Origin of the sequence: Microbispora sp. KK1-11 (assembly GCF_006874435.1) — a bacterium.
GTDB classification, from domain to species: domain Bacteria; phylum Actinomycetota; class Actinomycetes; order Streptosporangiales; family Streptosporangiaceae; genus Microbispora; species Microbispora catharanthi.
Map to the genome: position 1 here is coordinate 281,623 of NZ_VIRJ01000002.1, position 226,238 is coordinate 507,860.

The following is a 226,238-nucleotide window of genomic DNA, read 5'->3' on the forward strand; positions in this document are numbered from 1 at the left end:
AACGGGCAGTTCCGCACCCCCCGCCACATCATCCAGCTCATCGTGGACATGATGGCCCCCGGCCCGCAGGACGAGATCTGCGACCCGGCCTGCGGCACCGCCGGCTTCCTGGTGGCAGCGGCTCAGTATGTCAACCGGACCCACAAGGACGCGCTCCTCGACCTGGCGCAGCGGCGCCACTTCAACGAAAGCATGTTCCACGGCTTCGACTTCGACAGCACGATGCTGCGGATCGCCAGCATGAACATGCTGCTCCATGAGATCGAGAGCCCGGACATCCGCTATCGCGACTCATTGGCCGAGAACACCGCGAGCGAGGCCGAGCGCTACACGATGATCCTGGCCAATCCGCCCTTCGCGGGCAGCCTCGACTACGAGACCACCGCCAAGGATCTCCTCAAGGTCGTCAAGACCAAGAAGACCGAGCTGCTGTTCCTGGCACTTTTCCTCCGCCTGCTCAAGCCAGGTGGCCGTGCAGCCGTCATCGTCCCGGAGGGTGTGCTCTTCGGTTCAACAGGGGCTCATAAGGAACTCCGCCGCATCCTGGTCGAAGACCACAAGCTCGACGCGGTGGTAAAGCTCCCGAGCGGTGTCTTCAAGCCGTACGCCGGAGTCTCGACGGCGATCCTGTTCTTCACCAAGACCAACAACGGTGGTACGGACGACGTTTGGTTCTACGAGGTCACTGCCGACGGCTTCAGCCTCGACGACAAGCGCACTCCGCTGTTGAGCGAGAACAAGCTTGGTCCCACGCCGACGGCTCAGCTCGACGAGGCTGAGCATGCCAAGAACAACCTCCCCGATGTTCTCGCAAGGTGGGCGCTTCGTAACGGCAGTGAGAAGCAGCGGGCCAGAACGGAGCAGAGCTTCCTTGTCCCCAAGGCCGACGTCGCCGCCCAGGAATACGACCTGAGCCTCAACCGATACAAGGAAATTGTCCACGAGGAGATCGAACACCGCCCACCGATGGAAATCCTGGAAGAGCTGGAGCAGATCGAGTCCGAAATCCAGCAGGGCATGTCCGAGCTGAAGGGAATGCTGGAGTAATGGCTTGGAAAACACGCAGACTGGCCGAGCTATGTGAGATAAAAATAGGGCGAACTCCCGCCCGGAACGAGCCAGCTTACTGGGGCGAAGGATGGCCATGGCTTTCGATTGCCGACATGAATCAAGGCCGCATACTCATGCGAACCAAGGAGCAGATTAGTCAATTCGCCGCCGAGAGCTTGATGGGAGCACCCATCCCTCCAGGAACGGTCGTCCTCAGTTTCAAATTGAGCATCGGGAAAGTCGGCATTACCAAGGTTCCCATGTACAGTAACGAGGCTATTGCTGCGCTCCATATTAAAGATCCACGGCTTATAACGAGCAATTTCCTCTACTGGGCACTGCAAACGATCCCATTGACAGTAGAAACCGATGATGCAGTGATGGGGAAAACTCTCAATAAGGCAAAACTCGCCAGGCTTGAAGTGCCCGTTCCCTCCCTGTATGAGCAGGACAGAATCGTCGAAGCACTGGATCAGGCCGATAAACTACGCGCCAAGCGCCAAGAGGCGATCGCCCTCCTCGATGACCTCATCGAATCCGTCTTCCTCGACATGTTCGGCACCCCCACAGACGGCTGGGAGCTGCGCACGGTGGAAGAGGTTGCAGCGCCCGTCCGAGGATCGATTCGCACGGGGCCATTTGGCAGTCAACTCCTCCACGAGGAGTTCGTGAATAGTGGTATTGCCGTTCTCGGCATCGACAACGCTGTGACGAACGAGTTTCGCTGGGGAGAACGCAGGTACATTACAGAACAAAAATATAAGCAGCTATCACGCTATACCGTACATCCGGGCGACGTTCTAATCACCATCATGGGGACGTGCGGCCGCTGCGCGATCGTCCCGGAAGACATTCCGATCGCAATCAACACAAAGCATCTCTGCTGCATCACTCTCGACCAAAGTAAGTGTTTGCCGGAATTCCTACACAGCTATTTCCTTCGCCATCCGTCGGCTCAATCATACTTGCGAAAGACAGCCAAAGGCGCCATCATGTCCGGCCTCAATATGGCAATAATCAAGGGCCTCCCGATTCATCTTCCTCCGCTCGATCTGCAGCAGAAGTTTGCCGTAAAACTCCGAGCCATTCATGAAGCAAAGACTCGCCATATCGCCCATGCTGCCGAACTGGACACTCTCTTTGCCTCGCTCCAACAGCGGGCGTTTCGGGGAGACTTGTGGGACAATCAGGATAACTGAATCCTTCCCCCGGAGGGTGTCCGTTGGGCAACTTCACATTCCTTCGTCCGGAATGGCCTGATTTATACGAAGAAGCGAGTCGTGCGGAGCGGCTCGCGATCGCAGATCCACGGGTGTCGTGCTTCTATGCCCGGCGGACGCTGGAGCTGGCGGTCACCTGGCTCTATACGGCCGATGACACGCTGACGATGCCCTACCGCGACGACCTCGCGGCGTTGATTACCGAGCCGACCCTGGTCAATCTGGTCGGTCCGGTGATCCGAACCAAGATGGACCTCATCCGGCGCCAAGGGAACACAGCCGTGCATCGGCACGGGCCGGTTCCGCCCGGGGACGCGATCCGGACCGTGGCCGAGCTGTTCCATGTCATGTACTGGATCGCCCGGCGGTATGCCCGGAACCAGAATGCGCTGCCAGCCGCCGGCTTGGCCTTTGACCAGACGCTGATTCCCAAGCCCATGCCAGCCGAGCTCAAGCAGAAGAAGCAGGACGAACTCCGGAAAATGGCCGAGGAGTTCGCCAAGCAGCAGGCCGAGCTGGCCAAACAGCTCCGGAAGAACCAGGACCTGGACGCCGAGCTGGCGAAACTCCGGGCCGAAATCAAGCAGGCCAAGGCGGCCAACGCGACTGTTCAGGACACGCACGACTACAACGAAGCCGAAACCCGGAAACTCCTCATCGACCTGCTGCTGAAGGAGGCGGGCTGGCCGCTCGACAAGAAGGACGACCGGGAGTTCCCGATCACCGGCATGCCCAACACGCAGACCGGGACCGGCAAGGTCGATTACGTGTTGTGGGACGACAACGGCAAGCCCCTCGGCTTGGTCGAGGCCAAGCGCACCAGCCATGACGCGGCCGTCGGCCAGCACCAGGCCAAGACGTACGCCGACTGCCTGGAGCAGATGTACGGCCAGCGGCCGGTGATCTTCTACACCAACGGCTACGACACCTTCATCTGGGACGACCTGAACTATCCGCCCCGGAAGGCCCAGGGCTTCTACACCAAGGACGAACTGCGCACCCTCATCCATCGCCGCAGCAGCCGCCGGCCGCTGACGACGGAGCCGATTAACGAGGAGATCGCCGGCCGTCACTATCAGAGCCGGGCCATCCGCCGCATTGACGAGACGTTCGACAAAGACAGCCTGCGGCACGCGCTGCTCGTGATGGCGACCGGTTCCGGCAAGACCCGCACGATCATCGCTCTGGTCGACCAGTTGATCCGGGCCAACTGGGTCAAGCGGGTGCTGTTCCTGGCCGACCGCCAGGCGCTGGTGACCCAGGCCACTAACGCGTTCAAGGAGCACCTGCCGGGCGTGCCCACGGTGAACCTGCTGAACGAGAAGAACGACGAGGGCCGGGTCTACGTCTCGACGTACCCGACGATGATGAACCTCATCAACGAGACCGCCGATGGGGTGCGCAGGTTCGGCCCCGGCTACTTCGACCTGGTCATCATTGACGAGGCGCACCGGTCCGTTTACCAGAAGTACGGCGCGATCTTCGACTACTTCGACTCGCTGCTCGTCGGGCTGACCGCCACTCCGAAGGACGAGATCGACCGCAACACCTACCGGCTCTTCCACCTGGAAGACGGTGTGCCCACCGATGTCTACGGTCTCGACGAGGCCGTAGCCGAGGGCTATCTCGTTGCCCCGACCGCCGTGGACGTGCCGCTGAAGTTCCAGCGCGGCGGCATCAAGTACGACGACCTCTCCGACGAGGACAAGGAGAAGTGGGACGCGCTCGACTGGTCGGAGAACGATGACGTTCCAGACGAGATCAGCGCCGACGAGATCAACAAGTTTCTGTTCAACGCGGACACGATCGACAAGACACTCATCACGCTGATGACGTACGGCGCGAAGGTCGAGGGTGGGGAGCGATTGGGCAAGACCATCGTCTTCGCCCGGAACAACAACCACGCCGAGTTCATCGCCCAGCGCTTCAACGAACTCTTCCCCGAATACAAGGGTACGTTCGCGCAGGTCATCACCTATCAGAAGCGGCTCGCCCAAGACTTGATCGACAAGTTCTCCGACCGAGACAAGGCCCCGCATATCGCGATTTCGGTCGACATGCTCGACACCGGCATCGACGTGCCCGAGGTCGTCAACCTGGTGTTCGCCAAGCTCGTGCGATCCAAGACGAAGTTCTGGCAGATGATCGGGCGAGGCACGCGGCTCTGCCCCGATCTGTTCGGCCCCAACCAGGACAAGACCGGCTTCCTCGTTTTCGACTTGTTCCAGAACGTGGGGTTCTTTAATCAGAACTTCCCGACTGCTGAGGGCAGGGTGCAGCCCTCGCTCAGCGAGCGGCTGTTCAAGCAGCGGATGGACCTGCTGCTCAAGCTCGACCAGCAGCATCCTGACCTGCCTCCGCCTTCGGACGGCACGCCCGACGGAACGAAGAGCGAGGTCGATCTGCGCTGGTCCCTCGCCAGTCGGCTTCAGGCCGAAGTGGCCAACATGAATACGGCCAACGTCGAGGTGCGCCGTCACCTGCGCGAGGTTGAGACGTACCGCGAACCTGCGAATTGGCAGCGGATCACGCTGGACAAGCACGCCGAGATCACCTCGGCCCTGGCCGGCCTCCCCACCGAGTTCCGCGACGACGACAACAGCCAGGAGGCCAAGCGCTTCGACCTGCTCGCGCTGCGACTGCAACTCGCCCTGATTCAAGCCGACGCGGACTACTCCAAGCTACGTGACCAGGTGCAGGAGATCGCCTCAGCGCTGCTCGATCCGACCACGCTGACGATCCCCAACGTCAGGCAGCAGCAGGAGTTCCTCGAAGACCTCATCACTGATCAGTGGTGGGAGGACGTCACGCTGCCGATGCTGGAGAACATGCGCAAACGGCTGCGCGGGCTGGTCAAGCTCATCCCCAAGGTGAAGCGCGGCATCGTCTACACCGACTTCGAAGACGAGCTCGGCGACCTGAGCGTGACGCAGATCAACGGGGTGTCCCTGGGCACGGACAAATCCAAGTTCGAAGCCAAGGTCCGGACGTACCTGCGCAGCCACGAGAACGAGCTTGTGATCCAGAAGCTTCACCGCAACCGGCAGATCACATCCGCCGACCTCGACCAGCTTGAGCTGATCTTCCTCAGGAACGGATTCGGCACGGCGGACGACATCGAGCGGGCCAAATCCGAGCACGGCGGGCTCGGCCTCTTCCTCCGGTCTCTCACCGGTCTCGACCGAGAGGCCGCGGCGAAGGCGTTCGACCAGTTCCAGATGGGCAAGAACCTCACCGCGAGCCAGCTCCACTTCGTCTCACTGGTGATCGACTTCCTGGCGAAGAACGGCTTCATGGAGGTCGACGTGCTTTACGAGTCGCCCTTCACGTCGCTGGCTCCTGGTGGCCCCGAAGACCTCTTCCCCGATCCCGATGTAGACGCGCTTATCGAGGTCCTCGCATCGATCCAGGCGACGGCGGTGCCCCAGGAGAACGCCGCCTGAAATACCAGCCGAGGTCATCCGCGCGGAAAGGGTCGTGGCTCCGAGGCGCGTGCTGTCAGACCTCGGGGCCGGGCATGAGGCCTGCCTGCCGTAACGGGGGCTGTACGGCAGGCCGGCCGTTCGGCGGGGGCGGTCTTCCTCAGCGGGGAAGGCGTCTACGGAAGACCGCCCAGGCCCTGCCGGTCGCGGCCGGCAACGACCGACAGGACAGCTCATCGGTGACGCTCGTTGCGTACGAGCGTCAGGCGGGTGACGTCGGCGGGATCTCCATCAGCCCGAGGGCGGCCAGGCCGACGAGATGCATACCGATGCTCCGCGCCTCGCTGATCGTCAGCTCCACGAAGGGGCGCTCTTCGATCTGCAGGTGGACACGGGGCTCGGCGTCACCCGGCCCGAGGCTGAGATCGATCCACATCCGCTGCGGCTGCCCGGCCAGGGGAATCGCGTTCAGCTCGATGGACTGGAGCCAGGCATTGTGGATGCGCTCCCCCGGGTGCTCATCGATGTGAGCCTCCATGCACCAAGGCGGACACGAGCGACGGGGGATCCCGCCCCTAGCGCGACCCGGCATGAAAGGCATGCCCCAGATGGACCCGCCGTTCCGTCCGCCGCCAGGACCGCGTCTCGCGGACTCTGTCATGTGGTTTCCGATCACTGCGGGATCGCCACCTCGGCCAGGCTCTCCTGTTCGGCGATCGTCTGACACAGCTCGCGCAGGTCGTCGGCGTCGACGGTACGGCAGGCGCCTGCCTGCTCGGCCGATGCCGGAAACGGCCGCTCACGGCTCGCCCAGAAGCGCCCGGCATCGCTCCTCATGATCCGCCACCCGGCGAACTCCGTGCCGGGTGCAGTGGCCCTATCTTGGGTCATGGGTCAGGAACCTCGCTTCCTGTCCAAGGGCCCGTCCGGTCGTGGCAGCGTCGGGCGGGTCCGCTTCTCACTAGCAAAACTGAGCCGTTGTCCAGGCAGTCACTTCTCCCTGTTGTTGCTTCATCACAAGCTGTAACGACTCATGCGGGATCATCGTCGCGTGTACTGTGCACGTTGGCAAGAGCTGTGCACGTAGAAGTTTTACTGACTTCCCATCAGACTTGACCGCATGCCGATGAAGAGCCCGACAGTCCGGCATCGCCGACTGGGCCGCGAGCTGCGACGACTACGTGAGGCGGCCGGCCTCATGCCTGAAGCGGCAGCGAAGCAGCTCGGCTGGAGCCGCCCGAAGGTCAACCGGATCGAGAACGCGCGGACCAGCCCAAGCGTCGCCGACGTCGCCGATGCCTGCGACCTCTACGGGGCCGACTCCGCGACAAAGGCGGGGCTGATCCAGCTCTGCCGAGATGCCAGCCAGCGCGGCTGGTGGACGGCCTACAGCGACGTCTTCGCCGGGTCCTACGTGGTTCTGGAAGCCGAAGCGACGGCGATTCGCACCTGGGAGCCGGCCCTGATCCCGGGCCTGCTCCAGACCGAGGAGTACGCCCGCGCGCTCATCGGTCCGGCCCGGCCCGCCCCAGACGATGTAGAGCTGAAACGCCGAGTTGACGCCCGGATGGCGCGTAAGATCACGCTCCTTGCGTCGAGTGCGCCATCACTGCACGCGTTGATGGACGAGGGGGCCCTGCGCCGCCCGGTCGCGTCGCCAGGTGTGATGAGGCGGCAACTGGACAGCCTGATCGACGTTGCGGACAGGCCTAACGTGACGATCCAAGTCGTGCCGCTAACGGCCGGTTTGCACGTCGGGCTCGATGGGGGCTTCTCCGTGCTGTCCTTTGACGAGGGCGACCCAGACGTGGGCTACACCGGTTGCCCCGGAGGTGACGTGTATGTAGAAGCCGCCGACCAGGTAAGGGGGCTTACGCTGACATTCGAGCACCTCGCCGAGATAGCCCTGCCCCCTGACGAATCCGCGGCGCTCATCGCCGCAGCGAGGAGAGATCATGACTGACTTCCCCGACCTGTTCGGCGCTGAGTTCCGCAAGTCCAGCTATTCCGGTGCCACTAACGACAACTGCGTCGAGGTGGCGACGAACTTGCCGGGGCTGGTGGCCGTACGGGACAGCAAGGACCGTTCAGGCCCGGTCCTGGCCTTCACCCCGAGCGAGTGGAGCGCCTTCATCGCAGGTGTAAAGAACGGCGAGTTCGACAGCTGATCGCGGAGGCGTCCCCGGAACACGTCGCCTCCGGCGACCCGCCCGTGGTGACGGGGCGGGTCGCCGACGCCTACCGCCGCGCGCAGCCCGCCGCGCCGCCGCCCGAGACGGGACTCACCGCGCGCGAGGAGCAGGTGCTGCGCCTGGTCGCGCGGGGGCTGTCGAACGGCGAGATCGCGGACACGCTGTCGATCAGCGAGGCGACGGTGAGCACGCACATGAACCGCCTGCTGGCCAAGCTCGGTCTGCGCGACCGCGCCCAGGCCGTGCGTTACGCCTACGAGTCGGGCGTCGTCCGCCCCGGTGATGCCTCGTCGTAAGCCGGTAGCGTTGGTGCACATGACAGCTATCGACTCCACCACCTCGGGTGCGTACGGCATCGGCCTCGCCACGATCGCCGCGGACGGCACCGTGCTGGACACCTGGTTCCCCTTCCCGGCGCTGGGCGAGCCCCCGGCCGTGGGCACCGAGCCGATCGCGGGCGAGGACCTCGGCGAGGGCATGGCGGAACTGGTCGGCCCCGACCCCGCCCGGGGCGTCGAGGTCGTGGCCGTGCGCACCGGCATCGCCGACCTGTCGGCCCCGCCGGCCGACGCGCACGACGTGTACCTGCGTCTGCACCTGCTGTCCCACCGCCTGGTCCGGCCGCGCGCGCTCAGCCTCGACGGGATCTTCGGGCTGCTGGCCAACGTCGTGTGGACCAACCACGGCCCGTGCAAGGTGGAGGGGTTCGAGGAGGTGCGGCTGCGCCTGCGGGCCCGGGGCCCGGTGACCGTGTACGGCGTGGACAAGTTCCCCCGGATGGTCGACTACGTGCTGCCGGCCGGAGTGCGGATCGCCGACGCCGACCGCGTACGGCTCGGCGCCCACCTGGCGAGCGGCACCACCGTCATGCACGAGGGCTTCGTCAACTACAACGCCGGCACGCTCGGTGCCTCCATGGTGGAGGGCCGCATCTCGGCGGGGGTCGTCGTGGGCGACGGATCCGACGTGGGCGGCGGCGCCTCGATCATGGGGACGCTGTCCGGCGGCGGCAAGGAGGTCATCTCGATCGGCGAGCGCTGCCTGCTCGGGGCCAACTCCGGCATCGGCATCTCGCTCGGCGACGACTGCGTGGTGGAGGCCGGGCTGTACGTCACGGCGGGCACCAAGGTCACGCTGCCGGACGGAACGGTCGCGAAGGCGAGGGAGCTGTCGGGCAAGTCGGGCCTGCTGCTGCGCCGCAACTCGACGACCGGGGCGGTCGAGGCCGTGTCCCGCGACAGCAGGGGCATCGAGCTCAACGCCGCGCTGCACGCCAACGACTGACGCTCCAGCGGGCCCCCTCCCCCACCCTGAGATGACCCTGAGTCTGCCCTGAACTTGGCCTTCGGCCCTGTGAACGGCGGGAGGGCGGCCCGTACGGTGAAGGTATGGGACGCATTCTCCTCATCGCCGCAGCCGTAATCGTCGGGTTCTTCCTTCTCGGCTCCGTCATCGGGCTCATCTTCGGGGCGCTGAAGTGGGTTCTGATCATCGGCGCGATCGCGCTGATCGTGTCGGTCGTGCTCAAGCTCACCCGGAGCAGCCGGTCGAACCACTACACCTGACCGGCCCTGTGGCCGGGAAAAAGGGGCGGGCCCCGCCGCAGTGCGACGGGGCCCGCTTTCTTGTGCGCCTGGCACGCCTCGTGTTACGAGAGCGGCGGGTAGGCGTTCTGCATGAGCTGCTGGAACTGCGCGGAGAACCAGTGGCCCGAAACCGGGGCGCCCGCCAGGGCGCCGCTCGGGTTGTTGCCGTTCAGGCTGTTACCGGTGTAGGTCGGGTCGCACATCCGGTCGAAGCCCTTGCCCTCGTCGTTGTCGATCGCCGAGCTGGAGCCGTCGGACTCACCCGGAGGCTTGATCCAGACGTAGGCGTCGAGACCGGCGGCGGGGTTCGCCTTCGGCCGCTCGCCCATGCCGGCGCCGGACTGGTTGCACCAGTTGCCGGCGTGGATACGGCGGTCGACGCGCGACTCGTTGACGAAGGTGTTGACGTCGGTGGAGGTGCTGGCCTTGGTCGGCCGGGCCGTGCCGCCCCAGCCGTTGCGGGAGGTGTCGATCAGCATGCCGACGGTGTTCGGGAAGCCCTTCGAAATCAGGGCGTTGCGGAGACCGACCGCGAAGGACTGCTCGTCCACGTACCAGTTCCAGTCGACCCACCTGGACTGGCGCACGGACTGGCCGTTCACGGTGGTGTTGATGTTGAAGTACGGCTCAACCGTCGCGGAGAAGTTGGCGGTGTTCACGATGAAGCCGTCAATGCTCTTCACGCCCGCGGTGGTGCCGGTGGCGACCTGGTAGAAGAGGTTCACCATCGGCTGGAAGTTGCTGTCCCAGCCGAGCCAGGCGTGGTGCGCCGCGTCCACGTAGGTGTACACGTTCGAGATCGCGTGCAGCTTGTTCAGCGCGTACTGCACGCCCTGGACGTAGGCGCCCGAGGACTGGGCCTCCTGGCACGCCTGGAACGCGTTCACGTTGGTGATCAGGTTCGGCAGCGAGTCGGGCTCGATGACCGTCACGATGCGGAGGTTCGAGTACTTCGGATCCGCCATGATCCCGGCGATCACGTCGATGTACTCGCTCTTGTACCGCGCGAGGCCGTTCTGCGCGATCTTCAGCTCGCCGTTGGAGGCGAGCGCCGAGCAGTCGCGGTTCGGCAGGTCGTAGATGACGACCTGGATTGTGAGGGGCGCGCTGCCGTTGGCCGCGTCCTGCCTGACCGCCTCGTCGAGGTGGTCGCGCAGGCCCATGCTGTTGTTGCCGGCCGAGCCGGAGCTGATCGCCGCGATGCGGTCCAGCCAGATCGCCGTGGAGATGTTGGCCACCCGCGAACCGCCCGGCTCGGACTTCGCACTGGCCGACCAGTCCGGGTTCACGTAGCCCGTCGCGTCGACGTACGGGTTGTCCACGTGGGTCCCGGGCGGCGGCGGCGAGGACGACGGTGAAGCGGACGGCGACGGGGACGCCGACGGGGAGACCCTGGGAGAGGGCGAGGCCGACGGGGAGACCCTCGGAGAGGGCGAGGCCGACGGAGAGACCGACGGGGAGACCGTCGGCGACGGCGATGGCGACTGCGGGGTGCCGTTGCAGGACACGCCGTTGATCTTGAAGTCGGTCGGCGCCGGGTTGCTTCCGGACCAGGTTCCGTTGAAGCCGATGCTCGTCGAGCCGCCGGTGGACAGGGACTTGTTCCAGTCCAGGGCGGTCACGGTCACGTTGCTGCCCGACTGGCTCCAGTTGCCCGACCAGCCCTGGCTGACCTTCTGGCTGCTGTTCGGGAAGCTGAACGTGAGGGTCCAGCCGTTGAGGGCGTCGCCCAGGTTCTGAATGGTCAGGTTGGCGGACATGCCGCCCTGCCACTCACTGGCGGAGTAGTTGACTTTGCAGGAGACCGCGGCACTCGCCGATGTGGCGGTGGCGACGGCCGCCGTGGAACCGAGCGCGAGCACGGCCGCCGCGACCAGGCCGCGGCGCACCGTGGAGCTCACGGCTCCCGGTCGGGGGGTGGATCTCATTGGGAAGGTCCTCCTGGCGATGAATACTGCGCTTGGGAGCGCTCCCACGAACCATAGGCACCACCTCCGGCGCCGTACAGAGACCCGTCAAGGGCGGACGTACGGCGAAGTCCCGGCCCGGCGTTCACGTCGCGTCCGAGCAGGGATTCCGTCACGCCGTTACGTCTGAAGTCACCTGCGTGTTTCGTGAAAGTTTCACCCTTTCGCAGGCGAAACGCGTGGCCAGGGGCCGGATGTCCCGTCCAGAGCCGCTCCCGACGCGCGGAAGCCGGATGCCCCACCTGCTCACAAGGGGATAGGGGCCGACGGGTAGCATCCGTGAGTCACACATATCGCGAATGGGGATCGTCATGACCGTCAAAGTGACCGTCACCGGCGCGGCCGGCCAGATCGGTTACGCGCTGCTCTTCCGCGTCGCCTCGGGCCAGCTCCTGGGGGCTGACATCCCGGTGAAGCTGAGCCTTCTGGAGATCCCACAGGCCATCAAGGCGGCCGAGGGCACCGCGATGGAGCTCGACGACTGCGCGTTCCCGCTGCTGCGGGGCATCGAGATCTCCGACGACCCGGCCAAGGCCTTCGACGGCACCAACGTCGCGCTGCTCGTCGGCGCCCGCCCGCGCACCAAGGGCATGGAGCGCGGCGACCTCCTCGAGGCCAACGGCGGCATCTTCGGCCCGCAGGGCAGGGCCATCAACGAGCACGCGGCCGACGACATCCGCGTGCTCGTCGTGGGCAACCCTGCCAACACCAACGCGCTCATCGCGCAGTCCGCTGCTCCCGACGTGCCGGCCGAGCGGTTCACCGCGATGACCCGTCTCGACCACAACCGCGCGCTCTCGCAGCTCGCGGCCAAGCTCAACGTGCCGGTGGCCGAGATCAAGAAGATGACGATCTGGGGCAACCACTCCGCCACGCAGTACCCGGACCTCTTCCACGCCGAGGTCGGCGGCAAGATCGCGGCCGAGCAGGTCGAGCAGGAGTGGCTGCGCGACACCTTCATCCCGACCGTCGCCAAGCGCGGCGCCGCCATCATCGAGGCGCGCGGCGCGTCCTCGGCGGCGTCCGCGGCCAACGCGGCGATCGACCACGTGTACGACTGGGTGAACGGCACGCCCGAGGGCGACTGGACCTCGGCCGCCATCCCGTCCGACGGCTCCTACGGCGTGCCGGAGGGCCTCATCTCGTCGTTCCCGGTCGTGTCCAGGAACGGCCGCTGGGAGATCGTCCAGGGTCTGGAGATCGACGCGTTCTCCCGCGAGCGGATCGACGCCTCGGTGAACGAGCTGGTCGAGGAGCGCGACGCCGTGCGGGCTCTCGGTCTCATCTGACGATCTCGTCTGACGATTCGCGCACGGAAGGGGCGGGCCCGCACGGGCCCGCCCCTCGTGTCGTCCGGGGCTCTCCCGCGCGGTACGGCTCCATCTGCCTGGGCAGTTGACGGGCATGGACGGGATGTACGACGTGGTGGTGCTCGGCCTGGGACCCGGCGGGGAGGACGTCGCGGGACGGCTCGCGGAGGCCGGCCTCAGCGTCGCCGGCGTGGAGGCCGGCCTGATCGGGGGCGAGTGCGCCTACTGGGGCTGCGTCCCCTCCAAGATGATGGTGCGCGCCGCGGGACTGCTGGCCGAGGCGCGGCGGGTGCCCGGCATGGCCGGCTCGGTCCGGGTCTCCCCCAAGTGGGCCCCGGTCGTCGACCGGATCAGCGAAGAGGCCACCGACGGCTGGAGCGACGACGCCAAGGTGGAGCATTTCGAGAGCGCCGGCGTCCACCTCGTCCGCGGCCGCGGCCGGATCACCGGGCCGCGGGAGGTGACCGTGGACGGCCGGGTGCTGCGGGCGCGGCGCGGGATCGTCCTCGCCACCGGGACCAGCCCCGCCGTCCCCCCGGTCGACGGCCTGGAGGACACGCCGTACTGGACGAACCGGGACGCCGTCACGGCGCCGCACGTGCCCGAGTCGCTGATCGTGCTCGGCGGCGGGGCGGTCGGCTGCGAGCTCGCCCAGGTGTTCGCCCGCTTCGGCACGCGGGTGACGGTCGTGGAGGCCGCCGATCGCCTGCTGGCGCGGGAGGAGCCCGAGGCCGGCGTGCTGCTGGCCCGGGTGTTCGCCGGCGAGGGCCTCGAGACGCACACCGGCGTCGGGGCCGAGCGGGTGCAGCACGACGAGGGCGGCTTCACGCTCACCCTGGAGGACGGCCGGAACCTTCACGCCGTACGTCTGCTCGTCGCCGCCGGGCGCAGGACCGATCTGGCCGCGATCGGCGCCGGCGACGCCGGCCTCGACGAGAGCGCCCGGTTCGTCACCGTGGACGGGCGGATGCGGGCCGCCGACGGCGTGTGGGCGGTGGGCGACGTCACCGGCCGGGGGGCGTACACGCACGTCGCCGTCTACCAGGGCAGGATCGCGGCCCGCGACATCCTCGGCGAGGGCGGCCCACCGGCCGACTACCGTGCGGTGCCCCGGGTCACGTTCACCGACCCCGAGGTGGCCTCGGTCGGCCTGACGGAGCGGGAGGCCCGGGAGGCCGGGCTCGACGTGCGGGTCGGTTTCGCCTCCGTCAGCGAGTCGGCCCGGGGCTGGATCCACGGGGCCGGGCACGAGGGCCTCGTCAAGCTGGTGGAGGACGCGCGGCGCGGTGTGCTGGTCGGCGCCACGAGCGCCGGGCCGGCCGGCGGGGAGGTGCTCGGCGCGCTGGTGGTGGCGGTGCAGAACGAGATCCCCACGACGCGGCTACGGCACATGATGTACGCCTATCCGACCTTCCACCGGGCCATCGAGGACGCGCTCGAGACGCTCGACGGCCAGGCATACGCAACGGAGTTGTGACGAACCGGCGACGGCCGGGGCGGGTCCAATGCATGACCTCCCAGGAAGGAGAAAGTCATGCGGCACCCCACCCGCCCGACCACGCTGCGTCCGATCTCGATGGGGCTGATCGGCCTCGCCCTGTCCACGCTCACGATCTCCGCGGCGGCCGTGCCCGCCTCGGCGACCGCGCACCACTCGATCCGGTACGCCTCGGTGGACGCCTGCACGGCCAAGGACGGCACCGAGAGGCCGTGCCACACCTGGCGGCTGGACCTGCTCGACGGCAGGCGGGTCGCGCTCAAGGACGCCATGCTGTGGCCGATCAACGCCAAGGGCAAGGTCGACAAGAGCACCAGCGCCCCCCTCACCGTCAGCGGCGACGGCGAGTCGGTGGCCTACTTCCGCAAGTCAGACCATCGCCTGGTCGTGCGCGAGTTCCACGGCGGGGTCCACGTGATGCCGAAGACGCCCCTCCCGCGCGGCATCGGCATGGACTCGGTCTGGCTGGACATGTCCCAGGACGGCAGCCGCCTGGCCCTCGCCTACACGGACGACGACGGCACGACGCGAGGCCGCCTGTTCGACGTCGCACGGGCGAGCGTGACCGGCACGATCCCGAAATCGGGCGGGTTCTCCGGCTTCAGCGGGGACGGCTCGGCCGTCCTCCTGCAGCGGGACGCCACCGCGAACACCATAGGGCTTGCCGTCCACGACGACACCGGCGCCGAACTGGCCGCCGCCGTCCCGCCCCAGATCGTGGCCAACAACGGCCCCTGGGCGCTGTCCGCCGACGACCGCACGGTCGCCTTCGTCACCGGCAGCGGCAAGAAGGCGGCGCTGCGCTTCTACGACGTCAAGACCGACCAGACGACGGGCTCGGTCCGCTTCACCCTGCCAGGGGACACTTCGCCCGACATGATCGACTGGACCGGCGAGCACGAAGTGACCGTGCACGTCAGCGAGTCGGGAGGCCCCCGCGACGTGGTGACCGTCCTGAGGATCGACACGCAGACGGGCAAGACCCGGGTGCGCGACCGATACAAGGTCAGGGCCGGCACCTTCACCTACCAGAGCTGCGGCGGTTGACCTCGCCGCCGACACGGACATGGCCACCAGCGCCGCCACCTCGGAGACGACGGTGAGGCGCTGGGTGAGCCCGGCCGGCACCGCCCCGGGGTCGAGGTGCAGCACCCGGAAGGCGTACGGCAGGACCACGAGGAGCAGCGAGCCGAGCGCGACGGCGCACAGCACGCGCACCAGACGGGAGCGGGTGGCCCGGGCGACGAGCAGCCCGGCCAGCGGCAGGCTGGCGAAGGCGACGAAGGCCGCATAGCGGTGAATGTTGCCGGAGAGCGACAGCGGCAGCCCCTGCGGGTCGGTCGGGAACCCGGCCACCAGCAGCAGGCAGGCGCTCCACATGCCCACTAACAGCGCCGCACGCCGGTCCAGCCGGTCCAACCGGTCCAGCCGTACGGCCAGCACGGCCGAGCCCACGGCGATCGACGTCAGCGAGACCGGCAGCAGCCAGCCGTGCGGCGCGTAGAAATACTGGCTGATCGTCGCCGTGAGCGGGTCGAGCCCGCCCACCAGGTGCAGCGCGAGCATCGCGGCGGCGCCGGCCGTGACCAGCACGTATCCCAAGACCATTCCCATGACTCTTCACTGTGGCCGTGGGAAGGGCGCCGGCCCATCGGAGATCCACCCGAGCCGCCCCTGAGGGAACCCCTAGGAGGCGTCGGCGGAATCGGCCGGGGCCGTCTCGGGGGTGGAGGCGCGGAACCAGCGGCAACCGTACCTGCCCATGGGGAAGCGGGCCCGGCCGTCGTCGGAGATCTCGACCGTGCCGTCCACCAGCAGGTCGGTCAGCACCTTGGACGAGTCGAGCCCGTCCAGCGCGACCTCCACCTCGACCTCGGTCTCGCCGAGGTTGTGCACGGCCACGACCGTCTCGCCGTCGCAGTCGGCCCGGTGGGCGAACACGGCGTCCACGCCGGTGTCGAGCACGGTGTACTCGCCCCAGGCGAACTCCGGGCAGTCGCGGTAGTGCCGGATCAGCCGGGTGATCCACGACAGCAGCGAGTCGGGGTCGCGCTCCTGCGCGCTGACGTTGACCTTCTCTGGGCCGTAGTCCCCGGTGGGCATGGGGATCTGCACCTTCGAGGGGTCGGCGTCGCTGAAGCCGCCGTTGCGGTGCGGGGTCCACTGCATGGGTGTCCGGACGGCCTGGCGGCCCTCCAGCTCCAGGTTCTCCCCCATGCCGATCTCCTCGCCGTAGAAGAGCACCGGGGTGCCCGGCAGGGAGAACAGCAGGCTGTAGACCATCTTGATCCGGTCGAGGTCGCCGCCCAGCATCGTGGGCAGGCGCCGGCGCAGACCCCGGCCGAACACCTGCATGTTCTTGTCCGGGCCGAAGGCCGCGAAGACCTCCTCGCGCTCGGCGTCGCTCAGCTTGTCGAGCGTGAGCTCGTCGTGGTTGCGGACGAACGTCGCCCACTGGGAGTCCTTGGGCGCCTTGGGGCGCTCCCGCAGGGCGGCGGCCAGCGGACTGGAGTTCTGGCGGGCCAGCGACAGGTACGTCCGCTGCATGGTGATGAAGTCGAAGCACATGGTGATCTCGTCGCCGAGATCGTTGCCGAAGTATCGCACCAGGTCGTCGTACGGCAGGTTGACCTCGCCGAGGAGGATGGCGCTGCCGTCCCGGCGGCTGAGGAAGGCCCGCAGGCAGGCGAAGAACTCGTGCGGATCGGGCAGATCGCCGCTGTCGGTGACCTGCTCGATGAGGAACGGCACGGCGTCCACCCGGAAGCCCGAAAGGCCCAGCTCCATCCAGAACCCGAGGATCCGGGAGATCTCGTCCTGCACCTCGGGGTTGGCGGTGTTCAGGTCGGGCTGGAACCGGTAGAACCGGTGGAAGTAGTACTGCTCGGTCTTCTCGTCGTACTCCCAGAGGCTGTCCTCCTTGTCGGGGAACACGATGCCCTTGGGATCGTCGGGCTCCGGCTTGTCGGACCAGATGTACCAGTCCCGATAGCGGGAGTCCCGGCTGGAGCGTGCCTCCTTGAACCAGGGATGCTGGTCGGAGGTGTGGTTGACCACGAGATCGGCGATGACCCTGATGCCGCGATCCCTGGCGACCCGCATGAACTCGACGAAGTCGCCGAGCGTGCCCAGGCGCGGATCGACGCTGTAGAAGTCGGTGATGTCGTAGCCGTCGTCCTTGTCCGGCGTCGGGAAGAACGGCATCAGCCAGATGCACGTCACGCCCATCCGGTCCAGATGGTCGATGCGCTGGATCGCCCCTCTGAAGTCACCGATCCCGTCGCCGTTGCCGTCGGCGAAGGTCTCGATGTCGAGGCAGTACACGACCGCGTTCTTCCACCACAGATCGGAGGTCATGCTGAGTCTCATGACCGTTCCCGATGCCCGGCAAAGGAACGGCAAAACATCGGGCCCGCGCCGCCGGAGCGGCGCGGGCCGACGTGGTACCGCAGGCGCGGCCGGTCACGGCCGCGATGTCACCGTGCGTCACGTCCTAGAGCGGCGTGACCTGTTCGGCCTGCGGTCCCTTGTTGCCCTGAACGGTCACGTAGCTGACTCTCTGGTTCTGGTCCAGCGTCCGGTAACCGTTCGAATTGATCGCCGAATAATGAACGAACACGTCAGCGGTGCCGTCGTCCGGAGCGATGAACCCGAAGCCCTTTTCGGCGTTGAACCACTTGACAGTGCCTTCAGACAACTGCTTCTCCTTCTTGGAAGCTACGCCATGCTCCCAGGTCGGAAGCATGAGGCTGCGTAGCGGAATCATCGCGCGACCGCGTGAGACGCTGGAAATGCGCGCATATCCGCCGCCGGGGCGAACCCGGGTGCGCTTTTTACAAACCATGTTTTCAGGAATTGTCTACTGCGACACTCGCAGCCTGTACGGAGAGTACCCGCGATTACCCGAGGCTATGCCGGTGCCGCCATGTACCACCGGGCGTGCCCGTCACCGCGCGTGAGCGAGTCGAGCCGCCGGGGCAGCTCCTGGCGGGAGAACGGGTCGCCGGAGGCGTTGCGGATATGAATGCCCACGGCGTACATGTCCCGCACCTCCATCAGCGTGCTGTAGCCGGGCCACAGCCGCAGGTCCGAGCCGTAGGCGCGGGCGAACTCGTCCACGTCGGCCGTCGACAGGCCGAAGCGGCGCTGCCCGTGATAGGTGTGCACCAGGTCCCACTCGCGCGGGCCGACGGCCACGCCGTCCCAGTCGCACAGCACCACGTGCCCGTCCTGGCAGCGCAGCAGGTTGTCGATCCACGCGTCGCCGTGCAGGAGCACCGGCGAGCCGGTGTCCAGGTCGCGCCAGCGCCCGGTGAGCTCCTCGATGCGGTCGCTCAGCCAGGACCGCTGGGTCGCGGTGAGCACCTCGGCCCGGTGCTCCACCGCGTGCCGCACCTCGGCGAGGGGGTCGGTGAGCGTGCGCAGCCCCACCGGCGGCACCGGCTCGCGGTGCAGGCTGCGCAGCACCCGGCCGAGCTGCCGGGTCGTCGGGCGGCCGAGGGAGGGGACGTACCGCCAGAAGGTGACCACCCGGCCGTCGTGCACGATCGGCTGGTCGGCGATCTCGTCGGCGGGCCGCACGGTCGGGAAGCCCCGGTCGGCGAGCCAGCGGGCCACCGCCACGACCACCGGCAGCCGGGTCAGCGCGTCCGGCGCGGTCGCGATCCGCACCACCAGCTCCCCGCCCGCCGTGTCCCCGCCCACCATGCTCCCGCGCAGTTTGAAGACCGCGTTGCTGCGCAACCGCATGAGCCGCGCGCCCCGCGCGTCCACCCCGATCCTCGCGCAGACCTCGCGCAGAACCCCGAACGCCTCCTCGGCCAGCGGTGCCGGCTCCATCGTCCTCATGGCGGTTTCAGGCGTTCTCGGCGTTCTCGGCGACGGGGAAGTCCGCAGCGGGGAACAGCCCGCTGAGGGCGAGTGTGGGCGACGACTCCGACAGCACCCGCCGCAGGCGCCGTACGGCGGGCAGCGCGGGGTCGGCGTCCGCCAGCAGGGCCCTGGCCCGGGTGACGACGATCGAGGTGCGGTGTTCCGCAGGCACCTGCCGCAGCGCGTCCGCGGCGATCCTGCAGGCCTCCTCGTGGTCGCCGTGCCTGGCCAGGTGGCTCGCCTGGTCGAGCAGGATCAGCGCCGGGTCGATGGTCTGGAAACCCGGGGGGAACCCGTCGAGGCCCTGCACCTGCAGGGCGTCCCCCAGCTCGATCAGCGTGCCGGTGCGGTAGAACTTCATCCGCTTCTCGGTGAAGACGAAGGCCAGGTCGTCCTGGCTGATGCCGCGCATGCGGGCGAAGATCTGCTCCGCCTCAGCGAGCGCGATCCTGGCGGCCTTGCCGTCCCCCATTCTGGCCAGCGCGCGGGCCTCGGCCGCCGCCGCCAGCGCCGCCGGCGAGCTGGGGGCCGAGCCGGCCAGCATCCGCGCCTCGCGGGCCAGTCGCACGGTCTCGTTCAGGTCGCCGTAGTAATACAGGAGCATGGTCTGCTGGGCCCGCACGAGCGCCCGCAGCCGCAGGTCGCCCACGTCGTCGGAGGCGGCGCGGGCGGTGCCGTACCAGGCGTGGGCCTGGCGGGTGTCGCCCAGCTTCATCAGCGCGTCGGCGGCGAGCAGGGAGAGCATCGTGGTCGCGGTGAGAAGGCGGCGCTGCACCGACGACGGCTGGCGGACCGCGCTCAATCGGCGCACGTCGGAGATCTCCAGCATGACCCGGCAGAGCATCGGCGTCGGCGGGGTCGTCATGTACTCCCTGCGGTAGCGCAGCACCTGCTCGTCCAGCCGGTCGAGCTGGTCCTCGCTCACCGTGCCCGCGGCCAGCGTGCGGTCGAGGTCATGGCGCAGGCCCTCGACCTCCGCGAAGAAGCGGCCGCTCGGCGTGCCCATCAGCATCGCCTGGTGGAACAGCGCCCGGCGCTCCGAGTCGTCGGCGGCCGGGTCCTCGGCCCGGGCCTGCTCGGCGGTCTGGCCCGGCCCCACCACGACGATCTTCTGCCCGCCCGGGTCCTCGCAGTAGTCGGCGGCCAGACCGAGCCGTACGGCGTTGGCCCGGTAGAGCCGGGCCAGCAGATCGATGGTCTGGGGACGCGGGCGGGCCCGGTTGTTCTCCCAGGCGTTCAGCAGGTCGATGCTCGCCCGGGGGTGGCCGAGGTTCTGCTGCTCGCACAGGTGCTCCAGCTCCTCGATCGCCTGCCGGGCCGACCACCCGCGGCCGAGCCTGTGGGCCTTCAGCAGGCTGACGCCGCAGCACCCATGGATCGCCTGGACGGTCTGCCAGAGCGTCCACTGCCGCACCTGTGCCTGTTCGCGCCAGCGACGCGCGCAAGCGGGTGAGTGCTCTCCGCGGGCCATGTGCACGCCCTCCACTGGTGAAGCGGTCCCCGTTTACGGTTGTTTCCCCAAGGTAAACGCGCAGGCACACAACGCCCGGGACTGTTATGCCTTCGTGTTCGTGAACCCGCGTGTGTTCCACGGAATCCCGGTGAGTTCCCTGGTTATTGCACGGTTTCGGGGAATCGGGACGATTGCCGGTGGGTCGTTGCGGGTTCACCCTTTCCGGTGATAGGTCCTGACGTTCCGGAGGCTGACCATGACGACGGTAGACCGCAGCGAGGCGATGGACCACCTGGAGCGGCTCGCCGCGCAGCTCGAGGCCCACTCCTTCCAGGTACGCCTGACGGCGCCTGCCGGCCTCTATCCACGTCTGCGCGTCATCAACCCCATGGAGCCCACGATGGCCGAGGATGTGCTCGCGTCCAACGCCAGCGACGGCGAGTGGTGGTACTGGCTGTCCTGGGCCGGCCGGATCGGGCACGCCTCCGACGTGGTCACCGCCGCAGAACGCATCGCCAGCGTCCTCCACGTCATCCGCCGCTGAACGTCGGCCGGACTCTCAGCGAGGGTCAGGCGAACTTCGACTTCGGGCGGTCCTGGAGGACGCCGTCGACGTACACGTCCACCTTCTCGTCGTAGAAGGCGACCAGTCCGGCGATCTTCTGCGACTCCGGGAGCGGCGTGGGATACGACCAGACGAGGTCCTTGCCGGACTCGTCCTCGCCGACCGACCAGTACACCGCGCGGCCCTTGTACGGGCAGTGGGTCACGGTCTCTGACGGGCGCAGCAGGTCCAGCCGCACGTCGGTCTTCGGCAGGTAGTAGCGCGGCGGCAGGCCGGTCTCGAACAGGACGCGCGGGCTGCGCGAGTCGGCGACGGTCACGCCGCCCACCTCCACGCGGACGTGGCGCGAGCTGGCGAGGATGTCCACCCGCGTGTACGGGTCGCGGGCGTGGACGAAGACCTCCTCGTCCTCCTCGAACCAGTTGTCCATCGCGTTCCAGTCGAACCGGACGTGGCCCCGGATCTGCTCCAGCGGCGCGTCGTCCCCGTACACCAGGGCGGCGCCCGCCCGGCCGGCCACGTCGTGGACCACCGCGTCGCCCCTGCTGGGCGAGTGGCGCGTCTCCCCGGTGGCCTTCAGCTCCTCCAGGCGGACGTCGTCCGCCGGGAAGTAGTACGTCGGGTAGTAGGGAAGCTCCCAGACCAGCAGGGCCCGGGTGGTGTCGGCCACCGCCCGGCCCTCGACGTAGGCACGCACGCGCTTGGCCGTCGTCTCCACCCGGACGCGGCCCCGTTTCGTCGGCTCCATGCCTGCGCCAACCAGCGGGCGGATCGCCCTTATTCCCCGGCCTCACAATCGCCTTTTCCCGGTGTGCGGGGCGGGGTCGGCCCGCGCTATCGACAGCGAGCGGATAAGTCGCTTACCCTCGGCTAGGTGGGTCTTCGCCTTCACGATACGCATCGCCGCGCCGTCCGCGATTTCACCCCCCGAATTCCCGGAACGGTGTCGATTTATCTCTGCGGTCCCACCGTCGTCGTCCCGCCACATCTGGGACAGCTCAGATCGCAGGTGAATTTCGACATCCTGCACCGCTGGCTGAAAAGCAGCGGATACGAGGTCCTGCTGTGCCGGAACGTCACCGACATCGAGGACAAGATAATTCACAGGGCCATTTCCGAGGGGGTTCCCTGGTGGCGGATCACCGATCCCGTCCACCGCGCCTTCGTCCGCACGTACACCGCCCTGGGATGCCTTCCGCCCAGCGTGGAGCCGCGGGCGACGGGACACATCCCGGAGATGATCGAGATGGTGGAGCAGCTCGTCGCGTCCGGGCACGCCTACGAGTCCGACGGCGACGTCTATTTCTCGGTCGGCTCCTACCCGCATTACGGGTCCCTCTCCCGCCAGCAGGCCAGGCATCTGCGGGCAGCCGAGGAAAACGAGCACGGAAAGCGCGATCCGCGCGATTTCGCGCTGTGGAAGAGCGCCAAACCCGGCGAGCCGGTGTGGGACTCCCCCTGGGGCGAGGGGCGCCCGGGGTGGCATCTGGAATGTTCCGCGATGGCCCGCAGATATTTGGGCGCTGAATTCGACATCCACGGCGGCGGGGCGAATCTCATATTCCCGCACCACGAGAACGAGATGGCCCAGTCGCGGGCCGCCGGGGATTCGTTCGCACGATTCTGGCTGCACAACGGCCCGGTGACGCACCGGGGCGAGAAGATACGCAAACATCCCCGCAATCCGCTGGCCGTCCCGGCCCTGCTCGACCGCGTACGGCCGGCCGAACTCCGCTATTACCTGGCGGCGGCCCATTACCGGTCGCCGGTGGAATTCAGCCCCGACGCCCTGGACGAGGCGGCGGCGGCCTACCGGCGGGTCGAGAGGTTCGTGCTGCGGGTGGCCTCCGACGCCGCCGCGTCCCTTCCCCCGCAGTTCAGCGAGGCCATGGACAACGACCTGAACGTGCCCCAGGCCCTCGCGGCCGTCCACCGCGCGGTGGCAGAAGGCAACGCCGCACTGGCGTCCGGAGACCGCCGGCGGGCGGCCGGGAAATGCCGATCGGTCCGGGCCATGCTGAATGTGCTCGGCCTCGATCCGCTCAGCGACACCTGGCACCGGGAAACGCATCTGCAGGAAGTCGCGGGGGCCGTACTCCGGGTGGTCCGTAATCTCGCCGCCGCCAGCGCCCGGCAGGGAGATCACGAACGCGCACGGATCATGGAGCAGCACATCGAGAGGGCGCTCGCTAAACGGCGCCAAATCGAGCATGCCGCGCTTATCAGATAGATCTTGATCGCTCGTCCAGAGTGAACGCTCACATCCCGGCCCGGTCCGGCCTCGCGACTTGCACCGTTCCCTTTGCCGCCGCGCCGTTCCGTCATCGCGGCGGACATCAACGTCCCCCTGCCCACCGTGGTGTACGGCGGCGACGACGACCTCAACGGCGGGGCCGGAACCGACGACTGCAACGGCGGCCCCGGCGCGGACAGGACCTCGGCGTGCGAGTAGCCCCGACGGGCCGCCGGCCACGCGCGGATGACCGAAGGGCGCACGTTACAAGAACAAGAACTGACGCGCGGAGGATAATTTCGGCCAATTCATGGGAATCATGACGGCACCAGCTGACGGACACCGCCGAAAGGAGGGCCCCGATGAAGAAGGTGCAGATCGTGCCGCGACCGCGGCCACCGAGAACTCCCGCTCCGATGGACCTGCGCACCCCCTCGGGAAGGGTCCTCCCCTACTAGACCCCGGTGCCCCGGATCAACTCTTGGCCAGCTCGTAGCAGTGGGCGAAGCCCTCCAGGACGGCGGGCCAGGAGCACCGGACCGGCTCCGTCTCCCTGTTGTGCTCGGCGATCGACTGACGCAGGGCGGAGTCGCGAGCCAGCCGTGCGACCGAGGCGACGAGGTCGTCGAACGTGCGGCCCAGCAGGCCCTCCTTGCCCGGCCTGACGAAGTCGGCCACGCCGCTCTGCGCCCGCGCCACCACCGGCACGCCGGCCGCGCGGGCCTCCAGCGCGGCCAGGCCGAACGACTCACGCGGAGCCGGGGCCACGAACACGTCGGCCACGGCCAGCAGGTCCTTGATCTGCTCCCGGCTGTACCTGCCCGGCAGCGACACCCAGCCCATCCGGCGCGCTCGCAGGTAGCGCTCCATGCGCCCGCGGGCCGGGCCGTCGCCCACGATCGTCGCGCGCATCGCGATGTCCCTCGGCACCCGGTTGCGCACCGTCTCCAGCAGCTTGAGCAGCCGCAACGGCTGCTTGCGGGGCGCCAGTCTGCCGACCGCCACCACATGGACGACGTCGTCCACCGGCCCGTCCCCGGCATCCCGTACGGAACCGGGCTCGGGCCGCCACGAGGTCACGTCGAGGCCGTTCGACACCACCTGTACGGGCACGCGGGGCCCGGCCACGGCGCGGATGGGGCGCGCGGCGGCCTCGCTGACGGCGGTGAGGACCAGGCCCCAGCGCCGCCACTCGAAGGCCGCCTGCAGCGCCCGGTAGACGCCCCGGGTGACCGGATCCCACATGCTGTGGACGGTCGCGACCACCGGCAGCCCGGACCGGACCGCCGCGCGCACTCCCATCCACGCGAAGGGCGAGACCGCCCCCGTGTGGACGTGCACCACGTCGAACCGCCCGCTCGCCATGATCCGGAGAAGGTGGGCCGTGCCGCGCGGATGGACCGGCAGGTCGAACGGGAGGTTCGCGACCACCCGGTGCACCCCGGGCAGCTGCTCCCCCGGCGTCGCGGTCACCACCTCGACCGTGTGGCCCGCCTCCCGCTGGGCCCTGACGAGGTCGGCGACCTGCACCTCGATCCCTCCGAGGCGCGGCAGATAGCAGTCGCTGACGTGAAGAATCCTCACCGGGTCAGCCTGGCAGAGCGCGCCACGCCCATCAAACCGCACACCTATTCGGACTGCTCACAGGGAGGGCGACGTCAGGCGGCCTGGGCCACGTGGGATCATGGGCGGAACCGGCAGCGCAGACGAGTGGAGCACGCGATGACGACGTTCCGTGGGGCGCGATGAGGACGGCGGTGTTCTTCCACGCCCATCCCGACGACGAGGCGCTGCTGACCGCCGGGACCATGGCCATGCTGGCCAACGAGGGGCATCGTGTGGTGCTCGTCGTCGCGACGGCCGGCGAGCGCGGCCTCGCCGATCTCCCCCACGGCGAGGAGCTGGGCAGAGCGCGCATGGACGAGCTGCACCGCTCGGCCGCGGCCCTGGGCTGCGCCCGGGTCGTGCTGCTCGGCTACGGCGACTCCGGCCTGGCCATCGACGGCGGCGTGGCCGACGACCGGCCGGACAACGCGTTCATCGACGCCGACATCGAGGAGGCGGCGCAACAGCTGGCCTCGGTGCTCAAGGAGGAGACCGCCGACCTGCTCACGATCTACGACCCGGCCGGCGGCTATGGCCACCCCGACCACGTGCAGGTCTACCGGGTCGGAAGCCGGGCCGCCGAGATCGCCGGGACGCCCATCGTGCTGGAGGCGACGGTCGACCGCGACCTGCTGCTCAAAGGGGTACGGCTGGCCTCCCGGTTCTACCCGGCGATCGACGTGCGGAGCTTCGAACGGGCCTACTCGCCCCGGGACGCGATCACCCACCGGGTCAACGTGCGCAAGTACGCGAAGGCCAAGCGGGCGGCGATGGCGGCCCACGCCAGCCAGGCCACGGGCGGCGACGGCGACCGCACGCTGGGCGCGATGCTGAAGATCCCCGGGTTCGCCTACCGCTTCGTCTTCGGCACCGAGTGGTACGTGCGCCGCGGCCTGCCCCGCGGCACCCGCCTGCGGCATCCCTTCGACGGCAGCCCGCAGGCCACCCCCTAAGGGTCGTGATCCTCCGCCAGGAGGATTCCGCCACCACCGGGGCCCGGCAGACTGGAGGGGACCGACACCGGACTGGGGGCGTACGCGGGTGAACAGGAAGTGGCTGCAGATCGCGCTGTCTGTGGTGTCGCTCGGGCTGGCCGCGGCCCTGGTGCTCTATCTCCCGGAGATCGTGCACACGCTGACCGGCGCCACCGTGAGCTGGACGGAGATCGGCCACCAGTTCGGCGGTCTCGGGTGGCAGATGATCGCGCTGATGATCGTCCTGTGGCTGGCGAGCCTGTGGGCGTACACGTTCGTGATGACCTCCGCGCTGCCCGGCCTCACGCACATGCAGGCGCTCACGCTCAACGCGGCGGGAAGCGCGGTCAGCAACCTGCTGCCGTTCGGCGGGGCGGCGGGCGTGGCCCTGACGTTCGGCATGACCCGCGGCTGGGGCTTCGCCAACCGGCCGATCGTCGTCTACACGCTGGTCACCGGCATCTGGAACTCGCTGTTCCGGTTCATCCTGCCCGCCGTGGGGATCGTGTGCCTGCTGATGGCGGGCAAGGCCACCAATCCCACGGTCGCCAAGGCGGGCTGGGCCGGGGCGGTCTCGATCCTCGTCCTCGTCGCCGTCGTCGCCACGGCGCTGTACTGGGACCGCGCGGCCGCCGTCCTCGGCCGCGTCCTCGACGGGCTCGTACGGCTCGCGCCCCGGCGGTTCCGCCCGGCCGAGCACGCGGCGTCGGCGGCGATCGAACGGCTGCGCAGGGACACGGCCGACATCATCCACAGCCGGTGGGCGGGCCTGTCACTCGGGATGGTCGCCTTCCTCGTCCTGCAGTGCCTGATCATGGCCGCCTGCCTGGTCGCCACCGACTCGTACCCGGGACCGGCCGAGACCGTCGCCGTCTTCGCGCTCAGCCGCGTCCTCACCACCGCCCTCGTCACACCCAGTGGCGCGGGGATCATGGAGGGGGGCGTCGCCACGCTGCTGATCGGGGCGTTCGGCCAGCCCGCCGGCGGGGCCACCGCGGCCGCCGTGCTGTTCGGCTTCTGGACCTACACCATCGAGATCCCCTGGGGCGGGCTCGCGCTCGGCGGATGGGCCCTGCTGCGCAGGCGGGAGACCCGCGCCGCGAACGCGGAGGCGGGCTCGGCCGCCTCCCCGCACCGCACCCGGGTCCGCTGATCAACTGCGGGTCACCCTGCCGATCTCCTACACTCGCGGGGCGAGAAGGTGAGGGTGTCCGGGTTGGTGAATGCCTTGTGCCCCTTCGCGGGCGCGCATACGGTGACGCCTGAGATAGGAAGACCAGCGGCGGCCGGAAGGCACGGCGCACGACAGCGGAGGAGCGCCCGATGAGCCCCCCGACGAGCCCGGTGACGTTCCGGGTCCTGGGGCCGGTGGGGGCGCACGACGGCACCGACGAGCTCGACCTCGGCGGGCTGCGGCAGCGCGCGGTGCTGGCCCGCCTGCTCGTGGCGCGCGGCCAGGTCGTGCCCGTGGACACCCTGCTGTTCGACCTGTGGGACGACGACACCGCCAAGGGCGCCCAGTCGGGGTTGCAGGTCTACATCTCCCGGCTGCGCCGCGTGCTCGAGCCCAACCGCCCGCGCGGCGGGCCCAACCGCCTGCTCGTGACCGTCGCGTCGGGGTACGCCCTGCGCGCCGCCCCGGAACAGGTGGACGCGCTGCGCTTCGAGGCCATGGTCCGCTCGGCCGGGGAGCGGCTGGAGGAGAGCCCCCAGGCCGCCCGGGCCCGGCTGGATTCGGCGCTCGCGCTGTGGCAGGGCACGCCGTACTCGGACTTCGCCGACCAGTCCTGGGCGGAGGCGGAGGTGGCGCGGCTGAGCGAGCTGCGCCTGGTGGCCAGGGAGCGGCACGCCGACGCCGGGCTGCGGATGGGCCTGCACGCCGAGACCGTGCCCGACCTGGAGGCGCTGACCACCGAGCACGCCCTGCGCGAGGAGGGCTGGCGGCTGCTCGCGCTCGGGCTGTACCGGTGCGGGCGGCAGGGCGACGCGCTCGCCGCGCTGCGCCGGGCCCGCACGATCCTGTCCGACGAGCTGGGCATCGACCCCGGTCCGGCGCTGCGGAAGCTGGAGTCGGACATCCTGGCCCAGGACCCCGGGCTCGACCTCGTGCTCCCCGCGCCCCGGCGGCCCGCCGAGATCACCGCGACCTGGCCGCCCCGGCCGGTCGCCACCGGCGACGCCCCGCCGCTGGAGCCCGAGCCGTTCGTCGGGCGCGACGCCGAACTGGCCGCGCTCGCCGCCGCCGCGCCCCGCGCCCAGGCGGGCCGGTTCACGGTCACCGTGGTCAGCGGCGATCCCGGCGCGGGGAAGACCACACTGGTGCGGCGGCTGTTCGAGCGGCTGGAGGGCGACGGCTGGATAGGGGCGACCGGTGGCTGCCCCGACAGCACGGCGACCCCGCCCGGCTGGGCCTGGGTCGAGGTGCTGCGCGCCCTGGTCTCCCGCAGGGGCGCGGGCGAGTACGCCGCGCTGCTGGCGCCGCTGCTCGACGACGCCGCTCCCGACATCGCCGACGACGAGGCGTCGGGCGGCTTCCGGCTGCACCGGGCCGTCGGCGGCTACCTGTCGGCCGTGGCGCGCGAGGCCCCGCTGCTGATCCTCCTGGAGGACCTGCACTGGGCCGACGACCAGACGCTCGCGCTGCTGCGCGCGCTGCCCAGCCTGCTCGCGGCAAGCCGCGTGCTCGTCGTGGTGACCTGCCGCGACGGCGAGCTGAACGACCAGCAGCAGGACGTGCTGGCCGCGCTGGCCCGGCTCGACCCCGTACGCGTGGGGCTCGGCGGCCTCGACGACGCCGCCGTGGCGGAGCTCGTCCGGGCGACCTGCGTGCACGAGGTGGACGACGAGGTCGTCAGCACGATCGTCGAGCGAGCTGGGGGCAACCCGTTCTTCGTCAAGGAGACGGCCCGGCTGTTCGAGGCCGAGGCCGACATCTCCGAGGTGCCCTCGGGCGTGCGCGACGTGCTGAGGCGGCGGATCGCCCGGCTGCCGGAGCGGGCCCAGCAGGTGTTGCTGCAGGCCGCCGTGATCGGCCGCGACGTGGACGTGGACGTCCTGGTCGACGTGTCGGGCGACGAGGACGCCGTGGTGGACGCGGTCGAGGCGGCGCTGCTCGCCGGGCTGGTGACCGAGCCGGGCCCCGGCCTGCTCAGGTTCGACCACGACCTGGTCAGGGACACGATCTACTCGGACGCCTCCCGGCTGCGCCGCTCGCGCCTGCACGCCGCGGTCGCCTCGGTGATCGAGCAGCGCAGCCCGAACGACGTGGCCGCGCTGGCCCACCACTACGACGCGGCGGGCACGGTGGAGACCGCCGCGAAGGCCGTGCGGTACGCCGGGCTGGCCGCCGAGCAGGCCGAGCGCAGGTTCGCCCACCGGGAGGCCGCGACGCTCTGGCAGCAGGCCATCGCCGCCTTCGACCGTGCTCACACGGGCCGGGCTCACACGGGCCGGGCTCACACGGGCCGGGCTCAGACAGGCCGGGGATCGGTACGCGACCGGCTGGAGCTTCAGCTGCGGATGATCAGGGCGCTGGCGCTGTGCGGGGACATGACCGCCGCCCGCGCGCACCGGGGGGAGGCGATGTCGGTCGCACTGCCCCTGGGCGATCTGGAGCTGACCGCCCGGGTCGCGGCGGCGCTCGCGGTGCCGCACAAGGGCATCGCCCGCGACTTCACGCGCACGGCCTGGGAGATCGTCGACGTCACCGAGAAGGCGCTGGTCGAGCTGCCGGAGGGCGAGCAGTCGCTGCGGGCCAGCCTGCTCGCGACGCTGGCCCTGGAGCTGGAGGGGTCGGCCACCGAGCGCGGCTACCAGGCGTCGCTGGAGGCCGAGGAGCTGGCCAGGTCGAGCGGCGACCCCGCGCTGCTGGCGATGGCGCTGAGCGGGCGGCTGCGGCAGTCGTACACGCTGACGCAGGTCGACGAGCGCGAGACCATCGGCCGTGAGCTGCTGCGGGTCGGGGCGGAGTCGGGCCAGATCGCGGTGCAGACGCTGGCACACCTCGTGCTGCTGGAGTGCGCGGCGGCCCGCGGCGACTTCACCGAGGCCGACGAGCACCTCGCGCAGGCCGAACGCCTCGGACGGCAGTACGCCCTGCCCGCCCCTGCGGCCGTCGGCGCGTGGTACGCCGGACAGCGGTTGATGATCACGGGTGACTACGCGGGGGCCGAGCGGGCCTACCGGAACGCGGCGCGGCTGACCGCGCGGGCCGGGATGCTCGAAGGCCGCCAGGACCTGCCGCTGATCGCCACGTTCTGCCTGCACCTGGTGGACGGGCGGGCCGCCGAGATGGCCGAGCCGCTGGGCGAGGCCCACCAGCGCGGCGCGAAGTGGACCCTCGACGCCTACGCCGTGGCGCTCGCCTCGGCCGGGCACGTGCGGGACGCCCAGGTGGTGGCCACGAGCCGGGAACCGGTCCGCACCGACTTCCTCTACGAGCTCGCCCTCATCTGGCGGGCGCTCGCCGGGATGCTGCTGGACGACGAGGGCCGGATGCGGGAGGCGTACGAGAAGCTGGCGCCGTTCCGCGACCGCATCGCCGGGGCCGGCACCGGCGTGGTCGCCCTGTGGCCGGTGGCGAAGACGCTCGGCGACCTCGCCGTACGGCTCGGTCTGCCGGCCCGCGACCACTACGAGAAGGCGCTGGCCGTGGCCGAGCGGGTGGGCGTGCCCCGCTGGGTCGCCGAGGCCCGCGGGGCGCTCGCGAACAGGTGAGAAGGGGCGGGGGGGCAACGTTTGCCGAAGGCGAAGGAAGGCGGAGTTCGCGAAGGCCCCTGTCGCACCGCGAACCCGTCGCCTCTCGTCCCCTCAGGTGTACAAGGGACGGATTGACCAGCGGTTGACATCGGCTTGCAATCAGGGCGATGCGGGGCGCTAAGGTGAGGCTTGCCTAATGACTGCCCCGATGACCGGCGGTGAGAGCACGTGCGGATCCCTGACCCTACGGCCGCCTCCGTGTTCGGCCTTCCTCTGTGGCTGGTCGTCGCGGTCGGCGCGGTCGCCCTGTTCGGCGCGTTCCAGGTGTACTACTGGGTCGGCCGCAGGCTCGGCGAGGCGCTCTACCGCTCGCGGATGGGCCGCGGGATCGGCCGGGAGCGGATCGAGCGCGTGGAGAACGTGGTGCGCCGGTGGGGCGCGCTCGCCGTCTACGGCTGCTTCTGGGTGCCGGGCCTGCGGCACACGCTGCCGTGGGTCGCGGGGGCGCTGCGGGTGGACTACCGCTGGTATGTGGTGGCCAGCGCGCTCGGCTGCCTGACCTGGGTGCCGGTGGCCTCCTTCGGCCTCTACTCGCTCCTGTGGGCGTGGCTGTCGCTGGCGGCCCGGTCCCCCGGGCTGGCCGCCGCCGTCGTCGCCGTCGTGGCCCTGGCCGTCGCCCTCCTCGTACGGCGCCGCAGGAGGAGGGGCGGGAACGGGGCCGCACCCGCCGCACCCGAAGCCGTGCGATCATGTCGGGATGCGTAACGGGGTACTCATCGCGCTGGCCGCCGCCCTCGTCACGGCAGGGACCGCGGCCGCGCCCGCTCAGGCCGCTGAAGCGCCCTCGGTCACGGCCAGGGAGGCCTACCTGGTGGACACCACGGAGGGAACGGTCCAGTTCGCCAAGCGCGAGACGCGCCGGGTGCCGGTCGCGAGCCTGACCAAGGTCATGACCGCCTACGTGGTCCGGCGGCAGGCCCGCCTGGACGACGTGGTGACCATCGCCAAGGCCGACGTGAGGCACGCGACGGCCGGCGGGGCCACGACGGCGGGCCTGCGGGCGGGCGAGCGGCTCAAGGTCCGCGACCTGCTCTACGGGCTCATGCTCCCCTCGGGAGCGGACGCCGCCCACGCCCTGGCCGAGCGGTACGGCCCGGGGACGGCGAAGTTCGTCGCGAAGATGAACGAAGCGGCGCGGGCTCTCGGCCTGCGCGACACCCGCTACGCCAACCCGGACGGGCTGCCATCGAAGGGGTACTCCACCGCCCGCGACCAGGCGACGCTGGCCGCGGCGGCGCTGCGCGACCCCGTGATCGCGTCCATCGCCAAGACGCCCAAGCGGGTGGTCGGGAAGTCGGCCCTCCACCGGGCGCACGTGTGGCGCAACACCAACGACCTGCTGGACGACGGCGCGGTGGGGCTGAAGACCGGCTTCACCAACCAGGCCGGCTACTGCCTGTCGTTCGCCGCCGTCCGGGACGGGCGCACGTACGTGGGGGTCGTGCTGGGCGAGCGCAGCGACAAGGCGAGGTTCGCCACGGCACGCAAGCTGCTCGACTGGGCCGGCCAGGGCACCGGCGAGAGCGCCGAGACGGGGGCCGGGGTCACGCTCCCCTGAGCAGGCCGTGACAGGCGACGGCCGCGGCGGCCACCACGTTCAGGGAGTCGACGCCGAGGTCCATCGCCCGCGGGCTCATCGGGATGCAGACGGGCTGGTCGGCCTCGTGCAGCCAGTGGGACGACAGCCCGTCGCCCTCCGAGCCGAGCATCAGCGCGACCCGGCCGGACAGCGGGGCCTTGTCCAGCGGCACGGCCGACTGGTCGGGCGTGAGCGCCAGCAGGCGGAACCCGGCCGCCCTGATCTCCGCCAGGCCGCCGTGCCAGTCGGTCATCCGGGCGTACGGGATCGCGAACACCGCCCCCATCGACACCTTGACGGCCCTGCGATAGAGGGGGTCGGCGCAGCGCGGTGACAGCACGATCGCGCCGACGCCGAGCGCCGCGGCGCAGCGGAAGATCGCCCCGACGTTGCCGTGGTCGACCAGGTCCTCCAGGACGAGGATCCGCGACCCCGCGTCGGCGAGGAGTCCGCCGACCGGGGGAAGCGGGGTGCGCTCCATCGCGGCGAGCGCGCCCCGGTGCACCTGGAAGCCGGTGATCCCCTCCATCACCCGGTCGGAGACCACATAGACGGTGGCCTCCCCGACGACGTCGGCCAGCGCGTCGAGCCACTTGGCCGTGGTCAGCACCGAGCGCACCGGATGGCCCGCGCCGATCGCCCGCCGGATGACCTTCTCGCCCTCGGCGACGAACAGCCCGCGCTCGCTCTCGACGCTCTTGCGCAGATCGACGTCGCGCAGCCGCACGTAGTCCGACAGGCGCGGATCTGCGGCGTCCTCGACCGGGATGACCACGGGCCAAGGGTACGGCCTGCGTAGAACACTCCCGCACACCAGGCGCGAGTTGCGCCTTTTGCCGCTATCGTTCCCTAAACCTGTTACGGCCAGTCGACATCGGAGAGAGCACCGTGGGCGGACGGCACCGCACAGACGAACTCGATGGCGGCTTCGACCCCCAGTACGAGCCCCCGCCGCCGCCGCGGCGGCGGGCCGGACGGGGGACGGTGTTCGTCCCGCTGGCGGGAGCGGTCGCCCTGGCCGTGCTCCTCGGCGTCGCCGCGTACGTGGTGGTGAACAAGAGCCCGGGCTGCGCCGGCGAGAAGGTCAAGCTCTCGGTCGTCGCCGCGCCCGACATCCAGCCCGCCGTCCAGAAGATCGCCACCAGGTTCGGCAAGTCGGGCAAGGCCGTCGACGGCAAGTGCGTCGCCGTCACGGTCAAGGCCGCCGAGCCGGCCGACGTCGCCAACGCGATGGCGGGCACCGGTCCCACCAGCGGCAAGCTGGACCCCGACCTGTGGATCCCCGACTCCAGCCTGTGGCTGAGCGGCGTCAAGAACGCGCCCGAGCCCACCGGGAACGCCGCGAGCACCCCCGTCGTGCTCGCCGCGTCCAAGACCGGCGCGGACAAGCTCCAGTCGGCCTTCAGCCCCAGTTGGACCGGCCTGATGAGCGCGGCGAACGCCGCCAACCCCGACGGCCTGGCGCGGAAGGTGCGCGTGCTCGCGCTCGATCCCACGCAGAACGCCGCCGGCCTCGGCGCGCTGCTCGCCGGGGCCGCCGTGCTCAAGCAGGGAGGCGGCAGCGAGGAGACGCTCGTCGGCGTGCTGCGCCAGTTGTCGGAGTCCACCGTGTCGACCCCCGACAGCATGTTCGCCACGCTGACCAAGGCCGCGGCCCGCATCCCGGTCGGCGTGACGTCCGAGCAGGCCGTGTGGACGTACAACACGACGACGACCCCCTCGAACCCGGCGGTCGCGCTCTATCCGGCCGAGGGCACGATCAGCCTCGACTACCCGATCATCGTCACGGCGAAGGACGCCGCGACACGCAAGGCGGCGCAGGCCCTGGCGACCGAGGTGACCTCGCCCAGCGGCAGGAAGACCGTCCAGGACTACGGCTTCCGCGCGCCCGACGGCAAGGGCGGCAGCCTGCTGAAGCCCGACAACGGCGTGAACGCCAAGAAGCCGGCCGCGATCCCGCTGCCGGACGCCGCGACCGTCACCCGTCTCTCGCAGGCGTGGCACCAGATCAAGCTCGGCACCAGGCTGCTCTCCCTCATCGACATCTCCGGGACCATGGCGCTGCCCGCCGACAAGACCGGCGTGACCCGGATGCGCGCGATCACCGACCTCACCGTCGAGGGCCTGAAGCTCTTCCCGGACAAGGCCGAGCTGGGCATCTGGGCCTTCTCCGACAACCTGCGCGGGCAGGGCGTCGACTGGAAGCCCGTCGTGCAGATCGGGCCGCTGGCCCAGCAGATCAACGGGGTGACCCGCCGCGAGGTGATCGCCCAGGCGCTGCGCCAGGCCAAGGCCATCCCCACGGGCAACACCGGCCTGAACGACACCCTGTGGGCCGCCTACCAGAAGATGACCAAGGAGTACGAGCCCGACAAGGTCAACACGATCCTGCTGTTCACCGACGGCGTCGGCAACGACGACCCGAACGGCGGCATCTCCAACACCGAGATCCTGCGCAAGCTGAAGGACGCCTACGACCCCAAGCGGCCGGTGAGCATCCTGATCATCTCGTTCAACACCCAGAAGGACGAGGACCGGACGCAGATGACCTCCATCGCCAAGGCGACCGGCGGCGCCGCCTACTTCCCGCAGACGGTCCTGGAGATCCGCAACATCTTCCTCAAGGGCATCGCCCGCAGACTCCAGTAACAGCAGTCGCTGTTTTCGCAGATCATGCCGGTTGGGCATGACTGTCGGGCAGGACCGTCTGATCCGTAAACGACGCCAGAGGGGACGGCGTCCCACTCGTGTGGGGACCGGCAAGACCAGGTTCCGTCACACGGGGAGGAATGTTCGTTGCCCGAATGGCCCGGCGTCGGGCGAGCCGACGACCACCGACTGCTGGAGGCGCTGCGCCGCGGGGGCGGCGCCGACGCCCAGGCTCCGGCCGCGCTGTACGACGCCTATGCCGACCGGCTGAGCGACTACGCGTACGCGCTGGTGCGCGACCTCGACGCGGCGGAGCGTGCGGTGCACGACGCGCTCGTCGCCGCGTCCTGCTGCGCCGACCGGCTGAAGGAACCGGCCCGGCTGCGGGCGTGGCTGTACGCGCTGACCCGGTTCCACAGCGCCACCAGAAGAGGGGCCGCGCGAGCGGGGAAGGAGGTCGCAGGACCCGTCATCGCGGTGGAGGAGTCCGCGGACCCGCCGCTCGCCGCGCTGGTGCGGGAGGCGCTGGGGGAACTCGGCGACCACGAGCGCGAGGTGCTCGAACTTGCCGTAAGGCACGGCCTGACGACGGCCGAGATCGGATCGGTCCTCGGGCTCGCCTCCCGGCAGGTGTCGGCGCGGCTCACCCGGGCCCGCGACCACCTGGAGAACGCCGCCGCGGCCCTCGTGCTGGCCAGGGTCGGCCGGGCCCACTGCCCGGAGCTGTCGGCCCTGGTCGACCACGGCGTGGGCGCCGCCTGGCAGGACGGCCCCCTCGGTCCTCCCGTGCGCAAGCGGTTGAGCAAGCACATCGGGGCCTGTGAGATCTGCCGCGAGGGCCGGGGCAGGCACGTGTCGGCCGAGCGGCTGCTCGACATGATCCCCGTCGCCTTCCCCCCGCTCTCCCTGCGCCGCCGGGTGATCGAGTCCGCGCTCCACGCCGACCGGCGTGACGCCGCCACCGCCGTCGCCACCGCCGAGTTCGACCGGCGCGGTTTCCCCGCGACCACCGGCAGGCAGGCGGGGCACGGGCGGACAGAGCATGGCCGGACAGAGCATGGGCGGACAGGGCTCCGGCAAACTGAGCGCAAACGGGTCCGCTCCCGCCCGCTGCGGGCCGCTCCCGTCATGCTCGCCGCCGTCTGCGTGTTCGGCGCGGCCGGCGGGCTCGCCCTGGTCTCCGGTCAGGATCCGGCCGAGCGGCTCGAGGCGATACGCGTACCCCCGACGGCGGCGCCCGCAGATCCTGCCCCCGGAGATCCTGTCCCCGGAGATCCTGTCCCCGGAGATTCTGAGCCGGGCCCGGAGGAGAGCGACCTGCCCACGGCGACTCCCGCCGCGTCCGGAGACGAGACACCCCCACCAGACGGCTCCCCCCAATCGGCCGCGACCGCCCCGCCCCACACCACCGCACCCTCGGGGCGGTCGCGGCCGTCTCCCACCCGTACGCGACCCGCGCCCAGGCCGGCTCTGACGGCGCTGTGCCCCGGAGATCTGGGCGGGGCCGCGGGCGCCTCGGTCACGCTGGCCGCGCGCAACGCCGTGATCGAGTGGACGGCCGTCACCTCGGGCGGGATCACCGTCTCGCCCCGGCACGGCAGGCTCCGCGCGGGCGCGAGCGGCCGGGTCACGCTCGCCGTCGCCGATCCCGGCGTCGCGGGCAGGGGCGTGGTGACCTTCGAGTCCTCGGCCGGCCGGCCCTCGTGCCGGGTGACATGGGACGGCCAGGAGGGGAACGGCGACGCCGACCCGCTGCCCGACCCGACCCCCGACACCACGACCCGCCCCACGGCCGGCCCCTCCTCCGATCCCGCGGGCGAGTCGGGCGACGGCCCGACTTCGGCGGGCGAAGCGGCCGCCACTCCGTCCGCCTGACGCATTCGTCACACAATCACCAGTTGTTACACCCTCGTTGGAAGATTGGCACCCGCCAGTAACAATCAGGATTCGCGAGGTGTCAGCGGAAGTTTGAAAGGGGAAAAACGACGCGACCGAGGATTTGAGGGGGCATTGTGGCCCAAGCATGGCTGCCCGGCGCAAGCCGACTTCCCTCCCCCGGGGACTCCGGAGCGATGCTCGGAGGAGCCCCGAGGACCGTCTGGTTCATCTGGCCCGCCGACCCCCAATGGGTCTCGGCCAGGTCCGTCGCCCAGCGGCTGATCCAGCTCCGCCGGCCCTCCCACCTGGTGTGGAACCCGGTGACCGGGGAGATCGTCCAGTTGCTCTCGCCCACCAGGGCGGGCGGCGGGCTCGCCGCGGACCGCGGCAGGAACGGACGGGTCTGCGTGCAGATCCAAGTCATCGGCTCGGCGAGGGAACCGTTCACCGACACCAAACTCGACGGTCTGGACGACATCCTGGCCTGGCTCGACTCCTGGGAGGTGCCGCGCCGCTGGCCGGCCGGCCCTCCGCTGCCCTATCCGCATTCCCTGGCCGCCGAGCGCAGCAAACGCCTCTGGGCGCGAGGCGGCCACTTCGGCCACTCCCAGGTGCCCGGCACCAGGGAGGGCGACCCGGGATCGATCGACATCGCCCGCATCATCGGCGAGGAGGCGCTCAACCTGGAGGTCCCCCTGCCCGGAAGGGAGCTCAGGCTTCTTCAGGAGGTATGAGCTCCCGGATCACCGCGCACCCGCGCCGCACGTCGGCCCGGGAGGCCGAGCCGTAACCCAGCACGAGGCCGTGCACCCGAGGCGGCCCGTGGTGGTGGGCTTCGGTCGTGTCCAGGAGCACGCCGCGTTCCCCGGCCCGCCGTACGAGGCCGGGGGCCACGCCGGCGGGCAGGGTGACCATGACGTGGAGCCCGGCCGTGTCGCCCCGCACGTACGGCCCGAGCGCCTCGACGATGGCCGCCCTCCGGCGGGCGTACTCCAGCCGCATCCTGCGCAGGTGCCGGTCGAGGTCTCCGCGTTCCAGCAGAGTCGCCACGGCCTGCTGGACCGGCCCCGACGTGCGGTCGGCGAGGTGCATCCGGCGCTCGGCCACGGCGTCGAGCAGGTCGGCGGGGGCGACCAGCCAGCCGAGCCCGACGTCGGGACCGAGCGACTTCGACAGCGTGCCGAGCAGCACCACCCGCCCGGGGTCGAGCCCGTACAGCGCGGGCAGCGGCGCGACGTCGTAGCGGAACTCGGCGTCGTAGTCGTCCTCGACGACGATCGCGCCGGTCCTGCGCGCCCAGGCGAGCAGCTTCTCCCTGCGCGGGATCGGCAGCCTGCCGCCGACCGGGAACTGGTGCGCGGGCGTGGTGTAGAGCACCCGCAGGTCGTCGGGGAGCGCCTCGACGATCACGCCCTGCTCGTCCACCGGGCAGGGCACGACCTCCGCGCCCCGGGAGGCGAAGATCCGGCGGGCGGCCCGCCAGCCGGGGTCCTCCACCCCGGCCCGGGTCCCCGGCCCGAGCAGCGTGGCGGCGATCAGGTCGAGGCCGTTGCCGGTGCCCCTGGTGACCATGACGTTCCCGGCGCCCACCGGCACGGCCCTGGCCCTGCGCAGGTGGTCGGCCAGCAGCTCGCGCAGCTCCGGATGGCCGTAGGGGTCGGGGAACGCGTTCAGCGCCAGCTCGCCGGCAGAGCGCCAGGCCCGCCGCCAGGCCGCCGTGTCGTACCCGAACACCCACGGCCGCCCCGGCCGCAGGTCCACCCATCCCGGGGGCGCCGGCTCGCGGTGGACGGCCCCGCGGGCTTCGATCGCCTGCGCGCCGGGCTTCTCGTACGGCAGCGTGTCGTCGGCCACGTAGGTGCCCGAGCCGTGCCGCCCGTCCAGCCAGCCCTCGGCGTACAACTGCTGGTACGCGTCGGTCGCGACCGTCCTGCTGACCCCCAGCAGGGCGGCGAGGGCCCGCGTGGACGGCAGCCGCTCCCCCGCCCTGAGCCGGCCGGTGCGCATGGCCTCCCGCAGTTGACCGGCCACCTGGACGGCGAGCGGCACCGGGGCCTCACGGTCCACGGCCAGCGGCAGATCTATGGTCACACGCAAAGTGGTCCCCCCGTATGGGCCGTAAGTGGACGTATTCCGCCGGTCCACTTCGACCTAACGTATCGGACATGCTCTCCACAACCGCCCGTACAACCCTTAGGCGGTCGAAAGACCGCGCCCGCACCGACCGCGCCGACCTGTACGCGGTCCTGGACGCCGGCCTCATCTGTCATCTCGGCGTGCTGGCCGGTGGGTCCCCCATGGTGATCCCCACCGGCTATGGGCGGATCGGCGACACCCTCTACCTGCACGGCTCCACCGGCGCGACCTCGCTGCGGGCCGCGCTCGGCACCCCGGTCTGCGTCACCGTGACCCACCTCGACGGCGTCGTGCTGGCGCGCTCCGCCTTCCACCACTCCGTGAACTACCGGTCCGCCATGGTCTACGGCCTCGCCCGGATGGTGGACGACCCCGAGGAACGGCTGGCCGGCCTGCGGGCCATCACCGAGCAGCTCGCCCCCGGGCAGTGGGACGCCGTACGCCTGCCGGACCGCAAGGAGATGGCCGCCACGGCCGTGGTCGCCCTGTCCCTGGGGGAGGCGTCGGTGAAGGTCCGGCAGGGGCCGCCGAAGGACGACGAGGAGGACTACGACCTGCCCGTCTGGGCGGGCGTGCTGCCGCTCACCGTGTCGTGGGGCGCTCCCGAGCCCGACCCGCGCCTCGCGCCCGGCATCCCGGTTCCCCCGCACGTCAGGAACCGTCAGCCGCGACTGTAAGCGGATTGCAAGCGGTTTCACCGACACTGCGGCCGACCTTACATCAGCCAGGGAGGCCGCATGAGTTCCGCCGAGCACTGGAATGTGCCCGGTTACACGGTGACGCGTGAGCTGGGCGCGGGAGGCGGCGGCCGCGTCGTCCTCGCCGTCCACGAGTGGTCCGGCGCCCCTGTGGCGATCAAGTACCTGTCGGAGGACCTGCGCCGGGACGAGGAGTTCGTCGCCCGTTTCCGGCAGGAGGCCCGCCTGCTCGTCGAGCTGGACGACCCGCACGTGGTGCGGCTCTATGAATACCTGGAGACCGGGCGGGGCGCCGCGATCGTCATGGAACTGGTCGACGGCCCCACCCTGCGGGCGCTGCTGCGCGAGCAGGGCCCCACCGGTGCCGAGGCCGCGCTCGCCGTCCTCAAGGGCTCCCTGCTCGGCCTGGCCTCGGCGCACGCGACCGGCGTCGTCCACCGCGACTACAAGCCCGAGAACGTGCTGGTCACCCCCGACGGGACGAGTAAGCTCGCCGACTTCGGCATCGCCGTGCGAGCCGGAGGAGCCCTCGGCTCCCCGGCCGGCACCCCGCCGTACATGGCCCCCGAGCAGTGGACGGGCACGGCCGCCTCGCCGGCGTCCGACGTGTACGCCGCGACCGCGGTCTTCTTCGAGTGCCTGACCGGGCACCGGCCGTACCGGGCCACCGAGCACGCCGTCCTCCGGCACATGCACCAGACGGCGCCCGTGCCGGTCGAGGATGTCCCCGAGCCACTGCGGCACCTGGTCGCGCGCGGCATGGCGAAGGACCCCGCGCTACGGCCGGCGAGCGCGACCGCGTTCGTCTCCGAGCTGGAGCGGGCCGCCGTGGCGGCGTACGGCCCGGCATGGGAGGAGCGGGGCCGCCGCAGGCTGGCCGTGCTCGCCGCCACCCTGGCCGCGACGTTCCCGCTGAACCGGACACGTCCCCCCGAGGCCGGCACCTCGCTGTTCACCACGACGTTGCGATCGCTGAGGAGCAGGGGTGTCCTGCTCACCGCCGGGGCCGTGCTGATGGTGGTCGCGGGCGGCGGCATCGGCGCGTACGCCCTCGGCTCGGCCGGGACGCGCACCGTCGCGGCGTCGCAGGACACGAGCGTGGGGAACACGGGGGCGGGGAACACAGGCGCGGGGAACACGGGTGTGCCTGCCACGGCGTCCGCGTCGCCGGTCGTCCCCGAGGAGACGCAGAAAGAGACGCCGAAAGAGACGCAGAAAGAAACCCCGCACGAGACGCCGCACCCCGTGCGGAGCCCGTCCCCGGCGCCCACTCCGGCGCCCACCCCGGCGCCCACGGTCAAGCCCTCTCCCAAGTCTTCTCCCCAACCTTCTCCGAGACCGTCTCCGACGCCCTCGGTGAAGCCGTCGTCCTCTCCCTCGCCGGTCAAGGTCGCCGGCCTGGACGTCGGCGGGCTGTCGTACAAGGCCGGAGCCGGCAAGGACGGCGCGACCGGCGCCGGAACGGTCACCGTCAGGACGAGCGGGCCGGGCAAGGTGACCCTGACCGTGCGCTTCACCGCCAACGGCGCCGTGACCGCCACCCGCACGCTCACCCTCAGCGGCGCGACGTCCTACACCCGCACCGTCTCCGGCGACCTCGGCAACGTCTGCTCGGGCACCTGGGGCATGCGCGTGACCACCGGCCCGGCCGCGCCGGGCGGCGCCCGCGAGGCCACGGCGAAGGCGCCGCCGTGCCTGACCTCGGTCACCGGGCTGAAGGCCGGCACACCGGTCGTGTCCTCGGCCGGGGTCGCGACGGCCACCGTGACGGCCACCGTGACGGTGACCACCGACGGCACCGGCCCGGTGGACCTCACCGGCCGGTTCTCCGCGCCCTCCGCGGGCGGCGGAACGAAGACCGTCCGTCTGTCCGGGGCGAGGACCTACACGCGGACGCTGTCGTACACCTTCTCGCGCCGCCCCTGCGGCGAGAGCGTCACGTTCGGCGCCTCGACCGATCCGGCGGCCCCGGGCGGCACCGCGTCGCGTTCGGTCGCGGTGACCTGCCCCGCCTCCGTCGGCCAGGTACGCGTGCAGAGGCTGGCCATAAGCGGGACGACGGCCACGGCCACCATCGCCGTCACCGCGGGCGACACCTCGGCGGTGCGGTTGGACCTCGCCTGGACGACCGGTGGCTCCACGGTCGCCACCCGGACCTTCAGCCTGTCGGGCAAGACCGGCTATACCGTCACGGCCTCGTACACCTACTCCCGCCGGCCCTGCGACTCCTACGGCGTGACCGCGTCGACCTCCCCGGCCGCGGCGGGCGGCGCCTCCACCATCACCCGGCAGACGGACCCGTGCGTCAAATGACCCCGACAATCACTGACAACTCAGTCTGACTAAGTCGTGACTTTTCATCGCACTCGCAAGGTCGTCACTAAGCTACGGTCTCGTCATTTGGCGGGGGCCCCAGGCGATGAGGAGACAGACCGTTATGCACGGCCAGACGGGCGCCTGGCGCGTCCCCGGCTATACGGAGATTCGTGAACTCGGCACGGGGGGCGCCGGGCGAGTGATGCTCGCGCGGCACGACGCCGACGACATCCCGGTGGCGATCAAGTACCTGTCCGACGAGATGATGGCGGACCTGCACTTCGTCGCCCGGTTCCGGCACGAGGCGCGCCTGCTCGCCGCCATGGACCCCAACCCTCACGCGGCGCGCTTCTACGAGTACGTCGAGACCGCGCGCGGCGCCGCCATCGTCATGGAGCTCATCGACGGCGTCTCGCTGCGCGCGATGCTCCGCTCCGAGGGCCCGACCGGTCCCGAGGCCGCGCTCACCGTGCTCAAGGGCTCGCTGCTCGGTCTGGCCTCGGCGCACTCCATCGGCGTCGTCCACCGCGACTACAAGCCCGAGAACGTCATGGTCGAGGCCGACGGCACCAGCAAGCTCGTCGACTTCGGCATCGCGGCGCAGACCGGCGAGGGGGTCAGGGCGGCCGGGACCCCGCCGTACATGGCGCCGGAGCAGTGGTCGGGCGGGAAGGCCGGACCGGCGAGCGACGTCTACGCCGCCACGGTCGTCTTCTTCGAGTGCCTCACCGGCGGACGGCCGTTCCGGGCGCAGAACATGGCCGCGCTGGCCCGCCAGCACCAGGCGACCCCTCCTCCGGTCGACGAGGTGCCGCCCCCGCTGCGCGACCTCGTGGAGCGGGGCATGGCCAAGCGGCCGGAGGACCGGTTCGCGTCGGCCGAGGAGTTCGTGCGGGAGCTCGAGACCGTCGCGGCGGGCGCGTACGGCCCGGCCTGGGAGGAGCGCGGACGGCGCCGGCTCGCGGCGCTCGCCGGGCTGCTCGTGCCGTTCTTCCCGCTGAAGGAGAACGCCCCCGAGACCGGCACCGCGCTGGCCGAGACGAAGCTCGGCGGGCTGCTGAGCCAGACCCGCATGAAGATCGGCCTGACCCTGGCCGGGATGGTCGTGATCGCCGGCGGAACGGTGGCGCTGGTCCAGACCGTGAGCAGCGGCACGACCCTGCAGGCCGGGACGACGATCGAGACGTCGAGCCCGCCCGCGGTCGATCCCTCGTCCATCGAGGTGGAGGACGACTCCGGCGACGACCCCACCGAGGAGCCGGAGGACGCCACTCCCGCCCCTGCGGCCACCACCCCGGAGGCCGCCAGCCCCGAGCCGAGCGCCTCGCCGACGCCGGCCGCGCGGCCCAGCGCGACCCGCCAGGCGACCCCCCGGCCCAGCCCCTCGGCGACCGCGAAGCCGAAGCCCACCCCGACCATCAGGCGCACCCCGAAGCCGAGGCCTTCGCCCAAGCCCGTGCCCTCGGACGACTCGGTCACGGTGGACCCGCGCGGCAACCCGCAGACGACCACGCGGCCCAGCCCCATCCAGACCAGCAGGCCGCCCACGACACGGCCCACCACCCGGCCCACGACGCAGCCCTCCACCCAGCCGTCGAGCCAGCCGACCCAGCCGACGACGCAGCCCAGCACCCCCGATGACCGGCCGACGCTGACGCTCTCGTCCAGTTCGCCGCCGGAGATCCGATGAGCGCGCTTACCGCCGCCCTGGTGACGACCGGCCTCGTTCCCGCCACACTGGCCGTGGGACGCATACGCGGACGGCACCGAAGGCGGCGGTAGATGCGAGAAGGCGCGACGGTCGCGGGGCACCGGCTCACCGGCCGCACCCGGCCCAGCGAGGTCGGCACCTGGGCGGACGCCGTCTCCCCCGACGGGCGGCCGTCCGGTGTGCTGCGGTTCGATCCCCAGGCCGTCGCGACGGCCCAGGCACGCGAACGGCTCGTCGAGGCGGTCGGCGCCGACGTGCGCCTGCACGGAGGCGGGCCGATCGGGCTGCTGCCCGTGATCGACCTGGTGGCCGCGCGTGACGAGGTCTGGCTGATCACCGCACGGGCGACACCGGCCGTCGCCGACCTGATGGCCGCCGGCCGCCTGGACCCGGGCGGCGCGGCGACCGTGCTCCTGGAGACCGCGCAGGCGCTGCTCGCCGTGCACGCCGCCGGGCTGGCCCACGGCGCGCTGCATGCCGGGACCATCGTGATCGGGGAGAACGGCTCGGCGCTGCTGGCCGAGCGCGGCCTGCTGCGGGCGCTGCGGGGCGAGCACGCGTCCACGGAGCAGGATGTGGCGGCCTGGGCCGCGCTCGCCGGCGCGCTGGCCGCGAACTGCGGTCAGGGACCCGCCGCGGCGGCGCTGCGGCGCGCGTCCGCCGCCGCGGCCCATGGGCTGGCCGCCGCGCGAGACACCCTGCTCGCCGAGCGCGGCGCGTTCCCCGGCATGGGCAGGGAACGGCTGGCCCACGCGGCTCACGGCCTCGCCGCGCCCGTGTCCCCCGGACTCCCCGCCGGCGCGGCGGCCGGCGCTTCCGGCGGGGAGGCGGTGACCCTGCTCGACCTGCCGAACGCGGCGGACGGTCCCGGCGACGTGATGATGCGGTTCGGGCCCGGGGTCCCGACCGAGACCACGGCCGCCCAGATCTGGCGGGCCGGGCGGACCTCCGACGCCATCACGGCCACCCACGCCGGCGGTCCGGCTCCCCGGCGGCGCCGCAAGCGCACGACGGCGTGGGCGGGGACGTTGCTGCTGGCGATCCTGATCGCGGCGGTGATCCTGTGGCTGCGCCAGACGCCCGGCGCGCCGCTCGCGGTGAGCGACGTCGACGTCAAGGCGCCCAAGAAGACGGTGCGCTGCTACGGCCAGGCCGACTTCGTCGGCCTCGTCACGACCAACGGCGAGGCCGGGACGATCCGCTACCTCTGGATCCGCAGCGACGGCCGCGAGCCGCTGGAGGAGGAGCAGCGCATCTCCTCGGGAGACACGTCGGTGGACCTCCCCCTGCACTGGAAGGTGACCGGATCGGGATCGTTCAAGGGCACGGCCACGCTGCGCGTCCTGTCGCCCACGACGACCGGAAAGGCGATCCAGGACAAGGCAAGTTTCACCTACAAATGCTGATTTCATTAGTGTGGCGCGCATGACGACGACCCCCGCCGGCTGGTATCCGGACCCGTACGGCTCCCCTCTCCTCCGTTGGTGGGACGGCACCCAGTGGACCGACGCCACCCACGCTCCCGGGCAGGAGGCCGGGGCGCCGCCCCAGGCCTCCCATCAGGCCCCTCATCAGGCCCCGCAGCAGGCCGCTCAGCAGGCCCCACAGTGGACACAGCCCCAGTGGGGGCCTCAGAACCAGACGGCGCAGCTTCCGATGCCCGAGTTCGGCGCGCCGCGGCGTACGGCGCCGGTCTGGCCGTGGATCGTGGGCGGCATCGCGGCGGTGGTGGTGCTCGCGCTGGTCATCGGCGGCGCGGTCATCGTCCTGCGCGATCGCGCCGGCACGGCCCTCGCCCGGCCGGACACCACCGCGACGGCGCCACAGCTCGACCAGACCGTGCCGCCCGAGCAGGAGCCGCAGCAGTCCACCGCGCCGCTGCCCCAGCTCCCCCAGCCGTCCGGTGACCGGATCAAGGACCCGGTCACCGGCCTGTCGTACGCCTACCCGGGCGACAAGTGGCAGGTGCCGGAGTCGAAGGACATCAACAACCCGGCCGATCCGACGAGGCCGGTGTGGACGAGCGGCTGCCAGGCGACGTCCCAGTCGAACTACGACGGCAGGGGCAGCGACTGGGTGGGCAGCGTCTACACGGCCGAGGTGCCCCAGATCTTCCCCTACAGCGGCGCGCAGAGCTTCGGGCAGCTCGCGCAAGGGCTGCTGCTCACCTACGACCAGGGCTGGTACGGCATCCAGCACGAGCGCAAGATCCTGCGCAACGAGGCGCTGACCGTGAGCGGCAAGCAGGGCTGGGTCGTCGAGTTCGAGATGGACTTCACCAAGGTCGCCGAGGCCAACAACCTGAAGTGGAAGAAGGAGAAGGGCGCGATCATCCTCGTGGACCGAGGCCAGAACGCCCGTCCCGCGATGCTGTACGTCTCGGTGCCGGACAACCTGGACCAGTCGGTCATCAAGCGCCTGGAGGACTCGCTTCAATCTCAGTGACGTCCCCATTACCCTTCAGCATTACTCTTGAGCCATGACTGACCCGCTGGTCTGGATCGACTGTGAGATGACCGGGCTCGACCTCGGCCGTGACGCGCTCATCGAGGTGGCCTGTATCGTCACCGACGGCGAGCTGAACCAGCTGGATGAGGGCGTGGACGTCGTCATCAAGCCCCCCGCCGAGACGCTGGAGCAGATGTCCGAGGTCGTGCGGGAGATGCACACGGCCTCGGGACTGCTGCGGGCGCTCGCGACGGGGGTGACCCTGGCGGAGGCCGAGGCCGTCGTGCTCGACTACATCCGCTCCCACGTGCCCGAGGCCAAGAAGGCGCCGCTGTGCGGCAACTCCATCGCGACCGACCGCGCGTTCATCGCCAGGGACATGCCGCTGGTGGACACGTTCCTGCACTACCGGATGGTCGACGTCTCGTCGATCAAGGAGCTGGCCCGCCGCTGGTATCCCCGGGTCTACTTCGCCTCCCCTGAGAAGCAGGGCGGGCACCGCGCGCTGGCCGACATCACCGAGAGCATCCGGGAGCTGCGCTACTACCGCGCCGCGGTGTTCGTGCCGCAGCCCGGCCCCGACTCCGCCACCGCCCGCGAGGTCGCGGAGGCCGTCTCCGGGTCCTGACGGCGGAGGGCGAGCGGTATTGAGGGCGCGGAGGACTCCGAAATACCGCTACACTTTCTTCGTACGCCTCGAACGGCGGACATGGTGGGTGTAGCTCAGCTGGCAGAGCGCCAGGTTGTGGTCCTGGATGTCGTGGGTTCAAGTCCCATCACTCACCCCAATGGCGAACGGCCGGTCCCGACGGACCGGCCGTTCGCTTTTCCATGACCGATTATCACCTCCGTATATACACTCGATGTATAGTCGCGACCATGACCGTTCCCCTCGCGTTGCTCGGCCTGCTGGAACGGGAGCCGAGCCACGGATACGACCTGAAACGCGACTACGACGCCTTCTTCGGCCGGGGCAGGCCGCTGCCCTTCGGGCAGGTGTACTCCACGCTCGGCCGCCTGGCCAGGGACGGCAAGGTCACCGGGCAGAGCGAACCGGGCGACGGGCCGGACCGCAAGCGCTACGCGATCACGCCCCTGGGCAGGCAGGAGGTCGCCACGTGGCTGGCCGAGCCGGTCGCGGCCGAGCCGTACCTGCAGACTGTGCTGTTCACCAAGGTCGTGCTGGCGCTGATGCTGGGCCGTGACGCGGCCGGCTATCTGGACGCGCAACGCGCCACGCACATGCGGCGCATGCGGGAGCTGACGGAGGTCAAGCGCGGCGGCCCCCTGACCGACGCCCTGCTGGCCGACCACGCCATGTTCCACCTGGAGGCGGACCTGCGGTGGATCGACGTCACCCAGGCCCGGCTGGGGGCCCTGGCCGAGATGGTGCGCGCCTCGTGATCATCGAGGCTCGGGAGGTCAGCCGCTCCTACGGCAGCACGCCCGCGCTGCGGGAGGCGAACCTGTCGGTGGCCGCGGGCGAGGTCGTGGCGATCATGGGTCCCAGCGGGTCCGGCAAGTCGACGCTGCTGCACTGCCTGGCCGGCATCTTCACGCCGGACAGCGGCGAGGTCTGGTTCGACGGACGCCGCCTGGACACCCTGGACGACGGCCGTCGCAGCGAGCTGCGGCGCACCGCCTTCGGCTTCGTCTTCCAGTTCGGCCAGCTCGTGCCGGAGCTGACCGCGGCCGACAACGTGATGCTGCCGCTGCTGCTGGGTCGCACCAGGAGAAAGCACGCCGAGCGGCGGGCGGCCGAATGGCTGGAGCGGCTGGAGCTGGCCGACCTGGGCGGGCGGCGCACCGGGGAGCTGTCCGGCGGGCAGGCGCAGCGCGTGGCGATCGCGAGGGCGCTGGTGACGCGGCCGCGGGTGGTGTTCGCCGACGAGCCGACCGGCGCGCTGGACACGCTCACCGGCGAGCACGTGATGGACCTGCTGGTGGGCCTGGCCCGCGAGGAGGGCGCCACCGTGATCGTGGTGACCCACGACGCCAGAGTGGCCGCGTGCGCCGACAGGGAGGTCGTGGTGCGCGACGGCCGTGTCTCCGACCCGTACACGACCGGGGCGGTCCGATGATCCGGCTGGGCCTGCGGCTGTCGCTGAGCAGCGGCAGGGAGGCGGCGGCCAGACTGGCGCTGATCGTCGTCGGGGTGACGGCCGGCGTCGTGGTGCTGCTGGCCACGCTGTCGCTGTTCAACGCCTTCCAGGCCACCGACGGCCGTCCCTGCTGGGAGTGCACGACCGGCTCGGCGCCCAGCGGCTGGGCGCTCGACGCGACGGCCGACGGCGCGCTGTGGAACTACCACGAGGACTTCTACGCGGGCCGGACGATCAAGAGGCTCGACGCCGCCGCGCTCGGCACGCGGGCGCCGGTCGTCCCCGGCCTGTCCCGCATGCCCGGCCCTGGGCAGTATTACGCCTCGCCCGCGCTGGCCGGGCTGCTGGACTCGGCGCCGCCTGAGGAACTGGCCGCCCGCTTCCCCGGCACGCGCGCCGGGCTGATCGGCGACGCGGCGCTGTCCGGACCCGACGAGCTGGTCATCGTGCTAGGACGGACGCCGGATGAGGTCGCCGCCATGCCCGGCGCCAGGCAGGTCGACACGGTCTCCGCGGTCTCCGCGGTCTCCACCGTGCCCGCGTTAGACGACAGCGCGGACGTCTACCGGTTCGGCTTCGGCGTCGCCGCCGTCGGGCTGATCGTCCCGTTGCTGGTGCTCGTCGGCACCGCCACCCGGCTGGCCGCGGCTCGCCGCGAGACCCGCTTCGCCGCGATCCGCCTGGTCGGAGCCACCACGCGGCAGATCAACGTGCTCGCGACGGTGGACGCAGCCCTGGGCGCGCTGGCCGGCGCGCTGGCCGGCCTCGCGATCTTCCAGCTCGTACGGCCGGCCGTGGCCGAGGTGCGGATCACCGGTGCCCGGTTCTTCCCTGAACTGGTCGCCCCGCATGCCTGGCAGTACGTGGCCGTGCTCGGCGGCGTGCCGGTCGTGGCGGCCTGCGCCGCCCTGTGGTCGCTGCGCCGGGTGCGGATCTCGCCGCTCGGCGTGGCGAGGAAGACCGTCGGGTCCCCGCCGCGAGCGTGGCGGGTGATCCCGCTGCTGGCGGGACTGGGGATGTTCGCGGGCCCGGTGTACCGGAACGGCAAGCCCGACGATCTGCTCGCCGTCGTCGCGCTCGCGCTGGTCATGGTCGGGCTGATGCTGGCCGGACCCTGGCTGACCATGGTCGCCGCACGCCTGGCCGCCCGGCTGACCCGGGGCGGGGCGACGCTGCTGGCCGCGCGGCGCCTGGCCGCCGATCCGAAGACCGCCTTCAGGTCGGTGAGCGGGCTGGTGCTCGCGGTGTTCATCGGGACGACGATCGCGGCCCTCGTGCCGACGGTGGTCGCCGGCCAGCAGAAGGTGGCCGGGGGCATGCTCAACGACGTTCTGGGCGCCAGGTTCGACCGGCCGGGCGTCTCCGGCCTGTCACCGCGGGCGGGGACGGAGCTGCTCGACCGGCTGCACGCCCGCCCGGGCGTGGACGTGCTGCCGATCTACGCCAGGGCTGCCATGGAAAAGACTCCCCCGCGGCCCGACGGCCCGCCGCCCGCGCCGTACGTCGTCGAGTGCTCCGATCTGGCCCGCTTCCCCGTGCTCGGCCGCTGCCCTGTGAACACCGACGGCAGGGGCGCTCGGGCCGTGGCGGGCAACTTCGCCCGCATCATCGGCGCCGACAACCCCCTCACCGTCGACAGACTCCTTCCGCTGGCGGGCCCGGCCAGCCCGCCCGCCGACACCGACGGGCTCGACCTGGCGGCCGTAATGATCATCACGCGCGATCCCGCGACACTGGAGCGGCTGCGCACCCTGCTGGCCGGCCACACCGTCGAAGCGCCGATGACCTTCGCCGAGGTCGCCCAGGTCAGGGCGGACCTGTACACCCGGGCGGAGAACGTCGCGCTGGCCATGGTCGGGCTCACCCTGGTCGCCGGCGCCTGCGGCCTCGTGGTGACGGCCGGCGGCGGGCTGGTGGAGCGCAGGCAGCCGTTCACCCTGCTGCGGCTGGCGGGCACGCCCACGCGCACCCTGGCCGCGGTGGTGCTGCTGGAGTCGGCGCTGCCGCTCCTCCTGGCCGCCGCGCTCGCCGCCTGCGCCGGCTTCGGCGTGGCCGAGCCGCTCATCGACGCCCTCGCGATGAAGAGCACGTCGATCGCCATGCCGGGACCCGTCTACTTCGCCTCCCTCGGCGGCGGCCTGGCCGCCTCCCTCCTGGTGATCCTCACGACGCTGCCGCTGCTGCGGCGCATGACCACGCCCGACAACGCGCGTTTCGAATAGGAGATCGATGAAGCTCAGACCCCTCGTGATCGCGCTGGCCTTACTCGCCCCCTCCGTCGCGGCCGTATCCCCGGCGGAGGCGGCCGACGAGGGGTACTCGGCCACGATCCGGCGCACCGAGTACGGCATCCCGCACATCACCGCCAAGGACTACGGCGGCCTCGGATTCGGATACGGCTACGCCTTCGCCCAGGACAACCTGTGCACGCTCGCCTCCTGGGTGGTGACGCTGCGCGGCGAACGCTCCCGCTACTTCGGCCCGAAGGCCGAGTCCGACGACCCGGTCCGCCCGGTCACGAACCTCGCCGGCGACGTCTACTACAAGAGCGTCGCCGAATCCGGCGTCGTACGGCGGCTGCTGGCCCGGCCCGCGCCGGTCGGCCCGAGCGCCGAACTGCGCCGCCTGGTCGACGGCTACGTCGCCGGATACAACCGCTACCTGGAGGACACCGGCGTGGCGAACCTGCCCGACCCCACGTGCCGGGGCAAGGCGTGGGTCGGCCCGATCACCGCCACCGACATGTGGAACAACCTGCTCGACCTCGACCGGATGGTCTCGAGCTCCAGTCTGAAGGAGGCGATAACCGGGATCGCCGAACCCGAAGGGCCCCCAGAAGACAAGAGACCACAGCCCAAGCCGGCGGCGGGCAGCAACGCGTGGGCGCTCGGCCGTCAGGCCACGCGCGGGAACGGCGGCATGGTGCTGGCCGACCCGCACTTCCCGTGGCAGGGGATCCGCCGCTTCTACCAGGTCCAGCTCACCATCCCCGGCGTGCTCGACGTCTCCGGCGGCAGCCTGTACGGCACCCCGGTCGTCCAGATCGGTCACAACTCCAAGGTCGCCTGGACCCACACCGTCTCCCACGCCCAGCGCTTCACCGTCTACCGGCTGAAGCTCGCGGGCGGCCACAGCTACCTGGTGGACGGCCGGGCGGAGCCGATGGGCGAGCAGGAGGTGGAGGTCACCCTGCCGGACGGCACCGTCTCCGGTCACACGCTCCTCACCTCCCGCTACGGCCCGGTGCTCGCCGCCGGTCAGACCGACGAGGCGGCGTACGCGCTGGCCGACGCGAACGCCGCCAACCTGCGGGCGGCCGACGAGTGGCTGGCCATGGCCAGGGCGGGCAGCCTCGACGAGCTGCGCACAGCCCAGCGGACCTATCAGGGGATGCCGTTCGTCCACACCCTCGCCACCGACGCGAGCGGGACCGCCTACTTCGCCGACAACTCGGTCGTCCCCCACGTCACCGACGCCGAAGCGGAGCGCTGCGCCAGGCCCTCGCCGATGCCGGGCCTCGACGCGTACGTCCTGGACGGCTCGACCTCCGCGTGCCTGTGGGGCAGGGACGGCGACGCCGTCGTGCCGGGCATCTTCGGGCCGGGCAGCCAGCCGAGGCTGGTCCGCGCCGACTACGTGGCCAACTCCAACAACACCTACTGGATGACGAACCCGGCGAAACCGCTCACCGGCTATCCCAAGGCGTACGGCGAGACGGGCACCGACCTGGAGCCACGCCCCCGGGTCAGCCTCGACATGATCGCCCAGCGGCTGTCCGGCACCGACGGGCTCGGCGCGCCCGGCTTCACCCTGGAGACGCTGCAGGCCACGGTGCACGGCAAGCGCAACCTCACCTTCGAGCTCATGCGCGACGACCTGCTGAAGCTGTGCCGCACCCACCGCTCTTCCTCGGGCTCCGGGGCGGACGTGCGCGAGGCCTGCCGGACCCTGGAGAAGTGGGACGGGCGGGCCACCCTCGACGGCGAGGGCGCCGTCCTGTGGCGCGAGTTCTTCACCCGGCTCGGCCGTCCCACCAAACCGGGAGAGCCGTTCTTCAGCCCCTGGCGGGTGCCGTTCGATCCCACCCGCCCGCTGACCACCCCGAGCGGGCTGAAGATCGACGACCCGGCCGTGCGGCAGGCCCTCGCCGACGCCGCGCTCTACTTCCGGTCCAACCGGATCCCGCTGACGCTCACCCCCGGGCAGGCGCAGAGCTACTCCTCGATCCCGATTCCCGGCTGCACCGAAGGAGAGGGCTGCTTCGACCGGGTGCGCACGGGCGGACCGCTGGGCACGGACGGGCGCTACCCGGAGGTGAACACCGGATCCAGCTTCATGATGGCCGTCGAGCTCACCCCCGGCGGCCCCCGCACGCGGACCGTCCTCACCTACTCCCTGTCCGCCAACCCCGCCTCACCGCACCACACCGACCAGACGGCCCTGTTCTCGCGCGGCGGCTGGGTCACCGAGCGCTTCACCGCGGCCGAGATCGCCGCCGATCCGCACCTCGAAACCGTCACGATTCACGGGGGGCATTGACCCGGGCAAGTCAGTGCACTTTTCCCCAAACGTGGACGTTGCGGGTTATGCTGCCTCACAACCGCCGTGCGGGGGCCTCGGCGATCTCTGATCGTCTTCTACGGAGGCCGGATGAGAATCGACGACCGCACAATGGGGCTGAGCAAGCGGGAAGCCGAGGTGATGGAGCTGATCGCGACCGGTCACTCCAACGGCGAGATCGCGCGGCTGCTGTTCCTGAGCGAGAAGACCGTGAAGAACCACGTCAACCGCATCTACGCCAAGCTGGGCGTGGACTCGCGGATGACGGCCATCTGCCGCTGGCGCGGCGAACCCGCGCCACCGGCGCCGTCAGCCCCCGGCCAGATCCCCGGCGAGGACGGCGCGCAGGCCGGCCAGGCCGTACTCAAGCTCGTCCGGCTGGACGGACAGGGCAGGGCGTAGCCGTACGGACCGCTCGCCGCAGCGCAGGGCCAGGATCGCGCGTTCCTCCCTGAGCCGGGTGACCAGCCCGCCGGGGTCGGGGACGTCGAAGGCGCACATCAGCCCGCGTCCGCGCGCGTTGGCGACCAGGCCCTCGGCCTCCAGGCTCTGGAGGGCGCCCAGCAGCTTCTCGCCCAGGATGGCCGCCCTCGGGATCAGGGCGTCCCGCTCGATGATCTCCAGCATCCGGCGGGAGCGCACCATGTCGACCAGGCCGCCGCCCCAGGTGGAGTTGATCCTGCCGCTGACGCGGAACACGTTGTCGGGCACGAGGTCCACCCGGCGGCCCGCCATGATGCCGCCGACCTGGACCTTTTTCGCGAAGGCCACGATGTCCGGGGCCAGGCCGAGCTGCTGGTACGCCCAGGGGGTGCCGGTCAGGCCGACGCCGGTCTGCACCTCGTCCACGACGAACAGCGCCTCGTACTCGTGGCAGAGCGCCTGCATCGCCTGGAGGAACTCGGGGCGCATGTGGTTGTCGCCGCCCTCGCCCTGGATCGGCTCCGCGATGAAGCAGGCGATGTCGTGGCGGAACCGCTCGAACGCCTCCCTGGCCTGCGCCAGCGCCCGTTCCTCCGCCCGCTCGACGTCCCCGAAGTGGATGGCGGGGACGTCGACGCGCGGCCAGCAGAACCGGGGGAACCTGTCGGTCTTGACGGGGTCGGTGTTGGTGAGCGAGAGCGTGTAGCCGCCCCGGCCGTGGAAGGCCCGGGTGAGGTGGAGAACGCGGGTGCCGAGGCCGGGGTGGCGGCCGTGGGCCTCATTCCAGCGGCTCTTCCAGTCGAAGGCGCACTTGAGCGCGTTCTCCACCGCCGCCGACCCGCCCTCGACGAAGAACAGGTGCGGCAGTTCGGGGTCGCCGAGCACCCGCCGGAACGTCTCCACGAACTCGGCGAGGTGGACGGTGTACATGTCGGAGTTGGCCGGCTTGTTGGCGGCCACCCGGCCGAGCAGTGCGACGAACTCCGGGTCGTCGGCGAACGGGTTCACCCCGAGCGGCGACGACGCGAAGAACGTGTAGAAGTCGAGGTACCTCCGGCCGTCCCGGGCGTCGACCAGCCAGGAGCCGGCGCTCCTGTCCAGGTCGAGCACGAGACGGTAGCCGTCGACGAGCAGGTGCCGTGCGAGGGCGTCGTGCACAGTGGTGGGGTCCATTTCGCCTCCGCGTCATGCTGGGAAACGAGATGATTCCCTCACATCGGGCCATCTATGTGAAGGGTTTCCGCACAGATAGCACCTCAAGAGGACATTTTTCAGGCCGCAAGGGTAGGTTCGGCGTCCGAGAAGCTCATCACCGGCGGCCTACGGGTGAACATCCTCGTCAGCGCGAGCAGATAGACGAAGCCCACCGCCATCCAGATCAGGCCGACCGTGAACGTGACACCCGAGAGGCTGGTCCACAGCCAGATCGTCAGCGCGAAGCCCACCAGCGGGACCAGGCCATACCTGACCAGGTCGGCGGCCGAGCGGCGCCCCTCGTCGAGCAGGTAGTGCTTGACGACCGTGAGATTGACCATGGAGAACGCGATGAGCGCCCCGAAGTTGACCATGACCACGGCGTTGTCCAGGCTGATGAACAGCGCGACGAGCGAGACCGCCGACACCACGGCCGTCGCGACGATCGGGGTGCGGAAGCGCGGGTGCAGCCGGGCGAAGGCCCCGCGGGGCAGCACTCCGTCGCGGCCCATCGAGTAGAGGATGCGCGACACGCTCGCCTGGGTGGTCATGGCCGACCCGAAGGCGCCGACCACGTAGATCCCGACGAAGATCGTCTCGAATGCGGCGCCGCCGAGCGCGGACATGATGTCCACACCCGCCGTGTCCGCGTTGGCGAAGTCGTCGTACCCGGGGTGGACGAGGCTCCCCATCCACGCGACCAGGACGAACAGCAGGCCGCCGATGAGCGTGGTGAGCACGATGGCGCGCGGGATCGTCCGGCGGGGCTCCTTCGCCTCCTCCGACAGGGTCGAGACGGCGTCGAACCCGAGGAAGCTCAGCGCCAGGATCGCCGCGCCCGCGAACACGCCCGAGCCCGGGGTGAAGGGGGCGAAGGGCGACGGCGCGGGGTGACCGGCCAGGTGCTTCAGCGACAGCGCGGCGAACACCACGATCAGCACCACCGACAGCCCGACGACCAGGACGTTGACCCGGTTCATCACCGTGATGCCGACGACGTTGAGCACGAGCACCAGCAGCAGCGCCGCCAAAGTGAAGATCCACTGGGGCACCTCGGGGAACTGACTGTTCAGGTAGATCCCGATGAGCAGGAAGTTGATCATCGGAAGGAACAGGTAGTCCAGCATCAGCGTCCACCCGGTCATGAAACCGATGTGGCCGCCGAAGGTCTGCTGGGTGTAGGTGTAGGCGGACCCGGCGGTGGGGTACGCCCTGGCCATCCTGCCGTAGCTGAACGCCGTGAACAGCATGACCACGAGGGCGACCACGTAGGCCGCCGGCAGGTGGCCCTCGGTGACCTGAGTGACGGCGCCGTAGGTGGTGAAGACGGCGACCGGGGCGAGGTAGGTCAGCCCGAACAAGGTCAGTCCGGGAACGCCGAGGACGCGCTTCAGTCCGGCGGGTTCGGTCATACGCCACTCCTGTTGGCTGTGGGGAAGGTTCTCACGCCGGCCGCCCACGTGCCGAGGACGGTCGTCGTCTCCGCGATGTCATGGGGGTCCGGCCGCCGCACGTCGCCGTCCAGCCAGACCAGGTCGGCCACCTTGCCGGGGGCCAGGGTGCCGCGCTCGTCCTCGGCGAACGCCTGGTGGGCGACCCCCGCGCTGTACGCCGACAGCGCCTCCTCGATGCCGATGCGCTCCTCGGGCAGCCAGCCGCCGGACGGCTCGCGCTCGGCGTTCTCCCGCGTCACCGCGACCGGCAGCCCGGCCAGCGGGCGGTGGTCGCTCACCGGCCAGTCGCTGCCGAAGGACACACGCACCCCGGCGCGCAGCAGCGAGCCGATGAGGTACTGCCGCCGGGCCCGCTCCGGTCCGATCCTGGGGAAGGTCAGCTTCGTCATCGGGGGATCGGTGCGCGCCCACAGGGGCTGGAGGTTGGCGATCACGCCGAGCCGGGCGAACCGCGGCAAGTCCTCCTCCGCGAGCACCTGCACATGGGCGATCACCGGCCTGCGGTCGCGCGGGCCGTTCACCCGCGTCACGTGCTCGATAGCGTCCAGTGCGGTGCGGATGCCCGCGTCGCCGATCGCGTGCAGGTGTGCCTGCAGGCCCATCGCGTCCACGGCCGTCAGGGCCTCCAGCAGCTCGCCGTACGGCCAGACGGGCATGCCCCGGGTGCAGGGATCGTCGCTGTACGGCGCGAGCAGCGACGCCGTACGGTTCTCCAGGATGCCGTCCACGAAGAACTTCACCGTGTTGGCCATCAGCCTGTCGTCCCCGAGTGCCCGCACCCGCTCGCGGTCGGCGGCGAACTCGGCGAGCTGGTCACGCCACCGCACCGGATCGGCGCGGAAGGCCAGGTTGACCCGGGCGGCCAGCAGCCCGCGGCGGGCCGCCTCCAGGTAGGCATCGACCGTGCCGTGCTCCACCCACGCGTCCTGGACCCAGGTCACCCCGGCCGCGGCGTACGCCTGGGTGGCGATGGCGAGCGCGGCGACGAGGTCCTCGGTCGTGCGGGCGGGAGCGGCGGCGAGGACGGCGTCCACCGCGTCCCACTCGATCATGGTCCCGAGCAGCGCGCCGTCCGGGCGGCGGGCGAACCGGCCGCGGGGCGTGTCGGGCGTCGAGGCGTCCAGACCGGCCCGCCGCATGGCCTCGGAGTTGCACCACAACGTGTGGTAGTCCCAGGCCCGCAGCGCGACCGGCCGGTCGGGCACCGCCTCGTCCAGCCATCGGGCGTCGAACAGGCCGTCCGGGACGATCGTCGCGTCGTAGCCGCCGCCAGTGATCCATCCGTCGCCGGGATGCTCGGCGGCGTGGCGGCGAACCTCCTCGACGATCTCCTCCACCGTGCCGAGCCCTCTGACCTGCGGGCCCGTCGCCTCGAACCCGGCGTGGTCCGGATGGCAGTGACCGTCGCCGAAGGCCGGCGCCAGCATCCCGCCCCGCAGGTCTACGCGGTCGTCGTGGGTTCCCGCCAGTGCGGCGGCTCCGAGTGCCTCGATCCGGCCGTCCCGTACGGACAGGGCGTCGGTGGTCGTGCCGGTGCCCGTCCAGATGGTGCCGTTGTGAAAGAGGGTGCGGCTGAAGAGGGTGCGCGACATGGGCGTCCCCAACAAATCGAATGACGTTCGTTTAGTGGGATGAGGATAGGTTGTCGGCGGGCAAAGCGGAAGGGGGCTGCGGGCCGAATGCGGCGGCGGGTGGGACGGCCGGTGAAGCCGGTGCTGAGCAGGGAGGCCATCGCGCGGGCCGCGTTGGCCCTCATCGACGACGCCGGAGCCGAGGGTTTCTCCATGGCCGCCCTCGCCGAACGGCTGGGCGTGCGGCCGTCCTCGCTCTACAACCACGTGAGCGGCAAGGACGACATCCTGGCGGCGGTCCGCGAGGTCGTCTCCGACGCCATCGACGCCTCGATGTTCGCCGAGCTGCCCTGGGACGAGGCGCTGGTGCGGTGGGCCCACGGCTACCGCGACGCGTTCGCCGCGCACCCGCCCGCGATCTCGCTGCTGGCCACGCTGCCGATCACCGGAGCCCTGCGGACGCTGCGGATGTACGAGGAGGTGGTCGCCGGCCTGCGGCGCGGCGGCTGGCCCGACGCGACGGTCATCCCGGTGATGGTGGCCGTGGAGTCGTTCATCCTCGGCTCGGCGCTCGACCTGGTGGCGCCGCCCGACATGTTCGACGCCGGGCCGCTGGCCGCGCAGGTCCCGGTCTTCGCCGCCACGGTGCGCGCCCGCGACGACGCCGCGACCTCCAGCGGGCGTCCGCCGGCGGACCTGTCCTTCGAGGTCGGGCTGGCCGCGATCGTGGAGGGGCTGCGGCGGACGCTCGCGGCCATGGGGTGACGATTCGGAAGGCTTTGTGTACCTTTGCTTCAGATTCCGTGGTTATGCACGGAGTGCAGCGATCTTTTCTGAGGCAGGGATGATGATCGACCGTACTCGCCTGGCCCGGCTGCTCGACCGCGAGCGCGACGCGTTCCGGGGGCGCAACCCGCGCTCGGCCGCCGCGTACGAGCAGGCGAGAGGCCACCTGTTCGGCGGCGTGCCGATGACGTGGATGAACAAGACGGCCGCGGGCTTCCCGCTCTACCTGGCCGACGCCCGCGGCGCCCGCGTCACCGACCTGGACGGCCACGAGTACGTCGACCTCTGCCTCGGCGACACCGGTGCGATGGCGGGGCACTCTCCCCAGGCGACCGTGGACGCCGTCGCCGACCGGTTCGGCCGGCGAGGCGGCGCCACGGTGATGATGCCGACCGAGGACGCCGCCTGGGTCGGCGCCGAGCTGGGCCGCCGGTTCGGCGTGCCCTACTGGAGCTTCTCGCTGACGGCCACGGACGCCAATCGGTGGGCGATCCGCCTGGCCAGGGCGATCACCGGCAGGCCCAAGATCCTCGTGAACAGCTACTGCTACCACGGCAGCGTGGACGAGGTGCTTCTCGTGGTCGGCCCGGACGGCGAGCAGGTCTCCCGCGAGGGCAACGTCGGCGCTCCGGTCGATCCCACCGTCACCTCACGCGTCGTGGAGTTCAACGACCTGCCCTCGCTGGAGCGCGAGCTGGCGTACGGCGACGTCGCGGCGGTCCTCATGGAGCCCGCCCTCACCAACATCGGGATCGTCCTGCCCGAGCCAGGCTACCTGGAGGGCGTCAGGGAGCTGACCCGGCGGTACGGCAGCCTGCTGATCAACGACGAGACCCACACCTTCTCGGCGGGCCCGGGCGGCTGCACGAGGGCGTGGGACCTGCACCCCGACATCGTGACGATCGGCAAGGCGATCGGCGGCGGCATCCCGAGCGGCGGTTACGGCCTGTCCGCCGAGGTCGCCGCGCGCGTCGAGGCGATGGACGGGCTCGACCTGGTCGACATGGGCGGCGTCGGCGGCACACTGGCCGGCAACGCCCTGTCGGTCGCCGCGATGCGCGCCACGCTGGAGCACGTGCTGACCGACGACGCGTTCGCCGCCATGACCGAGCTGGCGACCCGCTTCACCAAGGGCGTCCAGGAGGTGATCGACGCGCACCGCCTGCCGTGGTCGGTCACGCAGCTCGGGGCGCGCGCCGAGTATCGCTTCACCAGCCCGGCCCCGCGCAACGGCGGCGAGTCGAACGCGGCAGGCGACCCCGACCTGGACGACTACCTGCACGTCTACCTGGCCAACCGCGGCGTGCTGCTCACGCCGTTCCACAACATGGCGCTGATGTCTCCCGCCACCACCGAGGCCGACGTGGACCTGCACCACGAGGTGTTCGCCGCGGCCGTGGCGGACCTGGTCTCATGAACTCCGCCGGATGAACGTGGACGCGATCGACCGAATCCTGCTGCGTGAGCTGCAGCGGGACGGCCGGGCCTCCTACACCGCACTCGCCGAGGCCACCGGCCTGTCCGCCCCCGCCGTACGGCAACGGGTGCAGCGGCTGCGCGACGAGGGCGTCGTCCAGATCGTCGGGGTCACCGACCCGATGGCGCTGGGCCTGCCGGTCATGGCGCTGATCGGCGTCCGCGTCGACAGCGACGTGCACGAGGTCGCCGACCGGATCAGCGAGCTGCCCGGGGTGATCTACGTGGTGCTCACGGCGGGCTCGTTCGACCTGTTCGCCGAGGTGGTGTGCCGGGAACCGGCCGAGCTGCTCAGCGTGCTCAACGACCACGTCAAGCGGGTGCCGGGCGTCACCAGGGCCGAGGCGTTCACCTACTTCGGCATCCACACGCACCGGTTCGCCTGGCCCGGCGTCTGAGGGTCCTAAAGGGCTTTCAGGAAGCGGGCGGCGATGGGCACGGCGGCGCCACGGCCGGTGCCGCCGTGCTCGACGAACACGGCGAAGGCGAGGTCACCCCGATAGCCGATGAACCAGGCGTGGTCCTGCCCGCCCTGCCCGTCCTCGGCGGTGCCGGTCTTGCCCGCGACCCCCTGCGGCAGCTCCGACCCGGCGGCGGTCCCGTCGACGGTGACGGCGCTCATCAGCGAGCGCAGCCCCTCGGCCACGTTGGACGGCAGGGGCACGCTCTGCCGCAGCTCGCCCTGCGGCGCCTCGTCCGCCAGCGGGCGGGCCTGCCGCCACTCCCCGCTCTCCACGGCGGCGGCGACCAGCGCCATGCACAGCGGAGTCGCCTCGACCGTGCCCTGTCCGAAGGAGTCCTCGGCGAGCGCGTCGGGTTTCTCCGGCCGCTGCAGGCTGCCGCACGTCCACGTGTCACCGCTGTCCCCCTGCGCGCGGAAGCCGAACGCCTTGGCCTGGTCGACCAGCGTGTCACCGTTCAACCGCTCGATCGTCAGCCGGGCGAACGTGGTGTTGCACGACAGGGCGAACGCCTGCCGCAGGGTGACCGGCCCGTGGTTCTCGTCCTTGTAGTTGTGGATCGACCGGTTGAAGGGGATCTGGTAGACCGCCGGGCAGTCCACCGTGCTGTCGGGAGACAGCCCGTTGTTGAGCAGCGCCGCCGCCGTGATCGTCTTGAACGTCGAACCGGGAGGGTACTTGAGATCGAACGCCCCCTTGCCGCCCAGCCGGTCTGCGACCGCGAGAACCTCCCCCGTGGACGGCCGCACGGCCACGATGGCGGCCCGTTGCACGCCGTCGAGCGCCCGGGCCGCCGCGGCCTGCACCGCGTAGTCGATCGTGGTCCGTACGCCGACCGGCCGCTTCTCGGGCTTGTAGGACAGGACCGTCTTCGGCGGCATGCCCGGATTGTCGATCTGCAGCGCCCATCCCACGGCCACGCCGGCCGTAGGCGCCACTCCCTGGTTCATCAGGTTCTCGAGGTACGCCTCGGCGCCCGAGTTCTGCGGGAACTCCCGCCCGTCCCTTGTCACCGGCCGCAGCGGCCCGGCATCCGGCTCGGTCCTGACGAGACTGCCGCCGGGCTGGATCTCCGGATGCAGGACCGACGGCGTCCAGACGACCTTCCAGGTGAGGTCGCGCACGGCCAGCTGCAGGCTGGAGTCGAAGCGCCAGGTGCCGGCGTCCTGCTCGTCCCGCTCCTGGGTGAAGGGGATCTCGGCCGTCTCGTCCCCCGTGCGTACGAGGTTGCCGACCGTGATCCGCAGCGACTTGGAGAGGGCGGCGTCCTCGAACTCGCGGTGCTGGTCCGCGAAGTCGTCCGGAGGATCGTCGACCAGTTCGCGCATGGCGTCGTAGTCGCTCTTGACCCAGGCCTGGAAATAGGCGGCGGCCGTCTCGTCGGGAGAGCCCTCCGGGGAGCTTGCGGTGGACGGCTCGGGAGATGTCTCCGGGCGGAGTTGGAGCGTCTGCGGGCCGGCGGGTGCGGGCGTCCCCCGCGGCGCGGCGACGAAGTCCGAGACCGGGTCCTGCCTGCCGGACACAATGAGTCCGGCAACGCCGAAGACGAAGATGGCCGCGGCGACCATGACGAGGGCGAGCAGGGCCCTGTTCCGCATACGGTTCTCATATCACGCGAAAGGAGCCATAGGTGGCAAGGAGCAGAGAACCGTTGCCAGGCCGCTATCCGGTGACCTTCGGCGAGGTGGAGCTCCTGCGCGACCTCGACCGGCCGGACGGGTGGATGCTCATCAGGGACGGTGTCCCCCAGTCGTACGTGGATCTGACCGATCCCACCTATCTGGACTTCTCGTACACGCAGCTCATGGCCAGCGTGATCGACTGCCTGCCCGAAGGCCCGCTCGACGCCGTCCACATCGGTGGCGGGGCCTGCACGATCCCGCGCTACATCTCCGCGCGGCGGCCCGGCTCACGGCACATCGTCGTCGAACCGGACGCCGGGCTGGTCCAGCTCGTACGCGACCAGCTCAACCTCAAGTCGGTGCCCCGGCTGAAGGTCCGGGTGGTGGACGGCCGCGCGGCGACGACGGACCTCAGGGACGACTCGGCCGACCTGTTCGTGCTCGACGCGTTCTCGGGCGCGACGATGCCGGTCGAGCTGGCGACCGTCCAGTACATGGCGGAGATCGCCCGCGTCCTGCGCCCCTCCGGCATGGCGCTGATCAACGTGGCGGACGGCAAGGGCCTGCCCTTCGTGAAGCGGGTCGCCTCCACGGTGAGCCGCGTCTTCCCGCACGCCGCGCTGCTGGCCGAGCCCGGCATCCTGCGCGGACGCAGGTTCGGCAACGTCGTCCTGGCGGCCTCGCCCGGCGACCTGCCGATCGAGGCACTCACCAGGAAGGCGGCGGGCGGCCTCACCCAGGCGCGATGCTTGGCGGACGAGGACCTGACCCGCCTGGTCGCGGGAGCCTCTCCCATTCACGACGGCGACGCCGTCCTCGCCCCCGTCCCTCCGCCAGGCCTGTTCGACTAGGGAGGTGTCCACAGACCTTGGCCGGACCGGTGCAGGGGTCTGGGCCGGGCCGGTGCAGGGGTCTGGGCCGGGCCGCGCACTGCGCCGGAAGGAACCCCCGGTCCTCGCTCCCTTCCGCTCCGCTCCCTCGACTCCGATGAGCCCTGCGGACAGCGCACCAGCGACCCTCGTGACGCCCTGGTCGTCATTCCCGTAGCCGCCGCGCTCTGATGGGGTTGTGGTAGGTGAAGGCCCAGCGGTCGGCGCCGGCTTTGTGACGGGTGTAGCGGTCAGGGTGGCGGTAGCGGTCGCGGTTGTGGAACTGGCAGGCCGGGCCGAGCAGTTTCAGGTCGGTCAGGCCGCCGGTGCTCCAGTTGTCGGCGTGGTCGATCTGGCACATGGTTGCCGGGAGTGGGCAGCCGTCGATCCAGCAGGTGGCGTAGCGAGCGAAGATCGCGCGTCGTTGGGCGGGGGTGGCCAGCCGGACCTTGCGGCCCATGTCCAGCACCTGCCCCTCGGCGTCCATCACCAGCCGCACCAGACTGCTGGTGCGGGCAAGGCGGTGCACGCTGGAAACCGGTAGCACCTGCCCGGTCGCCAGCAACAACCCCGGCGCTGTCCCCAACAATGCCCCCGGCACCGCTCCCGGTGACGCTCCCTGCGCCGCCCCGAGCGGCGTCTCCGACGCTGTTCCCGGTGGCCTCCCCGGCGGTGTCCCCGGCACTGTTCCCTGCACGTCCGGCTCCGGCCCCGGCACTGTTCCCTGCACGCCCGGTGCCGTTCCCGGCGTCTCGGGTGTCCCCGTCGCGCATGAGCATCGTGCCTCGCCACCGCACCCGCACACGTCACGGCCACCCGCCGCGTCCTGCTGAGCCTGGCCCTGCTCATCGCTGCCTTGCTCATCGCAGTCTTGCTCACCGCAGCCCGGCTCATGGCGGCACTGTCCACCGCGCAAGTCGTTGTGGTCCTCAGGCGCGCTCTGCGCATGCCGGCAGTCCCCCGCAGGCTGGTGCCCGGGGTGGGTGTGATGCGCGGCGGCGTGCTCGGGAGGCGGATCCGGCCGCGCTGTGTACGAAGGTGAACCGGCATCTGCCCCGGCGCCGCCGCAGTCGGCGGGGTCGGCGGGGTGGGCAGGAGGGCACAAGCCCTCATCCTGGGCAGGTGCGGTGCCGGTGCTGCCCACGTCGTCGGGGTCGTCAGCGCTTCCGGTGTCGCCGGGGGCGCTGGTGTCCTCGCTGGCCTCGCTGTCCTGACCGTCCTGGCCGTCCTGGCCGTCCTGGCCGTCCTCCGCACCATCCGCGCCCTCGGCATTCCGGGCGTCTTCGACGTCGCCGGGGTCGTCGGCGCTTTCGGTGTCGCCCGGGGCGCTGCCGTCCTCGGCGCTCTCCCTCTCAGCGCCCTCCGCGTCCTTCATGCCCTCAGTGCCCTCAGTGCCCTCGGCGTTCTCGGGTTTCTCGGCGTCTTCGGGGTGGTCGTTGCCGGGGGCAGCGGGTTGGGGGTCGGTGGGGAGGGATTCGGCGTTGACCAGGACCAGGAGCTCGGCGGCGATCTTCTCCTCCAGCAGCGCGATGAACGCATCCGCCTGGCGGACCCGCAGCGGCCGGTCATCACCCTCCGCGCGCGGTTTGGCATACGCATCCAACAGGGCCCGCAGCCGGGCGGCCGCCTCGCGCGGGAGGTAGAACTCGCCCTCCAGGCCCCCAGCTTTGGTGGGGCGGACCCGCAGGAACCGCCGCGCGTAGTCGGCCTGCTCGTCGCGGTCTTCCCCGTCGGGGTCGAGCACCGCCCGCAGGTAGCGGCCCGCTTTGGCCACCTCCGCCGCCCCCGCCTTGCCCGCCAGCTCCAGCAGGATCGGCTCGGCCAGGGCGGCGTGCTCGTCACTCAACCGGGCGGTGGCCGTGCAGATCGCCTCCACCACCCCCGCCGCCAAATCACCGGCGGCGAACTTCTCCCGCACCCGGGGCAGACGCGCCAACTCCACCGCCAAGGTCAGCAGACGCCCAGCCCCCGCGACGCTCATCCCCGCGGCGGTGCGCAACCAACTACGGGTGGAGGCATGCCCATGCTCCTTGGCCTGCCCCGCACCATGCACCCGCCCCACCCGATCCGCCAACGCACACGTGATCCGATCCCGCGCGAACAGCAACTCCTCAGCCTCGGCAAGACAGATGCCCGCATCGTCCGGCAACGGCGCCAGCGCCAACGCCTGCGCCGACTCGCGAAGAGAACCCACCAACACCCACGACGACCGGGCTGGGCGATCATCCGCGCCAGCGGCATCCGCACCCGAGCTGTCCGTGCTTGTGCTCCCGCCACCGGGCGCGCCGCCAACCGTGTCCCGGCTCGCGTCCTGCCGCAGCGAAGGATCGGTGATCGGAAAATGCTCGCGGGCGAGCGAACCCTCGGCCGACCACAACCGGGAACCGGAAGTCAACCGGTCCCACCAGTCGCCAGAGCTACCAGAGCTACCAGAGCGATTCGAACGACGAGAGTGCTCAGGATCGAGATCGAACGGATCCATCACACCCTCCTCAGTAATTCGAAAACCTGTGTGAATTCTTTCACTCTCGGTGAGCATGCGGCAAGCTCGCTCGCCGATAACCTGGAATCACAGGCGAGACGGGATTCAAAAAGGTCACTCTGCGTCACCAGCGACGGCTCGCTCGTACGACCGGAGCGTCTCGACGAACAGGCTCCGCTGCTCACTCGTCAGCGGTTCCAGCGCGCTGCGCCAGGCGCGGGCGCCGCGGGCGAGCCAGGCGTCGACCGCCTCCCGGTTGGCCTCGGCGATGCTCACGATCGTGCGGCGACGGTCCGCGTCGTCCTCGCGCCGGTCCACGACGCCCTTGCGGCTGAGGTCGCCCACCATCAGGCTCACGGTGGCCGGGGCGACCTCCAGGCGGGCGGCGAGTTCGTTCACCGTGAGCGGACCGTCGAACAGCAGGTAGGACAGCAGCGACAGGTGCCGTGGCGCCAGGTCGAGCGTCCGGAGCGACTCGGGGACCGGCATGCGCTTGGCGCGGCCCACCAGACGCGGCATCAGCAGCAGGAGGGTTCGGATCCCCTCATCCAGGCTCAGCCCCTCATCCGTTGACATATGTTGATCTCCAAAATAGCTTTGCTATTAAAGCAAATACATCTCAGGTTCAGGAGCCATCGTCGCATGTCCGAATGGAACGACAAGATCATCGAAGAGTTCCGGGCGAACGCCGGCAGGGTCGGCGGCCCGTTCGAGGGGACACCGCTGATCCTGCTGACGACCACCGGCGCCAGAACGGGCGCCGCCCGGACGAACCCGGTCGCCTGCCTGCGTGACGGGGACAGGATCCTCGTGTTCGCCTCCTACGCGGGCGCGCCACGCCACCCGGACTGGTATCACAACCTGCTGGCCGATCCCACGGTGACCGTCGAAGCGGGCGACGGCACGGCGATCGAGACGTTCACCGCCACGGCCGTACCGCTCACGGGCGAGGAACGCGACCGCATGTACGCCCGGCAGGCCGAGCTGGTGCCGGGCTTCGCCGACTATCAGGCGCGTACCTCCCGCGTCATCCCCGTCGTCGCCCTCTACCGGCGAGACCGCGAACGCGCCCGGGCGATCGGCGACGAGCTGGTGCGGATCCACGACGGACTGCGGGCGGAGATGGCCGCGCTGCTGGCCGCGGTCGAGGACGGGCTCGCCACGGGCGCGCCGGTGAACCTGCCGGGTCGTGACCTGGAGGGAGCGCTGCGCGAGCGCTGCCTGTCCTTCTGCACGGCCTTCCACGAGCACCACGCCAACGAGAACGAGCGGGGCTTCCCCCTGCTGGAGCGGGCCTTCCCCGGGCTGGCCCCGACCCTCGACCGGCTGCGCGAAGAGCATGTGCGGCTGGCCCGGCTCAGGGAGGACCTGCGTGCGGCGGTCGGCGAGGCGGGCTCCGGCGATCCCGCCGCCCTCAACGCCAGGCTCACGCACCTGTCGGCCGAGCTGGAGGCCCACTTCGCCCGCGAGGAGGAACAGCTGGTCGCCGCGCTGAACGCGCTCTAGGAGGATCCGGCCTCGTGGTCGGCCACGATGGCGTCGATGCGGGCGGCGAGCTTGTAGTCGAGGTCGGTCAGGCCGCCGGCGTCGTGGGTGGTCAGCGCCAGGTGGAGGGTGCGCCATCGGATGTCGATGTCGGGATGGTGGTTCAGGGCCTCGGCCTGCTCGGCGATGTCGTTCACGATCGCGATGGCCGTACGGAAATCTCGGGCGACCACGGTCCTGCGGATCGTGTCTCCCTCGCGGCGCCACTCGGAAGCCTCGTACATGGCATCAGGACATCACGAAACACGGCCGATTGTGTAGATTCGCCGGCGTGGACGAGCAGGTGGACGAGCAGCTGGGCGAGCAACTGGACGAGCTGCGGCGTGAGCTGTGCGAGTACGGCCGGCGGGCGGCCGCCCTGGGCCTGGTGATCGGGACCTCCGGCAACCTGAGCGCCCGGAAGGGCGACCTGGTCGTCGTCACGCCCTCGGGCGTGGCGCTCGACCGGCTGCGCCCGGAGGACTGCCCCGTGGTCGACCTCGAAGGGCGGGTCGTGAAGGGAGAGCGCAAGCCCTCCTCGGAGACGCCGATGCATCTCGCGCTGTACGAGGCGACCGGAGCCCGGGCGGTGGTGCACACCCACTCGGTCTTCGCGACCGTGGTCGCCTCGACCATGACCGAGCTGCCGCCGATCCACTACAACGCCCTGCTGCTCGGCGGCGCCGTCCGGGTCGCCCCGTACGCGACGTACGGCACGCCGGAGCTGGCCCGCAACGTCATCGCCGCGATCGAGGGCAGGCAGGCCGCCCTGATGGCCAGCCACGGCGCGGTGACGGTCGGCGTCGGCCTGGAGCAGGCGTTCGAGGCGACCCGCCTGCTGGAGTGGTTGTGCGAGGTCTACGTCCGCGCTCTCGGCGTGGGCCGGCCCACGGTGCTCACCGAGGACCAGCTCACCGCCGTCATCGAACGCGCATTCAACGGCTAACCGAGGACCACTTTCCTGGCGAGGCCGAGCGGGAGCCCGCCGGAGCCCGCGATCGTGTCGTGGAAGGTCCGCAGATCGCCCGTGTAGTCCGCCCTGATGCGCTCGATCTCCAGCGCTCCCGTGAGGTAGGAGGGCGCCTGCGTGGGCCAGGCGCAGTAGCGGCTGACCTCCCCGGCCGCGGTGCCCGGCGACAGCGACGCCTTCGTGGTCAGGAACTCCTCCGCCTGCTCGATCGTCATGTCGTCGCAGTGCAGCGCGGTGTCCACCACGATCCGGGCGGCCCGCCAGATGCGGCAGTCGAGGTGGGCGAGCTCGGTCTGGGGCGTGTCGAAGTAGCCCTGCTCGTGCATGAGCTTCTCGACGTAGAGCCCCCAGCCCTCCACGAAGTAGGGCGTACGGAAGATCTTGCGGGCGCGGTGCGGGTTGCCGGCCATCCAGGACAGGTGCCAGTGGTGGCCGGGGTACCCCTCGTGCACGCTGATCGAGGGCATCTGCGGGCGCGAGTTGGTCCGCAGCCGCTGCCGCACCTGCTCCTCGGTGAAGCCGTCCGGCGTGTACGGCACGAAGAAGACGCCATCCCGCGAGGACGACAGCGGCGGCGGGGCGAGGTAGCTGGCCACGGCGATGATGGGCCGCTGGAACTCCGGCGAGGGCTCGACCCGGCACACCTCGCCCTCGGGGAAGGTGACCAGCCCGCGCTCGCGGACGAACTCGCGCGCCCGCAGCGTCTCGGCCTCATACTCGGCGCGCATGGCCTCCAGGGTCGGCGGGTGGTCGTCCATGAGCGACTCCATCGCCTCCCGCCAGCTGCCGGAGCCGAGGCGCGCGGCGACCTCCGTCATCCGCGTGTCCAGCTCGGCCCAGGCCTGACGGCCCTTCTCGTGCAGCTCGGCGGCGCCGTACCCGAGCATCTCCTGCTCGCGCAGCAGTGCGGAATAGAGCTCCTCCCCCATCCGCCAGGTGCCCCGGGGCTCGAAGCCCTCCAGGAAGCGGACCAGCCCGTCGAAGGCGTCGGCGGCGGGCTCGGCGGCCCGCGCCAGCCGCGCCCGCAGCTCCGGGTCGCCGACCAGCGCGGGCAGCGTCTCGGTCAGGAAGCGGCGTCCCGTACGGGCCTGGTCGAGGCCGCGCTTGACGAGCAGGTCGGCGGCGAGATCGGGGTCCAGGTTGGCCTGGCAGGCGGCGAGCACGGCGGGCACCTCGGCCAGCCGCGCGACGGCGGCGTCGACCAGCTCGGCCTCAGGCTTGAGGCGCTGCTGGAACGGCGTGAACATCGACCCGAAGATCACCCCGAGGTAGGCGGCCGGTTCGCGTCGCCACTCCGGCCAGCGGGCCAGCGCGATCTGCCCGCGCAGATGGGCGGCGACCAGGTCCCTGTCGATCTCGTCTTCCGGACTCTCGGGCGTCGACTCCGACAGCTTGCGCAGCCATTCCTCGGCCGCCCGCTCCCGCGCCGTGAAGGCGCTCGCGCTGAGATCGCCCAGCGTGCGGTCGTATCCGTCGGCCCCCAGGAGGGCCGCCCTGACCGGGTTCTCGGCCAGGTACCAGTCGATGAACTCGTCCACCAGCGTCATAGCGCCCGACTCTATCCGCGACACTTGGGTGGAAGCCCCCAGATAAGGAGCGATTGGTGCCCCTGCAGATCACCGGCGCCCCCAGCGACCCCGACCTGATCCGCCTGCCGTGGGACGTCCCCCTCGAAGAGTGGCCCGTCCACCATCTGGTGACGCTGCCCCGCGGTATCTCCCGGCACGTGGTGCGCTTCGCCCGGCTCAGCGGCCGGGTGTACGCGATCAAGGAGATCAGCACCAGGTATGCCAAGCGGGAGTATCAGCTGCTGTGGGATCTGGCGCGGCACGACGCCCCCGCCGTCGAGCCGGTCGCCGTCGTCACCGGCAGGACCGCCCCGGACGGCTCCGAACTGGACTCCGCCCTGATCACGCGGCACCTGCAGTTCTCGCTGCCCTACCGTGCCGTGCTGTCGGGCTCGGTGCGGCCCGACACGCTGATCCGCCTGCTCGACGCGCTCGCGGTCCTGCTCGTGCGGCTCCACCTGACCGGCTTCTACTGGGGCGACTGCTCGCTGTCGAACACGTTGTTCCGGCGGGACGCGGGGGCGTTCGCGGCCTACCTGGTGGACGCCGAGACCGGTGAGCTCCATCCGGCGATCAGCGAGGGCCAGCGGGCCCACGACATCGACGTGGCGCACGTCAACATCTACGGCGAGATGCTCGACCTGGAGGCGGGCGGGCTGCTCCACCCGACCATCGACCCGCTGGCCTTCGCCGAGCAGCTCGTCGAGCGCTACCACCGGCTGTGGGACGAGCTGACCGAAGACGAGATCATCGAGGAGGTCGACTGGCACCGTGTGGACCAGCGGGTGCGCCGGCTCAACTCGCTCGGCTTCGACGTCGCGGAGATGATGGTGCGCCGCAAGGCCGGCACCTCCCGCCTGATCGTCCGGCCGAAGGTCGTGGACGCCGGGCACCACCAGCGCCGCCTGCTGCGCCTGACCGGCCTCGACGTGGAGGAGAACCAGGCCAGGCGGCTGCTCAACGACCTCGATTCGTTCCGGGTGTCCACCGGACTCCGGCACGAGGACGAGGCGATCGTGGCCCACCGCTGGCTGGCCGAGGTGTTCCGGCCGGTGGTGAACGCGATCCCGGCCGACCTGCGGCGCAAGCTGGAGCCGGCCCAGCTCTTCCACGAGGTGCTCGACCACCGCTGGTACATGTCGGAGGCCGCCGGCAAGGACGTCGGCCTGGAGGCGGCGGTGCTGTCCTACGTGGACAACGTCCTGGTGCACAAGCCCGACGAGAACGCCGTCATCGTCACGTCCGATCCTCTGTCTCCGTAAGAGACTCCAGGTAGCGCGCGGCTTCGGGGATCCGCTCCTCGCCGAAGACGCGTATGCCGTTCAGCTCCAGCAGCGCGGTCGTCACGCCCTGCCCGGGGGTGGTCCTCCCCCGGTGGCTGCCGTCGTAGATCCGCAGGGACCCGCACGACGGGCTGCCCTCCTTGAGGATCGCGACCCGTACGCCGAAGGACCGGGCGACGGCGAGGGCCTGCTGCGCTCCGGACAGGAACGCGGCGGTCACGTCGTCGCCCTCCGGCGTCAGGATCCGGGCCGCGCCCGCCAGGACGGCCGCGCCGCCCGCGCCGCCCTCGATCTCGGCGGGCGGCCGGGGGACGGGCAGCCCGCCCTCGACCTCGGGGCAGAACCGCACCAGCCGCCCCTCCGCGCGCCAGCGGGCGAGCAGGTCGTCGTCGCTGGTCTTGGCCCCGCCGTCGTACCTCACCCGGCTGCCGAGCAGGCAGGCGCTGACGAGAATCCGCTCCACGCCTCCCATTCTGGCCGCCGTACGGCGGTGCACGCGCCAACCCCAATACGAGGAAATTTCATGAAAACCGGGATTACCATTCCGAGAAGAAGAATTCTTATTCCTCGGGACTAATCCGTTTATCCCCGACGTTTCCGGCTCGGGTGACTCGTCCACCTGCTCCTCTAGTGTTGGCCGCGCTGTACCGGCGAGGCGAGGAGTTACGAGTTGATCGGGATAGAGGACTGCCTCTCCGAGGCCATGTCGATCCCGGGCGCGCTCGGCGCCATTCTCGTGGACCACACCAGCGGCATGGCCGTCGCGGGAAAGGGGATTCCCGATCCCGGAAGGGCGGCCGCGGGGCTCAGCGAGGCGTACCGCGCCACGCTCGACGGGATCGCGATGGCCTCCCAGGAGACGGGTTTCCGGATCGAGGACGTGATCGTCACCACGGGCTCGGCCTACCACCTGGTGCGGCCCATGGAGATGATGTTCGACGGCCCGCTGCTGCTGTGCGTACGCCTGGACGTGGAGCGGTCGAACCTCGCCCTGGCACGGCGGCGGCTGCGCACCATCACGGACGAGCTGGTCGCCTCCTGATGGGAGCCTGACCGGTGGCCGCCCCGACTCTCGACGCCGTGCTCACCGGCCTCGCCCAGGACGAGGCCACCGGCTCACTGCGGGTGGGCAAGGAGGGCACGGTCTACTACGTCCGCGGCCGGGTGTCGTACGTGGAGTGCGCGGCCACGCCCGGTGTGGAGGAGTTGCTCGGCGCGTCGGGCCGGATCAGCGCGAACGGGATGCGGCACGCGCGGCAGGAGGCCGGTCCCGGCGGCGACGGCGGCGCCCTGCTCGTGGACAGAGGGGTGCTCAGCCGGGGCGAGCTGGAGTTCTGCATGCTGTCCGCCACGCTCGACGCGGCGTTCTTCCTGCTCGCGTCGAGAACGGCACGGACCAGGTTCAGGCAGAGCGACGCCCACTGGCTCGGGATCCACTGGTTCTTCGACGTCCCCGGGCTGCTGCGCGAGTGCGCCAGGCGCCGGGCCCGGCTGGAGCGGGCCTGGCCCTCCGCGGAGCTGGACGCGCGGCCGGTGACGCCCCTGCGGCAGATTCCGGGCACGCACGCGCTGCTCACCCGGCTGCAGTGGGAGCTGCTGCTCGCCGCGGACTCCACCGCCACGCCGGTCGAACTGGCCCGCCGCCTCGGGCGTCCGGCCTACTCCACGCTGCTGGCCGTACGGGAGCTCGCGGCGGCCGGCCTGGTGGTGACCGGCGAGACGGCGGCGCTGCCCAAGCGCACGCCCAAGTCGCCGCCCACACCGCCGCCCACACCGGCGGGGGAGCCCGGGCGCTCCACCTCGGAACTGCCGCGGGTCAACGGCGACGCGACCGACGTGAACCTGCTGCTCAGGCTGCGTGACGCGCTGGAGGCGCTGTAGTGATCGGGTGGCTCAAGCGGGCCGGAAGGGGTGTCTCGGTGGATCTGCGCCACGACATACATGAGGAACTGGTCGTCCTGCGGGAACGGGCGCCCGAGATCACCGGAGCGCTCACCTGCACGATCGACGGCATGCTCGTGACGACGGACCTGGCCGCCGACACCGAGCAGACCGCGGCGCTCACGTCGGCGCTGCTGTCGCTGAGCCGGAAGATGACCGACCTCGCCAGGATCGGGCGGCTGGAGGAGACGCTGATCTCCGGCACCCAGGGACACACCGCGTGCTACGCCGCGGGCCCCACGCTCGTCCTCACCGTTCTCGCTGGTCAGGGAGCCAATCTCGGCCTGCTCCGGATCGAGGGACGCAGGGCGGCGAACAAGATCGCCGCCATCGTCGAACGCGGATGACAAACCAGAACAGGAGAAGAGACATGGCGAACATGGACGTCTCGCTGAAGGAGATGCTGACCATCGACGGCGCGGTCGGCGCGGCGGTGGCCGACTACGGGAGCGGGATGGCGCTGGGCACGCTCGGCGGTTCCAAGGACCTCGACCTCCAGGTGGCCGCCGCGGCCAACACCGAGGTGGTCAAGGCCAAGCTCCGCGCGATCGACGCGCTCAAGCTCAACGACGGGATCGAGGACATCCTCATCACGCTGGGCACGCAGTATCACATCATCCGGCCGCTGGCCGGCCGCGGCGGCAAGGGGTTGTTCCTCTACCTCGCCCTCGACCGCAACCGGGCCAACCTCGCGATGGCCCGGCACCAGCTCCGCGCGATCGAGGACAAGCTCGAGATCTGAGCCCCTGCCCTATCAGCCCTGCCCTATCAGCCCCGTCCGGTCAGCCCCGTCCGGTCAGCTCTGTGATCGCCTCCGCGATGACCGGCCAGAGCGGGCGGGGCAGGTCGTGGCCCATCCCCGGGAAGGTCAGCAGCTTCGCGCCGGGGATGGCGTCCGCGGTCGCGGTCCCGCCTTCGAGGGTGACCAGCGGGTCGTCCTCGCCGTGGATCACCAGCGCGGGCACCGAGAGCCCGCGCAGTCCCTCCGTACGGTCGCCGGACCTCCGGATGGCGGTGAACTGCCGGGCGGTGCCCGCGGGGTCGAACGCCCGGTCGTAGGCCTCCGCGGCCACCCGGGTGACACGCTCGACGTCCATCTCGTAGCCGGGAGAGCCGACGATCCGCGCGGTCTCGACGGCGCGGGCGATCACCTCGTCGCGGTCCTGGGCGGGGGACGCCATCAACACGGTCATGGCCGCCTCGGTCGCCCGCCCCACGCGGGGCCCGGGCGTGGACATGATCGAGGTCAGCGTACGGACCCGGGCGGGGTGGCGGATGGCGAAGGCCTGGGCGATCATGCCGCCCATCGACGCGCCCACCATGTGGGCGCTCTCCCAGCCCAGCACGTCCATCAGGCCGGCCGTGTCGTCGGCCATGTCGTCCAACGTGTACGACGGGGCGGGCGCGAGGCCGTCCGCCGGGGTGAAGTGCGTGGACAGGCCCACGTCCCGGTTGTCGAACCGGACGACCCGGTGGCCGGACTCCACCAGCAGCTCGATCAGCCCCTCCGGCCAGCCGATCATCTGTGCTCCGAGCCCCATGATGAGGACGACCGGACGTCCCCCGGGCTCGCCGAACACCTCGTAGCAGATCTCGATGCCGTTCGCCGTCGCACGCATGCGAGCAGAATTTCATTCGGTTTGCCCTGCCGCAAGCGGCGCATGACCGGATCTGTACGGTTGTGTGGTGTGGTGTCGCAAATGACCCGCCGACGGCGGATACTCGTTCTCCTCATCTGCTGCATGAGCCTGCTGATCGTGTCCCTTGACAACACGATCGTCAACGTCGCTCTGCCGTCGCTCGGGCACGATTTGCACGCGCCGGTCTCCGGCCTCCAGTGGACGGTGGACGCCTACACGCTGACGCTCGCGAGCCTGCTGATGCTGGCCGGCTCGACGGCCGACCGGATGGGCCGCCGCCGCACGTTCCAGATCGGTTTGGTGATCTTCACGGCCGGGTCGCTGCTGTGCAGCCTCGCCCCGAGCCTGGGCTGGCTGGTGGCCGCCCGGATCGTCCAGGCCATAGGCGGGTCGATGCTCAACCCGGTGGCCATGTCGATCATCACGAACACGTTCACCGACCGCAGGGAGCGGGCCCAGGCGATCGGCGTGTGGGGCGGCGTGGTCGGCGTCAGCATGGCGCTCGGACCGGTCGTCGGCGGCCTGCTCACCGACACGGTCAACTGGCGGGCCATCTTCTGGATCAACGTGCCCATCGGCCTGCTCGCGCTGTTCCTGACCTGGCGCTTCGTCCCGGAGTCCAAGGCGCCCTCGGCGCGGAGGACCGACCCGGTCGGGCAGGTGCTGGTCATCGTCCTGCTCGGCACGCTCACGTACGGGATCATCGAGGGCCGGGCCGCGGGCCCCGCCGTGAGCGCCGTCTGCTTCGTCGTCGCGGCGGCGGCGCTGGCCGCGCTGGTCGTCTGGGAACTGCGCAGGCCCGAACCCCTCATCGACATGCGGTTCTTCCGCAGCGCGCCGTTCTCTGGCGCGGCCGTCATGGCGGTGTCGGGCTTCGGCGGCCTGGGGGCCTTCCTGTTCCTCAACACGCTCTACCTGCAGAGCCATCGCGGGTTCTCCGCCCTCACCGCGGGGCTGTGCACACTGCCGGTCGCGGTGACCACGACGATCGTGGGACCGCTGTCGGGCCGGCTCGTCGGCACCCGGGGCCCGCGCGTGCCGTCCGTCGTCGCGGGCGTGTGCCTGGCCGCCGCCGGGGCGCTGCTGTCCCAGGTGACGCTCACCACGCCGCTCCCCCTGCTGCTCGGGATCTACGTGGTCTTCGGCGTCGGGTTCGGCATGCTCAACCCCCCGATCACCAACACCGCGGTCTCCGGGATGCCGCTCGCGCAGGCGGGCGTGGCCGCCGCGGTCGCCTCGACCAGCAGGCAGGTCGGCCAGTCCCTCGGCGTGGCCATCGCGGGGTCCGTGGTCTCGGGCGCCGGCGCCAACGCGGCGTTCGTCCCGGCCGCGCACACGGCCTTCCGCGTCAACGCCCTGTACGGGCTGATCGTGCTGGCGGTCGCCCTCCTGACGACCGGCCGCTGGGCCAGGGCCACTGCCGAGCGTACGGCGGCGCGGCTCGCGGAAAGCCCGCAGGTCACCCTGTCACGGGGGTGAAGCCGGCAGTTCCGAGGACCTTGCGGCCCTCGTTGGACAGGACGAGGTCGACGAACTCCCGGGTCAGGGCGAGGCGCTCGGTCCCGGGGACGGTCGCGATGAGGTAGTCCTCGACCGCATCGGCCGCCGCGGGGAGGTCCACGCCCTCCACCGCTCCCGCCGCCGCTCTGACGTCCGTACGGTAGACCAGCGCCGCGTCCGCCTCTCCGAGCCGCACCTTGGCCAGCGCCTTGGCGGCGTCCGGCTCCCGCCCGATGGGCGTGACGGTGACTCCGGCCGCGGCGAGCGCCGTGCGGGCGCCCGCCCCGCACGGCGCCGACTCGGCGCACAGGGCCACCCTGACGCCGGGAGCGGTCAGGTCCTTCAGGCTTGCGACGTGGGCCGGGTTGCCCTTCGGCACGGCGATCTGGAGGCTGTCGCGCGCGAAGACCCGCGGGCCGGGCGCCCCCGACCCGCGCATGGCCGCGGCGCCGGCCGCGGCAAAGAGGTCGGCCGGCGCGCCCCGGGCGATCCGCTGCGCCAGCGCGCCGCTGCCGCCGAACTCGAACCGGACGGCGACGCCGGGGTGGGCGGCCTCGAACGTCCTGCCGAGCGAGCCGAACGTCGCGGCGAGCGAGGAGTCGGCGAACACGGTGAGCGTCTGCCTTCCGCCGCCCCCGCAGCCGGTCGCCGCGAGCAGCACCGACGCGAGCGCGAGCGCCGACGACACGGCCCGAAGGATCCCCCCGACGCGATGCACGGCTCCACAGTAGCGAGCAGGAGGCAATTCATTCCATTTTTATCGCTTTATATCGGAGCTATGGTTTCGCCATCTCACGGAGTCGGATGTGCGGATTTGTCGCAATTCCTTTTCGATCACGGCGACGCGCCGTGCGCCGTCAAGATCGCACCCGGCGCGGCCCGCCGCGGATCATGGACCGACGGAGGCGCTCGGCGACAAAAGCCCCAGGAAGGTGTTTAGAGGTCATGACTGGCGAAAGACTACCTATTGGGCATAAACCGATCGAGTGAGGAGAGACATCTTGAGCGTCAACCCTTCCTCCAGAGTCCGTGAGAGCAGCCAGCCCTGGCTCCACCAGAGGGGCACCGAGATACAGGCGTTCGGGACCGTGCGGGACTTCCCGGTCGGGCTGCCGCGGGAGACGCGGGAATACTCCTGTCAGCGGCTCAACCAGATCCTGGCCGACACCCAGATCCTCTACAACCTCTACAAGAAGCACCACTGGCTCATGCGGGGGCCGACCTTCTACCAGCTTCACCTGCTGCTCGACAAGCATGCGAGCGAGCAGTTGCCGATCATCGACGCCGTCGCCGAACGCATCCAGACCCTCGGCGGCGTCGCGGTCGGCGATCCGCGCCAGGTGGCGGAGATGACCGTGATCCCGCGGCCGCCGGACGGCGTGGAGGAGGTGCCCGCCATGCTCTCCCGGCTCCTGGAGGCGCACGAGACGATCCTGGTCGCGGCGCACGACGCCGCCTCCCGGGCCGACGAGATGGGCGACGACGGCACCAACGACCTGCTCGTCTCCGAGGTCATCCGCACGGGCGAGCTGCAGGCGTGGTTCCTCGCCGAGCACCTCGTGGACACACCGCTCGTCCGCGCCTGACCCGCGTTCGCGGCCCGGGCGTCACCCCGTGACGCTCGGGCGGCCGTTCTCGATGTGTCCCATCAGCCGCCGGGCGAACCCGTCGTGCCCCGCCACCCCGATCACCAGGTCGTACCAGCCGGTGGGCGCGTGCCAGTCGACGCGAGCGGTGTCTCCCGGCGCGATCCGGACCGCACGCGCCGCGCCCCCGTACGCCAGCGGGGTGACCGACACCTCGACGGGGAAGGCGCCCGGGTTCGCCACGGCGATCACGACGGCGCGGGCGGCGGCGTCGATCGCGCCGGTCACCTCCACCGGGTCGGCCGTCCCGCCACGGAACTCCCGGCGGAACCCGTTCGGCCCGACGAGCACCAGGTCGTACGACGGGCAGGGGAAGTAGACCACCTCCTCCGCCGCGCCGAGCACGTCGAAGTGCATCGGCTTGGCGACCTCGCCGAGGTGGCCGTACAGGATGAAGTGGGCGGAGGCCGCGCCGGAGTTGCGCATCGCGATCTCCACGGACCGCCCGCGCACCACCGCCTCGGCGTCTGGCTGGTAGGGCAGCGCGCGGGCGGGCTTGACCCCCGGCTCCTGCACCGGCATCCGCTGCTCGGCCGGCACCTGCGGATACCACCGGTTCCCGGCCGGAGACGGCCGCGGGCCGGCGACGGTCTCCACGGGAGGCGGGGCCGCGGGCGTGGCGAAGTCGAAGGCGGAGGTGAGGTCGCCCGCCACCCGGCGCCGCCATTCGCCGATGGGCGCCGTGATCCCGAACCGGCGCTCCAGGAACCGCACGGTCGAGGTGTGGTCGAACGTCTCCGAGCACACGTTGCCGCCCACACTCCACGGCGACACGACGATCATGGGGACGCGGACGCCGAGGCCCATCGGACGCCCGCCGACGAACTCCTCCGGAGTGCCGTCGGGCGGGACCGGCGGCGGCACGTGGTCGAAGAATCCGTCGTTCTCGTCGTAGGTGACGAACAGGGCGGTACGCGCCCAGACCTCGGGGTGGGAGCCCAGCGCGTCGAGCAGCTCGTAGACGACCCGTCCGCCCTCCACGGCCGACGACCCCTCGGGGTGCTCGGAGTCGGCGAGCGAGGGCACGACGTACGACACCGCGGGCAGGCGCCCGGCGGCCACGTCGGCGGCGAACCACACCCCCAGGCCACCCGCGGGAGCGCGGCGCAGCGCCCGGTCGTAGAGGTCGCGGTCGGCCGGTTCCAGGGCGGCCACCCGCTCCGCCAGCTCCACGAGCAACGGCGCCGGGTCCTCCGCCGCCCGGACCTTCTCGTAGAACGAGCGCATGCTGCCCAGCCCGATCCGGTCCATCACCGCCGCGAACGGCCGGAAGAACTCCAGGTTGTTGCACTCGTAGTTGTCCCACTCCTGGTAAACCTGCCAGGTGTGCCCGGCCCGCGTCAGCAGCTCGGGCGCGGTGACCCAGTCGTAGCCCCGATGCCCCTCCGCCCCCTCGGACGCGACGTTGTCCAGCGCGCGCTGCCGGGTGCCCGGCTCGTAGCCCGTGTAACCCGACATGTGGTAGTTGCGGTTGGGGGTCGTCGAGGTCAGCAGCGAGCAGTGATAGGCGTCGCAGATCGTGAACGTGTCGGCCAGCTCGTAGTGGAAGGGCAGGTCGCGCCGGTCGTAATAGGCCATCGAGCCGGGCCCCTTGCTGGGCACCCAGGCGTCGTTCCAGCCCATGGCCCAGGCGTTCTGGGTGCCGAGCCAGGTGTGGTCGTGCGTGTCGAGCAGCATCGGGTCCGCCCCCGCCCGCTCGGCCGCCTCCCGTACGGAGAAGGGCAGCACGCCGTCCTGCTCGAAGATCGGCCGCCACGCCCGGGTGGACACCGCGTTGCGGTCGCCGAACCCCCGCACCCCGCGCATCCGGCCGAAGTAGTGGTCGAACGAGCGGTTCTCCAGCATGACGAAGACGACGTGCTCGACGTCGGCCAGGCTCCCCGGCTGGACCGGCCGGTCCAGCGCCCGAAGCAGGGAAGGCGGCAACGAGGATCCGGCCGGCATGGGCGCCCCTTCAGGAGGAATCAGGCGAAACGCCCACAACCTAACAGCGTCGCGTCGTTACGCGAGGACGCGCCTGCGCGTGACGGCGGGCGGCGGCAGGTGGACGCGGCCAAGCTCCCGCAGGGCCCGGGCGGCCCCGGCACGGAGGGCCAGGGAAAGCGCCTGCCGGGCGAGATCGGCCGCCTGGTCCCGCTCGTGCGCCTCGGCGTACGCGTGCGCCTTGCGGGCCAGCACGTACGCCGCGAGGTACGCGGGCGCGGACGGGGCCGGCTCACCCTCCAGCATCTCGATGGCGCCGCCCGGCCGGCCGAGATCGACCAGGCAGCCCGCGCGCAGCTCCGCCCGCGTCTCACCCGACTCCTCCAGGCACTCCTCAAGGCAGCGGTGGCACAGCTCCACCTCACCCGCCAGCGCGTGCGCCCGGGCCTCGTGCCGCCGTGACAGCGTCCCCACCTCCGCCGGCACGCCCGTACGCTCGCGGGCGGCCACGGCCGCCTCGACGATCTCGCCCGGCTCGGCGGCGTCGACCAGCTCGGCCCGCTGGACCAGCGCGAAGACCTCTGTGAGGGGGTCGCCGGTCTCGCGCGCCTCGCGGATCGCCTGGTCGGACCAGGCCCGCGCTCCCGGCGCGTCGCCCGCCTCGTGCTCCATCCCGCTGATCAGCTCCGCGTCCCGGGCGGCGAGTGCGAGCAGCGGCCCCCGCGCGGACGGCCTGGCGTCACGGCGGAACGCCTCGATGCCCACGAAGACGGGCCGCAGCGCCGCCGCGAGATCGGCGGGCCGCGCGTGCGGCACGGCGCAGGCGTCGAGCACCCGCTCGAAGTATCCGACCGTGCCGGCGTCGGCGCGCCAGGGACGCTCGATGGCCCGGCCGACCCGTTCCTCCTCCTCTTCGGGGAACAGGCCCGGCATCAACGGAATGCCGGTCACGTGGTGCCACAGGGTGGTGCCCGACTGCGGCCCCACGAACAGGTCCGCCTCGTCCACGCCGAACACGCGGCACAGCAGCTCCGCGTGGCCGGGCTCTGGCCGCCGCTCCCCCGCCTCCCATGCGCGCACCGCGTCTCCGGGCGGACCGGGCTCGGTCTCCCCTGCGGCTTCGGTCAGCCGTTCTTCCAGGTCCCGGCGGCTCCACAGCCGGCCGCGGCGCAGCGCCCGCAGGCGGGCGGCCCACAGCGGGACGTCAATAGTGATCATCAGCGGCACCCCCGGTTCTGTCGGTGCCGGGCGTTATGTTTGCGGCGTGCTGACCCGACGTATGCTCAACCGCGCACTGCTCGACCGCCAGATGCTGCTGCGCCGCCACGACGTCAAGGCTCTGGCGGCGATCGAGCACCTGGTGGGCATGCAGTCGCAGGCTCCTCTCCCAGCCTACGTCGGCCTGTGGACCCGCCTGCTGGACTTCCGGCATGAGGACCTGGCCGGGCTGCTCACCGACCGCACGGCCGTACGGATCGCGCTGATGCGCGGCACCATCCACCTCGTCAGCGCCGACGACTGCCTCGCCCTGCGCCCCGTCATGCAGCCGCTCCTCGACCGGTTGCTGCGCACCTCGTACGGCAGGCGGCTGGACGGGGTGGATCTCGGCGAGGTGGCGAGCGCCGCCCGTGCCCTGATGGAGGAGCGGCCGCTCAGCTTCGCGGAGCTGGAGGAGCTGCTCGGCGAGCGGTGGCCGGGCCGCGACGCGCTGGCCCAGGCCGTACGCGCGGTCGTGCCACTGGTCCAGGTCCCGCCGCGCGGAGTGTGGGGCGCCTCGGGCCAGGCGCGGCACGTCCCCGCCGAGTCGTGGCTGGGCCGCCCGCTCGGCGACGGCTCGGCCGCGGGTGACATGGTGCTGCGTTACCTGCGCGCCTTCGGACCTGCGTCGGTGAAGGACATGCAGACCTGGTCGGGCCTGACCGGGTTGCGCTCTGTCGTGAAGGGCCTCGATCTGGTCGCATACCGGGACGAGAACGGGGTGGAGCTGTTCGACCTGCCCGAGGCGCCGCTGCCCGGGCCGGACGCCGAGGCGCCGGTGCGGTTCCTGCCCGAGTTCGACAACCTGCTGCTCTCGCACGCCGACCGGACGCGGGTGATGGCCGAGGAGCACCGCCTGCGGGTCTTCACCGTCAACGGGATCATCCGCGCGACGATCCTGGTCGACGGTTTCGTCGCGGGGCTGTGGCGCGTTGAACGGGAGGGGAAGACCGCGGTCCTGGAGATCGAGCCGTTCGAGCCGCTCGGTGCCGCCACCCGCGAGGCGCTGGCGGCCGAGGGAGAGCGCCTGCTGGAGTTCACGGCCGGCGACGCCTCCGCACGCGACATCCGCTTCGTGGGATAGGACGCCCTCCGGGGAAGGACGCTTTCCTGGGTAGGACCTACGGGGTGGAGACCCTCTCGGTCGCGGTGGACGCGCAGGCGAGCCCGGAGCGGGTCTTCGCCGTGCTGACCGACTGGCCCCGGCAGCACGAGTGGATGCTGCTGACCCGGGCGTGGGTGGTCGCCGGCGACGGGCGCAGCAGGGGCAGCAGGCTCGCGGCGGCCACCGGAGTCGGCCCGCTGTCGTTCGTGGACACGATGGACGTCACCGGCTGGCGGCCGCCACACGAGGTGGAGGTCCGCCACACCGGCCGTGTCGTACGCGGCGTCGGGCGGTTCCACGTGCTACCCCGTCCCGGCGGCGGAAGCAGGATCGTCTGGGAGGAGAACCTCCACGTGCCCCTCGGCCTGGTGGGGCGGATCGGCTGGCGGGTCGCCGGGCCGGTGAGCGCGGTCTTCCTGCGCGTGTCCCTGCGCCGCCTCGCCGCCCTCGCCCTGCGTGCCTAGCCGAGCGCCATGTCGAAGAAGCGGCGTTCCAGGGTGGTCGCCCGGCGGAAGACGTCGAGCACCCGGGCCCGGCCGTTCTCGTCGAGGCCGGGGCCGAGCCGGTCGAGCTCACGACGCAGGAAGCCCACCCACGCCTCGAACTCCGGCCCGCTGTGCAGGTCGATCCACTCCCGGTGGACGAAACTTTCGGCGGACCCGATGGTGCGCGAGGCCCAGCCGAGGTAGGTCCACTCGGCCACGCACAGCACCGCCAGGATCAGCGGATAGTCCTGGCTCCGGCGCACCTCGTCCATCAGGGCCCGGAACTCGATCGTCACCGGCTCTGGCGGGGCCTGCTCGCCCCCGAGCGCGGCGAGCGCGCGGTGGAAGTAGCTGTGCTCGGTGTCGGCGACGGTCTGCCCCAGGAAGCGGCCCACGGCCACCCGCGCCTCGAAGGTGTCGGCCGCGGCGACCGCGGCGCCGAGCAGCGCCGTGAAGGCGTCCACGAACTGGAAGTCCTGCTCCAGGTAGTGCCGCATGTCGGCGGTGCCGCTGTGGATCGCCGCCGCGAAGGGGTGCGTGACCACCGCCGTCCAGTCGGGCTCGCTCTGCGACCGCAGCCACGCGCTGAACGGCCTCTCGAACCCTCGCTCCTCGCTCATCCGCCATCCTTCCCCGCGATCCGGCGTGAACGTTTCACGATGATCTCAGAGGACCGCCGTCCGTCTCCACCTGCCCAACCGGGGTGAGCGACCGGACGGGCCGAAACCCGCGCGGGCGAATCCGTTGACCGGCGCTTAACAGGTCCGTAATTTGATGCGTGTTGTTCCTCCCCATGAATGCCGTTCGCATTCATGAACGCCCCCTCTGTGGGACCAGGAGTTCGCCCCCTCGGTCAGGGGTCCTGCACGACATGCAAGGAGCTCGGCTTTGAGAACCAGAACCAGAACCGGAGTCGGGGTGATCGGCACCCTCGCCGGGGTCGCCGCCCTGGTCGGCGGCGTCTTCGCCGGCGTCTCCAACGCGGCGCCCAGTGCGGGGCCCAGTGCAGGGGCCTACCGGATCGTGAACGGCGCCAGCGGTCTGTGCCTCACCGTTCCGGGCGGCAGCGGCTCGGACGGCGTGCAGCTCACGGTCGCCGCCTGCAACGGCGCGAGCAACCAGACCTGGAACCTGTCGGCCCAGGGCAGCGGCTTCCGCCTGGCCGCGGGCAACAGCGGCAAGTGCGCCGGGGTCGCCGGCGCCTCCACCTCCGCGGGCAAGGCCGTCCAGCAGGAATCATGCACCGGCGCCTCGTCGCAGACCTGGCAGCTCACCGCCTCGGGATCCACCTACCGCGTCGTCAACGCCAACAGCGACAAGTGCCTGAACACCAAGGACAACTCCACGTCCTCGGGCGCGCTCGTGCAGCAGAACTCCTGCGACTCCGTGGACACCAAGCAGTGGACCCTCCAGCCCGCCGGTTCCCAGCCGTCGTCCACCCCCACCGCCACGCCGACCAGGAGCCCGTCGCCAACGCCGAGCGCCACGCCCACGGGCGGCCCGACCACCCCGCCCACCACCGGACTGATCGGCTGGGCGACCCAGGGCGGCGGCACGAGCGGCGGCGCGGGCGGTGCCACGACGACGGTCACCTCCCTGACCGCGCTCACCACCGCCGTGAAGGGCGACACCGCGAAGGTCGTCCAGGTGAACGGCAACTTCACCTGCTCGGAGGACGTGCGGGTGGGCGGCAACACCACCATCCTCGGCGTAGGCGCGAACTCCGGGCTGACCGGCTGCGGCCTGAACATCCGTGACGTCAGCAACGTCATCGTGCGCAACATGAAGATCTCGAAGGTCCAGGCCGGCAACGGCAACGGCGACGCGATCCACCTCGACAACGCCAAGCGCGTGTGGCTCGATCACAACGACCTGTCGAGCGACACCGGCCACGGCACGGACTACTACGACGGCCTGCTGGACATCACCCACGGCTCCGACTACGTCACCGTCTCCTGGAGCAAGCTGCACGACCACGTCAAGTGCTCGCTCGTCGGCCACAGCGACGGCAACAGCTCCGAGGACTCCGGGCACCTGCGCGTGACGTACCACCACAACGCGTTCCAGACCTGCGCCCAGCGCAACCCCCGGGTGCGCTTCGGCAATCCGGTCCACGTGTTCAACAACTACTACTACAAGGACCCGTCCTACACCGACTACAGCTACGGCATCGCCTCCACCTGCGGCGCCGGGGTGCTCGTCGAGGGCAACTACTTCGAGAACATCGCCGAGCCCACCCACACCGCCGAAGGCTCGTCGCCGGGCGGGTCGATCGTCGCCCGCAACAACTACTTCGTGAACTCGGGCACGCCGCAGACCTCCGGCAGCGTCGCCTCCATCCCGTACTCGTACACGGTGGACAACCCCAGCGGCGTCAAGACGAACGTCGTCGCCAACGCGGGCACCGGCAAGATCTAGTTCCGGACGCACAGGTACCGGCACGTCCCTGTGAAGCCCCGGAGGCCGCGGCCACCCGCCGCGGCCTCCGCCATATCAGCTGTCGAGGGCGGCGCGTTCGGCGTCGGTGAGCAGGCGGGAACGGATCAGGAAGCGCACGCCCTCGGGCGCCTCCAGGGAGAAGCCGCTGCCCCGGCCGGGGACGACGTCCACGGTCAGGTGGGTGTGCCGCCAGCGCTCGAACTGGCTTGCCGACATCCAGAACGTGACCGGCTCGTCGACGCCCTGGACGGTCAGCGAGGCGAGCAGCACGTCCGAGGAGCCGGTGCGGAACTCGCCCTCCAGGTAGCACATCGGGGCGCTGCCGTCGCAGCAGCCGCCGGACTGGTGGAACATCAGCGGGCCGTGGGCCGCCCGCAGCCGCCGGATGAGATCGGCGGCCGCGGGGGTGAGGTCCACGCGGGACACCTCGGGCATCAGAAGAAGCCGAGCTTCGAGGGCGAGTAGCTGACCAGCAGGTTCTTGGTCTGCTGGTAGTGGTCGAGCATCATCTTGTGCGTCTCCCTGCCGATGCCCGACTGCTTGTAGCCGCCGAAGGCGGCGTGGGCGGGATAGGCGTGGTAGCAGTTCGTCCAGACGCGCCCGGCCTGGATGGCGCGGCCGGCCCGGTACGCCTTGTTGACGTCCCTGGTCCACACGCCCGCCCCGAGGCCGTACAACGTGTCGTTGGCGATCTTGATGGCGTCGTCGAAGTCGGTGAACGAGGTCACCGAGACGACCGGCCCGAAGATCTCCTCCTGGAACACCCGCATGTTGTTGGCGCCCTCGAAGATCGTCGGCTCGACGTAGTAGCCGCCCGACAGCTCGCCGCCGAGGTCGGCGCGGTGCCCGCCGGTGAGCACCTTGGCGCCCTCCTGCCGGCCGATGTCGAGGTAGGACAGGATCTTCTCCAGCTGGTCGTTGGACGCCTGGGCGCCGACCATCGTGGCCTGGTCCAGCGGGTGCCCGCGGACGATCTTCTCCGTACGCTCGACCGCGGCCTCCAGGAAGCGCTGGTAGTGGCCCTGCTGGATGAGCGCCCGGGAGGGACAGGTGCACACCTCCCCCTGGTTGAGCGCGAACATCGTGAAGCCCTCCAGCGCCTTGTCGAAGAACTCGTCGTCGGCGGAGGACACGTCGTCGAAGAAGAGGTTGGGGCTCTTGCCGCCGAGCTCCAGCGTGACCGGCTTGATGTTCTCGCTGGCGTACTGCATGATCAGCCGCCCGGTGGTGGTCTCCCCGGTGAACGCCACCTTCGCGACCCGCGCGCTGGAGGCCAGCGGCTTGCCCGCCTCGACGCCGAACCCGTTGACGATGTTGAGGACGCCCGGCGGGAGGAGGTCGGCGACCAGGCTCATCCAGTAGTGGATCGACGCCGGGGTCTGCTCGGCCGGCTTGAGGACCACGGCGTTGCCCGCGGCCAGCGCCGGCGCGAGCTTCCAGGCGGCCATCAGGATCGGGAAGTTCCACGGGATGATCTGCGCGACGACGCCGAGCGGCTCGTGGAAGTGGTAGGCGACGGTGTCCGCGTCGATCTCCGACAGGCTGCCCTCCTGGGCCCTGATCGCCCCCGCGAAGTAGCGGAAGTGGTCGATGGCCAGCGGGATGTCCGCGGCCAGCGTCTCCCGGATCGGCTTGCCGTTCTCCCAGGTCTCGGCGACGGCGAGCCGCTCCAGGTTCTGCTCCATGCGGTCGGCGATCCGGTTGAGGATGTTCGCCCGCTCGGCCGTGGACGTACGCCCCCAGGCGGGGGCGGCGCCGTGCGCGGCGTCCAGCGCGCGCTCGACGTCCTCGGCCGTGCCGCGTGCGACCTCGGTGAAGGTCTGACCGGTCACCGGCGTGGGGTTCTCGAAGTACTGCCCCCGCTGCGGCGGGACGTACTCGCCGCCGATCCAGTGGTCGTAACGCTGCTCGTACGCCATGAGGGCGTCCGGCTGTCCCGGCGCGGCGTAACGGGTCATGAGATGGACCTCCCGGACAGGGTGTGGGTCTGACGCCCCGGACGTTAGTCGCGGGCACGTTGCCGACACGTTGCGTCCGTGTTCCCGCAACGTGTCGGGGCGTCCTTCCGCACACAGCCTCCGGCCGGCGCGGTCAGAGCCACGGTCATGGACGGTCAAATCTCCCCTAAGATCACGCGTCATGACTTCGGAAACGTTTTCCGTCTCCCGCAGGGCCGCCCTGCGCCTGCTGGCCGGCGGCGCCACGGCGGGGCTGGCCGCCGGGCTGCCCGCGTCGCCGGCGAGCGCGGCGGCCCGCGCGTGGAGCGTCACCGGCCGCAGCGCGACGTCGCTCAAGCCCTTCGACGACACGCTGAAGCGCTTCATGCAGGCGCGGACGATCCCGCACGCGTCCCTGGCCGTGGTCCGCAAGGGCAAGCTCGTGCTCGCCCGGGGCTACAACTGGACGGCGGACACCTCGTTCGCGGCCGGGCCCACCTCGCTGTTCCGCATCGCGAGCCTGAGCAAGCCGGTCACCGCCGCCGCGGTGCTGAAGCTGGCGCAGGACGGCAAGCTCAGCCTCTCGGCCAAGGTCGCGCCGCTGCTGGGGCTGAGCACGACCGCCGACCCTCGCCTCGCCGGCGTCACCGTCACCCACCTGCTGCAGCACCTCGGCGGGTGGGATTCCGAGGTGTCGGGCGACCCGATGTTCAAGGACCGGGTCATCGCCGCGGCACTCGGCGTCCCGCTGCCGATCACGCAGGCGCAGATCATCAAACACACGTCCGGCCTCAAGCTCGACCACGCGCCGGGCACGACGTACGCGTACTCGAACTACGGATACCTCCTCCTTCAGAAGATCATCGAGAAGGCGAGCGGGGTCTCGTACGCGAGCTACGTCCAGAGCAAGGTGCTGACGCCCCTCAAGATCAAGCGGATGGTGCTCGGGAGGACCGCGAAGAGTCTCCGCAAATCGGGCGAGGTGCCGTACTTCTCGCAGTACACCGGCAAGAGCGTGATCGACACCTCCAACGCCGTGGTGCCCTTCCCGTACGGCGGCTTCAACCTCGAGAACATGGCCGCCCACGGCGGGTGGCTCGCCACGGCCGTCGACCTGGCCAAGTTCACCACCCTCTTCGACGCGGCCGGCGTGCTGACCTCGGCGTCGATCTCCAAGGCGTTCGCCAAGCCGTCGATCGGAGTCAACTCCGACGGCTGGTACTACGGCCTCGGCTGGCAGGTCCGCCCGGTCACCGGGGGCCGCAACACCTGGCACACGGGGTCGCTGGCCGGCACCTCCACGCTCATGGTCCGGCGCTACGACGGGCTGAGCTGGGTGGTGCTGTTCGACCAGCGCGACGACGCCTCGGGGCTGAACTACGGGGACATCGACTCCCTTCTCCACACCGCCGCGAACTCGGTGAAGTCCTGGCCCACCACCAACCTCTTCTCCACGTACGGTCTGTAGATGTGGACGACGTCTGGGACCTGGTGGTGGTCGGCGCCGGGCCGGCGGGCTCGGCCGCGGCGCTGCGGGCCAGACAGCTCGATCCCGGCTGCCGGGTGCTGCTGCTCGACCGGGCGGCCTTCCCGCGTGACAAGGCCTGCGGCGACGGCATCGCGGCGCACGCACGGCAGGAGCTCGCGCTGCTCGGGCTGCCCGGCCTGCTCGACGACCACCGGCCGACGCCGCGCCTGTCGGTGACCTCGCCCGGCGGAGCCCGCGTCTCGGCCGTCGTCGCGCGGCCCAACCACGTGGTCCCCCGCCGGGTCTTCGACGCCCGGCTGGTCGAGGCGGCGCGGGCGCGCGGCGTGGAGGTGCGCCGCCACCGGGTGCGTACGCTGACCGCCCTCGGCGAGCACGTCGTGATCGACGGCCACCTGGTCGCCCGGGCGGTCGTCGCCGCCGACGGCGCCAACTCGGCCGTACGGCGGCTCATCGGCGTCCCGCCGAGCCCGGACCGGCACACGGCGATCGCGGTGCGCGGGTACGCCGACGTGCCGCCGGACGACGACGAGCAGGTCATCGTCATGCAGAGCGAGGCCTGGCCGGCCTACGCCTGGTCGTTCCCGGTGGGCGACGGCACGGCCAACGTCGGCTACGGCCTGCTGCTGCCGATGCTGAGGCAGACCGGCCGGCCCGGGCGCGAGATCCTGCACGGGCGGCTGGCCCGGCTCCTGCCCCTGCTGGGTGAGGTCAGGTCGCCCGTCCGCGATCTGCGGGCGCATCACCTGCCGCTGTCGAGCGGGCGGCCGGTGCCGGGGGCGGGCCGGGTGCTGCTGGCCGGCGACGCGGCGAGCCTCGTCAACCCGCTGACCGGCGAGGGCATCTACTACGCGCTGCTGTCGGGGCGGCTGGCCGCCGAGGCGGCGATCGGTTCGCCAGGCGACCCGTTGCGGGCCTACCGGCGCGGGCTGCGCCGGGCGCTCGGGCGGCACCTGCGCACCACCGACGCACTCGCCCTGGCCGCCCGCTCCCCCGGCTTCATCGACGCGGCGATCGCCGTCGCCGCGCGCCGCACCGAGGTGTTCGATCTGCTCGTCGACGTGGGGCTCGGGGCGGGCACCGTGCCGCCCCGCCTGGCGGCGGCGGTCGCCCTCCGCTGGCTCAAGAATTTCACCTGAACGGCAGGCCGTACTCCGCGTCGAGGTCGCGCACCCGCCGGGCGGCCCGCGCCCGCGCCGGGGCTCCTGCGGGCAGCGCGGCCAGCAGCGCCTGCCAGGCGACGATGTCGTCCCTCCCCCACGGCGCGCGCGTCCACCGTTCGAGCAGCGCGGGGTCGCGCCGGGCCACCAGCAGGTCGCGCACGCCGTCGTCCAGCAGGCGGCGCTGCCAGACGACGCCGGGCGCGTCCGAGCCGGGCAGGAGCGGCCCCCGGTAGGCCCGCAGCGCGGCGTCGGCGTCCGCGGCGGCCAGGTGCTCGGCGAGCTCCTGGAAGTCGGCCCGCACCGGCAGCCGCAGCCGGTACGGCCGGGAGTCGAGCAGCGGGCCGAGCCGGTGACGCAACCGGGACAGCTCCGCCCGGAGCGTGACGGGGTTCAGCGTGCGGTCGCCGTACAGCTCCGCGCTGAGCTGGTCGCTGCTCAGCCCCTCGGGGTGGCAGGCCAGCAGCACGACGATCTCGCTGTGGCGGGGACCGAGCCTGATGCGGCGCGGGCCCTCGGTGAGCACGGCGTCGTCCCGGCCCAGGGCCGTGAGCGTCACGGCGGGCGCCGCCGCCGGGGCCGGGAGCGTGGCCAGATGGGCCTCTGCCGCGCGGGCCGCCGCCTGCACCAGGGCCAGGCTGTACGGGCTGGCCAGGTTGTCGCCGCCGGTGACGTCGACCGCGCCGAGCAGGCGGCCGGTGTGCGGGTCGTGGATCGGCGCGGCGGCGCAGGTCCACGGCTGCACCGGCACGGCGAAGTGCTCGGCCGCGAAGATCTGCACCGGGTGACCGACCGTGATCGCGACGCCGGGGGCGTTGGTGCCCGCGTGGGACTCGTCCCACCGGGCCCCGGCGACGAAGTTCATCCGCTCGGCCCGCGCCCGCGCCCCGCGATGCCCCTCGACCCACAGCAGCCGGCCGGCCGCGTCGCACACCGCGAGCAGGTGCCGCCCGTCGTCGGCGATGCCGCCCAGCAGATCGCGGAACAGCGGCAGCACCTTGGCCAGCGGGTGCGCGCTGCGATACTCCTCGAGCCCGGCGTCGGTGAGCTCCAGCGGCGCGAGCGCGTCCGGGTCGACCGCCCGGGCCGATCGCCGCCACGAGTCGGCGACCAGGGAACGCACAGGTCCGTCGATCGCCCCGGCCGACAGGAAGCGCTCATGGGCACGGCGCAGCTCACCGGTGCGCTCCGCCGCGTCGGCCCCGGATTCAAGCGCGAGCCATGGATTGGTCACGGCGCCCTCACTCTCCGCGTCTTCAGGCGCCATCGTCACCCACGCCCGGGTCGCGCGACAAGGGCCCGTCAGGCGGAGGCCCAGATGTCCTTGTCGATGTCGCCGGCGGCCTGCGGGCCCATCAGGCCGAGCCCGCCGTCCACGAACAGCGACGCGCCGGTGACGTACGACGCGGTCGGCCCGGCCAGGAAGGCGATCACCGCGGCGACCTCCCGGGCGTCGCCGGGACGGCCCAGCGGGTAACCGGGCCGGGTGTCCGGCCGGGGCGGCTGGTCCTCCTGCCCGGTCATGGGAGTCGCGATCTCCCCGGGGGCCACGGTGTTGACCGTGATGCCGTGCCTGGCCAGCTCCATCGCGAGCGTGCGGCTGAGCATCCGCAGGCCGCCCTTGGCCGCGCAGTAGGGCCCGGCCCCGAGGCGGGGGTAGTCCTCGTGGACGCTGGTCACGTTGACGATCCGGCCGCCTGCGCCGCGTTCGATCATCCGGCGGGCCGCCCGCTGCGAGCACAGGAACGGCCCGTCGAGGTCGACCGCGAGGACCGACCGCCACCGGTCGTAGCCGATCTCCAGGAGCGGCTCGGCCGTGCCGGTGCCCGCGTTGTTCACCAGCACGCCGAGGCCGCCCAGCTCGTCGGCGAGCTCGTCGATCACGGCCGCCGCTGCCACCGGGTCGGTCAGGTCGTGCTGCCGCACGGCGGCCCGGCGCCCCCGCACCTCGACCTGCTCCGCGGTCTCCCGCGCGCCCTTCTCGTCCTGGTGATAGGTGACGCCGACGTCGAAGCCGCGCGCGGCGAGCGTCACCGCGGTCGCCCGCCCGATCCCCGAGTCGGCCCCGGTGACGATCGCCACCTTGTCGTAGTCGAAGCGCGAGATCGGCGCCACCGTGCCACCCATCGGTCCCCCTCCGTCGGTGTACGGCACCTCGGCGTACCCGGGAGACCCTCCTTCACACGCCCCGGCGGGCGCGCGCCATGGCGGCCAGGCGCGTGCGCTGCTCCGGGGTGAGACGCGCCAGCCGCTCACGCGGATCCGGCCGCGTCATGACCGCGTCGGTCCCGATGAGCGCCTCGGCGTGCTCGGCCACGACACGCACGGAGTCCTCCGACGCGGCGTCGGCCGCGAGCGGCGCGATCCGCTCCCGGTATCCGCCGTCGTCCGCGGACTCCAGGGCCCGGGCCAGCAGATCGGCCGCCCGGTCCTCGGTCCAGTGCGACACGGGCAGCCAGGTCGCCACCCCGGCTCGCTCCAGCCGCTCCGCGTTGTCCGGACGGTCGACGCCGTGCGCGAGCAGCACCTGCGGGGTCGCCGACGACAGCGCCCGGGCGAGTGTGCCGATCCCGCCGTGATGGACGACCGCGGCGACATGGGGCATGACCGTGGCGAACGGCGCCGAGGGCACCCACTCCACCCCGTCGGGCAGCGACTCGGGCTGGAACGACGGGTGCCGGTTCACCAGCAGGGCCTTCCTCCCGATCCGCCGGCACGCCCGCGCCGCCACGTCGTAGAACCGATCGTGCAGCACCTGCCCGGTGCCACCGGTGATCAGCACGGGTGGCTCGGGCCAGTCGGGGACCGGCCCCTCCGCCGTGTCGCCGAGCACGAACCCGCAGCGGACGACGCCCTCCGGCGCCGGCTGGCCCGCGGCGTCGAACCATTCCGGCCACAGCGCGAGCTGGGTCTTGGCGCTCGTCAGGTAGGCGACCCAGTCGCGGACCGGCCGCAGGCCGAACGCCTGGAAGACGTCGTCGTACCCCTGCCCGAGCACGCGCCTGAAGAGGTTCCCGAGCACCGGCAACGAGACGTACTGGTGGGGCGTGACGGACACCAGCGCGACCGGCACCCCGCGAAGCTCGGCGGCCATCAGCGCGGCGATGCCCGAGGTGTGCCGGGCGACCACCACGGTCTCCCCCGGCCGGTAGTGCGCCTCGATCATGCGGACCTCGTCGGCCAGCAGCTCGAACAGGCCGTTGCGCCGATAGAGCGCGAGCACGCCGTCGGGGTCTTTCAGCGGATCGAGCATGTAGCGCCGGGCGTCGTCCAGATGCCGGTCGTAGCCCTCCGCCGTGTCGATCGGCAGGTGCCGAAGACCCGCGGCCGCGATCCGGTCGGCGAACCAGGAGTGCGTCATCACGACGACGTCGTGGCCGCGCTCCGCCAGCTCGCGCCCGATCCGTACGAACGGGAGCACGTCGCCGTTGGTGCCGTGGGTGCTCAGCAGCATCGTGGCCATGCGGATCAGCCGTTCCCCGAGTCGAGCAGGGCGTCGATCTCCTCGTCCGACAGGCCCGCGAGCTCGTCGAGCAGCCCGGCCAGCTCCTCGTCGTCGGCGTCGGCGAGCTGCCGCTCCTCGATCGCCTTGGCGACCTCCGCGACGGTGAACGAGGTGGTGTAGAGCGTGTCGAAGGGCAGCTCGACGCCGAACTCGGCACGCACCCGCGCCATGAACTGCACCAGCCGCAGCGAGTGGCCGCCCAGTTGGAAGAAGCCGTCGCTCACCGAGGCCGGCGCCACGTCGAGCAGTTCGGCCCACATCCGCATGACGGCCGCCTCGACGGAGCTCGCCCCGGCCACCTCCGTCACGGGACGGGCCGCCCGCATGGCGTCGAGGATCGCGTCGGCACCGGTCAGCCGGGTCGCGATCCGTTCGACGGCCGCCCAGCCCGCGGGAACGGCGGTCCGGACGGTCCCGGTGGGCCCCGCTGCCCTCTCCTCAGCAGGGCCCGGCGCGTGGACGACGGCCGCCGCGTCGGCCGCGTCGAGGACGTACCAGGCCGCCTCCTCGCCGTACGGTTCCACCGTCGCCGGCAGGGCGGCCAGGAAGTCCCTGGCCGGTTGGTTGCGCTCAGTCGCCCGGAAGGCCAGGGCCACCCGGGCCAGCCCGCGCTCCCGCGCGAGCGCCCCCAGGTGCGCGAGCATGCGGTGCTCCACCCCGCGCCCGAGCGCCCGGCAGCTGAGCAGGAACGCGCCGGCGCGCAGCGTGTCCCCCTCCGTCCGCACGTCGGTGAGACCGACGACGCCGTAGTCCCCGAAGCGGTCGCGCACGTCCACGACGAACTTCTCTTCGCCGTCCAGGCGACGCGCCCCCGAGAGGTTGAACTGGTTGGTCCGCTCGGCGAGCTGAGCGGCCCGGGCCTCGTGCCCGGGACCGGCCGGGGTGATGGTCACCCGCAGGTCGAGCGTGGCGAAGAAGTCGGCCAGGGACATCTCGCCCCTTGCCTGCTCTCGCTGCCGTTCCTCCTGGTAGCGGCGGGTGCGCTCGCGGTCGGCCTCGGTGACCCCGGTCAGGTCGAGTGGCCAGCAGTGCCGGAGGAAGGCCGCCGCCTCCGCCGCGCCGGCCGGGAGCCTGAGGGTCAGCACCTCGGGGCAGCCGGCCCGGACCTCGGCGCACTCGACCGGGCTGTCGTCGAAGAAGACGAAGGAGTCGAGCCCGAGGCCGAGCTCGGCGGCGAGCGAGCGCAGCGACTGGGACTTGGCCTCCCACCCGACGCGCATCGCGGCGACGTCGTCCAGGCCGACCGGCAGCTCCGGATGCCGGGCGAACACCTCGCGGACGTCCTTCTCCTCGTTCTTGCTGCACAGGCACAGCAGCCTGCCCGCGGCGACCTGGCGGGCCAGCTCCCGCCAGATCTCCATCCGCTCCGGGCCGATGACCACGCCGTCGGGGCCGTCCTCGCCGACCACACCGTCCCAGAGCGTGCCGTCGCAGTCCACGGCGACGACCTTGGGACGCGGGGTGGTCATGGCGTGCAGGCGGCGGGCGGCCGCGGCGGCCAGCGCGGCGAAGTAACGGTCGGTGTAGGGGACGTTGCCGGTCCGGTCGGCGAAGGAGTCGTGGACGGCCTCCGGCGCAGGCTCGTACGGCTCGGCGGAGGTGAGCACGGAGACGGCCCGGTCGCCCTCGAACGCCCGGGCCAGTTTGGAGGCGAGGCGCGCGTGGGCCTCGGGGGAGCCGTGCTCGGGCGAGGGAGGGCAGACGACGAGCACGTGGGGCGTGCCGGACGCGCGTGCCGAGGTCCGCAGCGCGGCGGCGAGGTCGGTGGCCACGGCCTCCACCTCGTCGAGCCCGTCCTGCTCGGCGGTCGAATCCCCGGCGACCAGATCTTCCGCCCGGACCAGTACGACGGCGGCGCCGGCCCGTCCGAGCACGCTGCCCGAGTCGAGCAGCGCGGGGAAGACCTGGTCGTACGGAGCGAAGGCGACCTCCCCCTCGACGTCGAGCTCGGCGAGCCAGAACCGCAGGGCGTCCCCGAGCGGCTCGGCGGTGAAGGTGGCGGCGACCCCAAGTCCGATCTTGTTCATTGCGGTTTCCCTTTCGAGAGCGCGATCAGTCGGACATGGCAACGAGGATGCGGCGGGAGCCGGTGAAGGGCCTGCGGCCGTGCCCGACCAGCACGTTGTCGATCAGCAGCAGGTCGCCCTTCCGCCAGTCGACGTCCACCGCGTTGTCCAGCCCCCGGTCGCGCACCTGGATCACGTACTCGCCGGGGATCGGGGCGCCGTCAGGGAACGTCACCGACTGTGGCAGCTCCTCCGGCGGCATGAGTTCGGCGAGCATGGCGGCGGCCTCGTCGCCCAGCGAGGCGGGGTGCCACTGGTCGGCCTGGTTGAACCACACCTCGGCCCCGGTCACGGGGTGCCGGGTGGTGGCGGGCCTGACCTGGGAGATCCGCACGCCGCCGTCGGGCCGCCATTGCCAGTCCGCCTCGATCCGGTCGAGGAATCCGGCCACCTCGTCGCGGTCCTCGGTCTCGAACGTCTCCTGCCAGCTCTTGCCGAGTCCCCGGCCGGCGTGCAGGTTCTGGGTGTAGCGCACGCCCTTGGCGAAGGCCTCCCTGACCTCGTCGTCGAGCGACTCCAGCCACCGCACGCCGTCCACGACAGGGGTGGCCCCGCCGGTCTCGGCCGCCTTCTCGCAGTAGAACAGCAGCCGCGAGGGCCAGGTGGCGGAGTACGACAGCTCGTTGTGCATCGAGATCGTGTACTCGGGCGGGTACTCGGTCGAGGTGTAGACGTTGCCGCCCACCTTGGTGCGGGGCGAGTTGCCGTGGACGTACGCCAGCCGGTTGGGCAGCAGCATGTCCATGACGGGGTCGAGGGTCTCGGGCGTGACGCCGAACCCCCGGAAGACGAGCGCCTTCTCACGGACCAGCAGGTCGCCCAGGTTCAATCCGCGCAGCCGTTCCATCAGCCCGTCGGGCGTGGCGGCGGAGCCGTCCGGGGTTATTTCCAGGGGCTTCCAGAAGTCGTCCATGCGTCCTCCTTCTGCGCGGGATCCGGCCGCGGCCGAGCACGGGGAAAAATCGAATTAAGGAGGCAGGCGGGCCCTCGAATAGGCGGCGCCCCTGCGGAAAGAGATTCCGGCGGCCAACATAGAACCCGGATCGGGTCACGCGCAAGAAACATGTTTCATCCGGTTCGCTCGACGGTGTCAGTCAAATTATCCGACATTCGTCTGTGGCCGCCGACAATGCCGACGAGCACTCATGTTCTGCCACCCGCAATCGATGACGGAAGGTCGATTTCCCAATACTCTTCGCACTTGATCGCAGGTAGAAGTGAGGCTTGCGTTACCCAGCGTGCGTCCCGTATCGTAAAATAATCACATTCGTGGGAGCGCTCCCACGCGTCTCGGCTCGAAACGCGGCGAGATACGCGGCGAGATCCTGCGAAATCGACGATCAAGCGTTTTCTGGTTCAACCACTTTTCTACGTGGTCAGCTGGTCCTGCGCATAATTTGCGCAGAGAGGAGAACGCTCGGTGACGATAACGCCGACGACTGACAACGAGCATCTAATAGCGTCGCTTTCCCCACGCAGGCAGGAGGCCCTGCGCCGGCTCCTCGCCGCCAGAGCCGCCAGGGCCGCCGCCGCGGACGCGATCACCCCGCGCGGCGGGGGACCCGCCCCCTGCTCCTACGAGCAGACCCAGATGTGGCTCGGTGCCCGCTTCGCCGAGGGCGCTCCGGCGCCGAACGCCACGATCGGCCTGCGGCTCACCGGCCCGCTCGACACCCGGGCCCTGACCGTCGCCCTGGACAGCCTGGTCGAACGCCACGAGATCCTGCGCACGGTCTACGAGGGCGACGGGCACGAGCCCCGCCAGATCGTCCTCGACCCCGGGCCGGCGCCGCTCGACGTCGTCGACCTGCGGGAGCTGCCGGAGGCCGAGCGGAAGGGCCGGGCCCGGGAGATCACGTCCAGGGCCGCCGTCGAACGCTTCGACCTGGAGACCGGGCCGGTCCACCGTACGACGCTGGTCCGGCTGGCCGACGAGGACCACGTGCTGATGTTCGTCTGCCACCACATCGCGTGCGACGGGTGGTCGGTCGGCATCATCGTGGACGAGCTGACCGGCGTGTACGCGGCCGCGCACGAGGGCCGTCCCGCCGAGGTGGCCACGCCCCCGCTCCAGTACGCCGACTACGCGGCCTGGTCGCGGCGTGAGCTGACCGGCGAGCAGCGCGAGCGGCGGCTCGCCTACTGGCGCGACCGGCTCGACGGCGCGAGCGCGGTGGAGCTTCCCATCGCGCGGGACGGCCAGACCGTCACCGAGGGCAACCGGAGCGACTGCCACCTGTTCACGCTGCCGGACGAGGTCCTGCGGGCACTGCGGGAGGCCGGCGGCCCCGGAACCACCCCGTTCGTGGCCCTGCTCACGGTCTTCTCGATGCTGCTCGCGCGCTACACAGGGCAGGGCGACCTGACGATCGCCACAGTGGACGGCGGCCGGCGCCGGGTGGAGCTTGAGCCCGTGCTGGGCTGCTTCGTCAACGCCCTGCCGCTGCGCGCCGACCTGTCGGGCACCCCCTCGTTCCGGGAGGCGGCGGCCGGGGTGCGGCGCAGCCTCGGCGAGGCGCTCGCCAACCACCTGCCGTTCTCTGAACTGGCCGGGGCGCTGAGCGACCGGGACGCCCGCAACTTCTCGCTGTCGACCGTCGGCTTCTCGCTGCGCGTCTTCCGCGACCAGCGCGGGCGCTGGCCCGGGCTGGAGGCGTCGGTCTGGGAGCACGAGGTCGACGACTTCACCTACGACCTCGCGCTGCTCGTGCACCTGAACGGCACCGGCGACCCCGAGCTCTATCTGACCTACCAGAAGGACCGGTTCGACGCGGACGCCGTCGTCCGGATGGCCGGGCACTACCGGGCGCTGGCCGAGCGGATCGCCGCCGCCCCCGACACCCCGCCGGCCGACCTGGAGCTGCTCACCGACGCCGAGCGCGAGGTGGTGCTGGGCGCCTGGAACGACTCGGCCCGGCCCTACCCGGACGTGGCCCTGCCCGAGCTGCTTGAGCGTCACGCGGGCTCCGACGCGGTCGCGGTCTCCTTCGAGGGCCGCACGACCACGTACGCCGAGCTGCACGCCCGGGCCAACCAGGTCGCCCACCTGCTGCGCGAGCGGGGCATCGGTCCCGAGGACACGGTGGGCGTGCTGCTCGACCGGAGCCCGGACCTCATCGCCTGCCTGCTGGGCGTGTGGAAGGCGGGCGCGGCCTACCTGCCGATGGATCCCAAGTTCCCCGCGCAGCGCGTCCGCGACATGCTGTCGATCGCCGCGACCCCGCTGGTCCTGACTTCGGCGGGCTACGCGCATCTGTTCGACGGCGTCTCCGTGGAGGTCGTGGACGTGGACGGCGGCCTGCTCGACGAGCAGCCGCGTGACCCGGCCGGCGTGCCGTACGACATCGACCGGCTGGCCTATGTGATCTTCACGTCGGGGTCCACCGGCAAGCCGAAGGGCGTGCAGGTCACCCACCGCGGGCTGGTGAACCACGTGTGGTGGGCCGTCGAGGACCTGGCGTCCCAGGGCGACGGCGGCGCGCCGCTGTTCGGCTCGGTGGCGTTCGACCTGGTGGTGCCCAACCTGTGGGCGCCGCTCGTCGTGGGTCAGCGGGTCACCGTGCTGCCGCAGGACTTCGACATGGGCGAGCTGGGCGCGCTGCTGGCGGCGGGCGGGCCCTACGGCTTCATCAAGTGCACCCCCGGCCACCTGGAGGTGCTCGGCCACCAGATCGACGCCCGGCAGGCCGCGGCGCTCGCCGGGAAGATCGTCGTGGCGGGTGAGGCGCTGCCCGGCTCGATGGCCAACCGGTGGCTGGAGATGCTCGGCCCCGGCCGGTTGATCAACGAGTACGGCCCCACCGAGGCGTCTGTCGGGACGTGCGTCTACCCGGTGCGGGACGCCCAGCTCGTGGAGGTCGTCCCGATCGGCCGCCCGCTGCCCAACATGCGGATGTACGTCCTGGACGCCAACCGGAAGCTGCAGCCGGTCGGCGTGCCGGGCGAGCTGTACGTCGGCGGCGTGGGCGTGACCCGCGGCTACATGAACCGGCCGGACCTCACCGAGGAGCGGTTCCTGCCCGACCCCTTCCATGAGGGTGGGCGAATGTACCGCACCGGCGACCGGGTGGCCTGGACCCGCGACGGGAACGTGGCCTTCCTCGGCCGGTTCGACGACCAGGTGAAGATCCGCGGCTACCGCATCGAGCTGGACGAGGTGCGGGCTGCCGTCCTCGACCACCCCGGCATACGCGACGCGGTCGTCACCGTGCACGCGTTCACGCCGGAGGACAAACGGCTCGTCGCCTACTACGTCCCGACAGGTCCGGAGTTATCCGAGCCGGCGGAGCACTGCGCGGCGCGGCTGCCGGAATACATGGTCCCGTCGGTGTTCGTGCCGCTGGAGACCATCCCGCTCAACGCCAACGGCAAGGTGGACCGCAAGGCGCTGCCCGACCCGGTGGTCCGGATGGGCGAGGACCTGGCCGAGCCGACGACCGAGACCGAGATCGTGGTGGCCGGGGTCTGGCGTGAGGTCCTCGGCATCGAGGCCGTCTCGATCGACAGCGACTTCAACGCGCTCGGCGGCCACTCGCTGCTGCTCATCCGCATGGTCGCCAAGCTGCGCCAGGCGCTGCCCGCCGACGGCTACCAGGTGACCGTGCTCGACGCGATCGCCAACCGCACCGTGCGGGAGCTGGCCGCGCTGATCGACGCCGCCCGGCAGGCGCCGGAGGAGACCGAGGACGGCCCGCGCGGCCTGCTGGTCGAGCTCACCCGGCCGGTCAAGGCGCCGACGCTGTCCCTGGTCTGCATCCCGTACGGCGGGGCGAGCGCCATGGTCTACCAGCCGCTGGCCGACGCGCTGCCGGACGGCCACTCGCTGTTCGCGGTCGCCCTGCCCGGCCACGAGCTGGGCGTCGAGGAGAGCACCATCCCGTTCCACGAGGCCGCGCAGCGGGTCTGCGACGAGGTGCTCGACCGCGTGCGCGGCCCGGTCGCGCTGTACGGCCACTGCGTCGGCAGCGCGCTGACCGCCGAGATCGCGCGGCGGCTGGAGGCGGCCGGGCGGCACGTCGAGGCCGTCTACATGGGCGGCAGCTTCCCGTTCGCCACCCCTACCAAGGGCCTGAACGGCCTGCTCGGACGCATCTTCCGCAGCAAGGCGCTGGACAACGCCAACGCGCACGCCAACTGGCTCCGCGCGATGGGCGCCGACCTGCAGGACCTCGACCCCGATCAGGTCGACCACATCATCCGCACGATGCGGGTGGACGCGCGGGCCGGCGAGGACTACTTCAGCGAGCTCGTGGAGCAGCAGAGCCCGCAGCTGCGCGCCCCGGTGATCTCGATCGTCGGCGACCGCGACGCGCTGACCGACTTCTACCAGGAGCGCTACCGCGACTGGCACTGCGTCTCCGAGACCACGGCGCTGGTCGTGATGGCCGAGGCCGGCCACTACTTCCTCCGATACCGCACCGAGGAGCTGGCCGCGATCGTCACGACCACCCACACCGCCGTCGGCAGTCCCGGAGAGTGGCGGCCGCGCCCGCCCGACGACCCGGCGACGTGGTGGCGGCAGGCGCTGTCCGACGACCGGCGGGCCGACGTCGCCGGGCCGCAGCCCAGCCTGGGCCGGTTCTTCACGGTGGCGACCGGTCAGATCGTCTCCATGATCGGCGCCGTGATGACCGAGTTCGCCGTGCCGATCTGGGCCTACCTGAAGAGCGGCTCGCTGGTGCAGTTCGGGCTGTTCGCCATCATCGGGCTGGTGCCGGGGCTCGTCCTCGCGCCGCTGATCGGCGCGCTCGTCGACCGGTACGACCGCAAGCGGGCCATGCTGGCGGCCGACGGCATCTCGCTGGCCGTGCAGGCCGCGCTGCTCGCGCTGATGGCAGGCGACGTGTTGAGCATGCCCGTGCTGTACGGCCTGCTGGTGGTGCTGTCGATATCGGTGACCCTCCAACGGGTGGCCTGGCAGTCGGCGGGTCCGCAGCTCGCGCCCAAGCACTACCTGCATCACGTCGGCGGCGTCGTCCAGCTCGGCAACGCCGTGGCCCAGCTCATGGTCCCGCTGTTCTCCGTCGCCGTGCTGGCGTTGATCGGCATCGAGGGCATCCTGACCGCCAACGTGGTCTGCTACGCGATCGCGTTCGCCGTGACCCTGCTCGTGCGCTTCCCGGCCACGATGGCCTGGCGGCGCAGGGAGACGGTCTCCGCCGAGATCCGCAACGGCTTCCGCTACCTGCTGCGGCGGCGGGGCCTGCGGGCCATGGCCTTCACGATGTTCATCGTGAACTTCTTCCTGTTCACCGGGTTCATCATGATCTCGCCGCTGGTGCTGTCGGTCGGCGAGCTGGCCGACACCGGGCGGGTGGCGCTGCTCGCCGGGATCGGGGCGGTCTGCGGCGGCGTGATCATCACGCTGTGGGGCGGCCCGCGCGACCGGCGGATGTTCGGCATGCTGTCGGCCGCGGGTGTGCTCGGGATCTTCTGCGCGATCGCGGGTCTGCGCCCGTCGCTCATCCTCATCACGGTCGGCGCCTTCGGCATGTCGCTGATGATGACGATCAGCGACGGCATCTGGCTGACGATCATCCACTCGAAGGTGCCCCAGCGCTACCACGCCCGGGTCATCGCGATCAACCGGATGCTCGCGCTGTCGACCCAGCCGGTCGGCCTGGCCGTACAGGCCTGGCTGGTGGGGCTGGTCTTCGAGCCGCTGATGCGGCCGGACGGCCCGCTGGCCGGCACGGTGGGCGCGGTGATCGGGGTCGGCGAGGGCCGCGGCATCGGCCTGCTGTACGTCGTGTGCGGCCTGGCCATCGCGCTCACGATCACGCTGGCCCTGCGTCACCCGGCCCTGGCGAGGTTCGACCAGGAGACCCCGGACGCCGAGCCCGACGACCTGGTCGGCCTGGAGGCGCTGCGCAGCCGCCAGGAGGCGACCGTTCCGGCGCAGCGGGTCCCGGCCGAGCTCTGAGGTGCTCTGACGGATGAATGGCCTACGGGCCGCCGGGTACGGCGGCCCGTATGGACGAGAAGAAGATGAACCCGAAGCAGCTCGCCGAGGAGCTGGCGACCAACGCGCAGGACGACCCGCGGTTCAAGAACCGGACGCCCGGCATCCGGGCCACCCGGCAGGGATCGGTGGAGCAGGCGGACCAGGACGCCGCCGGCATCGTCGGCGGCAAGGGGATCTCGGGCGGCGGCGCCTCCGGAGGAGGAACGCTCGGGCAGCCGCCGACCGGACGGCTCGACGACGACCAGCTCGCCGACACGGTGGCGGGCACCGGTCTGCCGCCCGACGACGAGGAGGACGAGGGCGACCAGTGATTCTCAGGTGAGACGGAAGGTCGGGCGGCCGCCGGGACCGGTCTCCGCGTCCAGTGTCTTGCCGCCGACGGCCTGGGCGACCTGCGCGTCGAGGAAGACGCGCACGTCCGCTCTCTTGACCACCTCGTCGCCCGAGAAGGGCGCGCTCACCAGCGAGAGCTCCAGCGAGGCGGGCTCGCCCGGCTTGGCCGCGATGCGCAGGCCCGCCTCCCCGGGGAGGTACTCCCCCACCATCAGATCGCGGATCGCCTGAACGGCGTGGTCGGTGACTGTCAGCACGACGCACCTCCTCGGTGTCTGCTCACGCGTCCTCGGGCTTGCGCCGCCGGTTCATCGCGAGCCATCCGGCGTCCCATGCGGCGTACCTGCGGTGATCGAGACGGCGGCGGACGAGGGCGAAGCACGCCAGCAGGGCCGTCAGCGACAGCGTCGCCGTGGCCGTTCCTGACGCGACGCCGTCCGCGACCGTGTCGATCCGGCTCCGCGGGCCGTCGCCCGGCCTGCCGTCGCGGTCCAGCCAGATCCGCACGGGCGTGCCGGCCTTGGCCGCCGAGGGAACCGGCGCCTGCCCGGTCGCCGTACGGCCGTCGGCGGCCGTCCAGGCGACGCCCGTGCGCAGCCGCGCGGCGGTGCCCTCCACCGCGACCCAGGTGGCCGCCGGCGCGTCCCGCGTGACGGTGGCCGTCACCCACCGCCCGGAATGCTCCTCGGCCACGCCGCCGCGATAGACGGCGGAGCCCACGGCGAACGCCGCGACCAGGCTCAGCACGGCCAGGATCAGGAAGGCCAGGACGGCCGCGGACTCGACTCTGTCGGTCCCGCGCCGTAACGGGTTGCCGTCGGGCAGGTAGCGCCGCACCCGCATCGTCACCGGGCCAGATCGCATCGCGTCACCCCTCCTCCTCGTGCGCCGGTTGTCTCACTCGCCCGGCTCCCGGAACCGCGGCGCGTCCGGCGGAGGGCCGGAGGACTCCTGGATCAGCGCGTTCAACGTGGTGTCGTCGGCGATGGCATGCTCGGCCTCGGGCGTGTCCTCCAGCGCGGTGATCTGCTCCGGTCGCCGCGCCTCCCGCTCCACCTCGTCCCGGTCCCGTACGGCCCCCTCGATCGCCTCCAGCATCTCCCGCCGGCTGTAGGAGCCCTCGGGGATCTCGTTCAGGAGGGCGAGGGTCTCGGCCGGCACGTGGATGTCCGCGGCGGCGGCGGAGTAGAGGTCGCGGCGCGTCACGCGGAGGCGGTCGTGGAACACCTCGTCCACGACCTGGCGCAGCCGCTCCGTCTCCGCAGGGTCAGGCATGCCTTCTCCTTCCGCTCTGTCCTTACCCCTCGCGGTGCGGATCCCACGCCCTCACGGCCCTTCCCCTTGCAGATCGGCGGCGAGGTCGACGAACTCCTGGATGAGCCGGCCGCGGCGGTCGGCGTCCCACGCGAGGCAGACCTCGTTGGGCGGGAGGTCCCGGACGGGCACGTGCGCCACGTCGGAACGGGTGTAGAAGGTCGCGGCGGACAGCGGAAGGATCACGACGCCACGCTCCGCCGCCACGTGTTCCAGCTTCTCCTCGACCGTTCGCACGGCGGGTTCCGTCCGGGGAGCGTCACCGGGCCACTCCGGCACCGTGGCGGGGTTCTGCAGCAGGCACTCATCCGCCAGGTCGGCGACGTCGACGGCGTCCTTGGCGGCCAGCGGATGGCCGGCCGGCAGGACCACGACGCGCGGCTCGGCGAACAGCGGCCGCAGCCGCAGCCCGCGCCGGTCCAGCGGCAGCCGGACGTAGCCGACGTCGGCCCGCCCGTCCCGGATGACGTCGATCTGGTCGTCCCAGCTCGTACGGAGCACCTCGACGGTGAGTTCGGGGTGCCGGGCGGACAGGGCGCGCACGGCCGGGGTGACGATCAGGCCGGGCATGAAGGCCACGGTGAAGGTCCGGGGGCCGCGGGCGGCCCGGCCGACCCGCCGCCGCAACGCCTCGGCGGCGGCGAGCAGCGGCCGGGCGTCCTCCAGGAGTTGCTCGCCGGCGGGCGTCAGCTCGGTGCCCCTCCTGGTGCGAACGAACAGCTGGGCCCTGAGCTCGCCCTCCAACGCCCTGATCTGCCGGGACAGCACGGGCTGCGCGATGTGCAGCGCCTCGGCCGCCCGCCCGAAGTGCAGCCGCTCCGCGACCGCCACGAAGTAACGCAGCTTGCGCAGGTCCACGTCCACCGGCGCCTCCTCACAGGAGTGATGCCCTGAGGGTATTACAGGCGCCCGGACAGGTCTTGGACGGCCGCCCACGTGCGATCGCAAAGTGGAGACACCTCCGATTCTGGCGAAAGGTCACCACCATGAAGCTTCACGGGCAGCGCGTCGTCGTCCTCGGCGGCACCTCGGGCATCGGACTGGCGACGGCACGCGCCGCGGCCGAGGAGGGGGCCGAGGTCCTCGTGGCCTCCAGCACTTCGGCGAGCGTCGACCGCGCCCTGGCGGCACTGCCGGCCGGCGCCCAGGGCCGGGTCGCCGACCTCTCCCGGACCGAACGCATCCGCTCCCTGTTCCAGGACCTCGGCGAGATCCACCACCTCGTCTACACGGCGGGCGAACCGCTGGAGCTGACCCCGCTCGCGACGCTCGACCCCGAGCAGGCGAAGTCGTTCTTCACCGTGCGTTTCTTCGGCGCGCTCGCGGCCGTGCGGGCGGCGGCCCCGCACCTGCGTCCGGGCGGCTCGGTGACGTTGACCACCGGGATCGCCAAGGACCGGCCGGGCCCCGGCTGGGCGGTCGCGGCCGCGGTCTGCGGCGCGATGGAGTCCCTCACCAGGGCGCTCGCGGTCGAACTCGCCCCGATCCGGGTCAACGCGATCTCGCCCGGCGTGGTGCGCTCCCCGCTGTGGGACCGGATGGACGAGGCCGACCGCGAGCGGATGTACCGGGAGACCGCCGCCGCCCTCCCCACCGGCCGCGTCGGCGAGACCGATGAGGTCGCCCAGGCCTACCTGTTCGCCATGACCCAGCCGTTCGCCACCGGCACCGTCATCACGGTCGACGGAGGCGCGATCTTGGTCTGAGTACCTTGTCATGATCCTCAGTGTCCGCGCGGACCGTTCACGTACCGGCCGGAGCCGATCAGTATGGCGGGAGGAACCCGATTCCGATCACGGGAGGCCCGCATGACCGACGCGCTGCTTCGCGACCCCCATCCCGTCTACGCGAAGGCCCGCGAGGCTTCCGGGCTGACCTTCCTCCCCGAGATGAACGCCTGGCTGGTCGCCAGGGACGCCGACGTGCGCGAGGTGCTGCGCAGTCCGGAGGTCTTCTCCTCGGCCAACGCGCTGCGCGGCGACTTCGTCCCCGAGCCGTCCGTGCTCGCCGAACTCGGCAAGGGCGTCGGCGGCGCGCCCGTCGTGGTCGTCTCCGACGGGGCGGCGCACCAGCGCTACCGGGCCCCGCTGGTCCGGGGACTGTCTCCCGCCCGGATCGCCTCGGTCGTGCCGTTCATCCGGGAACGCGCCGAGTCACTCGTGGACGCCTTCGCCGCGGACAGCAGAGTCGATCTCGTCGGCGCGTACGCAAGGAGGCTGCCCCGGGAGGTCATCGGACGCCTGCTGGGCCTCGACCCCGAGCACGTGCCGATGGCGGTGGAGGCCGGCTACCGCGCCGAGGAGTTGTTCTTCCTCCCGGTCGGAGAGGAGGGGCGGATCGCCGCGGCCCGCGAGGTCGTCGCCCTGCAGCATCTGCTCGACGAGTACGCGCGAAACCGCCGGGAGGACCCCCGCGACGACCTGTGCACCGAGATGGTCCGGGCGCTCGCGCCGGGCACCGGGCCGCTCACCCGGGAGCAGCGGGCGGAGCTGGTGTCGAACCTGCAGAACCTGCTGATCGCCGGTCACCTGACCACGACGGCTCTGATCTGCACCGCGGTGCTGCATCTGCTGCGGCATCCCGCGCAGTGGGAGCTGCTGTGCGCCCGGCCCGAACTGATCCCCGACGCGGTCGAGGAGGCCGCCCGGCACGACGCCCCGGTCCAGGCGTTCCGCCGCCTCACGACCCGCCGGGTGACGCTCGCCGGCACCGACCTGCCCGAAGGCGCCACCGTGCTGGTCGCGTACGGCTCCGCCAACAGGGACGAGGCCAGGCACGACCGGCCCGGCGACTTCGACGTCACCCGGCGCGCCCGGCGTCATCTCGCCTTCGGGCACGGCGTGCACTCCTGCCCGGGGGCGCAGCTCGCCCGCGAACAGGTGCGGATCACGCTGGAGATCCTGACCCGGCGGCTGCCCGGGCTTCGGCTCGCGGCCGACCGGCCGGTCGTCATGGCCCCCACGCTCATCCACAGGGGCCCGGAGGAGCTGTGGCTCACCTGGTGAGACTCCTCAGGGGAGCCAGTCCAGCCACTCGCCGTGCGGCCCGGCCATCGCGAGCGGCTCGCCGTCGAGCGCGGGCAGGAACGCCAGCCGCCTTTCGGGCAGGTCGGCCGTCAGCTTCGCAAGCAGGGAGGGCAGCCGGGGCGAGCCCTCGTTGGAGATCCATCGCACCGGCAGGTCGCGTATGAGTGCCACGAAGCGGTCCCGCGCCTCGGCGTCCAGGTAGGGCATGACCGCGCTGTGGAAGACGACGACCGTCGCCCCGGCGGGCGCGGCGGCGACGAGATCGGGCAGGGCCGCCGCGGCGTCCCCGCGCACCAGACGCGGCGGGTCCTGCCTCGCCATCCGCACCGCCCCGCGCAGCCGTGCGAGCCGGTCCCGCTGTTCCGGCCACACGAGGCACTCCAGCCAGCGCACCGCCTCGTCGTCGCGTACGTCGATGGGATCGAGGTCCAGCCCCGCCCGCCACACGACCTCGGGGAGGCGCCGCGGCACCGGCACCTTCCCGTTCGTCCGGCAGGTGAGCAGGACCGGGCTGCCGGCCGGCCCGATCTCGGGCCCGTCGTCGTACCGGTAGCGGTAGCGGTCAGGGTAGAGGCACAGCCCCGCCGAGGCGCCCACCTCCACCAGGGCCAGCGGCTGTGGCAGCGTCGCCAGCACCGGCAGCAGGCTCGCGCACCGGCCCGCCTCGTTCGTCTGCGTCCGCCGGGCGAGCATCGTCTCCCGCACCTCGGCCCAGTGGCTCACGGTCCACTCCCGGAAGCGGCCGAACTCGTCGTACGGCCCGCCGAGGAAGCGCACGGCGGCCAGCAGCAGGTTCGGCTGCCGCTTCGGCTCCGGCAGGCGGCCGATCAGTTCGAGCAGCCCGGGGTCGGCGGCGATCCCGAGAGCGAGCGCCTCATAGGCCGGGCTGTGCCCCCTGACCTCTCGCTCCGCGAAGTATCGGTACCACTCCGCCGTGTCCATGCCCGCCTCCCCGCGGAACGCCGAAGACCCATCAAAACAGCCCGAATGCCTCTCAGGCAGGTCGGTCCCAGGCCCACAGGCGCTCGCCGTCCTCGATGTGATCGGTGGGCACCAGGCCGATCCGGCCGGCCACCGTCATGGACGCGTGATGCTCGGGATGGATGTGGGCCTCGATGCGGGCGACACCGCGCGCACGCAGCCATCCGGCCAGGGCCGCCGCGGCCTCCGAGGCGTACCCCCGGCCCTGCCAGGCGGTCCCCACGACCCACGCGACCTCGGCGCGCCGCCCCTCGTCCACCACGGTCGCCTGGACGTAGCCGACCGCCCGTCCGTCCGTGTCGCGGCGGATGATCCAGTTGAGCCACTCCTGCCGCCCGTCCGGAGACCGGCGGGATTCGAGCGCGGCGTACCGGGCGCGTAGTTCCGGCAGGGTGGGCGCGGCTCCGCCGATGAAGGCGTACAGCTCCTCCCCCGCCAGCACCTCCGCCATCTCGTCCGCGTCCTGCGCGGTCAGCGGCCTCAGTGTGAGCCGCGCCGCCGAGATGGTCTCCATACGCCGAAGTCTCCCCCGTCCCGGCCCGTACGCCCAACGGCTTTTCACCGGCGGCCGGATAACCGATCGATTCCCGGCGTGCACGCGGACATCATGGCGGGCATGAAGCACCGCATCGGTTCCGAGCGCGCCCGCGAGGAGGCGCTCGTCGAGCTGCACGGCTCGCTGGACCGCCGCTACCGGCCGGAGGACGTCGCCGAACTGGTCCTCCAGGCACTCGCCGGACGGCTGTCGGGCCGCGAGCGCCTCGTGCTGGGCCGTGCCGCCCGGCACTCCTCGCGCGGCTCCGCGTGGTTCACCTCGATGTCGAGCGACTACGCGCGTCCCGTCGGCGGAGCGCGTCAGGTGGCGACGGCCGCCCGGCTGTTCGACGGTCCGGCGGAGGTGGACCCCGACGACCCCGAGTCCCTGCTCGCGTACGCGAGCACGGTCGGGCGCTCCATCGAATGGACGCCCGGCCGCACCGACTTCCTGGCCGACCGGCTCAACCGCGAGGCCCGGGAGGCCGCCGGGATGGACCTGTCGAAGCGGCAGTACAACCGCCGCTTCCGCATGCTGCGCCACATCGCCGCCAAGGCGGACACGCTCGAGGTCGAGCGGGACAAGCGGCGGCTGCTGCTGATCGCTGTCACCGGCTTCGGCGCGCATATCCCGCTGGAGAGGTTCGTCGCGGACCCGGACGCCGCCTGCTTCGTCGCGTACTACACCGCGCGCCGCAAACTGCGTCGCGAGTTCAGCCTCTCCGGGCGGGACAACCCCTTCGACGAGATCGCGGAGGTGCTGCTCCGCCGGTGCGGAGACGATGCGGACTGGTGGATGGTCGCGCAGGTCCGGTCCACGCCCGACGTGCTGGACCGCCTCAGCGACGGGGAGCGGGGACGGCTGCTCGGTCAGTGGTCCGCGGTCATGCGGCACAGTGGCAGGCTCCTGGGCCGGCGCTGGCGGCCGACCACCGACCGGGCGACGATGTTCGTCCGGCCCGGCGACGACTCCAGCACGTGGAACTCTCTGGCGGGCGCCTACAACGCGGCCCGTGCCGGGTGGCTCGCGTGCCTCGCCTCGCTGGACGCCCTGGAGTTGCTGGACGTGTCCTGCCCCGGCAAGGCGATGCGGCTGATGGCCGCGGACCTGGCGGCCTGGCACCGCTCGACCGGCGGCGACGTCCATCCCGGCACCCGGGTCTGGGCCGCGCTGCCGCCGCCCTGGGAGGTGCTGGACGGCACGGCCTCCTGCACCCGTGCGGACGTCGAGGCGGCCTGCCGTACGGCGGGGCTCGACCCGGAGAAGTCGGGCTGGACCGCGCCCGCGCCCAAGCGCCGTGTCGCGGTGTTCCGGCCCACCCCCGAGCTGGTTCACGGCGTCGCCGTCGCCGATCCCGTGTGGGCGGCCCTGTTGCGCCGGGCCGGGGTGTTCAGTGGCCGGACCGTCAGGCCCGGCCTGGCTTCGGACGCCCTGCACGGGCTTCAGGGCGGCGTCGTGACCGGCGACCTGCCCTCCGGTGTGGAGACGGATTAATCCGTGGCGCGGCCGGGGACGGTCTAGCAGACTGGAACCCGGCCCGCCGTAGTTCAGAGGTAGAACGCCCGGCTCTTCATCCGGGTGGGCGCCGGTTCGAGCCCGGCCGGCGGTGCCCACACGATGGAGCGGCCTCGTCGTAGCTCAGCGGTAGAGCGCCCGGCTCGGGACCGGGTGGGCGCCGGTTCGAGCCCGGCCGGCGGGGACCTCCATAGCGTGGATCATGGTGATATGGCCGAAACCGTCGAGACGCTCGTCGCCAGGGCCGCGCCGGGCCATCAGTACGTGCTGTGGGACCTGTGGGAGGCCCTGTTCCTGGCGGCGGCCGATCGCGAGCACGCCGAACACGCTCTCGACGCCCTGGCGGCGGTCCCGCCCCGGCTGTGGCCCGAACTCGACCTCGCGCGGCGTCGTGGCTGGTACTCCGCCCTCACGGACGTGGCGGCACCCGTGCCGGACACCCCGCTCGCCGTGCTGGCGGCGGCCTGCGCCTACGACGGTCACGAGCGGGAGCGCGCCGTCCGGCATCCCGCCATGCGTCACGACCCGCGGCTGCTGCCGATCCTGGTGATCCGGGCCGCCGACTGGGTGGCCGAGGTGCGGTCGGCGGCGGCGGGCGTCCTGGGCCAGGTGCTCGCGGCGCCCACCGCGGCCGTCCTGGAGAGCGTCGCACCGGTCGCCGTACGGCTCGGGCGACGGCGACGCGGCGAAGCGGTCGTCCGCATGGTGCGTGACGCGATCACGCGGGCGGGCGACGAGGTCCTCACGGCCCTGCGGAGCAGCGCCGACATCCTCACGCGCCGGTTCGCCTACCGGGCCTGTCTCGACGGCGGTCGGCTCCGGGGGGCGGACCTGGTCCACGCGGCGCGGCACGAGGAGGACATGACCTGCCGGACGCTGTGCGCGGAGGCGGCAGCCCCCGCGTGCGGGCACAGGCCGTACGCGCCGCGGGCCGCCTGGGAGCGCGGGCCGACCTGGCCGCGATGCTCGTCGATCCCGCGCCGGTCGTCGTGCGACACGTCGCCGAGGCGCTGCGCGACGCGCCCCCGCCCGAGGACCGGCTGTGGGAGGCGTACGACGCGCTGGGCGAACGGACCGCGCGCGTTCTCGCGTGGCACCTGCGGACGATCAGCAAGATCGATAAAGTGCGCGAGTGATCGGACCCCGGTGGGCGCGTGCCGTACGGCCGGCGCTCGCGATCGTGCTCCTTATGGCCGGGCTCGCGGGCGAGCCGGATCTCCTGGAGCAGGCAGTGACGTGTGTCTCCGTATCGTTCGGCGACAGCATGTCGCTGTCCTGCGGTGATCCCGAGTTCGAGGCGAAGATCAAGGCCAACGCGCTCACCCCGGAGGAGGCGAAGGCCGTCGGCTGCCCGCCGATCTATTGGAGAGGCGACGGGAGCACGCCCGAGTCCGGCCTCCCCCTGTCGCAGCCCGGCTTCATGACCGCGGAGCCCACGTACACCCCGCGCACGCCCGATCCGGCGGTCGCCGCGCGGGTGAACCAGGCGTGGGACCGGATCGAACGCTGGCTGGGCGCGCACGCCTCGGCCACGCTGCGCGCGCTCGGCTTCGGCGCCGGCCCGCAGGACCTCGCCCGGTGGGAGGCCACGCACGGCCGCCGCCTTCCCGACGACCTGTACGCCTCCTACCTGCGGCATGACGGCGTCGACGGCAATCCCCGGGCCGGATTCCAGCTCCCTCCGTCGTACGGTCTGCTCGGCCTGCTCGGCATCGACGACATGAACGATTCCAACTGCCGCTCCCTCGTGATGCGGGGGGATCGGGGGGCGGCCGACCCCGAGGACGGGGTGTGGCACGGCGGCCTCCTGGCCATCGGCAGTGACGACCGCGGGCGGGAGCTGTTCGTCGAGCCGCGTACGGGCCGGGTGGGCGAGGCCACGTGGCAGGAGAAGCTGAAGTACGACGGCCCGATGGGGTGGCCGTCGCATCTGGCGATGCTGGAGGCGCTGGCCGGCGCACTGGAGCGGGGGCAGGCGCTGCGGAACTGGTATCCGGTCGTCACCGCCGGCTGCGAGCTGCGCTGGGCCGGGAGGCCCGCTCCCTTGCGGCCGGACTGCGCCGGGGGTCCCCGGCCGTCCCCCAGCCCCACGCCCACCACTGAGCCGACCCCGGAGAAGCCGACGGCCGAGGAGTTGCGGGCCGGCGGGTGCCTGCCGTCCCGCCGTACGCCCCGGGTGCGCGTGCCGGGGCCGCGCGTCACCGCCGAGGTGAACGCGGTGTGGCGGCGCATCGAGCGGTGGCTGGCCAGGAAGGCGCCCGCGACGTACACGCTGCTGCGGCCCCCGGCCCGTCCCCTGGACATCGCCAGGTCGGAGGCGGCGATGGGGCTGCGCTTCCCCGACGACCTGCGTGCCTCGCTGCTGCGGCACGACGGCGGCGGCTCGTGGGGGTTCGGCCCCGCCCCCTTCTATGAGCTGATGTCCGCCAAGGACATCCGCTCGGAGTGGAAGATGCTCTGCGGCGACGGGGACGAACTGCTCGACGACTGGTGGAACGGCCATCTGGTCCCCTTCGCCCACGCCAACGACGGAGGGAACCTCTTCGTCGACACCCGTACGGGCAAGACCGGCGAGTTCTTCAACGAGGAGGGACTCACGCTGAAGGGCGACGTGGTGTGGCCGTCCTACCTGGCGCTGCTGAAGGCGACCGCGAGGTCGCTGGAGACCGGCAGGCCGATTCGCGGCTGGCGGCCGAAGGTCGTCAAGGGCGAGCTGGAATGGGAGAGCACCACCCGGTGCACCCCCGGGCCCTGTCAGGCAGGCCCGGGAGCGCCCCCGATGGAGGCGCGGATCAGCTGACCGTCACCACCGCCTTGGCCGCCTTGGAGAACAGCGAGAAGTCCCGGGTCGCGATCAGCGGCGCTCACCCCAGCCGGGCGGCGATGCCGTCGAGGACGAAGTCGAGCCCGATCGCGAAGCGTTCCTCCGGCGGGGGACCGGCCGGGTGGGTGAGCCATTCCGTGAGGTGAGGCAGGCCTCCGTCGGCGGCGGCCAGGTCGCGGAGCGCCGCGATGGCGGCGTACAGCCGCGCGTCGTCGTCCAGGCCGTGGCGCCGCTCCAGGCGAGCCTCCTCGCTCTCCTGGAGGGCGCTGCCGAGAACGTGCCGGTCGATCAGCGCCGCGTAGGTCATGGCGTCGCCGACGGTCGCCCCCTGCCGTACGAGGACGGTGAGCATGAACTCCAGCCGGCGCATCATGTGCGGGCCGGCCGGAGGGCGGGCGTGGACCAGCACGGGGAACCAGGGGTGCCGTGATGTCATCCGCCGGGTTTCCAGCGCGAGCGTGCGCAGGTCGCCGCGCCAGTCGTCACCGGGCTCCGCAGGGAGCGGGATCTCGGCCGTGGCCGCGTCGAGCATGAGGTCGAACAGGCCCTCCTTGCTGTGCACGTGCCGATAGAGCGCCATCGGCGAATAGGGCCCGAGGCGGGCGGCGACCGCCTTCATCGTCAGGCCGTCCAGTCCGGCCTCGTCGGCCACCCCGATCGCCGCCGCCGTGATCTTCTCCCGGTCCAGCCCGCGCCGCCGCGTCGGCGGCTGGGTCCAGATCAGCGGGAACGCGTTCGTCTCTCCCTCGCCCACGTCGTAAGTTTACGCCATACACTCTATGTGTACGACATAAACTCCAAGGACTGGAGGCGCTGATGACGCAGGCGGCGACCGACGCGTACGAACCTCCGGGGATCCGGCTGGGCATCGTGAGGGGCGTCAGCTACGGCCTGTTCGGCCCGCCCGGCACATTCGTCCCCCAGGCCCGATCGCTGGGAGCCGGGATCGTGCGGGCGTACGTGTACTGGAGCCAGGTCGAGCCCGAGCCCGGCCGCTACCGCTGGGACGTGGTCGACGCGCTGCTCGGCCAGTTCGACGGCGACGAGGAGGTGTGGATCACGCTGTGCTCCAGCTCGCCGTGGGCGACCCGGACGCCGACCGACTTCCTGCCGCCCTCCCCCGCGCACGACCTGAACGCCTACGCCGAGTTCGTACGCCGGGTGGTGGGCCGCTGCGCCGGCCGGGTGCGCTACTGGCAGTGCGACAACGAGCCGAGCAACACCGACCTGCTGTGGGCGGGGACCGCCGACGAGTACGTCGCGCAGCTGAGGGTCATGTACGCCGCGGTCAAGGAGGCCGACCCCGCGGCCGCCGTGGTGCTCGGCGGGTGCGGCTACGACGTGCTCGGCAGCGAGGCGGGAAGCGAACCGTGGCGTTTTTTCGAGCAGGTGCTGGCCGGCGGCCGCGACGCCTTCGACCTGTTCGACGTGCACCTGTACGGCGACGCCGCCGCGGTCCCCGCCCACATCGAGGCCGTGCGGGACCTGATGCGGGCGCACGGCTGTCTCAGGCCGGTGGTGGTGGGCGAGTACGCCGCGCCCGTGCCGTTCGAGTTCCCCGACGCCCAGGCCGTCATGTACGAGGTGTTCGCCGAAGCCTTCGCCGAGGGCGCACAGGTGCAAAGCACCGGAGAACTGGCCGCCAGGGCGCGGCAGGACACCCCCGAGCGGCGGGCCATGGCCGCGTTGTACGCGCGGATGCCGCAGCTGCCGCCCCGGCTGCAGATGTTCATGGAGGGGTGCCCGCCCGAGCTCGAGGCCAGACGACACCGGATCAACTGCCGCGAGCTCGTCGCATGCACCCTGCAGGCGCTCGCCGCCGGGGTCCGCCGCACTCTCTACTGGAACCTCGCGCCCGAGGTTCCCGGGCCGGCCGACCCGCTGCAGATCATGCATCTGATGTTCGGCAAGCTCGCCATGCTCGGTTACCGGGACGGCGAACTCGCCGTCCGGCATCCGGCGGCGGACACCTTCGCCCTGCTCGCCGCGCAGCTCGCGGGGGCCCGCCGGGTGACCCGCGTCCAGTCCGCCGGCTCACCCGGCCTGTACGCGTTCGAGGTCGAGCGTGCCGGGCGGGGGCCGCTCCTGGTGCTGTGGGATCGGTGCGGCACGGCCGACGACACGGCCGACGACACTGCCGGCGACACGGCCCGCGGAGAGGACCGGCCGCCCGTCCCCGTCTCCTGGCCCTGGCCCGCCTCCACCGCGACGGCCGTGGACGCGTTCGGCGAGCCGCACGCCGTCGAGGTCCGCGACCGAACGCTGCGCACGGCCGTTTCCGGCACGCCGGTGTTCGTCAGCACCGTCGTCGGCCCGGAAAACTGATCACGTCGGGATCGGGGCGACGGACTCCCGTTCGACCAGGGTGACGTCCATGAAGAGGGTGGCGGGCGGTGCGGGCTCCGGGTCGCGCAGCCGCCGGATCAGGCGCCGGGCCGCCTCCGCGCCCATCTCGTAGACCGGCTGCGCGATGACGCTCAGGGCCGGGGAGACCAGCACGGTCCAGTCCAGGTCGTCGAACGCCACCACCGAGAGCCGGTCGGGCACCGCGATGCCGAGGTCCCGGATCGCGCGATAGGCGCCGACCGTCATCAGGTTGTCCACCGTGAAGATCGCCGTCGGCGGGTTCTTCAGCGCGAGGACGCGCTTGGTCTGCTGATAGGCGGCCTCGGCGGCGTAGGTGCCGGTGCGCCGCACCATCTCGCGACGCACCGGCACCCCGGCGTCCCAATGGGCCCGCAGGTAGCCGAGCAGCCGGGCCTCGCTCGGGCTGAGCTCGCCCAGCGACACCTCGGCCTCCGGGGTGAGGAACCTCGCCCAGTCCTGCTCCCGGGGCTGGCGCAGCTCCGTCACGATCGCGACGCGCCGGTGGCCGAGGTCGAGCAACCGCCGTACGGCCTGGTAGGCGGCCTTCATGCCGTCCACGATGACGGCGTCGGCCTCCAGGCGGTCGCTCACGCGGTCGAACAGGACGACGGGCGTGCCGCCGCTCTGCGCCTGTGCCAGATGGTCGACCTGCTTGACGTCGGCGGGCGCGCAGATGATGCCGTCCACCTGCTTGTGCAGGAGCAACTGCACCGCCTCGCGCTCGCTGGCGAGGTCCTCGTCGCTGTTGGTGACGAGCGTGCTGAAGCCGTTCTCGTGCGCGACGTCGGAGATCCCCCGCAGCGCGCGGGCGAAGAAGGGACTCTCGATGTCGGCGCACACGACGCCGATGGTGTCGGTCCGGCCGGTGCGGACGCTGGCGGCGAGGCGGTTGGCGCGGTAGTCGAGCTGCCGCGCCGCCTCCGTCACCCGACGCCGGACGTCCTCGCTGACGCTTCCGTAACCTCCCAGCGCGCGCCCCGCCGCGGCCGTGGAGACGCCGGCGAGCGCCGCCACGTCCGGGAGCGTCGCCCGCCGCGGCCTGCTGGATGCGGTCACGGATCCTCCCCTTCCCGGTATCGGTCGCCGCCGGCGGGATCCCGGCCGTCATCGCGGTCGCGGGCACGCCCGGGAAGCGCCGGCGGCTCGTCCATCAGCGATCCGCCGCAGCGAGATTGTAGTGATCCCGCGCGGCGCGGGCGGTGATCCGTCCGCCGCGCAGGTCGGCCTCCACGGCCTCCCTCGGGCGCAGCGCCGGGTCGCCGAATCCCGCCCCGCCGCCGGCCCGCAGGCTCACCACCTCGCCTGGGGCGGCGACGTGCTGCCCCTTGGCCGGGAGCGGGGTCTGCGCGCCGTCCTCGCGGATGAGGACGATCGAGGCGGGGGTGCCGGGCAGGCCGCCGTCGAGCCCCTGGGGGGCATGACCGGGGTCGCTCTGCTCGGCCTCGGAGAGGAACTGCATGGGCCCGTCGGAGATGTTCCGGTAGTCGGCGCGGATGCCCAGGCCGCCCCGCGTGCGCCCGGCGCCGCCGCTGTCCGGCCTCAGCTCGTAGCGCTCGACGCGCAGGAGGTAGCTCGACTCGATCACCTCCGCCGGGATGATCGCGCAGTTGGCCATGTGGACGTCGACCGCGTCCGCGCCGTCGTGCGACGCGGTGGCGCCCGCGCCGCCCGCGACGTTGGCGAGCAGCACGACGCCGTCCCCGGTCTTCGGCGAGGCCGACTCGCAGATCAGCACCGGCCAGCCGACGAACCACTCCGCCGAGGCCCGGTGCGGGGCCGCCGGGGCCAGCGCCCGGGTCATGACGGAGGCCAGTCGCTGGGAGGCCAGGTGCCGGTCGCCGACCGCGGCGGGGAAGATCGGATTGACCGCCGAGCCCTCCGGGGCGTCGATGGTCACCGGCTCCATCGACCCCTCGTTGAACGGCACGTCGCCGGGCAGCAGGCACTTGATCGCGTAGTGCACGACGGATCGCGTCGTGGACGTGGGGATGTTCATGCCGCCGGGCATCTGCGGGTCGCAGCCGGAGAAGTCGACGTGCGCGCTGCCGCCCTCGATGGTGACCGTGACGGCGAGGCGGACGGACGCCCCGGGATTGATGCCGTCGTCGTCCAGCCACCCCTCGGCCTGGTAGGTCCCGTCGGGCAGGGCGAGCAGTTCGGCCCGGGTGCGCTCGGCCGTGTAGCCGATCAGGTCGTCGATCGCCGTCACCAGCGTGTCGGTGCCGTAGCGCTCCGCGAGCCGGGCGAAGCGGCGGGCGCCCGAGCGGGCGGCGGCGACCTGGGCACGCAGGTCGCCGTGGTTCTGCTTGGGGTGGCGGGTGTTGGCCGTGATGATGTCGCGGACGTTCGGCTCGGGGACGCCCCGCACCTCCAGCTTCACCGCCGGCAGCATGACGCCCTCGTAGAACGCGCTGCGGCTGGTGGCCGCCGCCGTGCCGGGCACGACCCCGCCCCAGTCGGCGTGGTGCGCGATGGCGCCGGTGAAGCCGATGAGCCGCTCGTCGCCGTCGAAGACCGGGACGAACAGGTTGAGGTCGTTGGTCTGGCAGGCCCCCAGGTACGGGTGGTTGCTGAGGAAGACGTCGCCGGGGTGGATGTCGTCGCCCCACTTGTCGAGGCAGGCCCGCAGCGCGGGGGACATCGAGGCGAGCAGCGTCGGGATGTCCAGCGCGGCGGCGAGCAGCCGGCCCGACCGGTCGAAGACCGCGCAGCTGTAGTCACGCATGTCCTTCACCACGACGCTGAGCGCGGTGCGCCGCAGCGCCGTGCCCATCTCCTCCGCGATGGTCTCCAGGGCGTGCCGGATGACCTCCGTGGTGATCGGGTCGGTTCGTCTCGTGCCCAGGTTCATGCCGGAGTTCCCTTCACAGTCAGGACGAGGTTGCCGTCGCCGTCCACGCGCACCCGCGCGCCCGGCGGCACGACCGTGGTCGCCTCGCGCTCCTCGATGATCGCCGGGCCGCTGAACGCCGCCCCCGGCGTCAGGTCCGCCCGCTCGTACACGTCGGTGTCGACCCAGCCGGCCCCGCGGAAGCAGACGCGCCGCACGGAGGCGGGGGCGGGGGTGGAGGACGCCTCCTCGGAGGAGGCGGCGGCCGTGCGCGGCAGCACGCCGTACACCTCGACGCCGACGGCGACGAGCTCGACGCGGGCCTCCTTGTCGCTGTGCCCGAACTCGAACTCGTGCTGGGCGTGGAAGCGGTCGAGCGCCTCGGCCAGGCTCAGCGCGTCCACGGGACCCGGCCGCAGCAGCACCTCCACGTCGTTGTCCTGCCAGGCGTAGCGGAAGCGGGCCAGCCGGTTCTCGGTCCGTCCCGTGGTGAGCGACTCGACCCGGGAGAGCCGGTCGCGGGCGCGGTCGAGCAGGCCGGTGAACAGCGCCTCGATCTCCTCCGGGCTCAGCGTGTCCACGGGCGCGTCCACCGTGAGCGAGAAGTCGTACTTCAGGTCGGAGGTGGCCAGGCCCAGCGCCGAGAACGTGCCGGGGTGGCGCGGCACCAGGACGGTCCTGATGTCGACCATCTCGGCGACCGACAGGGCGTGCATGGGACCGGCCCCGCCGAAGGGCAGCAGCACGAAGTCGCGCGGGTCGTAGCCGCGGTTGACGCTGACCACGCGTACGCCCCTGGCCATGATGGCGTCGGCGACGTCGAGCATGCCCAGCGCGGCCTCCTCCAGGCCGATCCCGAGCGGCTCGGCGACGTGCGTCAGCACCGCCTGCCTGGCGGCCTCCACGTCGAGGGTCATCTCCCCGCCGAGGAACCGCGCGGGGTCCACCCGGCCGAGCACCACCTGGGCGTCGGTCGTCGTGGGCCGGGTGCCGCCGCGTCCGTAGCAGGCGGGCCCGGGGACCGCGCCCGCGCTCTCCGGTCCCACCCGCAGCAGCCCGGCCGCGTCCACCCGGGCCAGCGACCCGCCACCGGACCCGATGGTGTGGATGTCGAACTGCGCGACCTGCAGCGGCCGCCCCTCGAACTGCGACGACCGGTCCAGGCGCGGCCTGCCCTCGTGGATCAGGCAGATGTCGGTGGACGTGCCGCCCATGTCGAAGGTGATCTGGTTGGCGTACGCCGGGTTCTCGGCCACCCGGGCGGCGGCGAGCACCCCCGCGGCGGGGCCGGACAGCACCATCTTGTGCGCGGCGGCCGACGCCTCGGCGGCCGACATGACGCCGCCCGAGGACTGCATCACGAAGAACGGGCAGGTGACCTGCTCGCTGTCCAGGCCGTCCTCGACCGCCGACAGGTAGCGTGCCACCAGCGGCTGCAGGGCCGCGCTGATCGCGGTGGTCGACGCCCGGGGATACTCCTTGATCTCGGGCGCGACCTGGGAGGAGACGGCGACGTGCAGGCCGGGCAGCGCGGCGGCCAGCCGCTCGGCCACCCGGCGCTCGTGATCGGGGTTGCGGAAGGAGAACAGCAGCGTGACCGCGCACGCCTCGGCGCCGCTCGCCGCGACCTGGGCCACGACGCGGTCGATCTCCTCGTCGGTGAGCGGGGTGACGACCCCGCCCAGCCGGTCGAGCCGCTCGTCGATCTCGAAGACCATCTCGCGCGGGATCACCGGTTCCGGCTTGACGACCCCGAGGTCGAACAGCGCGGGGCGAAGCTGCGTGGCGATCTCCAGGACGTCCCGGAAGCCGCGGGTCACGATCAGCGCGGTGGGCGGGAGCTTGAACTCCAGGAGGGCGTTGGTGGCGACGGTGGACCCGTGCGCGAACATGCGCAGGGCGCCGGTGTCGACGCCGCGCGTGCCCCGCGCGGCGCGGACGCCGTCGAGCACGCCGCCCGCCTGGTTCTCCGGGGTGCTGGGGACCTTCTCGACGAGGACGCGCCCGTCGTCACCGATGACCACGACGTCGGTGAAGGTCCCGCCGACGTCGATTCCGAGGCGTTGGCTCACTGCTTTCCTGCCTTGTAGAAGTACGCGCTGACGGCGGGGTCGTTCATGTTCTCCTGGGTGGCGACGACCGCGTCGAGGCTGACCGACTGGGGCTTGGTGCCGTCCTTGAGGTAGGCGGCGAGGTCGGAGACCGCCCTGCTGCCCATGTCGCCGGGCTTCTGGATGATCAGCGCCGCGACCAGGCCGCGCTTGAGCAGGCTCACCTCGTCGGGCGAGGCGTCGAAGCCGACGATCTTGACCTGGTCGCTCTTGCCCGCGGCCTGTACGGCCTGGGCGGCGCCGAGGGTGGGGTTGGTCCAGTTGGTGAAGACGCCGGCGAGGTCGGGGTAGCGCTTGAGCACCGCGCTCACGGTTCCGGCGATGGTGGTGAGGTCGGTGGCGTCGTAGCGCTCGGCGACGTACTCGAGGCCGGTCTGCTTCAGTCCCTCCTGCCAGCCCTTGAGGCGGGCGTCGGTGCTGGAGGTGCCCGGGGTGTAGCCCTCGAAAGCGACCTTGCCCTTGCCGCCGAGCAGCTTGTCCATCGTCTGGGCGGCGAGGCGGCCGGCGGCCTCGCCGTCGGAGGTGACGGTGGCGAGGCGGGCCGACGAATCGGCGACGTCGGCGTCCACCGTGATGATCGGGATGCCCTGCGCCATGACCTGCTTCATCGGCGCGATCATCGCCTTGGCGTCCAGGGCGGACATGATGATCCCGTCCGGCTTGCGGGCGGCGACGGACTGCAGGAGCTGGGTCTGCGAGGCCACGTCGAGCGTGGACGGCGCCTGCCAGCTGAAGTCGAAGCCCTGCTTCTTCGCCTCGGCCTCGGCTCCGGCGACCAGGGTGAGGTAATAAGGGTCGAACTGGTCGTTCAGCAGCATGACGATCTTCTTGCCTGCGGCGCTCCCTTCTCCGGCGCCGTCGGCGGACGAGGTCCCGCCGCAGCCGGCCAGCAGGGAGACCACCAGCGCGCTCGCGGCCAGGGCGGGGATGGTTCGCTTCATCGGGTTCCTCCGGACTGAGGGGTGGGTGCGAGCGAGGAAGCTCGGGTGCGCGCGGTTCACGTCCGCGCGGTTCACGTCCGCTCCTGGGCGCGGATCTTGACCTGGTCCACGTAGACGGCCACGAGCAGGACGACGCCGACGGCGACGTTCTGCCAGAACGGCTGGACGTCCATGATCACGAAGCCGCTCTGCAGGACCGCGGGGATGAGCGCGCCCACCACGGTGCCGGAGATCCGGCCCCGTCCCCCGAACAGGCTCGTCCCGCCGATGACGACCGCGGCGATGGCCGACAGCGCGTCCCCGGAATGGCTGGTGATCGACGCCGTGCCGAACCGCGCGACGTCGAGGACGGCCACGATCCCGCACAGGGCACCGGTGCCGACGTAGAGCAGGATCATGTGCCGCTTGACGTTCACGCCCGCGCGGCGGGCCGCCTCCAGGTTGGCGCCCATCGCGTACGTGTGCAGGCCGAAGCGGGTCTTGGACAGCACGACCCAGAAGACCGCCGTGACCACGGCCGCGATCACGATGGACCACGGGACGACCCCGAACAGCTTGCCCAGGCCGAACGACGACTGGAAGGGCAGCGGCACGTTCTGCACGTTCTGGCCGTTCGTCCAGACGCTCGCCAGGCCGAGCACGATGCCGCCGGTCGCGAGCGTGGCGATGAACGGAGGGATGCGGAGCCTCACGGCGAGCACGCCGTTGACGGCGCCCCAGCCGACGCCCACCAGCAGGCCGCAGACGACGGCCACGGTGATCGCGATGCCGAGGTGCGGATAGTGGAAGTCCGCCGCCTGCGCGGCCGTCCCGGCGAGCGCCCCCATCACCTTCGCGACGACGACGGCGGAGAAGATCGTGATCGAGCCGATGGACAGGTCGAGCCCGCCGGCGATGAGCAGGAACGTGATGCCGCACGAGAGGATGAGCAGCTGCGAGGCCGTGAGCAGGATGGACTCGGCGTTGCTCAGCGACATGAACGTGCCCGCCGGAGTGACGATCGAGAAGACCGCCACGATGGCGATCAGCAGAAGCAGGATCGTCGCGTCGGACAGCCGCTGGGGGCGCGGCACGGCCCTCCTGCGCGACGTGGCCGGCGGCGTGCTCTGCGGGGTGACCGGCGGTGTGGTCTGCGAAGCGAGGTCGGTCATCGCGGTTCTGCCGCCCTTTCCTCGGTCGGGCTGAGGGTGTCGGCGCCCGTCATCGCCCTGATCAGATCGGTCGAGGTGACGTCGGACATGCGCGCGGTCAGAACCCGCCGGCCGAGCCGCAGGACCGTGCAGCGGTCCGCGACGCGGAAGACGTCGGGCAGGTTGTGGGAGATGAGCAGCACCGGCAGTCCCTTCTCGTCCCTGATCCGCCTGATGAGCTCCAGGACCGACTCGGTCTGCGCCACGCCGAGCGCCGCCGTCGGCTCGTCCATCATGATCAGGGCCGAGCCCCACATCGCCGCCCTGGCCACCGCGACGGCCTGCTTCTGCCCGCCCGACATCGAGCCGACCTCGGCGCCCAGGTCCTGGATCTTCGAGTTGAGCTGACGCAGGTGCGTCGCGGCCTCGGCCCGCATGGCCCTGCGGTCGACGAACCCCAGCCGGCCGAGCAGTCCGGGCCGGGAGGGCTCGCGGCCGAGGAAGAGGTTGGCGTCCGGCGGCAGCGTCGGCGCGAGGGCCAGGTCCTGGTAGACGGTCTCGATGCCGGCGGCCTGGGCGTCCCTCGGGCCGGTGAAGCGGTGCGGCACGCCGTTGATCTCGACGGTGCCCTCGTCGGGCGTCACCGCTCCCGCGAGCACCTTGACCAGCGTCGACTTACCGGCGCCGTTGTCGCCGAGCAGGGCGTGGATCTCCCCGGGGGCGATGTCCAGGTCGACGCCGCGCAGCGCCTCGACGTGGCCGTACCGCTTGCGCACGCCGCGCACCCGCACCGCGAGGTCGGCGCTGTCCTTCATAGGGTCTCCTCCGGTGGATAGAGGGCGTCGAGATCGGCGGGGTAGCCGTAGCCGCCGTGGTGACGGCAGACCGAGGCGGCGTACGCGGCCGCCCGCGCCATGGCGACCTCGGCCGGGACCGCGGGCAGCGCGACCAGCAGCTGCGCCGCGAAGGCGTCGCCGGCGCCCAGCGTGTCCACCACCTCGGTGGGGACCGCCGGCTGCCACACTGTACGTCCCGCGGCAGCCAGCAACGCTCCCTGATCTCCGCAGGTCACGACCGCGAACCGAGGTCCGAGCGCGAGGACGGACGCGGCGAACTCCGCGCACTCGCGCCGGTCGAGCCGGGGCCGGGAAAAGAAGGCGATGCCGACGGAGGGCAGCAGCTCCCGCGCGTACTCCATGTCCTTGTAGGAGAAGTCGAAGGAGACCTTCGTGACGCGGGCGATGTCGGGGAGCTGGTCCTCGACCAGGCTGGTGTGTCCCGTGTGGACGAGGTCGAACGACGACAGGTAGTCGAGGTCCGCCGGACTCAGCCGCAGCTCCTCCGTCGGCGGGACGTAGTCGACGAAGGTCCGGTTGCCGTCGGCGTCGAGCTTGACGTCGGCCCGGGGGGTGGGGTGGCCGCCGTACCGGGACCACCGGGCCTCGACTCCTTCGGCGGCCAGGCTGTGCCGTACGAGGCCGCCCGCCGGGTCGGCCCCGATCGAGCCGAGGTAGGCGGCCTCCGCGCCGAGGCGTCCGGCGTGGACCGCGACGTTGCAGGCGCTGCCGCCGGGGAAGACGAGGCCGAGGTCGAGATATCTGTCGACGACGTTGTCGCCGACTCCGCACAGCCGCATCTCAGTACGCCATCTTGTGCATGTAACGCCGCTCGTCGAGCGAGTGACCGGTGACGGACTCGTAGTGGTCGGCCAGCCGGGTGGCGACGTTGGCCAGCACCGGGGCGGACAGCTCCGGCCGGGCCGCCGCGGGCACGCCGGGCAGTTCGAGGGCGGCCGAGTCGAGCGTGTAGACCCGGGAGGTCACCTTGGGGGCGAAGGCGGCGACCCGGTCGGCCATCGCCTGGGTGCTGTCCTCGCTGCGCAGGAGGATCAGCGGCGCGTCGCCGACCACCATCTCGAACGCCCCGTGGAAGAAGTCTCCGGACGCCACGCAGACCGACTTCTTCCACTGCATCTCCATCAGGTAGCAGACCGAGAGCAGGAAGGCGACGCCGTACGCGTTGCCCCCGCCGACCACGAAGGTCAGGTCGGCGTCGGCGGTCTCCCTGGCGATGGTCGCCGACAGCTCCTCGTGCGCCTCGGTGGCCGCGGCGAGCGCCTCGGGCAGCGCCGCGTAGCCGCGTTCGAGGGTCTCGAAGTCGAGGTCCGCGCCCTCGGCCCGGAGCAGTTCATGCACGAGCTGCCCCAGCAGGACGTGCTTGGCCGCCGTGATCGTCTTCTCGCTGTGATAGGTGAACGCGGCGTCCCCCAGCTCGGCGAGCGGGTTGTCGTCGTCGGTCGCCACCGCCACCACGTACGCGCCCGCCTCCTTGGCGAGGCGCGCGGCGGCCACCGTCTCGGGGGTCGCGCCGGAGTGGGAGGAGGCCACCACCAGCGAGCGCTCCGACAGCCGGGGCGAGGGGGAGGCGAGGAACTCGGCCGCGTTGATGTTGTGGCTGACCAGCCCGGTCGCGGAGGCGGACAGCGAGGCGTGCGCCGGCACCGAGGAGGCCCAGGAGCCGCCGCAGCCGAGGAAGAACACGTCCGTCACTCCGCGCGAGGCCGCCTGCGCCGCCACCTTCGCGGCGACGCCGCGCTGGTCGACCGCTCCCCCGATGACCTCCCTGAGCTGGGGGTCGACGGGGCGCAGGCCGGGTTTGGAAGTCATGGGGACACTCCGCAAGTAGAACGTTCTCACTGACCGGTGCGCGAACGCGTAGAACGTTCTCACCGGGATGATGAGAAGGTTCTCAATCCCTCCGGGGAGCAGTCAAGGGTTCGTGGCGTTTTTTGCCCCACTCACGCCACCTGTGTCACACCACAGGACCAAGGTGATGTCGATCACATAAAGGGATCTTGTCGGCATACAGGCACGCATGGAGATTTGCGGAGGATTCCACACCCCCTCTGGAGGCTCTCCGTGCTGTTACGAGCAGCCATCGCCGCGGTCGCCGTGACCGCGATCGGCGCGGTCCCGGCCCACGCGGCCACCGGCCCGGCCATCACCGTCGACCAGGGACAGACCCAGCCGGTCTTCTCCTACGCCGACGCCGTCCGCGAGCACGTCTACGTCGAGTCGAGCGTCGACAGCGACTCCGACGGCCGCCTCGACCGGGTCAGGGTCGACATCATCAGGCCCAGGGAGTCGGGGCCCGGGCTCAAGGTGCCGACGATCATCGACGAGAGCCCCTACTACGACAACTCCGGGCGCGGCAACGAGTCCGAGCGCAAGGTGTACGACGCGGCGGGCGAGCCCGCCAAGTTCCCGCTGTTCTACGACAACTACTTCGTGCCGCGCGGGTACGCCGTACTCAACGTCGACATGGTCGGCACCACGAAGTCCGACGGCTGCCCCGACGTGGGCGGCAAGGCCGACGTGCTGGGCGGCAAGGCGGTCGTCGACTGGCTGAACGGCCGCGCCCCCGCCTACCACGACGACGGCTCCCCCGCGGTGGCCGACTGGAGCACCGGCAAGGCCGGCATGATCGGCAAGTCGTACGACGGCACGCTGGCCAACGCGGTCGCGGCGACCGGGGTCGAGGGCCTGGAGACGATCGTCCCGATCTCCGCCATCAGCTCCTGGTACAAGTACCAGCGCTCCAACGGCGTCATCTACAACTACAACTACATGTCGTACCTGTCCCGGGCCGTCGACACCGACCCGGCCGCCAAGTGCGCGGCGAAGCGGGCTCAGCTGGACGTCGACGCCGACGACACCACGGGCAACTACAACGGCTTCTGGGCCGAGCGCGACTACGTCGCCGGGTCGCTCGGCGACGCGTCGAAGGTGCACGCCAGCGTCTTCGTCGTGCACACGGTCAACGACCTCAACGTCAAGCCCGACAACTTCTCGGTGTGGTGGCAGGCGCTCGCCGACCGGAACGTGCCGCGCAAGATCTGGGTCGGCCAGTATCAGCACGTGGACCCCTTCGACTTCGAGGGTCGCCGCGACCTGTGGGTCGACACGCTGCACCGCTGGTTCGACCGCTGGCTGCTCGGCGTGGACAACGGGATCATGGAGGAGCCCCGCGCCGACGTGCAGGTCGGCCCGGCCGAGTGGATCACGCAGCGCGACTGGCCGACGCCTGCCGCCTCGACCCACTTCTTCCGCCCGTCCGCCGACGGTTCGCTGAACCTCAACCCCGGCAAGAACGGCGAGACCGCGAGCTTCACCGACGTCCGCCAGTCGGAGGACGCGATGGTCGCCGACGCCGGCACGGCCAAGCCAGGACGGGTCGCCTTCACCACCGGTGAGCTCCCGCGCGACCTGCGCATGTCGGGCACGCCCGAGGTGGACCTGCGGGTCTCGCTCGACAAGCCGACCTCGAACCTGACCGCGCTTCTCGTCGACTTCGGCGAGGACACCCGGGTCGACTGGCGCCGTGGACAGGGCATCACCACCCTCGCCCAGGAGGACTGCCACGGCGACAGCACCGCCGCCGACGACGCCTGCTACCGGAAGGTCGTCACCAACCTGGCCACGCGGCCGCTCGAGGTCGTGGCCCGCGGCTGGATCGACGCGCAGAACCGCGACTCGCTCTCCGAGTCTTCGCCGCTGACCCCCGGCACGTACGCGCAGGTCACGTGGAAGACGCTGCCGCAGGAGTACGTCTTCAAGAAGGGCCACAGGATCGGGCTGGTGATCGCCGGCACCGACTCGAACTACAGCGGCGAGCGGGCCACCGGCACGACCGTCACCATCGACCTGCACAAGAGCCGGGTGGAGATTCCGCTCGTGCTCGGTGTCGGCCACGCGCTGAACGGCGGCGACATTCCCAAGGACAAGGGCACCTGGCACGGCCCCCAGCAGATCGACCTGCCGGTGCCGGACAACAGGCTCTACTGATCCCCTGATCGTCTGGTGACGCGGCGCCGGGACCCTCGTCCCGGCGCCGCGTCCGAGCGGTTCAGGAGTCCCCGCCTTCGTCGTAGTGTGATCGCATGACCGAGATCGTCGTGGACGACGGCTCATGGACGGTCGACGTCGAGGCGGTGCCGAGGAGTTCAGCACGGCGAAGAAGGCGCTGCTGGACCGCATCGCCGAACTGTAGGCGCCGGTCGCCGGCGGCGGGCGTTTGGATCTCCTCTGGGCGGCAACCTGGTAGATCCAGGGTAAAACCGACGGGAGAGGTCACCGTGCGTTTCCACGCCGACCTGCACATGCACTCCAGGTACGCCTACGCGTGCAGCAAGAACAGCGACCTGGAGCAGCTGACCTGGTGGGCCCGGCGCAAGGGCGTCACGCTCATGGGCACGGGCGACTTCACCCACCCGGCCTGGCTCGACCGGTTGCGTACGACTCTCGTGCCGGCCGAGCCTGGGCTGTTCCGGCTGCGCGACGACCTCGACCGGGAGGTCGCCGCGACGCTGCCGGACAGCGTGGCCGCCGCACCCGTGCGGTACATGCTGTCGGTGGAGATCTCCACCGTCTACTCCCAGGGCGGCCGCTCCCGGAAGATCCACCACCTCGTCTACCTGCCCGGATTCGACCAGGTCGAGGAGTTCGACCGCGGCCTCGCCAAGGTCGCCGACCTCGGGGTGGACGGCCGGCCCACCGTACGCATGAGCTCCCGCGACCTGTTGGAGGCCGTCCTGGCCTGCGGCGAGGGCGCCTACCTGGTGCCGGCGCACGTCTGGACGCCGTGGTTCGGCATGCTCGGCTCGAAATCGGGGTTCGACAGCATCGAGGAGTGCTTCGGCGACCTCACCGAGCACGTCTTCGCGCTGGAGACCGGCCTGTCCGCCGACCCCGCCATGATGTGGCAGGTCTCCGGCCTCGACGGATATCGGCTGGTCAGCTACTCGGACGCCCACTCGCCGCCCATCGTCGGCCGCGAGACCACGATCTTCGAGACCGACCTGGACTACTTCGCGATCGAGCGGGCTCTGCGCACCGGCGCCGGCCTGTGCGGCACGACCGAGTTCTTCCCGGAGGCGGGCAAATACCACGTCGACGGCCACCGCAAGTGCCACGTGCGGCTCGACCCGGAGCAGACGCGCAAGCTCGGCGGCCTCTGCCCGATATGCGGCAGGAAGCTCACGGTCGGCGTGCTGAGCAGGGTCGAGGACCTCGCGGACCGCCCTGCGGGCAGAAGTCCGCGCGGCGCGGCGGGCTTCCGCAACCTCGTCCCGCTCCCGGATCTCGTGGCCGAGACGCTGGGCGTGGGCCCGAAGAGCAAGAAGGTGGGCGCGGAGACCGACAGGCTCGTGGCCGCGCTCGGGCCCGAGCTCGCGATAGCCGGCGACCTCCCCCTCGACGACATCGCCGCCCACTCACCGCGGCTCGCCGAGGCGATCGGCCGCCTGCGGAACGGCCACGTGGCCAAGGACCCCGGCTACGACGGCGAGTTCGGCCATATCCGCACCCTCGGCCCGACGGCTTTCCAGCCGGGCGGGGGTCAGAGGTAGGTGATGCCGGTCAGGGCCTCGGCGGCGGTCCACAGGCGCCGCCCGACGGCGGGGTCGGCCGCCTCCGCGCTGGGGCGGACCTCCACGACCCGGCCACGCATCTCCAGGAAGCCGGACGGTCCGAAGAACTGACCGCCGCGCACATCGGGTCCGGTCGCGGCGAAGAGCTGGGGCAAGGCCCCCCGCTCGGCCGGCTGCGTCACCAGCAGCCCGCCTCGGGCGAAGATCTGCCCGATCCGGCCGCGGTGCTCCCAGGCCCGGGGGGTGAGGTTGCTCCTGGACAGCCCGGGATGGGCGACGACGCTGACGACCGGTGAGCCGGCGGCGCGCAGGCGGCGGTCGAGTTCGAGGCCGAAGACGGTGGTGGCGAGTTTGGAGCGGCCGTACGCGCGACTGGCGTTGAAGTCGCGCCGCGACATCAGGTCGTCGAAGTCGAGGTGGGCGTTCTTGTGGGTGATCGAGCTGAGACTGACGACCCGTGCGGCGTCCGCCCGGCCGAGGTTGTCGAGCAGCAGGCCGGTGAGGGCGAAGTGGCCCAGCATGTTGGTGCCCATCTGAAGCTCGAAGCCGTCGGCCGTCGTGCGGGCGGGGCCGAGGAGGACCACGCCGGCGTTGTTGACCAGCAGATCGATCGCCGGAAAGTCGGCGGCCAGGTCCTTCGCGAACGCGTGCACCGACGCGAGCGCGGCCAGGTCGAGCTCACGCACCTCGATCTCGGCCCGTGGCACGGAGCGCCGGATCGCCTCGGCCTCCCGCTCGGCGGCGACGGTGTTGCGCACGGCCATCACGACGTGTGCCCCGTGCCGGGCGAGTTCGGTCGCGGTGACCAGGCCGAGTCCCGAGTTCGCGCCGGTGACGACGGCGACCCGGCCGTGCTGATCGGGGATGTGGCTGGCGTTCCAATTGGTCATGGCGACGACGCTAGGACGGGGTCGCCGGAATTCGGTCGCACGCGTCTGCCTGGGAATGCCAGACCTACCTTCGGCGTGGACCGCACCGGCAGACTGTCGTTATGGCCGTCAACCACGCGTATGCCCGTGAGCTCGGTGACTTCCTGCGTGCCCGGCGCGGCCGGTTGCGCCCGCAGGACGTCGGCCTGGAGCCTGGGCCCCGGCGCAAGGTGGCCGGCCTGCGGCGCGAGGAGGTCGCGCTGCTGGCCGGGCTGAGCACCGATTACTACCAGCGCATGGAGCAGGGCCGTGAGGTGCGGCCCTCCGACGAGGTGCTCGACGCCATCGCCTCCGCGCTGGACCTCGGCGACGAGGAACGCCGCCACCTGTTCACCCTCGCCCGGGCGGCACGCCGGCCGGCGGCCGTCCGCACGCGCCGCGCCCCGGAACGCGTGCCGGACAGCACCCGGCGCCTGCTGCACGTCATGAGCACTCCCGCGGTCGTGCTCGGCCGGCACCTCGACGTGCTCGCGTGGAACACGCTCGCCGAGGCGCTGCTCGGCGATCCGGACAGCCTGCCGCCGGGGCGGCGGAACATGCTCATGGCGCTGTTCGAGGATCCCGGAACCCGGGCGCGCTGCCCCGACTGGGAGACCACCGCCCTGCAGTACATCGGTATGCTTCGGGCCGCCGTCGCGACCGACCCGACCCACCCGCGCGCCACGACGATCATCGGCGAGCTCAGCATCCGCAGCGCGGACTTCCGCCGGCTCTGGGCCCGGCACGAGGTGCGTGAGACGGTCCACGGGACGAAGCTGTTCCGGCACCCCCAGGTCGGCGACATCACCCTCGACTGGGACGTCTATCCCCTGCCCGGCGATCCCGGACCTGTCCTGCTCGTCTACACGGCCGAGCCCGGCACCGCCGACGACGAACGAATCCGGCTGCTCGCGTCCCTGCACGCCACCCGGGCAGCGCGGAAGGCCCAGGCAGAACCGCCTGGGCCCTCCGACGTGATGCGCCGCCAGGGACTCGAACCCCGGACCCGCTGATCACGAGTCGTTTCCAACCCCCGTAATCCCAGCCGTCAACCCGCTCTATGTGCAGGTCTTCGTTTCCGGCGAGCAGAACCGGACCTCGGGGTAGCGCACCGAGGGCCTGTCCAGCAGGGGCTGTGGCCTACCGCCCAGGTGCAGGTCGAAGAAGGCTCGGACGTACCTGCGGGTGATGTCCACGGAGCGGCTTCCGGCGAGCTCGCTGCCGAGGTCGACGCCGATCTGCTGGGCCAGCAGGTCGTAGTCGCTGAAGGACGGGTGTACCGCTCCGGCCACCACGAGCCAGCGCTTCCATCCGGTCAGGTGTTCCCAGTCGCGGTCCCATGTGGCGTCCTCGCCGCCCGGGCTGTGCAACGGCTGGCCCAGGAACAGGAACGGGCGCGCCACCCCGCTCGCGGGGATCGGGGCGAACATGAGGCCGTCCATGTTGATTCCGGCGCGTACCCGGGAGTCCTTCAGCATCGTTTCGGCGGCGCTCGCGCCTCCGAGGGACGTGCCCGCCATCGCGATCCGGGACGCGTCGATCAGCGAAGCGCCCTTCCACCTGGCATGTGGACCGGTCAGCTGATCGATCACGAAGGAGACGTCGACCGCCCGGTTCTCCACCGCTTTCTCCCCGAAGTCGTCGACGCCTTCGAGTTCGCATGCGGCGCAGGTGACGAGCCGCCCGTCGGGGAATGTGGTGGCGAAGGTCTCGTACGTGTGGTCGATGCCGGCCACCACGTAGCCTCTGCTCGCCAGTTCCTCGGCCAGGGCGGTGAGCGAGCTTCGGGGGTCGGTGAAGCCGGGAGAGAGCACGACAAGGGGAAGGGTGTGTCCACGTCCCGCCGGCTCCGCGCCGCTGAACGCGTGGGTCCGCGTTCTGCTCAGCACGTCGGGCGGCACGCCCGTCACCCCTTTGCCCTTCAGGATGAGCTCCGACTCCTTGGGCGTCACGTAGGGCGCACGCCGTCCGCTCCGGGACCTCGCCGGATACCAGAGGGAGACCATGAGCTCCCTCGACTTGGCCTCGGGAACCCAGGGGTCGGGGCGCGAGGTGTCGTTCAGACGCAGGGACGTCGTGCCGACCGGATGGGGACCGGTCGGCTCGGGCAGGTACGGCGTGCTGCTCGGCGTGCCCGAAGAGCCGGCGGGGGCTTTTCCGGAAGAGGCGGACGCCGGCGTCCAGGAGGCGGCGACCGTGAGGGTGAGCAGTCCTGCGACCGCGGCCAGGCCGGCCCGCAGAATCGGAGTCCGGAGCGTCGGCTTTCCACTGCTCCGGCGACGGCCGGCTCTCGGCGCAGCATGCGGATCTTCGTATGGCATGGCTTGATCCTGCGAGGCCCGGGCCTGGCGCGGTATCGGCCGAAGGTGCGGTCGGCGCCTGTTCGGATAGCACTTTCGGCCGGTTCGGGGCGCCGGCCGGTCGCCGACGCCGAGACGATCGGCAGACAAAGAAAGCCCAGGCCGGATGACCGGCCTGGGCTTTCGACAGGGTGCGCCGCCAGGGACTCGAACCCCGGACCCGCTGATTAAGAGTCAGCTGCTCTAACCAACTGAGCTAGCGGCGCAGAGCTCTTAGAGGTTATCGCACACCTCAGAGCGGTCAAAATCGGGCTAGGGTAGAACAACATTCGGTTATCAGCGGTTGGGAGCGCACATGTGGTTCGCCTCGCCTGACGAGGTCCGGGGGCGGCTGACGGCCGTCGACTACCTTGCCGACGACGGCATCGCGACATCGGTGTTCCTGGCGGGAGCGCTGGGCAAGCCGCTGCTGGCCGAGGGACCGGCGGGGGTGGGCAAGACCCAGCTCGCCAAGGCCGTCGCGGAGGCCACCGGCGCGCGGCTCATCCGGCTGCAGTGCTACGAGGGCCTGGACGAGGCGCGGGCGCTGTACGAGTGGAACTACAAGAAGCAACTGCTGCGCATCCAGGCCGACGACGGCGCCTGGGACGACATCTTCTCCGAGGAGTTCCTGCTGGAACGCCCCCTCCTGAAGGCGATCAGGAGCGAGGAGCCCACGGTGCTGCTCATCGACGAGACCGACAAGGCCGACGTCGAGGTGGAGGGGCTGCTGCTGGAGATCCTGTCCGACTACCAGATCACGATCCCCGAGCTGGGCACGATCACCGCCACGCGCCGGCCGTACGTCGTGCTGACCTCGAACGCGACCCGGGAGCTGTCGGAGGCGCTCAAGCGGCGCTGCCTCTATCTCCACCTCGACTACCCCACGCCCGAACGGGAGCGCGACATCCTGCTCGCCCAGGTGCCCGGGCTGCCCGCGAGCATCGCCGACCAGCTCGCCCGTACGGTGGCCACGCTCCGGGCGCTGGAGCTGAAGAAGTCGCCGTCGATCGCGGAGACCGTCGACTGGGCGCACACCCTGCTCGCGCTGGGCCGCACCGAGCTGGACGAGGCGCTGATCGGCCAGACGCTGGGCGTGGTGCTCAAGCACAACTCCGACCAGGTGCGGGCCGCCAAGGAGCTCGGCCTGCCGTCCCGGTCATGACGACTCCGGCGTCCCTCGTGGACCGGCACGTGGGGTTCGTCCACGCCCTGCGGGAGGCCGGGCTGCCGGTCTCCCCGGCCGAGGGGCTGGACGCGGCCCACGCGCTCATGGTCGTCGACCTGGCCGAGCGGGAGACGCTGCGTGAGGCGTACGCCGCGACGCTGGTGAAGCGGCCCGCGCACCGGCCGGGGTTCGACCTGCTCTTCGACCTGTGGTTCCCACCGGTGATCACCGGTGCCGAAGGCACCGCCGTCGCCGGGGACGCCGAGCTGCCGGAGCTGCGCGAGCGGCTGGCGGAGCTGCTGACGGGCGATCCGGCCGATCCCGCGTTCCGGGAGTTCGCCCGGGCGATGGTGGGGCGGTTCGGGCAGGTCCAGGCCGCCCCCGGCAGGCAGTCGTGGTTCTCCTTCCCGGTGCTGCGCGCGCTGTCGCCGGAGACGCTGGTGGCCCGGATGCTGACGGCCATGCTCGACGAACGCGGCGGCCTGCCGGAGAAGGTCGCCCGGCGGCACATCTCGCGGACCATCGAGGCGTTCACGGAGGCGGTCGCCTCCGACGTACGCCGCAGGATCGCCGAGGAGTCGGGCATCGAGAAGATCGCCAGGTCGGCGGTCCGGCCGCCGATCGACCAGGTCGACTTCCTGCGCGCGACCAAGGAGGAGCTGGCCCGGCTGCGCCGGGAGGTCTACCCCCTCGCCCGCCGCCTGGCCACCCGGCTGTCGATCAGGCAGAAGCGGGGGCGGCGCGGGCGGCTCGACTTCCGGCGCACCGTGCGGGCCTCGCTGTCCACGGGCGGGGTGCCGCTCACCACCCATATGCGCCCGCCCCGCCCCCACCGGCCCGAGCTGGTCGTGTTGTGCGACGCCAGCGACTCGGTCTCCACGTTCTCGCACTTCACGCTGTTGCTGACGTTCGCGCTGCGGGAGCAGTTCACCAAGGTGCGGGCGTTCGCGTTCGTGGACACGGTGGACGAGATCACGGACCTGTTCGCCCCGGGTGCGGACGTGCTGGACGCCATCGCCCGGCTGACGGAGGAGGCCGACATCGTCAGGTTCGGCCGCACCGACTACGGCCACGTCTTCGAGCGCTTCGCCGAACGCTTCCCCGACGCCGTGGGCCCCCGGACGTCGCTGCTGATCCTGGGCGACGCCAGGTCCAACTACCAGGTCCCGGCGCTGGGCACGCTGAAGCGGCTGGCCGGGCAGGCCAGGCACGCCTACTGGCTCAACCCCGAACCCCGGGCCCAGTGGGACACCGGGGACTCCCTCGCCACGCCGTACGGCTCGGTCGTCCCCATGCACGAGTGCCGCAACGTCGCCCAGCTCGCCGCGTTCGTCGAGACACTGGCCTGACAGACACTGGCCTGAATCGAGACCCTTCGCCTGAATCGATTCCGGCCCGCGTCCGCGTGCTCAGCTCATGCGGCGCAGGATGCGGGCCGCCGTACGGGCCAGCAACTCGATCTGCTCCTCGGTGAACTCGGTGGAACCGTGGGTGCGGATCCAGCGGGCCACCCTGCCCGGGTAGGCGACGGTCAGCCCCTCCCCGTGCAGCACGCCTCCCCTGGCCTTGATCTTCCCGCCGTGCACGGCGAGCACCGGGGCGATCGAGACCTCGATGCCGGTCTCCTTGGTCAGCAGCGCGGCCATCGACCCGGCGGCGGAGATGAGGCCCTTGGCGACCGAGGTGCCGAACTTCTCGTCGAAGAACAGGCGCTCGCCGTACCGCGCGATCAGGGTGTCGGGCGACCACGCCTCGTTGTCCACGATCCACAGGCCGCCCGGCCCGATGACGAGGTGGTCGATCGACGCCTCGCCGGGCACGGCCCGGCCGTCCATCACCCGGTAGCCGTGCCGGCGCAGCCCGAGACGCAGCAGCCGTCCGGTGCGCACCTCGCCGCGGCGCTTGCCCCGCCACACCGCCGTACGCTCGTGCAGCCGCCAGGCGATGAACAGGTCCGTGCCGCCCGCGAGGGCGGCCAGGCCGAGGCCGGCGGCGAACATGTTCAGCCCGAGCCGCGGGCCCACCAGGTTGCCGATGACGAACCCCGCGAAGGCGACCGCGGCCCGCACCCGGATCCGGTTCTTGCGTCCGGCGAACCAGAACGTCTCGTACAGGTTCTGCGGCGAGGCGCCGGTGAACTTCTCGTCCCTCGGGACGTAAATGGACCCATTGGGCACGCGAACCCCCCACACTAGGCATGCGGCTTTCTCCGGGATACCCGAGCGGGAATCCCAACCCTCCTAAGGTGAGGGAAGTAGCGCAATTACGCCAGTGCCGACACTTGACCGACCAGTCGGTATGCTTGACTCGAGAGACGAAGGAGGTCGGCATGGCCCGCCGCGCAGCTGGAGAGCACCGCGTAGCCGGAGGGCGCCGCGCAACGGGTGATCGCGTGAACGGGGAGCGCCCCGCCAACGGATCCCTGGAGGAGCCGGTGCGCCAGCGCCTGCTCGCCGAGGCCACCCGGCTGTTCGCCGAGCGGGGTTTCGAGAGCACGTCGGTGCAGGAGATCGTCGCGGCGGCCGGCGTCACCAAGGGCGCCATGTACCACTACTTCGACTCCAAGGACGACCTGCTCCACGAGATCTACGCCCGGGTGCTGCGCCTGCAGATGGAGCGCCTCAACCGGTTCGCCGACGCGGAGGGCCCGGTGGCCGACCGGCTGCACGCGGCGGCGACCGACGTGGTGGTGACCACCGTCGACAACCTGGACGACTCCAAGATCTTCTTCAGGTCGATGCACCAGCTCGCGCCGGAGACGTACAAGAGCGTGCGGGCCGAGCGGCGGCGCTACCACGAGCGGTTCCGCGACCTCGTCGTCGAGGGGCAGCGCGACGGCGTCTTCCGCGACGACATCCCCGCCGAGATGGTGGTCGACTTCTTCTTCGGCTCGGTGCACCACCTCGGCACCTGGTATCACCCCGACGGCCCGCTGACCGGCCAGGAGGTCGGCCGCCACTTCGCCGACCTCCTGCTCAACTCGCTGCGACCCTGACCCCGGAAACACAGCTCACGCGGGCGCCGGGACGTCCGCAGGACCGGCCAGCGCCTCACGGTGGTCGCCCGGCGTCCCCAGCGCGATCTGGTCGGCCTTGGCCCGCTTGAGGTAGAGGTGCGCCGGGTGCTCCCAGGTCATCCCGATGCCGCCGTGGAGCTGCACGCACTCCTCGGCGGCGTGCACCGCCACCGCTCCGCAGTGGGCCTGCGCCACCGCGACGGCCACCGCCGCGTCGTCGCCGAGCGGCCCCGCCGCGGGCGCCTCCGCCAGCAGGGCGGCCGCGTTGCGGGCCGCCGCCCTGGCCCCCACGACCTCCAGCCACAGGTCGGCAAGCCGGTGCTTGACCGCCTGGAACGACCCCACCGGCCGGGCGAACTGCCTGCGTTCCTTCACGTACGCGACCGTCGTGGTGAGGCACCACTCGGCGACGCCGAGCTGTTCCGAGGCGAGCAGCCCGGCGCCGCGCACCAGGGCCTCCCACACCCACGGCACCTCCAGCCCGTCGGCCCTCGCGACGACCCGCGCCGGCGCCGACGCGAACGACACGGTCGCGACGGGCCGGGTCAGGTCGAGCGAGGTGACCGGCGTCACCCGGACCGCAGGGGACGCCTCCACCGCGCACAGCACCACGCACTGTTCCATGCCCTGCGCCAGCCGCACCGGGACGAGCAGGACGTCGGCGACCTCCGCGCCGATCACCCCGGTGACCGTGCCGGTCACCGTGCCGTCCTCTCCGAGGGTCGCCACCGGAGCCGGCGGCGCGTACGGCGAGGCGGCGAACGACACCGCGAGCGCCGCCGTCGCCTCCCCGGCGGCCAGCCGTCCCAGCAGCTCGCCCGCCGCCTCTCCCCCGGCCACCAGAAGGGCCTGGGTGGCGAGGACGGCGCTGCTCAGGAACGGCACGGGAGCCACGGCGCGGCCCAGCTCCTCCAGCACGACGGCGGCCTCGCGGGCCGAAGCGCCGCCATTGCGGGAGGCGGAGCCGCCGAGCTCCTCGGGGATCAGCAGCCCCGCCACGCCGATGTCGCGGGCCAGCGCCTTCCACAGCTCCGCGTCGTACGGCGTGCCGCCCGCCGCGGCCGAGTCAGCACGGTCGAGCACGGCGGACGGGGAGCACTTGCCGGCGAGCAGGTCGCGCACGGCGGCCCGCAGCTCCTCCTCCACCTCCGTGTACAGCAGCGTCATCGGGGGAGGTCCTTCCAGGCGACGTCCTTGTCGGCGCGCGGCTCGGCGGGCAGGCCGAGGACGCGTTCGGCGATGATGTTGCGCAGGATCTCGGAGGTGCCGCCCTCGATCGAGTTGCCCTTGGCGCGCAGGTAGCGGTAGCCGGCCTCCCGGCCGATGAAGTCGACCTTGTCGGGGCGGCGGAACGTCCAGTCGTCGTAGGCCAGGCCGTCCTCGCGCAGCATCTCGACCTCGATGCCGGACAGCTCCTGGTGCAGCCGGGCGAAGGCCAGCTTCATGCCCGACCCCTCCGGCCCCGGATGCCCGGCGGCGAGCTGCTCGCGCAGCCGTACGGCCGTCAGGCGCATGACCTCCGAGTCGACCCAGAGCTTGAGCAGCCGCTGGTGCAGGTCGTGGGTGCGCAGCTCGGGCCGGGAACGCCAGGTCTCGGCGACGAGGCCCATCATCGTGCGCCGGGCGGGGGCGCCGCCGATGGCCACCCGCTCGTTCATCAGCGTGGTCTGCGCGACCCGCCAGCCGTCGCCCACCTCGCCCAGCCGCAGCGCGTCGGGCAGCCGAACCCCGGTGAGGAAGACCTCGTTGAACTCGGCCTCACCGGTGATCTGGCGCAGCGGGCGCACCTCGACGCCGGGGGCGTGCATGTCGCACACGAAGTAGGTCAGCCCGCGGTGCTTGGGCACGCCCGGGTCGGTGCGGGCCACGAGGATGCCCCAGCGGGCGGTGTGCGCGCTCGACGTCCACACCTTCTGGCCGTCCACCACCCACTCGTCGCCCTCGCGTACGGCGCGGGTGGCCAGCGTGGCGAGGTCGGAACCGGCGCCGGGCTCGCTGAACAGCTGGCACCACACCTCCTCGCCCGTCCACAGCGGCCGCAGGAAGCGCTTCTTCTGCTCCTCGGTGCCGAACGCGAGGATCGTCGGGGCGGCCATGCCGAGGCCGATGCCGATCCGGCCCGGCTGGTTGTCGGGCGTGCCCTTCAGCTCCCGGTCGGCCACGGCCTGCAGATCCCGGGGCGCGCCGAGCCCGCCGAGCCCCTCGGGGAAGTGCACCCAGGCCAGCCCGGCGTCGAACCGGGCGCGCAGGAACTCCAGGCGGTCCATGGTCGCCGGGTCGTGCTGCGCGAGGAAGGCTCTGGCGTGCTCGGCGACCGACGCCTCATCCCATGCCACGACACATCACCCCATGTATTTCTTGAGCTCGCGGTAGGCCAGCGACCGCTTGTGGACCTCGTCGGGGCCGTCGGCGAACCGCAGCGAGCGCGCGCCCGCCCACAGCGCCGCCAGCGGGAAGTCCTGGCTGACCCCGCCGGCGCCGTGCGCCTGGATGGCCTTGTCCAGGATCCACTCCACCGTCGCCGGACCGGCGATCTTGATGGCCTGGATCTCGGTGTGCGCGCCCTTGTTGCCGACCGTGTCCATCAGCCAGGCCGTCTTCAGCACCAGCAGGCGCAGTTGCTCGATGCGCACCCGCGACTCGGCGATCCAGTCCTGGATCACTCCCTGCCGGGCCAGCGGCTTGCCGAACGCCTCCCGCGTCAGCACCCGGCGGCACATCAGCTCGACGGCCCGCTCGGCCATGCCGATGAGCCGCATGCAGTGGTGGATGCGCCCCGGCCCGAGCCGCGCCTGGGCGATGGCGAAACCGCCGCCCTCCTCGCCGATCAGGTTGTCCACCGGCACGCGGACGTCCTCGAACACCACCTCGGCGTGGCCGCCGTGGTCGGCGTCGTCGTAGCCGAAGACCGTCATGCCGCGCCGTACGGTGAGACCGGGGGTGTCGCGCGGGACGAGCACCATGCTCTGCTGACGGTGCTTGGGCGCCTCGGGATCGGTCTTGCCCATCACGATGAAGACCCGGCAGCCGGGGTTCATCGCGCCGGTGATGAACCACTTGCGGCCGTTGATGACGTACTCCCCGCCGTCCCTCCTGATGGAGGTCGCGATGTTCGCCGCGTCGGAGGAGGCGACGTCGGGCTCGGTCATCGCGAAGGCCGACCTGATCTCCCCGGCCAGCAGCGGCTCCAGGTACTCCTTGCGCTGCCACTCGCTGCCGAACTCCGCCAGCAGCTCCATGTTGCCGGTGTCGGGGGCGGCGCAGTTGGTGGCGGGCGGCGCGATGGCGGGCGACCTGCCCATGATCTCCGCGAGCGGAGCGTATTGAAGGTTGGTCAGCCCCGCGCCGTGCTCTCCTGGAAGGAAGAGGTTCCACAGGCCGCGCGAGCGGGCCTCGGCCTTGAGGTCCTCCAGCATCGGCGGCGGACTCCAACCGCTGCCTGCCGCCTGTTCGTGGAAGGCGTGCTCGGCCGGGTAGACGCACTCGTCCATGAACTCCAGCAGCCGTTCCCGGTAGCGGTTCGTGGTCGCGTCGAACCCGAAGTCCATCAGACCTCCATCAGCCCGCGGGCGACGATCGGGGCGACCTGGTCACCGACCTCGGCGAAGCCCTCCCCCACCGTGAGCCCCTTCGTGTATCGGAAATGGATGCCCTCGGCGATCACCGCGAGCTTGAAGCAGGCGAGGCCGACGTACCAGCCGAGCCGGGACAGGTCGCGGCCGGACGCCTCCCCGTAGTGGGCGGCCAGTTCGGAGCTGGGCGGCACCTCCCCGGCCGAGCCCCGGTCGAGCGAGGAGACCTCGCCGTACAGGAGGAACAGCGCCAGGTCGGTGAGCGGGTCGCCGAGCGTGGACATCTCCCAGTCGAGCACGGCCCGCACCTCGCCGTCGGCGACGAGCGTGTTGCCCAGCTTGAAGTCGCCGTGCACGATCGCCGGCTCGCCGGAGGCGGGCACGTCGCGGGCGAGCCGCTCGTAGAGGTCGTCGATGCCGGGCACCTCGCGGCTGCGCGAGGCGTCGAGCTGCCGCTTCCACCGGGCGACCTGCCGCCCCAGGAAGCCGTCGGGCCTGCCGAAGTCGCCCAGGCCCACGCTCTCGGGGGTGATCGAGTGCAGCGCGGCCAGCACGTCCATCAGTCCGTGGGCGAGGGCCGGGGTGAGCGGCGGCTGCCCGCCCACGACGTACTCCATCACGTAGAAGGGCGCGCCGACGATCTCGGGGTCGCGGCAGAGGTGGTAGGTGCGCGGCACCGGGACGCCGGTGTCCTGAAGCGCGCTCATGACCCGGTATTCGCGGCCCATGTCGTGCGCCGTCGCCAGGACGTGCCCGAGCGGCGGCCGCCGCACGACGTACGTGCTCGTGCCGTCCCTGACGACGTACGTCAGATTGGACTTGCCGCCCACGATCAGCTCCGCGGTGAGCGGCCCTTCGGTCAGGCCCTCGCGCTGGAGGTGCTCGGCGAGGCGGGTGAGGTCGAGGCCGGGCGGGTCAGCGTTCACGCCGTCAGCGTACCGACCAGACGGTATGTGTGTCGACACGGTCACGGCCAAGTGGTCCTCGCCGTTCCGCCCCAAGTGGCCATCCGCTCGCAGCGTACGTCGCCGATAACGTCGGGCGCATGACCGCGAAGATGCCCGCGCCGGCCGTGCTCGACGGCAGCGCCGTACGCCTTGAGCCGCTCGCCCCCGGCCACGTGCCCGACCTGTTCCTCGCCGCGCAGGACGAGGAGGTCTGGCGACACCGGACGGAACCCGTGCCGCAGACCGAGGAGGACATGCGCCGTCTGGTGGACAAGCTGCTCGCCGACCCGCGCACCACGCAGTTCGCGGTGGTACTCAAGGAGACCGGCCGGGCGATCGGCTCGACCGGCTACTGGGACGTCGGCGACTTCGACGAGAGCGTGGAGATCGGCTCCACGTGGTATGGCAGGGCCTACTGGCGCACCGCCGTCAACACCGAGTGCAAGGTCCTGCTGCTCGACCACGCCTTCACTCTGGGGTTCGTCCGCGTGGTGCTGAAGACCGACATCCGCAACCTGCGGTCGCAGGCGGCCATCGAGCGCATCGGCGGAGTGCGGGAGGGCGTGCTCCGGCGGCAGTACCGCCGCGCGGACGGCACCTGGCGCGACAGCCCCCTGTATTCGATCCTCGACGACGAGTGGCCTGCCCACCGCGCCCGCCTGCTGGCCGCCCGTTAGACGGGACCTTCTCGCGAGCGTCCTCCGGTCAGCCGGAGCGGCCCGCCTCGCGCCCCCATGCCCTGGAGAAGCTCCCGGAAGGCGGCGTCGAGTTCTTCGAGGGTCGGCACACCCCCCGCCCCCACGACCGCGTCGAACAGCATCCCTTCGACGTAGGCGACCATCTGCCGGCCATGCCGCACCGGATCGGGCGAGCCGGCGGCGGCCAGCACCGCGACGGCCTGCTCCCGGAACCGGCGCCCCACCTCGTCGTAGATCTTGCGCAGCTCGGGGCGCCGGCTCGCCTCCAGCGCCAGCTCGTACCGCGCGATCGTGGTCTCCCGGTGCACGGTGATCGCCGCGTGGATCGTCCTCGCCAGGAGATCCGCCAGCCGGGCCACCTCGCCCACGCCCTCGGGCACCCCGCCGTCCGGTGGCGTCGCGGCGGTGAACACGGCCTCCTCGCGCTGGGTGAGCCGGGCCAGCGCGAGCTCCAGCAGCGCCGCCCGCGTGCGCGCGTGGTTCGAGGTGGAGCCCGGCGGCAGCCCCGCGGCCTCGTCCACCGCCCGATGGGTGAGGCCGCGCATGCCCCGCTCGGCCAGGATCGCGATGGCCGCGTCCGCGACGACGACCGCCCGCTGACTGCTCACCCCCTCATCGTAGAGGCGGACTACAGGCGTAGTACGCTCACTACAGCTGTAGTGACGAGGAGGCGGGCATGGCGCACGCGGTGGTGATCGGGGCGGGCATCGGCGGGCTGACGGCGGCCCTCGCCCTGGCGCGCAAGGACTGGTCGGTGACGGTCCTGGAACAGGCGGCCTCGATCGAGCCGGTGGGCGCCGGGCTGGCGGTCGCGCCCAACGCGCTCCGGGCGCTCGACGTGATCGGCGTCGGGGACGAGGTCAGAAGGCTCGCCGCCATTCAGGGCCAGAGCGGGATCCGGGTGCCGGACGGCCGATGGCTGTCGCGGATCACCGCCGAGGACGCCGCCGCCCGGTATGGCGACCCCATCGTGCTGCTCACCCGGTCGGCGCTGGTCGGCATCCTCGCCGGACGCCTGCCGCAGGGCGCCCTGCGGGTGGACACTCGGGTCGAGTCCGTCGACCCCGCGACCGGCCGCGTCACCGTGCCGGGAGCGGAGACGATCGAGGCCGACCTGGTCGTGGCGGCCGACGGAATCCGGTCCCGGACCCGCTCGGCTCTGTTCCCCGGGCATCCCGCACCGGTCTACGCGGGCGTGACGAGCTGGCGGGCGATCGTGCCGCTGCCCGGCGTGACCGGCGCGTCCGAGACCTGGGGGCGCGGGCTGATCTTCGGGGTCATGCCGCTCGCGGGCGGCCGGGTGTACTGCTACGCCACCGCGGCGGTTCCGGCGGGCCTGCGCGCGGCGGACGAGAGAGACGAGCTGCTCCGGTTGTTCGGCCGCTGGCACGACCCGATCCCGGCCCTGCTGGACGCCGCCGACCCCGCGGCGGTGCTCCGCCACGACATCCACTCCCTCGACGCCCCGCTGCCCGCCTTCCACGCGGGACGGGTCGCGCTGATGGGCGACGCGGCCCACCCCATGACGCCCAACCTCGGGCAGGGGGCCTGCCAGGCCATGGAGGACGCCGTCGTGCTCGCCGAGCGCGTCTCACCTCGGGGCGACCTGGCCGCGGGGCTGGCCGTCTACAGCAGGGAACGGCTGGCACGGACGACGCCGATCGTGCGGAGGTCGCGGGCGATCGGCCGGCTCACCCGGTGGCGCAACCCGCCGGCGGTCGCTCTGCGCGACGGCGCGATGCGGGCGGCGGGCCGGTTCGGGCCCGGGGTCGCGTTGCGTCAGGGCGACCAGATCTTCGCCTGGTCGCCCTGAACAGGCCGAGGAGATCGGCGGCCGCGGATGTCAGGCCGCCTCGGACGCGACCACCGGGTCGCCGATCCTGCCCGGCTCGGCCGGTGCGGCGGCGGGCTTGGAATGGTCGGGGGCGAGGCGGCCGAGCGTGATCGTCCCGGCGATCAGCAGGCCGGCCGCGAGCAGCGCGGGGATCGCCTTGTCCACTTCGGTGGGCAGCGACTCGCCCAGCAGGACCGCTCCGGCGGTGACCGAGGTGATGGGGTCGACGACCTGGACCCCGGCGTAGGCGATGCCGAAATAGCCCACGGCGTACGACTTCTGCAGCAGCACCACCGCGCAGACCAGCAGCACCGGGATGGCCAGGGTGAACCAGTGGAGCAGGTGACCGAGGTCTCCTTGGAGCCCGCCGCCGACGACCCGGACGAACGTGGACACGGTCGCGGTGACCGCTCCGGCGCCGACCGCCATCAGCAGCGCCTTCGCCGGGCCCCTCAGCCGGCGCGCCACGGTGAACGTGACGGCGACCACGAGGGCGACGCAGCCGATCAGCTCCAGGGCGTGCGCGTCGGACAGGACCGGGGTCACGTTGTGCGCCGGGACCAGCAGCATCAGGCCGAGCAGGCCGACCGCCACCGCGATCGACCCGGCGATCTCGGCCCGGCGCGGGCGTCTGCCGTGCAGCGTCGCGGCGAGCGGCACCGCGAACACGAGGGTCGCCACGCTCACAGGCTGGACGACGACCAGCGGAGCCAGGCTGAGCGCCACCGCGTGCAGGGACGCCCCGGTGAAACCGATGACCCCGCCGATCCACCAGCGGGGCCTTCTGACGAGAGCGAGGGTGGCCCCCTCGCTCACCGCTTCGAACTGCTGCAGCGCCGCGCCCAGGGCGTATCCCAGCGCGCCGACGAGGGCGATGGCCACTCCCACCCAGGTCATGCGCGCCCGCCGGCGTGTCGAGAAATCACCACGCAAGCTTAGTGGGACTCGGCACGCGCCACGGGAGCCCGCGACACAAGTGGGGCTTTACGGGCAGATCCCGGGATCCGCGACCGGCGTGGGTCCCGGGAACGAGCGGTGTGCGGGCTCAGTCGACGCCGCTGCTTCACGACCGTGTTCTCGGTCACCCAGGTGGCCGACAGCCCGCCCTCCTTCACCCAGGCCCGGCCGTCGCCGGTGAGGACGCCGACACGGCCGCCCGCGAGCGCGCACTTCAGGAGCACTGCGCCTGCTTCAGGACCTCTCCGGACACACGCAGAAAAGGTGGCCCTCCGGGTCGGCGAGCACCACCCAGTCGCCCGGCTGGAACTCCGGCTTGCTCGCCCCGAGCGCGACGTACTCCTCCACCGCCTTGGCCACGTCGGGCACCCGGAAGTCGAGGTGGAACTGCTTGTCCGAGCCGGGCCAGGAGGGGGCCTTCCGGTCGGGCACCCGCTGGAAGTAGATGCTCGTCGCGCCGTCGCCGATCCCCGCGTACTCCTCCTCGGCGTACTGCACGGGGAACCCGGTGATCTGGGAGTAGAACTCGGCGAGCTTCTTCGGCTCGGCGCAGTCGATGGTCACGGCGATGAGCTTCGCGATCGTTGTCATGGCGGCCATCTTTCCGCGTATACCTGTCAGGGAGTGTCAGGTAGGCGCGCCACAGAAATCGGCATCGATAGTGGGACCATGAACCGGGCATGTGGAACCAGTCCGGCAAGCGAGTCGTTGGAGCGGATGTGGCACGGGTAGGCGAATGGATCAAGCGGTTCCTGGACAAACCAGGAAGCGTCGATCTGGCCCCCTTCCAGCGGATCGTGGCCGAGGCAGGTGAGCTGGAGGACGAGGTCACCCGGCGCGCCGACCTGCGCCCCGCGGCCGTCGATCCCGGCTGGGTCGGCTCCGCCGACTTCTGCGCCGTGATGCGGGAGGCCGCCCGCCGGGCGCTCGGCCAACGGCCGTACGACGTGCAGCTCGTGGGCATGCTCGCCATGCTGGAGGGCCACGTCGTGCAGATGTCCACCGGCGAGGGCAAGACGCTCGTCGGCGCGCTGACCGCGGCCGGGTTCGCGTTGCGCGGCGCCCGGGTCCACGCGGTCTCGGTCAACGACTACCTCGCTCACCGGGACGCCGAGTGGATGGGCCCGCTGTACGAGACGCTCGGCCTCACGGCCGGGTGGATCGCCGAGACCTCCACCCCCGAGGAGCGCCGGGCGGCGTACGCCTGCGACGTCACGTACGGAGCCGTCAGCGAGCTGGGGTTCGACGTGCTGCGCGACCGCCTGTGCACCGACCCGGCCGAACTGATCGTGCCGGCCCCCGAGGTCGCACTGGTGGACGAGGCCGACTCGGTCCTGGTGGACGAGGCCCGCGTGCCGCTGGTGCTGGCCGGCACGGCCGACCCCGGCACGGCGCTGCCCGAGATGGCGGCCCTGGTGCGGCGGCTGTCGCGGGGCTACCACTACACGATCGACGAGGAGGGGCGCAGCGTCTTCCTCACCCCCAAGGGCACCGACACGGTCGAGAAGGCCCTCGGGGTCGACCTCTACGAGCACCCCGGCGTGGTGACCCAGGTCAACCTCGCCCTGCACGCCCACGCACTGCTGACCAGGGACGTCGACTACATCGTGAGGGACGGCCGGGTCCACCTGATCAACTCCTCGCGCGGCCGGGTCGCCGTGCTGCAGCGCTGGCCGGACGGGCTCCAGGCGGCCGTCGAGGCCAAGGAGCACCTGCCGGCGTCGGAGACGGGCGAGATCCTCGACTCGCTCACCGTGCAGAGCCTCATCCGCCGCTACCCGCGGGTGTGTGGCATGACCGGCACCGCGATCGCCGTGGCCGAGCAGCTGCGGGAGTTCTACGACCTCAGGGTCGCGGTCGTCCCGCCCAACAAGCCGTGCGTACGGGTGGACGAGCCCGACCGGATCTTCGCCGCGCTGGAGGACAAGGAGCGGGCGCTGCTGGAGGAGATCGAGACCCGGCACGCCACCGGGCAGCCGATCCTCGTCGGCACGCTCGACGTCGCCGAGTCCGAGCGCCTGGCCGAGGCCCTGGAGGCCAGGGGGCTGAGCGCGGCCGTGCTCAACGCGAAGAACGACGCCGAGGAGGCGCAGATCATCGCGAAGGCCGGCCGGCGCGGCGCGATCACGGTCTCCACGCAGATGGCCGGGCGCGGCACCGACATCCGGCTCGGCGCGGGTGACCCGGACGAGGAGCAGGAGGTCGCCGCGCTCGGCGGGCTCTACGTCATCGGCACCGGCAGGCACGAAAGCAGCAGGCTGGACGACCAGCTGCGGGGCCGCGCCGGACGGCAGGGCGACCCCGGCGGCTCGGTGTTCTTCGTCAGCGGCGAGGACACGCTCCTCACCGCGTACGCGCCGGACCAGTCGCTGCCCGCGGCCGGCCGCGACGGCGTCGTGCGGGCCGCGGACGCCGCCGGGCTGGTGGCACACGCCCAGCGCGTGGCGGAGGGCGTCAACCTGGAGATCCACCGCAACACCTGGCGCTACACGCGGCTCCAGGAGCGCCAGCGGGCGGAGGTGCTGGAGCAGCGCGACCGCGTCCTGCACGGCGACACCGGGGCGCGGGCCCTGGAGCAGGCCTGCCCGGAGCGCTACCGCGAGCTGTGCGAGACGGCGGGCGAGGAGGCGGTCGAGCGGGCCGCCCGGCAGATTGTGCTGTATCACCTCGACCGCTGCTGGACCGAGCACCTCGGCTTCCTCGCCGACCTCCGCGAAGGCATCCACCTGCGGGCCCTCGGGCGGCTGAACCCGCTCGACGAGTTCAACCGCGAGGCCGTCCCGGCCTACCGGGCGATGCTCGACGAGGTCGAGCGGCGTTCCAAGGAGACCTTCGAGAAGGCCGACGTCACCCGGGACCTCGCGGAGCAGGGCCTCAAGCGGCCCACGGCCACCTGGACCTACCTGGTGCAGGACAACCCGTTCGGCTCGGAGTGGGACCGCGTGCTCAAGCGCGTCGCCGGAGCACTCAAGCGCCGCAAACGGTAAGGTCCGCGGGCCCCCGAGGCTCTACCGCTTGCGGTGGCGGCCCTCCTCGTGGGAGGTTCCGTGGGCGTGGGCGGGCCGGCTCAGCACGGCCTTGGCGCCCACGGCGACGAGCGCGCACACCACGATCGCGACCGAGAAGGCGGGAACGGCCGCATCTTCCAGCTGGCCGTCCACGGCCGACGCGGGAGTGAACGCCGGGGAGGCCGTCACCTCGCCGGCCCTCGGCCCCTTCACGGTCTTCGCGGCGGTCTTCTCCGCGGTCTTCTGGGTGCTCTTCTGAGTGATCTTCCCGGCGGCGTTCGCGGCAGGGTTGGCGGCCAGTGGGGACATCTGGGCCGTGGCCGCCTCGACCTGCGTGTCCTGCGCGTCCGGCGCCGCGGGCGCGGAGGCCACGGGGGCCGGGCTCTCCTTCACGCCGGGCGTGGACGTGGGAGCGGAGTCCTGCGGCGCGGCGGGAGACGCCGAGGGAGCGGGAGCGGCGGTGGGGCAGGGCGGCGGGGGCTTCGGGTGGTCCTTGACCCCGTACGCGCCCGTCGAGAACGGCTTGGGCGCGCCCGTCTTGCCGAGGCCCTTGCCCCATTGGGTGACCACGACCTTCACCGGGATGTGGCCGAGCCCGCCCGCGTCCTCGACGGTGAGCGAGTCGGTGTTCCAGGTGCCGCCGGTCAGATCGGCGAACGTCTTGCCGTCGAGGTCGAGCATGACCCCGCTGCTGGAGGGAACGCCGGGGCCGCGGTCGCCGATGAAGAAGTCGGCCTTCTTCCCCTTGTAGACCACGTAGCCCTTGGTGCCCATCGGCCAGCTCGGGCTGGCGGCCAGGCCCTCCTGCATCGGCTTGCCCGACGCGGGGGCGCCGGTGTCGCCGTTGACGCCCGACCCGTCGTCCCAGAAGTACGACGCGGTCGTCTTGCCGGCGTACAGGACGGTGTGGCCTTCGGCGGTCGGGCAGCCGACCTCGGGAACGGCGGGCGCGGTGGCCGCGTCCTCGCCGTCGGTGGGGGTGTGCTGGGAGCCCGCCGGGGCGGGGCGGGCGGAGGCGTCCTGCCGGTGCGGGGACACGGCGGTCGCGCGGTGCGTCTCGCCCTTCGCCGGGCTCAGCTGCTCCCGGAGGGCGTCGGTGTGGGGGTCCGCGTAGCTGGAAATGGGGGATCTCCTGACTGGTCACGGTTGGGTAACCGGACAATAAGCCAAGAACACCCCAAATCTCGACATCTCGGGCGAAAGTTTTACTTTCTGGACTAACTTCCCATGAAGTGGCAAAGTCGGATGTGACGCGCCCCCCTTCCCGGGGGGCTGGAGGGAAGGAGGGCACGCCACGTATCGGGATCAGGACGACAGCAGGCGAGCCCGCAGCCCGGCCCCGAAGGCGGTCGGGGTGCCGTTGTAGTCGCTGATCAGGGACGGGCCGGTGGAACAGTCCCAGGTGTTCCAGGTCCAGCCGAGGTAGGACAGGCCCTTGGCGTCGAACCAGTTCATGACCTGGTCGATGAACCCGTGCGAGCAGGTGTTCTCACCGATCTCCCCGGCCACCAGCGGGACCTGGGCCGCCACCGGCGCGAGCTGACTGTCCCAGCACGAGGTGCCGACGCAGGAGTTGAAGTTGTACACGTGCCACGCGGCGGCCAGGTTGTTCCGCGAGTCCGTGGGCTTGTACTGCAGCCACTGCGACAGGTCGTTGGAGTAGGCCAGGCCGCCCAGCATGATGATGTTGGTCGCGCCGGTGGCCCGCACCGCGTTCACCAGCGACTGGAAGCCCGCCACCTGGTAGGGGATGCCGGAGCAGGTGCCGCCGTCGCGCCAGCAGGCCCACCCCGAGGCGGCGCTGCCGGTCGCGCGCTCCGGATAGGGCTCGTTGAACAGGTCGAACACGACCTCGTCACGGCCCTTGAACGCGTTCGCCACCCCCGTCCAGAACTGCGGGGCGTACTGCGCGTCCGGCATCGGCTTCTGACAGGAGGCGTGGACGTCGGAGCAGCCCGAGGAGTTGCCGGTGTACTGGCCGTAGTTCCAGTGCATCTCGACGATCGGGGTGATGCCCTTGGCGACCAGCCGGTCGACGTACGCCTTGACCTCGTTCTGGTAGGAGGCGCCGCCGTACGAGGACTGGATGTTGCTCAGGCCGAGCCAGCACTCCTCGTTCAGCGGGACGCGGACCGCCCGGACGTTCCACGTCTTCATCGCGTCGATCGCCGCGTTGTCGACCGGGCCGTCCCAGACGCCGCGGCCCTGGACGCACATGAACTCGCCGCCCGACCGGTTGACCCCCAGCAGCCGGTACGGCGTGCCGGTCGCGGCGTTCACGATCTTGTTGCCCGACACCTTCAGCTTCGGCGCCACCCCATTGGAGGGGCTGGGCGACGTCGAGGGCGAGGGGCTCGGGGACGGGCTCGGGGACGGGCTCCGCGTGGGGCTCTGCGACGGGCTGGGCGAGGAGCTCGGCGAGCGGGAAGGCGAGGGCGAGGCCGACGGGGACTGCGACGGCGTGCCGCCGTTGCAGGCGACGCCGTTCAGCGTGAAGCCGGCCGGCACCGGGTTGCTCCCGGACCAGGATCCGTTGAAGCCGATGCTCGTCGAGCCGCCGGCGGGCAGGGACTTGTTCCAGTCCATCGCCGTCGCGGTCACGGTGGCGCCCGACTGGCTCCAGGTGGCCGACCACCCCTGGGTGACCTTCTGACCGCTGTCGGGGAACGTGAAGGTGAGCGTCCAGTTGGTCAGGGTGTCGCCCAGGTTCTGGATGCTCAGGTTGGCGGACATGCCGCCCTGCCACTGACTGGCCGTGTAGGTGACCTTGCACGCCACGGCGGCCTGGGCCGCCGGCGTGTTGGCCAAGGCGAGTCCGCCTGCGGCGATCAGCCCCAGTGCGGTGAGGATCGCGCCTCTCCGTCGCATGCTCCGTCCTTCCATAGAAGACCGGAGCGAAGCGTCGTGAACTAGACCGGTTAAGTCAAAGGTGCTTGGGGCATTACCCCCGCTGAGCTGGGCCTGCGTGCCGCGACCAGGTGAAATTTTCAGCCGGATCCGGCCCGGCGGCGCCGCCTCCGGGGCATCGGCCGCCGGCCGCCGTCAGGGCACCCCCGCAGCGCCCGATTCTCTGACGAAGTGCCCGCGGCAATGGGTGCAGCAGAAGCCGTAGGTCTGCCCGTCGCGCTCCAGGACCACCGCCTCTTCCAGCGGCACGGTCGCGCCGCAGACCGGGTCGACGACCATGCCGTCCGGCACGTGCGCGGCCGGTCCGGTCTTGGCCTCCTCGATCAGCGCGAGGAAGTCCGAGGAACGCCGCACCCGCCCGAGCAGGCCGTAGCCGCCCTCCGGAAGACCGATCACGTTCACCACGGCACGCGGCTCGGGGCGCCCCTCCGCCTCCGCGAGCTCTGCGGTGATCCGGGAGACGAGGTGCTCGCTCATTTCCTTGCCCCACAGCCCGACGATGACGTTCACCACGTACCAGGGGTCCTGCGAGCCGTCGAGCAGGTTCTGCCCGCGATCCAGACCTCCTCCTCACGGACCACCACGTGGGAGAGCGAGTCGAACAGATCCATGACACCGGGGTCCGCGGCGGGTGTCGTGCCGTCCCCGGGCGACAGCAGACGCCGCGCCGTGAGCCGCCTGGCGAGCACCCGGCGCTCCCACTCGTCGAACATGCCCTTGGGCACCAGCAGCTCGACAAACAACATCGTCGCTCCGTCCTTCCGGGAAAGGGTCGATCAGTGGAGATCGTGCCGCGACGAACCCTCACTGTCGTCGCCCCGGGGAGGACTCTCCCGGCTACCGCGCCGGACGCAGCGGGCGGGCGCGCTACGCCGTACGGAGTAGTCCGCTCCCCACCCGTGCGGCGCCTACCAGCGCGTGGCTATGCCTGCTCGCCGCGCAGGACGGCGGCGGGGATCGGGATGGCCGGGAACGGGTTGTCCGGCAGGAGGATCAGCCGGCGCGGCGTGCCGGTGCGCTCCGTGGCGTCCAGGTGCAGCAGGGCCGTCCCGATGCCCGCGGCTCCCACCATGTATCCGGTGTCGGCCGTGACCTCCCCGGGCCGCAGCCGCCGATAGGCCTGATACCAGCGGAAGCCGGCCTCGTCGCCCGCGGTCGCACGCCCGATCAGGTCGATCGCGAGCGTGCGTGCGAAGTCGAGGTACGGCTCGTGCCCCGTGGCCGCGTACAGGCCCACGAAACACTCGATCAGCCCGGCCGTGCCGCAGCACATGCAGGCCACGTCCCAGTGACCCGGGGGCCGGGCCCCGGGCACGCCGCTGTGCATGATTCCGTGCGCGAGCCGTTCCATCCAGTCGAGATCGCCCGGGTCGCCGGTGACCCGGTGCAGCTCGTGGAACATGCGGGCCACCCCGGCGGATCCGGAGCAGAAGCCGAGGTAGTTGAGCCGGCGCCCCTGCGGGAGGTGGTGCGGCACGAGCGCGCATCTGTCGGTGACCACGCTGACCGTGCGGACGAAGTCGGCTCCCCTGCGGGCCGCCGTCAAGAACCGCGCGTCGCGGGTCACGCCGTACAGGCGGGCGAGCAGGAACGCCGTGCCCGCCGTCCCGGACAGGAACCCGGGGGTGACCGCGTCCACGGGCAGGTCGGGGACGGCGTCGCCGCCGAAGCGGTGCCCGGGGACGGCGAGGCCCGCGATGCGCTCCCCCGCCTCGATCGCCACCTCCTCGTACGCCGGGACGCCGAGGATGCCGGCCGCGTGCAGCAGCGCGAGCACGATCCCCCCGTCACCGCGCTGCGCCGGGTCACCGGTCCAGCCGACGCCGTCGCCGAGGGGGCGGGCGTCGCGGACGAGGCGGTCGGCGGCGGCGCGGGCCGCCCCGAAGATCTCCTCGTCGCCCGTCGCCCATCCCGTCTCCGCCATCGCGAAGACCAGACCGGCGAGCCCGTGGTAGAAGGTCGGGTCGCGCTGCTCGGGCCAGGTGACGGCGAGCCTGCGGGCTCCGGCGAGCGCGTCCTCCAGGTACGCCTCGTGGCCGGTGGCGGCGGCGAGTTCGAGGAAGAACAGCACGACGCCGGCCGCGCCGGCGTAGAGGGACGAGAGGTCACCGGCACCGGCCGACCGCCCCCGGGGATCGGGGTTGGCCCGCCATCGCCGTCCCAGGTCGTCGTCCACCGCCGCCGACCGCACCCAGCGCGCGGCCGTGACGGCGGCGGTGACAGGTGTCTCGCGGGGCCAGGCGCTCATCACCCCAGTCTCCCACAAAGCTGGTAGGAAATTAAGGCTACTGTTCTTCCACTCGGAAGCCTACGGGGAGTCGTGCGCCGATCACACCGTCCTCACGGAAACGTCCGGGTGACGTGCCGCGAGGACCGGGGTCGGCGGCGGCGCGGGCGGGAGTCCGAGCAGCGTCCTGGCGTGGGCGATCGCGGCCGGGGTGTCCGGGAAGACGAGCCCGTCGCGGCGGAGGTGGTCGGCCACCCCGAGCCCGCCGAGTACCTCGTCGTGGCCCGGCCGGATGCCCGACAGCAGCACGGTGATCCCCTTTCCCTCCAGCCGCCTGATCGCGTCCCCGAGGACGCCCGCGCCGGTGGCGTCGATCGTCGACACGCGCGACATGCGCAGGATGACCACCCGCACGTCGGCGACCTCCGACAGTTCGAGCAGGAAGCGGTGGGCCGCGCCGAAGAACAGCGGGCCGTCGAACCGGTAGGCCACGATGTGCTCGGCCAGCAGGCGCCGTTCCTCGTCGCCGTGGTCGCCGGTCTCCAGCGGGACCTGCTCGATCTGCGCGCTGCGCGCGACGGCCCGCAGGGCGAGCACGGTCGCGACGCCGACGCCGACCGCGACCGCGGTGACGAGGTCGAAGACGACGGTGACGGCGAAGGTGAGGACCATCACGGCGGCGTCGCCCCGGGTGGAGCGGGCGATGGCGCGCAGCGACCCGACCTCGACCATGCGGACGGTCGTGGCCAGCAGGACACCGGCCAGCGCGGCGAGCGGGATCCGCCCCACCAGGCCGCCCGCGCTGAACACGATGACGGCCAGCACGACGGCGTGCGTGAGGGCGGCCAGGCGCGAGCGGGCGCCCGAGCGCACGTTGACGGCCGTACGGGCGATCGCGGCGGTGGCGGGGATGCCGCCGAAGAGCGGGGAGACGACGTTCGCCAGGCCCTGCCCGAACAACTCGCGGTCGGGGTCGTGCCGCTCCCCCACGCTCATGCCGTCGGCGACCGAGGCGCACAGCAGGCTCTCCAGGGCCCCGAGGGCGGCCACGGCGAGGGCCGCCGGTAGCAGCGAGGTGACGCCGCCCGGATCGAGGAAGCCGAGCGACGGCGCGGGCAGGCCGGCCGGCAGGGTTCCGATGCGGGCGACGTCCAGCCCGGCGGCCTCGGCCACGACCGTGGCGGCCACGACCGTGAGGAAGGAGAACGGCACCGCGGGCCGCCACCGCGCGCCCAGCAGCATGACCCCGGCGACCACGAGCGCCATCGCGACCGGCACCGGATGCGGGTCGCGCGCGAAGTTCGCGACCGCGTTCCCCGCCGCCTGCCACACCCGCTCCCCCTCGCCGGTCACGCCGAGTGCCGCGGGCGCCTGCTGGAGCGCGATGACGACGGCGATGCCCGCCGTGAAACCCTCGATGACGGGGGTGGGCATATAGCGGGCGTACCTGCCGACCCGGGCCAGCGCGAGCACCACGAGCACGATCCCCGCGAGCAGGCCGACCGCGAGCACCCCGCCCGGGCCGTGACTGTGCACGATCGGGACGAGGACGACGGTCATGGCCCCCGTGGGCCCCGACACCTGGAGGTTGCTGCCGCCGAAGACGGCGGCGATCGCGCCCGCGACGACGGCGGTCGCGAGGCCGGCCTGCGCGCCCAGCCCGGAGCCGACCCCGAAGGCCAGCGCGAGCGGCAGGGCCACCACCGCGACCGTGAGCCCGGCGATCAGGTCGCGGCCCGGGCTGCGGCGGGCCGGTCGCCAGTCGGCGGGCGAGGGCAGCAGCCCCGCGACCCGGCCGTACAGCCGCTTGGCCGCGCCGGTCACTCGGCCGCCTCCGCCTGAAGCTCGGCCAGCAGCTCACCCTGGCCGGTGATCATGTCGGTGAGGATCCGCCGGGCCGCGGCGAGCAGGTCGACGACGTCGGGGGTGGCCAGCGAGTAGACCACCGTGCCGCCCTCCCTGACCGCGCTGACCAGACCGGTACGGCGCAGCACGGCGAGCTGCTGGGACAGGTTCGACGCCTCCACCTCGATCTCGTTGAGTAATTCGCGGACCGGGCGGGGGCCGTCCCGCAGGAGTTCGAGCACGCGGATGCGCACCGGATGCCCCAGAGTGCGGAAGAAATCGGCCTTGGCCTGGTAGAGCGGGACGGGCATCGGGCTCACTCCGCCCCTCCCGCCGCCTCCGGGTTGATCCCGTGGTCGGCGGCCAGGCGGTTGAGGTTGTCCAGCCGGCCCGAGGCGATCTGGACGCCGTGCTCGTCGCCGCTCTCCCGCGCCCGCCGCAGCTCCTCGCGCGCCTCTGCGAGCCGGGCGCGCAGCTCCGCCGTGAACTCGTGCATGTCGTCCTCTCCTCCTTCGGCGGGGCTCAGCATATTGCCGATATGAAGAATTATTCAATTCAGCAGCACCGCAACCACGTGGGCGGCCGGAGAGGAGGTCAGGCGGGGCGCGACGTGAAGGAACGCTGGTCGCGCCGCAGCGGATGGCCCTCGGGGATCTCGACCAGCACGATCGGCAGGCCGTCGGGGTCCTCGATCCACATCTCCACCAGCCCCCACGGCTCCAGCCTGGGCGGGCGGGACACCGGCACCCCGGCCTCCACCAGCCGGTCGTGCTCCCTCTGGACGTCGCGCACCTGCAACCAGATCGCCGGCCCCTCCCGTACGTCGCCGGTGCGCGGCGAGACCTCGACGAACCCCTGGCCCAGGAAGAACACCACCCCGGGGTCCTCGACCGGGCCGAACTCCCGGTTGACGGCCAGGCCCAGGACGTCCCGGTAGAAACGGCGGCTCGCGGCCCGGTCGGCCGATCGCAGGAGTATGCGGCTGCTCAGCACTTCCACGTGACGGTCGTGCCCATTCGGGGCATGCGGTTGGGGATGGATTACGGCAAGCGGCGGCCAAGGCTTCCCGGGCCCTTGGTCCCTCCGCCGGGCGACGGACGTCGGTGCCGCCGGAGGGACGGGAACGGCACACTGGTCGCCGACGCCCCGTTGAGGATCATCGTGGAGGTTCGAATGACTGAAGACACGGCTCCCGCCGGCATGCCGCGCCTGGACAGGCTCGACCGCGAGGAGTGCCTGCGGCTGATCTCGCCGGGCGGTGTGGGCAGGGTCGCCTTCAACAACCCGACCGGGCCCGTGATCCTGCCGGTCAACTACACGATCGAGCAGGGCGCCGTCTTGTTCCGCACCGCTCTCGGCGGCCCGATGGACGCCGACCTGCGCACGGGGATCGAGGGGGCCGACTTCATGGTGGCCTTCGAGGTGGACCACATCGACGAGAGCACCCGGGAGGGCTGGAGCGTGCTCGTGCGCGGCGGAGCCCACCACATCACCGGCGACGTGAACAAGAACGCGGTGGAGTCGTGGGCGGGCGGCGACCGTCCGCTCTACATCCGGATCTCGCCTAACGAGGTCAGCGGCCGGCGCATCCAGCACGCCTGATGGACGCCTGGGTCGTGGCCCGGCCGGGGCCCGTCGCGACGCGGCCGCTGGAGCGGGCCGTGCTGCCGGACCCCGCGCCCGGGCCGGGGGAACTGCTGGTCCGCGTCGAGGCGTGCGCGGTCTGCCGCACCGACCTGCACCTCGCCGAGGGCGACCTCCCCCCGAGACGCCCTCGTACGGTTCCCGGGCACGAGGTCGTGGGACGCGTGGCGGGGCTCGGGCCGGACACGGCGGGGCCGCCGGTCGGCACCCGCGTGGGAGTGGCCTGGCTGCGCTCGACCTGCGGCCGGTGCCGCTACTGCCTGCGCGGCGCGGAGAACCTGTGCCCGGCGTCCACCTACACGGGCTGGGACGCCGACGGTGGATACGCGGAGCTGCTGACCGCCCCCGCGGCCTACGTCTACCCGCTGCCCGAGGACACCCCGGCCGAGACGCTCGCCCCGCTGTTGTGCGCGGGGATCATCGGATATCGCGCGCTGGTCCGCGCCGACCTGCCTCCGGGCGGGCGGCTCGGGATCTACGGGTTCGGCGCCTCGGCCCATCTGACCGCCCAGATCGCGATCGCCGAGGGCGCGACCGTACACGTGATGACGAGGTCGGCGGCGGCGAGGGAGCTCGCGCTCCGGCTGGGCGCGGCCTCCGCGGCGGGCAGCGCCGACCCGCCGCCCGAGCCCCTGGACGCCGCCATCCTGTTCGCCCCGGCCGGCGATCTCGTGCCGGTCGCGCTGGCCGCGCTCGACCGGGGCGGCACGCTCGCGGTGGCGGGGATCCACCTCACGGACATCCCGGCGCTGAACTACCAGCGTCACCTGTTCCAGGAGCGCACGCTGCGCAGCGTCACGGCCAACACCCGCGACGACGGGCGGGAGTTCCTGCGGCTGGCGGCCCTCCACCATCCGCGGGTCACGACGACGCCCTACTCCTTCGACGCCGCCGGCCGGGCGCTTGCCGACCTGGCCGCCGACCGCGTCGAGGGGGCCGCCGTCCTGCTCATGGACAGGTGACGGGCGGCACGGGCTCCAGGTGGAACAGGCCGCCCTTCACGTTCGTGGGGTCGCCGGCCGCACGCGCCGTCCTCCCGGCCAGCGCCATCAGCACGTCGGTGGTGGTGACCAGGCCCCGCAGGACGTCGTCCGGGCCGAGCACGGGGACCGCGCCGCAGTCGGCGTCGGCCATCAGGGCGGCCACCTCGGACAGCGGGGCGTCCGGGGCGACCCGGGGACAGCGCCGCCCCTGCACAAGCGTGCGCACCACCGCCTGCGACTGCTCGGCGGGGCCGCCCGACCAGTGCGCGGCGACGTCCTCCCGCCGGAGCACGCCGACGAGCCGGCAGCAGGCGTCCACGACCGGGAGGTGGTGGACGCCGGCCCGCCACATCAGCTCCCAGGCCATCAGCGGCGACTCCTCCGGCTCCACCGTGACGAGCGTCCGGGTCATCACCTCGGACGCGGTCGTGGTCTCGACGCTCATCGATCCTGCCCGCCTTCCGCCGGGCCGGTCCGCCGGGGCGCGCCCGCGGGGACGGCCCGGTCCACGTCGTCGATCTCGTACGTGACGGAGGAGTCGACGTCCACCACGCCGTCCACCTGCCACACCTCCTCGATCAGGGCGCAGAGCTGGGAACGCCGCTCCACGCCGCCGTCGAGGTGGACGATCCCCTCCTCGACCCGTACGACGCAGTGCCGGCAGTGGCGCGACGCCACCTCGAGGACGTCGCAGCGGAGGTCCTCCGGGGGCCGGCAGAACGCCCTGATCAGGTCGGACTGTTTGACCAGCCCGGTGATGCGGCCGGTCTGCCCGTCCACCACCGGCAGCTCCTTGACCCTGTTGCGGTGCATGAGACAGGCCGCCCGCCGCAGCGGGGTGTCCTCGGTGACCGTGATCGCGGGGCTGCTCATGATCTGGGCGGCGCTGCGGCCGCTCGCCTTCCTGCGCTCCCTGCGGCGGGACGGCCCCTCGATGATCAGATCTCCGGGCCGCAGGTCGAGGTCCTTGAGCAGCAGGTCGTCGTCGCTCACCATGCCGATCACGCGCCGGTCCCCGTCCACGACAGGGACGGCCCCGACGTGGAACCGGCACATCGCGGTGACCACGTCGGAGAACGAGGCCGCCGCCTCGACGGCGACCACGAACCTGTTCATGACATCGCGGACGGTCATCGGCATGGCGTCCTCCTTCGTCTCCCCCAGCCTTGGCCACCACCGGCGCCGGGGCGACCGGCGAACGTCCCCCTACCGTGGGACCTATGTCCTGGGGGTCCCATTCAGCCAAGATCCGCCAGTACCGTGTCAGTTGTGCAGAATGCCGCGATCCTCACCGTCGATGACGACCCTTCCGTCTCCCGGGCGGTGGCTCGTGACGTACGCCGCCGATACGGCGACCGCTACCGGGTGATCCGAGCCGAGTCCGGCCCCAGCGCGCTCGACGCGCTGAACGAGATCAAGCTGCGCGGCGAGCAGGTCGCCGTCATCCTGGCCGACTACCGGATGCCCCAGATGAACGGCATCGAGTTCCTCGAGGCGGCCATGGACGTCTTCCCGCTGGCGCGCAGGGTGCTGCTGACCGCCTACGCCGACACCGACGCGGCCATCAGCGCGATCAACATCGTCGATCTCGACCACTACCTGCTCAAGCCGTGGAACCCGCCGGAGGAGAAGCTCTACCCGGTGCTGGACGCGCTGCTGGAGGCCTGGCTCGCCACCCCCGCCGTGACGATGCCGGAGACCAAGGTCGTGGGTCATCGCTGGTCGGCGCACTCGTTCACGGTGCGCGACTTCCTCGCCCGCAACCTCGTGCCGTACCGCTGGCTGCGGGCCGACGAGGCCGAGGGCGTACGCCTGCTGACCGCCGCGGGGATGAGCGAGGCGGACGTGCCGGTGGTGATCACCACGGACGGCAAGGCCCTGGCGCGGCCCACGGAGGCCGATCTCGCCGCGCACGTCGGCATGGCCACCACTCCGGCCTCGGATCTCTACGACCTCGCCGTGATCGGCGCGGGCCCCGCCGGTCTCGGCGCCGCGGTGTACGGCGCGTCCGAGGGACTGCGCACCCTGCTCGTGGAGCAGCGGGCCACCGGCGGTCAGGCCGGGCAGAGCAGCCGGATCGAGAACTACCTGGGCTTCCCCGACGGGGTCTCCGGCGCCCAGCTCACCGACCGCGCCCGCAGGCAGGCGCTGAAGTTCAACACCGAGCTGCTCACCACCCGGGAGGTCGTCGGCCTCGAACGGAGCGGTTCCGCCACCCTGCTGCACTTCGGCGACGGAAGCGCCGTGACGGCGCATACGGTCGTGCTGGCGACCGGCGTGTCCTACCGGCTCCTGGACGCGCCCGGCCTGGCCGACCTGACCGGCCGGGGCGTCTTCTACGGCGCCGCCGCCACCGAGGCCCCGAGCTGCTCGGGGGAAGAGGTCTACATCGTCGGCGGCGCGAACTCGGCCGGGCAGGCGGCGGTGTACTTCTCCCGGTACGCCCGCAAGGTGCACATCCTCATCCGGGGAGAGGACCTCACCCGGTCGATGTCGCAGTATTTGATCGATCAGATCGAGGCCATTCCGTCGATCGAGGTCCATCCGCGCACGGAGGTGGTCGGCGGCGAGGGCCGCGACCACCTGGAGCGCCTGATCCTGTGCGACGGGCGGACCGGCCTGACGACCGCCGTGCCGACGTCGTGGCTGTTCGTCTTCATCGGGGCGGAACCGCGCACCGACTGGCTCGGCGACGTGGTCGCCCGCGACGGAGCCGGCTATGTGCTGACCGGCTCCGACCTGCTGGCGGACGGCCGCCGCCCGGCCGGGTGGACGCCGTCCAGAGATCCCTATCACCTGGAGTCGAGCATGCCCGGCGTCTTCGCGGCGGGCGACGTGCGGGCCGGATCGGTCAAGCGCGTCGCATCGGCCGTCGGCGAGGGCGCCATGGCGGTCTCGCTCGTCCACCGCTACCTGGAGGCTCGATGACCGACCATCCGAGTGAGCCGACACTGTCACCTGACGAGCTGCGCACGCTGTTCCTGTTCGAGGCGCTGGACGACGCGCAGCTCGCCCGGTTGTCGGAGGCGGGCCGGGTTGAGCGGCGGCTCGCCGGAAACCGCGTCTACCAGGAGGGCGAGCCCGCCACCTGCTTCTTCGTGCTGCTGAGCGGCACGGTCGCGATGAGCAGGCGGGTGCAGGGCGACGAGGTCGAGGTGAGCCGCACCGGCCAGCGCGGGGTGTACGGCGGCGCCACCCAGGCGTACATCACGGGAGAGTTCTCCCAGCTTTACATGAACACGCTGACCGCGGTCACCGACGCCGAGTTCTTCGTGCTGCCGGCCGAGGTGATCGGGGCGTGTGTGCGTGAGTGGTTCCCGATGGCGATGCACCTGCTCGAGGGGTTGTTCCTCGGCATGCGCGCCACCCAGACGATCGTCGGCGAACGGGAACGGCTGCTCGCGCTCGGCTCGCTGTCGGCCGGCCTGACCCACGAACTGAACAACCCGGCGGCCGCCGCCGTACGGGCGACGTCGGCGCTGCGCGAGCGGGTGGCGGGCATGCGGCACAAGCTCGCCATGATCGCCGACGGGCGGCTGGACGGCAGTCAGCTGCACGACCTGGTGGAGCTCCAGGAGGACGCGGTCAAGCGGTCGGCCTCCGCCCCCGACCTCACGCCGCTGGCGCGCTCCGACGCCGAGGACGCGGTCGCCGACTGGCTGGACGACCACGACATCGTCGGCGGCTGGGACCTGGCGGCGACGCTGGTGGCCGGCGGCCTCGACGCGGCCTGGCTCGACCAGATCGCCGGGGCGGTGGGCGAGGAGAACCGGGAGTCCGCGGTCCGGTGGCTCACCTACACCGTGGACACCGAACTGCTGATGTGCGAGATCGACGACGCGGTCAACCGGATCTCCGGCCTGGTCGCCGCCGCCAAGCAGTACTCCCAGCTCGACCGCGCCCCGCACCAGACGGTCGACGTGCACGACCTGCTCGACGCCACGCTGACCATGCTGCACGGCAAGATCCCCGAGGGCGTCCGCACGGTCAAGGAGTACGACAGGTCGCTGCCGCTCATCCCGGCGTACGCGGCGGAGCTGAACCAGGTGTGGACCAACCTCATCGACAACGCGCTCGGCGCGATGGACGGCACGGGCACGCTGACCCTCCGCACCCGGCGCAAGGACGGCCACCTGATCGTCGAGGTCGGCGACACCGGCCCCGGCATCCCGCCCGAGGTCCGGCCCCGCATCTTCGAGCCGTTCTTCACCACCAAGCCCGTCGGCGAGGGCACCGGCCTGGGCCTGGACATCTCCTACCGGATCGTGGTCAACAAGCACCACGGGGACATCAGGGTGGAGTCGCGTCCCGGCGACACCCGGTTCCGGGTCTACCTGCCCGTGGACCAGGCGACGCGGGAGCCCGTTCGATAAGGCCACCCGTACGACCTGGCCGTACAGTGTGGACATGGGCATGGTCAGCACCGTGGGTCTCGTCCTGCACCCGCAACGCGACTCCAAGGAGGCGATCGACACGATCGTCGAGTGGGCGCGCAAGCGGGACTGCACGGTGCTGGGGCTGCCCGACGAGGTCGGGCGCATCGACTGCAGCGCGATCGCGGTGGACGCCCCGACCCTGGTCAGGCGGTCCGACCTGCTCGTCAGCCTCGGCGGCGACGGCACGATGCTGCGCACGATGCGCCTGATCGCCGGGCGGCCGACCCCCGTCCTCGGGGTCAACCTGGGACGGCTCGGCTTCCTCGCCGAGATCGACGTGGACGAGCTGGCGCCCGCGCTGTCCGCGATCGACGAGCACAGATACACGGTCGAGCCACGCATGGCGGTCCGGGCGACCAGCCACGACGGCTGGATGGTGACCGCGTTCAACGACATCGCCCTCGTCCGCATCCCCGGCGACGGGCTCGCGGCCGTGTCCGTCTCTGTCTACGGTGAGCCGTTCGTCCGGTACGCCGCCGACGCCGTGATCGTCGCCACCTCCACCGGATCCACCGCGTACAGCTTCTCGGCGGGGGGCCCGATCGTCTCCCCCACCGTCGAGGGGTTCCTCGTCGTCCCGGCCGCCGCCCACTCGGCGTTCAACCGGGCGCTGGTCCTGTCGGCCGACGAGGAGGTGACGCTCGACGTGCTCCCGACCAGCGGGCAGCTCGCCCTTGAGGTCGACGGCACCATCGGCGGCCACCTGGGCCCCGGCGACCGGCTCACGGTGACCGCGCTGCGCGCCGCCGCACGCGTGGTGCGCCTCGGGACGACGACCTTCTACGAGCGGGCCCGCCGCAAGCTCCGCGTGAACGGCAGCGCCGAGGTCGACTGACTGCGGCGCCCCTCACGCCGCCGGATCATCGTGACGGTGTCGGCGACCAGAGCCCTGCCGCGGTCCCGTCGCGCAGGTGCCTGCGATAGGTGACCACCTTGTCGTGGATGACGGCGAGGCTCGCGTCGAGCTCGGCGATCCGTGCCCTCACGGTGCGCTCGTGCTCCTCCAGCAGGGCGAGGCGCTCGTGCTCGTTTCCCGGCCCCGACCGTACGAGCTCGGCGAACCTGCGCAGGGTGGCGATGGACATGCCGGAGTCGCGCAGGCGGTTGCACAGGACCAGCCACTCCACGTCCGCCGGGTCGTACACCCGCTGCCGGCCGGCCGATCGGGGGATCGGACGGAGGAAGAGCCCCTCGCGTTCGAAGAACCGCAGCGCGTGCACGCTCAGCCCGGTCGCCTCAGAGACCTGCCCGATGGACAGAGCTTCCGTATGCCTGGTCATGCGGCGGATCGTACAGCTTGACCTAGAGCACACTCTAGTTTCTACCGTCCTCCTCATGACGACACAGCACAGGATCGGCAGTGGTTTCGGCGCCCGCAGCACCGCGCGCGAGGTGCTCGCGGGAATCGATCTGTCCGGGCGGACGGCCCTGGTCACCGGGGGGTATTCCGGGCTCGGCCTGGAGACGACGCGGGCGCTGAGCGCGGCGGGGGCTCAGGTGATCGTCCCCGCGCGCAGGCCGGAGGCGGCGAAGGAGGCGCTGCGCGACATCCCGGGCACGGAGACCCGCGAACTCGACCTGGCGGACCTGCACAGCGTTCGCGTGTTCGTGGAAACGCTCGTGGAGACCGGCAGGACCATCGACATCCTCATCGCCAACGCCGGCATCATGGCCTGCCCGGAGACCCGCGTCGGCCCGGGGTGGGAGGCCCACTTCGCGGTCAACCACCTCGGCCACTTCGCCCTCGTCAACCGCCTCCGCCCGGCCCTGGCCCCCGGAGGGTCGCGGGTGGTGTCGGTGTCCTCCGCCGGCCACTCCGGGTCCCGGATCCGATGGAACGACATCCACTTCCGGGAGGGGTACGACAGGTGGCAGGCCTACGGCCAGTCGAAGACGGCGAACATCCTGTTCGCCGTGCACCTCGACGCGCTCGGGGCCGCCGCCGGCATACGGGCCTTCTCCCTGCATCCGGGCGAGATCCTCACTCCCCTCCAGCGGCACGTCCCCCGCGAGGAGCAGATCGCCCTGGGCTGGATCTCTCCCGACGGCACGGCGGCGGAGGGCTTCAAGACTCCGGAGCAGGGCGCGGCGACGACGGTCTGGGCGGCGACCTCTCCCATGCTCGCGGATCACGGCGGGGTTTACTGCCAGGACTGCGACGTCGCCGAGCTCGCCACGACCGACGACATGGGCACCGGAGGGGTCAAGCCGTGGGCGGTCGACCCCGAGGAGGCGTCCCGGCTCTGGGACCTGTCGTCCGAGCTCACCGGCGTCGACGCGTTCTCCTGACGCGGACGGCCGGGGCGGCGCACGCGTGCCGGCCCCGGGACCGCGTCCGCAGGTCCTACAGCAGGCTCTCGATCTCGGACAGCTCCTCGGCGGTGAGCGCCGGTGCGGCCAGGGCGGCGACGTTCTGTTCGAGCTGCCCGACCGAGCTCGCCCCGATCAGCACCGACGTGACCCTCTGGTCGCGCAGGATCCACGCCAGCGCGAGCTGCGCGAGCGACTGCCCGCGCTCCTGCGCGATCTTGTTCAGGCCGCGCAGGGTCTCCAGCAGGTCGTGGGTGAGCCGGTCGCGCTTCAGGAAATGGCCGATCGCCATCCGGGAGTCGGCCGGCACCTCGCCGTCGAGATAGCGTCCGGTGAGCAGGCCCTGCGCCAGCGGCGAGTAGGCGATGCACCCCGCCCCGGCCCGCTCCAGCGTGTCCAGCAGGCCGTCCTCCACCCAGCGGTCCAGCATCGAGTAGCGCGGCTGGTGGATCAGGAGCGGGGTGCCCAGCTCGCGCAGCACGGCGGCGGCCCGCTCGGTCTGCTCGGCGGAGTAGTTCGAGATGCCCACGTAGAGCGCCTTGCCGGAGCGCACCGCCGTGTCGAGGGCGCCCATCGTCTCCTCGATGGGAGTGTCCGGGTCGGGCCGGTGGGAGTAGAAGACGTCGACGTAGTCGAGGCCCATCCGGCTCAGCGACCGGTCGAGGCTCGCCAGCAGATACTTGCGCGACCCCCACTCGCCGTACGGCCCGGGCCACATGTCGTAGCCCGCCTTCGTCGAGATGAACAACTCGTCGCGGTAGGGCCGGAAGTCGGCGCGCAGGTGGCGGCCGAAGTTCTCCTCCGCCGAGCCGTACGGCGGGCCGTAGTTGTTGGCCAGGTCGAAGTGGGTGATGCCGAGGTCGAAGGCCCGGCGCAGGACGGCGCGCTGCACGTCGAGCGGGTGGCCGTCGCCGAAGTTGTGCCACAGCCCGAGGGAGATCTCGGGGAGCAGCACGCCACTCCTTCCGCTGCGCCGGTACCGCATGTCGTCGTATCGAGCGGGGGCGGGGACGTAGGGGTGCGGGATCATCCGTGGCCTTTCTTGCGCGACTGGCCCGGTCCTTTGCCGCGGCCTTACTCAAGGACTACCAGCAAACCGCACATGTCAACGGCCCGCCCACCGCCCTCGGCCCGGGACGCGCTCACGCCCTCAGCGCACGCCTCTCGGGCGGAACTGGACGCTGATGCGGGCGCCGACCACTTTGGCCGACTTGGGGATCGCGTGCTCCCAGGTGCGCTGGCAGCTCCCGCCCATGACGATGAGATCGCCGTGGCCCAGCTCGTGCCGCACCGTCGGGCCGCCCCCGCCGCGGGGGCGCAGCAGCAGCGGACGCGGGGTGCCGACCGACACGATCGCGACCATCGTGTCCTGCGTGCTGCCCCGCCCGATGGTGTCGCCGTGCCAGGCGACGCTGTCCCTGCCGTCGCGGTAGAGGCACATCCCGGCAGTGCGGAACGGCTCGCCGAGCTCCTCCTCGTAGTGGGCGTTGAGCGCGTCCCTCGCCTGGACCAGTATCGAGTCGGGAAGCTCCTCGTCCTCCTCGTAGAACTTCAGCAGGCGCGGCACGTCCACGACCCGGTCGTACATGTGCCTGCGCTCGGCGTGCCAGGGCACCGCCTCCAGGAGGCGTTCGAAGAGCGCGTCGGCCCCCTCGATCCAGTGCGGCCGGACGTCGATCCAGGCGCCGCGCTCCAGGGAAGTGCGCCGCACGGACGAGCCGAGCGGGCCGACGTGAACATCCTCGCCCCAGTCCAGCAGCGAGGCCTGAAAAGCGGTCATACGACCATCATATTAGAACATCTATTCGATCATGCTGTGGGCGAGAAGGAGCTCGTCACCGCACGTCGAGGTCGAGGCCCGGCGGCAGGCCGGTGACGGTGGCGTGACCCGCCGCGTCCACGGCGACGCTCACCTCCGCGCCCGCCACCCGCAGCCCCCGGGCCGACAGCGCCCCGAGTGGCGCCCCGGCCATGGGCCGCAGCAGCACCCGCCCCGCCGGCACGTCGGGATACAGGCCCAGCGCGGCGTGCGCGATCGTCACCGCCGCGGCGGCCGACCACGCCTGCGGACGGCAGGCCGCCGGGTAGGGCATGGGCCTGCCGAGGCCGGGGCGCGGATCGGCGTCGTCCCCGGCGTACAGCTCGGGCAGCCGGTAGCCGAACGCCTCCCCCGCCGCGAGCAGCCCTTCGGCGAGCCCGGCCGCCTGCGCGGCGAACCCGGCCCCGGCCAGCCCGGCGAGCACGATGGCGGTGTCGTGCGCCCAGATCGAGCCGCAGTGATAGGACAGCGGGCTGAAGCCGCCGTCGCCGGACGACATCGTGCGCAGCCCGTAGCCGCCGCTCATCATGGGAGCGGCCAGCAGCCCCGCGATCTCGGCCGACTCCTCCTCCGACAGCAGGCCGATGCCGAGCAGGTGGCCGATGTTGCTGGTCAGCGCGTCCACCGGCCGCTTGTCTGTGTCGAGCGCGAGCGCGGGGAAGCGCCCGTGCGGGCCGTCCACCCAGAACCGGGCGCGGAACCGCTCGGACAGCGCGTCGGCGTGCTCGTTCCATCGGTCCGCGCCGGGACGGCCGAACGCCTCCAGCAGGGACGCCGCCTTCCTGGCCGCCTCGTACGCGTAGCCCTGCACCTCGACGAGCGCGATCGGCGGCTTGGCCTGGCCGCCGTCACGGAAGCGGATGGAGTCGCCGGAGTCCTTCCAGCCCTGGTTGGCCAGGCCGCTGCCGGCGGTGTCGATGTACTCCACGAACCCGTCGCCGTCGGGGTCGGCGAAGTCGGCGAGCCAGCCGAGCGCGGCCTCCATGTTCGGCAGCAGCGCCGCCACCTCGCGCTCGGGCATCCCCCACCGCCAGGCGTCGTGCAGGAGGCTGATCCACAGGGGGGTGGCGTCGATCGTGCCGTAGTAGGCCGCGGGCAGCCGCAGGCCGTTGCCCTCGACGGTGAACTCGCGCCGCCGCAGCTCGTGCATGATCTTCCCCGGCGCCTCGCCCGAGGCGGGATCCATCCGCGTGCCCTGCCGGCGTGCGAGCACCCGCAGCGTGCCGGCGGCGAGGTCGGTGCCGAGCGGCAGCAGCATCCGGGCGGCCCACAGGCTGTCGCGCCCGAAGAGCGTGAGGAACCACGGCACGCCCGCGCCGAGGAAGGTGTCCTCGGGAGCGCCGGTCTCCGCCAGCCGCAGCGACCGCAGGTCCTCAAGCGACTGGTGCAGCAGCCGGGTCAGCCGCCGGTCGGCGGCGGTGAACTCGGGTTCGCTCCACTCCAGCGTCCTGGCCGGCGCGACGACGACGGCGGCGGGGTCGTCCACGACGACCTCCCAGCGCAGCGTCGCCGACCCGCCCGGCGGCAGGCTCAGCTCCCAGCGCAACCGGGGGCCGTCACCGGTCTCCACGCGGGCGCCCTCGCCGACGGCCGTGACGCTGATGCCGCCTCTCCGCCACGACAGTCTGCCGGATCCCCTGTCGTCGGGCTCGGCCGGCGCGGTGTCGCCGCCCGACTTGACCACCTCGATCGGCGCGAAGTCGCAGCCCAGCTCGACGGTGACCGAGGCGGTCACGGCCACAGAGGCGGTGGAGGTGATCTCCACGCGCTCGCTCATGCCGTGCGCGCCGACCTCGCGGACGCGTTCGAGCCGGACGGTGGGGTCGGGGTGGGGGTCGCCGAGCCAGCGGGCGAGCGAGACGAACCGGGTGCGCCCGGCTTCCTCGTGGACGTGGCCGATGGCCTCGGGCTCGCGGCCGTCGACGAGCAGCGTCGCCTGCGACAGCGCCCGGTGATCGGCGTGGAAGAGCCCCTGGACGCCGAAGGGGCGGATCTGTCCGTCAGCGCCGCTCAGCGCCCCGGTCGGCGCCATGACGGTGCTGACCAGCTCGTGCAGTGGCGGTTGCAGGCGGTACGCCGCGCCGGCGGCGAACTCGCCAACCGGACCGGGCGTGGCTCCGACGAGCACCGATGGCCCTCCTGGATCGAATCGCCCCGGCCGTGACCTTGACATGTGGTCGCCGGGGGTGCACATTGCGAAACATTCAGTTTATTTTGATCGATCTAATCATGCCTTACTCCGTCTTGAACGTTCAAACCCCCAGAAGGGCAGAGCATGACCGAAAAGGTGACGATCGCCGACGTCGCCCGGCTCGCCGGTGTGTCACGCCAGACGGTCTCGAACGCCCTGAACAGCCCCGGCGTCGTCCGTAAGGAGACCAGGCAGCGGGTGCTGCGGGCGGTGGAGGAGCTGGGCTACCGGGTCAACCAGGCCGCCCGCCAGATGCGCACCGGCCGGTCCCGTCTGATCGCCATCCGGATCGAGCCCGACCGCGACGGCATCAACGGCTCGGTGCTCGACCGCTTCCTGCACGGCCTGACCGAGTCGGCCGCGCGATCCGGTTATCGGGTGCTGCTCTACACGGCCGACGACGACCAGTCCGAGGTCGACACGTTCGAGGACCTGCTCGGCGCGTACGAGCCGGACGCGTTCGTGCTGACCAGCACCCACCACGGCGACCTGCGTACGGCCTGGCTGCTGGACCACAAGGTGCCGTTCGTCACCTTCGGACGCCCCTGGAGCGCGGACTCCGCGGGCACTCCCCATGCCTGGGTGGACGTGGACGGAGCGGCCGGCACGGCCGCGGCCACCCGCCACCTGCTCGACGCGGGCCATCGCGTGATCGGCTTCCTCGGCTGGCCGTCCGGCTCGGGGGTCGGCGACGACCGCCGCGAGGGCTGGGCGCGCACGCTCGCCGCGGCGGGCGTGGACCCCACCGGCCTGAGCCGGGCCACCAGCGACGGCGTGGCCGACGGCGAGAAGGCCGCCCACGACCTGCTGCGGTCGGACCTCGGGGTGACCGCGCTCGTCTGCGTCAGCGACTCGCTCGCGCTCGGCGCGCTGCACGCCGCCCGCTCTCCCGGCCTCGCCTGGCAACCCGGCAGGCGGCTCGGCGGCGGAACGGCGGAACGGCCGGTCGCGGTGATCGGCTTCGACGACACGCCGGTGGCCAAGGCCGTCGGCCTGACCAGCCTGAGCCAGCCGCTGGCGCAGGCCGCCGCGCACTGCGTGGCGCTCCTCACCACACTCCTCGACGGCCGGACGGACCCCGGCGAACCGCCGGCGAACGTGCTGCTCGAACCCTCGCTGGTCGTCCGCCAGTCGGCGTGAACCGGCACATCCCCCTCAACGAAGATCGGGAATGCTCATGAAGAACAGAACCGTACGGACGGCGGTGCTCGGCGCCGCCTGCGCCGCCCTCCTTTCCTCGGCCGCCTGCGGCAGTGGTTTCGACGACGACAAGGCGGCCGCTCCCGCCCAGCAGAGCGGCGGTCCTGCCGACCTGCAGATCCTCATCGGCTCCTCGGGCGACGCGGAGACCACCGCGGTGAAGGACGCCGCCGCGGCCTGGGCGAAGAAGTCGGGCTCGAAGGCGACCGTGACCCCGGCGCAGGACCTCGCCCAGCAGCTCGGCCAGGCGTTCGCGGGCGACAACCCGCCCGACGTGTTCTACGTGGACGCCTCCCGGTTCGCCGACTACGCGAGCGTGGGCGCGCTGGAGCCGTACGCCGACAAGCTGTCCGGGGCGTCGGACTTCTATCCGAGCCTGCGCACCACGTTCACCTACGACGGCAAGTTCTACTGCGCGCCGAAGGACTTCTCCACCCTCGCCCTGGTGATCAACGACGATCTGTGGGCCAAGGCCGGGCTGGGCGAGGGCGACGTGCCCACCACCTGGGACCAGCTCACAGCGGTGAGCGAGAAGCTCAAGGCCAAGGGCGTCACGCCCCTCGCGATCGGCGACACCCGTGACCGGGTCGGCGCGTTCCTCGTGCAGGCGGGCGGCTGGATCACCAGCCCCGACGGCAAGCAGGCGACGGCGGACACCCCGGAGAACCTCAAGGCCCTCCAGTACGTCCAGTCGCTGCTCAAGGACAAGCTCGCCCAGTTTCCCAGCCAGCTCGACGCGGGCTGGGGCGGTGAGGCGTTCGGCAAGGGCAAGGCCGCGATGACGATCGAGGGCAACTGGATCAAGGGCGCCCTGAAGGCCGACTTCCCCGACGTGAAGTACAGCGTGCACGAGCTTCCGGCCGGGCCGAAGGGCAAGGGCACCCTGTCGTTCACCAACTGCTGGGGCATCTCCGCCAAGAGCAAGTACAAGCAGCAGGCGATCGACTTCGTCGAGGCGATGACCACCGTCGACCAGCAGATGGCCTTCGCCAAGGCCTTCGGCGTCATGCCCTCGCGGCAGTCGGCGAAGGACGCCTACACCAAGGAGTTCCCCGCCGACGGCCCGTTCGTGAACGGGGCCGACTACGCCCAGGGACCGGTGAACGCGCCGAAGATGGACAGCGTCCTGGCCGACTTCGACACCGGCATCCAGAAGCTCACCGCCGGCGACCCGAAGGCGCTGCTCGAGCGCCTGCAGAAGAACACCCAGGCCGCCCTCGGCTGACGCGAGAGCCGACGCGAGACGGAGCGGGCCCCGGCCGGTGACGGCCGGGGCCCCGCCGACCGGAAGGAGTGACCGTGGCCGACACCGCACCCGCCTCCGCACGGGCCACGCGGCCCGGGCCCCGGCTGAGCGCCGCCGTGCGGGAGAACATCGCGGGCTGGCTGTTCGTGGCGCCGGTGGTGGTGATCCTGGGCCTGTTCATGCTGCTGCCGATCCTGATGGCCATGTGGGTCAGCCTCACCGACTGGAACGGCCAGGGCAGCCCGTTCCGCTCGGGCGTGCCGTTCGTCGGGACGGAGAACTACACCCGGCTGTTCACCGAGGACGGCCTGGCCCGCCAGGACTTCATGACCAGCGTGCGGAACAACTTCTACTACGTCGCGATCGTCGTGCCGGCCCAGACGGTGCTGGCGCTGGGCCTCGCCCTGATCGTGAACAGCAGGATGCTGAAGGGGAAGACGTTCTTCCGCGCCGCGTTCTTCTTCCCCTCGGTCACCAGCTCGGTGGCGATCAGCGTGGTGTTCCTGTTCATCTTCGCCAACTCGGGCGCCGCGACCAGCCTGCTGAAGGTGTTCGGCATCGACGGCCCGCAGTGGTTCTCCGACTCGCGGGGCGTGCTCCACCTGCTGCTCGGGGGGCTCGGCCTGGTCGATCCCGCCGATCCGCCGGCGGCGCTGACGGACGGCGGGCCGTTCGGGCTCTCGTGGTGGGAGTGGCTGTCCGGGCCCAGCGTGGCGATGTGCACGATCATCATGCTGGTCGTCTGGACGACGTCTGGAACGTTCATGTTGATGTTCCTGGCCGCGCTCCAGGACATCCCGGTGACGCTGGAGGAGGCCGGCATGCTCGACGGCGCCGGGCGCTGGCAGCGGTTCCGCCACATCACGCTCCCGCTGCTGAAGCCCACGCTGTTCCTGGTGCTGACGCTCGGCCTCATCGCGACCTGGCAGGTCTTCGACCAGGTCTACGTGATGAGCCAGGGCAACCCGGCCAAGACCACCCTCACCCCGGCATTCCTGTCGTACCAGACGGCCTTCCGGAGCTTCGAGTACGGCTCGGGGACGGCCATCTCGTTCGTGTTGTTCGCCATCATCGTCGTGCTCGCGCTGGTCCAGCGGTGGATCATGCGCGACCGCGACCCCGCCCGCCGTACGAGGAGGTCGTGACCGTGAAACGCCGGGACGCCCGCTCGCTCGCCACCACTTTCGCGGGCTACTTCGTGCTGGTCTTCTTCGCGCTGGTCTTCCTCTACCCGTTCGTGATCCAGGTCGCGAACTCGTTCAAGACCGAGCCGGACGCCGCCGCGAACGCGCTGTCGCCCATCCCCCACCCCTTCACGACCGGCGGCTACGAGAAGGTCTTCCTCAACACCGACCTGCCGCTCTGGCTGGGCAACTCGGTGCTGGTGACGATCGTGGTCACCGCAGGGCGGGTGCTGCTGTGCTCGATGGCCGGGTACGCGCTGGCGCGGATCCGCTTCCGGGGCCGCAAGGCGCTGTTCTCCGCGGTCATCGGGGTCATGGCCGTGCCGCCCGTGGTGCTGTTCGTGCCGAAGTTCCTGGTGCTCAACCAGTTCGGCCTGTACGACAGCTACACGGCGCTGATCCTGCCCCTGATCGTGGACGCCGCGGGCGTCTTCATCATGAAGCAGTTCTTCGAGTCGGTCCCGGTGAGCGTGGAGGAGGCCGCGCGCATCGACGGCGCGGGGGTGTGGCGGACGTTCTGGTCGGTGGTGCTGCCGATGGCACGGCCGGCCCTGATCACCCTGACGATCATCTCCTTCCAGGGCAGCTGGAACGAGTTCGCACACACGCTGGTGGCGGTGCAGAGCCCCGAGCTGTTCACGCTGCCGCGAGGGATCGCCGACCTGGTCAGCGGCTCGCTCGGCAAGGGCACGCAGTATCCGCTCAAGCTGGGCGCCGCCGTGCTCGCCACGATCCCGGTGGCGGTCATCTTCGTGGTGTTCCAGCGCTACTTCGTACGCGGCGCCAACGAGGGCGCGGAGAAGGGCTGACGTCCCGACCGACCCGGCTCTGGCCGTTCCGCCTCGGACGGCACGATGACGAGAACGTACGGATGCCGCGTCACCACATCGACGTGGGCCGCCGGCCCCGGCCCGCTTGTGACGGTCATGCGCGATGGCGACCTGCTTGCCGCCTGCTCCTAGCGGCTGATCTGACGCGGGACCGCCACCGCGAGAAGTTTGTCCGGGTTGCGGATGGCGTAGAAGTTGGTGATCTTCCCATCGGCGATCTCGATCAGGAAGACCCCTTCCAGGCGCTCGCCGCTGAGGACCATCGCGGGGGTGTTGTTGCAGTTGACCCTCTCGATCCGCAGCCCCGCCAGCCGCTCCTGGCGGAACAGGTTCATGAGAACCGCGGCCACCTTCTCCGCACCCACCACCGGCCGGCGCGCTGCGGTGGTCTTGCCGCCGCTGTCGGCGGTCCAGGTGACGTCCGGCGCGAGTAGCGACAGCAGCCCTTCCAGGTCGCCGGTGGACGCCGCGGTCATGAACCGCTCGGTGATCCGCGCGGTCGTGGCGGCGTCGGCGGGCTCGAAGCGCCAATCGGGGGTGAGTGTTTCGAGCAGCACGAGCATCGCCATCGACACCGACTCGGCGAGCAGCACATCGGTCGACGCGTCGTTCTCGTCGAGCAGCAGCGGCTCGGGCAGCCACGAGCCGATGTAGTCCTCGCGACGGCGCGTGCTCGTCCGCACCGCGTTGAGCGCCTGCCGGGTCACCAGCTGTGCCAGATAGGACTTGGTGTCCCGCACCGTCGCGAGGTCCACTTCGGCCCACCGCAGATAGCTGTTCTGCAGCACGTCGTCGGATTCGGTCACCGAGCCGAGGATCTCGTAGACGATCGTGAACAGCAGCGGCCGCAACAGGGTGAACCGCTCGGCATGCTCGTCGGTGCTCACGGGGAGGTGACCACCCGCGCGGCGGAGGCCGGCCGCTCAGAACGCGGGCCGCCCTTGGGCCAGGTCATGGAACCCGGCTTGCGCGCCTCGAGGCGGATCCGCTTCGCCACCACGAACTTGCAGGTCACCTCCTTGATCACCGCGCCCATGCGGCCGCCGATGAAGACGTTCACCGCGGTGTCGTCCTTGCGGGCCAGCTGCCGGATCCCCGCGCGCTGGCCGAGGCTGACGCACGCTCCCGTGAAGGCCAGGTCGATTACCGCCGGTTCGGTCCCCGCGATCCGGCTCAGCACGGTGTCGGCGGCCCGTGCCCCGAGCGGCCCTGCGGCGTAGCCGCTCATCCGCAGCGGTTGACCCGACGGCGCGGCGGCGTCGCCGGCCGCGACGATGCGATCGTCTTCGACGCTGGTCGACGTCTCGTCGGTGAGCAGCCGGCCGAGCGCGTCGGTGCGCAGCCGACCACGGTGACCGGAGCATCGAGGGGCGACTCCTCCAGCCTGGCGCGCAGCCGCCGCGCGGATTCCAACTCGGCGATGTCGAACGCGAATTCGGCCGCGCCGGGCACCGATGAGGGTGTCGCCGCCGTGCTGCCGACCGCGTAGACGACGTAGTCGTAGTCCAAGGTAGGACCCGACGCCAGCCGTACCCTGCGCGCGGCGCTGTCGACGCGCGTGACCTTGTCGACGACCAAGCGGATGCCCTCGCCGAGCAGCGTGCCGTAGTCGATCGTGGCGTCGCCGGTACCGGCCACGTACTGGTGCAGCCGGATGCGTTCCACGAACTCCGGGCGGGGGTTGACCAGGGTGACGTCGACGTCATCGCGCCCCCGCAGGCGATTGGCCGCGAGCGTTCCGGCGTAACCGCCACCGATGACCACGACCTTGTGGAGCGAGTTGTGTTCGGTCATGCCCTCAGGACACCGCTGATCGCTCAGACGTGACATCACGCGATGTGACGGACGTCACTTCGCGCACGGAGCGCGGGCACATCCACTCCGGGACCTCTTCACCGCTTGTCCAGCAGGCGGACCGGGCAGCCCAGTTCGGCGCCCACCCGGTCGAGCAGCACGGCGAAGCCGTCGCGCGTTCGCGGACCGAGCTGCCGGAAGAACCCGTTGACGAGGGGCACTCCCCAGCGCAGGCTCTCGGCCACGTTGCGGACCTGGTGGACCAGCAGCGTGCCGGCGGAGTCGGGCGCGAGGCGGTACTCGCCCCGCCACCACCAGCCGCCCTGCGCGGCCAGCAGGTCCGGGCCCACCTCGACCGTCATCGCGTGACCGGGCGCGGCCAGGACGAAGCGGTCCGGCCCGCCCGTGAGCGTTCCGCCGTGGTCGGCGAACGGGAAGCAGTTGTCGCGCCCCACCGGCCCCGGCCGTACGCGCAGGAGCAGACCGGCCACACGCTCGACCGGCGCCTCGACGACGCCGCGCACCTCGCAGAGGAGGGTTCCGGCGGACGTCACGGCGTGCCGATCCGCGTGTTGTGGAACGACGCGAAGCGCCAGCCGTCGGCCTCCCTGACGGCAGTGAACATCATGATCGAGTCGCGGCCCGGGTCGGCCGCGCCGTCCGGCAGGGCCGACCCCCCGGTGGTCACGACCAGCGCCACGTCCGGGCTCAGGAAGCGGATCTTCCGCAGCGGCGGAGCGGCGGCGGGTCCGCCCAGGCGGGATCCCCTCATCGGGCCCTCGAACAGCGCCCGATGGCTGTCCTCGATGGCCCGGCGGCCCTCCATGTGGAGGCCGAAGAACGTCACGTAGTCGGCGTCCTCGGTGAACAGCCCGGCGAAGGCGGCGGCGTCTCCGTCGTTCCAGGCCGCGGTCAGCGCGTCGAGTAGGCGGTGGATGTCGTCGGACATGGTTACGGCTCCTCTCGGGTGACCGCGAAGCCGCCTATCCTCTGGGGTGCGAGTCCTGATCGGCCGCTTCGCGGTGGTCGGGTCCGGCGCCGGCCGGATGTTGGCGCATCCGGCCGGCGCGTCACTGTCGGTCGAGCTGTCCGATGTTCGTATCGGCGCTCCAGGAGACCTGGCCGGACCGGATCTCGGCGAGGGTCGCGCGGACCCACTCCAGCTCGGCGGCCTTCATCGCCCGGTCGTACTCCACTTCGAGGACCAGCACCCGCGGCAGGCCTGAGCCGGTGAGCGCCGCGATGTGCGCGTCGGCGGAGACGATCGCGCCCTCCAGCGTGGCGGCACGGGTGCTCAGCGCCCGCTCCGCCTCGGGAACCGGAAGGCATCCGATCAGCGACACCGCGGCCAGGAAGACCTTGGTGTCGCCGTCCGGCTGTTCCAGGAGACGGCGCAGCCGGGTGCTCAGCTCCGCCCGCCCCTCCTCGGTCACCCGGTAGACCGTACGCTCCGGCCGGCGGCCCTCCCTGCTGGTCTCCACGGGGGCGATGAGCTCCTCGCGGGCCAGCCGGTCGACCGCGTGGTAGAGGCTGCGCGGCAGGCCGCCGATGTAGTCCTTGTGCGTGTCGATGACGAATCGGTGCAGCTCATAGGGGTGCGCGGGCCGTACGGACAGCAGGGCGAGCACCGTGAGCCCGACCAGGTCCCTGTCCGCTCGTCCCCGCGCCATCACTCCCCCATCGCTATATTGCAATCTGCACTATAGCGAGACGCACCCGAAGCGGGAAGCCCCTGCGTGAAGACCGGCGCACGCGGGCGGCGCCACCCGACGGGGCGCAACGCCTCGGACCGAGAGACATTTCTCGATAAAACGCCATTTGGCCATAAACGTCGGCATCGCCATTTGTTGCTGAACAGATATTTACAGTGGTAACCATTCGGGAGCGGAAACGCGTCCAACACCGTTACAACCCGTGACCACGAAATGGCCCGAACCGCAGCGAGGAGAAGGTGCACCCGATGAGCGATCAGACGTCCGAGGCCCTTGTCACACCCGACGCAGTCGCCACCAGGCACGAGGGCGACATACGCGGGGCCCGGAAGGCGTCCGCCACGCCCCGGACCATGCCCAAATGGGAATCCGAGGCGCGCAATCGGATTCGTACGGCGATCCGCCGATGCGGCAAGCCGCTCAGCGACCTCATCGCCCGCGACGCCAACGAGGGCGACACCCGGCTGCTCGTCACCGATTTCCTCTGCGAAGGACTGGGATACGACAAATACGAAGACCTCACGACCGAATATCAGGTCAAAGGGGAATTCGCCGACTACGGCATCCGCGTGGACAAGCAGCTGGCCGCGTTCATCGAGGTCAAGCGGTGCACGCAGAAACTGGGCGTCAAACACCTGCGACAGGTGCAGATGTACGCGGTGAACGAGGGCGTCGAATGGATGGTGCTGACCAACGGGCAGGTGTGGCAGGTCTACCACCTCACCGGCGGCCTCCCCGTCGTCGTCGACCTGGCCCTGGAGGTCGATCTCCTGGACGAAGGCGGGCTGACCGGGAAGGCCGACGCGCTCTTCTACCTCAGCAAGGAGGCGTTCAAGCGCCGGCTGATAGACGACCTGTGGAAGGCCCGCGCGGCGACGGCCCCGAAGTCCCTCGTACGAGTTCTCCTCACGCCGGTGATCCTCGACGCCGTACGGAAGGAGCTGCGGCGGCAGACGGGACACAATGCGGACGAGAAGGAGATCGAGCGAGTCCTCCAGACGGAGGTCCTTCGGCCCGATCTCGTCTGAGCAGCGGAGGGCATAGGCGGATGGGCTGCCCGTCCCCGGCCGAGTTCACTGTCACCGATCGCGCAGACGCCAACAACGGCGCCTGCGCGGTTCACGTCGTCGACTACATCAGGGACCGTCTCCGGCACGGCCGCTGACCGCACCGGCGGCCCCCGGTCACCCGGTGGCGGCGGGGTCGGCGGCGAACGTGGCGGTCAACTCGGCCTGGGCGGCCAAGGCGGCGGCGAGGGCCTCGGGGTCGTCGGCGTCGAGCGTCATCGCGCATCCCATGCGGATCGCGTCGAGGTCCACCGGCCCGCGCCTGGTCGCCCACCAGCGGCCGACGTCCGACCGCCAGATGATCCAGCCGGTATGGACCCGTGCGATGTCCTCCAACGTGGTCATGTCACCCATCTCCAACGGCTGCTCGCGGAAGTGGGCCAAGCTAAGCGCTTTTGAAGCGGTTGGAGTATCAGCCAGGGGACGTCCAATCACAGCCAGTAGCCGCGCGAACACGGAATCTCCCGTAGTGTCAGCGTGTCACGCTGACACAGCGTGCTTGCGGTCGTGCGAGGAGGGGTGCGACATGCCGGCCAACCACCGCCATCCGCCGAACCGCCGGCTCGCGTGGGAACGCCTGCAGCGCGGGTGGTCCTACGAGGAGCTGTGCGAGCGCATCCGTACGTCCATGCGGTCGTGCGACGAGAAGGACACCGGCCTGACGGCCAACACGGTGCGGCGCTGGGAGACCGGGGAGCGGTGGCCGGATCCGCGCTACCGCAAGCACATCGTGACGATTTTCGACAAGCCCGCGAGCGAGCTGGGACTGCTCACCCCCGACGAGATGGCCATGCGGCCGGTCACGGAGGTGGTGGACGAGATACGGAGGCTGCTGAGCATGATCGTCGCAGACGGCATCGATCGCTCCACGTTCCTGCGGGGGCTTCTCGGCGCGGGCGTGCTCGCCCCGCTCCTCGGCGAGGGCGGCGAGCGGCTTCCCGCGCCGGTGGAACGCGGGCGCGGGGTCGACGCCGAGTCGGCCGAGGCGTTCGCCCGGGTCGTCGACAAGCAGGCGGCCCTCTACTGGACCTCGCCGCCGGACGACATCTTCCAGGCGTCGGTCGCGCACACGCGGCTCGGCATGAGCCTGCTGCGGGGGGCGCCGGAGGGACCGGTCCGGCAGGCGCTGGCCGAGGCGGCCGCGCGCTCGGCCCTGTTGTCGGGCAGGGTCGCCTTCTTCGACCTGGACGACGGCCCCACCGCGGCGCGGCTGTACCGCATGGCCCTGTCGGCCACCCGGGAGTGCGGCGACCACCCGCTCGCCGCCGCCGTGCTCGCCCACGCGGCGTTCGTGCCGGGGTTCGAGGGCAACCGTACGGACGCCCTGGGCCTGCTGGACGCGGCGTTCGCGCACGCCTGGCACGGCGTCGGCCCGCTGACCAGGGCGTGGCTCCACTGCGTGGCGTCGGAGATCTCGGCCCGCTGCGGCGAGCCCAAGGAGTGCATGCGCCACATCGACCGCGCCGACCACATGGTGGACGCGGGCGGCGACGACCCGCCCTGGCTGGACTTCTTCGAGCGGGCCAGGCTCGACGGCTTCGCCGGCTACAGCGCGCTGACGGCGGGCAACCACGAGGAGGCGGCCCGCCGGCTGCGCAAGGCGCTCGACGACCTGGGCCCGAACGGCGGCAAGCAGCGCTCGGTGTTGCTCGCCGACCTCGCGGCCGCCCACGCCCCCACCGACGGCGACCAGGCCACCGAACACCTCAGGCAGGCGGTCGACGCACTGGAGGACCAGTGGTACGCGATCGGGCACGACCGCGTACGCGGCGTGCTGAAGGCCCTGCCGCCCGCGGGGCAGACGCGGGCGCTGGACGAGCGGCTGACCGACCTCGGCCGTTCACGTCACCCCGAGCTCACGATGTGACGGCCGCGCACGGCGGCGGAATCGTCGAGCACCCGTCGTCGGACCGACGGAGGCAGCGCTTATCGGCCCCCTGTGGGCCAACTGCCTGGCGCTGCTCGGTGCCCGTGCCGAGGCGGCCGTCGGTCTCTGACACCCGCCCGGATGGTCGGGGCTGGTAGGCGCGGCCTCTCGCCGCCCTGGCATGGCGAGCGTGGAGCTGCGCCAGTAGCGGTACTTCGTCGCGGTCGCCGCCGTGGCCACCGGCCATGACACCACCGCGGTTCCTGCCTGCGAGGTGTTCTCGCTGAGCGAGGCGCCCGAGGCCTACCAGCGCATGATCTCCGGTGACGCCCGCCTCCGCGTCGTCCTCGGCCCCGGCCGTCACCCCGGCGACTTCAGAGGCTCGTCGCCCGGCTGAGCTTCTCCCAGCCGTCCAGGTCGGCGCGGAGCGTCTCGTGGTGGGCGCGGATGGCGTCCACCGCGTCGTCGCCCAGGGCGAGCCGCAGCGGAGGCGCGTCGTGGTCGAGGACCTGGAGGATCGCCTGCGCGGCCTTGGCCGGGTCCCCCGGCTGAGTGCCGTCCATCTCGTCCACCGACGCCCGGGTCCCGCCGGTGGACACCCGGTAGGCGTCGATGGGTTCCGAGCGGTGCATGCGGTGGCCGCCGAACTCGGTGCGGAACGCGCCCGGCTCCACGATCAGCACCCGTACGCCGAAGGGCGCGACCTCGGCGGCGAGCGCCTCCGACACTCCCTCCAGGGCGAACTTGGCGGCGCAGTAGGCGCCGAAGCCCGGCATGCTCAGCTGCCCGCCCATCGAGCTCATCTGCACGATCGTCCCGCTCCCCTGCCGGCGCAGATGCGGCAGGACGGCCTTGGTCACGGCCACCGCCCCGAAGAACATGACCTCCATCAGCGCGCGCAGGTCGGCCATGTCGAGCTCTTCGACGGCCCCCACCGACCCGTGGCCGGCGTTGTTCACCACGACGTCGATCCGGCCGAAGGCCGACAGGGTCTCGGCCACCGCGGCGTCGATCGACGCGGTGTCGGTGACGTCCAGCCGTGCGACGCGCACGCGGTCGCCGCCCGTTTCCGCCAGGTCCGCCAACATCTCGGGGCGTCGCGCCGTCGCCATCACCCGGTCACCGGCGGCCAGGGCGGCCTCGGCCAGCTCCCGGCCGAAGCCCGCAGAGCATCCGGTGATCAACCACACCCGTCCGGTCATGGTCCCGCTCCTCGTTCTCGTGATCAGTGCGACCACTCTCCCCGGAGCGAGCCCCGCGCGGCCAACACACGTTCCCTGCAGCGGTTACAGTCAGAGCCTGTGACCCCCGAGCTGCGTCATCTGCGGTACTTCGTCGCCGTGGCCGAGCATCTGAGCTTCACCGTGGCCGCGCGGAAGCTGCACATCGCCCAGCAGTCGCTGTCGCAGCAGATCGCGGCGCTCGAACACGCCCTCGGCGCACGGCTGTTCGACCGCGACACCCGGGGCACGCGCCTGACCGAGGTCGGCCGCGTGTTCCTGCCCGAGGCGCGGGCCGCCCTGACTCGCGCGGACGCGGCCCTGGAGATCGCCAGGAAGGCGGTGCGCGGCGAGATCGGCCGGCTTCGGGTGGCCTTCCTCGTCTCCACCGCGAACTACATGATGCCGCCGGTGGTCCGCGCGTTCCGGGAGCGGTATCCGGACGTCGAGCTGCTCGCCGAGGCCGTCGGCATCGCCGACCTCGTGGCGGGCCTGCGCGAGGACCGGTACGACGCGGCGTTCACCCGGCCGCCGCTGGTCGGCGACCTGGTGACCGCGACGCTGGTCGCCGAGCCCGTCTGCGCGGTCCTGCCGGCGGGCCACCCGCTCGCCGGGCGGGCCGAGCTGCGGCTCGCCGATCTGGCCGGCGAGCCGTGGGTGCTCACCCCGCGCGGCTCGTGGGAGCCGTGGCACCGGAAGTACGACGAGGACTTCCGTTCGGCGGGCTTCGAGCCGCGGGTGGTGCAGCGGGCCGACGGCGTGCCGAGCCTGCTCGGCCTGGTCGCCGCCGGAGTCGGCGTCACCCGGCTCGCCCGGTCCGCGCACAGCCTCCGGCGCACCGGGGTCGTCTTCGTGCCGCTCGCCGGTGAACGGGCCGAGACCGTCATGGCCTGGCATCCCGCGCGCGACCGGCAGGCCGTACGGAACCTGCTCGACGTGGCGGCGGAGCTGGCCGCCTCGATCGACCTCACCGAGGCGGGTTGAGCGATCAGTCGCCGTTGTGCTTGCGGATCAGGGCGGGCAGTTCGGACAGCGAGTCGACGTGGAACAGGCACGCCCGGGCCGCCGGCTCGTCGCGGAGGATGTGACCCCACGGACCCCGCCGGACAAGGGCGGTGCGCAACCCCACCTTCTGCGCGGGCCGGATGTCGTTGTCGAGACGGTCGCCCACGTAGAGGACGGACTCCGCCGGGCAGCCGGCCTCCGCCACCACGCGGTCGAAGAAGGACACGTCCGGCTTCTCCACACCCCAGCCGTCGGAGGTGCCGATCACGTCCACGGGCAGGTCCAGGGCGCGCAGGATGGTCTCCGCGCGGGCGGTCTGGTTGCCGGCGAGCCCGACGCGCAGCCCCATGTCCCGCAGCTCGGCCAGGCAGGGCCGGGCGTCGGGGTAGAGGTTCTCCTCGCCGAACGTCTCGGGCCTGCCTTCCCTGGCCCGGCGCTCCCGCTCCTCATGGAGGTCGAAACCGGGCCGGAAGTGCTGGAAGGTGTCCCGGTAGTCGCCGCCGCGCGCGATCACGGCGCCGAACACGGCGGAGAAGGTGTGCCTCGGGACGCCCAGCCAGTCGGCCCAGGTGCCGTACTCGCGGGTCTCGTCCACCAGGGTCTCTCCGACGTCGAAGAAGACCGCCTCCAGCCGCATCGGTACCTCCCGTCTCTCACGCTGCATGCACCTTACGCGGAATCGGCAGGCCTCCACTGCCCTATTTGGACCCAACCTTCACTGCCCCAAGGGACAGGGCCGAATCCACCGGAGGAACCCGAAGAGGATTCGGTTTCGGCATGGACAGGAGACGGGTGCCGGAGACACGCTGGACGCGTACGCCTCACGAGCCTTGGGAGCCGCGATGAGCCTGTCCGACCTGCAGCCCGTGCCCGCCGACCAGCTCGCCTTCCGGCTGCCGCCGACGTTCGACACCGTGGAGGAGGAGCGACGCCACCGCAAGGAGCGGCTCGCGGCGGCGCTGCGCCTGTTCGGGAGGTTCGGCTTCGAGGAGGGGGTGGCCGGCCACATCACGGCCCGGGACCCGGAGCACACCGATCACTTCTGGGTGAACCCGTTCGGCATGTCGTTCAAGCAGATCAAGGTCAGCGACCTGATCCTGGTCAACCACGAGGGCCAGGTGGTCGAGGGTCGCTACCACGTCAACCAGGCGGCGTTCGCCATCCACTCGATGGTCCACCAGGCCAGGCCCGACGTGGTCGCGGCCGCCCACTCCCACTCCGTGTACGGCAAGGCCCTGTCGGCGCTCGGCACGCTGCTCGAGCCGCTGACGCAGGACGCGTGCGCGTTCTACGAGGACCACGCCCTGTTCGACGACTACACCGGGGTGGTCGTGGAGACCGAGGAGGGCCGCCGCATCGCGCAGGCGCTGGGCTCGCACAAGGCGGTGATCCTGCGCAACCACGGGCTGCTGACCGTGGGCGACAGCGTGGAGGCGGCGGCCTGGTGGTTCATCACGATGGAGCGCAGCTGCCAGGCGCAGCTCGTGGCCAAGGCCGCCGGGCCGACGGTGCCCATCTCGCACGAGAACGCCAAGCTCACCCACGGCCAGATCGGCAACGACGTCGTCGGCTGGGTCAACTTCCAGCCCCTGCTGGACCAGATCCTCGCCTCCGACCCCGACCTGCTGGACTGAACCCTTCTCAACCACTGAGCCCTTCTGAAATCAAGGACGGGGCCCGGGCCCCGCCGGGACCCGGGCCGGATCGGCTGAGAGCTACGGCATCGGCACGGTGTCCTTCCACGTGGTGCCCGTGCTCCGGAACGCGTTCACCCTGGAGGTGATCTCGGCCGGAGCCACGACCTCGTTCTTGCTGAAGTAGAACCAGTCGACCTGCTGGGTGTAGGCGCGGGGGGTGGCGCTGCCCAGCAGCCCGCCGCTGATGAACCAGAGGTTGAAGTTCACCGACTGCGGCGTCTCGGGGTAGTAGTCGCCGCCGTGCTCGGCGAACAGCGTGCCGTCGATGTAGTAACGGACCGTGCCTCCGGAGACCTGCAGCACGAGGTCGTGCCAGCCGGCGTAGCTCGCCGTCCGCTCGGTGTGCGTGTTGACCGCGAGCCAGGGCTCGTTGCGGTAGGTCTCCCAGGTGGTCGTGTACATGATCGGGCCCTGCGCGCCCCAGCCGCCGTTCGGCAGGTATTCGAAGTCCTGCTCGCTGTAGTCCGGGTCGAGGTCGTACGCCAGGGGCGTGATGGTGAAGAACGTCTCCACGATGTTGTCGCCGTCTGGGCCGCTGTCGGGGGCGTCGGCGAACTTCACCCGCGTGGCGTAGGTGCCCTCGAAGAACTTGCGCTGGTGCAGGAACTCGGCCTGCGAGGTGCCCCCGGCGGTGCCGTCGGTGGCCGCCCGCAACTGCAGCGCCTTGTTGCTCCCGCTGACGACGGGGAAGCTGACGTTGGACGCCGGCCAGCTCGCCCCGGGGACGCCGGGGCCTCCGCTGTTGGTCCGCACGGTCCAGTTGTGCGCGCTGATCTGCGGGTCGGACGAGGAGGTGTAGGCGAAGTCGTCGAAGACGACCCCGCTGCCGCCGCCAGGACCGCCCGGCGAAGGCGAGGTGGAGGGCGACGGGGACGGCGAGGGATCGGTCACGCCCGCGGGCGGGACGCCCCAGACCAGCGTGCCGCCCTGGTAGACGGCGACCTTGTCCCAGTCGCCGTACGTCGTCCGCGTGGGGCCGAAGGAGTAGTCGTCGCTCTGCCGGATCGTCTGCCAGTCGGACCGGTAGAAGCGCAGTTGCATGTCACCGGTCGAGGCCCCGGCCGCCAGGCTGCCGGAGGTGAAGCCGACCTCCAGGTAGCGGTCGGCCGCAGCGGAGCCCGAGATCGTCTGGAAGGTGCCGGTGACGGTCGAGCAGGAGACGACCGCCCACGAGCAGGCGAAGCGGTACTGCTGCGCCGGCGAGTCGGCTTCGAAGTAGTAGCGGATCTTCACGGTGTTCAGCGGCACCGCCGTGGTCCCGCTGTTGACCAGGTCGAACCACGGCTCCACCTGGTCGGCGGTGGCGCCGGTGGCGCTGGTCTTGTACCGCAGGCGCAGCGATTGGGCCGCCTCGGCCGGCAGGGCCACCGCGAGGGCGGCCAGCAGGACGGCCACGAGGCCGCCCCATAAGAGCTTTCGTGACACCGCGGACTTCCTTTCGTGGGGGGTGGGTTGCGGAGTCAGGGGATGACCGGCCCCGGCCGGACGCCCAGGGACTCCAGGTGGGGGGTGAGCCTGTGGAGGAACTCGCGGTAGTCCCCCGCCGTGCCCCACGCCACCTCGGCGAAGGCGCACAGCCGGGGGAAGGCCATCGCCTCGACGTGCTCGGGCGTGGGCATGTACTCGGTCCAGAGCTGGCACTGCACGCCGAGGATCCGGCCGGTGGCCCCCTCCGGGGCCGGGGGCGGCGTGAACCCGTAGACGTCGGCGAGGGAGAGCATCAGGCCGTGCGGCCCCGGGGCGTCGGCGGGATAGTCGAAGTAGGTGCTGGTGTGCGGAGCAAGCACGACGTCGAACCCCTCGAGCGCCGCACGCGGGCCGCTCTCGTGGTCGAGCCACGTCATCGCCGTCACGCCGGGAGCGCCTCCGGGCCCGTCGTACCAGTGGATCGGGCGCCGGCCGCGGGAGGTCACGTGGGCGCCGACGGTGGCGGTGAACCACGCCCGCGCCGCGTCCGGGCCCGTCAGTCCGAGCTCGGCGATCCGCCGCAGCGCCGCCTCGCTCTGCTCCCACTCCTCCGGCGGGCACTCGTCGCCGCCGAGGTGGACGTACTCGCCCGGGAACAGGTCCATGACCTCGTCGAGCACGTCCCGGCAGAAGCCGATGGCGGCCTCCTCCAGGTTGAACACGTGCGGGCTGACGCCCCACGAGTCCCGCACCGCCACGCGGCGCGACGGCTGGTTGCCGAGCCAGGGATAGGCGGCGATGGCCGCCTGGGCGTGCCCCGGCATCTCGATCTCGGGCACGATCGTGACGAACCGGTCGGCGGCGTAGGACACGATCTCCCGGATGTCCTCCTGGGTGTAGTGCTCCCCGCTGACCTCCGTGAGCCGGGGATAGCGCTTGATCTGCAGCCGCCAGCCCTGGTCGTCGGTCAGGTGCAGGTGCAGCCGGTTGAGCCGGTGCGCCGCGAGCAGGTCGATCAGCCGCAGCACGAAGTCCTTCGGCATGAAGTGCCGGGCGACGTCGAGCATCACCCCGCGCCAGGCGTGCGCGGGCCGGTCGGTGATCCGGCCCTGCGGCGCCTCGGGGCCGAGCGCCGCCAGGGTGCGCAGGCCGTAGAAGCGTCCGGCGGGTCCCCCGGCGGCGAGTTCGGCGCCGCCGGGGGTGACGTCGATCCGATACCCCTCCTCCCCCAGCCGGGGATCGTCGGGCGCGTGCCGTACGAGGCCGTCGTGGAGCGTGACGGTTCCCCCGAGCACGGCCACCTCGCGGGGCCGCGGAATCATCATGTGGGTCATCCCTTCACCGCGCCCGCGATCATCCCGGAGGACACGCGGCGCTGGAGCACGAGGAAGACGAGCAGGACGGGGAGCATGAACAACGTGGCGGCGGCCATGGTGGCGCCCCAGTCGGTGCCGAAGACGTTGCTGAACCCGGACAACCAGATCGGCAGCGTACGGTCACCCTGGTCCTTGATCATGAGGGCGTTGGCGAAGGCGAACTCGTTCCAGGCCGTGATGAAGCCGAACAGCGAGGTGGACATCAGGCCCGGCGCGAGCAGCGGCAGCACCACCCGGCGGAACGCCTCGGCGCGGCCGCACCCGTCCATCAGGGCGGCCTCCTCCAGCTCGGGCGGGACCGCCGCGATGAAGCCCCGCAGCGTCACGATCGTGAACGGCAGCGTCGTGACGAAGTACACGAGCGTCAGCGTCGGCAGCCGATCGAGCATGTCCGCGTCGCGGGCGATGATGTAGACCGGCACGAGCAGCGCCGACCAGGGGGCGGTCTGGGCGACGAAGACCATCAGGACGAACCCGCGCCGCCCGGGCCAGCGCAGCCGGGCCACGGCGAAGGCGGCCGGCAGCGCCACGACCAGTGCGAGCAGCACCGCGCTGACGGTGACGGCCAGGCTGTTGCGCCAGAACGTCCAGAACCCCGCGGCGCGTACGGCCGTGGCGAAGTGGTCGAGGGTCGGCCTGGCGGGCCAGAACGCCGGGGTCTCGGTGAGGATGTCCACCGTCGGCTTGAACGCGGTGATCACCATCCAGTAGACGGGGAACACCGACACCGCCAGCACGCATATCGCGGCCAGATTCAGCGTGGCCCTCTTCACGCGCCCTCCTCCCGGAACATATGGCGCAGGTGGACGACCAGCACCGCGAGCAGCATCAGCACGGTGAGCGTGGAGACGGCCGACCCCAGGTCGTACCGGTGCAGCGACTGCGCGATCTGGAACGCGTAGACCGGCAGCGTGGCCGTGGCGCCTCCGGGGCCGCCCTTGCTGATCGCCCAGATCTGCGCGAAGCAGGTGAAGACCCAGATCACCTCCAGCGACGTGATCAGGCCGAACAGCGGGCGCAGGATGGGGAACGTGACCCGGCCGAAGACCTGCCAGGGCCCGGCCCCGTCGATCCTGGCCGCCTCGTACAGCTCGCCGGGGATGGTCGTGAGCCCCGCGTAGAGGGTGAGCGCCGCGAACGGCACCGACTGCCACACGACGAGCGCGACCAGGATCGCGAACGTCGCACCGCCGTCGGCGAACCACGTGTAGTCACGGAAGGAGTCGAAGCCGAGGCGGTCCAGCAGCCAGTTGACCACCCCCAGGCGCGACTGGAAGAGCCACTGGAAGATCGTGGTCGCGGCGAGCACCGGTGTGGCCCAGGTGAGCACCATCCCGCTCATGACCGCCAGCCGCATCCGCCGCCCGAGGCGCGGCAGCATCAGCGCGACGGCCGTGCCGATCACCATGATCAGCACGACGTTGGCGGCGGTCCACAGGAAGGTCCGTCGCACGACCGCCCAGAACTCCGGCCCGCCGAGGGCCTCGGCGTAGTTGGCGAGCCCGGCGAAGTCCGCTCCACCCCTGATCAGCTCGCCCAGCCGGAAGTGCTGGAAGGAGATCACGATGCTGCGGACCAGCGGATAGACGAGCAGGCACGCGAAGCCGGCCACCGCCGGGCCCACCAGCAGGTAGGGCCAGAGCGCGCCTTTCCTGCGGGACCTCGCCTCGATCACGAGAGCAGGACGGGCCGCCGTACGGGCGAGGGTGCGCGCCATGTCAGGACTTGGTGTTGAGGATCGTGGTGATCACCTCGGAGGCCGCCTTCGCCTCGGTGGCCGCATCACCTCCGGTGAGCACCTTGGTCATGTACTCCTTGATGACGTTCCTGGCCTCCACGGCCGCCCAGTTGGGCGAGTTGGGCGTCGCGTGCCCGACCGCGGCCCCCGCCGCCATCGCCGCGGTGGCCTCGTCGCCGCTCAGCACCCCGGCGTACGAGGTGCGGTTGGGCACGTAGCTCATCTCCTTGGCCATGTCGAGCTGGAACTTCTCCCCGGCCAGGGCCTTGACCACCTCGTACGCCTCGTCGGGGTGGGCGGACGCCTCGGGGATGATCAGGTCGGACCCTCCGGTGAAGACGGCGCCCGGCTTGTCCGCCGTCTTGCCGGGGATCGGGAAGAAGCCGAGCTTGCCCTTGAGGTCCGGGTCGGCCTTCTCGATCGCGACCGCGCCGCCGGGGGCGGAGATGATCTGCGCGACGTCGCCCTTGCCGAACACGTCGGCCTGCGGCGGCCTGGCCTCGTCGGAGTCCTTGGGCCCCTTGCCGAGCGCCTGGAGGCGCTGGTAGAACGCCATCCCGGCGAGCGCCTGCGGCGTGTCGAGCACGCCCTTCCAGTGGTCGCCCTCCTTGACGGCGAGGTCGCCGCCCTCGTCCCAGACGAGCCCGGCGAGCGTGTACCAGTTCTGGCCCGGCAGGTAGATGCCCTGCACACCGCCCTTGTTCAGCTTCGTGGTGACGTCGATCCACTCGTCGCGGGTCTTCGGCGGGGTCGTGACGCCGGCCTTGGCGAACAGGTCCTTGTTGTAGACGACCACCCGGTTGGCGGCGTACCAGGGGATGCCGTACTGCCTGCCGTCGATCTTCCCCGGCTCGGCCAGGCCGGGCAGCCAGTCGGAGCCGCCCAGGTCGGTGACCTTGCCGGTGAGGTCCTTGACCCCGCCGCTCGCGGCGTACTCGGCGACCTGCGTGTTGCCGACCTCGATGACGTCGGGGGCGTCCTTGCTGGCGAGCGCGCCGGTGACCTTCTGCCCGATGCCGTCCCACTCCTGGATCTGGACGTTCAGGGTGATCTCGGGATGCGACCGCTGGAAGTCGTCCGTGAACCGCTTCACGATCGCGTCCGACAGGCTGTCGCGCATGAACCACACGGTCAGCGTGGTCGCGCCGGTCTTTCCGGATGTCCCGGGCTCGGACGCCGAACCGCAACCGGCGAGCGCGAGGCTGAACGCGGCCGCCGCGGCGAGGAGGCGTAATCTCATCGGTCCTCTCAGTGGTCAGTTATTGGTAAACCGTTGAGAGGAGAGTGGTCTTAACCAATCGGGCTGTCAAGGGGCGATTTTTCGGATATTTCCAGGCACAATGATGGGCGGAGTGGTCAACTACTGGTAAGGTCTGGGACGTGCAGAGACTTCCAGTGGGCCTCAAGCGCGACCGGGTCAGAGACGTCCTGCTCGACCTGATCGCCGACAAGGAGCCCGGCACCGCCATCCCGTCCGAGCGCGACCTGTCCCGGGAGCTCGGCGTCTCCCGGCCGACCCTCCGCGCGGCGATCGACGGGCTCGTACGGCAGGGCATGCTCGTTCGGGAGCACGGGCGGGGGACGTTCACCGGCCGCCGGAAGGTCACCCAGCCCCTCGCGGCCGGCGACGACTCCTTCCACGCCCCCGCCGCCGAGGGAAACTGGCTCAGCCGCATCCTCGAGTTCGACTCGGCCCCGGCCACCGCCCGGCTCGCGCACCGCCTGCAGGTCTCCCCCGCCGACCCGGTCCTGCGCGTCGTACGGCTCCGCCTCGTGGACGACGAGCCGATGGCGATCGAGCGCATCCACCTGCCGCACCGCCTGGTCGAGTCCCTGAGGCCCGACGACATGGTGTCCGGCTCGTTCTACCGGTTCCTGCGCACGAGATTCGGCATCGACGTCCGCCGCGCCACCCAGAGCATCGAGCCGACCGTCACCGACGAGACCGAGGCCGAACTGCTCGGCGTCCCCCAGCACGCCCCCGCCCTGCTCATCGAGCGCACGGCCCGCGAGGCAGGTGGCCGGATCGTGGAGTTCACCCGGTCGATCTACCGCGGCGACCGCTACCGCATCACCTCAGAGCTCCACTTCGACGACACCTCCGGCTGACGCGGCATGGTCGTCACGGAGAGTGCGCGAGATAGTCGAAAACAGTGATCGACGAGCTCTCGATCGGCCAGAATGGGCGCCGAACGACCCCCAGAAAAGGCGATGGGGAGAGGCCCTTCCGGGCGACTCCCCTGCCTAAGTCCTCTTGAGAGTACTTCCCTCGGCGGGTTGTGTGCAAGCAGTGACGCAGCGATCACGCATCTGAAGGGGTGTCTCGCCGATGGGAGCCGTCACCAGCAGGTCCGACACGGGCACGCTGGTCACCGCACGGGTGCTGGAACTGCTGGAATCCTGGCGTCCCTGGCATCGCCGGCTGTGGGACGTGGGTACTGTCCTCGCCCTGCGCGAGGCGGTGGAGGCGGCCGACTGGGTGGGACGCCATGTCCTCTCGCAGTCCTCGCTCGCTTGGTACGCACGGGAGTCGCTGCTGCCGAGACTCAGGACCGACAGCGCCTTGGGCGACGGGCAGATCCGCCGGCATCTTCACCAGGTGTGCGCCAGGCCGATCAAGCCGGGTGCCCGCAGCCAGCGCACACTGGCCCTCCTGTCTGACCTTGTCAGCGACGGCTATCTCAGGCGTTGGCGAGCGATCCTCGTCAGCGGTGCCGTACATGTGGAACGTTCCGCCCGCTGTATCGCCGCTCACCTGCTGGACGAGGGTTTCCACCAGGATTTCCTCCGGCGCGAGGTCAAGTCACGGCTCGATGGATCGACCGACTCGGTCGACCTGATCGATCTCCTCATCGAACTGGAGTCGCGTGGCGATCGCGAGTACGAAGGGCTGATCATCATTCAGGACAAAGTGCCCGCACCGCAGGTGGCGAGCAAGTCGCCCCACTGGGTATCCAGGGAGGAGGTCAGCCACCTGCTGAGGACGGCCTTTCCAAATATCGATCACGTGAGGGCGAGCGGCGGTCTGCTGTTCCGCGTACGGGCTCGCGATCGCGTCTCGGCCGTGCAGCAGGTGACCGAGTCGTTCGATCGTGTCAGGAACAGGGTGCGCTACCGGCGCGGGCAGACGGCGCTGGACGTCTATCCGAAAGTGTTCATCTCGGGGCTGGCCGAACCGCAGGACTTCCGCCGGGGCGATCCGGCGGTCACCGTGCTGTCGCTGGAACGCGTCGGCGTGCTCTACGACCTGCCCGACACCGGCGCCCACGGGCTGCGTATCGACGACGCGCTCGAACTCGCCGCGCCGCTCACCGAGAGTTCCCCGGGCACCGCCGTGGCGGGAGCCTGGGCCGCAATCGAATCGCTGCTCTTCTGCGACACCGACGAAGCGGACCGCGAGGAGGGGCGGGCGGTGGCCGCCGATCGGGCCGCCGCCCTGGTGACCGCGGGCTGGCCGCGCGCCGAATTGACCGCGCTGAGCTACGACACCCGGATCCGTGAGGAAGACCCCCGCCTGCGCCGCGACCTCGACGCGGTCGGCGGCAGCAACCGCGAACGGGCGCGACGGATGGTCCGGTGGCTGACCGCGGAGCCGGTTGTGCGCGTGGACGACCCCGTGACCACGGCGGCCCTCGGGCGGATGCGCGAGCTGGTCGCCGCGCCCTCCGTGACCCTCGGCCGCGTGGAGCGCTATCTGCGCGGCTGCTTCCGGCGCCTCTACCGGCAACGCAACATCGTGCTGCACGGCGGTTCGACGCGTTCGGTCGCGCTGCCGTCGACCGTACGGACGGCCGGGCCGCTCGTCGGCGCCGCACTGGACCGGCTCGCGCACGGCCACGCGGTCTCGGGCATCGCGCCGCTCGACATGGCCGGCCGCGCGGAGTTGGCTCTGCGAGTGGTCGATGACGCCGACGGCTGGGGGCTGCACGAGTTGCTCGACGTCTAGTCCCGCCGGGAGCGCGGGTTCGCTGACAGCGTGGGCGGGGGCTCTTGCCGGGGCTCGGCCCGCTCCGTACGGTCCGGACATGGCCACTCTTCCTTCGACCGAACCGGCACTGGCGGTGGTGCGGGCCGCCACAGGTGACGAACGGCAGGTCCTGGAGGCGTTCCTCGACTTCCTCCGCGCGATGGTCGTCCGCAAGGCCCAGGGGCTGTCCGAGCAGGACGCACGCCGGCGTCACGTGCCGTCGGCGACGACGCTGGCCGGATTGATCGGGCACCTGACCGTGGTGGAGCGGAACTGGTTCGGGCGGGTGCTGGCCCAGGATCCGGCCATGGCGCCTCCTTCGGAGGAGGACGCCGACAGGAGCTTCGCGGTCGGCGACGACGACACCATCGAGGCCCTGATCGCGGCGTACGAGCAGGCGTGCGCCCGCTCGCGGAGCATCGCCGCGCGGTTCCCGCTCGATCACGAGGTGCCGCACGAGCAGGTCGACCTCATCTCGTTGCGCTGGATCTACGTCCACATGATCGAGGAGACGGCCCGGCACGCCGGGCACGCGGACATCCTCAGGGAGCTCACCGACGGCGCCACCGGATCCGTCGTCTGAGCGCGACGCGTGACGCACGCGGCGACGCCGAGCCCCTCGCGCGGGGCCCGGCGTGCTCACCGTGGCTCAGCGGGTGATCAGCGGCAGGCGACGCGGTAGGCGTCGAGTTCGAGGCGCTTCTTCAGGGAGTTGAAGTTCTGCGCGTTGGCCTTGGTGCAGAACTTCGAGGTGGCGAGGTTGTACTCCACGTTGAAGACGGCCTTGCCCGCCTTCACGAACTGGTCGAGGCCGTAGTCGCCGTTCTGTGCGGTGGTGCACTCGCTGAACTCCCAGCACTGCTCGTTCAGCGCCCAGTCGAAGTACGGCAGGAGCTGGGGGATCTGCTCGTTGTCGTTCTTCAGGCCCCCCGACAGCCCGCGGGCGTGGGCCTCGTTCGCCAGCCAGGCGTTGTAGCGGAGCTGGTCGTCCGCCGTGAGCGGGAACCCGGTCTTGTTGGTGTAGCCGTCGACGTTGTCGAACTCCACGGCGTCGAAGCCTTTGGACCTGCACATGTCGAGCCGCGCCCGCATGATCTGGCCGAGCGTGCCGCCGTACTGCCGGATGTCGAGCCAGCGTTCGCCCGCCCAGCCGTCGAGGGCCTTGCCGAGGACGGACGCGGGGAAGGAGCCGGCGTCGGGCCGCCAGTCCTCGTAGGACCCGGCGCTGATGTAGCAGACGACCTTGCGGCCGCTCTTGGTGGCGTGCAGCCGCTGTACGGTCGCCGCCGTGGCGTTGAAGCCGTCGACGTCGTACATCGCGACGTCCAGGAACGGCTCCGCGGGCACCGAGCTGAGCTGCCACTGCCAGCTCGTGTTCAGGGCGGGATGCCAGCAGCCGGCGCACGAGACGGGAGCGGGCAGGGCCACGGCCGCGTTCGCGGCGGCAGGGGCGCCGAAAAGCGCGCCGAGAAGCACGCCGAGCAGCATCGTGCAGGCGGCGAGCATCGCCGCCGGGTATCGGAGAATGCGCATGTTCTTCCTCGCAGTGAGATCGGCGGGGCGCATGCGTGCTGTTCCGCACTCTCCACACCGCCTCGCCCCCGGGGGATGCGACGGTGTGGAGTGGCGTGCCCCAGGGAGGTCGGCAGGGCGCACGCCAGCACGGGAAGGGGAACCTCCTCTCTCTGCCCGGATGCTCCGGGTGCTCCGAAGGCGCGATCAGCCGCCCGAGAACAGGGCGTTGACCTTCTGGTTGGCCGCGGTCAGCGCGGTGCGCGCGTCCTTCTGGCCGAGCCAGACCTCCTCCATGGCCGTGGAGACGATCTGGTTGATCTCGTCGCCGTGGTCGCTCACCGGCAGCAGGAACGTGCCGCCGGGCGCCTTGGCCTCGTCGACGAACAGCTGCACGTCGCGGCCCGCCGCCTTGTGGGCCTTGAGCGCGCGTTCCACCGAGGAGGTGATGGCCGGGAAGACCACCGCGTTGTCGGCGACGATGTCCTGGCAGGCCGTGGAGCCGAGGAACTTCACCCACTTCCAGGCGGCGTCCTTGTGCTCGGTGCCGGCGTAGATGACGTCGGCGAGGCCGTTGAAGGCGGACTTGCGGCCCTGCGGCCCGGTCGGCAGCGGCGCGAAGGCGAACCTCTGCGACTTCGAGTCGAGGTAGGTGCTGATCATCCAGGAGCCGGTGATGCCGAGCGCGCCCTTGCCCGCGTTCAGCATCGTGTCCGGGCCCAGCGAGCTCGTCTTGTCGTACGGCGTGGCGTACCCCTTGTCGGCCAAGCGCTTGAACCAGTCGGCCGTCTCGGCGAGCTTGGGGTTGTCGTAGTAGTAGTGGGTGCCGAACGGGTTCTTGTCGATGAACGTGAAGCCGTTGGAGACCGCGAGGTCGCCCCAGCCGTTCTGGCCCTGCGAGCCGTCGTTCAGCTCAGGCACGATTCCGTGCACGGCGACCTTGGTCTTGTCGAAGCCGGGCTCGTCGCCGCGCTTGCCGGTGGCGTCCACGGTCAGGTGGGCGATGGCCTTCTCGAAGGTGCCGCCGTCGGTGGGATTCCACGTCAGGCCGGACATGTCGACGCCCGCCTTCTTCGCCATGTCCACGTTGTAGACGATCGCGATCGTGTCCCAGTCCTTGGGCAGGCCGTACCGCTTGCCGTCCTTCACCCAGAGGTCGGCGAGGCCGGGCCAGTACTGGCCGAGATCGACCTTGTCCGCCGCCACCATCGGCTGGATGTCCAGGAGCTGGCCGTTCGCGACGAACTGGGGATAGTACGACGCCTGCATCGTGATCACGTCGGGGGCGCCGCCGGAGACCATCTGGGTGGTGAGGTTCTGCCAGTACTGGTCCCACGCGCTCTGCGAGATCTTGATGGTGATGCCGGGGTTGGCCTTGTGGAACGCGTCGGCGCACTGCTGGTAGGCGCCCTGCTGGACGTCGTCCCACAGCGCGTATGTGAGCGTGACGCCGCCGGCGTCCGCGGAGCCGCCGCTCCCGCCGCAGGCCGCCGTCAGGAGCAGGGCGGTCACCGCCATGAATGCCTTCTTCACCGTCAACCCTTCATGCCGGAGAACTGGATGGAGTCCACGAGGCGGCGGCCGAAGAAGACCACCAGCAGCAGGACGGGGACGACCGACAGGGCGGAGCCCGCCATCAGGCCGGTCCAGTCGGGCGAGGTGTTGGGCGACTGCTTGAGGAAGATGCCGAGCGCGGCGGTGAGCACGCGCGTGTCCTCGCCCGGCGCCACGAGCAGCGGCCACAGGTAGTCGTTCCAGGTCCACACCGCGGTCGTCAGCGCCAGGGTGAACAGCGGCCCCTTGGTCATGGGCAGCACCACCCGCCAGAAGATCGTCCACGGCCCGGCTCCGTCGATGAACGCCGCCTGCTCGACGTCCCGGGGGATGCCGAGGAAGAACTGGCGCAGGAAGAACACCGCGAACGGCGTCATGAGCAGGCTGGGGGCGACCAGGCCCTGGTAGGTGTTGAGCCACCCGAGTTGCTTCACCAGGGCGAAGTTGGGCAGCAGCGTGAAGATCGGGGGCACCATCAGCGCGGCGACGAACACGTTGAACAGGGCGTCCCTGCCGCGGAAGCGCAGCCGCGCGAACGCGTACCCGGCCATGGCGCAGAAGATCGTCTGCGCGCAGGTGATCAGGCCGGTGTAGACGACGGAGTTGCGCAGGTAGAGGAAGAAGCTGAGGTTCGCCCCCGACCCGCCGGCCGCGCGGGTCTCGTCGCGGCTCACCAGGCCGAGCACGCGCGCGAAGTTGATCAGCGTGGGGTGCCGGGGCAGCAGCCCGGCGTTGTCCGACGGCAGTTCCGGGCCCGGGGTGATCGCGGTCCGCAGCATCCACCACAGCGGGAAGAGCGAGATCCCGAGGGCGAGGATCAGGCAGATCCAGGCCGGCAGGCGGCGCAGCCGCCGGCGGCCCACACGCGCGCTGTGTTCACCGATTCGCTCGCTTCGCTCGCTCATGCGAGGTCCGACCGGGAGGCGCGCAGGAGGCGCATCTGGACGAAGGTCAGCAGGCCGAGGATGAGCACCAGGCTCAGCGCCAGCGCCGAGGCGTATCCCATCTTGAAGTGGGTGAACGCCTCCTCGTAAATGTAGAAGTAGACGACGCGGGTGGCGTCCACCGGTCCTCCCTTCGTGGTCACCGCGACGGTGTCGAACAGCTGGAACGAGTCGATCAGCGAGACCACCAGGACGAACGCCAGGATGGGGCGGAGCAGCGGCAGGGTGATGCGGAAGAACTGGCGCACCTCGCCGGTGCCGTCGAGCGCCGCCGCCTCGTAGATCTGCCGCGGCACCAGCAGCATCCCGGCGTACAGCAGCAGCGTGGTGTATCCCGTGGCGCCCCAGGCGTTGATCGCGGCCACGCTCGGCATCGCCAGCTCGGGCGAGGTCAGGAAGCCCTGGTTGTCCAGGCCGAGGCTGACCAGCAGGTGGTTGAAGAAGCCGAGGTTGGCGTCGAGCAGCCACATCCACAGCAGTGCCGAGGTCACGTTGGGCACCAGCCAGGGCACGACCAGCAGCGAGCGGAGCACGAGCGACCGGGTGAGGCGGTGCATCAGGGCGGCCAGGCCGAGGCCCACGACGATCTGCATCCCGACGGTGAGCACCACGTAGTAGGCGGTGACCTTCAGCGAGTTCCAGAACAGCGGGTCCCTGACGAGCTCGGCGTAGTTGTCCAGGCCGACGAACCCGGGCTCGGACAGCAGGTTCCAGTCCGTCAGGGAGTACCAGGCTCCGCGTACGGCCGGATAGACGTAGAAGGCGGCGAACCCGATGAGCACGGGTGCCAGGAAGGCCAGCGCCACCCTGCCGTCCCCGCGTCTGCGGCGGGGCAGGGCGGCGCCGGCGGTCTCCGTTTTCGTGAGGGTCGCGGTCGTCATCGTCGCGGCATCTCCAGACCTCCTGAGACCACCGGGACGAGCCGGTGCGGGCGGGATGTTGGAGACCATAATGGTCACTTTCGAAACCTTGTCAATACCTTCGAAGACGCCGCATTCACCCCTTTCGGTGACCGTTTCCAGCCCGTATCGCAAGACTTGACAAGTTATCGAAGGTGCTGGAACCGTTCCGGTCCATGGGGAGACCAGATTTCGACCTGCTCGTCGTCGGTGACGCGAACCCCGACGTGGTCGTCACGGGAGCGCCGCGCGTTCCGGAGTTCGGCCAGCGCGAGCGACTCGTCGAGGCCGGCGCGCTGGTGCTCGGCGGATCGGGGGCGATCACGGCCTGCGGCGCGGCCCGGCTGGGCCTGCGCACCGCCTTCGCCGGCCGCGTGGGCGACGACGCCGCGGGCGCGTTCGTGCTCGACGTGCTCACCCGCAGCGGGGTGGACGTCTCCGCCTGCGTGGTGGACCCCGGCGCGCCGACGGCCCTCACCGTGGTGCTGGCCGACGGCGGCGACCGGGCCATCCTGACCGCGCCCGGCTGCCTGGACCGGCTCGAACCTGGCGACGTGCCGGCGGCGCTGCTGGAACGCGCCGCCCACGTCCACGTCTCGTCCTATTTCCTGCAGCCCCGGCTGGCCGCCGGTCTGCCCGCCCTGTTCCGTACGGCGCGGGCCGCGGGGGCCACCACGTCCCTGGACACCAACGACGACCCGTCGGGCCGCTGGCAGGGGCTCGACGAGGTCCTGCCGCTGACCGGCGTCCTGCTGCCGAACGAGCGCGAGGCCCTCGCCATCGCCGGGCGCGCCGACGGCGACCTCGAAGGCGCCGTACGCGACCTCGCCGCCCGGGGCACCACGCCCGTGGTCAAATGCGGCGGCGACGGCGCGCTGACGATCCACGAGGGCGCGCCGGTCCGCGTGCCGGCCGCCCCGGCCACGGTGGTCGACACGGTCGGGGCCGGCGACAGCTTCAACGCCGGCCTCCTCGCGGCCCGCCTGCGCGGGCTCCCGCTCCGCCGCGCCCTGGAGGTCGCGGTGGCCTGCGGCACCCTCTCCACCCGAGCCGCGGGGGGCACAGCGGCGCAGCCGACCTGGGAGGAAGTAGTCACCCCATGAGAAACCCGAAGATCGTCTTGATCGGCGCGGGGAGCGTCGTCTTCACCCAGGGCCTGCTCGCGGACCTGCTGGCCTACCCCGAACTGCGGGAGGCCAGGATCGCGCTGCACGACATCGACGCCGAGCGGCTGCGGGTCGCCGAGACCGTCGCGCACCGGATCGCGGCGGCTCGCGGCGCCCGGCCGGCGGTCACCGCCGATCTCGACCGCCGGGCCGCGCTCGACGGCGCCGACTTCGTGATCAACATCATCCAGGTGGGCGGGCACGACGCGACCGTCACCGACTTCGAGATCCCCGCCCGGTATGGCCTGCGGCAGACGATCGCCGACACGATCGGCGTCGGCGGGATCTTCCGGGCGCTGCGCACCTTCCCGGTCCTGGACGCCCTCGCGGCCGACATGGCCGCCGTCTGCCCCGACGCACTGCTGCTCAACTACACCAACCCGATGGCCATGAACGTCTGGTACCTCAGCGGCAAGGTGCGCAACGTCGTCGGCCTGTGCCACTCGGTGTACTGGACCATGCGGGGGCTGGCGGATCTCGTGGCCGTGCCGTACGAGGAGGTGGCCTACCTGGCGGCCGGGGTGAACCACCAGGCGTGGGTGCTGCGGTTCGAGCGGGACGGCGAGAACCTCTACGACCGGCTGGACGACGCCATAGCGCGCGACCCTGAGCTGCGCCGCCGGGTGCGGGTGGAGATGTACCGGCGCCTGGGCCACTACCCGACCGAGACCAGCGAGCATTCGGCCGAGTATCTGCCCTGGCTGCTGCGCCACGACGACGAGATCGACCGGCTGCGCATCCCGGTGGGCGAGTACGTGCGGATCAGCGAGGAGAACGTACGCGAGTACAAGCGCACCCGCGACGCCGTACGGCACGGCGGGGACCTGCCCGTGGAGGGCACCGGCGAGTACGCCCCGCAGATCGTCCACAGCGTCGTGACCGGCACCCCGCGCGTGGTCTACGGCAACGTCGTCAACGACGGGCTGATCGCCAACCTGCCGCCCGGGTGCGTGGTCGAGGTGCCGTGCGCGGTGGACGCGACGGGGGTGCTGCCCACCCGGGTCGGCGCCCTCCCGCCGCAGTGCGCCGCGCTCAACCGGGCGTACGTCAACGTCAACGAGCTGACCGTGCGGGCCGCCCGGGAGGGGCGGCCGGAGCACGTGCGGCACGCCATGATGGTGGACCCGAACACGTCGGCGACGCTGTCGCTGGAGGAGATCTGGCGACTGTGCGACGACCTGACCCGGGCGCACGGCGACCTGCTCCCGGAGGCGCTGCGCGCGCCCCTCGCGACCTGACGCGCCGGGAGGTGACGTCAGGCAGCGATCTCCACCTTGAGGCCGCGGTCGCGGAGCACGGCCACCGTCGCCGGATCGGCCGACTCCCCCGTGATGAGCAGGTCGATCTCCGACAGCGGGCAGATCGGCGCCATCCCGATCGCCCCGAGCTTGGAGGAGTCGGCGACCACGATGCGGCGGCCGGCCGCCCGCAGCATGCGCTGCTTCATCTCCGCGTCGGGCAGGTTCACGTTGGTGATCCCGACGTCGGGGTGGACGCCGCCGCAGCCGATGAAGACCGTGTCCACCCGGATGCCCTCGATGGCCTTGCCGCCGAGCGGATCCACCAGGGAGTGCTGCTGGCGGCGCAGGCTCCCCCCGGTCACGACGACGGCGAAGCGGGGCAGCGCGGGCTCCAGTTCCAGCGCCGTGCGCAGGCCGTTGGTGAAGACGGTGACCTCGGTGAGGTCGGCCCGGGCGACGAGCTCCCTGGCCACGTAGGCGGTGGTGGTCCCCGCGCCCATCATCACGCTCTCGCCCGAGCCGACCAGCCGGGCCGCCGCCTTGGCGATCAGCGCCTTCTCCACGGCCGCCGTGCCGAGCGACAGCTCGAACGACGGCTCGGTGCGCCGCGGCGGGCCGGCCGCGACGGCACCGCCGCGCACCCGGCGAATGCGGCCCTGCTCCTCCAGCGCGTCCAGGTCGGCGCGTACGGTGACGCTGGAGACGCCGAACGCCTCGGCGAGCTCGGCGACCCGGGCGAACTCCTGCTCCATGAGCATGCCGAGCATGCGCTCCCGCCGCACCTCCGTGGGCATGGAGTCGGTCATGGCCTGCTCCCGGCCCTGCTCTCGGTCCTGCTCTCGGTCCTGCTCCCGACTGTGCTCCCGACTGTGCTCCCGGTCCTGCTCCCGGCTGTGCTCCCGGCGGGGCGGACGCCCTCCGGCAGCAGGTCGCCGTGCGCCTCGATCAGCTCGTCGCAGAGCGCCTCGATCGCGGGCAGGGGCAGGGTCGCGGCGGTGTTGGGGTCGAGCATCGCGGCGTGGTGGACGTGCCTGCGGTCGCCGTCGAGCACCGCGCGCACGGTCAGCTCGACGACGTTGAGGAACGTGCGGTTGAGCGCCACGAGCTGGATGGGCAGCTCTCCCACCGGCCGGGGGTGGACGCCGTCGGCGTCGACCAGGGCGGGCACCTCCACGCAGCAGCCCTCGGGCAGGTTGCCGATCAGCCCGTGGTTGGGGACGTTGACGTAGACCTCCTTCTCCTGGCCGGTCAGCATGGCCAGGAGTGCGGCGGCCGCGGGCTCCTGGTGCTGCCAGCGCACCAGCAGCGACCGGCCGGCCGACAGCGCCCGCCGCGTCTCCTCGTACAGGTGCAGGCTGTGGCCCACCCGGCGCAGGTACTCCTCGGGACGCACCCCGAGGCGCGCGGTCTCCTCGCTGTGCCGCATGAACCACGGGACGTACTCGGCGGCGTGCTCGCTCGACTGGGTCGGGAAGTGGCCGAACCGGCGGTAGAGCTCTACCCGCACGTGCCGCCGCAGCTCGGGATCGGCTTCGAGCACCTCGTCGAGGTCGGGATACAGGGAGCGGCCCTCGGCCTCGAACCGCAGCACGAACGACTGGTGGTTGAGGCCGGCGCTGAGGAACGTGACCTCGTCGAGCCCCCGGCCGACCAGATCGGCCAGATAAGCGTGCGTGTCGCAGACGGCGTGGCATACCCCGGCGAACCGCGTGAAACCGGTCGCCTCCTGCACCGCCCAGCCCGTCATCGCCATCGGGTCGCTGCAGCTCAGCAGCCAGGCGTCCGGGCACAGCTCGGCCATCTCGCGGCCCAGCTCGACGAAGACCGGGATCGTCCGCAGCCCGCGGAAGATGCCGCCGATGCCGATGGTGTCGCCGATCGTCTGGCGCAGGCCGTACCTGTGCGGGATCTCGAAGTCGCGCAGGGTCGCCTCGAACCCGCCCACGTCGATGTGGCCGACGACGAAGTCGGCGCCGTCCAGCGCCCTGCGCCTGCTCGGGCAGGTGACGATCGCCGCCACCGACCCGGCTTCGGCGTCGAGCGCGCGGACCAGCGCCTCGGCCGTCGCGAGCTGCCCGGGATTCTCGTCGTGCAGCACGATCTCCAGCTCGCCCCGCAGCGAGGGGGCGAGGAGAAGATCGGAGACCACCCTGCGCGTCAGCTCCACGTCCCCGACGCCGACGAAGACGATGCGCGCCATCCCACCTCCCGCCCCGGTACGTGCGCGAAGACTACTTCACCCAATGCTCCCACGCATCCCATGAGAGGGCGATGCGCGATCTCGCGTGCAACCCGCCGATTTCACGCACATCACGTCGTCACCTGTCCCGGTCCGTTGGCGTTCGCGACGACCGTACGGCGATCTCCATTGCTCGAAACTGCTCGCTAGTGCTACAAATCTTGCATCAATGAGCACTGGAGGGCCCGTGAGTCACACCGAGACCGAGATCACGTCCCAGCCCGCCTGCTGGAGCCGAGCCGCCGGCCTGGCCTCCTCCGGCGCCCTGCCGGCGAAGGGCGAGCGGGTGGCGGTGGTCGGCTGCGGCACCTCGTGGTTCATCGCCCAGGCCTACGCCGCGCTCCGCGAGGGTGCGGGGCACGGCGAGACCGACGCCTTCCCCGCCTCCGAGGCCCCGATCGGCCGCCGTTACGACCGGGTGCTGGCGCTCACCAGATCGGGCACCACGACCGAGGTGCTCGACCTGCTCCGCCGCATCCGCGAGCAGGGCGGGGAGCGGGCGCGGACCTCCGCGGTCACCGCCGATCCGCACACGCCGGTCATGTCCCTCGCCGACGAGGTCGTCGTCCTCGACTTCGCCGACGAGCGGTCGGTCGTGCAGACGCGGTTCGCCACCGCGCAGCTCGCCATGCTGCGGGCGCACCTCGGCGAGGACCTCACCGGGGCGATCGCCGACGCGGAGCGCGCGCTCGCCGAACCGCTGTCCCCCGGCCTCGTGGGCGCCGAGCAGTTCTCCTTCCTCGGCACCGGATGGACGTACGGCCTGGCGCGGGAGGCGGCGCTGAAGATGCGGGAGGCCTCGCAGTCGTGGACGGAGGCCTACCTCGCCATGGAGTATCGCCACGGCCCGATCAGCATCGCCGCGCCCGGCCGCGTCACGTGGGCGTTCGGCCCGGTGCCGCGCGGGCTGCGGGGCGAGGTGGAGGCCACCGGCGCCACGTTCGTCGAAGGCGGCCTCGACCCCATGGCCGAGCTCATCCTGGTGCAACGGCTCGCGGTCGCCAGGGCGCACGCCCGCGGTCTCGACCCCGACACGCCGGCGCACCTCACCCGATCGGTCATCCTCCCCGCATCGCCGTGACCGGCGTGATCCTCACCGTCACGCTGAACGCGGCGCTCGACGTCACCTACGGCGTCGACGACGTCGACTGGGACGGCGTCAACCGCGTGCGCGGCGTGCACCGCAGGGCGGGCGGCAAGGGCGTCAACGTGGCCCGTGTCCTCACCGCCCTCGGCCACGAGGTCCTCGCCGCCGGCCTGGCCGGCGGCCCGACCGGCGACGCCGTGCTCGCCGACCTGGCCGCGGCAGGCGTCCCCACCGCGTTCACTCCCATCGCGGGAGAAACCCGCACCACCCTCGCCGTCCGCGCGGCCCGGCGGACCACGCTGTTCAACGAGCCGGGGCCGGTGGTCACCCCGGAGGAGCTGTCCCGGTTCCTCGACGCGTACGAGCGGGCCCTCGGCGGGGCGGCCGCCGTGGTGATCTCCGGCAGTCTCCCGCGCGGGTTGCCCGCCGACCTCTACGCCACGCTGGCCGCCGTCGCCGCCCGGCACGACGTCCCGGCCGTCGTGGACGCCGACGGCGCTCCCCTGCGCCACGCCCCCGCCGGCCGGCCCGCCGTGCTCAAGCCCAACGCCGAGGAGCTCGCCCGCGCGGTGCGTCCGGACGCCGGGGAGGCGCCGGACATCGCCACCGGAGCCCGCCTCCTGAGGGACGAGGGCGCCGGATCGGTCGTGGTCTCGCTGGGGGCGGACGGCGTGCTCGCCGCGACCCCCGAGGGGACCTGGCGGGCCCGCATGCCCTACCGCGTGGAGGGCAATCCGACCGGCGCCGGAGACGCGCTGGTGGCGGGACTCGCGCTCGGCCTGGTGGAGGGCACGCCGTGGCCGGAACGGCTCCGCCGGGCGGCCGCCCTCGGCGCCGCCGCCGTCGCCGCCCCCGTCGCGGGCGACTTCGATCCCGGCGTCTACCGGCGCGTCCACCCCGCCATCACCGTCGAACCCCACCACCCCTGAAGGACCTTCGGAGGCCCACCATGCCCCTCGCCGGCATCGGCGACATCATCCGCGACGCGCCCCTCGGCGTGGGCGCGTTCAACATGATCCAGCTCGAACACGCGGAGGCCATCGTCGCGGGCGCCGAGGCCGCCGGCGTCCCGGTGGTGCTGCAGATCAGCGAGAACTGCGTGCGCTACCACGGCGCGCTGGCCCCGGTCGCGCTGGCGTCGCTCGCCCTGGCCCGGACCGCCGCCGTTCCGGTGGCCGTGCACCTCGACCACGCCACCGACAGGTCCCTCGTCGAGGAGGCCGTCGGCCTGGGCCTCGGCTCGGTGATGTACGACGCGTCCGCCCTGGACCACGAGGCCAACGCGACGGCCACGGCCGGGGTGGCGCGCTGGTGCCACGAACGCGGGGTCTGGGTGGAGGCCGAGCTCGGCGAGATCGGCGGCAAGGACGGCGTGCACGCCCCGGGCGCCAGGACCAGACCTGACGAGGCCGCCGGCTACGTCGAGAGGACCGGGGTGGACGCCCTGGCCGTCGCGGTGGGCAGCTCCCACGCCATGACCACGAAGGACGCGGTCCTCGATCTCGGCCTCATCGCCGAGCTCCACGCCGCCGTCCCGGTCCCGCTGGTGCTGCACGGCTCCTCCGGCGTGGCGGACGAGACCATCCGGGCGGCCGTACGGCACGGCATGAAGAAGATCAATATCGCGACCCATCTCAACAAGGCGTTCACGGCGGCGGTCCGCGACCGCCTGACCGCCGACACGTCCGTGGTCGACTCGCGCAAATACCTCAAGGCGGGCCGCGACGCGGTCACCCGGGAGGTCGCCCACCTCCTCGGCGTACTGACCTCGTGACATCCCCCGGGTGCGCGGGACCCGCGCGCCCGGGGATCTGTCAGGCGCGCACGACCTTGACACCCGCGTCGGCGAAGGGCGCCGTCTGCTCCTCGGTCGCCGCGCTGTCGGTGACGAGGATGTCGATCTGGTTCACCGGGCAGATCCGCGCGAACGCCCGCCTGCCGAGCTTCGAGCTGTCCGCCACGATGACGACCTGCTGCGCGCGGGAGGCCATGATCTGGTTGACCGCCGCCTCCCCCTCGTTGTGGGCGCTCGCGCCGTGTTCCAGGTGCAGGGCGTCGACCCCCAGGATCGCCAGGTCCAGGGCGACGCGCTCCAGCATGCCGGCGGCGATCGGCCCGATCAGCTCGTACGACTGGGGCCGGGCGGATCCGCCCGTGGTGACGACGTGGATCTGCGGGCGGAGCACCAGCTCGTTGGCGATGTTCAGGGCGTTGGTCACCACGGTCACCACCGGGCCCCGCTGGTCGGTGTTCAGGTCGGGGCGCGTGGCCAGCGCCCGGCCGACCTCCGTCAGCGTCGTGCCGCCGTTCAGGCCCACGGTGGCGCCGGCGGGAACCATGGCGGCCGCCGCCGCGCCGATGCGCTGCTTCTCCGGGGCATGCCTGGCGACCTTGTATCGCAGGGGCAGGTCATAGGTGACGCTGTGCGCCGACGCCCCGCCGCGCGTGCGGGTGAGGAGCTGCTGGGAGGCCAGCTCGTCGAAGTCCCGCCGCACCGTGGCGGGCGACACGCCGAGGTGCTCGGCGGTCTCCTCCACGTCGAGGTGTCCACGCTCGGCGAGCAGCTCCAACAAGGTGTTCCACCGCTCGTATCTGCTCACGGCCACTCCTTGCTCACACCGCTGCCTGCGCGACCCATCATGCCCGGTCCGGGAGGTTCCGGGGTTCCAGGTGCGCCTTCGGCCGGCTACGCCTTCCCCGTCCGTCTCCCCGGTCCCCCCGGTCTCGCGATCTTTCCGCGTACGTCGAGGACGGCCCGGTCGGCGGCTGCCCGGCCGGAGATCCAGCCCTCCCGGTTGCTGACCGCGCCCGCGCCGACCCTGGTCAGCGTCGGGAAGATCTCCTCGACCTTCGCCTCGACGGCCTGTTCCCTGGCCGCCAGCACCGGCAGCAGGTCGCGCCCGGCATCGGCGGCCGCCTCCCGCACCGCCTCCCCCGTCGCTTCCCGCAGCCGCTCGCCGATCCGCTGGGCGTACGCCGCGAGGAACGACTGCCGGAACGACCGCGTGCGGGAACGGCCGGAGCCGTCCCTGCGGGATCCGGCCAGCCGCAACGCGGTCGTGGCCTGCACCAGCAGGGAGGTGAACAGCACCTCCACCGCGGCCAGGTCCGCGGGGAACCCGAGCACGGTGGCGAACCCGAAATGACGGCTCCAGACCGAGCGGCAGTGGTTCGCCGAGGCGATGACGTCCAGCAGCATCGCCTTCGGACCCTCGTAGGGCGCGTCGACCCCCAGCCGGCGTCCCCCCGGGCGGTCGGCTCCTCCCGGGCCGGCCGCCTTGGAGGCGAGCAGCGCGGCGTCGATGCTGTGCCGGGCCATCAGCGCCTGGGCCGCGGCGGTGAACGTCTCGGCCTCCGCCTCGAACTCGGTCGACTCGGCCTTGGCCAGCAGGGCCCGCACCCGGGCGAGCATCCGCTCGTCGACGGCGCCGCCCCGGGCGCCGGGCGTACGGCGGGCCGTTCCCGGCGCGGGGCACAGCCGCTCCAGCGACGGCAGCGTGGCCAGCAGATGGATCACCCGGAGCGCGCAGGCGACCATCGCGGTCCGGTCGCCGTCCTCACGGAGGTACTCCTCGTCGCGGCCCCACCACACCGTCGCGCCGATGGCGTCGAGCTGGTCGAGCCAGCGGTCGTCCACGGTCGCCGCGGCGTAGGCGCGCATCTCGGCCGCGACGGCGTCGGTCACGAGGCGGACGTGCCGGGCCTCCAGCCGCCGGCCCACCAGCCGGACGACGTCGGCGGGCTGCCAGCCGCCGTGCCAGGCGAGCGTCACGTGCCGGTTCAGGGCGTCGAGCAGGGCCCGGTCCACGATCTGGCGCAGCCCCTGGCCCTGCGCGAGGACCTTCACGCACCGCCGGAACTCGGTCTCGTCGCGGCGGCGCCGCGCCTCCAGCGCCGCGGGCAGCAGCTCGGCCACCAGGTCCTCGGCCGTCCGCCCCGGCTCGCCGGACGACCAGGGGAAGCTCCATGCGGCTCCGCCCGGCGGCCCGAGACTCCACCTCCGCCGCGCGCCCTCACGCTCTCCGCCGCTCATCCGCTCGCCCTCCCCCGATCGGCACCTCCCGGGATCTCTCGACGGCCGCCCGGTCGGTCGTGCGATTCTGTCAGCCCGGGCCACCGGTGCCGTGACGTTATCCACAGGCCGGCGGGGGCGGCTGTCAGACGGGACCCAGCAGGCGGAAGCGTTCGGCCACGATCAGCGTGTCGTCGACGACGATCGGGGTTCCGCCCAGGAAGGCGGACATCTCGGGGCCGGTCCAGAAACGCTCGTGCGCGGCCCGCCACTGGGCGACGGTGTCGTACCCCTCGCCCTCGTCGCGGGCGAACGCCTCGTCGATCTCCCGGATCGGCGCCACCCGCACCTGCGTCGTCTGCAACAGCGCCACGCGCCGCCCGGCCGAGTCGATCAGAGCCGTCCACCGGCCGCCGACCGGGAGGGGATCACCGCAGTGCTCGTAGTCGGCCGGCAGGCCCGCCGAACCGGCCTCCGTACGGCGGCGCCTCCGGCCAACGGCCCATCACCGCCTCGGTGAGCTCCCGCAGCGGGCCCTCCGGGTCGGGTGCGAGGTAGAGCACGCCCGGGAAGCGGCCGACGCCCCCGAACGCGACCTCGAACGGCCGTCGCTCCGCGAACAGGTCCCGCAGCGAGGCGAGCACTCCGTCGTCGAGGCGTTCTCGCGGGAGGAACGGATACAGGACGGTGACGTGCGCGGGCATGCCGTACGCCGCTGAGGAGTCGTAGCGTTCCCGAAGGCCCCGGACCAGGGGCTCGGCCGAGGGGACCTCCACCACCAGGGCGGTCTCACCGATCTCGAAGGGTGCCATGACCCGCATCCTCCCGCCGGATGGTCACGCGTACGACCGGACGCCACTGCGGTGAGTAACGTGCCGCTCTGGGCATTTACATGGAGGATTCGACCAGATTAAATCTTTATTTCCAGATACGAAGTGATCTGGGCCACATTGGTGCCGTGCCTGATCGTGCGAGGAGTGGTGCCCGATGGTGTTCTCGTTGGCGAAGCGGATGATCTTCGCTCTTGGACGGGGATTCGTACGGCTTGGACGGTACTGGGCCGCCCAGTTCGGCGTCGCCTACGCCCTGACCTGGGGTCCCGACGCGCCCAACCTGGCGCGCGAGCAGGAGGAGGAGATCGAGCACTGGGACTGGTCGATCCCCTACCACTGGTACGAGACCTCCCGCTGACGTCGACGGCGCGGCAACGGGCTCTCCGTCCGGCGGAGACGGAGGAGGACACTCCGTCCTTCTTGCGGTCCTCCCGCCGGGTGTCGCCAACTCCCGGCGATCAGGCGTCGATCTCGGTACGTACCATGACCAGATGGGCTTATCTGATCTTCGCCGGGACATGGTGCTGGCCGCCATCGAGGAGTTCGACAGGCTCGGCCGGGAGGAATTCCTCGAGAAGTACGGCTATCGCGAAGCACAGGGCTACTTCCTCATGCACCAGGGCCGGCGATACGACTCCAAAGCCATCGCCGGAGTCGCGCACCGCGGTGTGGCAGGCCGCCCGCTGCGCGCCTCGGAGTTCTCGGGAGGAGCGGTCACGGTCGCCCGGGCCCTGGCCGACCTGGGTTTCACGGTGACCACTCCGGAGGACCGTGCCGCCGAGAGTCCGATCGAGGCCCTACTCGGCAAGGTCATGAACCTCGAAACGGCCAAGTCGCCGCAGACGAAACGCCCCAAGCGGCACCAGCCACTCACACTGCTCTGGGCACTCGGCAGGGCCGCACGGGCCGAACCCAGGCTTGTCTCCTGGGAGACGACCCGCGCCGAGATCGGCTCGCTCATTTCCACCTTCGGCCTCGTCGACGACGCGCCGAACCCGGAGTACCCCGTCCTCAAACTCACCCACTTCGGCCTGTGGGAGATTCCGGGACACCCGGCTCCGCCTGCCGCCAGCGGTGGCGAGCCGCTCCGCTGGATGCGTCGTCATCAGCCGCTCTCCGGCCCACGCGACTGGGCCTATGACCTGGTCACGAAGGACGATGCCGTCCGCTCCCGCGTCGCGGCCTTCCTGCTGTCCGAATACCTTCATGACGTCGACCAGAACGCCCTCCTCGCCTGTGTGGGCCTGCAGGCGGCGCCGGTCGGGCGCCGCTCGACCACGGTCGAGCGGATCGTGCGGGACACCGCACTGGCACGGCTCGTGAAGACGCTGCACGATCACATGTGCCAGCTCTGCGGTATTCGGCTGATGCTCCCCACCGGCCCCTACGCCGAGGGCTGCCACATCCGACCGCTCGGGGAACCGCACAACGGCCCCGATGAGCTCGCCAACATGCTCTGTCTCTGCCCCAACCATCACACGCTCTTCGACGCGGGAGCCCTCGCCGTCCAGGACGATCTCGTCGTGGTGGACCAGTCGACAGGCGAGCCGGTCGGAGTGCTGTCCGTGGTCGCGGAGCACTCCATCGACCCTCGCCATCTGACGTACCACAGGGAGGCGGTCGCGGGAGGAGAAGCCGGCTGAAACGCCGCAGGGCGCTCACCTCACGTGGTGAACGCCCTGCCTGTGTGCGCCGCCAGGGACTCGAACCCCGGACCCGCTGATTAAGAGTCAGCTGCTCTAACCAACTGAGCTAGCGGCGCCCGCACCACAAGAGTAGCGGCATCCGGAGGTGCTCCACGCCACCGGCGCGCTCATCGTGCCGGAAGACGGGCGGCCAGATCATGCCCTGCCCTTACGTGTCCGGGATGTTCCCCTTCTCGCCTTCGGGTACGTGGAGTGACGACGAAGGGAGTGAGCACCATGACACCGGATCTCTGGTCGTATTCCGACACCGTGTCGGGCACGGGACAGCAGATGGACATCGCCGGGTACGACGTGCAGGCCGTGGACGGAAAGATCGGTTCCGTTGACGAGGCCACTTACGAGGCCGGCCAGAGCTACATCGTCGTGGACACGGGCCCGTGGATTTTCGGCAAGAAGGTCATGCTTCCCGCGAGTGTGGTGACGAGGATCGACTTCCAGGACCGCAAGGTCTTCGTCAGCCGCACGAAACAGGAGATCAAGAACGCGCCGGAGTTCCACGAGACGGCGATGGGCGACCCGGGCTATCGGGACCGTGTCGGGGAGTACTACGGGCGTTTCCCCCGCACTTCGTCCATGTGAGTGACATGTGGCAGGGGGCCGCGCCGTCACGGCGCGGCCCCTCTCTACGCCGACGAGCCGGCGAGCCGGACCCCGCCCGGCCCCTCCTCCGCACGGACCGGGACGGCGGGCAGGCGTTCAGGGCCAGGTGCTGTCCGGCCGAGGTGTCGTAGGGGCGATGATGTGCAGTCGCTCCAGGAGCGTGACGAACGTCGAGGCGTACGGCGACGGCGCGGCGACCGAGGCGACCCGGTCCCAGTCCACCTGCTCCCGCATGGCGCGGACCATGGGCAGCAGCGAGCCGTAGTCGCAGGCGTGCTCGGACAGCGGCAGTATCCAGGAGATCACAAGATCGGTGGCTTCGAGGACGGGCAGGCTCAACGCGGCGGTGTTGATCGGCTGCGCCCGGGCGATCATCGCCTCGGTCACGGGCCTGTCGGCCAGCGAGAAGATCAGGTCGACGAGGACGCCTTCCTCGTCGAACGCCTTGACCAGCCAGTCCTCCGGTGGTTTCGCGGTCCGGAAACCCAGGCTCTCCAGGGTTTTCAGCGCGACCGGGACGTCTTCCTCGACAAGGGCGAAGTCGACGTCGTGCAGTGATGGCGCGGCGCCCCTCGCGTAGCCGGCGCAGCCTCCGGCCAGGGCGAACCGCACCCCGGCCTCCTTGAGACCGGCCCCGGCGCGCTTCAGCGTCTCAAGAATCGCGTCGGTGACTTCGTGACTGTGACTACCCACTCACGTCGCTTGCCCAGCCATGTTCGCCGCAAACAATCCCGGGTAGGGCGCGCTCATGACCGAGACCCTCCAGGAGATCAAGCGCGAGTACGAGGGGGAGGACAACCGTCCGCTGGCCTCGTACACACGGGTGCTCGCGGTGTACGGCGGGGCCGTCACGGTGCTGCTCGCCGCGGCGAAACTGACGGGCCGCGAGGCCCCCGAGAAGATCAAGGTGATGGACCTCATGCTCATGGGGCTGTTCACCCACCGGCTCTCGCGGACGCTCGCGAAGGACCCGGTCACCAGCCCCATCCGCGCTCCCTTCACCCGTTACGAGGGCGTCTCGGGGCCGGCGGAGCTCAAGGAGAAGGTCCGCGGTCACGGGCTGCAGCACGCCGTGGGCGAGCTGCTGACCTGCCCGTTCTGCCTGTCCCAGTGGGTCGCGACGGGATACGCGGCGGGCACCGTGTTCTTTCCCAGGCTGACCCGGCTGGCCGGGGCCACCATGGCGGCCGTGGCGATCTCCGACTGGCTCCAGTTCGCCTACGCGCGTCTGATGAAGAAGGCCGAGGAATGAGTGAGGTTCTCGAGCCTCTGGAGAACACCGACGAGAGCCCGAAGGAGCGCGTCGACCGCGAGCTCGGCGAGCTGCTGCAGGGCCTGCGGGTGGCCGCGACGGGCGTGCAGGTGCTGTTCGCGTTCCTGCTGACGCTGCCGTTCTCCTCCGGTTTCGGCAAGATCGACGTGACCGGGAACTGGTTGTTCTACCTGGCCGTCGTCAGCGCGGCGGTCGCGTCGATCTGCACGATCGCCCCGGCGACGCAGCACCGGATCCTGTTCCGGTCGGGACTCAAGGAGCTGCTGCTGCACCGGGCCAACCGGCTGGGCGTGGCCGGCGGGCTGGCCCTGGCCGTGTCCATGGCCTGCTCCACCGCCCTGGTTCTGGACGCGCTGACCAGCCCCGGGCCCGCCGCGCTGGTCGGCGCGGGTGTGGCGCTGCTGTGCGCCTGGCTGTGGTTCGTCCAGCCGCTCCTGTCGCTGCGCCTGGTCAAGGACGAGGACTAAAGGTCCGGAGAGCGCGACCGCGGCACCCGCGGTCGCGCTCTCGTGTGCGTCGCGTCAGCGCCGTTCCCGCAGGCGTGTCAGCGCCGTTCCCGCAGGCGCGGCAGGATCTGCGTCGAGTAGAACTCGAAGAACCCCTCCTGCTCCTTGCCGATCTGGGAGATGTAGACCTCGTCGAAGCCGGCGTCCACGTACGCGCGGATCGCGTCCAGGTGCGCCTCCGGAGAGGGTCCGCAGGGCGTCGACCGGGTGGCGGCCTCCTCCGTGACGAGCTGCGAGAGCTGCTCGAAGTGCCGCGGCAGCGGCAGGAGCTGGGCGGCCTCGCCCGGGATCCCCTGGTTGGGCCAGAGCCTGTGGACGGTCGCGCGCGCCTCGGCCTCGTCGTGCGCCCAGCACACCTTCAGCCCGGCCGCGCACGGCTTGCCCTCGCCGCCCGCCTTGTGGAACGCCTCGACCATGTCGGCGGCGGGCGCGGTGTGGATGTAGCCGTCGCCGAGCCGTCCCGCGAGCTCGACGGACTTGGGCCCCAAGCCCGAGATGTAGATCGGCGGGGGCCGGTCGGGCAGCGAGTACAGCCGGGCCGTGTCCACCTCGTAGAACTCGCCCCGGTACGTCACCAGTTCGCCCGCCCACAGCTCCCTGATGACGTCGAGGGCCTCCTCCAGCATGCGCTGGCGCTCCTCGGCCGGGGGCCACTGGTCGCCCAGGATGTGCTCGTTCAGCGCCTCGCCGGTGCCGACCCCCAGGCGGAACCTGCCCTCCAGCAGGATCTGGGCGGTCGCGGCGGCCTGGGCGATGATCGCCGGGTGGATGCGGATGATGGGACAGGTGACCGCGGTGGTCACCGGCAGCGACGTGGCCTGCGAAATGGCTCCGATGACGGACCACACGAACGAGCTCTCGCCCTGCTCGTCCAGCCACGGGTGAAAGTGGTCGGAGATCCACAACGCCTCGAAGCCGGCTTCCTCGGCGAGTTTCGCCTGACGTACCAGCTCCTTGGGGTCATGCTCCTCACTGGACAGAAAATATCCGAAAGTGGTCATGTATCACCAGATGCCCGAATATTGTCAAGCTAACGTAACAATGGGTGCTTGAGGGGCAAATTCGATCCGGGCCAGCGCTCGATGATGTTACGAGCCCCTTTGCAGGGGCAGTGGAGGGCCATGGCTACTCTGCTTTGGATCATCGCCGTGGTACTGGTCATCGCCGGGATCTACGTCATCCTGGCCCGTCGGGACATCCTCTGGGGGATCGTCCTCATCGTCCTCGGATTCCTCGTCGGCCCCGGGGGCGTCAGCATCTTCAATCCCTAGCCGCAACCTCACCCACAAACCGCAACCTCATCCACGCTATTCGCGGACATCGAGACGGCGACCGGCCGAAGGGCCGGTCGCCGTCTCGCGATCGGAACAGCGAATCAGCAATGGTCGCCGTTCAGGCAGTAAACGGTGTAGGCGTGCTTGATGACAGGAAGGGCGACATTACGCACCCGGATGCCTCCGGGAGTGACGCCCTTTTCCGTGCCCGCGTGCGCGTGCCCGTGAATGAAAAGATCGGCGCCTTCGGCGTCGGCCGCCTCCGCCAGCATGTAGCTGCCGAGGAACGGATAGATTTCCGGCGGCTCGCCCATCAGCGTGTCCTTCACGGGCGAGTAGTGGCTGAGCACGATCTTGTGGTCGGCGTCCAGCTCCTTGAGCGCCCGCCGCCACCGCTCGGCGATCTCCTTCGTGTGCCGGACGAACGCCTTGGTCTCCGGCTCTCCGAACTCGCTGGCGCACTTCCCGGCGAAACCGCCGCCGAAGCCCTTGCCGCCGGCGACTCCGAGCCGTACGCCGTCGATGGGGACGACCGCGCCCTCGTCGTCGAGGACGGTGATGCCGGCGTCGCGGAGGAGATCGACGATCTCCTCGTTGCGGTCGGAGTGGTAGTCGTGGTTGCCCAGCACGGCGACGACGGGGATGGGCAGGCCGCTCAGCTCCTCGGCGACCACCCGGGCCTCGGGGATCGTGCCGTGCCTGGTCAGATCGCCTCCCACCAGCAGCACGTCCGCACGGCGCTCGATGCCCTCGATCTTCTTGCGATAGTGGCCGCGCAGATCCTCGCCCAGATGGATGTCCGCGACGGCGGCGATCCGCAGCTCCCTCACAGATGCTCCTCCTCTCCCGGCTCCCGCACCTCCACCAAGGTGATCTCGTTGTGCACCCGCAGGCCCGGAGCCGCCTCCCGGGCGACGTTCTCGATCTGGTGCCGCCGCTCGTCACAGGAGACCTGCCCGCGCAGGTAGACCTGTTCTCCTCGCACATCCACCCGAATGCCCAGTTCGGTGGTCCGTTCGTCCTCCGCAAGAGCCCGCTGCACGCGGGCCGCGACATAGTGCGGCGTCTCCATCTCTTCCCCTCGTGTCCCCCTCGGTTCCGTATGCCTAGCGCTGCCCGGCCCTTTCCGGGCGAAACCACTGGTTTGACGGGCGCGAAGGTGGATATGGTTGTTGGTATTCCTGGTGCCTAAGACGCAGGTACCTCCTTGGCGTGAGCATGCCGTGACGGAGGAGCGTCTTGGGAACGCGTGACCGGACTTCATCCCGCCCTGAACCGGCCCTCAGACGAGGCACCGCGGGCACCGGCAGCACCGCTTTCCCTACCTCTTCCACGAGCATTCCCTCCACCGGCCCCCATGCCGCCGCCCGTCCCGTACGGGCCGCCTCCGGCGCCGCCCCCCGGTTACGCGCCATCGTCCTCGCGGGGCGCACGCCCGCCCTCCACCGTCCCGCCGCGGCCCGCCATGCGTGCGCCGCCGTCGTCGCGGGCCATTCCGCCCCCGGGAACCGTCATGGCCGCGTCCGCGCCGGCGGCTCCCGCACGCCGCGACCGGCCGCCGCCCCCGTCCCGGTCGCCGGGCCTGCACACCTGGACTCCCTGACTCCCGAGCCGGGTATTCGCCACTGCCGCTCTTGGAGGAACCCCCAGTGAAGATCGCCATGGTCTCGGAGCACGCCAGCCCGCTCGCCACCCTCGGCGGTGTCGACGCCGGCGGCCAGAACGTGCACGTCGCCGCCCTCGCCCGGGAGCTCGCCCGCGCCGGTCACGAAGTCACCGTCTACACCCGCAAGGACCGCGAGGACCGGCCGGAAACCGTCGCCTTCGGCCCGGGTGTGGACGTCGTCCACGTCCCCGCGGGCCCCGCCTCCGAGATCCCCAAGGACGAGATCCTTCCCTGGATCCCCCAATTCGGGAAGTGGCTGCACGACCGGTGGCTGTTCGACCGTCCGGACATCGTGCACAGCCACTTCTGGATGAGCGGGCTGGCCGCGCTCGCCGCGGCGGAGAAGCTGCGCATCCCGGTCGTCCACACCTACCACGCGCTCGGCAGCGTCAAGCGGCGTCACCAGGGCCCGGCGGACACCAGCCCGCGGGATCGCATCGAGGCCGAGGCCGAGATCGGACGGCGCGCCGACGGCATCATCGCGACCTGCAACGACGAGGTCGACGAGCTGATCCGCATGGGCGTGCGGCGCCACGCGACCCGGGTCGTCCCCTGCGGAGTGGACGTCACCACCTTCCACCCCCACGTCGAGCCGCTTGAGCGGCCGGAGCGCCCCCGCCTGCTGTCGGTCGGCCGGCTCGTGCCGCGCAAGGGCCTGGAGACCACCATCAGGACGCTGCAGTACCTGCGGGACGCCGAGCTGGTCATCGCGGGCGGTCCCCCGGCCGCCGAGCTGCACCACGACCCCGAGGTCACCCGGCTGCGCTGGCTCGCGACCCAGGCGGGCGTCTCCGACCGGGTCCGCTTCCTCGGCCGGGTCGAGCGCGACACCCTGCCCGCGCTGATGCGCTCGGCCGCCGCCGTCGTGTCCGTGCCCTGGTATGAGCCGTTCGGGATGGTGGCGCTCGAGGCGATGGCCTGCGGCGTTCCGGTCGTCGCCTCGGCGGTCGGCGGCCAGAGGGAGACGGTGGTCAACAACGTGACCGGCCTTCTCGTGCCGCCCCGCAAGCCCGCCGTACTGGCCAAGGCGCTGCGCAAGCTGCTCGACGACCCGGTGCGGCGCACGGCGTACGGCATCGCGGGGGCCGACCGGGCCCGCGCGAGGTACGCCTGGAGCCGCATCGCCGCCGAGACCCTGGCCGCCTACGACCGGGCCCTGTCCACCCGGGAGCTGGAAAGGAGCGCCTCTTGATTCCGCCTACCCCCGGGGTGAGCCGGTGACGTCGACGGCCCTCGTGCTGCGTTCTGACGGCATCGGGGGCCTGCTCACCGTGGTGCCCGCGCTGCGCGCCCTGCGCCGCCACGGGCTGCGCGTCGTCCTGGCCTGCCCGCCGGAGCTGAGCGAACTCGCCGCGCTGACCGGCGCGGTCGACCGGATCCTGCCCGCGTACGGGCTCGCGCCGCTGTCGTGGCCCGGGCCCGGCGAGGAGGACGCCGATCACCCGCCGCTCCTGCCGGACCTCGCCGTCAACCTGCACGGCCGCGGGCCGCGCAGCCATCGGCTCCTGCTGAATCTGCGCTACCGGGGCGAGGGGACGAGACGCCTGTGGGCGTACGCCAACCCGGACGTCCCCTGGATCAGGGGGCCGTGGTGGGACCCGGGCGAGCACGAGGTGCTGCGGTGGTGCCGGCTGCTCCGGTGGCACGGCGTGCCGGCCGATCCTGAGGACTCGGCGCTGCCCACTCCCCTCACCGCGAGCCCCGCACCGGGGGCCGTCGTGATCCACCCCGGCGCGGGCGGCACGTCGCTGCGCTGGCCCGCCGATCGGTTCGCCGAGGTGGCCAGGATGCTCACGGACGAGGGCCTGCCCGTGGTGATCACCGGCAGCGCGCGGGAGCGGCCGATGGCCCTGCTCGTGGCGACCCGGGCGGTGCTGCCGCCGCAGATCGTGCTCGCGGGCCGCACCTCGCTCCGGGAGCTGTGCGCGCTGGTCGCCGGGGCCCGGCTGGTCATCAGCGGCGACGTCGCGATGACGCGGCTCGCCGCGTCCTATCGGACGCCCTCGGTGCTCGTGTCCACGGCGGGCGGCCGGCACCCGATCCTGCACGAGGTGGACGGCACCGATCGGCTGGACGCCGCGGTCCCGGCCGCCCAGGTGGTCAACGCCGCCGTGCGGGCGCTCGGCGCAGGAGTTCGATGACGGCCTCCTCGACCGGCCCGTGGGTGGCGAGCCGGCCCTCGCCGGTGTCCTCACCCAGCCGTTCGAGGGGGATCGTCCGTCCCTTCTCGTACAGCGCGACGATGCGCGGGTCCACGTAGGAGGCGCGGCAGACCGACGGCGTGTTGCCCAGGTACTCCGACACCTCATTCATCACCCTGGAGACCGCCCGCCTGCGCCCCGCGCCGCTGCGTACGGGGCGGGAGACGGCGAGCCCGACCGCCGCCAGGACCGTGGCGTGCCAGGTGCGGAAGTCCTTGGCCGAGACGTCGGTGCCGAACGTCTCCTTCAGGTAGGCGTTGATGTCGGCGCTCCGCACGTCCACCCAGCCGTCGTCGGCGCGGTAGCGCAGCAGCTCCCCCCTGCGCCCCTTGGACAGCGCCGTCAGCACCTCGCACACGTCGGCGTCGGTCAGCACCTGCTCCCGCTCCTTGCGGCCCTTGGCCAGGTAGCGGCACACGACCTTGCCGTCGCCGCACTTCACGTGCGACGTCTTCAGCGTGGCCAGGCCGTAGGAGTCGGTGTACTCCTCCCCGCCGACGCGGAAGAAGCCGATGTCGAGCATGCGCGCGGCGGTGGCCAGCACGCGCTCGCGGCTCAGCTCGTCGCCGCGCAGGTCGCGGGTGACCCGCTCGCGGAACTCGGGGAGCCGCTGGGCGATGTCCAGCACGTGGTCGAACTTGGCCTCGTCCTGCTGCCTGCGCCACTCGTCGTGGTAGCGGTACTGCCGCCGGCCCGCCGAGTCGGTGCCCACGGCCTGGAGGTGGCCGTTCGGGTGGGCGCAGATCCAGACGCCGGTCCAGGCCGGCGGGATCGCGAGGGACTTGATCCGGCGCAGGGTGGCGCGGTCCTTCACGGGCCGGCCGGAGGCCCAGGTGTAGCTGAACCCGCGCCCCCGGCGCCTGCGCCGGATGCCCGGCTCGCTCGGGTCGCTCGGCCGCAGTTCGACGGGCGGCGTCTCGAAGACCTTGGCCTTCTCCGCCACGGTGCTCATCGCAGCAGGTCCCACGCCTGTTCGAGCACGTCGTCCACGCTGACGTCGCCCACCCACGAGACATCCCCGTGGCCGCACTCGCGCATGCCCTCGGGCCCTGCGGGGAGCCCGCAGATCGGGCAGCCGGACGTCCAGGAGATCAGCGGCCGCTGGTGTCCCCTGCTCAGCGGACCCCAGTTGATCATGTTGCCGCACCAGTAGATCCCGACCGTGGGCGTGCCGGTCGCCGCCGCCAGGTGGCGCGGCCCGGTGTCGTTGGAGACGAGCAGGTCGCAGGCGGCGTACAGCGCGGTGAGCCCGCCGAGGGACAGCTCCCCGACGACGGCCCTCGCCGGGGTCTGCATCTGCGCGACGACCTTCTCGACGATCTCCCGCTCCTCCTCGACGCCGGTCACCACCACCGGCCGGCCGAGGCGGTCGGCGACCTCGGCGAAGCGTTCCGGCGGCCATCTCCTGCGCCGGTCCTCCGCGCCCGGGTGGATCGCCACCAGCCCGCGAGGCACCTTGCCGAGCGTGCGGTTCAACTCGGCCCAGTCCTCCCTGACGACCGCGATCCTCGGCTCGATCTCGTTGGTGGCCGCGCCGAGCAGCCCTGCCACCTCCAGGTAGCGCAGGGTCTCGTGCTGGTAGTGGACGTACGGCACCCAGCGGTCGAGCGGCGCGGCGTCGGGGGTGCGCAGGCCTGCCGTCACCCGCGCGCCGAGGCGGCGGATGAAGGGATTGGAGTTGCGCCCGCCTCCGTGCATCTGGACGGCCAGGTCGAACCTGCGCCGGCGCAGGTCCTCGTACAGCTCCTCGGGGGCGGCGATCCCGTCGGGCGGGGAGGAGACGCCGGAGATGGGCGGCAACGCCACCACCTCGTCCACCGGGCCCGGGCGATTACGCAGGAACCGCGCGTGCCATTCGCGGCCGAGCAGAGTGATCTTGGCGGCGGGATACGCCCGTCGCAGCGCCCCGATGGCGGGCAGTGCCAGCAGCAGGTCGCCCAGGGCGTTCGCCCTCAGCACGGCGATCCGCTCGACTCCTTCCACGAGCAGCGCACTCATGGGCACATGCCGCCCGGCGGACGGACGGCCACCCGCTTCGTCCTCTCGTCCATCGGACACCCCCCATTCGTCCGGGCCCGCCGGCTGACCCCCGGCGGAACACTCGTGTGGAGCGACGTCTGATCCCGGTTACCCCGGTGCGGCGGTCCCAAACCGGGCGGCCGGGTCTGCCGTGCCTGTTGTTTCCCCTGCGTCTGCGGGGGTAGCCGCGAGGTATGACGGAAGAGACGCTCAACCGTTTCGGTGAAGTCACAGCCGTCGTCGTCGGGGACGTGATGCTCGACTCGTGGCTGCGGGGCCGCACGAAGCGCATGGCCCAGGAAGCCCCGGTGCCGGTGGTGACCGTCGAGCAGATCGAGGACCAGCCGGGCGGCGCCGCCAACACGGCCGTGAACCTGGCCGCCCTGGGCGCGCGGGTCCACATGGTGGGGATCACCGGCGCCGACCCCGCCGGGGCGACGCTCAACGCGACCCTGGGACGGCTCGACATCGAGGGCCTGGTCATCGTGCGGAGCTGGCGGACCGCGGTCAAGCGCCGCGTGCTGACCGACGGCCAGATCGTGGCGCGGTACGACGAGGAGGACGAGGCGCCGCTGCCGGAGGCGGCCGAGCGCGAGCTCATCGAGCAGATCACCCGGCTCGCGGCGGACGCGGACGTCATCATCGCCTGCGACTACGGCGGCGGGGTGTGCACCCCGAACGTCCGCCGGGTGCTGTGCGACCTGAGCATCGACCGGAGCGAGGGATCGCGCGGCGCGCCGATCCTCGTGGTGGACGCCCACGACGTGGCCGCCTGGCGGGACTGCCGGCCGACGGCCGTGCTGCCCAACTACGCCGAGGTGCGGCGGCTGCTGGGCGAAGGGGACGACCACGACCGGGTGACTTTCCTGTCCTCGCGCTCGGAGGACCTCATCGAGGCCACCGGCGCCGACCTCGTGGTCACCACGCTGGACGGCGAGGGCACGCTGCTGCACCGGCGCGGCAGGGAGCCGCACCGCACGTACGCGACCCCCGCGCCCGACACGATGAGCATCGGCGCGGGCGACACCTTCACGGCGGCGTTCTCGCTCGCCCTGGCGGCGGGCGCGGAGCCCGAGCGCGCCGCCGACATCGGCCAGGCGGCGGCGAGCGTGGTGGTGCGCCGCCAGGGGACGGCCGCCTGCTCCCACGAGGACCTGCTGCAGGCGCTGCGCCCCGACATCGCGCTGCCGCCCGAGCGGCTGGCCGCGTGCTTGGAGCGCGACCGCGCCGAGGGCAGGCGGATCGTCTTCACCAACGGCTGCTTCGACGTGCTGCACCGCGGCCACGTCGCCTGCCTTGAGGAGGCCGCCCGGCTCGGCGACGTGCTGGTCGTCGCGGTCAACAGCGACGACGGCGTGGCCCGGCTGAAGGGGCCGGAACGCCCGATCAACCGGTGCGAGGACCGGGTGGCGGTGCTCGCGGCGCTGGGCTGCGTGGACTACATCACCGTCTTCGACGAGGACAGCCCGACCGAGCTGCTGCGGCTCGTCCGGCCGGAGGTGTACGTCAAGGGCGGCGACTACCACCCCGACCTGCTGCCCGAGGCGGAGCTGGTCAGGGAGCTGGGCGGAGAGGTGCGGGTGCTCGGCTACGTCCCGGACCGGTCCACCACGGCGATAGTGAACCGCATTCGAGGGTAGAGGGGCCTCCATGACCGAAGAACAACGTTCGCCGACCGGCAAGCCCATGGTGGAGGCGACGCCGATGGACGTGATCCACGTCCGGATCGCGTCGTTCGCCCTGGTCTTCTGTTTCGCCGTTCTGGTGCTTTCCTTCGTCGGGCGCATCTGGGTGCTGACCGGGATCGTCGTGGCGATCATGGCGATCATCGCGATCTACATGGCGTTCGCCGTACGCAGGCAGAAGAGGCTCGGCGGCGGGCCGCAATCGAGAGGATGACGAGGTGAGCCTGAAGGACAAGGTCGTCGTGGTGACCGGCGCGAGCGGCGGTGTGGGCCGCGCGGTGGTCCGGCAGCTCGGAGCGGAGGGCGCGAAGGTCGCGCTCATCGCACGTGGAGAGGCGGGCCTCGCCGGCGCCGCCGTGGACGTCGGGGCCGAGGGCGGCACCGGGAAGACCTTCGCCGCGGACGTCTCCGACTACGACCAGGTCCGCCAGGCCGCCCAGCGGGCCGAGGCCGAGCTGGGCCCGATCGACGTCTGGATCAACATCGCGTTCACGACGGTCTTCGCGCCGTTCCTGGAGATCACCCCCGAGGAGTACGAGCGCGAGACCAAGGTGACCTATCTCGGCTACGTCTGGGGCACCCGGGTGGCCCTGGAGATGATGAAGCCGCGCGACAAGGGCGTCATCGTGCAGGCGGGCTCGGCCCTGGCCTACCGGTCGATCCCGCTGCAGTCCGCGTACTGCGGCGCCAAGCACGCGATCGTCGGGTTCACCGAGTCGGTGCGGACGGAGCTGCTCGCCGAGGACTCGGGCGTGAAGATCACGGTGGTGCAGCTCCCTGCGCTCAACACCCCGCAGTTCGACTGGGGGCTGAACCGGATGCGCCGGCACGCGCAGCCGGTGCCGCCGATCTACCAGCCGGAGGTGGCCGCCGACGCGCTCGTCTACGCCGCCGAGCATCCGGAGCGCAAGGAGTACTGGGTCGGCGGGATGACCGCGGCCACGATCATGGGCCAGCGGGCGGTGCCCGCCCTGCTCGACCGCTACCTCGCGAGGACCGGGGTGAAGTCGCAGCTCACCGGTGAGAAGGCGCCGACCGGGGTGTCCAACCTGTGGGAACCCGCGGACGAGGACAAGGACTACGGAGCGCACGGCAGCTTCGACCGGCGGTCGCACGGCCGCAGTGTGCAGTTGTGGATGTCGCAGCACCGCCGCCTGGTCACCCTCGCAGGTCTCGGGCTCGCCGCCGTCGCCGGTCTCGGCCTGCGCCGCCGCTGACGGTCCCAAAATCCCGACATATCGGGTACGCACCATTTACGGCGATACGAAGGGGCGTACCGGGGTAGTCGGGGGCAATGGACGAGCTTGACTACCGCTTCCTGTGCGAACTCGCGGCCCAGCTCCGGGTGGACTCGGTCCGGGCCGCCGCGGCCGCCGGCTCGGGACATCCGACGTCCTCGATGTCGGCGGCCGAGCTGATGGCCGTGCTGCTCGCCCGTCACCTGCGCGTGGACGTCGCGGATCCGGCCAACCCGGCCAACGACCACCTCGTCTTCTCGAAGGGCCACGCCTCCCCCCTCCTGTACGCGATGCTCAAGGCAGCCGGGGTCGTCACCGACGAGGAGTTGCTGACCTTCCGCAGACGCGGCAGCCGCCTGGAGGGCCATCCCACCCCGCAGGTGCCGTTCGTCGACGTGGCCACCGGCTCGCTGGGCTTCGGCCTTCCCGTGGGGGTGGGGCTGGCGCTGACCGCGCGCAGGCTGGACCGCCTGCCCTACCACGTCTGGGTGTTGTGCGGCGACAGCGAGCTCGCCGAGGGATCGATGTGGGAGGCGTTCGAGCACGCCGGGCACGAGGGGCTGAACAACCTCACAGTGATCATCGACGTGAACCGGCTCGGCCAGCGCGGCCCGACCCGGCACGGCTGGGACCTCGGCGCGTACGCTGCCAGGCTCGGCGCCTTCGGCTGGCACACCATCGAGATCGACGGCCACGACCCCGGCCAGATCGACTACGCGCTCGCCGACGCCCGGGCCACCCGGCGCCGCCCGACGGCGATCATCGCCAGGACCTGCAAGGGCCGCGGCGTGTCGGCCGTGGAGAACCGCGAGGGCAAGCACGGCAAGCCGCTGGAGGACGCCGAGCAGGCGCTCGGCGAGCTCGGCGGGCCGCGTTCCCTCACCGTCGAGGTCACCGCGCCCGACGCCCCGGCCACGCCGTACCGGTACGCCGACGGCACGCTCGACCTGCCGAGATACGAGATGGGCGAGCGGGTGGCCACGCGGACCGCCTTCGGTGAGGCGCTGGCCGCGCTCGGCACGGCGCGAGGCGACGTCGTCGCGCTCGACGGCGAGGTGGCCGACTCGACCAAGCTCGAGGCGTTCGCCAAGGCGCACCCGGAGCGGTTCTTCGAGTTCTACATCGCCGAGCAGCAGATGGTCGCCGCCGCCATCGGCATGGCCGCCCGCGGCTGGACCCCCTACACCGCGACGTTCGCCGCCTTCCTCACCAGGGCGTACGACTTCGTCCGGATGGCGGCGGTGAGCCGGGCCGGGATCTGCCTGGTGGGATCGCACGGCGGGGTGTCGATCGGCGAGGACGGGCCCTCCCAGATGGGCCTGGAGGACCTCGCGGCGTTCCGCGCGGTGCACGGCAGCACCGTGCTGTACCCCTGCGACGCGAACCAGACGGCCCGGCTGGTCGCGGACATGGCCACTATGGAGGGCGTCCGCTACCTGCGGACGACCCGGGGTGAGACTCCGGTGATCTACGGTCCCGACGAGGAGTTCCCCGTGGGCGGCTGCAAGATCCTGCGCACCGGCGGCCAGGCGACCGTCGTGGCCGCGGGCGTCGCCGTGCACGAGGCCCTGGCCGCCGCCGACCTGCTCGCCGAGGACGGCGTCTCCGTCACCGTGATCGACGCGTACTCGGTCAAGCCGCTCGACTCGGCCGAGCTCGTCGAGATGGCCAGGGCGACAGGGAAGGTCGTCACGGTGGAGGACCACTGGCCGGAGGGCGGGCTGGGCGACGCCGTGCTCTCGGCGCTCGCGGACGCGCCGGTGCCGGTGCGCAAGCTGGGCGTGTCGCGGATGCCCGGCAGCGCGACCTCGCAGGAGCAGCTGGAGGACGCCGGCATCGACAGGGGCGCCATCCGCGAGGCCGTGCTGTCCCTGCTCCGCTGAGACACGCCGGGCCTACCGGTGGGCGGCGAGGGCGCGGGCCGTCGGCGTCCCCGCCTCCGGCGGGTAGTCCGCGACGTGCCCCTGGTAGAGGACGTTCCCGCCGTGCCTGCCGGGGCCTGGCCCGAGATCGATCAGCCAGTCGGCCTGGCGGATGACGTCCAGGTTGTGCTCGATGACCACGACGGTGTGCCCCCGGTCGACGAGCGCGTCCAGCACCCGGAGCAGGCCGTCGATGTCGCTCATGTGCAGGCCCGTGGTGGGCTCGTCGAGCACGTACGTCGTGGGCTGCTCGGCGTCGCGCAGCTCCTTGGCGATCTTGAGCCGCTGGCACTCCCCTCCGGACAGCGTGGTGAGCGACTGGCCCAGCCGGAGATAGCCGAGACCGGCCTGCGACAGGTGCCGCAGCGCCCGGTCGACGGCCTTGTCCGGCAGCCGGTGCCTGGCCTGGTCGACGGAGAGGGCGTCGACGTCGGCGATGGACAGGCCGTCGACGGTGTACGCCAGCACCTCGGGGGTGAAGCGCCGCCCTTCGCATGCCTCGCAGACGACCTCCTGACCGTCCATGAAGGCCAGATCGGTGTAGATGATCCCGAGCCCGCCGCACTTCGGGCAGGCGCCTTCCGAGTTCGCGCTGAACAGCGCGACGGAGACGCCGTTGCGCCGGGCGAACAGCCTGCGTACGGCCGGCGCGATGCCGGTGTAGGTGATCGGCGTGGACCGGCGGTTGACGCCGACCGGCCTCTGGTCGATCACGACGGCGTCGTGCTGCTCGACGAGTTCGGCGGCCAGGCTGGACTTCCCCGAGCCGGCCACGCCGGTGAGGACGGTCATCACCCCGGCGGGGATGTCCACGGTGACGCGCCGCAGGTTGTTGCGCGTCGCCTCGGCGACGGTGATCGCCGCCCTCGTCGTCGGCGGGGCCGTACGCGGGGCCGTCTTGAGCGGCGCGGGCCGGGAGAGCGCGCGTCCTGTGGGGGTGCCGGCCCGCCGGAGCTCGGAGAACGTGCCCTGGAAGACGAGCCGGCCTCCGTCGGCGCCGGCGCCGGGACCGATCTCGACGACCTGGTCGGCGACGGCCATGACGGCGGGGTCGTGCTCGACGACGAGGATGGTGTTGCCCCTGTCGCGCAGCCGTTCCAGCAGTCTCGTCATGGACTCGACGTCCGTGGGATGGAGCCCGGCCGTGGGCTCGTCGAACACGTAGAGCATCTCGGTGAGGCTCGACCCGAGGTGCTTCACGATCTTGATGCGCTGGGACTCGCCGCCCGACAGCGTCGTCGTCGTGCGTGCCAGGTTGAGATATCCCAGGCCGATGGCGTCCATGGCGTCGAGCCTGGCGGTCAGCGCGGCGACGACGGGGGCGACATCCGGTGCGTCGATGCCCCGCACGAGCCCGGCGAGCTCGGCGACCTCCAGCCGGGACAGCTCGCCGATGGTGTGCCCGAGGACGGTGGCGGTGCGGGACGCCTCGTTGAGCCGGTCGCCCCCGCAGTCGGGGCAGACCTGCGACCGGGTGAACCGGCGGATCGTCTCCTGCTTGCGCTCGGACATGTCGCCCGAGGTGTGCAGGTAGATCCGCTCGAACCGCTCGACGACCCCCTCGTAGTCCTTCGGCAGCCCGCGCCCCGGCCGCCGCCCCAGCCGCGCCGCCGCCTCGCCGCCGTGGAGCAGGGCGTCGCGCTCGTCCCGGCTCCAGTCGCGCAGCGGCGTCTCCGGGTCGAACACCCCGATGTCGGCGTACTGGGAGTACCAGTAGTTGCCGTCGCCGAACCCCGGAAGCCTGATCGCGCCCTGCCGCAGCGACCTGTCCAGGTCGAGGATGCGGTCCACGGCCGTGACGACGACGTCGCCGAGCCCCGAGCACGTGGGGCACATTCCGGCCGGATCGTTGAACGAGAAGTGGTTCGACTCGCCCACGTGCGGCGTGCTGAGACGGGAGAACAGCAGCCGCAGGTAGGTCCAGGTGTCGGTGATCGTGCCGACCGTGGAGCGGGCGTTGCCGCCGAGGCGCCGTTGGTCGATCACCACGACAGGCGACAGCCCGTCGATGTGCTCCACGTCGGGACGTGTCCACTTCGGCAGCCGGTTCCTCGCGAACGGGGGGAAGGTCTCGTTCAACTGGTAGCCGGCCTCCGCGGCGATCGTGTCGAAGACCAGCGACGACTTGCCGGACCCCGAGACGCCCGCGAACACCACCAGGCGGTCGCGGGGGATGTCGACGTCCACGCCGCGGAGGTTGTTGGTGCGGGCCCCTCTGATCGAGATGTGTGACGAAGCCATACTCGCGACCGTACGAGCAATTGTGGCCGGAACCTGACCGCGATTGCGGGCATCATGGACGGAGTGGCCGACGTGACCCGACGCATGCTGGCCCTGCTGTCGATCCTCCAGACGGGGCGGCCGTTCAGCGGGGACGAACTCGCCACGCGCCTGGATGTCAGCCCCCGCACCGTACGCCGCGACGTGGACCGGCTCCGGGAGTACGGCTATCCCGTCGAGACACAACCGGGGCCGGGCGGCTACTACCGGCTCGTGGCGGGCCGGACGATGCCTCCGCTCGTCCTCGACGACGACGAGGCGATCGCCGCGTTGCTCGGGCTCGCGACTCTCGCCTCCTCCGGTTCCGGCGAGGACGGGGCGCTCGACGACGCGGCCACCCGCGCGTACGGCAAGCTCGACCAGTTCCTGCCCGCGCGGCTGCGTCCGCGCGTGGCCGCGCTGCGGGCCAGCCTGGAGACCGGCCGGCAGGTCGCGCCCGCGGTGAACGCGGCGCTTCTCGCCGGTCTCGCCGAGGCGATCAACGATCGGGAGGTCGTGCGGTTCGACTACAGCGACAGGCGCGGCAAGGAGAGCCGCCGGCGGGTGGAGCCGCACCGGCAGATCCATCTGCTGCTGCGCTGGTATCTGCTGGGCTGGGACCTGGACAGGAGCGACTGGCGGGTCTTCCGCCTCGATCGCGTCCGCGACCTGGTGCGCACCGGCGTCCGGCACGCTCCCCGCGCCCTCCCGGCCGACGCGGCCGTCGCGTACCTCCGTCAGGGCCTCAACGCCGACCGGCGGCGCGTACGGCTCGTGGTGCGGGCGCGGCCCGACCAGGTGGCCGACGCGTTGAAGTTCGAGGACGCCGAGATCCACCGGGGGCCCGGCGAGCGGGAGACCCAGGTCACCGTGTGGCTCGACTCCTGGGAATGGCTCATCCTCGGCCTCGCCCAGCTCGGCGCCGACTTCTCCATCCTCGAGCCCGAGGACTTCCGGAGCGCCTATGCCGCCTTCGCCCGCCGTCTCCTCGCCGCCTCCGGCCGCCAGGAGCCGCCGTCCGCGTGAGGGCGCCGCCGACCGCCCTTCCGGGGCGGTCGGCGGCGCATGGGCGAGGTCAGCGAGCCTTGGCGGTCGCCTTGCGGTTGGCCTTCTTGATGGCGTCCACGAGCTCGTCCTTGGTCATCTTGGACCGCCCGGGGATGCCGAGCCGGCCGGCCACGTCATAGAGATGCTGCTTCGAGGCGTTCGCGTCGACGCCCTCGGCCGTCTTGCCCTGCTTCGGCGTGCCCTTCTTCGCCTGCTCGTCCGACGGTCCGCGCCCCTCCTTCTTCTCCCAGTGGTCGCCCACCTTCTCGTAGGAGTGCTTGAGCGCGGCGAACGCCGTACGGTGGGCGCGCTGGCCCTCGCCGTACGTCTCGACGGCGGAGTCGTGCGCCTTGATCCACGTCTCCTGGGCCTCCTTGGGCGAGCGCTCCAGGGTCGAGGGCAGTTCCTTACGTCCTGGCATGTCCATGCCTCCCTTCAGACCGTCGGAAGTCCGTTGGAGGGGGTCAGATGGTGGGGTCGTCGTAGCGCCGCTCCTCGTAGACGTGGCGGCGGGTGGCGGTGGCGTCCACGGGGGCGGCGGCGGTGACGGTGGTCCTGCGGCGGACGGTCGTCAGGCGCCAGATGCCGAAGAGCAGCCCGGCCAGACCGCCCACCATGAGGATCACCCCGATCACCTGGATGTCGAGGCCCGCGATGGTGAAGTCGACCGCCCAGGTGAGGATGGCCCCCAGCATGATGAGGATGATGCTTCCGGCGATGGTCATGGCTTTCCTCCTTCGCCTTGTGCTCTATCCCCTCCACGGATTCCAAACGTCGCATGCGGGTGCCCGCATAGGGCAGCATGCGAATCATGACCGATATCCCCATTGTGGTGATGGGACTCATGGGCGCGGGCAAGAGCACCGTCGCCCGGCTGCTCGCCGACGCGCTCGGCCGTCCCATGCGCGACAGCGACGCCGATCTGGAGGCCAGGTACGGCACGACCGCCGCCGCGATGGCCGCCGGTCTGGGCGCGGACGAGCTGCACGCCCGCGAGGCGCTGGTGCTGCGGGACGCGCTCGCGGCCCGTCCTTCCCCTGTCATCGCGGCCGCCGCCAGCACGGTCGAGGACCCCGAGACACGCAGCGCGCTGGCCCCCGCCTTCGTGGTCTTCCTCGACGGCCCGCCCGAGGTGCTGGCCGAGCGGATGAAGTCGAGCCCCCACCGCCCGCACTTCAAGCCCGACCTCGTACGCATGCTGACCGAGCAGCGCGACCTGCGGCTGCCGGGGTTCCGCGAGGTGGCGGACCTGATCGTGGACCCCTCCACGAACAAACCCGAGGAGATCGCGGCCACGGTGCTCGCGCATCTCGACGGTGCGAAGACCCGCTGAAACGCCCTGCCGAGACGACAGGCCCGCCCGGCCCGAGCAGGTAACACAGG

211 protein-coding genes, 5 tRNA genes and 1 pseudogene (1 of these 217 running past the window's edge) are annotated in these 226,238 nt (G+C 71.5%); 108 read left to right on the plus strand and 109 right to left on the minus strand.

What is annotated here, in order from left to right:
* The 3 genes in view from FLW16_RS04215 to FLW16_RS04225 are tightly spaced (at most 23 nt apart) and all read left to right on the plus strand, a layout consistent with a single transcriptional unit that may run on beyond the window.
* A protein-coding gene (locus tag FLW16_RS04215) for a class I SAM-dependent DNA methyltransferase (protein WP_142557773.1) crosses the window boundary here: on the plus strand, positions 1-1,047 show its 3' portion. The gene continues 471 nt to the left of window position 1, outside the view; only the last 1,047 of its 1,518 coding nucleotides appear in the window; its start codon lies off the left edge, out of view; its stop codon occupies positions 1,045-1,047.
* Complete coding sequence (locus FLW16_RS04220) at positions 1,047-2,249, plus strand: restriction endonuclease subunit S (protein WP_142557775.1); 1,203 nt, start codon at positions 1,047-1,049, stop codon at positions 2,247-2,249. Before FLW16_RS04215 ends, FLW16_RS04220 begins: the two co-directional genes overlap by 1 nt.
* A gap of 23 nt (positions 2,250-2,272) precedes the next feature.
* A complete protein-coding gene (locus FLW16_RS04225) occupies positions 2,273-5,713 on the plus strand; it encodes a DEAD/DEAH box helicase family protein (RefSeq protein WP_142557777.1) in 3,441 nt (1,146 codons plus the stop codon).
* A 241-nt stretch (positions 5,714-5,954) separates the two neighbouring features.
* Here the strand turns inward: FLW16_RS04225 and FLW16_RS04230 are convergent, their stop codons facing one another.
* Together FLW16_RS04230 and FLW16_RS04235 are read right to left on the minus strand one after the other, a co-directional pair.
* Positions 5,955-6,230, minus strand: coding sequence for a hypothetical protein (locus FLW16_RS04230; RefSeq protein WP_142557779.1), 276 nt, complete (start codon positions 6,228-6,230; stop codon positions 5,955-5,957).
* A 134-nt stretch (positions 6,231-6,364) separates the two neighbouring features.
* Positions 6,365-6,529: a hypothetical protein gene (locus FLW16_RS04235; RefSeq protein ID WP_260614865.1), complete on the minus strand. Its 165-nt coding sequence runs from the start codon at positions 6,527-6,529 to the stop codon at positions 6,365-6,367.
* 283 nt (positions 6,530-6,812) lie between these two features.
* Between FLW16_RS04235 and FLW16_RS04240 the strand changes: the two genes are divergently transcribed.
* The 5 genes from FLW16_RS04240 (at position 6,813) to FLW16_RS43405 (ending at position 9,449) form a co-directional block, all read left to right on the plus strand.
* Positions 6,813-7,655 (plus strand): helix-turn-helix transcriptional regulator, encoded by an 843-nt coding sequence (locus FLW16_RS04240; protein ID WP_260614866.1) that lies wholly within the window; start codon positions 6,813-6,815, stop codon positions 7,653-7,655.
* Positions 7,648-7,860: a DUF397 domain-containing protein gene (locus tag FLW16_RS04245; RefSeq protein ID WP_142557782.1), complete on the plus strand. Its 213-nt coding sequence runs from the start codon at positions 7,648-7,650 to the stop codon at positions 7,858-7,860. Before FLW16_RS04240 ends, FLW16_RS04245 begins: the two co-directional genes overlap by 8 nt.
* A 44-nt stretch (positions 7,861-7,904) precedes the next feature.
* The gene (locus FLW16_RS44945; protein ID WP_396685056.1) at positions 7,905-8,180 is read left to right on the plus strand and encodes a response regulator transcription factor; all 276 of its coding nucleotides are present in this window, start codon (positions 7,905-7,907) and stop codon (positions 8,178-8,180) included.
* 19 nt (positions 8,181-8,199) lie between these two features.
* Complete coding sequence (gene dapD, locus FLW16_RS04255; RefSeq protein WP_142557786.1) at positions 8,200-9,168, plus strand: 2,3,4,5-tetrahydropyridine-2,6-dicarboxylate N-succinyltransferase; 969 nt, start codon at positions 8,200-8,202, stop codon at positions 9,166-9,168.
* A gap of 104 nt (positions 9,169-9,272) precedes the next feature.
* Positions 9,273-9,449, plus strand: a complete 177-nt coding sequence (locus FLW16_RS43405) for a hypothetical protein (protein WP_179155236.1) — start codon at positions 9,273-9,275, stop codon at positions 9,447-9,449.
* A gap of 83 nt (positions 9,450-9,532) precedes the next feature.
* Here the strand turns inward: FLW16_RS43405 and FLW16_RS04260 are convergent, their stop codons facing one another.
* A complete protein-coding gene (locus tag FLW16_RS04260; RefSeq protein WP_312847116.1) occupies positions 9,533-11,371 on the minus strand; it encodes a glycoside hydrolase family 6 protein in 1,839 nt (612 codons plus the stop codon).
* Between the two features lie 377 nt (positions 11,372-11,748).
* Between FLW16_RS04260 and FLW16_RS04265 the strand changes: the two genes are divergently transcribed.
* From FLW16_RS04265 to FLW16_RS44950, 3 genes are all read left to right on the plus strand, one after another.
* On the plus strand, positions 11,749-12,726 hold the full coding sequence (locus FLW16_RS04265) for a malate dehydrogenase (protein WP_142557790.1): 978 nt from the start codon (positions 11,749-11,751) through the stop codon (positions 12,724-12,726).
* A gap of 115 nt (positions 12,727-12,841) precedes the next feature.
* A complete protein-coding gene (locus FLW16_RS04270) occupies positions 12,842-14,224 on the plus strand; it encodes an NAD(P)/FAD-dependent oxidoreductase (protein WP_142557792.1) in 1,383 nt (460 codons plus the stop codon).
* A 57-nt stretch (positions 14,225-14,281) separates the two neighbouring features.
* Positions 14,282-15,292: a hypothetical protein gene (locus FLW16_RS44950; RefSeq protein ID WP_260614869.1), complete on the plus strand. Its 1,011-nt coding sequence runs from the start codon at positions 14,282-14,284 to the stop codon at positions 15,290-15,292.
* Between the two features lie 72 nt (positions 15,293-15,364).
* Here the strand turns inward: FLW16_RS44950 and FLW16_RS46125 are convergent.
* The 5 genes and pseudogenes from FLW16_RS46125 to FLW16_RS04295 all read right to left on the minus strand — a co-directional run.
* Positions 15,365-15,859: pseudogene (locus FLW16_RS46125) on the minus strand (DUF998 domain-containing protein); the annotation flags it as partial.
* A 72-nt stretch (positions 15,860-15,931) separates the two neighbouring features.
* A complete protein-coding gene (locus tag FLW16_RS04280; RefSeq protein WP_260614872.1) occupies positions 15,932-17,602 on the minus strand; it encodes an alpha-amylase family protein in 1,671 nt (556 codons plus the stop codon).
* 136 nt (positions 17,603-17,738) lie between these two features.
* A complete protein-coding gene (locus FLW16_RS04285) occupies positions 17,739-17,942 on the minus strand; it encodes a cold-shock protein (protein ID WP_079315906.1) in 204 nt (67 codons plus the stop codon).
* 212 nt (positions 17,943-18,154) lie between these two features.
* Positions 18,155-19,084, minus strand: coding sequence for a phosphotransferase enzyme family protein (locus FLW16_RS04290; RefSeq protein WP_260614874.1), 930 nt, complete (start codon positions 19,082-19,084; stop codon positions 18,155-18,157).
* A 16-nt stretch (positions 19,085-19,100) separates the two neighbouring features.
* Complete coding sequence (locus tag FLW16_RS04295) at positions 19,101-20,588, minus strand: XRE family transcriptional regulator (protein ID WP_260614875.1); 1,488 nt, start codon at positions 20,586-20,588, stop codon at positions 19,101-19,103.
* 238 nt (positions 20,589-20,826) lie between these two features.
* On the opposite strand from FLW16_RS04295, the gene FLW16_RS04300 reads away from it, so the two are divergent.
* Positions 20,827-21,114: a hypothetical protein gene (locus tag FLW16_RS04300; RefSeq protein ID WP_079315904.1), complete on the plus strand. Its 288-nt coding sequence runs from the start codon at positions 20,827-20,829 to the stop codon at positions 21,112-21,114.
* A 25-nt stretch (positions 21,115-21,139) separates the two neighbouring features.
* Here the strand turns inward: FLW16_RS04300 and FLW16_RS04305 are convergent, their stop codons facing one another.
* Complete coding sequence (locus tag FLW16_RS04305; protein ID WP_142557800.1) at positions 21,140-21,883, minus strand: DUF427 domain-containing protein; 744 nt, start codon at positions 21,881-21,883, stop codon at positions 21,140-21,142.
* Positions 21,884-22,009: 126 nt separating this feature from the next.
* Here FLW16_RS04305 and cysS point away from each other — a divergent pair, with 126 nt between their 5' ends.
* Together cysS and FLW16_RS43410 are read left to right on the plus strand one after the other, a co-directional pair.
* The gene (gene cysS, locus FLW16_RS04310; RefSeq protein WP_142557802.1) at positions 22,010-23,365 is read left to right on the plus strand and encodes a cysteine--tRNA ligase; all 1,356 of its coding nucleotides are present in this window, start codon (positions 22,010-22,012) and stop codon (positions 23,363-23,365) included.
* Positions 23,366-23,437: 72 nt separating this feature from the next.
* Positions 23,438-23,587 carry a hypothetical protein gene (locus tag FLW16_RS43410; RefSeq protein ID WP_185949247.1) on the plus strand — a complete coding sequence of 50 codons (150 nt, stop codon included), beginning with the start codon at positions 23,438-23,440 and terminating at the stop codon, positions 23,585-23,587.
* A 255-nt stretch (positions 23,588-23,842) separates the two neighbouring features.
* Here the strand turns inward: FLW16_RS43410 and FLW16_RS04315 are convergent, their stop codons facing one another.
* A complete protein-coding gene (locus FLW16_RS04315) occupies positions 23,843-24,952 on the minus strand; it encodes a glycosyltransferase family 4 protein (protein WP_142557804.1) in 1,110 nt (369 codons plus the stop codon).
* A gap of 161 nt (positions 24,953-25,113) precedes the next feature.
* On the opposite strand from FLW16_RS04315, the gene FLW16_RS04320 reads away from it, so the two are divergent.
* The 5 genes from FLW16_RS04320 to FLW16_RS04340 all read left to right on the plus strand — a co-directional run bounded on the left by FLW16_RS04320 (position 25,114) and on the right by FLW16_RS04340 (position 32,263).
* Entirely contained in the window at positions 25,114-25,926 is an 813-nt protein-coding gene (locus FLW16_RS04320; protein ID WP_142557806.1) for a PIG-L deacetylase family protein, read from the plus strand.
* A gap of 88 nt (positions 25,927-26,014) precedes the next feature.
* Positions 26,015-27,100, plus strand: a complete 1,086-nt coding sequence (locus FLW16_RS04325; protein ID WP_142557808.1) for a lysylphosphatidylglycerol synthase domain-containing protein — start codon at positions 26,015-26,017, stop codon at positions 27,098-27,100.
* A 170-nt stretch (positions 27,101-27,270) separates the two neighbouring features.
* Positions 27,271-30,663 (plus strand): AfsR/SARP family transcriptional regulator, encoded by a 3,393-nt coding sequence (locus tag FLW16_RS04330; RefSeq protein ID WP_142557810.1) that lies wholly within the window; start codon positions 27,271-27,273, stop codon positions 30,661-30,663.
* Positions 30,664-30,903: 240 nt separating this feature from the next.
* Positions 30,904-31,410, plus strand: coding sequence for a DedA family protein (locus FLW16_RS04335; RefSeq protein WP_260614878.1), 507 nt, complete (start codon positions 30,904-30,906; stop codon positions 31,408-31,410).
* Entirely contained in the window at positions 31,403-32,263 is an 861-nt protein-coding gene (locus tag FLW16_RS04340; protein ID WP_142557814.1) for a D-alanyl-D-alanine carboxypeptidase family protein, read from the plus strand. Before FLW16_RS04335 ends, FLW16_RS04340 begins: the two co-directional genes overlap by 8 nt.
* On the opposite strand, the gene FLW16_RS04345 is transcribed toward FLW16_RS04340, so the two are convergent.
* Entirely contained in the window at positions 32,250-33,059 is an 810-nt protein-coding gene (locus tag FLW16_RS04345; protein WP_142557816.1) for an RNA methyltransferase, read from the minus strand. The two genes, FLW16_RS04340 and FLW16_RS04345, sit on opposite strands and share 14 nt — an antisense overlap.
* Before the next feature lie 113 nt (positions 33,060-33,172).
* On the opposite strand from FLW16_RS04345, the gene FLW16_RS04350 reads away from it, so the two are divergent.
* The 3 genes from FLW16_RS04350 (at position 33,173) to FLW16_RS04360 (ending at position 37,545) form a co-directional block, all read left to right on the plus strand.
* A complete protein-coding gene (locus tag FLW16_RS04350; protein ID WP_142557818.1) occupies positions 33,173-34,933 on the plus strand; it encodes a substrate-binding and VWA domain-containing protein in 1,761 nt (586 codons plus the stop codon).
* A 147-nt stretch (positions 34,934-35,080) separates the two neighbouring features.
* On the plus strand, positions 35,081-36,808 hold the full coding sequence (locus FLW16_RS04355; RefSeq protein WP_142557820.1) for a sigma factor-like helix-turn-helix DNA-binding protein: 1,728 nt from the start codon (positions 35,081-35,083) through the stop codon (positions 36,806-36,808).
* A 197-nt stretch (positions 36,809-37,005) separates the two neighbouring features.
* Complete coding sequence (locus tag FLW16_RS04360; protein ID WP_142557822.1) at positions 37,006-37,545, plus strand: hypothetical protein; 540 nt, start codon at positions 37,006-37,008, stop codon at positions 37,543-37,545.
* Here the strand turns inward: FLW16_RS04360 and FLW16_RS04365 are convergent.
* Positions 37,523-38,908 (minus strand): PLP-dependent aminotransferase family protein, encoded by a 1,386-nt coding sequence (locus FLW16_RS04365; protein ID WP_142557824.1) that lies wholly within the window; start codon positions 38,906-38,908, stop codon positions 37,523-37,525. The genes FLW16_RS04360 and FLW16_RS04365 overlap by 23 nt on opposite strands.
* 68 nt (positions 38,909-38,976) lie before the next feature.
* On the opposite strand from FLW16_RS04365, the gene FLW16_RS04370 reads away from it, so the two are divergent.
* The 12 genes from FLW16_RS04370 to FLW16_RS04425 all read left to right on the plus strand — a co-directional run bounded on the left by FLW16_RS04370 (position 38,977) and on the right by FLW16_RS04425 (position 53,184).
* Entirely contained in the window at positions 38,977-39,624 is a 648-nt protein-coding gene (locus tag FLW16_RS04370) for a pyridoxamine 5'-phosphate oxidase family protein (protein WP_142557826.1), read from the plus strand.
* Between the two features lie 60 nt (positions 39,625-39,684).
* On the plus strand, positions 39,685-41,958 hold the full coding sequence (locus FLW16_RS04375) for a serine/threonine-protein kinase (protein ID WP_185949248.1): 2,274 nt from the start codon (positions 39,685-39,687) through the stop codon (positions 41,956-41,958).
* 124 nt (positions 41,959-42,082) lie between these two features.
* Positions 42,083-43,651 (plus strand): serine/threonine protein kinase, encoded by a 1,569-nt coding sequence (locus FLW16_RS04380; RefSeq protein ID WP_260614879.1) that lies wholly within the window; start codon positions 42,083-42,085, stop codon positions 43,649-43,651.
* Between the two features lie 92 nt (positions 43,652-43,743).
* On the plus strand, positions 43,744-45,078 hold the full coding sequence (locus tag FLW16_RS04385; protein WP_142557828.1) for a hypothetical protein: 1,335 nt from the start codon (positions 43,744-43,746) through the stop codon (positions 45,076-45,078).
* A gap of 19 nt (positions 45,079-45,097) precedes the next feature.
* A complete protein-coding gene (locus tag FLW16_RS04390) occupies positions 45,098-46,117 on the plus strand; it encodes a DUF2510 domain-containing protein (RefSeq protein ID WP_142557831.1) in 1,020 nt (339 codons plus the stop codon).
* Positions 46,118-46,151: 34 nt separating this feature from the next.
* Positions 46,152-46,748 (plus strand): oligoribonuclease, encoded by a 597-nt coding sequence (gene orn / locus FLW16_RS04395; RefSeq protein WP_142557833.1) that lies wholly within the window; start codon positions 46,152-46,154, stop codon positions 46,746-46,748.
* A gap of 84 nt (positions 46,749-46,832) precedes the next feature.
* Positions 46,833-46,908, plus strand: a tRNA-His gene (locus FLW16_RS04400).
* A gap of 91 nt (positions 46,909-46,999) precedes the next feature.
* Positions 47,000-47,524 carry a PadR family transcriptional regulator gene (locus FLW16_RS04405; RefSeq protein ID WP_161628069.1) on the plus strand — a complete coding sequence of 175 codons (525 nt, stop codon included), beginning with the start codon at positions 47,000-47,002 and terminating at the stop codon, positions 47,522-47,524.
* Positions 47,521-48,201: an ABC transporter ATP-binding protein gene (locus tag FLW16_RS04410; RefSeq protein ID WP_142557836.1), complete on the plus strand. Its 681-nt coding sequence runs from the start codon at positions 47,521-47,523 to the stop codon at positions 48,199-48,201. The genes FLW16_RS04405 and FLW16_RS04410 overlap by 4 nt, the downstream gene beginning before the upstream one ends.
* Positions 48,198-50,444 carry an FtsX-like permease family protein gene (locus tag FLW16_RS04415; RefSeq protein WP_142557838.1) on the plus strand — a complete coding sequence of 749 codons (2,247 nt, stop codon included), beginning with the start codon at positions 48,198-48,200 and terminating at the stop codon, positions 50,442-50,444. Before FLW16_RS04410 ends, FLW16_RS04415 begins: the two co-directional genes overlap by 4 nt.
* A gap of 7 nt (positions 50,445-50,451) precedes the next feature.
* On the plus strand, positions 50,452-52,761 hold the full coding sequence (locus FLW16_RS04420) for a penicillin acylase family protein (RefSeq protein ID WP_142557840.1): 2,310 nt from the start codon (positions 50,452-50,454) through the stop codon (positions 52,759-52,761).
* A 111-nt stretch (positions 52,762-52,872) separates the two neighbouring features.
* A complete protein-coding gene (locus FLW16_RS04425; protein WP_142557842.1) occupies positions 52,873-53,184 on the plus strand; it encodes a LuxR C-terminal-related transcriptional regulator in 312 nt (103 codons plus the stop codon).
* Here the strand turns inward: FLW16_RS04425 and lat are convergent.
* The 3 genes from lat to FLW16_RS04440 form a co-directional block, all read right to left on the minus strand.
* On the minus strand, positions 53,092-54,378 hold the full coding sequence (lat, locus tag FLW16_RS04430; RefSeq protein ID WP_142557844.1) for an L-lysine 6-transaminase: 1,287 nt from the start codon (positions 54,376-54,378) through the stop codon (positions 53,092-53,094). The two genes, FLW16_RS04425 and lat, sit on opposite strands and share 93 nt — an antisense overlap.
* Positions 54,379-54,476: 98 nt before the next feature.
* Positions 54,477-55,811 (minus strand): APC family permease, encoded by a 1,335-nt coding sequence (locus FLW16_RS04435; protein ID WP_142557846.1) that lies wholly within the window; start codon positions 55,809-55,811, stop codon positions 54,477-54,479.
* On the minus strand, positions 55,808-57,445 hold the full coding sequence (locus tag FLW16_RS04440; RefSeq protein WP_142557848.1) for an amidohydrolase: 1,638 nt from the start codon (positions 57,443-57,445) through the stop codon (positions 55,808-55,810). The genes FLW16_RS04435 and FLW16_RS04440 overlap by 4 nt, the downstream gene beginning before the upstream one ends.
* Positions 57,446-57,556: 111 nt before the next feature.
* Between FLW16_RS04440 and FLW16_RS04445 the strand changes: the two genes are divergently transcribed.
* The 3 genes from FLW16_RS04445 (at position 57,557) to FLW16_RS04455 (ending at position 60,084) form a co-directional block, all read left to right on the plus strand.
* Positions 57,557-58,189 (plus strand): TetR/AcrR family transcriptional regulator, encoded by a 633-nt coding sequence (locus tag FLW16_RS04445; protein ID WP_221890889.1) that lies wholly within the window; start codon positions 57,557-57,559, stop codon positions 58,187-58,189.
* Positions 58,190-58,271: 82 nt separating this feature from the next.
* Positions 58,272-59,627: a transaminase gene (locus tag FLW16_RS04450; RefSeq protein WP_142557852.1), complete on the plus strand. Its 1,356-nt coding sequence runs from the start codon at positions 58,272-58,274 to the stop codon at positions 59,625-59,627.
* Positions 59,628-59,637: 10 nt separating this feature from the next.
* Complete coding sequence (locus FLW16_RS04455; RefSeq protein ID WP_221890890.1) at positions 59,638-60,084, plus strand: Lrp/AsnC family transcriptional regulator; 447 nt, start codon at positions 59,638-59,640, stop codon at positions 60,082-60,084.
* A gap of 5 nt (positions 60,085-60,089) precedes the next feature.
* Here FLW16_RS04455 and FLW16_RS04460 read toward each other — a convergent pair whose 3' ends face one another.
* A complete protein-coding gene (locus tag FLW16_RS04460; RefSeq protein WP_142557854.1) occupies positions 60,090-61,745 on the minus strand; it encodes a penicillin-binding transpeptidase domain-containing protein in 1,656 nt (551 codons plus the stop codon).
* 32 nt (positions 61,746-61,777) lie between these two features.
* On the opposite strand from FLW16_RS04460, the gene FLW16_RS04465 reads away from it, so the two are divergent.
* Entirely contained in the window at positions 61,778-62,620 is an 843-nt protein-coding gene (locus FLW16_RS04465) for a spermidine synthase (protein WP_260614882.1), read from the plus strand.
* 184 nt (positions 62,621-62,804) lie between these two features.
* Here FLW16_RS04465 and FLW16_RS04470 read toward each other — a convergent pair whose 3' ends face one another.
* The gene (locus FLW16_RS04470) at positions 62,805-65,120 is read right to left on the minus strand and encodes a DUF222 domain-containing protein (RefSeq protein ID WP_185949249.1); all 2,316 of its coding nucleotides are present in this window, start codon (positions 65,118-65,120) and stop codon (positions 62,805-62,807) included.
* 114 nt (positions 65,121-65,234) lie between these two features.
* Positions 65,235-65,696, minus strand: a complete 462-nt coding sequence (locus FLW16_RS04475) for a MarR family winged helix-turn-helix transcriptional regulator (protein ID WP_142557858.1) — start codon at positions 65,694-65,696, stop codon at positions 65,235-65,237.
* A gap of 66 nt (positions 65,697-65,762) precedes the next feature.
* Here FLW16_RS04475 and FLW16_RS04480 point away from each other — a divergent pair, with 66 nt between their 5' ends.
* Positions 65,763-66,626, plus strand: a complete 864-nt coding sequence (locus FLW16_RS04480) for a nitroreductase/quinone reductase family protein (protein WP_142557861.1) — start codon at positions 65,763-65,765, stop codon at positions 66,624-66,626.
* Here the strand turns inward: FLW16_RS04480 and FLW16_RS04485 are convergent.
* A complete protein-coding gene (locus FLW16_RS04485) occupies positions 66,623-66,889 on the minus strand; it encodes a 4a-hydroxytetrahydrobiopterin dehydratase (protein WP_142557863.1) in 267 nt (88 codons plus the stop codon). The two genes, FLW16_RS04480 and FLW16_RS04485, sit on opposite strands and share 4 nt — an antisense overlap.
* Positions 66,890-66,936: 47 nt before the next feature.
* On the opposite strand from FLW16_RS04485, the gene FLW16_RS04490 reads away from it, so the two are divergent.
* Entirely contained in the window at positions 66,937-67,590 is a 654-nt protein-coding gene (locus FLW16_RS04490) for a class II aldolase/adducin family protein (protein WP_260614883.1), read from the plus strand.
* Here the strand turns inward: FLW16_RS04490 and FLW16_RS04495 are convergent.
* Positions 67,587-69,161, minus strand: a complete 1,575-nt coding sequence (locus tag FLW16_RS04495; protein ID WP_142557864.1) for a DUF885 domain-containing protein — start codon at positions 69,159-69,161, stop codon at positions 67,587-67,589. The two genes, FLW16_RS04490 and FLW16_RS04495, sit on opposite strands and share 4 nt — an antisense overlap.
* A gap of 56 nt (positions 69,162-69,217) precedes the next feature.
* Here FLW16_RS04495 and FLW16_RS04500 point away from each other — a divergent pair, with 56 nt between their 5' ends.
* Positions 69,218-70,444, plus strand: coding sequence for a DUF4032 domain-containing protein (locus FLW16_RS04500; RefSeq protein WP_185949250.1), 1,227 nt, complete (start codon positions 69,218-69,220; stop codon positions 70,442-70,444).
* Here FLW16_RS04500 and FLW16_RS04505 read toward each other — a convergent pair.
* Positions 70,419-70,928 carry a DUF523 domain-containing protein gene (locus FLW16_RS04505; protein ID WP_142557866.1) on the minus strand — a complete coding sequence of 170 codons (510 nt, stop codon included), beginning with the start codon at positions 70,926-70,928 and terminating at the stop codon, positions 70,419-70,421. The two genes, FLW16_RS04500 and FLW16_RS04505, sit on opposite strands and share 26 nt — an antisense overlap.
* A gap of 207 nt (positions 70,929-71,135) precedes the next feature.
* On the opposite strand from FLW16_RS04505, the gene FLW16_RS04510 reads away from it, so the two are divergent.
* From FLW16_RS04510 to FLW16_RS04525, 4 genes are read left to right on the plus strand one after another with little or no spacing between them, the layout of a single operon-like run.
* On the plus strand, positions 71,136-71,507 hold the full coding sequence (locus tag FLW16_RS04510) for a roadblock/LC7 domain-containing protein (protein ID WP_139576883.1): 372 nt from the start codon (positions 71,136-71,138) through the stop codon (positions 71,505-71,507).
* 14 nt (positions 71,508-71,521) lie between these two features.
* Positions 71,522-72,346 (plus strand): MarR family transcriptional regulator, encoded by an 825-nt coding sequence (locus FLW16_RS04515; protein WP_142557868.1) that lies wholly within the window; start codon positions 71,522-71,524, stop codon positions 72,344-72,346.
* Positions 72,347-72,384: 38 nt separating this feature from the next.
* Positions 72,385-72,753, plus strand: a complete 369-nt coding sequence (locus FLW16_RS04520; RefSeq protein WP_142557870.1) for a roadblock/LC7 domain-containing protein — start codon at positions 72,385-72,387, stop codon at positions 72,751-72,753.
* A 23-nt stretch (positions 72,754-72,776) separates the two neighbouring features.
* Positions 72,777-73,148, plus strand: a complete 372-nt coding sequence (locus FLW16_RS04525; RefSeq protein WP_142557872.1) for a hypothetical protein — start codon at positions 72,777-72,779, stop codon at positions 73,146-73,148.
* 40 nt (positions 73,149-73,188) lie between these two features.
* Here FLW16_RS04525 and FLW16_RS04530 read toward each other — a convergent pair whose 3' ends face one another.
* Complete coding sequence (locus tag FLW16_RS04530) at positions 73,189-74,025, minus strand: alpha/beta fold hydrolase (RefSeq protein WP_142557874.1); 837 nt, start codon at positions 74,023-74,025, stop codon at positions 73,189-73,191.
* Positions 74,026-74,106: 81 nt separating this feature from the next.
* Between FLW16_RS04530 and FLW16_RS04535 the strand changes: the two genes are divergently transcribed.
* Positions 74,107-75,525, plus strand: coding sequence for an MFS transporter (locus FLW16_RS04535; RefSeq protein WP_260614887.1), 1,419 nt, complete (start codon positions 74,107-74,109; stop codon positions 75,523-75,525).
* Here the strand turns inward: FLW16_RS04535 and modA are convergent.
* Entirely contained in the window at positions 75,506-76,264 is a 759-nt protein-coding gene (modA, locus tag FLW16_RS04540) for a molybdate ABC transporter substrate-binding protein (RefSeq protein ID WP_221890892.1), read from the minus strand. The two genes, FLW16_RS04535 and modA, sit on opposite strands and share 20 nt — an antisense overlap.
* A 283-nt stretch (positions 76,265-76,547) precedes the next feature.
* Between modA and FLW16_RS04545 the strand changes: the two genes are divergently transcribed.
* Positions 76,548-77,132 carry a Dps family protein gene (locus tag FLW16_RS04545; protein ID WP_142557876.1) on the plus strand — a complete coding sequence of 195 codons (585 nt, stop codon included), beginning with the start codon at positions 76,548-76,550 and terminating at the stop codon, positions 77,130-77,132.
* 21 nt (positions 77,133-77,153) lie between these two features.
* On the opposite strand, the gene FLW16_RS04550 is transcribed toward FLW16_RS04545, so the two are convergent.
* Entirely contained in the window at positions 77,154-79,136 is a 1,983-nt protein-coding gene (locus tag FLW16_RS04550) for a phosphocholine-specific phospholipase C (RefSeq protein WP_142557878.1), read from the minus strand.
* 57 nt (positions 79,137-79,193) lie between these two features.
* Entirely contained in the window at positions 79,194-80,333 is a 1,140-nt protein-coding gene (locus FLW16_RS04555) for a helix-turn-helix transcriptional regulator (protein ID WP_142557880.1), read from the minus strand.
* Between the two features lie 46 nt (positions 80,334-80,379).
* On the opposite strand from FLW16_RS04555, the gene FLW16_RS04560 reads away from it, so the two are divergent.
* Positions 80,380-81,456, plus strand: coding sequence for a winged helix DNA-binding domain-containing protein (locus tag FLW16_RS04560; protein WP_260614888.1), 1,077 nt, complete (start codon positions 80,380-80,382; stop codon positions 81,454-81,456).
* A 44-nt stretch (positions 81,457-81,500) separates the two neighbouring features.
* Positions 81,501-81,941: an SRPBCC family protein gene (locus tag FLW16_RS04565; protein ID WP_142557882.1), complete on the plus strand. Its 441-nt coding sequence runs from the start codon at positions 81,501-81,503 to the stop codon at positions 81,939-81,941.
* Here FLW16_RS04565 and FLW16_RS04570 read toward each other — a convergent pair.
* The gene (locus tag FLW16_RS04570; RefSeq protein WP_142557884.1) at positions 81,938-82,582 is read right to left on the minus strand and encodes a TenA family protein; all 645 of its coding nucleotides are present in this window, start codon (positions 82,580-82,582) and stop codon (positions 81,938-81,940) included. The genes FLW16_RS04565 and FLW16_RS04570 overlap by 4 nt on opposite strands.
* A 268-nt stretch (positions 82,583-82,850) precedes the next feature.
* On the opposite strand from FLW16_RS04570, the gene FLW16_RS04575 reads away from it, so the two are divergent.
* The gene (locus FLW16_RS04575) at positions 82,851-84,380 is read left to right on the plus strand and encodes an RICIN domain-containing protein (protein ID WP_260614890.1); all 1,530 of its coding nucleotides are present in this window, start codon (positions 82,851-82,853) and stop codon (positions 84,378-84,380) included.
* A 75-nt stretch (positions 84,381-84,455) separates the two neighbouring features.
* Here FLW16_RS04575 and FLW16_RS04580 read toward each other — a convergent pair whose 3' ends face one another.
* Entirely contained in the window at positions 84,456-84,836 is a 381-nt protein-coding gene (locus tag FLW16_RS04580) for a DUF779 domain-containing protein (RefSeq protein ID WP_142557886.1), read from the minus strand.
* Complete coding sequence (gene adh, locus FLW16_RS04585; RefSeq protein WP_142557896.1) at positions 84,836-86,359, minus strand: aldehyde dehydrogenase; 1,524 nt, start codon at positions 86,357-86,359, stop codon at positions 84,836-84,838. The genes FLW16_RS04580 and adh overlap by 1 nt, the downstream gene beginning before the upstream one ends.
* Positions 86,360-86,540: 181 nt before the next feature.
* On the opposite strand from adh, the gene FLW16_RS04590 reads away from it, so the two are divergent.
* Both FLW16_RS04590 and FLW16_RS04595 read left to right on the plus strand, forming a co-directional pair.
* Positions 86,541-87,806, plus strand: a complete 1,266-nt coding sequence (locus tag FLW16_RS04590; RefSeq protein WP_142557898.1) for a serine hydrolase — start codon at positions 86,541-86,543, stop codon at positions 87,804-87,806.
* A gap of 2 nt (positions 87,807-87,808) precedes the next feature.
* Positions 87,809-88,963 (plus strand): NAD(P)/FAD-dependent oxidoreductase, encoded by a 1,155-nt coding sequence (locus tag FLW16_RS04595; RefSeq protein ID WP_260614892.1) that lies wholly within the window; start codon positions 87,809-87,811, stop codon positions 88,961-88,963.
* Here FLW16_RS04595 and FLW16_RS04600 read toward each other — a convergent pair.
* From FLW16_RS04600 to FLW16_RS04620, 5 genes are all read right to left on the minus strand, one after another.
* Positions 88,956-90,218: a helix-turn-helix domain-containing protein gene (locus FLW16_RS04600; RefSeq protein ID WP_142557900.1), complete on the minus strand. Its 1,263-nt coding sequence runs from the start codon at positions 90,216-90,218 to the stop codon at positions 88,956-88,958. The genes FLW16_RS04595 and FLW16_RS04600 overlap by 8 nt on opposite strands.
* 68 nt (positions 90,219-90,286) lie before the next feature.
* On the minus strand, positions 90,287-91,111 hold the full coding sequence (locus FLW16_RS04605; RefSeq protein ID WP_142557902.1) for an SDR family oxidoreductase: 825 nt from the start codon (positions 91,109-91,111) through the stop codon (positions 90,287-90,289).
* 52 nt (positions 91,112-91,163) lie between these two features.
* Positions 91,164-92,447 carry a glycosyltransferase gene (locus tag FLW16_RS04610; protein WP_142557904.1) on the minus strand — a complete coding sequence of 428 codons (1,284 nt, stop codon included), beginning with the start codon at positions 92,445-92,447 and terminating at the stop codon, positions 91,164-91,166.
* Positions 92,448-92,452: 5 nt separating this feature from the next.
* Positions 92,453-94,516, minus strand: a complete 2,064-nt coding sequence (locus FLW16_RS04615) for an HAD-IIIC family phosphatase (protein ID WP_142557905.1) — start codon at positions 94,514-94,516, stop codon at positions 92,453-92,455.
* 25 nt (positions 94,517-94,541) lie between these two features.
* On the minus strand, positions 94,542-95,468 hold the full coding sequence (locus tag FLW16_RS04620) for a TauD/TfdA family dioxygenase (RefSeq protein ID WP_142557907.1): 927 nt from the start codon (positions 95,466-95,468) through the stop codon (positions 94,542-94,544).
* Between the two features lie 507 nt (positions 95,469-95,975).
* Here FLW16_RS04620 and FLW16_RS04625 point away from each other — a divergent pair.
* Both FLW16_RS04625 and FLW16_RS04630 read left to right on the plus strand, forming a co-directional pair.
* Entirely contained in the window at positions 95,976-101,477 is a 5,502-nt protein-coding gene (locus FLW16_RS04625; RefSeq protein WP_142557909.1) for a non-ribosomal peptide synthetase/MFS transporter, read from the plus strand.
* 50 nt (positions 101,478-101,527) lie between these two features.
* Positions 101,528-101,830 (plus strand): hypothetical protein, encoded by a 303-nt coding sequence (locus tag FLW16_RS04630; RefSeq protein ID WP_142557911.1) that lies wholly within the window; start codon positions 101,528-101,530, stop codon positions 101,828-101,830.
* A 3-nt stretch (positions 101,831-101,833) separates the two neighbouring features.
* On the opposite strand, the gene FLW16_RS04635 is transcribed toward FLW16_RS04630, so the two are convergent.
* Genes FLW16_RS04635 through FLW16_RS04650 form a run of 4 tightly spaced genes read right to left on the minus strand, consistent with a single transcriptional unit; the run spans position 101,834 to position 104,030 of the window.
* The gene (locus FLW16_RS04635) at positions 101,834-102,109 is read right to left on the minus strand and encodes a HesB/YadR/YfhF-family protein (protein WP_142557912.1); all 276 of its coding nucleotides are present in this window, start codon (positions 102,107-102,109) and stop codon (positions 101,834-101,836) included.
* Between the two features lie 22 nt (positions 102,110-102,131).
* Positions 102,132-102,716: a hypothetical protein gene (locus FLW16_RS04640; protein WP_142557914.1), complete on the minus strand. Its 585-nt coding sequence runs from the start codon at positions 102,714-102,716 to the stop codon at positions 102,132-102,134.
* Between the two features lie 33 nt (positions 102,717-102,749).
* Complete coding sequence (locus tag FLW16_RS04645; protein ID WP_142557916.1) at positions 102,750-103,127, minus strand: hypothetical protein; 378 nt, start codon at positions 103,125-103,127, stop codon at positions 102,750-102,752.
* Positions 103,128-103,178: 51 nt separating this feature from the next.
* Positions 103,179-104,030, minus strand: a complete 852-nt coding sequence (locus FLW16_RS04650) for a LysR family transcriptional regulator (protein WP_142557918.1) — start codon at positions 104,028-104,030, stop codon at positions 103,179-103,181.
* A gap of 122 nt (positions 104,031-104,152) precedes the next feature.
* On the opposite strand from FLW16_RS04650, the gene FLW16_RS04655 reads away from it, so the two are divergent.
* Together FLW16_RS04655 and FLW16_RS04660 are read left to right on the plus strand one after the other, a co-directional pair.
* Complete coding sequence (locus FLW16_RS04655) at positions 104,153-104,872, plus strand: SDR family oxidoreductase (RefSeq protein ID WP_142557920.1); 720 nt, start codon at positions 104,153-104,155, stop codon at positions 104,870-104,872.
* Between the two features lie 102 nt (positions 104,873-104,974).
* Positions 104,975-106,171, plus strand: a complete 1,197-nt coding sequence (locus FLW16_RS04660; protein ID WP_142557922.1) for a cytochrome P450 — start codon at positions 104,975-104,977, stop codon at positions 106,169-106,171.
* A 6-nt stretch (positions 106,172-106,177) separates the two neighbouring features.
* Here the strand turns inward: FLW16_RS04660 and FLW16_RS04665 are convergent, their stop codons facing one another.
* Complete coding sequence (locus tag FLW16_RS04665) at positions 106,178-107,134, minus strand: DUF2332 domain-containing protein (RefSeq protein ID WP_142557924.1); 957 nt, start codon at positions 107,132-107,134, stop codon at positions 106,178-106,180.
* A 52-nt stretch (positions 107,135-107,186) separates the two neighbouring features.
* Positions 107,187-107,687 (minus strand): GNAT family N-acetyltransferase, encoded by a 501-nt coding sequence (locus FLW16_RS04670; protein WP_142557926.1) that lies wholly within the window; start codon positions 107,685-107,687, stop codon positions 107,187-107,189.
* Between the two features lie 102 nt (positions 107,688-107,789).
* Between FLW16_RS04670 and FLW16_RS04675 the strand changes: the two genes are divergently transcribed.
* From FLW16_RS04675 to FLW16_RS04685, 3 genes are all read left to right on the plus strand, one after another.
* Positions 107,790-109,202 carry a hypothetical protein gene (locus FLW16_RS04675; RefSeq protein ID WP_185949252.1) on the plus strand — a complete coding sequence of 471 codons (1,413 nt, stop codon included), beginning with the start codon at positions 107,790-107,792 and terminating at the stop codon, positions 109,200-109,202.
* 42 nt (positions 109,203-109,244) lie between these two features.
* Positions 109,245-109,317 (plus strand) — tRNA-Lys (locus FLW16_RS04680).
* Positions 109,318-109,335: 18 nt separating this feature from the next.
* Positions 109,336-109,407: transfer RNA gene (locus FLW16_RS04685), tRNA-Pro, on the plus strand.
* A 334-nt stretch (positions 109,408-109,741) separates the two neighbouring features.
* On the opposite strand, the gene FLW16_RS04690 is transcribed toward FLW16_RS04685, so the two are convergent.
* A complete protein-coding gene (locus FLW16_RS04690) occupies positions 109,742-109,927 on the minus strand; it encodes a hypothetical protein (RefSeq protein ID WP_142557928.1) in 186 nt (61 codons plus the stop codon).
* A 198-nt stretch (positions 109,928-110,125) separates the two neighbouring features.
* Here FLW16_RS04690 and FLW16_RS04695 point away from each other — a divergent pair, with 198 nt between their 5' ends.
* Both FLW16_RS04695 and FLW16_RS43415 read left to right on the plus strand, forming a co-directional pair.
* Positions 110,126-110,359: a hypothetical protein gene (locus tag FLW16_RS04695; RefSeq protein ID WP_142557930.1), complete on the plus strand. Its 234-nt coding sequence runs from the start codon at positions 110,126-110,128 to the stop codon at positions 110,357-110,359.
* Positions 110,356-112,023, plus strand: coding sequence for an SMI1/KNR4 family protein (locus FLW16_RS43415; RefSeq protein ID WP_185949253.1), 1,668 nt, complete (start codon positions 110,356-110,358; stop codon positions 112,021-112,023). Before FLW16_RS04695 ends, FLW16_RS43415 begins: the two co-directional genes overlap by 4 nt.
* 64 nt (positions 112,024-112,087) lie before the next feature.
* On the opposite strand, the gene FLW16_RS04705 is transcribed toward FLW16_RS43415, so the two are convergent.
* A complete protein-coding gene (locus tag FLW16_RS04705) occupies positions 112,088-112,801 on the minus strand; it encodes a TetR/AcrR family transcriptional regulator (RefSeq protein WP_142557931.1) in 714 nt (237 codons plus the stop codon).
* Positions 112,802-112,863: 62 nt separating this feature from the next.
* Between FLW16_RS04705 and FLW16_RS04710 the strand changes: the two genes are divergently transcribed.
* On the plus strand, positions 112,864-114,372 hold the full coding sequence (locus tag FLW16_RS04710; protein ID WP_142557933.1) for a hypothetical protein: 1,509 nt from the start codon (positions 112,864-112,866) through the stop codon (positions 114,370-114,372).
* Here FLW16_RS04710 and FLW16_RS04715 read toward each other — a convergent pair whose 3' ends face one another.
* The 8 genes from FLW16_RS04715 to FLW16_RS04750 all read right to left on the minus strand — a co-directional run bounded on the left by FLW16_RS04715 (position 114,373) and on the right by FLW16_RS04750 (position 124,092).
* Complete coding sequence (locus tag FLW16_RS04715) at positions 114,373-115,470, minus strand: LacI family DNA-binding transcriptional regulator (protein ID WP_142557935.1); 1,098 nt, start codon at positions 115,468-115,470, stop codon at positions 114,373-114,375.
* A gap of 94 nt (positions 115,471-115,564) precedes the next feature.
* A complete protein-coding gene (locus FLW16_RS04720) occupies positions 115,565-117,265 on the minus strand; it encodes a hydantoinase B/oxoprolinase family protein (RefSeq protein WP_142557936.1) in 1,701 nt (566 codons plus the stop codon).
* Positions 117,262-119,316, minus strand: coding sequence for a hydantoinase/oxoprolinase family protein (locus FLW16_RS04725; RefSeq protein ID WP_142557938.1), 2,055 nt, complete (start codon positions 119,314-119,316; stop codon positions 117,262-117,264). The genes FLW16_RS04720 and FLW16_RS04725 overlap by 4 nt, the downstream gene beginning before the upstream one ends.
* Complete coding sequence (locus FLW16_RS04730; RefSeq protein ID WP_142557939.1) at positions 119,313-120,296, minus strand: substrate-binding domain-containing protein; 984 nt, start codon at positions 120,294-120,296, stop codon at positions 119,313-119,315. The genes FLW16_RS04725 and FLW16_RS04730 overlap by 4 nt, the downstream gene beginning before the upstream one ends.
* A 71-nt stretch (positions 120,297-120,367) precedes the next feature.
* Positions 120,368-121,447, minus strand: coding sequence for an ABC transporter permease (locus FLW16_RS04735; RefSeq protein ID WP_142557941.1), 1,080 nt, complete (start codon positions 121,445-121,447; stop codon positions 120,368-120,370).
* Positions 121,444-122,241, minus strand: a complete 798-nt coding sequence (locus tag FLW16_RS04740) for an ATP-binding cassette domain-containing protein (RefSeq protein WP_142557943.1) — start codon at positions 122,239-122,241, stop codon at positions 121,444-121,446. Before FLW16_RS04740 ends, FLW16_RS04735 begins: the two co-directional genes overlap by 4 nt.
* Positions 122,238-123,062 carry a PfkB family carbohydrate kinase gene (locus FLW16_RS04745; RefSeq protein ID WP_142557945.1) on the minus strand — a complete coding sequence of 275 codons (825 nt, stop codon included), beginning with the start codon at positions 123,060-123,062 and terminating at the stop codon, positions 122,238-122,240. Before FLW16_RS04745 ends, FLW16_RS04740 begins: the two co-directional genes overlap by 4 nt.
* A gap of 1 nt (position 123,063) precedes the next feature.
* On the minus strand, positions 123,064-124,092 hold the full coding sequence (locus FLW16_RS04750; RefSeq protein ID WP_142557947.1) for an SIS domain-containing protein: 1,029 nt from the start codon (positions 124,090-124,092) through the stop codon (positions 123,064-123,066).
* A gap of 252 nt (positions 124,093-124,344) precedes the next feature.
* On the opposite strand from FLW16_RS04750, the gene FLW16_RS04755 reads away from it, so the two are divergent.
* Positions 124,345-126,270 (plus strand): Xaa-Pro dipeptidyl-peptidase, encoded by a 1,926-nt coding sequence (locus tag FLW16_RS04755; protein ID WP_142557949.1) that lies wholly within the window; start codon positions 124,345-124,347, stop codon positions 126,268-126,270.
* Between the two features lie 290 nt (positions 126,271-126,560).
* Positions 126,561-127,832, plus strand: coding sequence for an endonuclease Q family protein (locus FLW16_RS04760; RefSeq protein ID WP_142557951.1), 1,272 nt, complete (start codon positions 126,561-126,563; stop codon positions 127,830-127,832).
* On the opposite strand, the gene FLW16_RS04765 is transcribed toward FLW16_RS04760, so the two are convergent.
* On the minus strand, positions 127,823-128,743 hold the full coding sequence (locus FLW16_RS04765) for an oxidoreductase (protein ID WP_142557953.1): 921 nt from the start codon (positions 128,741-128,743) through the stop codon (positions 127,823-127,825). The two genes, FLW16_RS04760 and FLW16_RS04765, sit on opposite strands and share 10 nt — an antisense overlap.
* Before the next feature lie 101 nt (positions 128,744-128,844).
* On the opposite strand from FLW16_RS04765, the gene FLW16_RS04770 reads away from it, so the two are divergent.
* The gene (locus tag FLW16_RS04770) at positions 128,845-129,774 is read left to right on the plus strand and encodes a helix-turn-helix transcriptional regulator (RefSeq protein WP_142557955.1); all 930 of its coding nucleotides are present in this window, start codon (positions 128,845-128,847) and stop codon (positions 129,772-129,774) included.
* Positions 129,775-129,819: 45 nt separating this feature from the next.
* Here the strand turns inward: FLW16_RS04770 and FLW16_RS04775 are convergent, their stop codons facing one another.
* Positions 129,820-131,082, minus strand: a complete 1,263-nt coding sequence (locus FLW16_RS04775) for an alpha/beta hydrolase (protein WP_142557957.1) — start codon at positions 131,080-131,082, stop codon at positions 129,820-129,822.
* A gap of 171 nt (positions 131,083-131,253) precedes the next feature.
* A tRNA-Lys gene (locus tag FLW16_RS04780) sits at positions 131,254-131,327 on the minus strand.
* 89 nt (positions 131,328-131,416) lie between these two features.
* Here FLW16_RS04780 and FLW16_RS04785 point away from each other — a divergent pair.
* Together FLW16_RS04785 and FLW16_RS04790 are read left to right on the plus strand one after the other, a co-directional pair.
* Positions 131,417-132,265: a MoxR family ATPase gene (locus FLW16_RS04785; RefSeq protein ID WP_142557959.1), complete on the plus strand. Its 849-nt coding sequence runs from the start codon at positions 131,417-131,419 to the stop codon at positions 132,263-132,265.
* Entirely contained in the window at positions 132,262-133,617 is a 1,356-nt protein-coding gene (locus FLW16_RS04790; RefSeq protein WP_142557961.1) for a VWA domain-containing protein, read from the plus strand. Before FLW16_RS04785 ends, FLW16_RS04790 begins: the two co-directional genes overlap by 4 nt.
* A 60-nt stretch (positions 133,618-133,677) precedes the next feature.
* Here the strand turns inward: FLW16_RS04790 and FLW16_RS04795 are convergent, their stop codons facing one another.
* On the minus strand, positions 133,678-134,445 hold the full coding sequence (locus FLW16_RS04795; protein WP_142557963.1) for a nuclease-related domain-containing protein: 768 nt from the start codon (positions 134,443-134,445) through the stop codon (positions 133,678-133,680).
* 152 nt (positions 134,446-134,597) lie between these two features.
* Between FLW16_RS04795 and FLW16_RS04800 the strand changes: the two genes are divergently transcribed.
* Complete coding sequence (locus FLW16_RS04800; protein ID WP_142557965.1) at positions 134,598-135,263, plus strand: TetR/AcrR family transcriptional regulator; 666 nt, start codon at positions 134,598-134,600, stop codon at positions 135,261-135,263.
* 15 nt (positions 135,264-135,278) lie between these two features.
* Here the strand turns inward: FLW16_RS04800 and FLW16_RS04805 are convergent, their stop codons facing one another.
* The 4 genes from FLW16_RS04805 to FLW16_RS04820 are packed head-to-tail and all read right to left on the minus strand — an operon-like array spanning position 135,279 to position 139,782.
* Positions 135,279-136,451, minus strand: coding sequence for an acyl-CoA dehydrogenase family protein (locus FLW16_RS04805; RefSeq protein WP_142557967.1), 1,173 nt, complete (start codon positions 136,449-136,451; stop codon positions 135,279-135,281).
* Positions 136,448-137,620, minus strand: coding sequence for an acyl-CoA dehydrogenase family protein (locus tag FLW16_RS04810; RefSeq protein WP_142557969.1), 1,173 nt, complete (start codon positions 137,618-137,620; stop codon positions 136,448-136,450). The genes FLW16_RS04805 and FLW16_RS04810 overlap by 4 nt, the downstream gene beginning before the upstream one ends.
* A 6-nt stretch (positions 137,621-137,626) precedes the next feature.
* The gene (locus FLW16_RS04815; RefSeq protein ID WP_142557971.1) at positions 137,627-138,832 is read right to left on the minus strand and encodes an acyl-CoA dehydrogenase family protein; all 1,206 of its coding nucleotides are present in this window, start codon (positions 138,830-138,832) and stop codon (positions 137,627-137,629) included.
* Positions 138,832-139,782, minus strand: coding sequence for a phosphotransferase family protein (locus FLW16_RS04820; protein ID WP_142557973.1), 951 nt, complete (start codon positions 139,780-139,782; stop codon positions 138,832-138,834). Before FLW16_RS04820 ends, FLW16_RS04815 begins: the two co-directional genes overlap by 1 nt.
* Before the next feature lie 119 nt (positions 139,783-139,901).
* On the opposite strand from FLW16_RS04820, the gene FLW16_RS04825 reads away from it, so the two are divergent.
* The gene (locus tag FLW16_RS04825; RefSeq protein WP_142557975.1) at positions 139,902-140,480 is read left to right on the plus strand and encodes a GNAT family N-acetyltransferase; all 579 of its coding nucleotides are present in this window, start codon (positions 139,902-139,904) and stop codon (positions 140,478-140,480) included.
* Here FLW16_RS04825 and FLW16_RS04830 read toward each other — a convergent pair.
* Positions 140,477-141,109 (minus strand): TetR/AcrR family transcriptional regulator, encoded by a 633-nt coding sequence (locus FLW16_RS04830; RefSeq protein WP_142557978.1) that lies wholly within the window; start codon positions 141,107-141,109, stop codon positions 140,477-140,479. The two genes, FLW16_RS04825 and FLW16_RS04830, sit on opposite strands and share 4 nt — an antisense overlap.
* A gap of 68 nt (positions 141,110-141,177) precedes the next feature.
* On the opposite strand from FLW16_RS04830, the gene FLW16_RS04835 reads away from it, so the two are divergent.
* Positions 141,178-142,314: an FAD-dependent monooxygenase gene (locus FLW16_RS04835; RefSeq protein ID WP_142557980.1), complete on the plus strand. Its 1,137-nt coding sequence runs from the start codon at positions 141,178-141,180 to the stop codon at positions 142,312-142,314.
* A gap of 30 nt (positions 142,315-142,344) precedes the next feature.
* Here FLW16_RS04835 and FLW16_RS04840 read toward each other — a convergent pair whose 3' ends face one another.
* Together FLW16_RS04840 and FLW16_RS04845 are read right to left on the minus strand one after the other, a co-directional pair.
* Positions 142,345-143,232, minus strand: a complete 888-nt coding sequence (locus FLW16_RS04840) for a DMT family transporter (RefSeq protein WP_142557982.1) — start codon at positions 143,230-143,232, stop codon at positions 142,345-142,347.
* Positions 143,233-143,526: 294 nt separating this feature from the next.
* Complete coding sequence (locus FLW16_RS04845) at positions 143,527-143,883, minus strand: VOC family protein (RefSeq protein ID WP_142557984.1); 357 nt, start codon at positions 143,881-143,883, stop codon at positions 143,527-143,529.
* Positions 143,884-144,011: 128 nt separating this feature from the next.
* Here FLW16_RS04845 and secA2 point away from each other — a divergent pair, with 128 nt between their 5' ends.
* Entirely contained in the window at positions 144,012-146,279 is a 2,268-nt protein-coding gene (secA2, locus tag FLW16_RS04850; RefSeq protein ID WP_260614894.1) for an accessory Sec system translocase SecA2, read from the plus strand.
* Positions 146,280-146,300: 21 nt separating this feature from the next.
* Here secA2 and FLW16_RS44965 read toward each other — a convergent pair whose 3' ends face one another.
* The 9 genes from FLW16_RS44965 to FLW16_RS04895 form a co-directional block, all read right to left on the minus strand.
* Entirely contained in the window at positions 146,301-147,338 is a 1,038-nt protein-coding gene (locus tag FLW16_RS44965; protein ID WP_396685130.1) for a hypothetical protein, read from the minus strand.
* 267 nt (positions 147,339-147,605) lie between these two features.
* The gene (locus FLW16_RS04860; protein ID WP_142557988.1) at positions 147,606-149,168 is read right to left on the minus strand and encodes a cellulase family glycosylhydrolase; all 1,563 of its coding nucleotides are present in this window, start codon (positions 149,166-149,168) and stop codon (positions 147,606-147,608) included.
* Positions 149,169-149,342: 174 nt separating this feature from the next.
* Positions 149,343-149,720 carry a YHS domain-containing protein gene (locus FLW16_RS04865; RefSeq protein WP_221890895.1) on the minus strand — a complete coding sequence of 126 codons (378 nt, stop codon included), beginning with the start codon at positions 149,718-149,720 and terminating at the stop codon, positions 149,343-149,345.
* Positions 149,714-149,953: a hypothetical protein gene (locus FLW16_RS04870; protein ID WP_142557990.1), complete on the minus strand. Its 240-nt coding sequence runs from the start codon at positions 149,951-149,953 to the stop codon at positions 149,714-149,716. Before FLW16_RS04870 ends, FLW16_RS04865 begins: the two co-directional genes overlap by 7 nt.
* A 176-nt stretch (positions 149,954-150,129) precedes the next feature.
* Positions 150,130-151,455 (minus strand): lanthionine synthetase LanC family protein, encoded by a 1,326-nt coding sequence (locus FLW16_RS04875; RefSeq protein WP_142557992.1) that lies wholly within the window; start codon positions 151,453-151,455, stop codon positions 150,130-150,132.
* An 81-nt stretch (positions 151,456-151,536) separates the two neighbouring features.
* Entirely contained in the window at positions 151,537-153,258 is a 1,722-nt protein-coding gene (locus FLW16_RS04880; RefSeq protein WP_142557994.1) for a SulP family inorganic anion transporter, read from the minus strand.
* Positions 153,255-153,590 carry a helix-turn-helix transcriptional regulator gene (locus FLW16_RS04885; protein ID WP_079312867.1) on the minus strand — a complete coding sequence of 112 codons (336 nt, stop codon included), beginning with the start codon at positions 153,588-153,590 and terminating at the stop codon, positions 153,255-153,257. Before FLW16_RS04885 ends, FLW16_RS04880 begins: the two co-directional genes overlap by 4 nt.
* A 5-nt stretch (positions 153,591-153,595) precedes the next feature.
* A complete protein-coding gene (locus FLW16_RS04890; protein WP_142557996.1) occupies positions 153,596-153,775 on the minus strand; it encodes a hypothetical protein in 180 nt (59 codons plus the stop codon).
* A 98-nt stretch (positions 153,776-153,873) separates the two neighbouring features.
* Positions 153,874-154,278 carry a VOC family protein gene (locus FLW16_RS04895; protein ID WP_142557998.1) on the minus strand — a complete coding sequence of 135 codons (405 nt, stop codon included), beginning with the start codon at positions 154,276-154,278 and terminating at the stop codon, positions 153,874-153,876.
* 174 nt (positions 154,279-154,452) lie between these two features.
* On the opposite strand from FLW16_RS04895, the gene FLW16_RS04900 reads away from it, so the two are divergent.
* Both FLW16_RS04900 and FLW16_RS04905 read left to right on the plus strand, forming a co-directional pair.
* Positions 154,453-154,881, plus strand: a complete 429-nt coding sequence (locus FLW16_RS04900; RefSeq protein WP_260614895.1) for a pyridoxamine 5'-phosphate oxidase family protein — start codon at positions 154,453-154,455, stop codon at positions 154,879-154,881.
* On the plus strand, positions 154,881-155,885 hold the full coding sequence (locus FLW16_RS04905) for a zinc-binding alcohol dehydrogenase family protein (protein ID WP_142558002.1): 1,005 nt from the start codon (positions 154,881-154,883) through the stop codon (positions 155,883-155,885). The genes FLW16_RS04900 and FLW16_RS04905 overlap by 1 nt, the downstream gene beginning before the upstream one ends.
* Here the strand turns inward: FLW16_RS04905 and FLW16_RS04910 are convergent.
* Both FLW16_RS04910 and FLW16_RS04915 read right to left on the minus strand, forming a co-directional pair.
* Entirely contained in the window at positions 155,872-156,351 is a 480-nt protein-coding gene (locus tag FLW16_RS04910) for an HPP family protein (protein WP_142558004.1), read from the minus strand. The two genes, FLW16_RS04905 and FLW16_RS04910, sit on opposite strands and share 14 nt — an antisense overlap.
* Complete coding sequence (locus FLW16_RS04915) at positions 156,348-157,046, minus strand: CBS domain-containing protein (RefSeq protein WP_142558006.1); 699 nt, start codon at positions 157,044-157,046, stop codon at positions 156,348-156,350. Before FLW16_RS04915 ends, FLW16_RS04910 begins: the two co-directional genes overlap by 4 nt.
* A gap of 129 nt (positions 157,047-157,175) precedes the next feature.
* On the opposite strand from FLW16_RS04915, the gene FLW16_RS04920 reads away from it, so the two are divergent.
* From FLW16_RS04920 to FLW16_RS04930, 3 genes are read left to right on the plus strand one after another with little or no spacing between them, the layout of a single operon-like run.
* Positions 157,176-158,834 (plus strand): FAD-dependent oxidoreductase, encoded by a 1,659-nt coding sequence (locus tag FLW16_RS04920; protein WP_142558008.1) that lies wholly within the window; start codon positions 157,176-157,178, stop codon positions 158,832-158,834.
* Positions 158,831-160,279, plus strand: coding sequence for an ATP-binding protein (locus FLW16_RS04925; RefSeq protein WP_142558009.1), 1,449 nt, complete (start codon positions 158,831-158,833; stop codon positions 160,277-160,279). The genes FLW16_RS04920 and FLW16_RS04925 overlap by 4 nt, the downstream gene beginning before the upstream one ends.
* Before the next feature lie 34 nt (positions 160,280-160,313).
* Positions 160,314-161,177, plus strand: a complete 864-nt coding sequence (locus tag FLW16_RS04930) for an NAD(+)/NADH kinase (RefSeq protein WP_185949254.1) — start codon at positions 160,314-160,316, stop codon at positions 161,175-161,177.
* Between the two features lie 25 nt (positions 161,178-161,202).
* On the opposite strand, the gene FLW16_RS04935 is transcribed toward FLW16_RS04930, so the two are convergent.
* Positions 161,203-161,622, minus strand: a complete 420-nt coding sequence (locus FLW16_RS04935; protein ID WP_142558011.1) for a MerR family transcriptional regulator — start codon at positions 161,620-161,622, stop codon at positions 161,203-161,205.
* 55 nt (positions 161,623-161,677) lie between these two features.
* On the opposite strand from FLW16_RS04935, the gene FLW16_RS04940 reads away from it, so the two are divergent.
* Positions 161,678-162,631: an SDR family NAD(P)-dependent oxidoreductase gene (locus FLW16_RS04940; RefSeq protein ID WP_142558013.1), complete on the plus strand. Its 954-nt coding sequence runs from the start codon at positions 161,678-161,680 to the stop codon at positions 162,629-162,631.
* A gap of 55 nt (positions 162,632-162,686) precedes the next feature.
* Here FLW16_RS04940 and mgrA read toward each other — a convergent pair whose 3' ends face one another.
* From mgrA to FLW16_RS04955, 3 genes are all read right to left on the minus strand, one after another.
* The gene (gene mgrA / locus FLW16_RS04945; protein WP_142558015.1) at positions 162,687-163,682 is read right to left on the minus strand and encodes an L-glyceraldehyde 3-phosphate reductase; all 996 of its coding nucleotides are present in this window, start codon (positions 163,680-163,682) and stop codon (positions 162,687-162,689) included.
* 120 nt (positions 163,683-163,802) lie between these two features.
* A complete protein-coding gene (locus FLW16_RS04950; protein ID WP_142558017.1) occupies positions 163,803-164,432 on the minus strand; it encodes an alpha-ketoglutarate-dependent dioxygenase AlkB in 630 nt (209 codons plus the stop codon).
* A 55-nt stretch (positions 164,433-164,487) separates the two neighbouring features.
* Positions 164,488-166,599, minus strand: a complete 2,112-nt coding sequence (locus FLW16_RS04955) for a glycogen debranching N-terminal domain-containing protein (protein WP_260614896.1) — start codon at positions 166,597-166,599, stop codon at positions 164,488-164,490.
* Between the two features lie 147 nt (positions 166,600-166,746).
* Between FLW16_RS04955 and FLW16_RS04960 the strand changes: the two genes are divergently transcribed.
* The 4 genes from FLW16_RS04960 (at position 166,747) to FLW16_RS04975 (ending at position 171,101) form a co-directional block, all read left to right on the plus strand.
* Entirely contained in the window at positions 166,747-167,802 is a 1,056-nt protein-coding gene (locus FLW16_RS04960) for a LacI family DNA-binding transcriptional regulator (RefSeq protein WP_142558021.1), read from the plus strand.
* A gap of 37 nt (positions 167,803-167,839) precedes the next feature.
* Positions 167,840-169,087, plus strand: a complete 1,248-nt coding sequence (locus FLW16_RS04965; protein ID WP_142558023.1) for an extracellular solute-binding protein — start codon at positions 167,840-167,842, stop codon at positions 169,085-169,087.
* Between the two features lie 74 nt (positions 169,088-169,161).
* Positions 169,162-170,253 (plus strand): carbohydrate ABC transporter permease, encoded by a 1,092-nt coding sequence (locus FLW16_RS04970; RefSeq protein WP_260614898.1) that lies wholly within the window; start codon positions 169,162-169,164, stop codon positions 170,251-170,253.
* The gene (locus FLW16_RS04975; RefSeq protein ID WP_260614899.1) at positions 170,250-171,101 is read left to right on the plus strand and encodes a carbohydrate ABC transporter permease; all 852 of its coding nucleotides are present in this window, start codon (positions 170,250-170,252) and stop codon (positions 171,099-171,101) included. Before FLW16_RS04970 ends, FLW16_RS04975 begins: the two co-directional genes overlap by 4 nt.
* Before the next feature lie 149 nt (positions 171,102-171,250).
* Here the strand turns inward: FLW16_RS04975 and FLW16_RS04980 are convergent, their stop codons facing one another.
* The 6 genes from FLW16_RS04980 to FLW16_RS05000 all read right to left on the minus strand — a co-directional run bounded on the left by FLW16_RS04980 (position 171,251) and on the right by FLW16_RS05000 (position 174,586).
* Positions 171,251-172,009: a nuclear transport factor 2 family protein gene (locus FLW16_RS04980; protein WP_142558027.1), complete on the minus strand. Its 759-nt coding sequence runs from the start codon at positions 172,007-172,009 to the stop codon at positions 171,251-171,253.
* Positions 172,006-172,350, minus strand: coding sequence for a hypothetical protein (locus FLW16_RS44970; protein WP_260614901.1), 345 nt, complete (start codon positions 172,348-172,350; stop codon positions 172,006-172,008). The genes FLW16_RS04980 and FLW16_RS44970 overlap by 4 nt, the downstream gene beginning before the upstream one ends.
* Positions 172,347-172,916: an FAD-dependent oxidoreductase gene (locus FLW16_RS44975; protein WP_260614902.1), complete on the minus strand. Its 570-nt coding sequence runs from the start codon at positions 172,914-172,916 to the stop codon at positions 172,347-172,349. Before FLW16_RS44975 ends, FLW16_RS44970 begins: the two co-directional genes overlap by 4 nt.
* A 98-nt stretch (positions 172,917-173,014) precedes the next feature.
* Positions 173,015-173,470: a hypothetical protein gene (locus FLW16_RS04990; RefSeq protein ID WP_142558029.1), complete on the minus strand. Its 456-nt coding sequence runs from the start codon at positions 173,468-173,470 to the stop codon at positions 173,015-173,017.
* Positions 173,467-173,865, minus strand: coding sequence for an SgcJ/EcaC family oxidoreductase (locus tag FLW16_RS04995; RefSeq protein WP_142558031.1), 399 nt, complete (start codon positions 173,863-173,865; stop codon positions 173,467-173,469). The genes FLW16_RS04990 and FLW16_RS04995 overlap by 4 nt, the downstream gene beginning before the upstream one ends.
* 121 nt (positions 173,866-173,986) lie before the next feature.
* Entirely contained in the window at positions 173,987-174,586 is a 600-nt protein-coding gene (locus FLW16_RS05000) for a PadR family transcriptional regulator (protein ID WP_142558033.1), read from the minus strand.
* Between the two features lie 290 nt (positions 174,587-174,876).
* Here FLW16_RS05000 and FLW16_RS05005 point away from each other — a divergent pair, with 290 nt between their 5' ends.
* Complete coding sequence (locus FLW16_RS05005; protein ID WP_142558035.1) at positions 174,877-175,656, plus strand: type I restriction enzyme HsdR N-terminal domain-containing protein; 780 nt, start codon at positions 174,877-174,879, stop codon at positions 175,654-175,656.
* A gap of 156 nt (positions 175,657-175,812) precedes the next feature.
* Here the strand turns inward: FLW16_RS05005 and FLW16_RS05010 are convergent, their stop codons facing one another.
* On the minus strand, positions 175,813-176,040 hold the full coding sequence (locus FLW16_RS05010; RefSeq protein WP_142558037.1) for a hypothetical protein: 228 nt from the start codon (positions 176,038-176,040) through the stop codon (positions 175,813-175,815).
* Positions 176,041-176,221: 181 nt separating this feature from the next.
* Between FLW16_RS05010 and FLW16_RS05015 the strand changes: the two genes are divergently transcribed.
* Both FLW16_RS05015 and FLW16_RS43420 read left to right on the plus strand, forming a co-directional pair.
* Positions 176,222-177,562 (plus strand): helix-turn-helix transcriptional regulator, encoded by a 1,341-nt coding sequence (locus tag FLW16_RS05015; RefSeq protein ID WP_142558039.1) that lies wholly within the window; start codon positions 176,222-176,224, stop codon positions 177,560-177,562.
* Between the two features lie 232 nt (positions 177,563-177,794).
* Positions 177,795-177,959 carry a hypothetical protein gene (locus FLW16_RS43420; RefSeq protein ID WP_185949255.1) on the plus strand — a complete coding sequence of 55 codons (165 nt, stop codon included), beginning with the start codon at positions 177,795-177,797 and terminating at the stop codon, positions 177,957-177,959.
* On the opposite strand, the gene FLW16_RS05020 is transcribed toward FLW16_RS43420, so the two are convergent.
* Positions 177,937-178,764 (minus strand): oxidoreductase, encoded by an 828-nt coding sequence (locus FLW16_RS05020; RefSeq protein WP_142558041.1) that lies wholly within the window; start codon positions 178,762-178,764, stop codon positions 177,937-177,939. The genes FLW16_RS43420 and FLW16_RS05020 overlap by 23 nt on opposite strands.
* A 99-nt stretch (positions 178,765-178,863) precedes the next feature.
* Between FLW16_RS05020 and FLW16_RS05025 the strand changes: the two genes are divergently transcribed.
* The gene (locus FLW16_RS05025; protein WP_142558043.1) at positions 178,864-179,766 is read left to right on the plus strand and encodes a LysR substrate-binding domain-containing protein; all 903 of its coding nucleotides are present in this window, start codon (positions 178,864-178,866) and stop codon (positions 179,764-179,766) included.
* A 4-nt stretch (positions 179,767-179,770) separates the two neighbouring features.
* Here FLW16_RS05025 and FLW16_RS05030 read toward each other — a convergent pair whose 3' ends face one another.
* Positions 179,771-180,424, minus strand: coding sequence for an HAD family hydrolase (locus tag FLW16_RS05030; RefSeq protein WP_142558246.1), 654 nt, complete (start codon positions 180,422-180,424; stop codon positions 179,771-179,773).
* A gap of 205 nt (positions 180,425-180,629) precedes the next feature.
* Between FLW16_RS05030 and FLW16_RS05035 the strand changes: the two genes are divergently transcribed.
* Positions 180,630-181,421, plus strand: a complete 792-nt coding sequence (locus tag FLW16_RS05035; RefSeq protein ID WP_142558045.1) for a class II aldolase/adducin family protein — start codon at positions 180,630-180,632, stop codon at positions 181,419-181,421.
* A gap of 81 nt (positions 181,422-181,502) precedes the next feature.
* On the opposite strand, the gene FLW16_RS05040 is transcribed toward FLW16_RS05035, so the two are convergent.
* From FLW16_RS05040 to FLW16_RS05060, 5 genes are read right to left on the minus strand one after another with little or no spacing between them, the layout of a single operon-like run.
* Positions 181,503-182,909: a cellulose binding domain-containing protein gene (locus FLW16_RS05040; protein ID WP_142558047.1), complete on the minus strand. Its 1,407-nt coding sequence runs from the start codon at positions 182,907-182,909 to the stop codon at positions 181,503-181,505.
* 35 nt (positions 182,910-182,944) lie between these two features.
* A complete protein-coding gene (locus FLW16_RS05045; protein WP_142558048.1) occupies positions 182,945-184,216 on the minus strand; it encodes a beta-N-acetylhexosaminidase in 1,272 nt (423 codons plus the stop codon).
* A gap of 5 nt (positions 184,217-184,221) precedes the next feature.
* The gene (locus FLW16_RS05050) at positions 184,222-185,040 is read right to left on the minus strand and encodes a carbohydrate ABC transporter permease (RefSeq protein ID WP_185949256.1); all 819 of its coding nucleotides are present in this window, start codon (positions 185,038-185,040) and stop codon (positions 184,222-184,224) included.
* Positions 185,037-185,984 (minus strand): carbohydrate ABC transporter permease, encoded by a 948-nt coding sequence (locus FLW16_RS05055; protein ID WP_142558050.1) that lies wholly within the window; start codon positions 185,982-185,984, stop codon positions 185,037-185,039. Before FLW16_RS05055 ends, FLW16_RS05050 begins: the two co-directional genes overlap by 4 nt.
* Position 185,985: 1 nt before the next feature.
* Entirely contained in the window at positions 185,986-187,245 is a 1,260-nt protein-coding gene (locus FLW16_RS05060) for a sugar ABC transporter substrate-binding protein (protein ID WP_142558052.1), read from the minus strand.
* 140 nt (positions 187,246-187,385) lie between these two features.
* Between FLW16_RS05060 and FLW16_RS05065 the strand changes: the two genes are divergently transcribed.
* The 3 genes from FLW16_RS05065 to FLW16_RS05075 all read left to right on the plus strand — a co-directional run bounded on the left by FLW16_RS05065 (position 187,386) and on the right by FLW16_RS05075 (position 190,555).
* On the plus strand, positions 187,386-188,114 hold the full coding sequence (locus FLW16_RS05065; RefSeq protein ID WP_221890897.1) for a GntR family transcriptional regulator: 729 nt from the start codon (positions 187,386-187,388) through the stop codon (positions 188,112-188,114).
* Between the two features lie 220 nt (positions 188,115-188,334).
* Positions 188,335-189,951 (plus strand): hypothetical protein, encoded by a 1,617-nt coding sequence (locus FLW16_RS05070; protein WP_142558054.1) that lies wholly within the window; start codon positions 188,335-188,337, stop codon positions 189,949-189,951.
* Between the two features lie 79 nt (positions 189,952-190,030).
* Positions 190,031-190,555: a DinB family protein gene (locus FLW16_RS05075; protein ID WP_142558055.1), complete on the plus strand. Its 525-nt coding sequence runs from the start codon at positions 190,031-190,033 to the stop codon at positions 190,553-190,555.
* A 77-nt stretch (positions 190,556-190,632) separates the two neighbouring features.
* On the opposite strand, the gene FLW16_RS05080 is transcribed toward FLW16_RS05075, so the two are convergent.
* The 4 genes from FLW16_RS05080 to FLW16_RS05095 all read right to left on the minus strand — a co-directional run bounded on the left by FLW16_RS05080 (position 190,633) and on the right by FLW16_RS05095 (position 194,863).
* Positions 190,633-191,505 carry an endo alpha-1,4 polygalactosaminidase gene (locus FLW16_RS05080; protein WP_221890898.1) on the minus strand — a complete coding sequence of 291 codons (873 nt, stop codon included), beginning with the start codon at positions 191,503-191,505 and terminating at the stop codon, positions 190,633-190,635.
* Positions 191,506-191,691: 186 nt separating this feature from the next.
* On the minus strand, positions 191,692-193,017 hold the full coding sequence (locus FLW16_RS05085; RefSeq protein ID WP_221890899.1) for a sugar ABC transporter substrate-binding protein: 1,326 nt from the start codon (positions 193,015-193,017) through the stop codon (positions 191,692-191,694).
* A 2-nt stretch (positions 193,018-193,019) separates the two neighbouring features.
* Positions 193,020-193,943 (minus strand): carbohydrate ABC transporter permease, encoded by a 924-nt coding sequence (locus tag FLW16_RS05090; protein WP_142558057.1) that lies wholly within the window; start codon positions 193,941-193,943, stop codon positions 193,020-193,022.
* A complete protein-coding gene (locus FLW16_RS05095) occupies positions 193,940-194,863 on the minus strand; it encodes a carbohydrate ABC transporter permease (protein ID WP_142558059.1) in 924 nt (307 codons plus the stop codon). Before FLW16_RS05095 ends, FLW16_RS05090 begins: the two co-directional genes overlap by 4 nt.
* A gap of 194 nt (positions 194,864-195,057) precedes the next feature.
* On the opposite strand from FLW16_RS05095, the gene FLW16_RS05100 reads away from it, so the two are divergent.
* The gene (locus FLW16_RS05100) at positions 195,058-195,984 is read left to right on the plus strand and encodes a carbohydrate kinase family protein (protein ID WP_142558061.1); all 927 of its coding nucleotides are present in this window, start codon (positions 195,058-195,060) and stop codon (positions 195,982-195,984) included.
* Positions 195,981-197,285, plus strand: coding sequence for an alpha-glucosidase/alpha-galactosidase (locus FLW16_RS05105; protein ID WP_142558063.1), 1,305 nt, complete (start codon positions 195,981-195,983; stop codon positions 197,283-197,285). Before FLW16_RS05100 ends, FLW16_RS05105 begins: the two co-directional genes overlap by 4 nt.
* Positions 197,286-197,302: 17 nt before the next feature.
* Here FLW16_RS05105 and FLW16_RS05110 read toward each other — a convergent pair whose 3' ends face one another.
* Positions 197,303-198,094, minus strand: coding sequence for a DeoR/GlpR family DNA-binding transcription regulator (locus tag FLW16_RS05110; RefSeq protein WP_139577120.1), 792 nt, complete (start codon positions 198,092-198,094; stop codon positions 197,303-197,305).
* The gene (locus FLW16_RS05115; RefSeq protein ID WP_142558065.1) at positions 198,091-199,488 is read right to left on the minus strand and encodes an alpha-glucosidase/alpha-galactosidase; all 1,398 of its coding nucleotides are present in this window, start codon (positions 199,486-199,488) and stop codon (positions 198,091-198,093) included. The genes FLW16_RS05110 and FLW16_RS05115 overlap by 4 nt, the downstream gene beginning before the upstream one ends.
* A 226-nt stretch (positions 199,489-199,714) precedes the next feature.
* Here FLW16_RS05115 and FLW16_RS05120 point away from each other — a divergent pair, with 226 nt between their 5' ends.
* Genes FLW16_RS05120 through FLW16_RS05130 form a run of 3 tightly spaced genes read left to right on the plus strand, consistent with a single transcriptional unit; the run spans position 199,715 to position 202,388 of the window.
* Positions 199,715-200,608: an SIS domain-containing protein gene (locus tag FLW16_RS05120; RefSeq protein WP_142558067.1), complete on the plus strand. Its 894-nt coding sequence runs from the start codon at positions 199,715-199,717 to the stop codon at positions 200,606-200,608.
* Positions 200,605-201,543 (plus strand): 1-phosphofructokinase family hexose kinase, encoded by a 939-nt coding sequence (locus FLW16_RS05125; protein WP_260614906.1) that lies wholly within the window; start codon positions 200,605-200,607, stop codon positions 201,541-201,543. Before FLW16_RS05120 ends, FLW16_RS05125 begins: the two co-directional genes overlap by 4 nt.
* A 20-nt stretch (positions 201,544-201,563) precedes the next feature.
* A complete protein-coding gene (locus FLW16_RS05130) occupies positions 201,564-202,388 on the plus strand; it encodes a class II fructose-bisphosphate aldolase (RefSeq protein WP_142558069.1) in 825 nt (274 codons plus the stop codon).
* A gap of 40 nt (positions 202,389-202,428) precedes the next feature.
* Here the strand turns inward: FLW16_RS05130 and FLW16_RS05135 are convergent, their stop codons facing one another.
* From FLW16_RS05135 to FLW16_RS05150, 4 genes are all read right to left on the minus strand, one after another.
* Positions 202,429-203,214, minus strand: coding sequence for a DeoR/GlpR family DNA-binding transcription regulator (locus FLW16_RS05135; RefSeq protein ID WP_139577124.1), 786 nt, complete (start codon positions 203,212-203,214; stop codon positions 202,429-202,431).
* Positions 203,215-203,300: 86 nt separating this feature from the next.
* Positions 203,301-204,647, minus strand: coding sequence for a DUF2786 domain-containing protein (locus tag FLW16_RS05140; protein ID WP_142558071.1), 1,347 nt, complete (start codon positions 204,645-204,647; stop codon positions 203,301-203,303).
* Between the two features lie 124 nt (positions 204,648-204,771).
* Positions 204,772-205,083, minus strand: a complete 312-nt coding sequence (locus tag FLW16_RS05145; protein ID WP_142558073.1) for an ASCH domain-containing protein — start codon at positions 205,081-205,083, stop codon at positions 204,772-204,774.
* On the minus strand, positions 205,055-205,438 hold the full coding sequence (locus FLW16_RS05150) for a 2'-5' RNA ligase family protein (RefSeq protein WP_221890901.1): 384 nt from the start codon (positions 205,436-205,438) through the stop codon (positions 205,055-205,057). Before FLW16_RS05150 ends, FLW16_RS05145 begins: the two co-directional genes overlap by 29 nt.
* 175 nt (positions 205,439-205,613) lie before the next feature.
* On the opposite strand from FLW16_RS05150, the gene FLW16_RS05155 reads away from it, so the two are divergent.
* Both FLW16_RS05155 and FLW16_RS05160 read left to right on the plus strand, forming a co-directional pair.
* Entirely contained in the window at positions 205,614-205,817 is a 204-nt protein-coding gene (locus FLW16_RS05155; protein WP_142558077.1) for a hypothetical protein, read from the plus strand.
* Positions 205,818-205,950: 133 nt separating this feature from the next.
* Positions 205,951-207,102 carry an HNH endonuclease gene (locus tag FLW16_RS05160; protein WP_221890902.1) on the plus strand — a complete coding sequence of 384 codons (1,152 nt, stop codon included), beginning with the start codon at positions 205,951-205,953 and terminating at the stop codon, positions 207,100-207,102.
* Positions 207,103-207,147: 45 nt separating this feature from the next.
* Here FLW16_RS05160 and FLW16_RS05165 read toward each other — a convergent pair.
* Positions 207,148-207,221, minus strand: a tRNA-Lys gene (locus tag FLW16_RS05165).
* Between the two features lie 160 nt (positions 207,222-207,381).
* Between FLW16_RS05165 and FLW16_RS05170 the strand changes: the two genes are divergently transcribed.
* On the plus strand, positions 207,382-207,744 hold the full coding sequence (locus tag FLW16_RS05170; protein WP_142558079.1) for a PRC-barrel domain containing protein: 363 nt from the start codon (positions 207,382-207,384) through the stop codon (positions 207,742-207,744).
* 117 nt (positions 207,745-207,861) lie between these two features.
* Here the strand turns inward: FLW16_RS05170 and FLW16_RS05175 are convergent, their stop codons facing one another.
* On the minus strand, positions 207,862-208,458 hold the full coding sequence (locus tag FLW16_RS05175) for a nucleotidyltransferase family protein (protein WP_142558081.1): 597 nt from the start codon (positions 208,456-208,458) through the stop codon (positions 207,862-207,864).
* Between the two features lie 55 nt (positions 208,459-208,513).
* Here FLW16_RS05175 and FLW16_RS05180 point away from each other — a divergent pair, with 55 nt between their 5' ends.
* Both FLW16_RS05180 and FLW16_RS05185 read left to right on the plus strand, forming a co-directional pair.
* Positions 208,514-209,017: a DUF1360 domain-containing protein gene (locus tag FLW16_RS05180; RefSeq protein WP_142558083.1), complete on the plus strand. Its 504-nt coding sequence runs from the start codon at positions 208,514-208,516 to the stop codon at positions 209,015-209,017.
* The gene (locus FLW16_RS05185; RefSeq protein ID WP_142558085.1) at positions 209,014-209,505 is read left to right on the plus strand and encodes a DUF6328 family protein; all 492 of its coding nucleotides are present in this window, start codon (positions 209,014-209,016) and stop codon (positions 209,503-209,505) included. Before FLW16_RS05180 ends, FLW16_RS05185 begins: the two co-directional genes overlap by 4 nt.
* Positions 209,506-209,582: 77 nt before the next feature.
* Here the strand turns inward: FLW16_RS05185 and FLW16_RS05190 are convergent, their stop codons facing one another.
* Positions 209,583-210,545: a TIGR03557 family F420-dependent LLM class oxidoreductase gene (locus tag FLW16_RS05190; protein ID WP_142558087.1), complete on the minus strand. Its 963-nt coding sequence runs from the start codon at positions 210,543-210,545 to the stop codon at positions 209,583-209,585.
* Positions 210,546-210,665: 120 nt separating this feature from the next.
* Between FLW16_RS05190 and FLW16_RS43425 the strand changes: the two genes are divergently transcribed.
* Positions 210,666-210,815 carry a GPGG-motif small membrane protein gene (locus FLW16_RS43425; protein ID WP_167530303.1) on the plus strand — a complete coding sequence of 50 codons (150 nt, stop codon included), beginning with the start codon at positions 210,666-210,668 and terminating at the stop codon, positions 210,813-210,815.
* Positions 210,816-210,919: 104 nt separating this feature from the next.
* On the opposite strand, the gene FLW16_RS05195 is transcribed toward FLW16_RS43425, so the two are convergent.
* Together FLW16_RS05195 and FLW16_RS05200 are read right to left on the minus strand one after the other, a co-directional pair.
* Complete coding sequence (locus FLW16_RS05195; RefSeq protein ID WP_221890903.1) at positions 210,920-211,648, minus strand: metallophosphoesterase; 729 nt, start codon at positions 211,646-211,648, stop codon at positions 210,920-210,922.
* On the minus strand, positions 211,645-211,890 hold the full coding sequence (locus FLW16_RS05200; RefSeq protein WP_142558089.1) for a BON domain-containing protein: 246 nt from the start codon (positions 211,888-211,890) through the stop codon (positions 211,645-211,647). The genes FLW16_RS05195 and FLW16_RS05200 overlap by 4 nt, the downstream gene beginning before the upstream one ends.
* A 577-nt stretch (positions 211,891-212,467) precedes the next feature.
* Here FLW16_RS05200 and FLW16_RS05205 point away from each other — a divergent pair.
* Both FLW16_RS05205 and FLW16_RS05210 read left to right on the plus strand, forming a co-directional pair.
* Complete coding sequence (locus FLW16_RS05205; RefSeq protein ID WP_142558091.1) at positions 212,468-213,676, plus strand: glycosyltransferase; 1,209 nt, start codon at positions 212,468-212,470, stop codon at positions 213,674-213,676.
* Between the two features lie 25 nt (positions 213,677-213,701).
* On the plus strand, positions 213,702-214,625 hold the full coding sequence (locus FLW16_RS05210) for a glycosyltransferase family 9 protein (protein WP_142558093.1): 924 nt from the start codon (positions 213,702-213,704) through the stop codon (positions 214,623-214,625).
* Here FLW16_RS05210 and FLW16_RS05215 read toward each other — a convergent pair.
* The gene (locus FLW16_RS05215; protein ID WP_142558095.1) at positions 214,585-215,637 is read right to left on the minus strand and encodes a DNA topoisomerase IB; all 1,053 of its coding nucleotides are present in this window, start codon (positions 215,635-215,637) and stop codon (positions 214,585-214,587) included. The two genes, FLW16_RS05210 and FLW16_RS05215, sit on opposite strands and share 41 nt — an antisense overlap.
* Positions 215,634-216,683 carry a glycosyltransferase family 9 protein gene (locus tag FLW16_RS05220; protein WP_142558096.1) on the minus strand — a complete coding sequence of 350 codons (1,050 nt, stop codon included), beginning with the start codon at positions 216,681-216,683 and terminating at the stop codon, positions 215,634-215,636. The genes FLW16_RS05215 and FLW16_RS05220 overlap by 4 nt, the downstream gene beginning before the upstream one ends.
* A gap of 215 nt (positions 216,684-216,898) precedes the next feature.
* Here FLW16_RS05220 and rfaE2 point away from each other — a divergent pair, with 215 nt between their 5' ends.
* The 4 genes from rfaE2 to FLW16_RS05240 all read left to right on the plus strand — a co-directional run bounded on the left by rfaE2 (position 216,899) and on the right by FLW16_RS05240 (position 221,510).
* Complete coding sequence (gene rfaE2 / locus FLW16_RS05225; RefSeq protein WP_142558097.1) at positions 216,899-218,344, plus strand: D-glycero-beta-D-manno-heptose 1-phosphate adenylyltransferase; 1,446 nt, start codon at positions 216,899-216,901, stop codon at positions 218,342-218,344.
* Between the two features lie 10 nt (positions 218,345-218,354).
* Positions 218,355-218,603: a hypothetical protein gene (locus FLW16_RS05230; protein WP_142558099.1), complete on the plus strand. Its 249-nt coding sequence runs from the start codon at positions 218,355-218,357 to the stop codon at positions 218,601-218,603.
* A gap of 10 nt (positions 218,604-218,613) precedes the next feature.
* The gene (locus tag FLW16_RS05235; RefSeq protein WP_142558261.1) at positions 218,614-219,606 is read left to right on the plus strand and encodes an SDR family oxidoreductase; all 993 of its coding nucleotides are present in this window, start codon (positions 218,614-218,616) and stop codon (positions 219,604-219,606) included.
* 77 nt (positions 219,607-219,683) lie between these two features.
* Positions 219,684-221,510 carry a transketolase gene (locus FLW16_RS05240; RefSeq protein ID WP_142558101.1) on the plus strand — a complete coding sequence of 609 codons (1,827 nt, stop codon included), beginning with the start codon at positions 219,684-219,686 and terminating at the stop codon, positions 221,508-221,510.
* Between the two features lie 12 nt (positions 221,511-221,522).
* Here FLW16_RS05240 and FLW16_RS05245 read toward each other — a convergent pair whose 3' ends face one another.
* Positions 221,523-223,790, minus strand: coding sequence for an excinuclease ABC subunit UvrA (locus FLW16_RS05245; RefSeq protein ID WP_142558103.1), 2,268 nt, complete (start codon positions 223,788-223,790; stop codon positions 221,523-221,525).
* 72 nt (positions 223,791-223,862) lie between these two features.
* Here FLW16_RS05245 and FLW16_RS05250 point away from each other — a divergent pair, with 72 nt between their 5' ends.
* Positions 223,863-224,834 carry a YafY family protein gene (locus FLW16_RS05250; protein ID WP_260614908.1) on the plus strand — a complete coding sequence of 324 codons (972 nt, stop codon included), beginning with the start codon at positions 223,863-223,865 and terminating at the stop codon, positions 224,832-224,834.
* 49 nt (positions 224,835-224,883) lie between these two features.
* On the opposite strand, the gene FLW16_RS05255 is transcribed toward FLW16_RS05250, so the two are convergent.
* Both FLW16_RS05255 and FLW16_RS05260 read right to left on the minus strand, forming a co-directional pair.
* The gene (locus FLW16_RS05255) at positions 224,884-225,276 is read right to left on the minus strand and encodes a ChaB family protein (RefSeq protein WP_142558106.1); all 393 of its coding nucleotides are present in this window, start codon (positions 225,274-225,276) and stop codon (positions 224,884-224,886) included.
* A 43-nt stretch (positions 225,277-225,319) separates the two neighbouring features.
* A complete protein-coding gene (locus tag FLW16_RS05260; protein WP_030505976.1) occupies positions 225,320-225,580 on the minus strand; it encodes a DUF6458 family protein in 261 nt (86 codons plus the stop codon).
* Between the two features lie 86 nt (positions 225,581-225,666).
* Here FLW16_RS05260 and FLW16_RS05265 point away from each other — a divergent pair, with 86 nt between their 5' ends.
* Positions 225,667-226,188 (plus strand): shikimate kinase, encoded by a 522-nt coding sequence (locus FLW16_RS05265; protein ID WP_142558108.1) that lies wholly within the window; start codon positions 225,667-225,669, stop codon positions 226,186-226,188.
* Positions 226,189-226,238 lie beyond the last annotated feature (50 nt).

Excerpts from the sequence above, each read along its gene's own strand:
- FLW16_RS05030 (WP_142558246.1), bottom strand. The coding sequence starts at position 180,424 with ATGCGGCTGGAGGCGGTCTTCTTCGACGTCGGAGAGACCCTGGTGGAC.
- FLW16_RS05230 (WP_142558099.1), top strand. The coding sequence starts at position 218,355 with ATGACCGAAGAACAACGTTCGCCGACCGGCAAGCCCATGGTGGAGGCG.
- FLW16_RS44970 (WP_260614901.1), bottom strand. The coding sequence starts at position 172,350 with ATGAGCGGCTACGCCGCAGGGCCGCTCGGGGCACGGGCCGCCGACACC.
- FLW16_RS04640 (WP_142557914.1), bottom strand. The coding sequence starts at position 102,716 with ATGCGATCTGGCCCGGTGACGATGCGGGTGCGGCGCTACCTGCCCGAC.
- FLW16_RS04800 (WP_142557965.1), top strand. The coding sequence starts at position 134,598 with ATGGCCCGCCGCGCAGCTGGAGAGCACCGCGTAGCCGGAGGGCGCCGC.
- FLW16_RS05090 (WP_142558057.1), bottom strand. The coding sequence starts at position 193,943 with ATGAGCGAGCGAAGCGAGCGAATCGGTGAACACAGCGCGCGTGTGGGC.
- FLW16_RS05115 (WP_142558065.1), bottom strand. The coding sequence starts at position 199,488 with ATGGCGCGCATCGTCTTCGTCGGCGTCGGGGACGTGGAGCTGACGCGC.
- adh (WP_142557896.1), bottom strand. The coding sequence starts at position 86,359 with ATGACCCGTTACGCCGCGCCGGGACAGCCGGACGCCCTCATGGCGTAC.
- FLW16_RS05155 (WP_142558077.1), top strand. The coding sequence starts at position 205,614 with ATGGTGTTCTCGTTGGCGAAGCGGATGATCTTCGCTCTTGGACGGGGA.
- FLW16_RS05035 (WP_142558045.1), top strand. The coding sequence starts at position 180,630 with ATGAGCCTGTCCGACCTGCAGCCCGTGCCCGCCGACCAGCTCGCCTTC.
- FLW16_RS04340 (WP_142557814.1), top strand. The coding sequence starts at position 31,403 with ATGCGTAACGGGGTACTCATCGCGCTGGCCGCCGCCCTCGTCACGGCA.
- FLW16_RS04380 (WP_260614879.1), top strand. The coding sequence starts at position 42,083 with ATGCACGGCCAGACGGGCGCCTGGCGCGTCCCCGGCTATACGGAGATT.
- FLW16_RS04720 (WP_142557936.1), bottom strand. The coding sequence starts at position 117,265 with ATGAACCTGGGCACGAGACGAACCGACCCGATCACCACGGAGGTCATC.
- FLW16_RS04425 (WP_142557842.1), top strand. The coding sequence starts at position 52,873 with ATGAGAATCGACGACCGCACAATGGGGCTGAGCAAGCGGGAAGCCGAG.
- FLW16_RS04785 (WP_142557959.1), top strand. The coding sequence starts at position 131,417 with ATGTGGTTCGCCTCGCCTGACGAGGTCCGGGGGCGGCTGACGGCCGTC.
- FLW16_RS04470 (WP_185949249.1), bottom strand. The coding sequence starts at position 65,120 with ATGGATCCGTTCGATCTCGATCCTGAGCACTCTCGTCGTTCGAATCGC.
- FLW16_RS04875 (WP_142557992.1), bottom strand. The coding sequence starts at position 151,455 with ATGAGCGCCTGGCCCCGCGAGACACCTGTCACCGCCGCCGTCACGGCC.
- FLW16_RS04605 (WP_142557902.1), bottom strand. The coding sequence starts at position 91,111 with ATGGGTGGCACGGTGGCGCCGATCTCGCGCTTCGACTACGACAAGGTG.
- FLW16_RS04385 (WP_142557828.1), top strand. The coding sequence starts at position 43,744 with ATGCGAGAAGGCGCGACGGTCGCGGGGCACCGGCTCACCGGCCGCACC.
- FLW16_RS04770 (WP_142557955.1), top strand. The coding sequence starts at position 128,845 with ATGGCCGTCAACCACGCGTATGCCCGTGAGCTCGGTGACTTCCTGCGT.
- FLW16_RS04590 (WP_142557898.1), top strand. The coding sequence starts at position 86,541 with ATGACTTCGGAAACGTTTTCCGTCTCCCGCAGGGCCGCCCTGCGCCTG.
- FLW16_RS04630 (WP_142557911.1), top strand. The coding sequence starts at position 101,528 with ATGGACGAGAAGAAGATGAACCCGAAGCAGCTCGCCGAGGAGCTGGCG.
- FLW16_RS05100 (WP_142558061.1), top strand. The coding sequence starts at position 195,058 with ATGGGGAGACCAGATTTCGACCTGCTCGTCGTCGGTGACGCGAACCCC.
- FLW16_RS04405 (WP_161628069.1), top strand. The coding sequence starts at position 47,000 with ATGACCGTTCCCCTCGCGTTGCTCGGCCTGCTGGAACGGGAGCCGAGC.
- FLW16_RS04485 (WP_142557863.1), bottom strand. The coding sequence starts at position 66,889 with ATGTACGAGGCTTCCGAGTGGCGCCGCGAGGGAGACACGATCCGCAGG.
- FLW16_RS04925 (WP_142558009.1), top strand. The coding sequence starts at position 158,831 with ATGACCGACCATCCGAGTGAGCCGACACTGTCACCTGACGAGCTGCGC.
- FLW16_RS43405 (WP_179155236.1), top strand. The coding sequence starts at position 9,273 with ATGGGACGCATTCTCCTCATCGCCGCAGCCGTAATCGTCGGGTTCTTC.
- FLW16_RS05170 (WP_142558079.1), top strand. The coding sequence starts at position 207,382 with ATGACACCGGATCTCTGGTCGTATTCCGACACCGTGTCGGGCACGGGA.
- FLW16_RS43425 (WP_167530303.1), top strand. The coding sequence starts at position 210,666 with ATGGCTACTCTGCTTTGGATCATCGCCGTGGTACTGGTCATCGCCGGG.
- FLW16_RS44950 (WP_260614869.1), top strand. The coding sequence starts at position 14,282 with ATGCGGCACCCCACCCGCCCGACCACGCTGCGTCCGATCTCGATGGGG.
- FLW16_RS04655 (WP_142557920.1), top strand. The coding sequence starts at position 104,153 with ATGAAGCTTCACGGGCAGCGCGTCGTCGTCCTCGGCGGCACCTCGGGC.
- FLW16_RS04615 (WP_142557905.1), bottom strand. The coding sequence starts at position 94,516 with ATGAACAAGATCGGACTTGGGGTCGCCGCCACCTTCACCGCCGAGCCG.
- FLW16_RS05255 (WP_142558106.1), bottom strand. The coding sequence starts at position 225,276 with ATGCCAGGACGTAAGGAACTGCCCTCGACCCTGGAGCGCTCGCCCAAG.
- FLW16_RS05180 (WP_142558083.1), top strand. The coding sequence starts at position 208,514 with ATGACCGAGACCCTCCAGGAGATCAAGCGCGAGTACGAGGGGGAGGAC.
- FLW16_RS05130 (WP_142558069.1), top strand. The coding sequence starts at position 201,564 with ATGCCCCTCGCCGGCATCGGCGACATCATCCGCGACGCGCCCCTCGGC.
- FLW16_RS05260 (WP_030505976.1), bottom strand. The coding sequence starts at position 225,580 with ATGACCATCGCCGGAAGCATCATCCTCATCATGCTGGGGGCCATCCTC.
- FLW16_RS05010 (WP_142558037.1), bottom strand. The coding sequence starts at position 176,040 with ATGACCACGTTGGAGGACATCGCACGGGTCCATACCGGCTGGATCATC.
- FLW16_RS04930 (WP_185949254.1), top strand. The coding sequence starts at position 160,314 with ATGGGCATGGTCAGCACCGTGGGTCTCGTCCTGCACCCGCAACGCGAC.
- FLW16_RS04360 (WP_142557822.1), top strand. The coding sequence starts at position 37,006 with ATGCTCGGAGGAGCCCCGAGGACCGTCTGGTTCATCTGGCCCGCCGAC.
- FLW16_RS04710 (WP_142557933.1), top strand. The coding sequence starts at position 112,864 with ATGACGCAGGCGGCGACCGACGCGTACGAACCTCCGGGGATCCGGCTG.
- dapD (WP_142557786.1), top strand. The coding sequence starts at position 8,200 with ATGACAGCTATCGACTCCACCACCTCGGGTGCGTACGGCATCGGCCTC.
- FLW16_RS04750 (WP_142557947.1), bottom strand. The coding sequence starts at position 124,092 with ATGACTTCCAAACCCGGCCTGCGCCCCGTCGACCCCCAGCTCAGGGAG.
- FLW16_RS04475 (WP_142557858.1), bottom strand. The coding sequence starts at position 65,696 with ATGTCAACGGATGAGGGGCTGAGCCTGGATGAGGGGATCCGAACCCTC.
- FLW16_RS04675 (WP_185949252.1), top strand. The coding sequence starts at position 107,790 with ATGAAGCACCGCATCGGTTCCGAGCGCGCCCGCGAGGAGGCGCTCGTC.
- FLW16_RS04905 (WP_142558002.1), top strand. The coding sequence starts at position 154,881 with ATGGACGCCTGGGTCGTGGCCCGGCCGGGGCCCGTCGCGACGCGGCCG.
- FLW16_RS04525 (WP_142557872.1), top strand. The coding sequence starts at position 72,777 with ATGGCGAACATGGACGTCTCGCTGAAGGAGATGCTGACCATCGACGGC.
- FLW16_RS05095 (WP_142558059.1), bottom strand. The coding sequence starts at position 194,863 with ATGACGACCGCGACCCTCACGAAAACGGAGACCGCCGGCGCCGCCCTG.
- FLW16_RS04620 (WP_142557907.1), bottom strand. The coding sequence starts at position 95,468 with ATGGACGACTTCTGGAAGCCCCTGGAAATAACCCCGGACGGCTCCGCC.
- FLW16_RS05045 (WP_142558048.1), bottom strand. The coding sequence starts at position 184,216 with ATGATGATTCCGCGGCCCCGCGAGGTGGCCGTGCTCGGGGGAACCGTC.
- FLW16_RS04555 (WP_142557880.1), bottom strand. The coding sequence starts at position 80,333 with ATGATCACTATTGACGTCCCGCTGTGGGCCGCCCGCCTGCGGGCGCTG.
- lat (WP_142557844.1), bottom strand. The coding sequence starts at position 54,378 with ATGGACCCCACCACTGTGCACGACGCCCTCGCACGGCACCTGCTCGTC.
- FLW16_RS04295 (WP_260614875.1), bottom strand. The coding sequence starts at position 20,588 with ATGGCCCGCGGAGAGCACTCACCCGCTTGCGCGCGTCGCTGGCGCGAA.
- FLW16_RS04290 (WP_260614874.1), bottom strand. The coding sequence starts at position 19,084 with ATGGAGCCGGCACCGCTGGCCGAGGAGGCGTTCGGGGTTCTGCGCGAG.
- FLW16_RS04420 (WP_142557840.1), top strand. The coding sequence starts at position 50,452 with ATGAAGCTCAGACCCCTCGTGATCGCGCTGGCCTTACTCGCCCCCTCC.
- FLW16_RS04960 (WP_142558021.1), top strand. The coding sequence starts at position 166,747 with ATGACCGAAAAGGTGACGATCGCCGACGTCGCCCGGCTCGCCGGTGTG.
- FLW16_RS05060 (WP_142558052.1), bottom strand. The coding sequence starts at position 187,245 with ATGAGATTACGCCTCCTCGCCGCGGCGGCCGCGTTCAGCCTCGCGCTC.
- FLW16_RS05215 (WP_142558095.1), bottom strand. The coding sequence starts at position 215,637 with ATGAGCACCGTGGCGGAGAAGGCCAAGGTCTTCGAGACGCCGCCCGTC.
- FLW16_RS04415 (WP_142557838.1), top strand. The coding sequence starts at position 48,198 with ATGATCCGGCTGGGCCTGCGGCTGTCGCTGAGCAGCGGCAGGGAGGCG.
- FLW16_RS04805 (WP_142557967.1), bottom strand. The coding sequence starts at position 136,451 with ATGACGCTGCTGTACACGGAGGTGGAGGAGGAGCTGCGGGCCGCCGTG.
- FLW16_RS04265 (WP_142557790.1), top strand. The coding sequence starts at position 11,749 with ATGACCGTCAAAGTGACCGTCACCGGCGCGGCCGGCCAGATCGGTTAC.
- FLW16_RS04330 (WP_142557810.1), top strand. The coding sequence starts at position 27,271 with ATGAGCCCCCCGACGAGCCCGGTGACGTTCCGGGTCCTGGGGCCGGTG.
- FLW16_RS04375 (WP_185949248.1), top strand. The coding sequence starts at position 39,685 with ATGAGTTCCGCCGAGCACTGGAATGTGCCCGGTTACACGGTGACGCGT.
- FLW16_RS04495 (WP_142557864.1), bottom strand. The coding sequence starts at position 69,161 with ATGACGCTGGTGGACGAGTTCATCGACTGGTACCTGGCCGAGAACCCG.
- FLW16_RS04890 (WP_142557996.1), bottom strand. The coding sequence starts at position 153,775 with ATGCACGAGTTCACGGCGGAGCTGCGCGCCCGGCTCGCAGAGGCGCGC.
- FLW16_RS04645 (WP_142557916.1), bottom strand. The coding sequence starts at position 103,127 with ATGCCTGACCCTGCGGAGACGGAGCGGCTGCGCCAGGTCGTGGACGAG.
- FLW16_RS05185 (WP_142558085.1), top strand. The coding sequence starts at position 209,014 with ATGAGTGAGGTTCTCGAGCCTCTGGAGAACACCGACGAGAGCCCGAAG.
- FLW16_RS04450 (WP_142557852.1), top strand. The coding sequence starts at position 58,272 with ATGATCGACCGTACTCGCCTGGCCCGGCTGCTCGACCGCGAGCGCGAC.
- FLW16_RS04455 (WP_221890890.1), top strand. The coding sequence starts at position 59,638 with ATGAACGTGGACGCGATCGACCGAATCCTGCTGCGTGAGCTGCAGCGG.
- FLW16_RS04665 (WP_142557924.1), bottom strand. The coding sequence starts at position 107,134 with ATGGACACGGCGGAGTGGTACCGATACTTCGCGGAGCGAGAGGTCAGG.
- FLW16_RS04995 (WP_142558031.1), bottom strand. The coding sequence starts at position 173,865 with ATGTCCGACGACATCCACCGCCTACTCGACGCGCTGACCGCGGCCTGG.
- FLW16_RS04305 (WP_142557800.1), bottom strand. The coding sequence starts at position 21,883 with ATGGAGCCGACGAAACGGGGCCGCGTCCGGGTGGAGACGACGGCCAAG.
- FLW16_RS05265 (WP_142558108.1), top strand. The coding sequence starts at position 225,667 with ATGACCGATATCCCCATTGTGGTGATGGGACTCATGGGCGCGGGCAAG.
- FLW16_RS04730 (WP_142557939.1), bottom strand. The coding sequence starts at position 120,296 with ATGAAGCGAACCATCCCCGCCCTGGCCGCGAGCGCGCTGGTGGTCTCC.
- FLW16_RS05105 (WP_142558063.1), top strand. The coding sequence starts at position 195,981 with ATGAGAAACCCGAAGATCGTCTTGATCGGCGCGGGGAGCGTCGTCTTC.
- FLW16_RS04965 (WP_142558023.1), top strand. The coding sequence starts at position 167,840 with ATGAAGAACAGAACCGTACGGACGGCGGTGCTCGGCGCCGCCTGCGCC.
- FLW16_RS04320 (WP_142557806.1), top strand. The coding sequence starts at position 25,114 with ATGAGGACGGCGGTGTTCTTCCACGCCCATCCCGACGACGAGGCGCTG.
- FLW16_RS04940 (WP_142558013.1), top strand. The coding sequence starts at position 161,678 with ATGACGACACAGCACAGGATCGGCAGTGGTTTCGGCGCCCGCAGCACC.
- FLW16_RS05190 (WP_142558087.1), bottom strand. The coding sequence starts at position 210,545 with ATGACCACTTTCGGATATTTTCTGTCCAGTGAGGAGCATGACCCCAAG.
- FLW16_RS05020 (WP_142558041.1), bottom strand. The coding sequence starts at position 178,764 with ATGACCGGACGGGTGTGGTTGATCACCGGATGCTCTGCGGGCTTCGGC.
- FLW16_RS04840 (WP_142557982.1), bottom strand. The coding sequence starts at position 143,232 with ATGACCTGGGTGGGAGTGGCCATCGCCCTCGTCGGCGCGCTGGGATAC.
- FLW16_RS04440 (WP_142557848.1), bottom strand. The coding sequence starts at position 57,445 with ATGTCGCGCACCCTCTTCAGCCGCACCCTCTTTCACAACGGCACCATC.
- FLW16_RS05110 (WP_139577120.1), bottom strand. The coding sequence starts at position 198,094 with ATGACCGACTCCATGCCCACGGAGGTGCGGCGGGAGCGCATGCTCGGC.
- FLW16_RS04480 (WP_142557861.1), top strand. The coding sequence starts at position 65,763 with ATGTCCGAATGGAACGACAAGATCATCGAAGAGTTCCGGGCGAACGCC.
- mgrA (WP_142558015.1), bottom strand. The coding sequence starts at position 163,682 with ATGATCCCGCACCCCTACGTCCCCGCCCCCGCTCGATACGACGACATG.
- orn (WP_142557833.1), top strand. The coding sequence starts at position 46,152 with ATGACTGACCCGCTGGTCTGGATCGACTGTGAGATGACCGGGCTCGAC.
- FLW16_RS04530 (WP_142557874.1), bottom strand. The coding sequence starts at position 74,025 with ATGCGTGCGACGGCGAACGGCATCGAGATCTGCTACGAGGTGTTCGGC.
- FLW16_RS04390 (WP_142557831.1), top strand. The coding sequence starts at position 45,098 with ATGACGACGACCCCCGCCGGCTGGTATCCGGACCCGTACGGCTCCCCT.
- FLW16_RS04825 (WP_142557975.1), top strand. The coding sequence starts at position 139,902 with ATGACCGCGAAGATGCCCGCGCCGGCCGTGCTCGACGGCAGCGCCGTA.
- FLW16_RS05075 (WP_142558055.1), top strand. The coding sequence starts at position 190,031 with ATGGCCACTCTTCCTTCGACCGAACCGGCACTGGCGGTGGTGCGGGCC.
- FLW16_RS04370 (WP_142557826.1), top strand. The coding sequence starts at position 38,977 with ATGCTCTCCACAACCGCCCGTACAACCCTTAGGCGGTCGAAAGACCGC.
- FLW16_RS04660 (WP_142557922.1), top strand. The coding sequence starts at position 104,975 with ATGACCGACGCGCTGCTTCGCGACCCCCATCCCGTCTACGCGAAGGCC.
- FLW16_RS44975 (WP_260614902.1), bottom strand. The coding sequence starts at position 172,916 with ATGACCGAACACAACTCGCTCCACAAGGTCGTGGTCATCGGTGGCGGT.
- FLW16_RS04845 (WP_142557984.1), bottom strand. The coding sequence starts at position 143,883 with ATGACAACGATCGCGAAGCTCATCGCCGTGACCATCGACTGCGCCGAG.
- FLW16_RS04690 (WP_142557928.1), bottom strand. The coding sequence starts at position 109,927 with ATGCGGACGACCGCTTCGCCGCGTCGCCGTCGCCCGAGCCGTACGGCG.
- FLW16_RS05015 (WP_142558039.1), top strand. The coding sequence starts at position 176,222 with ATGCCGGCCAACCACCGCCATCCGCCGAACCGCCGGCTCGCGTGGGAA.
- FLW16_RS04745 (WP_142557945.1), bottom strand. The coding sequence starts at position 123,062 with ATGCGGCTGTGCGGAGTCGGCGACAACGTCGTCGACAGATATCTCGAC.
- FLW16_RS05080 (WP_221890898.1), bottom strand. The coding sequence starts at position 191,505 with ATGCGCATTCTCCGATACCCGGCGGCGATGCTCGCCGCCTGCACGATG.
- FLW16_RS04535 (WP_260614887.1), top strand. The coding sequence starts at position 74,107 with ATGACCCGCCGACGGCGGATACTCGTTCTCCTCATCTGCTGCATGAGC.
- FLW16_RS04735 (WP_142557941.1), bottom strand. The coding sequence starts at position 121,447 with ATGACCGACCTCGCTTCGCAGACCACACCGCCGGTCACCCCGCAGAGC.
- FLW16_RS05245 (WP_142558103.1), bottom strand. The coding sequence starts at position 223,790 with ATGGCTTCGTCACACATCTCGATCAGAGGGGCCCGCACCAACAACCTC.
- FLW16_RS04815 (WP_142557971.1), bottom strand. The coding sequence starts at position 138,832 with ATGGACTTCGGGTTCGACGCGACCACGAACCGCTACCGGGAACGGCTG.
- FLW16_RS04580 (WP_142557886.1), bottom strand. The coding sequence starts at position 84,836 with ATGCCCGAGGTGTCCCGCGTGGACCTCACCCCCGCGGCCGCCGATCTC.
- FLW16_RS04775 (WP_142557957.1), bottom strand. The coding sequence starts at position 131,082 with ATGCCATACGAAGATCCGCATGCTGCGCCGAGAGCCGGCCGTCGCCGG.
- FLW16_RS04550 (WP_142557878.1), bottom strand. The coding sequence starts at position 79,136 with ATGCCGGCCGGATCCTCGTTGCCGCCTTCCCTGCTTCGGGCGCTGGAC.
- FLW16_RS04270 (WP_142557792.1), top strand. The coding sequence starts at position 12,842 with ATGGACGGGATGTACGACGTGGTGGTGCTCGGCCTGGGACCCGGCGGG.
- FLW16_RS04860 (WP_142557988.1), bottom strand. The coding sequence starts at position 149,168 with ATGCGACGGAGAGGCGCGATCCTCACCGCACTGGGGCTGATCGCCGCA.
- FLW16_RS04740 (WP_142557943.1), bottom strand. The coding sequence starts at position 122,241 with ATGAAGGACAGCGCCGACCTCGCGGTGCGGGTGCGCGGCGTGCGCAAG.
- FLW16_RS04280 (WP_260614872.1), bottom strand. The coding sequence starts at position 17,602 with ATGACCTCCGATCTGTGGTGGAAGAACGCGGTCGTGTACTGCCTCGAC.
- FLW16_RS04900 (WP_260614895.1), top strand. The coding sequence starts at position 154,453 with ATGACTGAAGACACGGCTCCCGCCGGCATGCCGCGCCTGGACAGGCTC.
- FLW16_RS05140 (WP_142558071.1), bottom strand. The coding sequence starts at position 204,647 with ATGAGCGGCGGAGAGCGTGAGGGCGCGCGGCGGAGGTGGAGTCTCGGG.
- FLW16_RS04570 (WP_142557884.1), bottom strand. The coding sequence starts at position 82,582 with ATGAGCGAGGAGCGAGGGTTCGAGAGGCCGTTCAGCGCGTGGCTGCGG.
- FLW16_RS04885 (WP_079312867.1), bottom strand. The coding sequence starts at position 153,590 with ATGCCCGTCCCGCTCTACCAGGCCAAGGCCGATTTCTTCCGCACTCTG.
- FLW16_RS04300 (WP_079315904.1), top strand. The coding sequence starts at position 20,827 with ATGACGACGGTAGACCGCAGCGAGGCGATGGACCACCTGGAGCGGCTC.
- FLW16_RS04245 (WP_142557782.1), top strand. The coding sequence starts at position 7,648 with ATGACTGACTTCCCCGACCTGTTCGGCGCTGAGTTCCGCAAGTCCAGC.
- FLW16_RS04910 (WP_142558004.1), bottom strand. The coding sequence starts at position 156,351 with ATGAGCGTCGAGACCACGACCGCGTCCGAGGTGATGACCCGGACGCTC.
- FLW16_RS05160 (WP_221890902.1), top strand. The coding sequence starts at position 205,951 with ATGGGCTTATCTGATCTTCGCCGGGACATGGTGCTGGCCGCCATCGAG.
- FLW16_RS04790 (WP_142557961.1), top strand. The coding sequence starts at position 132,262 with ATGACGACTCCGGCGTCCCTCGTGGACCGGCACGTGGGGTTCGTCCAC.
- FLW16_RS05200 (WP_142558089.1), bottom strand. The coding sequence starts at position 211,890 with ATGGAGACGCCGCACTATGTCGCGGCCCGCGTGCAGCGGGCTCTTGCG.
- FLW16_RS04835 (WP_142557980.1), top strand. The coding sequence starts at position 141,178 with ATGGCGCACGCGGTGGTGATCGGGGCGGGCATCGGCGGGCTGACGGCG.
- FLW16_RS05220 (WP_142558096.1), bottom strand. The coding sequence starts at position 216,683 with ATGAGTGCGCTGCTCGTGGAAGGAGTCGAGCGGATCGCCGTGCTGAGG.
- FLW16_RS04935 (WP_142558011.1), bottom strand. The coding sequence starts at position 161,622 with ATGACCAGGCATACGGAAGCTCTGTCCATCGGGCAGGTCTCTGAGGCG.
- FLW16_RS04915 (WP_142558006.1), bottom strand. The coding sequence starts at position 157,046 with ATGCCGATGACCGTCCGCGATGTCATGAACAGGTTCGTGGTCGCCGTC.
- FLW16_RS04230 (WP_142557779.1), bottom strand. The coding sequence starts at position 6,230 with ATGGAGGCTCACATCGATGAGCACCCGGGGGAGCGCATCCACAATGCC.
- FLW16_RS04240 (WP_260614866.1), top strand. The coding sequence starts at position 6,813 with ATGCCGATGAAGAGCCCGACAGTCCGGCATCGCCGACTGGGCCGCGAG.
- FLW16_RS04220 (WP_142557775.1), top strand. The coding sequence starts at position 1,047 with ATGGCTTGGAAAACACGCAGACTGGCCGAGCTATGTGAGATAAAAATA.
- FLW16_RS05150 (WP_221890901.1), bottom strand. The coding sequence starts at position 205,438 with ATGGCACCCTTCGAGATCGGTGAGACCGCCCTGGTGGTGGAGGTCCCC.
- FLW16_RS05055 (WP_142558050.1), bottom strand. The coding sequence starts at position 185,984 with ATGGCGCGCACCCTCGCCCGTACGGCGGCCCGTCCTGCTCTCGTGATC.
- FLW16_RS04235 (WP_260614865.1), bottom strand. The coding sequence starts at position 6,529 with ATGAGGAGCGATGCCGGGCGCTTCTGGGCGAGCCGTGAGCGGCCGTTT.
- FLW16_RS05005 (WP_142558035.1), top strand. The coding sequence starts at position 174,877 with ATGAGCGATCAGACGTCCGAGGCCCTTGTCACACCCGACGCAGTCGCC.
- FLW16_RS05000 (WP_142558033.1), bottom strand. The coding sequence starts at position 174,586 with ATGGCGCGGGGACGAGCGGACAGGGACCTGGTCGGGCTCACGGTGCTC.
- FLW16_RS04460 (WP_142557854.1), bottom strand. The coding sequence starts at position 61,745 with ATGCGGAACAGGGCCCTGCTCGCCCTCGTCATGGTCGCCGCGGCCATC.
- FLW16_RS04950 (WP_142558017.1), bottom strand. The coding sequence starts at position 164,432 with ATGACCGCTTTTCAGGCCTCGCTGCTGGACTGGGGCGAGGATGTTCAC.
- rfaE2 (WP_142558097.1), top strand. The coding sequence starts at position 216,899 with ATGACGGAAGAGACGCTCAACCGTTTCGGTGAAGTCACAGCCGTCGTC.
- FLW16_RS04870 (WP_142557990.1), bottom strand. The coding sequence starts at position 149,953 with ATGTTGTTTGTCGAGCTGCTGGTGCCCAAGGGCATGTTCGACGAGTGG.
- FLW16_RS04435 (WP_142557846.1), bottom strand. The coding sequence starts at position 55,811 with ATGACCGAACCCGCCGGACTGAAGCGCGTCCTCGGCGTTCCCGGACTG.
- FLW16_RS05070 (WP_142558054.1), top strand. The coding sequence starts at position 188,335 with ATGGGAGCCGTCACCAGCAGGTCCGACACGGGCACGCTGGTCACCGCA.
- FLW16_RS04765 (WP_142557953.1), bottom strand. The coding sequence starts at position 128,743 with ATGACCAATTGGAACGCCAGCCACATCCCCGATCAGCACGGCCGGGTC.
- FLW16_RS05240 (WP_142558101.1), top strand. The coding sequence starts at position 219,684 with ATGGACGAGCTTGACTACCGCTTCCTGTGCGAACTCGCGGCCCAGCTC.
- FLW16_RS04610 (WP_142557904.1), bottom strand. The coding sequence starts at position 92,447 with ATGGCCACGATGCTGCTGAGCACCCACGGCACCAACGGCGACGTGCTC.
- FLW16_RS04670 (WP_142557926.1), bottom strand. The coding sequence starts at position 107,687 with ATGGAGACCATCTCGGCGGCGCGGCTCACACTGAGGCCGCTGACCGCG.